The organism is Chitinophaga sp. NPDC101104, assembly GCF_050277495.1.
GTDB lineage: Bacteria > Bacteroidota > Bacteroidia > Chitinophagales > Chitinophagaceae > Chitinophaga.
The window spans coordinates 670,173-900,858 of the sequence record NZ_JBNNSF010000001.1 but is presented as its reverse complement, the minus strand read 5'-3'; the positions used below and the strand labels follow the sequence as shown (position 1 = coordinate 900,858).

Sequence of the window (230,686 nt, the reverse complement as noted above, 5' to 3'; positions counted from 1 at the left end):
GTTAATCAGTAAACACTTTAACAAATTACTTGTTAATCATGCTTGTACGGTTTAGCACTTTTAATAGTGGTCGAATTGCAGGCTAAACGGGTGTTTTAGCCGATTTACATACGAATAAAACAGGCTGCGGCACACTGTATTTGTAGGAAATTAAACAAGGGCAGATTTATTTTTTTTTTCAACATTTTCTACAGATATTCGTCGTCCTGTCAAAAAGTTCTTCAACTGCCCGCATGGAGGACTTTAGTATTCGAGAACACCCAAATTATAAACACGACAAATTATTTTTTTCTAAATGAATAAAACTTGCGAACAAGTTTGGGATAGGTGTCTGAATATAATCAGGGATATTGTGGAATGGCAACCTTTCAAAACATGGTTTGAGCCGATAAAACCCGTAAAGCTTGAGAACAACGTTTTAACCATTCAAGTACCCAGCCAGTTTTTCTATGAATACCTGGAAGAACATTATGTGGGCCTGTTAGGTAAAACCATCAAGCGCGAGCTCGGCAAGGAAGCGCGCCTGGAGTACCGGATAGTAGTGGAGAACAGCACCCCCCACCAACATCCTAAAACGGTGAACATGCCCACGCAGTTTACCAAGCCCCAGAAGGAAAGTGAAGTTGATTTCCCGCTCACCATACAGAACCCGGTCAAGAATCCCTTCGTGATCCCCGGGATCAAACGCGTTCAGATCGATTCACAACTGAATCACAATTACACGTTCGAATCTTTCATCGAAGGTGATTGCAACCGCGTGGCACGCCGGGCCGGCAAAACCGTGTCCGACAAACCCGGAGGCACCTCCTTCAACCCGCTCGTTATATATGGTGGCGTCGGCCTCGGCAAAACGCACCTCGCGCAAGCCATCGGCAATGAAGTGAAACGCCAGAACCCGAACAAAGCCGTACTGTACGTAAGCGCGGAAAAGTTCATCAACCAGTTCATCGATCACTCCAAGAATAATATCATCAACGACTTCATCCACTTCTATCAATTAATAGACGTGCTGATCGTAGACGATATCCAGTTCTTCGCCCGGGCAGAAAAATCGCAGGACGCGTTCTTCGCCATCTTCAACCACCTCCATCAAAGCGGCAAACAGCTCATCCTCACGTCCGACAAACCGCCCAAAGACCTGGACGGTGTGCAGGAACGCCTTTTGAGCCGCTTCCGCTGGGGCCTCAGCGCAGACATTCAGCTGCCCGACTTCGAGACCCGCATGGAAATCCTGGAAATGAAGATGCGCAACGACGGCCTCGAAATGCCCAAGGAAGTCGTAAAGTATGTTGCCTACAACATCCAGAGCAACGTCCGCGAGCTCGAAGGCGCCCTCATCTCCCTCCTCGCCCAATCTTCCCTCAACCGGAAAGAAATCGACCTGGAGCTGGCCAAGCGCGTCCTCAAATCCTTCGTCAAAACTTCCAGCAAGGAAATCACCATCGAAAGCATCCAGAAAATGGTCTGCGAATATTTCGATGTCGCCTACGACAAGCTCCTGCAAAAAACCCGCAAGCGCGAAATCGTCCAGGCCCGCCAGATCACCATGTACCTGGCCAAAAGCTTTACCAAAAACTCCCTGAAAACCATCGGCGAACATTTCGGCGGAAGGGACCACACCACCGTGATCCACTCCTGCCAAACCGTTAAAGACCTCATGGACACCGACAACAGTTTCCGGGACAGCGTGATCGAATTGCAACAAAAGGTGCAACTCGCCGCCATGTAACAACCCCTCCTGCAATGCAACAACCTTATTCAAAAATACCGGGCCGCAACGCCCGGTATTTTTTTTGCCCCCTATTTTTTATGTCCGTATTTCTTCCTAATTTTTACTTAACAATTTGATAAATAGGACATCGGGATAATTCCACACGTTACTGACTAATTTTGAAGCCCACAATATCGGGGATATGCGGCAGCTAGTACAACCAGACACTTTATGGGAGAAGGTCCGCCAGGGCCACAGCACCGCTTTCCGCACTTTGTTCGACACGTATTGGGAAGAATTGTACCATTACGCCGTTCGTGTGCTGAAAGACGGCTCCGCCGCGCAGGACGCCATCCAGTGCCTGTTCGTTCACCTATGGGAAAGCCACACCGACCTCCCACACGTGACTTCCGTGCCGGCATACCTCCGCGCCGCCCTCCGCAACCGCCTCCTCAACGCCATCCGCGACGAGCAATTATACCAGCAGCACGTAGGCCAATTCGGCGAAGCCGTGGCTTCGGCAGACAATTCCCTGCTCGACACCATTCATTTCCGCGAAACGGAATCCGCGCTGCTCCGCTCCATCGACCAGCTGCCCGACCGGATGAAGACGGCCTTTTACATGCACCGCATCCAACACCTGACCGTGGCGGAGATCGCCCAAAGGCTCGGCAGCAGCGAGCAAACCATCCGCAACCAGATCAACACCGCATTGCGCCGCATCCGCGTACAATGGCACGTACTCCCCTTCCTCCTTCTTTATATCCTTAACTAAATCGTTTTTTCAACGGAAAAAATATTTTCGCGACGGATGGTTATCCGGGTTTTGACGCGTGTCTTTCTGTAAAGCACCCTTTCCTTGAACGAACAAAACATACGCGCATTACTGGAGAAATACCGCAAGGGCGAGGCCTCCCAGCAGGAGGAGCGCCTGTTGCACGAATGGATGGACGGGCTGGCCGATCGTGGCGAAGCCCCTGTCCTGGAAACCTCCGAAAAAGCCCGTTTACACGATACCATGTGGCGCCACATCGAGGCCCACGCGCCGAAGCGCAGCCGGAGAACATGGCCCTACATCGCCGCAGCCGCCTCCATCGCCGGCGTGGCAGCCCTGGCCGCCACATGGCTCCTCCGCCCGGAAGCGCCCCGCACCACCACCCTGGCCACCGCGCCGGGCGAAGTGCGGACGTTCTCCCTGCCAGACAACACCCGCATCACCGCAGGGCCCAACACCGAACTGGCTTACAACGGCCGCCAGGTGGCGGTCCTCCGCGGCAAGGCCTACTTCGAAGTGGAAGCGTCTGCCGAAAATCCGTTCATGGTCTGCTCCGGGCCAGACACCGCCACCGTGCTGGGGACCCGATTCACCGTGGAGCGCCCGGCCGACGGGGAATTCCGCCGCATCACGCTCCTGGAAGGGAAAGTAAAAGCCTCCGGCCACGGGCTCCTGGAACCGGGGCAACGCATCACCTATCCGCAAAAACAGATCGAACAAATACAGCCACCTGACGCACTCGCATGGACACAGGGCGAAATTCTCCTGCAAAACGCCCCGCTGTCTGAAGTAATCCGCACACTGGAAGATCAATATGGCATCAACGTTTCCTCCGCGCTGGATAAAAGCGCAGGCAATTATACCTTCCGGTTCCCCGCAGGCATGCCGCTACCGCAGGTGTTAGACATCCTTCAGAAAATCAGTTATAAATCTAAAATCAAATTCACGATGAACGAAAATCGACTCACCATCCACTAATGCCATGAAAAAAGCCGATACCAGCTGCAACTGGTACCGGCTAAAGTAACAACCGCAATGTGAATCGCACAGGCGTACAGCCTGTTCAGTTATTACCATTAATCTTACAAAGATGCAAAAAATCAGACAGCATTTTTTTGTACGGACCGTCATGTCTTGCCTATTCGTGCTCGCAGCAACGGTCACCTCCCTGGCCCTTCCGCTTTCGGCCCAGGACCTTCAGAAAGTAGTCCGTAAAATCGACATCCCCGCAGGACCGCTTTCTACCGCGCTCAAACAACTCGAAACCTCCGCCGCAGTGCGCCTCGCGTACGACGAAGCCGCACTCAAACGCGTGTCCGTCAAAGCGCATTCCTACAACGGCCGCACCGTTGAAGCTATCTTGTCGGAACTGTTGTCTGCCTCCGGACTGAAGTTCGAAGAGCGGCACAACACCATCCTCATCTATGAAGCCCCAAAGCAGCCCGCCGTCGCGATCCCCGGCGGCGCACTGGCAGATAAGATCACCATCACCGGCGTGGTGAACGAAAAGAACGGCCCCGTTCCTGGTGCATCGGTAATGGTCAAAGGCACCTCCACCGGCACCGTCACCACTGTCGACGGCCGCTTCAAATTAACCGCCGACGACGCCGCCGGCCTCACGCTCGTTGTGTCCATGCTGGGATACGGCACACAGGAGATCGTGGTAGGCTCCCGCCGCGACATCACCGTACTGCTCGAATCCTCCACCGTGAACCTCAACCAGCTGGTCGTGATCGGTTACGGTACGCAAAGCAAAGCCAAAGTGACCGGCGCCGTGGCGGAAGTTCCGCTCGACAAGCTCACCAGCCGATCGCTCGGCAGCCTCAACGAAGCCCTCCAGGGCAAGGCGCCCGGCGTAGTGGTACAGAACGAAGGCGGCGACCCCATGTCTGGCCCCCGTGTAAGCGTTCGCGGTATGGGCGGCATCAACGGTGAAAATGTGCTCGTTGTCGTGGACGGCGCCATTTACTACGGCCCCATCAACCCCAACGACGTGGAAAGCGTGACCTTCCTGAAAGATGCATCTTCCTCCATCTACGGCGCCCGTGCCGCCGGCGGCGTAATGCTCGTTACCACCAAGAAAGGTAAACAGGGGAAAGCGCAGGTGGATGTGGACGTGAAACAAGGCTGGCAATCGCCCATCAAAAAGCTCGAACCGCTGAACGCGAAAGAATTCGCAGATGTGATGAACCAGGCGTACGATGCAGCCGGCAAACCCCGCCAGGACGCCTTCGATCCCGCAAAATACCCCGACGGACAGATCACCCGTACCGATTGGATGGACGAGATCTTCCGCACCGCCAAAATCCAGGACTACAACGCCAGCGTGAAAGGCGGCACCGATATGGGCCGCTATTACCTCAGCTTCGGCTACCGCAAAGGCGAAGGCATCCTGCTCAATACCTACAACGAGCGTTACACCGTACGCATGAACACCGACTACCAGCTGAAACCCTGGCTGAAGATCGGCGAAAACATGACCATGTCCGTAACCGACGGTAACGGTGCCAACACCACCAGCGCATATACCGGCGCCATCATCTCCGCGATCTTCTATCCCCCGCACATCCGCCCGTACACGGCAGACGGCGGTTTCAGCGGATTGCCCGCACAATATGCCGGCGCGTATGGCGATGTGATCAACCCCGTAGCTTACCTGCAACGGATCGATTCCAAATCCCCCGAAACGAAAATCTTCTTCAACCCTTACGCAGACATCAACCTCACGAAAGGGCTCGTTTTCCGTTCCAGCTTCTCCATCACCAAATCTTTCCGCGACGCCAAAACCTTTAACGCGAAAGTGCTGGAGATCGGCAAAATCTTCAACTACAACGAGCTGAACGAAGACATGAACAACTTCACCGAAATGCTCGCCGAGCAAACGCTCACCTACACCACCAAATTCAACGGCGGGCATAACCTCACGGCCATGGGCGGCTTCTCGTTCCAGAAGCACCGCGGCACCTGGCTCGGCGTGAATGCGCAGGGATTCTATAACGAAATGCCTTCTTACCGCTATTTCGATAACTCCACCGTGTTCTTCCGCCCCAGAAGCGGCCTCGATAAAAATGCCATGTCTTCCTGGTATGGCCGTGTGAACTACGACTACCGGAATAAATACCTCCTGCAACTGATCGGCCGTTACGACGGTACGTCCATGCTGCCGAAGCACAACCGTTGGGAACCGTATTATGGTATTACCGGCGGATGGGTGCTCACGGAAGAGGAATTCCTCAAAAACTCGTCGTGGCTCAACTTCCTGAAGCTGCGCCTCAGCCACGGTATCCAGGGCAACCTCGGGTCGCTCGTGGCTACGGGCGTAGACGCGCCGATGTCCAGCGGTCAGATCTGGATCGGGAAAGACCCGCAGCAGGTGCCTACCTACCAGGAAACCGCATTGCCTAACAAAGACCTGAAATGGGCCAGCACCGAAATCAACAACATCGGCCTGGATTTCAACCTGTTCGATAACCGCCTTTCCGTGAACGCGGATTACTTCGAGAAAACCACCCACAACATGCTGGTACACGTCAGCGTACCGGGCATGCTCGGCGTGCCGGACGGGATGTGGAAGAATGCAGGAAAGGCGCTGGATAAAGGCCTTGAACTGGGATTGAACTGGCAGGGCAAACAAACCGGTGATTTCCGGTATGACGTGGGCGCTACCTTCACCAAGATCACCAACAAGCTCGTGTCGCTCGCAGACGGGCAGAAAGTGATCAATCGCAACGATATCAACATCCGCAGCACCATCACCCCCATCCGCCAGGAAGTGGGCCTGCCGCTGTATTCCTTCTACGTGGTGCGTACCGACGGTATGTTCCAGTCGCAGGCGGAAGTGGACGCTTACAAAGATAAGGACGGCAACAAGATCCAGCCCTTCGCGAAGCCCGGCGACCTGAAGTTCATCGACCAGAACGGCGACGGCAAGATCACCAACGACGACCGCGTGGTGGCCGGCAGCGCGTTCCCGAAATTCACGTACGGTTTCACGTTCAACGCCAGCTATAAAAACTTCGACTTCAACATGCTGCTGCAGGGCGTCCAGGGCAACAAGCTCTTCAACGCGCTGAAATTCACCGCGCTCAATGCCGGTAACGGACAGAACTACAACATGTTGAAAGACATCCTCAATGCCTGGACGCCGCAGAACACCGGTTCCAACATCCCCCGCATCAACAGCAGCGACCCGAACGGTAACTTCGGCACCACCTCCGACTGGTATGTGGAAGACGGCAGCTACATGCGCGTGAAGAACCTGACCCTCGGCTACACCGTTCCCGAAACGCTGCTGCGCCGCGCCGGCCTCGGCAAGGTGCGCCTGTACGTGACCGGCAACAACCTGCTCACTTTCACGAAGTACAAAGGCTTCGACCCGGAAGTGGGGCTGGATGAGTTCGGCATCGACAAAGGCCGCTATCCGCAGGCGAAAAACGTAACCGTTGGCCTGAACGTAAACTTTTAACCGTTAAATCCAGGACTATCATGAAATCAATGATCCGATATATGTTCGCGGGGACCCTGGCGCTGGGGCTCGCCACTTCCTGCACCAAGCAGCTCGACATCTCGCCGGAAGGCACCCCTACCACTAACAACTTCTGGAAATCCGAGCTGGACGCCATTTCCGGCGCCAACGCCATGTACCAGCCCATGGACGATGAGAACTTCTACGGCCGCGGGTACTGGTGGTTCATCAACGCCAGCGACGATATGGTGACCGGCCGTATCAAAGCCGAAGCAGACAACATCAAGAACTTCAACCGCAGCTTCATCGGCGGTTCTTACACCGAAGGCCAGTGGAGGATGCGCTACAGCGTCATCAAACGCGCCAACGACGTCATCAACCGCGTGCCCGCCATCGACATGAACGACGCCACCAAGCGCCGCGTGATCGGCGAAGCATACTTTATGAGCGGCCTGATGTACTTCGAGCTCGCCACCACGTATGCAGACGACAAGGCCGGCGTGCCCATCGTGCGCAGAGACGTTCCCCTCGACGAAAAGCCCATCCCCCGCGCCGCCAACATCGCCGCCAACTGGGATTACATCGAAAGCGAGCTGAAACAGGCCTCCGCCTACCTGCCCACGTTCCAGCAACTGGCGCCGGCAGATTACGGCCGCCCGCATAAATCCGCCGCACTCGGCTACCTCGCCAAAATGTACCTCTACAAAAAGGACTGGGCCAAAGCCGAAGCGTATTGCGACTCCCTCATCGGCAGCGGCCGCCATCAGCTGCTGGACAATTTCGCCGACGTGTTCACCATCGCCAACAACTGGTCTTCGGAATACATCTGGAGCGCCTATTCCACATCCAAAGGCCAGGGCGGCTTCGGCAGCATCCTGCCCGGCGTAATGCTGGAAAACAAAGGCTGGGGAAAATACAACGGCTGGGGATATTACATGCCCACCAAAGAACTGTATGACTCCTACGATGCCAAAGACAAGCGCCGCGCCGCTACCATCCTCGCACCCGGCGACCGTTTCAAGTTCTGGGGCGATTCCGTGACCTACAATTCGCTGAACAGTCTTTCCGGCTACCAGTTCAACAAATACATGGAACCGTTCACTTATGCAGACGGCGTTCATGCCAGCAAAAACGGCGACCATCCTACTACCGACCTTTGCCTGCCGCTGCTCCGTTACGCCGAAATCTACCTGATCAAGGCGGAAGCGAGGCTCATGCAGGGCAAGAACGCGGATGCCGAGCTGAACGCGCTTCGTAAACGCACCGGCCTGCCCAATTTCACCAACGCCACCCTGGCCGACCTGAAGAAAGAACGCAGGCTGGAACTGGCCGGCGAATGGGCGAACCGCCATGCCGACCTCGTTCGCTGGGGCGATGCACAAGCCGCCTACGCCAAACCGCTGCACGGTGCAAGCGGCGCGGAAATCTGGCCTGCACGCGCTTTCGACCCTACGCGCCACCACATCTGGCCCGTTCCGCAAAGCGAGATCGACAACAGCGGCGGCATCATTTTCCAAAACGCCGGTTGGAAATAACCATTACCGAAACATGATCATTTTATTGCAAACTCCCGTTATGACGGGAGTTTGCTATTTTTAAGAGACCGATGAGACACATATTCACTTTCCTTTTGCTCTTCCTGGGGCTCGCGGGCGCCCGGGCACAGTACACCGCCGGCAACGCGCATTCCCATAACGATTATGCGCAGGCCGTTCCGTTCGAAAAAGCGTTTTCGCTGAACTTCGGATCGATCGAGGCGGACGTATTCCTGCAGAACGGCGTGCTCTACGTAGCGCACATGCCTGCGGAGATCGATACCGCCAAAACATTGCGCAAACTGTACCTGGAGCCGCTCCGGGAGAAAACCCTGGCCAAAACCGGCGTATTCGGCGAAACGAAACAGCACCTTCAGATACTGATCGATTTCAAAACGCCCGCAGCCCCTACCATGGCCGCGCTGCTGCGCCTGCTCCGCGAATTCCCCGAACTGATGAACAACCCTAAGCTGGAGTTCACCATCAGCGGGAACAGGCCCCCGCAGGAACAATGGGCCACCTTCCCGGCCTGCATCCGCTTCGACGGACGGCCAAACGTGGATTATTCGCCGGAGGCACTGAAGAAAGTGGCGCTGATCAGCGACAACTTCCGGAATTATACCAAATGGAACGGGAAAGGGATCCCCGTAGCCGAAGACCTTGCCCGCATCGAAAAAGTCATCGCACAGGCGCATGCACAGGGAAAGAAATTCCGGTTCTGGGCTACGCCCGACGAAGTGAACACCTGGAAAACGATGATCAAACTCGGCGTGGACTACATCAACACCGACAAAACCGACGAGTTGGCCAATTACCTCCGCACCCGCGTGCAGTCGCAGTTCCAGGCCGATTCGGCACATACGGTCTACCCACCCGCCTATCGCAACAACGATAAATTGTCGAAAGTGAAAAATGTGATCCTGCTGATCGGGGACGGGATGGGCCTGGCGCAAATTTATTCGGGATATACGGCGAACTTTGGTAAGCTGAACCTCTTCGGCATGCTGAACATCGGTTTCAGCAAAACCTCCTCGTCAGACAGCTACATCACCGATTCCGCCGCAGGCGGCACCGCCATGGCTTCGGGGAAGAAAACGAAAAACAGGTCGGTCGGCGTGGACTCAACGGGCAAGCCCATTCCCTCTATCGCCGACCTGGTAGCGCCGCTGGGCATGAAATCCGCCATTATTTCCTCCGGCGACATCACCGATGCTACGCCGGCCGCATTTTACGGTCATACCCCCGAGCGCGACCGCTCCAAAGAGATCGCTCTCGGATTGCTGGAAAGCCCTGTGAGCATACTCGTCGGCGCCGGCCAGGAGCATTTCGAAGGGATGTGGGAAACCCTCCGCAACAAAGGCTACACCATCGAATACCGCCTCTCTTCGCTCGACACCATCCGCCGGGATAAATACATCGTGTTGTCGGACAGTGCGCAGCTGCGCATGGCGCAAGGCCGCGGCGCATTCCTCACCAAATCCCTGAAAGCCGCTATCCATACCCTGGAGCGGCAGCAAAACGGATTTTTCATCATGGAGGAAGCGGCACAGATCGACTGGGGCGGCCATGTCAACTCCGTTCCCTATCTCACTTCCGAAATGCTTGACTTCGACCAGGCCATCGGCGAAGCGATGCGGTTTGCCGACAGCAACGGCGAAACCCTCGTGATCGTAACGGCCGACCATGAAACCGGCGGCCTCACACTGCTGGATGGCGATATCTCCAAAGGTTATGTAGACGGGCATTTCAGCACCAACGACCACACGGCCGTCATGGTCCCCGTTTTTGCGTATGGCCCGCATTCGCTGGACTTTCGCGGCGTCTACGAAAACACCGCGATCTTCGAAAAGATCATGCAGGTCCTGCGCCGGTATCAGAACTGACGCCGCTGGAACGGAATGCCCTCGCCGGTTTCGCAATACAGCTTCATACTGTACAGGAACCAGGCCCAATTGTAATTGCAATACCGGTAAAATTCCGTGAGCTCGCGCCATTGGCTGTGCCGGAGCGTAACGGCCGTGGATGTTGGCCGCTGCTCGATGTCGAACGAAAGGAAAGTGCCGATCCATTCCTGGTCGGAATCCACACATTCCCAGCGGATACGCCCGGGCGCTTCCATCGACAGTACCTTGAACCGCGTGCTGTAATTGTCGTTAAAATCGAATTCATTGGTAAAACCCGCTTCCGGCTTCACGACCAGTTTTTCCGTCCAGATTTCCGAAAGCCCTGTTTTGGTAGTGAGCGCTTCAAACACTTTTGCTGCCGGCGCTTTTACATACTGGATTTGCTCGATGTTGTACATGCTTGGATGAAGTTGAATAATCTATCAATACGTATTATAAAAAATATAATATTATTTCCGGCACGAAAGTGCTATCCCTATATGGGGAGAATCCATTAAATTGAGTATACCGCTGATCGTCAACCAAAGTCTAAATCTACTTATCCCCCAATTCCACCGAACATGCCGACCGCTACATCCGTCCAGACAACGAGATTGCTCCAGGGAGCACTATACGCAGGGCTCCTCGTCTGGTTGCTGGACGGGACTGCGGCGGTGATCCAGAGCAATTTCCGGCCAGACCGTGTTTTCAGGTATGTGGCGAGCGCGGGTGCGGGGCCTTCGGCTTTCGAAGGCGGCAATGCATTTATTCTCCTCGGGCTTTTCTTTCACTTTCTCGTTGCTTACGGGTGGAGCCTGCTTTTCTTCTGGTTGTATCCCCGGCTGGCTTTGTTGCAGGGCAACCGCTGGCTGACGGGTTTGCTTTACGGGCTGGTGGTCTGGGCCTGCATGCGGTTACTCATCGTGCCGCTCACGCTGGCGCCTGTCGGAAAGCTCACCTGGAACGGCGCGCTGACCGGCATGGCCATTCACATGGTTTGCGTGGGCCTGCCTATCGCGTTGACGGCTCATTATTGGTACCGGCGGCCGCAGCCCTGATCAGGCCAATGTTTCCTTAAAAACCTTCAAAGTTCGCTCCCAGGCGAGTTTCGCGGCAGCTTCGTTGTAGCGCGCGGCGGAAGTATCGTTGTGGAAAGCATGTTGCGTTCCGGGATAGATGAACAGTTCATATTTCGTTCCCGCGGCTTTCAACGCGGCTTCGTAGGCCGCGATGCCGGCGTTCACCCGCTCGTCGGACTCCGCATAATTGAGCAGCAGGCGCGCCTTGATCTTCGGCACATCCGCCACATCGGGCTGCATACCGTAAAACCCCACGGCCGCGTTAAGCTCCGGATCGTTCACGGCGAGCTGGTTGGCCAGCGCACCGCCCCAGCAAAACCCCACGCAGCCGGTTTTCCCGTTGGCATCGGAACGGTTCCGCAAATATTCGAGCGACAACAGGTAATTCCGCAGGTTCTGCGCTTTGTCCAGCTGCCCGATTTTGGTGCGGCCTTCGTCTTCATTGGCAGGCGTTCCTCCGAAAACCGACAGCGCATCCACGCCCAGTGCCGTGTAACCCGCTGCAGCCGCGCGCCGCGTCACGTCTTTGATATGTGGCGTCAATCCGCGGTTTTCATGAATCACGACCACACCGCCGCGCTTGCCGCCCGCTTTCGGGCGAACGAGGTACGATTTCATGGTAACGCCATCGCCCGGGTACGTCACTTCTTCTTCGATCAGATCGTTGGAAAGCGGCTCGGCGGCGCGGGCGTAATTGGATTCGAGCAGGGGAAGCACCGCCATGGCTGCAGCCATGGTGCCGGTGAGCTTTACGAGGCGGCCGAGGAATTCGTCGCGGCGCAGCGGCCGGTGCGTATATTCGTCGAACAGGTCGATGATACGTTGGTCCATATGCAACAGGGTTTTCATCAAGTTAAAAAATTTTGCCGGAAACGGAAAGCGGGCGCCCCGATAATCGGGGGCCCGCTTGTTAATGCTGTTTTCAAAATGCTTTGATATTGTTAATCCAGCGCCGGTTTCATGTGGGTGGATACGCCGATCCGGTTCCAGGCGTTGATGACGATCACGGCCATGATCAGTTCTGCGATGTACCCTTCGTCGAACACCTTCGCCGCGCGGGCATATGTTTCGTCTGAAAGTCCCTGGTGGATGAGGGTTACTTCTTCCGTCACCGCCAGAATCGCCTGTTCTTCTTCCGTGAAAAAATCCGTTTCGCGCCAGTTGGTGAGGGCAAACAGTTTGCGGAGCGATGCTCCCTGGGCGAGGGCGTCTTGCGTATGTTTGTCGATGCAATAGGTACAGCCGTTGATCTGCGACGCGCGGATGCGGATCAGCTCATGATGCAGCGGTGCGATGCGGGTGGAAGGAAGATAGGATTCCAGTTTCACGACGGCTGCATATCCGGCCGGGGCCGCCTTTTTGATGTTAACTCTTTGTGACATGATGTTTCGATTTACAGCACAAAGGTCTGGCACGACGGGGTCACGATTTCTTGAACCAGTTCAAGAAAATCAAACGTTCCGCTTCGCCCGTATTTTGCTGATGAATTCCGGCGTGAGGCCGAGATACGATGCCAGCATGTATTGCGGCACGCGTTGAACGAATTCCGGGAACGAAGCACGGAAATGTTCGTACCGTTCTTCGCCCGTATTGCCGAAGATATACATCACACGTTGCAATGCGGCGGCGAGGGCCCGCTGGCTGATGATGCGGAAGTAGCGTTCGAATGTTGGGAGTTTATCGAAAAGTTCGTCTTGCCGGTCGCGGTACAAAACCGCGCATTGCGTATCTTCAATAGCTTGAATGCTGAATTCGGATGGTTTCCGGGATTCGAGGCTGAAGTAATCGGTGATCCACCAGTTCTCGATCGCGAAATGATTGATGATCTCCGTGTCTTTTCCGCTCAGCTGGAAAGACCGGCAGAGCCCTTTCACGATGAAGTAATTGGCGTTGCAGACATGCCCCGCGCGCAGGAGCATTTCCTTTTTGCGGAAGGTGCGCAGCTCGATGTAATCCGCCAGGATGGCGTCTGCATCGGCCGGCAGCGGTGTGAATTTGCGGATATGGGCCGTCAGTTCGGGGATCATACAGGCAATTTAGGTTTTTGGCGTCAACAATCATGCGCCGTTTTTTGTAGAGCTATCATCTAAAACCCATTTATGCTGCTGCGCGACAAACTTTCGCTGGTCCAGATTTTCAGGATGACCTGGAAGCTGGACATCGCGATGATCATTTTCTGCACGATGGCCTATTACATCGATCTGTACTGGCTGCGCGACCACATTTCCATTCCATTGACGATCACGGCGGTGCTGGGAACGGCGCTGGCGTTTTTCATCGGGTTCAATAACAACCAGGCGTACGACAGGTGGTGGGAAGGCCGCAAGATCTGGGGAGCGCTGGTGAACGATTCGCGCAGTTGGGCGAGAGACCTTACGGCGTTCTGTGAATCCGACGCGCTGGAGCAGGCGCCTACGCTGGCGCGCCGGATGGTGTTCCGGCACCTGGCGTTCGTATATGCGTTGAAGACGGCGCTGCGGAAAGACGGGGATACGTATTACCAGGGGTACCTCAACCCCGATGAAGTGGACGCCGTTGCGGCGAGCAAAAATCCGGCGAACGCCATTCTGCAGCTGCAGGCGGTCGATCTGCGCACCCTCCGCGATCTGGGCGCAGTGGACGGCTTCCTTTTCCGCGAGCTCAACACCCGGCTGACGGCTTTTACCGACCAGCTGGGCATGTGCGAGCGCATCCGGAACACCGTTTTCCCGCCCAGTTACCTCTTTTTTACACGGGTTTTCATCTGGTTTTACGTGATGATGACCACGTTCAGCCTCACGGAAAACATCGGCGGATGGGCGGTCCTTTTCGGCTGGGCGGTTGGCTTCGTTTTCCACGTCACCCATCAGAACGGATTGAGTATCATGGACCCATTCGAAACCAACCCCATGTCGCTACCGCTCAACAGCATTTCACGGACCATCGAGATCAACCTGCTGGAGGTGTTGGGTCATAGCCCACTTCCTTCTCCCGTGGAGCCCGTGGGCAAATTGTACATCCTCTGACGCTGGGGAATACGGATTTTATATCGTAATTTACGGGTATCAGTCCTCAGCCAAACTGTTATCCTATGTTCGTAGTAGACCGTCCTGCTATCATGAATTTCGACGTCCCGGAACATCTGAAGAACCGCATTACCATTTCAGACCGGCTACCGTCCCAATACCAGTCACACCGCGTGCCCGGAACCACTGTGCATTACACCGAAGGTCCGTTCGGCGCATATTTCAAACAGGAATTTATGTGCAACGATTTCGTGATCGGGTGGTTGAATTTCGACATCAAGGAGCATGTGTTCCTGCATCCGATTACGGAAACCCCGCTGCTGGCGCTTTATACCGGCATCTCGGGAGACATTCCCTGCGAATTGCAGGGTTCCGCCGAAAAGCTCATGCTGCCCGAAAAGAAATTCGCCTTTTATTATGTGCCGCCCATGGCGTTCAACCGCGCAGAGTTCGCGCCCGCACATTATACCTCGGTGTACATCTCCTTTTCCAATTCCTTCATGCAGTATTTCAGCAACAAGCACGAAGCGTATAAACCGCTCGTAGAGAAACAGTTGCGGGGAGAGCAGGAAGGGGAACAGAAAAACCTCATCCCCACGGGGCACGACGAGAAAGAGATTCTCAAAGCCATGCGCAGCTACAACAAAAGCCCCGCCATGATGGAGCCCACCATGCAAGGCCACGTCATGCTCCTCACCGCGCAATACTTCAACCTCCTCCTCAATCGCCACCAGGTGCCGAAAATGCTCCTCAACGCGTGCGATTACATCCAGGAAAACCTGGGCGAAGACCTCAACACCGCAGGCATCGCCCGGAAAGTAGGCTCCCATTCCCTGGCGCTCAACAAGCTGTTCAAAGACACTTACGGCAAAAACGTGCGCCAGTACCTCACCTATAAGCGCCTGGAAGAAGCGGAATACCGCCTCCGCACCACCAGCGAGCTCGTTTGGGAAATCGCCGCCTTTACCAACCTGACAGACGCATCGCACCTCGTACGCCTCATTCGCGCCAAACACGGCATTACCCCTGAGGAGTACCGCGAAAGGAACAAATTGCACCAGGCAGGCTGATTATTTTCACTTCGTACAATTTCTGGCCCGGCATATACAATGCCGCATGGCCAACTTTTGCCATTTTTACAATACAAGGTGACACGCCTGGCTGAGGCTGAATCACTTTCCGAAGAACCGGCCCGGGCCCTCTTCCAACACTGGTAATGCATTTATAAAACACTGTGAGACAATACGTATCAACATTTCTCCAGCTTAGCTTAAGATAAAGAAATCAGACAAGAATCCCCGTTCCCCAAATTAGACTTGAGACACCTGGAATATAAAAAGCCGGCGCTCTGCACCGGCTTTTTGCATAAAAGGAATTGTACGGACCGATTGTACGGATTGTACAAACCTGTTTATTCCACCTTCATAAATTCCCGTAGCGCCGCCGTCCACTCCGGGCGGTAGCGCGACAGGAAGTTAACATGACCCGCTTCCGGGAAAGTCACCAATCGTTTTTCTCCGCCCAGGTTTTTGAAGACCGCGTCAATTTCCCATCTTCCCACCCTTTCGTCTTTTTCGCCATAAATGACCATAGCCGGCATTTTCGCGGATTTGGCATCTGTCATGGGCCGGTGCCCGAAGCCCCAGAAGCCGTGGATCGCGCCGCCCCAGAACACCACGAGGCCCGCCAGCGGCACTTCCGGCGCCCCAACGGCCCTGAAACGGGCGCAGGTAGCCTCATACAACGTGGCGAACGGCGCTTCCAGGATAATTCCCCGCGGTTCCACGCCCCCGTCTTTCACAGCTTTCAGCACGGCCGCGGCGCCGAGGCTCGTGCCCAGCAGCCAGATATTCTTTTCGCCGGATTTGCGGAGGTAATCGTACGCCGCCTTTACGTCGCGGCCTTCCTGGAACCCGACGGTAGTATAATTGCCGCCGGAACCGCCGCTTCCCCTGAAATCGACGAGCAGGGTATTAAAACCCATGTCCCGGATGATCATCGCCCGGTCGATCATGCTCGACTTTTTACCGCTATAGCCGTGGAACAGCACCACAGTTCCGCGGGCCCGGGGAACGCGCAACAGCCAGGCTTCCAGCGGAAAATCGCTTCGCAGGGCAATGGTTTCGTACGGGACGGGCGGCACGCTGTTGTTGACGGGCCGGGGATTGTCGACGCCCAATACCACGGTTTTCAGTTTCCCGAGGGCAGACAGGCGGTTGGGATTGGTACGTGGCGCGGTGGTATTGGTGAAATGGGTGAATTTCCACGCATGCCAGGCGCAAAAGAGGTTTAATAGCAGGAAAAGGACAGCGACGGTCCAGGCAAGTTTTTTCCAGAATCGGTTATGTTGCATTCGGTGTTATTTTTCCAGTTGCAGCACAGCTTTCAGGAGTGTGAAATTTTCGTCGTTCACGTCTTCCTGCCAGTAATATACGGTATCGTTTTCAAGGACGATGCGGGCTTGCAGCGCCGAATCTGTCTGGTACTCGCCCGCGGTGGGGATCATCCAGGGCCCGGCGATGCGCTTCCAGCCGGAGGGTTGCAACGCCCAGGTGGTCATGTAATGCACGGTGCCGTGGAGGGGGCTTTGGAAAAGGGAGATGTCGGGACGGCCGTCGCCGTTAAGGTCGCCCTCGTTGATGAGGCGGAACCGGCCTTCTATGTTCTCTATGGCGGGAATGGCAGTGGTATTGAATCGCACGGCGAAATAGCCGGGCTCGTCAGCCCCGGTGGACGCCTTCACCAGTTCTCGCCAGGCAGAATCGATGACACCGTCGCCGTTAAAATCGCCTGCAATACCGATGGCTTCCCCGGGCTCATTTTCCGGGGCGATGGTATCCGCGGATGACGGAGGGGTTGTTGGAACGGGGGATTCGTTCAGCGCGGGAACCGAATCCATTTTGACGTCTTTCACGGCCGGCGATGGCTGGCATGCATATAGGGAAGCAAGGGCTACAATAAAAACAATTCTTTTCATGGTAATCCGGGCAGCGGAATGGCGCCGTTGCCGGGATGCAAAATACATCGATTAGTCTTTCCGTCCACCACGGGAAAAGAGGAAAATGATCAAACCCAGTACCAGGGCTACGAGGATGAGGCCCGTCCAAACGCCGGCTTTGAAAATGCCGCCTACGATTTCGCAGCTGGAAAGGGTGATGGACAGGAAGGCGATGATGGAAAGTGAAAGGATTCTGTTCATGATGTTTCTTTTTCGGGGATCATATACTGTGCCGAAAGGGGGAATACCGTATGAACGGACATCTTTGAAGGGGAAGGAGGCGTATTGGGTGGAAGAAATTCCACAGTGGGGGAATCCTTTTATCGATGTCGGGCAAATCCCATTATTACGGCCCGTCTGGCATTTGGTGTTTCCTGCAGGTGTAAGCTCCTTCGCCTGTTATGCGGTAAAATCCACCGGGATATCATCAAAGTCCAGGAATAACGGTTTTTCTCGCTTAACGAATCCGATAAAAGTTTGCGTTTCCCAACTATCGGTACTTCGTTTGTTCTGCCAGAACGATGCAAGGGTTTCTATCATCAGGCAAGTGCCTGCCAGTTTTAGCACCCCGCAGCCGATAGCCAGGCGTTGCGCAATATAGCGATGATAAAAAGCGGTGAAGACCAGGCTGACTAAGCAGATGCTGGCGTTTTGATCAAGTCGTTCGTTTTATTTCTGTAAGTGTGTAGCAGGAGCAATACAAGCTGGGGGAACGAACGGCTTTTCAATTATTTCACATGCAGTTCCTCTCCTTTCCAGTAAAAGGTGACGTCGCCGGTGAGGTTGATGACGTCGATGAATTCCTGGATGGGCTTGTTGCGGTCGAGGCGGCCCCAGAGGCGTTCGCGGCCTACGTTGGGATTGTCGATCACGAGTGGGGTGTTGAACCAGCGGTCGAGCATAACGGAAATTTCGGTAACGGTAGCGTTCTCGAAATAATGGATGCCCTGGCGCCAGCTGAGGGTACGGTTGGCGTCGAACGCAGCCACTTTAATGGATTCTCCGGCGTTGACGAGGGCTTCGCTGCCGGGGTTCAGTTCGATGCGGTCTACGCCCGAGCGCACGGCCACTTTACCGTTAACGAGCGAGGCGACCATCTTATGCTGGATGTAGGCATTGACGTTGAATTCTGTGCCGAGGACCTGCACATCGCCCTGGGGGGTGTGTACGGTGAAGGGAGTTTTGGCGCTGGCTTTTACCTTGAAGTAGGCTTCGCCGGCTTCGAGGAATACTTCGCGCTGGCTGCCGTTGTCGAACCGGAAACGGAGGCGGGAGCGGGAGTTGAGCCAAACGGTGGAGCCGTCTTCCAGGTTCACCTGGTAATCGAGGCGGGCGGGCACCACGAGGGTGGTCCATCCTTCTGCGGGGGCATTTTCGCCTTCGAGTGAGAGAACGCGGTTATTATTGGTGAAGTTGGCGGCATTGGAATGGTGGGTTTGCACGCCGGTGTCTGCCAGGGGGATGGTGGTGCCATCTTCGAGGACGAGCGACGCAGAGCCGCCTTCGGTAACGGCGGCGAAAGTGGCGGGTGCTGTGGCGGAGGGCTTGGTGGCCACGAGCCAGATGGCGCCGGCGAGCATCGCGGCCACGGCGGCGCCGGCGATGGAGCGGATGATGGCCCTGCGGCGGCGGCGCTGCATTTCGTGTTGACGGTCGTATACATCGAGCAGGCCGGTGTTCACATCGAACGACGAATAAGCTTGCTGCAATTCCTCTTTGGGGATTTGCCCGAGCTCATCGCGCAAGGCCCGTGCTTCGGGGTCCGAATCGAGAATGGCGTCCAATTCGGCCTGTTCTTCGGGCGTTATCTGCCCGAGGATCCTGCGAACCAGCAGCAACCGTATATATATACTATCTTCCATGAAAGAATTCGTCTATGTTAATAGATGCAGGTTGGTGGATGAAGGGTGAAAAGGCGCCGGAAATAAAAATCCATCCGGGCGGGGCAAACGTAAATATAAGGAGAGAACCATAATTCGGCAAACAACGGTAACGACTGTTGGGTTTTAACCCAAATCGTTAACAATTACATAACGATTTCTTAAACCCATTTTACCGAATTTTAAGACGGCAGGAACCATGTCCAGCATACAACCGCGTTGGAACACTTATCGAACTGCACTTTGACATTTTTTCTCCACTCCATGCTTAAGACAGTATTCATGTTACGGGCGCGCCGCCAACGGCAGATCAGGAAGAGACAAAAATGATACTGTTACTTTAAAATTCTGCAACTGTGGAGGATCAAGAACTCATTCAGCAACTGCAACAGGGCAATCTGGAAGCCTTTGACCAGGCTTATAAGAAGTATGCACCCACCATGCTTACCATCGCTTATACGTTCATGCGTGATAAAGACGATGCGGCGGATGTGGTGCAGGACTGTTTCGCTACCCTGCTGAACAAGCCCCAGCTCTGGAAATCCATCCGTGACATCAGGTGGTACCTCATGCGCATGGTGCAGAACCAATGCCTCGGCGTGATCCGGAAAAGAGACCTCCAGCAACAAAAAGACGAAGTCTTTCAATACTACAACAAATCCGCGTCGGAAGACATTTCCCTCCCGGACCCCTACAACAACGCCAACCCCCAGGAAAAAGAAAATAAAGTAGTTTCCTGGCTCGGCTCCCTCAGCCCCCAGCGCAAACGCGCCATGGAGCTCGTTTACCAGCAGGAATTATCCTACCAGGAAGCCGCCCTCAAAATGGGCATCAGCAAACAAAGCGTAAAAACACACCTCCGCTACGCCAAACAGATCCTCAAATCCAAAATGACCATCATCGCCATCGCCGTTACTTCCATCCTCGTATTCGGTTAAGCGATTGCCATAGTAACAAGTCATGTTTTGCGGTCGCCGGCCGCTCCGCATTTTTGCGCCCGTTTCTTTCCTCCCTGCCAGACTTTCAGCTATTGCCCCTTCATGCTTTTGCATCGCAAGTTCCATATCGTATGCATCCATCCCAAGCTTTAGCCTTACCGGCTAAAACCGAATAGCAGCAAGCGTTTCAGCAGCCGGTCCGTTCTCCTTAAAAACAACACATGGCGCCAGGAACGGCCGATCACCGTTCGTAGCGCCATGCATTTCGTTATCGCTCATTAACTTTTACCAACCCGATCAGCGGCCGAAGAACCGCTGTGCGAACAGCAACTGGTATTCCACCGCATTCGCCCAATACGCCCAGGTATGGCCGCCCGGCCGCACCACGTAATCGTGCGGGATGTTCCGGTACAGCAGTGTTTCGTGCAGTTTTTCATTCACGCCGAAAAAGAAATCCTCCGTCCCGCAGTCGATCATCAGCGCCAGCGAGCCCGCCGTCAGCAAATGCAACTGGTTCATCACCGTATGCTGCTCCCAGCGCGCCGGCTGCTCCGCATACGTGCCCAGGCGTTTGGCCATATCCCAATTCTTCGGGAAAGGCCGGATATCCACACCGCCACTCATGCTTCCGGCGGCGCCGAACACGTCCTGGTGGCGCATCGCGAGGTACAGCGCACCGTGGCCGCCCATACTGAGGCCCATGATGGCGCGGCCTTTCGGACTGGCGATCGTTTTAAATTTCCCGTCTACCCACTTCACCAACTCTTCCGCCACATACGTTTCATATTGAAATCCCGCATCCACCGGGCTATTCCAGTACCAGCTGCCAAAACCGCCGTCGGGGCAAACGATGATCATATTGAACCGGTCTGCGTAATCTTTCACCGCCGGTACTTTCTTTACCCAATCGGAATAATTGCCGCTATAGCCATGCAACAGGTACACCACCGGCAAAGCCGCGTCTGTAGCCCTTTCCGGCGTAATCACCACGGTAGGGATGTTCTTTTTCATCACTGCGCTCCAAACGTTGACAGTATCCACTTTGGCGGCGATGGCGGGAAAAACGGCGCATACTAACCATACGGCCGTCCACGAAAAAATCTTTTTCATACAAGGAATTTGCGGCTATAATATACAGCGGGAATCCTTCTTTTTCAAACGATTTACAGGTGCGCCACGCCGGCAGGGGCCACCAGCGCGAAAGAAAGGAGCAGGGGGAACGAACCGTCCATCCCTTTGCGGATGGCGCGGAGCGACAAAGAAATTTTCTTTTCGACGGTTTTGATGGAAATCCCCAGTTTCTCCGCGATTTCCCGGTACGTCAGCCCCTCTTCCCGGCTCAGGCGCAGGATGTTGCGCTGGTCTTCGGGCAGGCGGCTGAGGAGGTTGCGGACGATGCTTTCCATCTCGTTATAGAGCAAGGGTTCGTGATCGATGAGGTCCTGGGTGATGGATGCCAGCCGGTCGTAGAAAGCCGCGTCTGACTGGAGGCGGTGCAGGGCTTTCAGTTCCTGGAAACGGACGGCCTGGTGCAGATAGGCGCCGATCTTTTCGATCCGGACGTCTGCACGGCGGTTCCAGAGGGAAATGAACACCTCCTGCACCACGTCCTGCGCCAGCGGCCCGTCGTTCAGCATGGCACGGGCCCGCTGGTAGAGCGTCTTCCAGTAGCGTTGGTAAATCTCCGTAAATGCGTCCTGATCGTCCCCCTGCAGCAATTCATATAACTGCTCGTCCGTATATGTCGAATATGCCGGCATCAAGCAATAAAAGTACGGACTTTTCCGGCATTTTTCGCGCTGCGATTGTATGACCGTACGGCGCTTCGCCTGCGCGAGCGGCACATTTCCGGGATGGGCGGGCCTGCGGGTCAATCGTTCCCAAGGGATTTCCTGAAGGCGCCGGGCGCCATGCCGCTGTGTTTGCGGAACAGCCGGTGGAGGTGGCTCGCATCGCTGAACCCCAGTTCGTCCACGATTTCGCTCACCTGCATATCTGTGTACCGGAGGCGGGTTTCCACGAGCTTCATCCGGTAATTCATGATGTATTCCTGCATGCTGAGCCCGGTTTTGCTTTTAAAATATTCGCTGATGTAACCGGGACTGATGTGGCAATGGGCCGCGATCTTCTCCGCGCGCAGCGCTTCGGGTTCGGCGATATGTTCATGGATGTAGTGCAGCAAAGCCGAAGCAGTGCCCTGGAGATCTTTCCTGCCCGGCAAAGGCGCCATGAGCCGGATGTTGCGGGCGGCGACAACGATGAGGGTATTGAGGAGCTGCGCCAGTACTTCATCGCGATGGGGCGCTTCGCTCTCCCGTTCGCGCAGCATGGCTTCGGCAATCGCGCGGACGAGCGGTTTATCTGCAGTGTTGACCAGCACGCAACCGGGCAGGTGATGGTGGTGGTTAAAAATGAATTCCAGCTGCCGGAGCCATTCCTGTCCCATCGTGCGGAGGTGTTCGCGGTTGAAACGGATGAAGCATAAACGGGTGGTGGAATGGATCTCGAAATCGTGCGTGTCTTCCGGGAAAATGACGAACAACTTGTTTCGGGTGTAATGCAGCCGGTGATCGTTGATGATCTGCACGCCCTCCCCTTCCAGCACGAACACCAGTTCGAAATAGGTGTTCCTGTGCCTGCGGGCTTCGTAGTGGTCAGCTTCGAGGTATTCCAGCGCGAAAGACTGGTACATGTGCCGAATGTCCATCCCGCAAAGATACCTGATTTTCCCATCATCATACAAGCAAAACGATGAAATGTAACCCAACTTTGTACAATAAAATTAAATCACATGCATACCACCGTATTTCTGTTGCTGCGCCTGGCGCTGGGCGCGAGCATGTTCGGCCATGGGTTGGTCCGCCTGCCGAAGCTCCGTGCTTTCAGCGCCTGGATGACCGGTAGTTTCGAGCGATCGATGTTACCGAAAAGCCTGGTGGAGCCCTTCAGCTACGCGCTTCCGGTGGCGGAGTTCGCGATCGGGCTGCTCCTGCTCCTGGGACTGTTCACGCGGCCTGCGCTTGTGGCGGGCGGCTTCACCATGGCTTTGCTCATTCTCGGCACTTCCCTCATCGAGAACTGGGAGGCCATCCCTTCCCAGCTCATTCATGCGGCGCTTTTCGCACTGCTCCTCCAGTTCGTGCAATACAACGGCTGGGCGCTGGATCAGCTCATTCAAAAACATTGACATGCAAAACAGAAGAAAATTCCTCCAAAACACGGGCCTGCTGGGCCTCTCCGGCATCGTGGGCTCCCACTCCGCGCTGGCCGCCCCGGCACTGGGTAACGCCGCCGTTCCATTACGCTGGCCGAACGGTGCACGGCTCCTCGTTTCCGTTTCCATGCAATTCGAATCGGGCGGCCAGCCTCCCGAAGCCGAAAGTCCCTTTCCACCGAACATGGCCCCCGGCCACGCCGACCTCCCCGCCGCCACCTGGTACGCATACGGTTACCAGGAGGGTATCCCGCGCATGCTCGACAACTGGGACAGACTGGGTATCAAGGTCACTTCGCACATGGTGGGCTCCGCCGTGCTGAAAAACCCTGCGCTGGCGAAAGAGATCGTGGAGCGGGGGCACGAAGCCGCCGCCCATGGCATGAACTGGAGCAGCCAATATGCGATGGATTACGCCGAAGAGAAAAAATTCATAGCAGACGGCGTGGCGGCGGTCCGCGCGGCCACCGGCGTTACACCGAAAGGCTACAACGCCAACTGGCTGCGCCGCGGCCCCAACACGCTACGCATCCTCCAGGAACTGGGGTTCACCTATCATATCGACGATCTCAGCCGCGACGAGCCGTTCCTCATCGAACTGAACGGTAAAGATTTCGCGGTGGTGCCTTACACGTTGCGCTGCAACGATATTCTCCTCATCGAGGGCAGGCATTTTTCGACGGGGCAATTCCTCGAACAGGTCAAAATGGAGTTCGACGAGTTGTACGAGGAAAGCGCCCGCAAACGCAGCATGCTTTCCGTGAGCTTTCACGACCGCATCGGCGGAACGCCGCAAATGGTAAGGGCCGCGCGCGAAATGTTCCGGTACATGCAAAAGCATTCCGGTGTGGCGTTCATGCGGAAAGACGAGATCGCCGCCATGGCGCTTGCCGATCCGGCGATCATCCGGGCATAAAAAAGGGCCCCGGAGAAATCCGGGGCCCTGTTATCGCATATATTATCAACCGTTATGCTTATAAGCGATCGAATTCGTCTACCAGTTCCTGCGCGAGCTTCTGGATTTTGGACGTTTCGGCGTCGGCCAGCGCGCGGGCTTTGCGGGCGGCTTTCAAGCCTTCGTCCTTTTTCTTGAGCGACAGGCAGATCCAGCCGAAGGTGCTTTGTACGCTGTATTCTTCCGGATCCAGTTCCACGGCTTTCTTCGCCAGTTTGTAAGCTTGCGGGAGGAAAGGCTTCATTTTTTCATCAGCTTCCTTTTTACCGCTCACGCGCCTTGCCAGGAAGCTCAACTTTTCCGCCTGGTCCTTCAGTACGCCTTTCATTGCCTTGTCTGTCAGCGCGATATATTGTTTCGCGCGGCCTTCGCGCTGCAGGAATTCCGCTTCCAGCATTACCGCCTGTTGCTGGCGCTCGATGGATTTGGATGTCGAGAAATGCTTCAGCCCTTCGTAGAACGCGGCTTCGTTACCTGCATACACATATCCGTACAGGGTGCTCGACAGCAGCCTGTCTGTCAGCGCATCCAGGTCCGCACCGGTGGTGTAATGCCTGAAATCGTCAGTATGTGCGAGGAAGTATTTGCCGAATTTATCGTTGCTGGAACGTGCCAGGTTTTTGATCGCTTTCCAGCCGAGGGGCGTGCCCAGCGTGCTGTCGGTCATCTTTCCGGCGATTTCCGCGGCGATTTTTTCAGACGCCTGCCGGTCGGAGCGGTTGAGGGCAAGGTAGTAATTGAGGAGGAAAGGAATATCGCGCTGGCCTTCGGCGTATCGTTTTGCCACAGACGACAGGCTGCGGTCGGGATCTGCCGCCATGCGCCCTTCTTCCAGGAATTCTTCGGCCGTCATCCGCGATCCGGTGCGGTGTACGATTTCGCCTTTGGAATTGATGAACAGATAGGTCGGAAAAGATTGAACGTTGTATTTTTTCCGCAGTTCGATCCCTTCCCCTTTTTCCATATCGAATTTCGTGTTCACGAACTGGCCGTTATAGAAGTCGGCGATGTTTTTAAGGACGAACACGTTTTTGTCCATCCATTTGCATGGGGCGCACCAGGAAGTGTAGCAATCGAGGAACACGAGTTTGTTTTCCTTTCCGGCCTGGGCGAGCGTTTCGCTCCAGGACGCGGTGCCGAAGCGGATGCCTTCTTCCTGCGCGCGGAGCGTGAGGGAGGTGAAGAGGGCGAAGATCAGTAAGAATAGTTTCATGATGCAATTTTTAAAAAGGGCGCCGGGAAATCCGGCGCCGCTTGATTGTATGGGTTTGTCACTCGTGGTTAAGAAAGAAATGATTGGTTTTATCTTTCGTATTGCGGTATGCCGGGGTTCATGGACAGTACCCGCGGGGGAACGGGCAGGATGTACCTGTTGTCGTTCGCCGGGAGCGTCCATGTCTGGCTTTCATGTTTGTGTGTCACTACTTTCGCAAAGCGGGGGTCTTTGTTGAGGCGCTTCAGGTCAAAGAGGCGGTTAGGACCAACGAAAGCCATTTCACGACGGCGTTCGTCAAGCACGATGCGAAGGGCTGCTTCTCCGGTTGCGGCGGAGAGCGCCTGGTTGTTGGTGATCCGCATGTCGCGAAGACGGTTGATGTGCGCCATCGCTTTATTTTTATCTCCGATGCGGGCCTCGCATTCGGCAGCGGTCAGAATAACTTCCGGTGTGGAGAGGCCTACATTGGCATCCACGTAAGAAGCCCACAGGACGCGGCCCGGGAACTTCAATACCGCGGTACCGAACTGTGCCGTTCCATCGCAATAGAACAGCTTATAACGATAGTCTTCTGCACCGGCGGGCAGATCCCTTTTATAGGTTTCGATAAGATCTTCCGTAGCGTATACTTCGGCATACACGGTACCGTTGCTGGAAGAGGTCAGTCTTGCCCAAACGGTTTCCACGTTCTTATGCACTTCAGGGAATGCCGCGCTGTCAGACAATTTGCACACGCGGCCGAAGGTACCTTTCTTCGTGGTGTAGATCTTGTAGTCCATCAGCTCGTTGTTGAGCTTCAGGGCTTCGTTCGCATTGGCAAGTGCTTTCTGATAGTCGCCCATGTAGAGGTACATACGGCTTAAGAATGCATAACCTACGCTTTTAGGCGGATGGTAAGCGTTGGGAACGCGTACGGAAAGATTCGGCGTTGCCTCGTCCAGATCCTTCTGAATCTGTGCATATACTTCTGCTACCGATACCCTGTTGTATTTCTCATTGATGTCTTCGGAAAGGAGCATCGGCACACCGAGGTCTTTGGAAGCAGAGGCCGCGTCATAGTGCTTTGCATACAGGTTCACCAGTGTCATGTACTCGTAAGCACGGCCAACGAGCGCCTCCGCACGAATGCGGCGTTTTTCCGCATCGCTGCCGTCTTTTGCATTCATCACGTTGTTAATGATCGCATTATAGGTGAAGATGTGAGAATAAGACGGTTCCCATTGAACATCCTGCTGTCCCTGCTCCATCACCTGGCCACCAGCAAATGTATACAGGTTCCGTTTGAAAAGCGCATAACGGCTAAAGCCCGCGGATTTGTTCACATCGTTTTCAAGCCCGGCCTGAACATCGTCTGTCAGGAAAACAGGATAGGACGAAACAGCGCGGTACAGCGTCAGGCTATTCAGCAGTTTTTGGTAATCGTCTACAAACTCGGGAATGGTAAATCCTTTGGGTTTGATGTCGAGGTACTTGTTACAGCCAGCGGCAATGAGTATAGCGGCGGCGGCAAAGAAGCCATATATCGTTTTTTTCATCTTGCGCAAGTTTAGAAGGAAAGATTAAGGCCAAAAGTGTAGCTAGCCGGCGCCAGTACGCCACGGGTAGCATAGTTGGTAAGTGTGAGACCGGACCAAACTTCCGGGTCCAGACGCTGACTGTTAGCCGTCCATCTCCAGGGATTCTGCACCTGCATGCTTACGCGAAGGCCCTTGATTTTGTTTTTATCGAGCAGGGAAGACGGGAGATTATACGCGAGCGTTACGTCGCGCAGCTTGAGATAGCTGGCTTTCGCGATATTCACGTCCGCAGCGTCCCACAACATTGTAGTGCCGGTGGGAGCCTGCTGGTAATATGCAGGAGCCATGCCGGGGATGTTTTCGTCTCCCGGATTGCGCCAGTAATTCATCGCCAGGCGATCCATATTGGAAGTATAGTTCAGCTCCGGCAGCTTGGTCAGATAGGGAGCGATAACATCGCGCATTACATGGCCGCCATAATACATGAACATGAAGTAAAGTTCAAAGTTCTTATACTTTACGTTGTTGATCAGAGAAGCGGAGAACGGGGGAACGGTAGTTCCGGAATTCACCAGGTCGTCTGTAGTCAGCTTGGCCGCATCCGTAACAACGGTGCCGTCTTTGGTTTTCGCCTGCGGGCGGCCGCTGGAATTGAGACCTGCATAACGGACGCTGTAAAGCGTATTCATCGGCAACCCAACCCTGTTTTGCGGATTGTACAAAAAGTCGATCACCTGGTTTGCGGAAACGTACAAGTCGGTCAGCTCGTTTTTATTGTAATTGAAGTTGAACGTGGTTGACCAGCGGAAATCCCTCATCCGGAGGTTCTCGCTCGTAACCGACAAATCCACCCCGCGGTTGAACATCGCACCGTAGTTCACCATGCGGGATGACCAGCCCTTCGTAGGGTCTTCCTGGAGCTGGCCCAACAGATCGCTCGTTGCCTTGTTATAGAAGTCCAGCGATCCCGTCAGCCTGCCGCGGAATGTACTGAAATCGATCCCCAGGTTCACCACATTCGTCTTTTCCCAACGCAGCTGATTGTTCGGCGCCGCTGTAATATCTGCTTGCGGCTCGTTCGTATAATAGTTCGTACCACCATCCTGGCTGATCAGATAAGGCCCGGAATTCTGGTAAACGTTACCGTTGACGCCATAGGTCGCACGTGCAGCTAACCGGTCCAGCCAGGGCAGATCGTTTTCACTGATGACATAATGCAGGCCGGCAGACCAAAGTGGACGATATTGGTATTTCGGGTCCGTACCAAAAAGATTGCTCTGGTCGATACGGATTGACCCTGTTGCAGTCAGCTTATCATTGAAAGTGAAAGAGCCATTTCCGAAGAATGATACAAAACGCTTTTCATTATCCGTGAATCCCCGCTCCCTGCGCGACAGCCGGTACTGGTTAAACAGCGCTTCCGTCCCCATGATCGTGGTCCCCAGCATCGTTAACTCGTCGATCGATTTGTACGAAAGGGAATACTCGTCGTAACCGTATTTATAAACGTTCGTTCCGGTGTTGTGAACATTCCTGCGCTCCGCACCTGCAAGCAATTGCAGCTTATACTTGTCGGAGAACAAGCGATTGTAATTCAATTGGGCCCTGAGGGTATAAGACTTGTTGTCGGAACGGGTTTCATCGAACTGTCCGCCATTGGGCAAGTACACTTTCGGCACACCGTTCGTCATCACCGTTGCATCGTTCAACATGGTGCGCACATAGTTGGAGTTCGGGCGATACAGCTGACTGCTGAAGGCTTCGGTGCGCTCATTCTGGTAACGGACATCGAGCGACAGCCCCTGCATAAGACGCAGGTTCAATCCTACGTTCATGTTCAGGTAGTTGGATTTATTGCGATAGTATTGCTGGCTCAGCTCGGTTTGCGCAAACATCGTTTCATCCAGCAGCCCCAATCCCTTCAGCCGATCGATTTCGAATTGCGATTTGGAAGCATACCACTGGGCGGGCGAACCGTCCGGATTCCGGAGCATATAATAGCTTGCCTTGCCGCCGTTGAGAATGCTATATCCGTTGAAACCGTTATTGTATTCCGCACGGGTATGGCTTCCCAATACGTTCACGTCGAGACGGGCCCATTTATTGAGATTGAACAGATTCCGGAGGTTATAGCCGAAACGGTCGTTCGATTGCTCTTTTTCGTAGGGATTGTCGCGCAGGTAGTTAACAGACAGGTTGTATTGGTGTTTGTCCGTGCCGCCAGACAGCGACAGATTATGTTGTTGCACCAGCGCAGCTTTGCGAAGGAATTCATCTTTTACCTGGTTGTACCGGTCGCGGTTGCGGTAAACGTCGAGTTTGCTTTCCAGCTCTGCATCGGTGATATGTCCGGCTTTATTTTCATACATCAGTGCATAAACATCATGCATGAAACGGCGTTCGTCGATACCGGCGTAGTCATTAGACCAATATTTGAACATATCGCGCTGGAAGTCTACCAACTCTGCACTCGACATCCTATTTAAATAAGATCTGTCGGGAAGTGGCGTTACCCGGAAGCTGCTATTGAGATTAACCCGCATGGGGCCTGGCTTGCCGGCTTTGGTGACGATAACGATGACACCATTGGCTGCGCGCGCGCCGTAGATGGAAGCTGCAGATGCATCTTTCAGCATGGTAACTGTGGCAACATCGTTCGGGTTGATAGCGGCAATGCTTCCTTCGTAGGGGATGCCGTCTACGACATACAGCGGTGCAGTACCGGCATACAATGTAGATACACCCCGGATCTGGGGCTGGTTCTTATAAAAGGTGAACCCGGGCGCAAGACCTTCCAGCCGCTCCATCAGATTCGTCTGCATTTTATTAGACAAGTCTTTTGACGAAATAGCCGAGAATGAACCTGCTGCGCGTTCTTTTGAAAGCGTGGTATAACCGGTGCTTACGATGGATACACCCTGCAGGCGCGAAGGGAGCAGCTCCAGCTTCACGTTGAGGGTAGTTTCCGGGCCGACTTTCACTTCTTTCTCGCTGTAGCCTACGTAGCGGACCACCAGTACGTCTCCCGCCGAGGCGGATACGGTAAACCGGCCTTCCACGTCGGAAACCGCACTTTTTTTGGTGCCCTTGACCAAAATGGAAGCTCCCGGCAGCGGGGTGCCGTCCATATCCGTAACCGTTCCCGAGATATCGATCGCGGCAGGCGTGAGGATCTCCATCGTGGCGGAAGGAGCGAAATTGGCTTTTCTCTTTACGATCACAACATTGTCCAGCACCGTATACGTAAGGGGCTGGCCGCTGAACGCCTTGCGCAGCGCCGTGTTCAGGTCGGTCTTGAACACTTCCAGGTCAGTTACTTCCAGCGACTGGATATCTTCCTTCGAATAAAGGAAAGAATACCCCGTCTGATGTTCTACCATTTTGAAAAAATGCTCGAGCGAGGATTTCCTGATAGAAAAATCGACAGTCTGGCCGAATGTTCCGGCGCTAACGGTAATACATGCCGTCAGCATAAATAAAGTGGTGAGCTTCATAATCTTCCACATTTTGCCCCCGGGTAGCATCTTCCGGGAGGTTCTACAATCAGGCGGGTAAGGGATACCCTGCCGGTGTTGGCACCTGGCTTTTAAAATCATACTTTTGATTTTGGGTGATAAATAAATTTTCTCTCAACTGAACATTTGTTTCGCCCTTGGCAACCGGAGCTGGTACCTCCTGTTGCCGGGTCCCGGCCTGCAAGCCGGGATCTTTTTTTGGCTATTAAACTGTCTAATGTCGCTACGGTCTTACGGTGATCTTCTTCCCGTCTATTTCGAAACGCACACGCCCGGTCATTTCCAGCATCTCCAAAACCCTTGATACGGGCAGGTTCCGCGGGATCGAACCCACGAAATGGTGTTTCACTTCTCCCTCATATATTATTTCGGCACCATACCAGCGCTGTACTTCGCGCATTACTTCGGTGATGGGCTCCCCGCTGAAATTGAACCGCCCGTCTTTCCAGGCGGTAACGGCACGCATGTCTACCCCATCGGCTACGTACATTTTCCCATTCTGGCGGACCTGCGCCTGCTGTCCCGGGCTGAGCACCTCGCTCTGTCCGTTCCCGGCCACGCGCACGGCGCCTTCCAGCAGTGATGTGCGGACCACGGGCTCGTCTTTATAGGCATTGATATTGAAATGCGTCCCCAGTACGTCGACCGTCATGCCGCGGGTGATCACGCGGAAAGGATGGGCGGCGTCTTTGCTGACTTCGAGATAGGCTTCCCCCTCCAGTTCCACGATGCGGTCTTCTCCCCGGAAAGCCGTAGGGAAGCGGATCGAAGAGGCGGCGTTCAGCCATACCTTGCTGCCGTCTGCCAGGATCAGGCGGAACTGGCAGCCTGCCGGCGTGGTCAGGGTATTGAATACCGGAGCGTCTGCCGCGGCGCCCGGCTGGTACTCGAGCGCGCCTTCGGAAGATTGCAGGATGTGGGAGCCTCCCTGGGCAGCGATGCCGTTGTTGCTGGAATCGTCCAGGGCAATGACGGAGCCATCTGCCAGCGTGAGCGTGGGCTTGTTCCCTGCGGGGGAGATGTCGTTCTTGAAACGGACTTCCCTGGCCAGGGGCGCCACGGGCCTGGTCGCGGGCCGCAGGAGGAAAAAGGCCGCACCGGCAGCCAGCACCACGGCGGCTGCGGCGGCGTATTTGTATAAGGAACGGCGAATGGGGCGCTGGCGTACCTTTCCCATGATCCGGGCGTACATCAGCACTTCCAGCGCGTGTTCCTCTTCCCGCGTCAGGTCGGCGGCGGGAATTTGCTCCAGGCGGTCGCAATACGCGTCTACAAGGCGTTTCTCAGCCTCGGTAGCGGTACCGTCCAGGTAGCGGTCGGTCAACAGAATGAAAGTGTTTTTGTCCATAGGTTTGTACTTATATGTACTGGAATCGTACCCTCCCCCTACACCCCGACCCGTTTTTTTTCCGAACTTTCTGAAAATTTCCCTGGAATGCCCCTATTCCGCTCGCGACAGAAAACGATCGTTACTTTCGTGAACGCCGCCCAAAGGAAACCATCGATTTGCTCATACATCCCAAAAAGAAACCATGACATTTAAAGATTTATTCTCCGTCCAATCCGCCAGCTACGCGAAATTCCGTCCGGATTACCCGCCGGCGCTCTATGCCTGGCTCGCTTCGCTAACGCCGGGGCATGCCCAGGCCTGGGACTGCGGTACGGGCAACGGCCAATGCGCCGTTCACCTCGCCGGATTTTACGAAAATGTGTATGCCACCGACCCCAGTGCGCAACAGATCGCCCATGCCGCGCCACACGATCGCGTCCACTACGCCGTGGAGCCCGCGGAAAATTGCGGGCTGCCGGATGCGTCGGCGGATTTGGTGACCGTCGGCCAGGCACTCCATTGGTTCCGGTTCGAAGATTATTTCCGGGAAGTGGCGAGGGTCCTGCGGCCCGGGGGGCTGTTCGCCGCATGGACGTACGGCCTGCCGGAAATTTCACCGGAGATCGACGCGCTGGTGCTTCAGTTGCACGAAGGCCCGCTCGGCAGTTACTGGCTGCCGGAAAACCGCATGATCGAAAAAGGGTACGCGGATATCCCGTTTCCCTTCCCGCTGATCGCCGCTCCGGATTTCTATGTGGAAAAATCTTTCTCCCGCAGCGATCTGTTCGGGCTGTTCGACACCTGGTCGGCCACGCAACGCTATATCGCCGACCATGGCCGGCATCCCGCGGAAGATATTACGGCTCCGCTCATGGCTGTTTGGGGAGAAAATGAAGTAAAAACCTTCCGCTGGAAGCTCGTCGTGAAAGCAGGCCGGCCGCATGAGGCACCGAATTTGCAGCGCTAAGGGAAGCATCAAACCCATATCCGCATGAAAAACTTACCGATAGCCATCTTCGCTTGCGCTGCCCTGGCGGCTTGCGGTCAACCGGAACCGAAACAAACGTCCCAGACCGCCGTTCCGGCAATGGAAGATACGCTCGCGCAAATGCCCGGTGGCGGCCCGAAACAGCAATCCAGCACCAACGAACAGCTGTTCCGCACCACCCTCGCGGCATTCCGCACCGCCGCCACCGCCGGTGACCACGCCACGCTGGAAAAGATGATCCGGTTCCCGCTGCAGACGGCCCCCAAGTGGAGCGATGAAGATCTCCGCAACGGCACGGCAGACACGGTTTCCGGAAAACTGACCGAAAAACGGTTCCCGAAATATAAGGACAACATCTTCAGCCCAGAGATCAAATCCGCGCTCGAAAAGGAAAATGGCGAAGAAGTCCGCGAGATCGCAGTGGGCAGCGAAGATGACTACTACAGCCGCCTCCGCGCTGGGCTCGACAGCTCCGCACCGCTTTACGAAGTCTATCATCAATTCCCCGAAAAAGACGGCAGCTCGGATACTTATTTCGCGTTCATTTTCGGGAAAGTGGGCCAGGAATACAAGCTGACGGGATTTTATACGAAGTGGCCCATCCGGGATTAACGAAAAACAGGAAGCCGGGGAGGCTTCCTGCAATGCGGCGTCCGGAAACGGATGCCGGATCTTTACGTGGACTTTATATGCGGGAGGGGCCGAACCGCCGCGCCTGTATGCGATCGTACTCGCCAACGTAATCGGGATGTTCGGTCCCCATCCACCGGTCCCACACCCGGAAATACAATCCGTAATTCCCCCTGAACTTCAGGTGATGGAAATTATGAAACGTGGATGTGTTGAGGATTTCGAACATCCAGGTACGCCGGAAGAACTTCGGCATGATCTCGTACCCTAAATGACCGTACACATTGATGACGAGCGACGACAGCGCGAACAGGCTGATCGCCGCCGGATGCATCGGCATGGTAAATACGAGGAGCGGCACAACGCCCCCTTCCGCAATGGCCTCCAGTATATGAAAGGAATATGCAGTGAATGGGGAAGGATTCGTCGATTTGTGATGCACCAGGTGCGTCAGCCGGAATAGTTTCGGATGATGCAGCACGCGGTGCATCCAGTAAAAATAGGTATCGTGCACCACCAGCGCCAGCACCACACTCCATCCAAACCACCACAAAGGATAGTCGTTCATTCCGGTATATACGAACGTATACGGCCGCACGGCGTCAGACAATGCCAGGATGGCCATTGCCGCCAGCATCACGCTGGAGGAAGATGAGTGCATGATCTCCCGGAAAAAATCGTTCCGCCGTGCTTTCCGTTGCTGGATCTTGCTGGCACCGAGCTTCGGCGCGAGCATCCAGTAAAAAACGAGAAAGGCCGTTCCGGCGATAAGAAAATAACGGACCATCGTCCAGGCTGTTTCTAGCCCCAATTGTTGCAGTAGCTGGTGCATGATGTGCCATACGAAAATAGGGAACCCGGCGGTTGACCACACACCGGGCCCCTCTGTTAAACAACTGTTTTATTTCTTTTTACCACCCGCTTCGAACGTATCGCGGATACGCTGGCGCAGATCTTCCAGGTGGATTTTGCTGAAGCGGTCGGTAGCTTTGGGGATCGCAGCTTCGATCTCTTTCTGCAAATCCAGCAAATCCATGCGCACGAGCGAGAAGGCATCGTTTTCCGTAAAGTCTGCCGATGTGCCCATGATGATCGTACCCAACGCGCCCACGTAGCTTTTCTGCAGGTTGCGGCGATAGTGGCTGGTGATATTGCCGGTGGCAAGCTCTTTCCAGATCATGTTGTGGAGGGAAGCGAGGTATTCTTCCGGTTGCAGGGCCTTGTCGCCAAACTGGTTGCGCAGGCTGAGCAGGCGCGTGAGAATGGCGACGTCGAGCAGGGAGTTGAGGGTTTTCACCTGGATGTCTTCCACGAAATCGGGATACGCCGGCGGATTGATCATCATCGTCACCGCGGGGTCCAGCAGCCAGGTGGGCGGTGTAAATACCTGCTTGTCGAAGAAGGAAAGGATTTCCAGCTGGAGGGCTTTCGATACCGGTGCCAATACTTCGCCCTGTGCGCGCTCGCTGCGCGGCGTCCAGGTTTTGCTGCCGATGTAGGCCACGTTGTGGGAAAGGTAGCGGGTGAACTGGCCTTTCAGTTCCGCGTACAATTCTTCCAGCGATTCAAACTGTCCGCCTTCTTCCTTCGTCCATTCAGGCAAGTTTTTCAGCAGGCGTTTCAGGTTCTCGATGCCGTAATTGCCTGCTTTGGCGGGATTGTCGCCCAGATCTTCGCGCTGGTTGCGGGGATCGAAGGAAAACTTCTCGCCGTCGCCGAAATACAGCAGCGGGTTTTGCGCGAGCCGTTGCGTGGTGAGCGCGTCCATCAGTTTTTTGTCCTCCTCGAATGTTTTGGCGCCGTTGAAGCGGTACCCCCATTCGATGGCCCACCGGTCATACTCCCCGATCTTCGGGAACAGCAGTTCCTGCGGGATATTGTCTTCCGGCTGCGCCACGTAGTTGAAGCGCGCGTAATCCATGATACTGGCGGTGTGCCCGTGTTTGGCGAGGTATTTTTTGCTCCGCATGCTGTCTACCGGCGTACGGCTGCTGCTGCCGAAGTTGTGCGCCAGGCCGAGGGTGTGGCCTACTTCGTGGCTGGATACGAAACGGACCAGTTCGCCCATGAGCTTATCGTCGAAGCGGGGCTTGCGGGCCTGGGGGTCGTTCACGGCCGACTGGATGAAGTACCAGTTGCGGAGGAGCTTCATGATGTTGTGGTACCACCCGATATGCGTCTGGAGGATTTCTCCGCTGCGGGGGTCGTGGATATTGGGGCCGTATGCATTGGGAATATCGGAAGGGAGGTAGCGGATGAAGGAGAAGCGCGCATCGTCCATGTCGATGCTGTCCGATTCGGGCCATTCTTTTCCTACGATGGCATTTTTAAATCCGGCCTGTTCGAACGCCTTCTGCCAGTCGTTCACCCCGGCGATGAGGTATTTACGCCATTGCTTCGGCGTAGCGGGATCGATGTAAATCACGATGGGCTTCGCCGGCTCCACCAGTTCGCCGCGTTTATACCTCGCCATATCTTCCGGCTTCGGCTCCAGGCGCCAGCGGTGCACGAAGTTCCGCTTTTCCGTTCGCTGCTGGTTGTCGGCGAAGTAGAAAGCGTAATCGGCCAGGTAACCCACGCGCTTGTCCAGGCCCCGCTGGACCATGGGCTGTTCGGGCAGGAGGATGAAGGAAGTGTTCGTCACCACGGAAGCGGGCGCATTGGCGGGAATGCCGAAATCGCTGTTGCCTTTGGCGCTGCCGTTTTTGCTGATGCGGAATTCCATGTTGATGGGGTAGGCTTTCACCGATTCCACCAAAATGTCCTTAAAGGTATTTTTGTCTACCACTTTCGAATTGTACTGGTCATTCACATCATTGAACAGCCCGATGGCGTTTTTGATGTAAGGGCCCGCATCGATCACGAAGCTTTTGCCGTCTTTCCCGTAAGCCCTGATGGGGAATACGGCGGCCACGGCGTTGTAATACGAGGCTTCCACGGATTTGTAGATCTGCTGGTCTTTGTCCGCCATCCCCATCACGGAAATATACATCAGCCGGATGGTGGAGTCTGCGTCATTCTTCACGAAACGGACGGTTTGATGGCCGATTTCCTCGCCGCTGTAGATATTGGCGCCGCCGGGGCCTTTCACGAGCCGGTTGATAGCCTGAATATCTCTCCCCAACAGTGTTTCCGGGATTTCGAAATAGAACGTGTCGCGGTTTTGGTGAACGGTGAAAAGGCCGCTCCGCGTGATATATTCTTTAGTGACCACTTCGCTGAAAGGCTTGATGGTATTGCGCGGGTCCGCTGCGGGAGCGGCCGGCTTTTTGGTCGTGTCTTTCACTTCTCCGGGGATGAATTCCGCGGGGATCGGGATGGGGACGGTTTGAGCGCGTCCCTGCGCCGCAACCGCCAGCAGTGCGCCGGCGAGCATAATGGAACGTATGTTCATAGCTGGTTCGTATGGGTATTATTGCATCCGGGCGCTGGCCTGGATACCGGGTAATTGATGCAGTTTCTGGATGTAGGCGGATGCGCGGGCGGATGATCCTGCGTCGTAGAGGAAAATCAGCGGGGCCGATTGTCCGAAGGCGCTGGTGGCCAGGAAGGTTTCGCTGCGGAAGCCGGCGCCGCGGCCATCGCGGAGATCTACGAGCACGCCGCTGAACCCTTGCTGCTGCAGTATCTGGATGGCTCCCGGCGCAAAGGGCTCATACATCTTCACCAGTTGCATCGCCATGGAGTCTGCTCCTCCGCCGGAAAGGGCCACGGAATAAAAGCGCCGGCCTTCCACGAGGGTATCGCCGTAAGAGAAACCCCGGTTCCCGGGCGCTATCGAAATACCGCCATCTGCAAAGCTGGCGGCACTTTCCCACTCCACTCCGCCGCCGATCATCTTCGGCAGTTTCTTTCTTTCCCCGGGCGAATCGGTCGGCGCACAACCGAAAAAGGTCCCCGTTAGCAGCATAAGGCATGCTGCCTGATTAATGAATCGCGTCATATGGTTTATTGTTTTTCTGCTATTTATGCGGTATCAGCATTACTGACAGGCCCTGCGCATCACCGATGAGCGCCAGGGTAAAATTCTTGTTCCGCCAGGCATTGGTTTCCACGTTGCTGCCTGGTGCGGTAACGATATATCGCGCGGCTTCTACACCGCTGGAACTGTAAATGAAACGTACGGTCATATCTCCGGCAGCGGCATTTGCCGGCATTACCTGGAACCCCGTATACCCGCGGTAAGCAAGCCCCGCGGCGGTTTCCTTTCCGTTGATCTCCACTTTCATGTCGGGCAACCCGGCCGACAAATGCATGAACCGCAGTCCAAATGTACTGTCGGCCAACCGGTGCCACGGCAGCTGCTCGGAAATCTGCAACAGGTCGGGGTGCTGTTTCGTTCCGCTGACAAACACCGACTGCATCTGCCCGGCGGCCAGTTCCAATTGCAAAGCCGCCATGGCTTTCACAGTATCCGGAAATGCGAACAGCCGGAGGCGATGCGTTCCCGCCACATATGCCGTGAGCTCATGGTCCGACGGAATACCGTACATCAACCGCTGAACGTCCAGGTAATACATTTTCGACGGGTCCATACCATAATCGGTCACAAGTTGCGGCGCGTCGGTCACTGCGTTGTGGATACGCAGGAACGCGGGCCTGGGAGCACTACGGTCTTTCCCGCAGGAGGCCGCGGCAAGGGCGGCTATGAGTATACAGGCAATTTTTTTCATGTCGTAATGTTTAATAGCCGGGATTCTGCTGCAGGTTCGGATTGTTCAGCATTTCGTTGTGAGGGATAGGATAGAGGAACTGGTAATCGCCCGCCCATGGCTGCTTCCAGCTGCAGGCCGACAATACCGCCCGGGCTGCGCCTGTTCTGCGGAGGTCCATCCAGCGGTGGCCCCATTCACCGAATAATTCCACCCTCCGCTCATGCATAACGGCGGCTTCCACTTCCGCATCCGTCAGCGTAGCGGGCAACGGCTCCGTGAGGCCCGCGCGGGCGCGCAGGAGGTTTACAAGGCGAAGGGCTTCCGTCTTGTCCCGCGAGCCTTTCAGCACCGCCTCCGCACGGATCAGATACACTTCCGCGAGGCGGACCATCATGTTGTACTCCGTCAGTTCCCCGCCGGCCACGGCCGAATGCTTGCCGGTTTTGTACTTGTAAGGATAATATTTCACGGTCCCGGTGAAGGTATTCGGCCCGCTCCATTGCGCTTTCCGCAAATCTCCCGGCTCGAAAGCCGCCAGCAGCTCATCGGTCAGGTACCAATACAAACCTCCCGTAGCCAGGGGGGTCGGCAGCAGCTGCGAGCCTTCGGCACTGGCGTTCCCGATATACCGATGCGCAGCATCCTGCTTCAGTTGCCAGATCGCCTCCGGGCTGTTTTTCAAAAACACATCGCCGGGCTGCCCTGCCAGGGCGTAGTTGGCATTTTCGATCACTTCTTTCGCCAGCGTTGCGGCGCCCGGCCAGTTTTGATCGTAGAGATACACGCGCGCCAGCATGGCTTTCGCGGTTGATTTATTGGGTTTGATGCGCTCGCCGGATTGCGTGCCGTAATCCTCATCCAACAATTCCACCGCTTGCTGCAGATCCGTCCGGATTTGCGCCCACACCTGGACAGCGGGCGTTTTGGGCATGAGGCGCGTTTCGTTGAAATTGGTCGTCAACACCAGCGGCACATCACCGAAAAGGTTCACCATCTGGAAATAAACGAACGCGCGAATGAACTTCGCTTCTCCCGTCAGCCGGACGCGGACGTCGCTCGTGAGTTTTGCCGACGTGGAAGCGGCAATGCCTTCCAGCACCGCATTCGCATCGTAAATATTCTTGTATGCGGCTTCCCACATTTTATAGGTCACGGATGAGCTCATCTCCCGCGACAAACGGTTGGCGGCAAAATCCTGGACAGGCCTGTTGTTCGTTTGCGCGAAGCGGTAATCATCGGCCGACATCGCCGCCAGGATACTTACCACACCGCCGCCGATGGAGGAAAACGCAGGTTCTTCCACCTGCTCACCGTTCACCATTTTGGTATAAATACCTGCCATGGCGGAGATCGCTTTTTCATTCGAATCGAACACTTTCGCCGTGGTGATGCTGCTGATCGGCTGGTCGATGTCCAGCAGTTTGTCGCAGCCGCCCGCGGCCAGTGCAACGGGCGCGACGGCAAGCAATAATATCTTTCGGATGTTATATCTGTGTTGCATGAAGATCAGGTTATAGTTGAATGGATACGCCACCGGTGAATGCTTTGGCCGGCGGCATCATGCCGAAGGCGTACGACTCGGGGTCCAGGCCTTTGTAATTGGTGATGACGAATACGTTCTGCGCCTGTACGAAGAACCGGCACCCTTTCAGCCGGGCCGCTTTCGTCCAGCTTTCGGGAAGCGAATAGCCGGCGGTGAGGTTCGTGAGGCGGAGGAATTTCACATCCGTATATATGCCGTCGGAATCGCGCAGCAGGTTATGCCCGGCCTGGTCTTTGGTGCTCAGCGCCGCGAATTTCTTTTGATCGCCGGGCTTCTGCCAGTAGTTGCCCAGCAGCTCTCGCGGCTGATTGTTCATTTTCCCGGGATAGTCTGCCATGAACACGGCGTCTGTCTGCCATTGGCGGCGAAAGGTAAATGCGGCGTGGATGTCGAACCCGCCGATCGTCAGCCCGGAGCCGAAACCGCCGAAGTATCTGGGCGACAGATCGAGTGCCACCGCACGGTCGTCGAACCCGGAAAGCGGCTGCTGGCTGCCGTCGATGTTAACGGTACCGTCTTTCGTCACGTCTTCGAACACATACCTGCCCGTCATCGGGTCTACACCGAGGCTGCGGAGCAGGTAGCGGGTGTTGAGCGAACGGCCTACCAGGTATTGCGCGGCATACGGCGACCGTTCGATGCCGGGATAGGAAACGAGCGTATTCCGGTTTTGGGAGATGTTGAACCAGGCGGTCCAGCGGAGCTTTTGGGTTTGGATGAGCGTAGCGTTCAGCGCAACTTCCACACCGCTGTTCTCCACGTTCGCCGGCCAGTTGGCCACTACCGATTTGAAACCGGTCATGATCGGCGTGGGGAATTCCGTGAGCTGGTTGTTGCAGCGTTCGTTATAATATGCCAGTTCCAGCGTGATACGGTCTTTGAGGAATCCGGCAGACAGCGCCGCTTCCCATTTTTTGTTCGCCTGCCAGTGGTAATTGGGGTTGACGGCGATCTGGCTCGTCAGCGGCGGAACGCCATCATACGGATACATGAATTCGTTGCTGACGGTGTTGGACCATTGCGTGAGGTATTTGTAATCGCCTACGTTATCGCTGCCGGTGATGCCGTAGCTGCCGCGGATTTTCAGGAGCGATACGGCTTCCGGCATCCAGGACTTCACGAACGCTTCTTCCGACGCGATCCAGGACGCCCCTACCGAACCGAAATTGCCGTAACGGTTAGACGGCCCGAAACGGGAAGAACCATCGCGGCGAACGTTCACATTCAGGAAGTACCGGTCCATCAGGTTGTATGTGGCCCGGCCAAACAGGGCGGCGTATTTATACTGGCCGTAGTAGGCGGTAACGAGGTGATAGGGCGCCAGCTGGATGGATTCGATGAAATCATCCGACGCATATCCATATCCCACATAAGTATTCGCCTTCGTCGTATTGTACTGGTAAGTGGCCCCGGCGAGCAAGCTCAGCTTGCCTTTCCAGATATTGTGGTGATAATTGACCTGCGGTTCCACGATCCAGTTGGTGATGTTGTTGGAACCGGAACTATGCCAGCCCATGGGGAAAGAAAGCGGGTTTTGCGCCGCCAGCGGAAGGAGCGACTGTACACTGTTCTGGATGTTGTTGAAACCGATGTTGGAAGAAATGGACAATCCGGGCAGCAGCTCGTAATGCAGGTTGAGACTGCTGGTGAGCAGGTGCGTTCCCGAGCTGGCGGGCGCTTCCAGTGTCTGGAAAGGGAAATTGCTGCCGATGCCCGCGTCGTTCCATTCCTTGTAATTCAGCTTGCCGTCGGCACCATAGATAGCCGGCGCGTTGGGCGCGATGGTGAATGCGGGAACGGTGGGCCGGGTATCCACTTTCGACCAGGAATAGTTATTGCTGAACTGCAACCTGAATTTTTTACTGATGGATGAATGCCCGATGTTGGTGGCGAGGCTGATCCTTTCGTTGGAGCCGGAGGTCGACAATATCTCTTCCTGCCGTTCGTACGCCCCGCTGAGCCTGAACTGTGTGTTGTATCCGCCGCTGCTGAGGGAGAGCATGGCTTTGGTGATCTTCCCGGTTTTCCCCCACATATCTTTCTGCCAATCGGTATACCGCGTTGTGTCCCAAACCGTGAGGTCGGGCGCAGTGGCGGGGTTGGCGATGAGGCCGTCGTTGGCGAGCGCTTCGCGGCGCAAGGCCAGGTATTCTTTCGTATCTAGGAGGTCCCAATACCGGTCGATGATGTTCATGCCCTGTGAGATATTCACATCGAAAACGGACTGCCCCGCAACTTTCGCTTTTTTGGTGGTGACGAGTATGACCCCGTTGGCGCCGCGGGAACCGTAGATCGCCGTTGCATCCGCATCTTTCAGCACTTCGATGCTTTCGATATCGTTGGGGTTGATGTTGAAGAAAGGGCTTTGTCCGCCGTTGGACGTACCCACATCGCCCTGCATCACGCCGCCGGAACCGCCTTCATAACTGCCCGTGCGCTCCATCAGGGTCAACGGCACGCCGTCGATGATGTAGAGCGGATCGCTGGTGAAGCCGCCGTTGATGCTCTTACGCCCCCGCAGCTCGATGCGCACACGGCCCGCCGCGCCCCCGCCGATCGGCGTCACGGAAAGGCCGGGGACCCTTCCCTGCAGTGCGATCATCGGGTTCATGTTATTCTGCCGGCCGATGTCTTCCGCGCCGACTTTTGCGATGTTACCTGTAGCGGAACGTTTGGTGGTTTTGCCATATCCCTGGACGATGACCTGGTCCAGCTGATTGTCTGCCGCCTGCATGATCACCATGATCTCTTTCTGTCCGCTCAGCGGGTATTCCCCGGTCATATACCCGAGATAACTGACCACAAGCACGTCGTTGGGATCGATGCCTTTGAGGGAGAACTTTCCGCCGCCATCGGTGAGCGTTCCTTTGCCGGTGCGTTTCACGATGACGGACGCATTGGCGAGCGGGTCCATATCGGCATTGAGCACCATGCCGGAAACCTCCGCGGCGGAAGGAGCCTGCGCCCCTTCCCCGGGACCTGCGGCGGTAGTGGCGGGGTTTTCACGGACAGGACGGGCAGCCACGAAAATGGTTTTGCCGTCGATATGATAAGTGAGCGGCTGGCGCTCGAACACGAGATCGAGAAAGTTGCGCAACGGCATGTTTTGCGCCTGCAGCGATACGGGCCGGGCATTGGAGAACAGGGTGCTGTTGCCGAACACCACGAATCCCGTTTGCTTTTTCACGGCAGAAAAAACCTGTCCGAGCGGGATGTTCTTACCGGAGAGCGTTACCGTCTGGGAAACGGCCTCGGCATGGAGGTTCAGGAAAGCTGCGGTCAGCAGGAAAAAAGTCAATCTCATCGCCAGAACGAATACTTTGCTGTGGGCGCGGCGCCCCGCCACTGCTCGCGGCAACACCGCAGACATAATACTGGTCGGTAACCGGCGTGCTACGGGCCGGCCATGGGCGGCGCACACGGAGGCGCCATACCCATTCGCAGTTTTTTGCATAACTTGCATGAGTTTGGTTGAAAAAAATTACCAGTCTGTGATTTCAGTTCAGCCCGACATTCACCGGAAGCGCTTCGACCCGCTTCCGGTTCTGTTTTTCAGGGCATCCCCATTCCGGCAAACCTTACAGCCCGCCGGGCATCTTTTCGGATAACAGTTTATGGATAAACGACCAGCTTTCTGCCCTCTTCCATCCTGAAGCGGACACCCGCTCCCTCCAGGCCTTTGAGCATTCCGGCCAGGCTCACGTCCCTGCTCATGGCGCCGTAAAAACGGATATCGGGAACGCCTTTTTCGTATACGATCGTGATGTCGTACCATCTCGCCAGCTGCCGCATCGCTTCTTCCAGCGGCATACCATCAAAATCGAACAGTCCGTTTTTCCAGGCTACGGCTTTGTCCGTATCCGCCTCCCGTACTACCGCGACACCGTTTTTCACGTTCGCCTGCTGTCCAGGCACGAGGGTTACCGTACCGGTGGTGCGTACCACTTTCACGGAACCCTGCAACAGCGTGGTTTTCGTTTCGTTATCGTCTGGATAGGCGTTGATATTGAATTCAGTTCCCAGCACTTCCACCGTTGTTCCGCCGTTCACGACGGCGCGGAAAGGTTTCGTTTTGTCTTTCGCCACTTCGAAATACGCTTCCCCGGTAATCTCCACGCGCCGTTCACTGCCGTTGAACGCGGTGGGGTAACGGAGGGAGCTGGCAGCGTTCAGCCAGACTTTCGTGCCATCGGGCAGGCGGAGCTGGTATTGACGGCCGCGGGGGGTGGCCATAGTGTTGAACTGTACTTCGTTGCCGGCGGCAGCGGAAGGGTCGTAGGTCAGTTGCCCGTTCCTTACGGCCACGAGCGCGCCGGCTTGTGCGCCGATGGTATCGTTTTCCAGGGAATCGAGGCGTACCTGCCGGCCGTCTGCCAGTGTCAGCACGGCGCCGTTGCTGCCGGGGCTGATCTGTTCGAGCAGTTGGGCCGAGGGAACGGTGGGTTTCTTTTCCGGCTGCAGGAACCATACGCTGATGCCGATAATGGCGGCAGCGGCGGCTGCCCAGCCCCAGGTGCGCATTTTGCGGAAGCGGGGCTCGCGGGCGGGGATGGCTTCGTGCCCCAGAATGTTGCGGAGCCGCGATTCCAGGCGGAGACGGAGGTCTTCGGGCATAGGCTCCTCATAGCTGCGGTCCAGCTGTTCGAAGATGAGCTCCCCGGCAAGAGGGGCCGTATCTTCCTCCGAAAGCCACGCCACGAGCCGGTCCACCTCTTCGGGAGAACAGTCGTTGTCCATCAGTTTCCGGTACAAAACGGCATATTCGTTCATTGGCTCCACAGTTCCATTTTAATAAAGACGTTTCGGGATTTCCAGGAAGGGGGGTATGGAGAAAAAAATATTTTACAGCGATTGATGCAGCACATACAACAGCAGTAACCCCAGCGAAATATCGATGTGCTCGGCCAGGTAGGCGCGCACGGCATGGTTGGCTTTGGTGAAATATTCCTTGACGGTGTGGGGAGAAATCCCCATTTCCTCCGCGGCTTCGCGGTAAGTTTTGCCCTCCATCCGGCAGAGGCGGAACGCTTTCTGCTGTTGGGGAGACAGCGTATCGAGGGCGCGCGCCAGCAAAGCCTGGCTGTCTTTCAGGTTGAAAATTTCCTCTATGTGATTATAATTCTCTGAAGCCACCTGCCGGAAGTGCCCGTACAGGTCCTGGTCGCGCTTCAGTTTGCGGTAGAAATCGATCATGAGGTGGTACCCGGCCCGGAAAAGGTAAGCCTTGAAACTTTTTTCCACCTGCAGCGATTCCCGCTTTTGCCAGATACGGGAAAAGAGGTCCTGTACCAGCTCTTCGGCGATGGTTTCGTCTTTGACCATCCGCAGAAAATTCCGGTATAACGCACCGCTGTATTGCCAGTAAAGTGTGGTGAACGCTTTTTCATCACCTTTTGCCACCTGCAAAAGCAACTCGCTGTCCTGTATGCCTGTTGTTTCCTCCCCTGTCATGCCACGTTATTTGGTTGATCGCGCATCCGAGCTACAATAATACCTAAAACAAGGTTAAGTTGTATGTGGGGGGAACGGCTGGCAACATATTTGCATCACATGGTTCAAAACCTGACTTTATGCAAAAACCGAGAAAAATCGACGCGGAAACCAACGTCATCACCTGGTTCGAAATTCCCGTTTCCGATACCCCGCGGGCCAAAAAATTCTACGAAACCATCCTCGACATCGAAATGCGGACGGTACAGGCGGGAGACAATGAAGAACTGACCTTCTTCCCTTCCGACCCGAACGTAGTGCAGGCCACATCCGGCCGCGTAACGGGCGTGCTCACCAAATCGCCACAGGCCAAACCCGGCGAAACCGGCACGCTCATTTATCTCAACGCCTATCCGGAAATCCAATCCGTACTGAACCGGGTAGTGCCTGCCGGCGGATCGATCGTTACGCCAAGGCATCTCATCAAGGCGGGTTACATCGCGGTGATCAGGGATACGGAAGGCAACCGGATCGGGCTGCATGCGGAACATTAATAAAACGAACGGTATGAAAAATCTTATCCAGCATATCAACCCGGAACAACTGTACAACAACCCGGCGTACTCGCATGCCGTGGTGGCGCAGGGAGCGGGGCGCACCATTTATCTCGGCGGACAAAACAGCCTGTCCAAAGAAGGGAAGGTGCTCTTCCCCGGCGATATCAAAGGCCAATCCGCGCAGGTGATGCAAAACCTCACCGCTGTGCTCGAAGCGGCAAACGCGCTGCCCGATCACCTCGTGAAACTGACGATGCATATCGTTCAAGGGCAGAATCTGCAGGAAGGGTATGAAGGGGCGCAACCGTTTTTATCGAAGCTGAAACATCCGCCCGCGGTGACGATGGCTTATGTGGCAGGACTGGCACATCCGGATTATCTCGTGGAGATCGACGGGGTGGCGTTTGTACCGGATGGGGAGTGAATAATGCAACATCAGAGGTATGCCGGCCAGGTGTAGCAATACTTTTGGCCGGTATGTGCGTATAAATGGAAATATCCCGTTTTCCTCAAACCGGATAGAGGGGCCCTGTGCCCTGGTCATTGAAATATCGCTCGTCTGCATCGCCGTTATCGATCCGGCAGTCAAATTCATCGAAACCGAATTCTTCCCTGAATGATGCAGACCAGGCTGCCAGCAAATCCAGGTTCTTTTTGAAAGTGGGTGCAGATAGTTCTTGCGCATCAAAAAACAACAGCAGTTCAACAGTATTGCCCATTCTCATAATATGAATAAAGGCATATTTCAGTTTGCGGTTGGCGATTACCAGGTCGTTCGTTTTGAAAATGCAATCCGCAGTGGGATGCCGCCGGAAAACATCCATAATTTCGCCACCGGTTTGCACCTCCACATCTGCCGGATCATCCATCATGATTTCGATGGATTTGTCTGGCAAAAACTCCAAAAATGCTAGATTCAGGCGCGGCAGGTTTCCCCGAAAAACGAGGTCTACATCGTATTCCATCATCGATAGGTTTCATGTTGTTTAATTCTTCATCCGACGCAGTAAGATGGTTGTCGTGTATTTGGCGGGGGCGAACGTTAAGCCTCCTGGGTCTTGAGAAAATCCCTCGCTTCCATGAGCGCAAATCCCAGGAGATTCAACCCTCGCCACTGCTCCGGGTCGGCGATATGCCGATGGTCTTGCGCCATCCCCATGCCCCAGATCGCGTCTACCGGACTGGCTTCCACGATCACACGGTCTCCGGAGTCGAGCAGGAATTCCCGCAGCGCGGGGTGCTGGCCGAACTTGTGGATATTCCCTTCCACCACGATGGCATACCGGTGTTGCAACCAGGTGGCTTCGGAATAATTCCGGACTTTCCGGCCGAGGGCTTTTGCTTCTGCGGGTTTCACGCTTTGGATGATCTGGCCGAGCACTTCAGTATCTCCGAAAAGCAGTGCTTTCCTAGCCATCATCCAATGTTCCGCGGTTTTATATTCGATGCCTTCTACGGTAAAGGGAGCATTATACCATTGGCTGAAGCAGGCTTTCGTCAGTTCGCCGCTTTTTTCGGTGTTGCCCCAGAAATAGATGTATTTCAGAGTGGTGCCGGATCGGATTTGTGATTTGAGCCAATTGAGATCGTAGCGGGTTGTGGTAATCATAAATTGTAAGGGATGGATTGGGTTGAAAGTTGAATATCCGAAAAATGGACCGGGTTACATAAAACAAAAAAACCTGCCGGTTGACAGGTTTTTTAAAATCGTTGAATTTGACTGCGAGGGCAAATTCAAACTTGTCGGGATGGCAAGATTCGAACTTGCGACCTCCTGCTCCCAAAGCAGGCGCGATAACCGGGCTACGCTACATCCCGAGCCTTCAAACACTCTCCAGTCAAATCTGGTTGAGTTTGCGGTGAGGGAGGGATTCGAACCCTCGGTACAGTTTGACCCGTACGCCGGTTTAGCAAACCGGTCCTTTCGGCCTCTCAGGCACCTCACCGTTCCCTTGCGGGGTTGCAAAAATAGGAATAATTTAGAATTTTCCAAACAGAGAATGAATTAAGCGTAAATTTATTGTAAACCTGACTACCATGCCCGACGCAACCACCCTCCTGGCGTTTATCACCGCCGCCGTCATTTTGCTCATCATTCCCGGCCCCGCCGTGCTGTACGTTATCACGCGGAGTACGGAACAGGGCACCAAAGCCGGGCTCGTGTCCGTTTGCGGCATCCAGGCCGGCACCCTCGTGCATGCGGCCGCTGCGTCGCTCGGGGTTTCTGCCCTGCTGATGGCTTCCGCCATGGCTTTCTCCCTGCTAAAATATCTCGGCGCCGCCTATCTCGTGTACCTCGGCGTTAAAAAGATCGCCGATGCGCGGAAGCAGACCGCCCGGCCGGAAGCGCCTCCGCCGCAGCCGCTGTCCGCCATTTTCTGGCAAGGCATGATCGTGAACGTCCTCAATCCCAAATGCGCCCTGTTCTTCTTCGCTTTCCTCCCGCAATTCGTTCGCCCGGAAAACGGCAACGTGGCGCTGCAGGTATTGTTCTTCGGGCTGCTGTTCACTTTCCTGGCATTTCTAACAGACGGCTCCTACGCCCTCGCCGCCGGCCGCCTCGGTAAATACATGAAGCAAAACACCTGGTACCGCCGCCTGGAAGCCTACATCTCCGGGATCATCTACATTTCCCTCGGCCTCCTCACCGTCGTGTTCCAGCCGCAGGCGTCGAAGAAGTAAACGGCATTGCAGCCGGCCGGCAAAATACTATCGTAACGGCTCCACTTTCACCTGTTTCAACCGGAACAGCTCGTTCCCCGCTGCATCCGGCCGGATGCGGAGGCTCCACTCGCCGGGAGATTTCACGCTTACCACCGCGATCGTCTGGTCGATGAACAGCAGCGGCTTGTGGGAATCGTATTTCCCCGTCAGCAACACCTGGAACCGGAAATCCTGCTGCGCGCCGCCATCAGGCTGCATTTCCACGATACCTTCCCGCTTTTCGTGCGATGTGTCGGCGGCATATTGCAAAGTGATCTTGTAATCGCCCGGTTCGGTAAAACGAAGGCGGTAGCTGATGCTGTCTTCCGGACGGCGCATGCCGGCCGCGCAAACTGCGTGCTTCCAGTCCCCGAAATAATAACTGTGCGTAAACCGGGTCGCCACCGCGGCACCATGCACGGCCGCGCGCTCCGCCGGCAAAGCGATGCTTTCGTACTGCGCACCGGCTACCAGCGGAATGGCGTGCCTTTCTTCCAGCGTTCCGCTATAATCCAGCACGATCACGGAATTGCGCGCATCGGGCAGCGAAGCGGGCAACGTGAGCCACACGTCTTCGCCGGATTGTTTGAAGCCAATGGGCTTGCCGCCGTCGAGCAGCCGGGCCTTGAGGGCTTTTCCGGTGAACGCGGGCACGAGGATTTTTCCGTTATGCGGCCGGTCGAACACATGGAGGTACAGCTTCCCCGGGCGGCTCGTCATCACGCCCCAGGGCTGCTCCGCGATGGGCGAGAACGTGGTACCGTAGATCGCTTCGCCGTTCTTTTCCAGCCAGCGGCCCGTTTCGCGGAAATATTGTTCCGAGGGGCCGGGAATCTTCCCCTTTCCATCCGGCCCGATGTTCATCATGAGGTTCCCGCCTTTCGACGCCACTTCCGCCAGCAGGCGGATGATCTCGCGGGGCGATTTGAAATTCTGGTCGAAGCTGGAATATCCCCAACTGTCGTTATGCGTGAAAATCGCTTCCCACGCGCCTTTCACAATACCGGGCGGCACTTCGCCGTCGCCGAAATCCTTGAAATCGCCCAGGCCGTTCCCTACGCGGCTGCTCACCAGGCAATTGGGTTGCAGGCGATGTACTTTTTCCATGAACTCCGCGGATTCTTCCTTGCTCATATTCCCCGGCGTATCGAACCAGATGATGCCCAGTTCGCCGTAATTGCTCAGCAGCTCGGTGATCTGGGGCAGTGATTTATTGCGGTAATAGGATGCGTAATCTTTCGTTTTGTTATCGAAGTCCCAACCATTGCCGCCGCCGTTAGGTTCGTGCCAGTCCTGGAACTGCGAATAATAAAACCCGAGCTTGATACCGGCCTTTTTGCAGGCGGCCGCCAGTTCCTTGAGAGGGTCGCGCTTAAAAGGCGTAGCTTCCACGATATCGAAATCCGAATATTTGGAATCGAACATGGCGAAGCCGTCGTGGTGCTTGGACGTGATAACGATGTACTTCACACCGGCCGCCTTGGCGATGTTCACCCATTCTTCCGCGTTGAATTCAGAGGGATTGAAGCCCTTCGCCAGTTGTGCATATTCGTTGGCGGGCGTTTTATCGCGGTGCATGATCCATTCCGTGATGCCGTAATACCGCTTCCCGCGGATTTCTCCGCCGAAGTGCGAATAAGGCCCCCAATGCAGGAAGAGCCCGAATTTAGCCTCGGTGAACCACTTCGTTTTGGCACCTTTCCCCGCATCGGCATTCTTCCCCCACAATTCGCCGGGCTGCTGCGCGGCAGCGCCCATCGTCCCCATCGCCAATGCGGCCAGCATCACCGCTTTTTTCATATCCGTTTTCATAACCTCAGAATTTACTACAAGTATAGCACAGCGCGCGACCCCGCGTTAACAGTTAATTGCCGGTTACTGATAGTATTTGCGCGCCGGGAAAAACGTTCCCCTCGGTCGGGAACATACTCTCGAAAGCGATTAACAATAAATAAAATGGGAAAGGGTTAAGACCGTTGGCGCCGGCACAGGTAGTACGGTAACCTGCACCGGCCTCCAGGGGGATTGGGGTTACAACGGTGGACAGGCCGATGGTCTTGGCAAAATGGGCTACAGACCAATGAATTCCATCACAAATGTCACGAATTCCGGAAAGTCAGGAAAGCGTATTAATACCGAAAATCCGGAACGTAGAACTACGCACGCCCGGGTAACTGTTTGACCTCACTTATGGGATATCTATCAATATTTTGACATAATTATTCTTCAAATGCGTAATCATCATCAAAATACCATAAAAAAACGGCCAGGGATCGATCCTGGCCGTTGATGTATGTTGTACGTTTATCCTGATTACCAAATTACGACACGCTGTGCGGGAGGCAACGTCATTGCATCGCCTTCGCTGCATTTCCAGGCGTCCTGGAATTCCGCCAGGTGCGGCATCGGCCCGTTCACACGGAACTTCGCCGGGCTATGCGGATCGGTCTGTATCTGGTTGCGCAGTGCGGCATCGGTGATGTTCATGTGCCAAACCTGCGCCCAGCCGAGGAAGAAGCGTTGCTGCCAGCTAAAACCATCGATGGGTGCGGGCTCTGCTTTCCCTTCGAAAGATTTTTTCAGCGCATAATAAGCCAGCGTGAGCCCGCCAAGGTCAGCGATGTTTTCGCCGATCGTCAGCTCACCATTGATTTTGAAGCCTGGCAAAGCTTCCAGTTTGCCGAAGTAATCGATGTAACGTTTCGCCAGTCCGTCGAAATTCTTACGGTCGGCTTCCGTCCACCAGTTCTGCAAATTGCCGTCTGCATCGAACTGCGATCCCTGGTCGTCGAAACCATGCGTGAATTCGTGGCCGATCACGGCGATGATGCCGCCGTAGTTGATGGCATCGTCTGCATCGGGGTTGAAGAACGGCGGCTGCAGGATGCCCGCGGGGAACACCACTTCGTTGTTCAGCGGGTTGTAGTAAGCGTTCACGGTTTGCGGCGTCATGAGCCACTCGGATTTATCCACCGGCCTGCCGATCTTTTTGATCGTTTCGTCGTGCTTGAACTGCGTGGCATTGATGATGTTTTCCACCAGTTTGCCGCGCTGGATATCGATCGAGGAATAATCTTTCCAGTTGTCGGGATAGCCGATCTTATAGGTGAAGGCTTTCAGTTTTTTGTGGGCCATCAGCTTGGTTTCCGGGCTCATCCAGGTGAGCTGGTCGATGCGTTCGCCATACACGGTGCGCACGTTCTCGATCATCTCGGACACTTTCTGTTTGCTGGACTCGGGGAAATACTGTTTCGCAAAAAGCTTGCCCAGCGGCATTCCCAGCACACCGTCGGTGGAGCGGATGGCGCGGTCGACGCGGGGGCGCTGCATTTTACGGCCGGTCATCACCGTGGCGAAGAAGCGGAAATTCTCGTCATCGAATTTCTTCGGCAGATATCCGGCGAAAGCGCTCAGCAGCTGAAACTTCGTCCAGGTTTTGAGAGTGGCCAGCGGCGTGGATTTCAGGAGTTTGGCGCCGTTGGTGATGTATTCCTTGTTCTGCAGCACGATGGTGTCCGTCCTGATCTGCTGAACGTTCGTAAACCCGCCCCAGTCGAATTCCGGCGCGAGGGTATTGAGTTCCTGGAAAGCGATCTTGTTATAGGTTTTCACCGGGTCGCGGAGCTGCACGTTGGTGAGCTGCAGCAGGGCGAGTTTCGTTTCGAAAGCGAGGATCGTCTGCCCGGGGTCTTTTTCCGGGAAACCCGCGAGGGCGAACATTTTGTTGACGTGGCCCACGAATTCCTTGCGGACGTTCTGGGTACTTTCATCGGTACGTTCGTAATAGGAGCGCTCGCCGAGGCTGAGGCCGTCTTGCCCGCCGTACACCGCGTTCACTTTACTGTCTTTCATATCGGCGTCCACGCTGAACCCGGCCCAGGTGCTCACGCCCATGTTCTGGAGCTCGCCCACAACGGTGGCCCAATCGGCCAGCGTTTTGATGTTGTTGATCTTGCCGATCCATTTGGCGAGCGGTGTGATGCCGCGTTTTTCGATGGTGGCGGTGTCGAGGAAGGAGGCGTAATAATCGGCGATCTGTTGTTCTTCCGTTCCTTTGGCCAGGCCGGTGCGGCCGGCGATGGACTGGATGATGCCTTTGAGGCGGACTTCCTTGTTTTCCTTATCGAGGATACCACCGGCGCCCCAGCGGCTCTCGGTGCCGGGGATGGGATTGTTTTTCTTCCAGCCGTTGTTGACGAAGCCGTCGAAATCGTGGCAGGGTTTGATATTTCGGTCGATGGAAGAATTATCGAATGCCGGCACTTTCTGGGCGGCAACGGGCCCCGCGGCCGACAGGGCCAGGAGGATCCCGGCCGTCATCCGCCTGGCGGAGGTGTTGATAAATAGCATATGCTTGCAGGTTTAGATGGATAAATTTATCGAAGATTCGGCACTTACGGCGCGCCGTTTGTGTTAAAAGGTAAATTCGTAGGTTTGCATAGACTAAAAAAAGTGCAAAGGGATGAATCTTCTGTTCGGACTATTTCGGTTTTTGACCTGGGGCAACCTGATTTCGCTCGGGCTATTGACTTTGGTTTTGTTGCTTGCAGGACTAGTAGGCATGGTAATGGGCAACCCGGGTGTGATGTTCCCGGTACTGACTTACATGTTGATATTCGTCACAATTATTATGCATAACATTAAATGCCTCCAGCTTCAACGAATGTTAAAATCACCCGGATCACTGGCTTATCCTGGCATTTCCATTCAACTGATACTGCTTAGTATATTAGCATTTATATATGGCATCTTTATTGTCAACTTGCTTGTCCGGCTCAACTTCCTCACGTTTAATGAGGTAGTTCAGTTTTTTAAAATTCAGGAACCATCTAAAGAAACCGGATATACTAAAATGGATGTTGCCCGGATGTTTGTAATTCTTATGAACTTCCTTTTCGGCATCCACGCAGCCGCCATTATCATCAACTGCGTGCTGTCCAGCTTTTTCCTCAATAAATGGAAGAAAGACCGCGAGCAGGCCGAGAACAACGAACATTTCTTCGACGTATAATCAAAAAGAACCATGCGCGCACCATTGGCAGAAAGACTCCGTCCTGAAACGCTGGACGACCTCGTAGGCCAGGACCACCTGACCGGCGAAGGCAGCATTCTCCGGAAAGCGATCGCCGCCGGAAAGATTCCCTCGATGATCCTGTGGGGACCTCCGGGCGTGGGCAAAACCACCATCGCCAATATCATCGCGCATACGCTGCAGGTCCCTTTTTATACGCTAAGCGCCATTTCGTCGGGCGTCAAAGACATCCGCGAGGTGATCGACCTCGCCAAAAGCCGCCATGCGGTATTGTTTATCGACGAAATCCACCGGTTCAACAAATCGCAGCAGGATGCCCTGCTCGGCGCCGTGGAAAAGGGGATCATCACGCTCATCGGTGCCACTACCGAAAACCCGTCGTTCGAAGTGAATGCGGCCTTGCTTTCGCGCAGCCAGGTGTATGTGCTCAAACCCCTCGGCCCGGAAGAGCTCAGTAAACTCCTCCGCATCGCCATGGAAAAAGACGCCTGGCTCGCCTCCAAAACGATCGACCTGCAGGAAACCGAAGCGCTCTTCAATATCTCCGGAGGCGACGCCCGCAAGCTGCTCAACCTCTTCGAGCTGGTGGTAGACACTCTGCAGGAAGAATCGCCCATCGTCATCAACAACGAAAAAGTGATGGACATCGCGCAGCAGCGCGTGGCCATTTACGATAAGTCGGGCGAACAGCATTACGACATCATTTCCGCCTTCATCAAATCCATCCGCGGCAGCGATCCCAACGGCGCCGTGTACTGGCTCGCGCGGATGCTTGCAGGCGGGGAAGACATCAAATTCATCGCCCGAAGACTGGTAATTCTCGCTTCGGAAGACATCGGCAACGCCAATCCCAACGCGCTTTTGCTCGCCACCAGTTGCTTCCAGGCCGTGGCCATGATCGGCAACCCGGAATCGCGGATCATCCTGTCGCAATGCGCCACTTACCTGGCTTCCTCCCCCAAAAGCAACGCCTCCTACATGGCCATCGGCGCGGCGCAAAGTGTGGTGGGCCAAACGGGCGACCTTCCCGTTCCCCTGCACATCCGCAACGCGCCCACCAAACTCATGAAGCAGCACGGCTACGGCAAAGGCTACCGATATTCCCACGACTTCGACAATAACTTTTCCGAACAGGAATACCTGCCCGACGCCATAGCCGGCACGCGGTTCTACGACCCGGGCAGGAACGCGCGGGAAGACGAGCTCCGCCGCTACCTGAAAGCTTTGTGGAAAGAAAAATACAATTACTGATCCTTCGACTTGTCGAGAATCTCGAAGTCTAACCGGATCTGCTCCCCTTCCTCATCTACGATCGTCAGCATGTGCTTGCCCGCTTTCGGGCGGAACGACAGCTGGTGGAAATCCTTTGTTTCACCGACGAATTCCTGGTCGAGGTGCCAGAAGATCCTGGCGCTGGGATTGCGGTGCGTGGCTTTGAACACGGTTTCGCCCAGCGAGCCGTCGATCTCCACGGGCACGTAAATCCGCGCGTGGGGCCGGGGATAGATGAGCTCCATCGCGCGGGCCTGGTCTTCGACGGCGCAGCCGGGGAGATATGGCGGAAGGGGCTCGTAGGCGTGCGTGGCGCGATAGAAATATTCCATGGCGGGCGGCAATACGAACCAGGGTTTGTGCTGCATCCGGTCTGGCTGCTCGCAATCGGCCGTAACGCGGAATTTGCCCGTTGCGTCGAGGTGGATGAGTTGATGGAAGGGACATACAGCAGATCGAAGCCCCGCCTGCGGCACGGGCAGCGAATCGCGCTCGGTGCAGTATTCTCCGGCCCGGTACCCGCTTTGCCGGCACACGGCGATGGTTTTGAGATGGTCTGCCGGCACGGGGAACGGCGCGGTGTTCGGCAATAACCTGAAAATATCGAACATCAATGGTGCCGCGGCGGAAACGCCCGTCAATCCCGGGCGGCCTTCACCGTCGGCATTGCCCGTCCACACCGCCACCACGAACTGCGGCGTAACGCCGATCGCCCATCCATCCCTGAAACCGAAGCTGGTGCCAGTTTTCCACGCAATCCGCTTCGACGATTCGAACGCCTGCCAGAGCATTTCTTCGCCCGGGCGCATCACTTCTTCCATGGCATTGAACGTATACCAGATAGCGCCCGCGTCGAGCAGGCCGAATCGCGTAAGGCCGAAGCGGCCCGGCTTTCCGTCGGTGGCGCGGTACATGGGCGGATGATAGTCGTCCTGATCGTATTTACCGCTGTAATGGTCCTGGTGCAGCAGCGTGCGGGCCATGCTGGCGTACACGCCGGCCAGTTCCCAGAGCGTGGTTTCCCCGCCGCCGAGGATCATCGACAAGCCGTAGTGCGTTGCGGGCTTGCGCATGGTGGTGATACCGAGTTGCCGCATGAGGTTGAGGAAGCGGTCGCTGCGGTATTGCTGTAAAGTTTTGACGGCGGGAATGTTGAGCGAGCGCGCCAGGGCGCGGGATGCGGGAACGCCGCCGTCGAAATGCTGGTCGAAGTTCTGAGGCGTATATCCGGCGATGTGCGTGGGCACGTCGGGCAGCAGCGTATTGGGCAGCATGAGGCCATCGTTGAGCATGCCGGCATAGAGCAGCGGCTTGAGGGTGCTGCCGGGGCTGCGCGGCGCCTGGATGATGTCTACGTACGCTTCCAGTTCGGGATCTTCGGGATGGTAGACGTTGCCGACATATGCGAGGGCGTGGCCGGTTTCGACGTCGAGCACGAGGGCGGCGGCGTTGTTGATGCCGTTGGCTTTCAGCTGGAGGTGGTGCCGGTTCACGATGTCTATGACGTTTTGCTGGAGGTCGCCGGAGATGGTGGTTTTCAGCCGCGTGCTGCCGGTTTCGCCCTTCAGGCGGTACTCCTGGCGGAAGCGGCTCAGCAGGTGCGGCGTAAGCTCAGGCAATGGATGGGGCTTGTCGGGAAGGGGCTCCACACAGGCCAGCGCACAGGTCGTACTGTCGATGGTACCGTTTCGCCAAAGCCTTTGCAGCAGCGCGTTCCGCTTCTCCATAAGCCGCTGGCGGTTCCTGCCCGGGTGGATCAACGCCGGGCTATTCGGCAACACCGCAAGGGTGGCCGTTTCGGCCCACGACAACTGATCTGGCTTGCGCCCGTAATACCGCCACGACGCCGCTTCCAATCCTACCACGTTTCCGCCGAATGGCGCATTGCCGGCATACAATCCCAAAATGGCTTTTTTCGAATACCGGAACTCCAGCCGTGTGGCCATCGCCATTTCCACGAGCTTCTGCCAGATGGTGCGCGGCTTGTTGCGGTACAGGCGGATCACCTGCATGGTGATGGTGCTCGCCCCGCTCACTACTTTCCCGCCGCCCACGTTCTGTTTCAACGCACGGAACGTAGCACCGGGATCGATCCCCCAATGCCAGTAAAACCTTTTGTCTTCATACGCCACGATACATTTGGCGAATTTCTCCGGCACGGATTTATCAGCCGGGAACCGCCACTGCCCGTCTTTGGCGATGGCAGCGCTCATCAGATCGCCCTTTTCGTCTTCGATCACGAAGGAAGTAGGCGCAGTAAACAATTGCCGCGGCAGCAGGAAATAATATCCTGCCAGCAGCAGCGCCGCTATCGATAACCGCCATCTTCTCCGGTATGCCCAGGCCTTCAGTCGCGTCCACATAAGGAAAGAAAGGCCGGCGCTGTTTCCCGCGCCGGCCTTGTTATATCGTTTAGAAAATTATTTCACTACTTCTACCCACTTGCCCGGCACAAATGCGTGTATCGTATTATCGTACATCGCTTCGGTGCTCGTGGCCGGCAGATAATACCGCCCGAGGTACGCCGCGTTCAGCAGCACCTGGTAAGTGACGGTTTTTCCTTCTTCCAGGTTGAAATAGGTAAACACCCGGTCGTCGCGGATATCGCGGTAAGTGTAGGGCGACATGCGCAGCGTGCTGTCGTTGCCCATCAACCGGGTATTGATGATCTCCCAACCCGAGGGGAACACCTGCGTCAGCGCCAGTTGCTCGTAGAAACCGCGCTTGCCGGGGTTGCGGACCGTGACGGTGGCCACAAAGTCAGTCCCCTGTTTCATCTGGTCTATGTTCACCGGTTTGCCGGTGCGGGTGTTATAATCCACGCTCATCGACATTACATCCGGCTGGTTTTCGGCATAAGGGTTTTGCCCGGATTCCGGTTGTCCGCGAAGGATGAGGCGCGCGTAGAGCACGTTCTGGCCTTTGTTCTGTAGCGTTACGCTGTTCGTTCCCTTAAACGCCACCGGCAATTGTGACAGGTAGGATTCCGAATTAACGTTCCCGCCCGTACCGTTCAGGTTATAAGAGAAGCTCATCTTGCTGCCTTTGTTCGTTCCGCAGTATTTGGCCACGGCGATGAGGGAGTATGCAGTGGTTTGCGTGCTGTACCATTGTTCTTTCCCCAGTTCGGCGGCTACTTCTTTCAACAGGCCCAGTGCGGTATTGCGCTGGCCGAGGATGGTCAATGTTTCGAGGATCATGGCTTTATCGCGCAGATCGGAACCGAAAGTCCCGCCCAGCTGCGTGTAGGGCGGCACCGTTATGGGCAGGCCGCGCACCAGCGAATTGGCGACTTCCGCCTGGCCGGCGAGTTTATACGCCGCGGCGAGCCGCCATTTGGCGGGGGCCGAGAGGTATTGGAATTCGCGGAGACGGTTCATGGCGCCCAGTTCCGGCGTGCGGGAAAGCGCCAGCAGGTACAGGCGGTACGCTTGCACGAGGTCGCCACCGGCGAAGTTGTAAGAGCTCGGCGCCCAGCTGATGGCTTTGTTGCGCTGGTACTTCCGCCATGCGTCCAGGAATCCCGGGGGCAGCGTGTACCCTTTCTCCTGCGCTTCGAGCATGAAATGGCCGGCGTAGTTGGTGCCCCATTCGTCTGCATTACCCGAGCCCGGCCAGTAAGACAATCCGCCGTCCGTAGTCTGGAAACCTTTCAACCGGTTGATGCCGGCTTTGATATTACGGTCCACCTCCGCTTTCTGCTTGTCGCTCAAATCCATGATGGTGCCAAGCGATAATTGCGGGAACACGCCGGAAGTGGTTTGCTCCACGCAGCCGTGCGGATACTGGATGAGGAATTTCAATCGTTTTTCGAGGTTGAGCGCGGGGATGGTAGACACTTCCAGCACACCGGTATTGGTGCCGGCCATGCCCACCGGCGAGAACGGCGCGCTCCAGCTGCCGCCGGGCTCCAGCGTTTTCTCGATCACGTTGGTCATGAACGGATTGGGATTGCGCACATCCAGCTCCACGTTTTCTTCCGCCCTTTCCTTGCCGCTGGTGGCTACTACCTTGAATTTACCGATGCCCACGAGGTTGCGGATCTTCACGTCGAAATATACCAGTTGCTCACCGGGTTTCGGGAAGCTGAGGATTTTGGTGGCTTCGCCCACCACTTCGAAATACGGGTTGGAAGTGAGGGACACGCTGGCCTGCTTCACATGCGGTTCCAGCCCGAAGACGGTCACCGGCAGCTGGATCGTTTCGCCGGGGCCCAGCACGCGCGGCGCGGTGGCCAGCAGCATGAGGGGCTTCTTCACGGCGGCTACTTTTTCGGCACTGCCGTACGCACCATCCTGCCCTGCCACCACCATGGCTTTTACCGAGCCGATGTACGGCGGCAGCTGGAAATTATGCGTTTGCTTCTCCCCTTTCTTCAGATAAAACGGCCCCATGAATTTCACGACGGGCTTGAACCGGTTGGCCTTGGCCTGGCTGGCGCCGCGGTTGAGGCCTTCGTCGCCACCGATGCTCAGGATCCTTTCCAGGTCGCCGCCCCATGCGCCGATCACATAATCGAACAAATCCCAGGTTTTCACGCCCAGGGCTTCGCGGGAATAGAATACGCCGTGCGCGTCGGGGGTTTTGAAGCGGGTGAGGTCGAGCAGGCCTTCGTCCACGATGGCTATCGTATACGTCATGGGCTTGCCGCCGGCTTCGGATACGGAAATGGACGCGGCAGACTCAGGGCGCAATGTTGCCGGCATGGAAATCTGCGGTTTGAGGATCGTGTTCGGATCTTCCACCAGCACGGGAATCGTTCCGTACATGCGGATGGGCAGGTCGTTCACGGTTTGCGCATGCGGCTGCAACAGGCTTACGTTCACATAAATATTCGGCGCCATGTTCGGCTCGGCCTTGAATTTATAGACGGTCTGCCCTTTTTCGGTGCTGATCCAGTCGGTCTTGAGCACTTTACTGCCCGATTCGATGCTGATCAGTCCGCGGCCGCCTTCGCTGCTGGGGATGGTGATCGTCACATCTTCACCTACGCTGTATTTCGTTTTGCTGGCGGTGAATACGAGCATGGAAGCTTCCGTGGGGTTCTCCTTCTGCATCCGTTCTTCGAAATTCGGCCAGTCGATATACACCGATTGACCTGTGATGTGCCCGCTTTCGAGGTCTTTCACGCGGATGAGGTACCGGCCCCAGCTGGGCTGCCGCACCAGGAGGTTCCAGCTGCCCTTGCCGTTCTGGAGCGTAACCTGGTCGGTGGAAATGAGTTGGTTATAGTTGTCGTTGGTGAAATTGCTGATATCGTCGTCGCTTTCGTCCCACCACCAGCGCCAGCGGATTTTATAGAGTTGCACTTCCACTTTCCTGCTGCCGCCGATGAGCCGGCCGCCGGCGTCTACGTTCACGATGCTGACGGAATGTGTTTTATCGGTGACGAGCATGCCGGTGAGGCTATTCCCCGTCGGCGCACTAACGCCCACATACGAGTCGAACACATGATAAGGCATGGAGAAATGGTCGATGCTGAAATCGCCGCCTGGCTCGAACACTTTCACTTCGAAATTGGCTTTCAGCACGCCGGGCGCGCGTTCCCCGACGGGGATGCTGGCAGATACCGGCGCGGAGCCTTCCTCGTTGAGGCTTGATTCGAAAATGGTTTTGTTTTCGGTGGAGAAGGATTCGGTGGGGTCATCGAAATGGTAACCGTCGAGCTTCGGGAACGTGGTGCGCGATGAGGTGAGCGACACGTCCACCTTGGCTTTGAGGCTTTGCGCCGGCGCGCCGAAGAGCCATGCCGCGGTGAGGGTACCTTTGGGCTGATGGTCTTTCACCAGCGATTCCTGCCCCCCGAAATCGAGTTTTACCTTGAGGCGGTTGGGCTTCACCGTTTCGATGCGGATGTTGCGCCTGAATTCCGCGCCGCCTACTTTCACCTTGGCGAGCCAGCTTCCCGTGGGGGCGTCGGCATCGGTGAGGGTGTTGAAATTATAGAACCCGTTGAGGGAAATATGCTGATTGATGCGCTTGTACAGTTGCCCTTTCGGGTTGTACAGCTCCAGCGTTACCGGGTGGTTTTCGGGAAGTTTGTTGTCTTTGTCTTCCAGGAGGAAGGTCAGGAACAGGGAATCCCCCGGTCTCCAAACCCCTCTTTCCCCATACAAAAACCCTTTCATCCCGTGCTGCACCTGCTCGCCTTTTACGTCGAAGCGGCTCAGCGGCAGCGAGGAACCGTCGTCCAGTTTCAGGTAGCCGCGCTCGTTTTCGCGTTTGGCGACAAGGAGGTAGGGCTTTTTCTTCAGTTCGAACTTCGCGAAGCCGTCGCCGTCGCTCTTCGTGGTGAACACTACCTGGTTTTGATAGTCCAGCAGGCTGATATCCACGCCAGACATGGGTTTCGCATCACGGATATCCGTTACCGCCACCACCATGCTGTTATCGTTCCCGCGCTTGGCGATGATACCGATGTTGGAAGCGATGATATTGCGCGAGGCCCAGCGTTCGTAATGGTAGTAACTGTTGCGGCAGGGATTGTCGCGATCGTCCCAGCTGTAACCGTAGGGATAATAATCGTCGTACCGGCGCCAGAACGCGTCGTCTTCGTCGATCCCGTCTTCCCCGTAATATTCGCGCTCGCTTTCTTCGCCGTCTTCATCCGCCGCTTCATCGTCCCCCTTGCAGGAGTACAAGGCATATGCTTTCCGGAACCCGATCCGCACACGGTAAATAGCGCCCGGTTCGGCTTTGATGATTTGTTCCAGATCGAGGTTAAAACGGTTGCGATGGCGGAGGTTGAGGGATTTGTCGGTGTCGAGGCGGATGGTTTTTTCCACCACGGGAGCCGCCACGCGGCGCAGTTCGTTATCCCCGTTGAGGGTATTGCGCTGGAGGTATTGGGGGATGTTGCTTTCGTATATTTTCAGTACCGTCACATCTACGGCGTTCAATCCCACGGCTTCGAACGGCATGACCAGTTTCCCGCTTTGCGGCATGATCACGCCTTTTCCGGGGATGGAAACGGAAGGCATTCTGTTCTCGAAATTCACGCTGCCGGTAAAGGTTTTATTGAGGCGGTCTTCGAACGCGCTCAGCACGCCTTCGTTCACGACCACGGTGTAATTCCCTTCCAGGCGCCCCGGCGCGAAAACTTTCACTTCACTGCCTTCGACGGTATATTTCAGGTCGGATTGTCCGCTGATGGTGATGAGGCCTTCCAGCGCCTGTGTGGGCAGGAGCGGGCAGGAGAACTGGACGAGCACATGTTCTTCGGGCTCGTAGCGGGGCTGGATGTCGAGCACCTTAAAATCCCCGATAGCCGGCACTTCCACTTCACGGCTGTCTTTCACGTCGGATTTGATGGGCGTCCCGTCCCACAGGATGTGGAGTTTGGCCGCTACGGATTTCCGGGTGATGTTGCCGATGGTGAAGCGATAGGTGCGGTTGGCGACGTCGTGCTGCCAGCTCATGGTGGTTTTCTCGCCTTCGTATTGGACGGTCACGAGTTTTTCCACGGCCTGCACGTCTTCCGCGTCGGAAGTCCGCACCACGCCGGTGTACTGCATTTTCTCGCGGCTGTTGCCGGCGGTTTTAAGGCCCAGGAGCTCTACTTCGAAAGAAGGCTTGATGACCTCGAACCCGAATTCGAAGACTTTGAACTGCGAGGGAACGGTCATCACTTTACCGAGCCTGAACTTGCCGGTGTAGCGTTTTCCTGGCTCGAGGTTCTTGTCTGGCCTGAATTCCAGCGTGGTGGCGTCTACCCAGAAAGCTTTCCCTGAGATGGAGGGGGAGAACGAGAATACGTCTTCCTCAACCGGTTCGTTGACGGCGTGGGTCACATTCACGTCTCCGGCCAGCTGGATGCGGATGGCGCTTTGTTTGGAAATGATGCCGGACGTGTAGGCGTCGATGTAGCGGGCGAAAGCGGGGTCCACTTCTTTTGCTTTCGTTCCGCATCCTGCCAGGAATAACGCTGCGGCAAATACGGTTAACAGACAGGCCAGGGGCAGTAGCCGTTTGGTCGGATGCATAGTGTAGGAGGTTTTTGGACGGTCTAAAGGTATCGGATTTATATCATTTTCCCGCTGCGGATGCGCAAAAAGCGGTTTACGGGCGCGGGCAGCTCTTCTTCATAATGCGTAACGTAAATCATGGTCACGTTCATATGTTCGCAGAGCATTTCTATGATTTTTTTGAAGTGATTTCGCTGATGGTCGTCCAGGCCCTGTGTAGGCTCGTCGAAGATGAGCAACGGCGGATTTTTCACGAGGGCGCGTGCCAGCAGCACGAGCCGCTGGATGCCGGCGGGCACGTTCTTGAACAATTCGCCGGTATAATTCCGGCATTCCAGCACCTGCAGCCATTTCCCGGCGGTTTCCAGTTGCTCCGGCGTGGCGGGGCGCATGTAGCCGATGGTGTCGTAGAACCCGGAAGCGGCCACCTGCAGGCAGGTGGCGTCGGATTTGAAATACTGGTGCAGTTCGGGGGATACGAAACCGATCTTCCGCTTGATGTCCCAGATGCTTTCCCCGCTGCCTCTTTTACGGTCGAACAGTACGATGCGGTTGGCGTACGACTGTGGGTTATCGGCCGTGATGAGGCTGAGGAGCGTGCTTTTCCCCGAGCCGTTCGGCCCCAGGAGCGCCCATTTCTCGCCGGAGCGGACGTGCCAGTCGATGCCGTCGAGGATTACGTTTTCGCCGTATTTCACATGAATGTTTTCCATTTGCACGATGGAGGTGAAATCGTATTTCGGGGCGGATTCGGTGAGGGATGCCACGAGCCCCGCGTCCATGGCGGTTGCGGCAGCTTCCGGCGCTTCCGGTCGGTATTGCGCCAGGAATTCGGAACGTGTCCAGGAGCCGGCGATGCGGCCACCCTCAAGTTCGAGGACGTGGGTGATGGCGGCAGGGATTTCCTGCGGGGTGGTGACGAGCACCACGGCCACGCCCGACGCGGCCAGGTGGTCTACGATGCCATGGAAGGCCTGGCGGGCGGCCACGTCGAGGCCGATGAAGGGATTATCGAGGAGGAGGAGCGCCGGCTGGCGCAAGAGCGCCCGGGCGATCATGACCCGGCGGGTTTCGCCGTTGGAAAGCTTGATGAGCGCTTTATGGCGGAGGGGACCGATGCTGAGCGGGGCCAGCAGCGGGTCTTCCGAGCGGTTTTCGAGGTATTCGTCGACCGTAGGCGCGTCTTCGGCGTCCATCGAGTTGAAACGCTGCTGGTAATAAAAATCCGGCATGTTGGATTTGTTCCTGAAATCGTTGTGACGCCCTACCATGGCTACGAGGCGGCGATAATTGAAGTAGGGGTCATCGATGGGGTGGGCCTCGCGGTAACGTTCATAAAAATAATGTCGGATACTCCCGCCGATCACATTATTTTTGCCGATAATTGTGTGAAGGAGGCTGGTCTTACCGGCCCCGCTCCTGCCAACTATCGCCCAGTGCTCACCGGTGTTCACATGCCAGGTGAATTCCTTCAGAAGGGTGAACTGCTGGTTACGGACCGTGATATGGTCCATCGACAGGAATGGGAGAGAATGGCTGCTCATGTTCAAAAAGGCTGTATGGTTTCCGGGGGCCAATTTCGGCACTCTATCCCTGAAATCAAACCCCCAAACGTGAAAAATTATCAAAAAAGGGTATAATAATGGATATAAGGTGGGAAATCAAGTCGTTCGGCGAGCTTAGCAACGAAGAATTGTACCAGGTGCTGCGGCTGCGGAACGAAGTGTTCGTGGTGGAGCAGAACTGTGCCTACCAGGATGCCGACAACTACGACCAGCGGGCTTTCCACGTTATGGGGAGCACGGATGCCGGATTGGCAGCCTATACCCGGATATTTGCGCCCGGCATCAAGTTTGACGTGGCTTCCATAGGCCGGGTGGTCACAGCTTCGTTTGCGAGAAATCTTGGTTTCGGGCGGGAGCTGATGAACGTTTCGATCGCTGCGGTGCAGGAGAAATGGGGAAATATCGCTATTAAGATCAGTGCACAGCAATATTTACAGAAATTTTATGAATCTTTGGGGTTCGTACAGCGTAGTGGTACGTATTTGGAGGATAATATCCCCCATATTGAAATGATTAGAGCATAATTATATATAAATTCAAAAAATGACGCCACTTGAACAGCTGCGTAAAATGCTGGACGAGCAGTATTATACGCAACAGAAAGAGGAATACTCGGTAGAATTGTTCCCCGGGCTTTCCGAAGACGAAATTGACGACATCGGCAATCAATTGCGCACCAATTATATCCCGGACGAGATCAGGGAACTCCTGGCCTTTTCCAGCGGTTTCCTCTTTTACGGCCTGGACGCCATTACTTTCGATGCGGTAAATGAATTCGAGATCCCCAACCTCATCCCCCGCTCTATCCGTATCGCCGGCGACGGCTACGGCAACAGCTGGGTGGTGGACGTGGATGCCGAGGGCGACTGGGGCAGCGTGTTCTACGTTGGCAATTCTCCCGCTGTGATCGTGAAGCAGGCGGATTCCCTCACGGGTTTCCTCGAACAACTGCACGAATACGGTAAAGACCCGCGCAAATCGAACATCGGCCTGGTACACGAGATCGTCGTGAACGACATCTGGAACCGGGAAGACGGGCTGATCGGCCGCGACGATGCCAGCTATTCCGACGACCCCGAACTGTCTGACTTCGCGCGCCGCCTTCCCCATTACTATATGGTGGGCGATCTGCGCTTCAGCGAGGTGGGCTCCGGTTTCGCATGGGGCAAGTTCAGCACCGACCCTCGCGGTATCATCCGTTTCAAGGAAGGATATCTCTGGGGCATCGAGAAGAAAACTCCCCGGCCCGGTGGCTTCGGCGGAGGCGGTGGCCGCTTCGGCGGCGGTGGCGGCGGTCGTTTCGGCGGCGGCGGCAACCGCGGCGGTGGTGGCTACGGCGGCGGTAATCGTGGTGGCGGCGGCTATGGCGGCGGTGGAAACCGTGGCGGTGGCGGCGGTTACGGCGGCAATCGCGGCGGCGGCTATGATCGCGGCGGTGGCGGCGGCGGATACGATCGCGGAGACCGCGGTGGTTACGGCGGCGGCGGAGACCGTGGCGGTTATGATCGCGGAGGCGACCGTGGCGGATATGACCGCGGCGGCGGATACGATCGCGGCGGTGATCGCGGTGGATATTCCGGCGGCGGAGACCGTGGCGGCTATGATCGCGGTGGCGACCGTGGCGGCTTCGACAGAGGCGGCGATCGCGGCGGGTACGACCGTGACAAAGGTAACAGCGGCGAAGAACGCGACTTTAACAGATAATATCGCTAAGGTACATATGCAAATCCCCGGTCCGACGGACCGGGGATTTTTTATTCGAACCCGTATCACCAAGATTGAAACCCTTGTTATTCCACCCCACCCTTCAACCATCCATTTCCGCTCCATCCAACACAACCTCCCCACAAATAGAATCAACACGTCCCATACCCAAAACCAGCAACTCCCATCAGCCCATCCATTCCCTACTCCATCCACCGCAACCTCTCCACAAATCGAAATATCCCATCCCACGCCCAACCAGCATCCCTCCCAAAAAAAATCCCCGGCTGACCAGCAACCGGGGACGCATATCTTTCGTTCCATCCTATCAGGGAAGGCTCATTTTCTGCTTCACTTTCCACATCGGCAGCAAATAAGAGATCGTGTACTGCATATCGAACACGTTGCCCTTGTTACCTTTACCGAAACCCGGGATCACCATCGGCGGGTAATCGCCTTTCGATATTTTCTTCGTCAGCAGCAACCGGTCCTGGATGCTCCAGCCGAGGTAAAAATTCTTCAGTACTTCCACTTTCATCCCTACTGACACTTCCACCCAGTGGGCCGTTTTGGTGGACGAAGCCAGGCTGCCCTGGTAATCTCCCCAGTAACTGCCGGGCACCTCGTATTTCGGTAATTCGTAGTTGAACAGCGCAAATCCGTATTTCATCCCGGCGAACAGCATGAAATTCTCTTTCGGCACCTGCTTTTTCAACAGGTTGTAATTCACACCCAGCGAAATCGCGATGCCGTTGCCCTTGTAATTGTACAGGGTGTCCGAATGCGAAGTGCGGTTCCAGGAAATATCCGAAGCGAAGAAAATACGGTCGCGGTAACGGGCGTCGAGGGTAATGGTGGCGTCTGTACGATAGGGTTGGAAAAAGTGCATCGCAATGCGCGACAGGTCCGTACCGATACGCAGCCCTGCCGGCACTTCCACCACCAGGGCCTTCGCGGAATCCTTCTTTTTGTCCTGCGGGGCGGCAGCACCTTTATCCTGCGCAACGGCACAGCAGGCGACCAGCAGGAAGCAGGCGCTAAAAATGGAGGATAATGTGAATTTCATTAATCGTTGTTATGTTTTTGGCGTTGAGCTGCACGGATTTCACGACATTTTTCGTAGACCAGGCGGAGTCGATGTTGAAATACATCACTACGCCGCACCCGGCCGACACGAAATGTGGCTGGCGTTTATACGCAAAGGTAAGCGTGTCGGCCTTCGCCGTACTGTCTGTCTGGAAATAGAACCGGCTCGTATCGTTATGCAGATCGAGCGGCAATTGCATGCCGCTGAGGCCGGTGCGCTTCCGGATCAGGCTGTCTTTGTTCAGGGCAAACACCGTCACCTTGGGCAGCACGGTATCTTTTATCTGGGAGGGATTGCCGGGAACGGGATAGCGGAAACGGATGTTGGCAAAGGTACGCGTATCCTGGTCGCACACCTTGGTATCGTCGTCGCATGCGGAAATGGCCGCTATGCAACAAAGAAACAGGAACAGATATTTCATATAACGGGCTGTTGGCATGTTCGCCTATTGCTTGAGTTCTTTCTTCAAAAATAGGGCGGTATGGCTTTCCTTGCACTTGCTGACTTCTTCCGGTGTCCCGGTGGCGAGGATACGCCCGCCGCCTTCGCCGCCTTCGGGGCCGAGGTCTACTACATAATCCGCCACCTTCACCACGTCGAGGTTATGCTCGATCACGAGTACCGTATTCCCGCGGTCTACCAGTTTGTTCAACACATTGAGCAGCAGCTGGATGTCCTGGAAATGGAGCCCTGTTGTGGGCTCGTCGAGGATATAGATGGTTTTACCGGTATCCTTTTTCGACAGTTCAGTCGCCACTTTCACCCGCTGTGCCTCGCCACCCGAAAGGGTTACGGCCGATTGCCCCAGGGTGATGTATCCCAGGCCAACGTCTTGCAGGGTCTTCACTTTGCGGTGAAGGTAGGGCACTGCCTGGAAGAATTCCACGGCTTCTTCGACGGTCATATCCAGCACATCGCTGATGGATTTGCCTTTATAGCGGATCTCGAGGGTTTCGCGGTTATAGCGGCGGCCGTTACATTTTTCGCAATGCACGTACACATCCGGCAGAAAGTTCATTTCGATCACCCGAACGCCCGCGCCTTCACAAACGTCGCAGCGGCCGCCTTTCACGTTGAAGGAGAAACGGCCGGCGTTGTACCCGCGGATTTTGGCTTCGGGCACCGCGGCAAAAAGCTGCCTGATCTCCGTGAAGAAGCCGCAATAGGTAGCGGGATTGCTACGCGGGGTGCGCCCGATGGGCGACTGGTCGATCTCGATCACCTTGTCCAGCTCCTCCAGCCCTTTCACGCTTTTATACGGCATGGGCATCAGTTTGGAGTTGTAGGCATGGCGGGAAAGGATCGGGTATAAAGTTTCGTTGATGAGCGTGGATTTGCCGCTGCCGGATACACCGGTCACACAGATGAACGTACCGAGCGGCAGCTTAATGCCGACATTTTTGAGGTTGTTGCCGGATGCGCCTTTCAGTTCCAGGAACTTCCCGTTGCCTTTGCGGCGCTCTTTGGGTACGGTGATTTCGTGTATCCCGTTCAGATATCCCGCCGTGGCGGTTTTCAGCTTCAGCATTTCAGCCGGGGTGCCCTGGGCAACTACCTGGCCGCCGTGCAGGCCCGCGCCCGGACCGATATCGATCAGGTGGTCTGCGTGCAGCATGATGTCTTTATCGTGTTCCACCACCAGCACCGAGTTCCCCATTTCCTTGAGGTTGCGCAGTGCGTCGATGAGGCGCATGTTGTCGCGCTGGTGCAGCCCGATGGAAGGCTCGTCGAGGATATAGGTGATGCCCATGAGCTGGGAACCGATCTGCGTGGCCAGGCGGATGCGCTGGCTTTCGCCGCCGGAAAGCGTGCGGGTGGGACGGTTGAGCGTGAGATAAGTGAGGCCCACGTCCAGCAGGAACCCGAGGCGTTCGCGGATTTCCTTCAGCACGTCTTTGGCGATCACGTTCTGCTTGTTGCTCAGGCGTTTCTCGATATCGCTGAACCAAACGGCCAGGCTGGCGAGGTTCAGTTCACCGAGCTCGGAAATGTTTTTCCCGTCTACCTTGAACATGAGGCTTTCCTTCTTGAGGCGGGTGCCGTTGCATTCGGGGCAAGCCGAAAGCTGCATGAAGCCTTCGGCCCAGTTGCGCACGTAGTCGGAAGAAGTGTCGTTGAAATACCGGCGCACCATATTTACCACGCCTTCGTATTCGGTGGCGTATGGCTCGGGGGCACCGTTTTCCTCGAATCCCATGTCCACTTCCAGTTTGCCGTTCTCGTCACCGAAAAGGAGCACATTGAGGGCGTTTTCGGGGATTTTATCGATGGGCGCGGAAAGGGAGAATTTATATTTTTTGGCGAGTTGCTGTACCTGCTTGAAAGTGAAGGTGTCGCGCGCTTCGCCGAGGGGCACGAGGCCGCCTTCGTTGATGGATTTGCTGCGGTCGGGCAGCACATCGTCCATATTGATCTGATAAATGGTGCCGAGGCCTTTGCAGCGGGGGCAGGCGCCGTAGGGCGAGTTGAAGGAGAAGGTGTTGGGCGACGGCTCTTCGTAGGAAATGCCCGTGTCTTCACACATCAGCTGCCGGCTGTATTGGGAAAGCTTGCCGGAATCGTGGTCCATGACGAACATGAGCCCTTTGCCCAGCTGGAGCGCTTTCTGGACGCTCTGGCTGATGCGCACGCGGGCATCGTCCTGCACCTGGATGCGGTCGATCACCAGTTCGATGTCGTGGATCTTGTACCGGTCTACCTGCATCCTTTCCTTGAGGTCCATCACTTCCCCGTCTACCCGTACTTTAAGGAACCCCTGTTTGCGGACTTGTTCGAAAAGCTCGCGGTAGTGGCCTTTACGGCCACGGACGAGGGGGGCGAGGATGACCAGTTTCTTTTTCGGGAAATGGGAAAAGATGTGCGCCATGATCTCCTCTTCGGAGAAGCGGGTCATGCGCTTGCCGGTGTTATAAGAGAAGGCTTCGCTGGCGCGGGCGTAGAGCAGGCGGAGGAAGTCGTAAATCTCGGTGATGGTGCCAACGGTGGAACGGGGGTTCTTGTTGGTCGTTTTCTGCTCGATGGAAATAACGGGAGACAGGCCGGTGATCTTGTCTACATCCGGGCGTTCCATATCGCCGATGAACTGGCGGGCGTAGGCCCCGAAGCTTTCCATGTACCGGCGCTGGCCTTCGGCGTAAATGGTGTCGAACGCCAGCGACGATTTGCCGCTGCCGCTGATGCCTGTAATTACGACCAGACTGTTTTTCGGAATACGGATATCCAGGTTTTTCAGGTTATGTTCCCTGGCGCCGTAAACTTCGATCATTTCATCGCTGTGCACGATGGGAGCCGGTTGTTCCGTTGTTTTTTGCTTTTTTGCCATATTAGATCCCGAACGCAAATTGAGGGTATAAAACTACGCATTTACCAAGGGATGGAAAAATCCGAGTTTCCCCAATTATATAATGAAAAAATAAATATCAATAAATCAAATATGTGAAGACAGGCACACTACATGTCGGCATTCCGGTTAATTTTATGCATCCCTTTCGGGGGAGTGCTGTTAACCCGAGTCCCTGCTGATCTATATACCCTGCAAAAATCCAGAACGAAATGCAAGTTGTTATCCCCTGCCGGATGAACGGCCCATGCTCCCGATATTTCCCGAACTGTCCGCCTTTGTCGCACTGGCGGGATTATCCCCGGTCTATACCCATTCATTCACCATAAATAACTGTTTTCCTTGCCCTTGCTGTGGAACCGTGCCGAGATTGAATGTCACCCGAACTGATCTGTTTGCCCCAGGCTGTTTACCCACATCACGTTAAAACATAGCATGAAATGAAAACATTCCATTACGCACTGTTGCTCGCCGCTATCTCTTCCGCGGCCTGCAGGAAGCCCCATTATCCCCCGCATACCGGAAAATGCCCGGAACCCGCCAACTGCCAGCTCACGGTGATGCACACCACCCAGGGGAACGGCCCCCGGTCTGAAGGCCTCCCCGAAAACTCCGCAGAAATCACACGCGATGCCGCTAACCGCCCCATCAAATACCGCGGCTATGCCACCGGCTGGGAGGTACCTACGGTCAACAACATCAGCTATCCGGACAACCGGATGGTGCTGACAGACAGCGCTTCCGGCCAAAAACAAATGGAGGTTTGGCTGAACGCCTGCGGCCAGCCGGACTCCCTGGCCTGGTATGCCCTCGGCACCACTTACGACCATCCGCACCACGTATATTACCATTACAACGCCGACAAAAAACTCACCGGGTTCAGGTCTGTCTACAACGCGTTCACGCCCTATCAAAGCGTTCACAACATCGTTATCAAACGCGATGCCCATGGCAACGTACTGGAAATGACCGATGGCATGACCTTCGTCAAATGGACGTACGATTATTCCAAACCCACGCCGCCATTGCAGTTTGGGTACCAGTCCAGCGTAACGGCTTTCTGGTCCAGCACCATCATTCTCGAGCAATTCGGCCTGATCGATTTCCGTCCGCGCCATTTGCCCAAAACGAAGCAGGATTGCATGAACGGTTACGTTTTCACCCCCACGATGTTCACCAACTTCGTCATCAGCGGCGAAAAACTGTTGTCTTACGAAGTGTGGGCCAAACCCGAAGAATCTACCGAATGGCTTTATGGCAATACCATCACGCTCACCTGGAACTGCCGTGGTTACAGCGGCGGCCCTAAATTTTAGTTGAATCATCTTCCCGGCGGTTACGGCAGCGGGTAAAATGCCCTAGCCGCCGGGCTTTCGATAACAACAGGAACCTGCAGCATTTCCGGTCAAACGGGCCCAACAAAATTCCCTATATCATTTTTTCATATCAACAATCCCTCCATCATGAAACAAATCCCTGTTATTCTCTTCCTGGCCTGCCTTTCCCTGCTCGCCTGCAAAAAGAACCCGCATTTCCCGCAACAAAATTGTCCCGACCCCGCAGACTGCCAGCTAACGGCACTGCATACCACGGTGGGCCTGAGCCGCGTTTCCGAAGGACCGGAATACAACTCCGAAATCTTCCGCGGTTCCGACAACCGGCCGGTTAAACACCGTGGCTACCTGACCGGCTGGGGAGTGCCGTACGTGAGCAACATCACTTATTCCGGCAACCGGCTGACGCTGACCGACAGCGCCACGGCCATCAAGCGCATGGATGCCTGGTTCAACGCCTGCGGACAACCCGATTCTGCCACCTGGTACAATACCGGGCTTCCCAACGAGATTCCGGCGCGTACCCGCTACAAGTACAATTCCTCCAAAAAACTGACCAGCTTCGTAGTGACCTACAATGAATCGATCCCCGGCGGCGTGGTCAAAGAAGCACAGGTCATCCGCGACGCTCATGGCAATGTGCTCAAACTGACAGACGGATCCAGCGTTACGGAATGGACCTACAATTACAACGCACCCATCAAGCCGGCGCAGATTTATTACCTCACATCCTCCCAGCCTACGTGGTCTGCAACCTTCCTGCTGGAACAATTCGGGTCCATTGACCTCAAGCCCCGCCATCTTCCCAAAACCATTGCCTGGAATATGGGCGGCTACCAATTTGCTACCGAATCGATCGCCAATGTCGTGATCAGCAGTGGAAAGGTAATTTCATATGATCACCGTACCGGCAGCGATCCGGCATCCGGTGTGCACATACGCACCGTAACGCTGTCGTACCAATGCCGTTCCGGTCATCCCGGCAAATTCTAGCATATATTTTTATCCGCCGGCCGGGTAAAACGCGCTGGTCGGCGGATACCAGGCAATGTGGCCGGGATCGGCGATGTCCGTTATGACGGGTAGCTCAAATACACATCAGCACTTGACCAATCCCAGATAACCTGCTCAACAACAACGGGCGCATCAGATGATGCGCCCGCTTGCTTACTTTCCTGCCGGAATTTGTCCGGCGCTTACCAGATCGGCGCTTCGCACTGATAACACTTTTGAAAGGCCGTTAAAAAATGACCGGAGGCTTTCCGGCAGCGGGGAGACCACTTCCCTGCGCCGCCTCCGGCCGGTCGGAATTTCCACTCAGCGATAACTTTTCACTGAAGTGGAAGTGGCCGCCAGCGTGGAGATTCGCTGGGTCACACCCGTGTTGGCAACGGATTCCGTGATTTGTAACATGGGGTCGTAATCCGGGATGTGCTCCAACCGGAAGCGGAAACGTACCGGGGCGGGTTGCTTTTGCATCATCCTGTAACCCGGATCAGGCTTTGTTTTCGCGATGTTTCCTTCCGCGATCGGAGAAATGTTCGTTCCCAGCAACATGGGATCCTGATCCGGCGTTGCTCCCGGTTTGAATTGGAACGCGATCGGCTGGATGCGATGCTCCGTTGCCATGGAACCAGCTTCCGCAGCGGGTTCCGTCGGCTCGATCGCACTTTTCACCAATGCTTCCCTTTCCAGCAACATGGGATCGTGGTCCGGTGTTGCTTCCGGTTTGAATTGGAATGCGATCGGCTGGATGCGATGCACCTTCGCCATAGCACCCCCTGTCGCAGCGGGTTCCGTCGGCTCGATCGTACTTTTCACCAATGCATCGCTTTCCAGCAACATGGGATCGTTGTCCGGTGTTGCTTCCGGTTTGAATTGGAATGCGATCGGTTGGATGCGATGCACCGTTGCCATGGAACCAGCTTCCGCAGCGGGTTCCGTCGGCTCGATCGCACTTTTCACCAATGCTTCCCTTTCCAGCAACATGGGATCGTTGTCCGGTGTTGCTTCCGGTTTGAATTGGAATGCGATCGGCTGGATGCGATGCATCGTTGCCATAGGAACCGCTTGCGCAGCGGGTCCCGTCAATTCACCACCGGGCGTGTTGCCGGGCAATTGTGGCTCGCCCTCCGGGCCGGATGCCACCCTGAACCGGTACGAAACGGGAACAGGGGATTTTTTCGTTGCCCCGAAAGCCGCCGTACGGGCGGTATCGGGCACAACGGAATGGGGTGTGGACAAAGATTCAGTGTCCATCAACATGGGATCGTAGTCCGGAATATGATCCAGGAAATTATAACGGATCGGTACCGGGTGAACCGTCTGCCGGGCACATCCCGATGTCAACATAACAATGGAGGCTGCTACCAGCACGAACAGGGTTTTACAATGTTTCATTACTTGTTTTGTTTTGCTTTTATCCGGCCGCTTTGCCCGGATGCCTTATCCAGCTTCATTTTCTTTCCCGATTATTGGAGAATCCCGCCACGCCGGAACAACCATCCACAAAGCCGCGCTTCGATCCTCCCCGCTCCGGCCCCCCAGGCTTCCGCCGCAGGACCTTAGCACCGGGAAACATCCCGCGCACCCGGCGCATCTATACCGGGCTTGTCTTATACTTCGTGTGCAATACACTGCCCGCCCGCAGCGACACTTCGCCGCGAACAAACATCAGCCATCACTCCCGTACCTGCGCAGATTTTCTTCGGCACTTGCATCTCGCAGCGCACCAGCGGCTATTACAGCCCGTCGCAGGAATTACCCGGAACAACCGCCCATACTGCATTACAGCATAGCCGCCCCTCAGGCAATGGCAAAAATCGGAAATCAATCAAGTTGTGATAAAACAGCCTACATCGCATTCGGATTGAAGGTTAACGAAAGCAAAAATACTAAAAATTTTAGCAAAAAGAAGGGGAATTTGGAATATTTGATTTGATAATGCGTAAAAAACTAAAAGGGCGGAAGTTGTATTTCCGCCCTTTTTATCGTCAATTATGTTTGTGCGTTTTAGCCCTTGAACTTCGCGAAAGCCGCAATGGCATTGTGCCCGCCAAATCCAAACGTATTGCTCAGCGCCACATTCACCGTACGCTGCTGCGCCTGTCCCAGCGTCAGGTTCAGGCCCGCAGGGATGTCTTCTCCCAGCTCGGTCGTATTGATCGTCGGAGGAACGATATCTTCCTTCACCGCCATGATACAGGCGATCGCTTCAATCGCACCGGCTGCGCCCAACAGGTGCCCCGTCATCGATTTCGTAGCACTGATGTTCAGCTTGCTCGCATGGTCGCCGAACAGCGTCTTGATCGCCTTCAGCTCGCTCACGTCGCCCAGCGGCGTGGAAGTAGCATGCGCATTGATATAATCCACATCGGTCAGCGTAAGCCCCGCATCGTCCAGCGCCTCCTTCATGCCCAGCTGCGCGCCAAGCCCTTCAGGATGCGTAGCCGTGAGATGGTAAGCGTCGCAGCTCATGGCACCGCCCACCATTTCACCGTAGATCGTAGCCCCGCGCGCGATCGCATGGTCGTAATCTTCGAGAATGATCGCTCCCGCACCTTCGCCCATTACAAAACCATCACGGTCTTTGTCGAACGGACGGGAAGCATGCTGCGGATCGTCGTTACGGGTGCTCAGCGCCTTCAAAGCGTTGAAACCCGCGATGCCAGCGCGTGTTACAGGGCTCTCGGAACCACCGGCCACGATCATGTTGGCCTTGCCGAGACGGATATAGTTGAAAGCGTCTACCAGCGCACTGTTGGAAGAAGCGCAGGCAGAAACGGTGCAATAGTTGATACCCATCAGCCCGTACTTGATCGCGATCTGGCCGGCAGCGATGTCGGAAATCAAACGGGGAATGAAGAACGGATTGAACTTCGGAACGAAATTCATCTGCGCGAATTCTACGATCTGGTCTTCGAAGGTCTGCATACCGCCGTTCCCCGACGCCCAGATCACTCCAAACCGGCTACGGTCCACCGTCTCCAGGTTCACGCCGCTGTTCTCGATCGCCTGCTGTGCGGCAATCATGGCATACTGCGTAAACATATCCATCTTCCGCGCTTCCTTCTTCTCTATATATGCATCTATGTCCAGCCCTTTCAGTTCACAGGCGAATTTAGTCTTGAATGCTGTGGTGTCGAACCGGGTAATAGGGCCTGCGCCGCTCTTACCGGCTTTCATGTTTTCCCAGAAGGAGTTTACATCCAGACCGATCGGCGTGATGGCTCCCATCCCGGTTACTACGACTCTCCTCAGTGTAACAGTACGCATAAATTATACTTTGAATGACAAAAGTTAGGTCGCAAAGTTACTCGAATATTATCACGTTTGTGCATACGCATGAGAAAAAAGACGCATATACTTTGATTTTTAAATCCCTGTAACCCAAAAACCCATTAAAACTGTAAATATATCGGCATCATGGGCTCCTGCGTCTTCACCTCGTTCAACATCCAGATAAACAGCACCATCACCGCCGCCGCTCCCGCCCAATGCAGGTTGGAAAAGCCCAGCGACAGTTTTTCATCCCATTTCGACGGTAAAAAATGCAGCAAATAGCCCAAACCCATCAACATAAACACTTCCGGGTATCCGGCCAGCACCTCGCCCAGCAAATGCCCCTGGAAATTCCCCGTCACCTGCCCCAGCAATTCCCAGGCCCCGGCGAACGTTTCCGACTTGAAAAATATCCAGCAGAAACAAACCAGGTGGAACGTGAACAGCACGCCGCCAATTTTCCACAGACCCGCCCGCAAAGGCGTGGCCCGTAACCATTGCCGTTTTTTCTGCCAGCCGGCCCATAATTTATCGACCGCCAAAGCCCCGCCATGCACGCCTCCCCAGAATATGAAATTCCAACTGGCGCCATGCCAGAACCCGCCCACGAGCATTGTCAGCATCAGGTTCACGTACTGCCGGAACTTACCCTTACGGTTGCCGCCCAAAGGAATGTAGACGTAATCACGCAGCCAGCTCGACAAACTAATATGCCATCTCCGCCAGAACTCCGTGATGGAACTGCTTTGGTACGGCTTGTCGAAGTTCGGGGGGATGACGAAGCCCGTCCACCGGGCAATCCCGATCGCCATGTCGGAATAGCCGGAAAAGTCGCAATAGATCACCATCGCGTAGCCGTAAACGCCCAACAGGCATTCGATACCGGTATGGCGCGCGGGATCGTCGAAAATATATTGTACGAAATGCTGGTAAATGAAATCCGAGATGACCACCTTTTTGAAAAGCCCGTTCATGATGAGGAACATCCCTTTCCCCACGTCTTCCTTCGACAGCACGTATGGCCGGCGGATCTGCGGGATGAAATCTGCCGCACGAACGATGGGGCCCATCATCAGTTTCGGGAAAAACGACAGGAAGAACAGGTAATCCATGAACTTGTCTACCGGCTTGATCTCCCTGCGATACACGTCAATCGTGTAACTGAGGTTCTCGAACGTATAAAACGAAATCCCGATCGGCAGCAAAACCTGGATGGGATGGATGTTCCCGCCGGCGAGGTCGTTGATGCAGGTGATGAAGAAATTCGTGTATTTGAAATAGAACAGCAGGCCGATGTTGATGACGACGCTGAACCAAAGCAATCCTTTCCTGACACTATCCTTCGTTTCGCGGTGGATGCGGTTGCTGAGATAAAAATCCACGATGGCGGCGATGATGACGAGCATGACGTAGCTGCCGCAGGCGAGGTAGAAAAAGTACAGGCTGAAGAAGCTGAAAACGGCTACCCGTCCGCGTTCGCTGTTGCGCACCAGTTGGTAGCAAAGCAGGAATGCCGCGAGGAAGAACAGGAAGAAGCCGCTGTTGAATAGTATCGGCGACTTATCGTTGTACAGGAGCAGGGAGGTCAGGTTGTCGAGGGACATGCGTCAGTTTTTCCGTATGGTTTGTTGCCAGTTACGATACCCTTGCAGGATGGCTTTTCCGAGCTGTTCGCCCTGCAGGCGGTAACCGTATGCGTTAAAGTGGACATGATCGTGGCTCCAGGCGCGGGTATACCGGCTATCGGCCCGCATTTCGCCGAAGAGGTCCCAATAGGCGTGGCCTTCTTCGCGGCAGAAATCGATGATGGCCTGGCGGAGCACCGCGGCCTGGGGCACCGCCATGAATTTGTTGCGGTACTTCGTGCGCTTGGAGCCTTTCGGGCGGTAAGCGACCCTCGCCATTTTCATCATGCCGGAAGGCGGCGTGGTGAAGAGGAACCTTGCACCGGGGGCGTATTCCCGGATGGCCGTGATCGTCTTTTCTACTTCCATTCTGAACTGATCGGCCGTTACTTTGCCGAACGCCTCGTTCGTGCCCAGCGAAAAGATGACCAGCGCGGGCTTCGTCATCATTGCCGCCGCGCCGGCAACACCGCCGTCGAAAAGATTGTATTGCTGGAACTGGGCGCCGTTGATACCGATGGCGCTGTAGGTAATCCCTTTGCCATCACGCTCGTCTACCGCTCCATAAAACCTGCTGATGGCCGGAAAGCGCATCGCAACGGCCGTTGTTCCGCTGTCTGCCAGGATGCGCACTTCGTGCTCCGGCGCTTCCTTACTGCCTTCGAACACGTTCCCGCCGGCCACTTCAGGCAGATCGTTCCCTTTATACCAGACCCGCAGCCAATGGATGGCGCTGTCGGAAGTAAATTCCATCGTAGCGGCCGACGGTCCACGGGTAAGCATGATGCCTCCGGGCCCGGGCCATTCGGCGAGATTACGGTCTACCATTCTTTCCCGGTTCCAGCTGGCGTTGCTGCTCCATTTGTAACCTTCCGGGCCGTTGGTGCCGGCCAGGTTGTAGGGAAACACGAACCCCCGCCCCGCAAACCCGAATTTGTCTTGCAGTACCATCCGCACGGCATCGGGCAGAAAGCCTCCCTGCACGTGGGAGTCGCCGAGCTGGAGGATGCGCACGGCATTGTTGCTCGTATCGAGCAATTCGTACACGGGGTACAATCCCGTATCGTTCATCAGCTTCTGGGCATGCGCGCCCAGCCAGCCGCCGGCCAGCAACATCATGGCAACCGCCCGTCTACATAGCTTCCTGCCTGAATTCATCCATGATCGCTTTATACAGCAGGGCGCCCACTTTGGATGCCCCGCGGAAGTTGAAGTGTGTGTAATCTTTATTGGCCAGCGCCTGCTCGCCTTCCACCCAGCGCGCCATCGCCCCGTCTCCTCCCATGGCGGAATAGAGGTTCCAGTAAGCCATGCCGTTCTCTTCGGCGAACTGGTGCTGCACTTTCAGCAGCGCCTTCACACCGGGAGCCGTCACGTACTTTCCGTTCTTGCGGTAGGATTTGTCTGCCGTGCCCACGATGAGGAAGCTGGACTGCGGGAAATACCTCCGCAAAGAATCCACCACCTTTTCCATGGGCCGCTCGTACCAGTCGAACCGCGTGTTTTCGGGCATAAACAGCACGTTGGCGCCGTAATGCAGCACGATCAGGTCGTACGGGCGTACCGACTGTACCTGTTTCCACATGTCGCTGCTGAGTTTGCCCAGCTCGATGCCGCTGATCCCGCGGAAAGAAAAATTATCGAGGAAAATCCCGTTCCCGCTTTCGAAGCATACGCCGTAGAGCGGTACTTTCTGTTCGCCGGCGAATTTGAAGGTAAGGGAGCGGGTGGCCGAATCGGCGAGGAACGAGTAGGCGTTGAGGTTACCATTGCCGTGCAGTTCTGCGGGCCGGTCGTTGATCTTTACCTGTCCGGCGCCTTTCCCGTACAGCAGGCTCACTTCGCCGAATTCGTCGAGGCGTTGCCGTTTGACGGGCTGGAAGCGCACCCAGCTTTCGGGGGCGGGCATGAAGGCGTGCCCTGAAATGCCAAGCTCCACGCCGGCGGGCGGGGAATTTTTGAAATGATAGTCGGTCCAGTTGGGAGAAAAGCTGTGCGTGATGGTCGTCCGGAAGCCTGAAACGACCGAAGTGGCGGGCACGAACCCGACGCCTTCGCCGCCGAAGTAGGCCTGGAGGCTATCGCGGAGGTCCTGGGTGATGAGGTCTCCCTCGATCATGGAATCCCCGAAATAGGCGATGCGTACTTTCTTGCGGGACCCGGTGCGGAGTTGGCGGAGGGCTTCCACGAAGTGGTGCATCCCGGCGCCGGAGGGGCCCGTCGTATAGCCGTAATCGAGAATACCCGGGTAAGTGAGATAGTCCCGCGGCGGGAGGGGCGCCCTGTGCAGGGAATCCGCTCCTTGGGCCGTGTCTGCCGCGGCCAGCAAAGCCGTGTCGGTAACCGTTTCCGTAACGGGATCGGGTGTACGCAGATCGGCGAAAATATCGAGTGGACGAAGGGTGTAATTACCCGCTGAAACCACCGGTTTCAGGAACGAAACCGCTGCCAGGCCCACGATGGCGCCCATGGTTATAAGGAGCGGATAGGGATGTTTATTTCCGGAAGACATAAGTCGGCATATTCGAAATAAGCGGTCTTCCCGCTGCAATCAGTCGCAAATCTACAGTTTGGCGAGCTTCATTGCATCATCCAGTTCATATAATTTGTATTTTTTAATCATGGACCGTACCCTGCTCACCCAAACCTGCCCTGCGGAAGAGTAGCCGGAACGGATCAGCTTGTCGAGCCATTGATTATAATCGTCGTTTCCTTTCATGGCCACGAACCACTTCTTTTTCATCACCACTTTCGTAAAATGGCGATAGGAAGCGGAGTCGCTGGTGTACTCGCGGTACATGCTGCGGTAGGTGAAACCACGCCTGGCGAGATTGTTTTTTCCGACGATACCGAAATGATTTTTTAGCAAACGGGCGTTTTTGCTCGTGCCCATGCCCGATTCCAGCATCGCGATGCCGAGAATGACACTGGCCGGCACACCGGTTTCCTGGGAGAGGGTAACTGCAACGGGGCGAAATTGCTCAATATACTTTTTGGGGGTCTTCTGCGCCGAAACGGTCAAACTGGAAATCAGCATCCCGCCCAACAGCAGCTTTCTTTTGGTTAAAAACATGCGAATTGTTTAGATGAACCCATCCACACTATTCCCGGATCACCCCGCAATATTACGCCATTCCTAAAGATTAAATGTAAGTGATATGTTAATATGTTATAATTCATGGGAATTATTATATCATATTAACATGATTTCTTCAGGAATGGAGAAAATAACGTCAGGCTTCGTCCTGCGCACAGTCGGCAAAAGTGAAGTTCAGATGGCCGGTGCGGAGGCCGTGCCCCTGGTACACCACCATTTTCAGCCAGTAACGGCCATCGTCGAGATGGATCAGTTCGCAGGTTTCGATCTGGAGGTTGTAGAAAGACCGAAGGTCCATATCCAGTTGTAAATCAGCCGTTTGATCGAACACAAATGGATACAGGCGGTCTTCGTCCGACTTTTCATCGTACACGGCGAAAGTGAGGGCGATAGACTCGTCTTCGAAATTGAAACGCAACTGGTAAATGCCCTGGTCTGCGAGGCTGAGTTGCTGTATGGCAGCAATGGTTTGAATGGTCGTTTCCATATTCTATATGCTGAAAAGAAAGCCATATCCGCTGTGGATATGGCTTTCATAGGTCAATTCTTTCTGTTTGATATTACTTTTTCACCAGCGACAGGGCCAGTTCGTCGAGCTGTACCTGGTCGATGGAAGACGGTGCGTCGAGCATCACGTCGCGGCCCGAGTTGTTTTTCGGGAAGGCGATGAAGTCGCGGATCGTTTCGCTGCCGCCCAGCAGGGAGCAGAAGCGGTCGAACCCGAAAGCGATCCCCCCGTGCGGAGGCGCGCCGTACTCGAATGCGCCCAGCAGGAACCCGAATTTGTGGTCTGCCTCTTCCTTGCTCATCCCGAGCGCGGAGAACATTTTTTCCTGCAGGTCGCGCTGGAAGATACGGATGGAGCCGCCGCCGATTTCGGTACCGTTCAGCACGATGTCGTAAGCATTCGCTTTGATCTTCGCGTATTGGGACAGGTCGTCCATCAGGTGGATATGCTCGGGCTTGGGCGCCGTGAACGGGTGGTGGCGGGCTACCCAGCGGTTTTCTTCTTCCGCGTATTCGAACAGCGGGAAGTCGATCACCCACAGGGGCTTGTACACGTCTTTGTTACGGAGGCCGAGGCGCTCGCCCATTTCGAGGCGGAGCTCGCTCATGGCTTTGCGGGTGCGCTCTTCCTTACCGGCGAGGATGAGGATGAGATCGCCCGGCTGACTCTGGCACTGGTCTGCGAACAGTTTCAGGGCTTGCTCGTTGAAGAATTTATCGACAGACGATTTCAGGGAACCGTCGGTATTGTGCTTGATGTACACGAGGCCGTTCATGCCTATCTGCGGGCGTTTCACCCATTCGGTGAGCTCATCGAGCTGCTTGCGGGTGTATTCGCTGCAACCGGTCACGTTGATGCCGACAACCAGTTCCGCATCGTCGAACACTTTAAACCCATTGCCACGGCCGGTTTCGCCGAGGTCAACCAGTTTCATTTCGAAACGGATATCGGGTTTGTCGTTGCCGTAATATTTCATGGCATCGTCCCAGGTCATGCGGGGGAAGGGCTCGTTGAACTCGATGCCTTTGATTTCGCGGAAGATGTGTTTGGTCATCTCCTCGAAATTGGACAGTACGTCTTCCTGGTCCACGAAGCTCATTTCGCAGTCGATCTGGGTGAATTCGGGCTGACGGTCGGCGCGGAGGTCTTCGTCGCGGAAGCACTTCACGATCTGGTAGTACCGGTCGTACCCGCTCACCATGAGCAGCTGCTTGAAGGTTTGGGGCGACTGTGGCAGGGCGTAGAACTGGTTGGGGTTCATGCGGCTGGGTACCACGAAGTCGCGTGCGCCTTCCGGGGTGGATTTGATGAGGTATGGCGTTTCCACTTCCATGAACCCGCGGCTGTCGAGGAAGTTCCTGGCAGCGCGGTTTACGCGGTAGCGGAGCGTGAGGTTGTGTTTAACGATGTTGCGGCGAAGATCGAGGTAACGATATTTCATGCGCAGTTCATCGCCGCCGTCGGTATCATCCTGGATGGTGAAGGGCGGTGTTTTGGAACCGTTGAGTATTTTGAATTCCGAAACGGTTATTTCGATATCTCCGGTGGGGATGTTAGGATTTTTGTTGGTGCGCTCGGTGACGTTGCCTTTAACCTGGATCACGAATTCACGGCCGATCGGCTGGTTATCGAGCTGGGCGTTGAGGGATTCGCCGAGCAGGAGCTGCGTGATGCCGTAGCGGTCGCGCAGGTCTACGAAAGTGATGCTGCCAAACTTACGGACGGTCTGCACCCATCCGGCCAGTGTTACCGGCTGGCCCACATGTTCCATGCGCAATTCTCCACATGTATGCGATCTGTACATTGTTTGCTGTCTTTTTAATAAAGGAGGTCAAAGATAAGAAAGCCCGCGGGAAATGCTACCGCAAGGCATTAAAAAACCGTGTAATGTCTATTTCCGGCGGCATTTCCGCCCCGTTCACCAGGTTCTTCACGAATTGTGCGGCGGCCCAGGGCGCGAGGGAACAGCCTTTGGAGCCCATGCCGTTGAAAATCCCCACTTGCGGGAACTTCGGGTGCAAACCCGCCATAGGCCTACGGTCTGGCCCTGAGGGGCGAACGGCGGCTTTATGATCGATGACCTCGAAGTCCGTTTTCAGCAGTTGCCTCAGCTGGGATTCGATATGGGCGCGGGCTTCCGGGGTGGGCGAAGTATCCGGGTAATCCCAGGAGAACGTGGCGCCGGCCCAGAAGGTCCGATCGCCGAGGGGCACGAGGGTGACGCCTTTTTTGATGATATCCGTGGTATCGAACGGGAGGCGGACGATGAGGGCTTCGCCTTTATTGGGAAGGAATCTGAGTTTGCCGAACCAGGGGTTTTGCGGGGAAGCGACCCCTTCGCAGAAGATCACCGCTTTGGCCTGCAAGTCTTTGTATTCCACGCCTTTATCCGTCAGCTGAAGCAAAGGGATATCCAGCGTTTCGCGGCGCACCCCGGCATGGGCGGCCCAGGCGGGCAGCAGCGTTCCCAGGTCTACGTTCGCGCCCTTGACGATCCCCGCGCCGAAGGGCGCTTCCAGGAGGCCTTCGTACCGCGGGGCCGGGGAAACGACGCTGTATGGCGTGGGATGTTGGGCGAAGGCGGCGCGCATCTGGGCGGAGGTCCACACGTTCCAGATATCGCGCTCCGTAAATACGGATATGCCCAAAGCCGCCTCCATGGCCCTGTATGTGGCTTTCGCCCGGGGGTAAACGACGTCGTACTGCCACGCCACTTCGAACTTCCTGCCGGAAACGGGATTGATGATCCCCGCCGCCAGGCGCGACGCCGCATCGGCCCGTCCGTCGTCGAACTGCGCGATCCTGAGCCCTTCCTGCCGCATTTCCCAGGCCAGCAGCGTGCCGGCCACGCCCTGGCCTACGAGTATGTAATCAACTGTTTCCATAAATCCGCTGCAAAGGTAAGGGCAAAAAAATCCCCGTCACGGTGCCGCAACGGGGATATATGTAAGGTAAGAATTACCGGGAGATTAAGCGGGAACGCCTTTCAGCACTTCTGCCATGCGTTTGCCGATGTCTGCGGGGCTGTCTACCACATGAACGCCGCAGGCGCGCATGATCTTCATTTTAGCGGCGGCGGTATCGTCTGCACCACCGATGATGGCACCGGCGTGGCCCATACGGCGGCCCGGAGGCGCGGTTTGGCCGGCGATGAAGCCTACAACGGGTTTGTGCGGGTTGGCTTTGATCCATTCAGCTGCTTCCGCTTCCATGGAACCGCCGATTTCGCCGATCATGATGATGGCTTCGGTTTGGGGATCGTTCATCAGCAATTCCACCGCTTCGCGGGTGGTGGTGCCGATGATCGGGTCGCCGCCGATACCGATGGCGGTGGAAACGCCCAGGCCGGCTTTCACCACCTGGTCTGCCGCTTCGTAAGTCAGCGTACCGGATTTGGACACGATGCCTACTTTGCCTTTTTTGAAGATGAAACCGGGCATGATGCCTACTTTGGCTTCTTCAGCGGAGATAACGCCCGGGCAGTTGGGGCCGATCAGGCGGGTATTGTGTGCTTTGAGGTAGTTTTTGGCTTTCACCATGTCCTGAACGGGAATACCTTCGGTGATGCATACCACCAGCGCGACACCCGCGTCAGCCGCTTCCATGATCGCATCAGCAGCAAATGCCGGCGGTACGAAGATGATGGAAACATCCGCACCCGTAGCGTTCACCGCGTCTGCCACGGTATTGAACACAGGGCGCTCCAGGTGGGAGCTGCCGCCTTTACCCGGCGTTACGCCACCTACCACGTTGGTGCCGTACTCGATCATTTGTGTGGCATGGAAAGTACCTTCAGTTCCGGTAAATCCCTGCACGATCACTTTGCTGTTCTTATTAACTAAAACACTCATCGCGTCTGATTTAATTATTTTTTAGATAAGGTGCGGCAAAAATAACGGATTGCCGCTAAAAAGAAAAGGAAAGCCGCTTTAGTTGAGGAATATTAACTATTTGTTACCCGCTTCTCCCCCTTTATGCCGCCATTTTTTGTCGCGGAAAGCCTCCGTTTTCCGCATTTCCTTGATGTCCTGGAAGAATTCGGACGCGAAGATAAAATCGTTCAGCAGCTTGTCCTCACTGAAAATAATGTCTTCATTGCTCCCTTCCCACTGCTTTTTCCCCTGGTGCATGTAAATAATATGGTCCCCGCTTTCCATCACGGTATTCATGTCGTGGGTGTTCACCACGGTCGTAATATCATAATCGATCGTAATATCCTTGATGAGTTTGTCGATCACGAGTGACGTTTGCGGATCGAGGCCGGAATTAGGCTCGTCCACGAACAGGTATTTCGGGTTGAGGACGATCGCCCGGGCGATGCCTACCCGTTTTTTCATCCCGCCGCTGATCTCGGCCGGGAATTTTTTGTTCGCGTCTTTGAGCTCTACCCTGTCCAGGCACTCCTGCATCCGCTTGCGTTTTTCCTTATAGCTCATGCTGGAGAACATATCGAGGGGGAACATGACGTTCTGTTCCACGGTCATGGAATCGAAGAGCGCGGAGCCCTGGAACAGCATGCCGATGGCCTGGCGGATGGGCTTTTTGGCGTTATCGTCCATGGCGGTGAAGTCTTCCCCGTTATAGAGCACCTGCCCGCTATCGACCGGGATCAGGCCCACCATGCATTTCATGAGCACTGTTTTGCCGCTGCCGCTGGCGCCGATGATGAGGTTGGTTTTACCGGCCTCCATCGTGGCGGACACATCCTTCAGTATCTCCTTTTCTCCAAAGCTTTTGCGGATATTTTTCAGTTCTATCATAGATCGTTCTTCTCGGTTAGAGGGTTACAGCAGCATGGCTGCGAGGGCATAGTCGGCGAAAAGGATCATCACGCAGCTGATCACCACCGCGGTGGTGCTGGCTTTCCCGATCTCGAGGGCGCCACCCTGCACATGGTATCCGTAATAGGCCGGAATGCTGGAAATGATGAAGGCGTAAGTATAGGATTTGCTCAGGGCGAAGAAAACGTTGTAGCCGTCGAACGAGCTGCGGAGCCCTTCCATGAACTGTTCATGCGAAAGGATGCCGCTCAGCTTCCCGGCTTCCAGCCCCCCGAAAATCCCCAGGAAGGCGGCGATCACCACCAGCGCGGGGATCGTGAGCAGCGCGGCGAGGATCTTGGGCCCGATGAGATAGGCCTTGGTATTGATCCCCATGATCTCCTGCGCGTCTATCTGTTCCGAAATACGCATGTTCCCCAGTTCCGACGCGATCTTCGAACCCACAACGCCCCCCAGCACGATACAGATCATAGTAGGCGCCAGCTCGATGATCATCGTATCCCGCACCACCATCGCGATGGTCGACTTCGGAATAAACCCGCTCACCAGCTGATAAGCCGTTTGCACCGTAGTTACGGCGCCGAGGAAAGTGGAGATGATCACGACGATGCCCAGGGACCCGATCCCGATGTCCACACACTGTTTCATAAACTCCTTCCAGTACATCCGCATGTTCTCCGGGCGGGAGAACATCCCTTTCAACATCAGCAAAAACCTGCCGAAATGATAAAAAAACCTGAACTCCATAACTTGTCAAAGATACTGGGAAAATACATTGCTTCGCCCCCCTTACCGCAAACTCCCCACAAGAAGCCGCTTCAGGCTCCGCTCGATAATTTCGCCCATGGTGGTGCAACGGGCAAATACCTGGTCGCGGTAATGCTCCGCCAGCTCCTCGCCCAACTGCTTGATCTTACCGGGGAAGGACACACGGTCTGTCATGATCACGTCCCGCAAATCCTTGATCCGGTGCCGCTGCACCTTCATCCGCCGGGCAATGAGCGACCGCTCCTCCTGCTGGTACTGCTTCACCACTTCCGCGTTCAGGTGCTTCATCGCCAGCTCCACGAACACCCGGTTCTCCTTGAAGAACTGCGGCATGTAAAGGGTTTTCTTCCCTTCGTAAAACTGCTGGTCGAAATCGATGGCCCGGATGCGGAACTGCACGTCGTCGAAATCGGGGGTGATGTCGAAAATGAAATTGTACGACCGCATATCGCCCAGCAACCGCACGAAGCATCGCTCGTTGAACTTCACGAATTCCTTGGCGATACGCCTGGGGTTGAACTCCGGCCGGTGCAGCCAGTCTTTGGCGAACTGATCGCCCGGAACGCCGGCGATGTGCTCTTCCACCAGCGTGTTCCCGTCTACGAGAAAGTTCATCCAGTACGGGGAAAGGATGTGCTCCAGCTCTAGGCCATATATGCGCGATGCATCGGCTATCTTGATGTAAAAATAGTCGTACACCTCATTGTAATTGTTGACGATCTTGATGCGGAAAGGGTGGGAATTCCCGAAGGTGCAATAGTCGATCCGCTCGATGTGGAGGTGCTCTTCGGCCGTTTGGTCGCCCCCGGCCTTGAGGATGGAATAAATGCGCTTGAGGCCCGCGTGGATGGGCTGCACCATGCTCTGGGGGTACATGACGGATTCCCAGAGCGTGTCTTTGCCTTCCTTGTCGTACACCGGGATGCCGTATTCGTAATACTTCAGCTCTTCGTAAGACACCGGCAGTTTGATTTCCCGCTCATACAGCTTCAGGTAGTTCCTGAACGCCGGGTTGAGCGGGAAGAAAATCTTTTTGCGGGAGATGGATTGCATGCCGGAAATTACGAATTATCCGGGTTTGGCGGCTATTTCGATGCGGCTTCGATGTCTTTCCGGATCTTGGCGGCGATATGCTCCCCCCAGATTTTGCCGGCTTCCTGCGACTCCCGGGTGATGAGGGGCATTTTCTCCACCATCTTTTTGCCCGCGTCGGTTTTATAGAAATAGATCATTTCATCCACTTCGGTTTCCGAGAAATTCCGCTCGTAAATCGGCACCAGCAGGTTGGTGAGGTCTTTTTCGTTGTAATATCCCTCGATCCGCTTCCATACGGCCGTATCGAGCGAGGGATAAGCTTTCCGGTACTGCGCCATGATCTGCTGCACTGCGTTCATGCTCACGCGCGAAGTGCCGTTGAGGCTCAGCAGCACACGGATCTTGATCGATTTGGCGGATTCCTGCGCGGAGGCGCACAACGCGGCGGCCGCGAACATCCCTGTGAACAGTAATTTTTTCATATCCCGGCGATTGCGTGATTTGTCTGGCCGTAAGATAGGAAGGTTATCGCAAACGGGCGACTTACTTCCCGTTTCGCGCTGGCGGCGGAGGGGGCGGAGGAGGAGGTACCGGCGACGCGTCTTCATGCTTCCCGCCTTCCGCTTTCTGCTGTTGTTCCAACCGGCGTTTGTAACGGGCGGCCAGCACCGCGATCAGGTCCTGCCCCCATTGTTCGCCCAACTTCATCGCTTCCACGGTCAGTTCGGGCAACACGGCGAGCATTTTTTTACCCAGCGGCGTCTGGTAAAAAGCGATCTGCTGCTCGATTTCCTCGTTCGTATAGTATTTGCAGTATAATGGGATCTGCTGCTTTACCAGATCTTCGAAATTGGCCAGTTGATGCATTTCCACATAAAACATGCTATCCAGGATAGGGGCGTTTTTCCGGATTTCCACTTCCATCAGTTTCAGCATTTTCTTCCCCATCTGTTCGCCATCCATCATGCTGACGAGCTTGCGCACCTTTGCCGTATCGGTAGCCTGCGCGGATGCGGCGGTGGCGAAAGCCGCGAACGTCATCGTAAAAAGTATCTTCTTCATAAGTATGCGGGTTATGCAACGCGCAAAAGTATCGAAAAATCCGGGCAAACGCACGATCCCGTTTCGAATCCGTTTTATTACCCGTATCCCATAAAAAAAGCGGGCCGCAAAGCCCGCTTTCCCGTGTTATTATTTTTCATTGGATCACTTCTTCTTGCCGGTGGCTTCCACTTCCTTGCAGCATTTCGTTTGTGCGTCCACGACGGCGATCAGCACCATGTTCACGATCTGCCTGACCGTTGAGCCCAGCTGCAGGATGTGCACCGGTTTCTTCATACCGAGCAGGATAGGGCCGATGGCGTCGAACCCGGCCACGCCCTGCAGGAGGTTGTAGGCCACGTTCCCCGCGGCGAGGTTGGGGAAGATGAGCGTGTTCACATCGCCGTCGATCAGTTCGGAGAACGGGTAGTTCTCTTTCAGCACGGCTTTGTTGAACGCCATCGCCGCCTGGATCTCGCCGTCTACGGTGAGCGTCGGGTCTTTCTGTTTCACGATCTCGCGGGCGCGGCTCATGAGCTGCGCTTCCGGCGTCTGGCTCGATCCGAAGTTGGAGTAAGATACCATCGCGATGCGCGGCGTCATGTTGAACTGCTTCACTTCCTTGGCTACCATGAGCGTGATCTCCGCCAGCTCTTCGGCCGTGGGGTTGAGGTTGACGGTCGTATCCGCGAGGAATAGCGGGCCGCGCTTGGTCTGGATGATGTACATCCCCGCCACGCGCTTGGCACCCGGCTCCATGCCGATCACCTGCAACGCCGGACGGATGGTGTCCGGGTATTTGCGGGTGAGGCCGGAAATGAGGGCGTCCGCTTCTCCCGTTTCCACCATCATGCAGCCGAAATAGTTGCGTTCGCGCATGATCTTTTTGGCTTCGTACAGGTTGAGGCCTTTGCGCTGGCGCTTCTTGAAGAACAGTTCCCCGAAATGATGGCGCTTGTCGGCCATTTCGTCGCTTTTCGGGTCGATGATGATGACGTCTTCGATCTCGATGGAATTCTCTTCCATGAGATACCGGATTTTCTTCTCGTTGCCCAGCAGGATGGGGATGGCGATATTTTCATCGGCCACCACCTGGGCGGCCTTGAGTATCTTGATATTGTCCGCTTCGGAGAACACCACGCGGCGCGGGTCTTTCCGGGCTTTGGAGCCGATCACGCGGAACAGCTGGTTATCGAGGCCGAGGCGGTTGTTCAGTTCCGTTTCGTAGGCTTCCCAGTCGGTGATGGGTGCCGTTGCCACGCCGCTTTCCATGGCCGCTTTGGCCACTGCGGGCGCTACGGTGCTGAGGAGGCGGGGGTCGAGGGGTTTGGGAATGATATAAGTAGGCCCGAAAACGATGTTGCGCTCATTGTACGCGAGGTTCACGATATCAGGAACGGGGGTTTTGGCCAGTTCCGCCAAAGCGCGTACCGCGGCCAGTTTCATGGCTTCGTTGATCTGCGTGGCGCGCACGTCGAGGGCGCCGCGGAAGATGTAGGGAAAGCCCAGTACGTTGTTCACCTGGTTGGGATAATCGGAGCGGCCGGTGGCCATGATCACGTCTTTCCGGGCGCCGGTGGCGGCTTCGTAGGAAATTTCCGGATCGGGATTGGCCATGGCGAATACGATGGGGTGCTTGGCCATGCTCTGCACCATTTCGGGCGTTACCACGTTGCCGATGCTCAGGCCTACGAACACGTCGGCGCCTTTGATGGCTTCTGCGAGCGTGGTGACTTTAGAGCTGGTGGCGAACACCAGCTTCATGTCGTCGAGATCGGTGCGCTGTTTATTGAGCACGCCGTCTTTATCGAACATGATGAAATTCTCGGGTTTTGCGCCGAGAGAGGCGTAAAGGCGAACGCAGGCCATGGCCGCGGCACCTGCGCCGTTCACCACGATCTTTACTTTCTCGATCTTCTTTTTCACAAGCTCCAGGGCGTTGAGCAGGGCGGCGCTGGAGATGATGGCGGTGCCATGCTGGTCGTCGTGCATCACCGGGATCTTGAGCTCCTTTTTCAGGCGGTCTTCGATCGCGAAGCATTCGGGGCTTTTGATATCTTCCAGGTTGATGCCGCCGAAAGTGGGCTCCATGGCCTTCACCACGCGTACGAACTCGTCTACGTCCTTGGTATTCAGTTCTATGTCGAAAACGTCGATATCTGCGAAAATTTTGAACAGTACGCCCTTTCCTTCCATGACGGGCTTGCCGGCTTCGGGGCCGATGTCGCCCAGGCCGAGCACTGCGGTACCGTTACTGATCACGGCCACGAGGTTGCCTTTTGCGGTGTATTTGTACACATTCTCAACGTCTCTGGCGATTTCCTTGCAGGGTTCCGCCACGCCGGGGGAATAGGCGAGCGAAAGGTCCCACTGCGTCTTGGTGTCTTTGGTCGGGATGACTTCGATTTTGCCGGGGCGCCCTTTCGCATGGTAGTCGAGGGCGTCCTGCTTGTTCAGTTTCTTGGCCATATAAGATTGTAATTGGGGCTGCAATATACGGACTTCGCGGCGAACGGGCCCGAAAGGCCACCCCATTGTTCCTTAAATTTACTTACTTTTACGCTGTTAAACATTCGCTTTTAATATGATACAACGCATACAAAGCCTTTGGCTCCTCCTTGCGGCCATCGCCGGCATAGCCGTAGCCCGCTTCGATCTCTGGAAAGCCACCTACACCAAAGGAGCCACTGCAGGGGTAGACATTTTCAATGCCACGTCCAACTACATGGTGTTCATTTTGCTGATCATCGGCATCCTCCTGTCTGCAGTTTGTATCTTCCTGTATAAAAACCGCAAGCTGCAATTCCGCCTCACCGTGGTGAACCTCCTGCTTTCCGTAGGCATCCTGGCGCTCATTTACCTGAAGATCGGGGAAAGCGCGCAGAAACTGGCGGCCGACGGCGCCGTGAGCATCCGCGGCTCGTACCTCATCCCCGCGTTCCTCCCGGTGGTCATCATCGTGTGCCTGTTCCTCGCGGCCCGGGGGATTTACAAAGACGAAAAGCTCATTAAATCGCTGGACCGCCTCCGCTGATCCGCGACCGACGATATCATGAAGCCCTGGCCACCAGCCGGGGCTTTCTTATTTCCACCAACGCAAAAGGCCGGCTGCATCGATCAACCGGCCTTTTGAATTACATATGTTGCATTTTACAGGAACTTCCCCGTATAGCTATCTTTCACTTTCTTCAATCCTTCCGGAACGCCGGCGTACAGCAGGTTCCCCCCGCCTTCGCCCCCTTCCGGCCCCAGGTCGAGCACCCAGTCGGCGGAGCGGATCACGTCGAGGTTATGCTCGATCACCAGCACGCTGTGGCCCTGGTCGATCAGCGCATTGAAAGAATCCAGCAGCTTCTTGATGTCGTGGAAGTGCAAACCGGTCGTAGGCTCGTCGAAAATGAACAGGATATGCCCCTGCGCCTTGCCCTTGCCCAGGAACGACGCCAGCTTCACACGCTGCGCCTCGCCACCGGAGAGCGTATCGCTCGACTGGCCCAGCTTCACATATCCCAACCCCACGTCGCTCAGGGGTTTGATCCTCGACACCACGTCTTTTTCGTCTTTAAAGAATTCGATAGCCTCGTCTACCCCCAGTTCCAGGATGTCAAAAATATTTTTCCCCTTGTACTGCACTTCGAGCACTTCGTCTTTGAAGCGCTTTCCGCCGCAGGTTTCGCAGGTGAGGTGAACATCCGCCAGGAACTGCATTTCCACGATCACTTCGCCTTCGCCTTTGCAGGTATCGCATCGCCCGCCATCTACGTTGAACGAGAAATGTTTCGGCTGGAAACCGCGCATTTTGCTCAGCTGCTGCCGGGAAAAGAGGTCGCGGATCTCGTCGTATGCCTTGATGTAGGTAACAGGATTGGAGCGGCTCGATTTGCCGATAGGGTTCTGGTCTACCATCTCGATCTGCGTGATGTAGTCCATATCGCCCTTCATGACGCGGTACTGGCCCACCCGGTCGGTAAATTCCCCTTTCAGCTTCATGAGCGCCGGGTAGAGGATTTGCTTCACCAGCGTGGTTTTCCCCGATCCGGACACCCCGCTCACCACCGTAAAGATCCCCAGCGGGAACTCCACGTCCACGTTCTTCAGGTTATTCTGCCGGCAGCCTTCCAGCTGGATGGAGCGCTTCCATTTGCGCACGTGCGCCGGCGGCTCCAGGCGGTAATGGCCGCTGAGGTACTTGCCGGTAAGGCTCTTGCCGTCTTTCAGGATCTCCGGATACGTTCCCGCGAAAATGACTTCGCCGCCGAGGTGGCTCGCCAGCGGGCCCATGTCGATGATGTAGTCCGCCTTTTCCATGATCTGCTCGTCGTGCTCCACGATCACCACGGTATTGCCGAGGTCCCGCAGTTCATGCAGCACGCGGATGAGCCGGTGCGTATCGCGGGCATGGAGGCCGATGCTCGGCTCGTCGAGAATGTAGAGGGAATTAGTGAGGTTGCTGCCGAGGGTACGCGTCAGCTGGATGCGCTGGCTTTCGCCACCGGAAAGCGTGTTCGCCACGCGGTTCAGGGTAAGATACCCCAATCCCACGTCCAGCAATGTTTTCAGCCGGTGATTGATCTCGATGAGGATCCTTTTGGCCACCTGTTGCTGATATTCGCTCAGTTCGAGGTTATCGAACCATACTTTGAGTTTTTCCACGGGCATGTCCACCAGTTCGGAAATGCCTTTGCCGCTCACTTTCACGTACGTCGCTTCCTTGCGGAGGCGGGCGCCGTTGCAGGTGGGGCAGGTCGTCCGGCCGCGGTAGCGGGCCTGCATCACACGGTACTGCACCTTGTAGAGGTTCTGCTCTACCATTTTGAAGAACTCGTTGATGCCGTAGAAGTGCTCGTTGCCGGTCCACAAAAGGTCCAGCTGCTCGTCGGTCAGGTCCGAGATCGGCTTGTGGACGGGGAAGCTGAATTTGCGGGCGGCTTTGATGAGGGCTTCCTTGTACTCACCCATTTTCTCGCCGCGCCACGGGGCGATCGCCCCTTCGAACACGCTGAGGCGCTTGTCGGGGATAACGAGGTCGCGGTCGATCCCCAGCACCTGGCCGAAGCCTTCGCAGGTGGGGCAGGCGCCGTAGGGGTTGTTGAAAGAGAAGAGGTTGGGAACGGGCTCTTCGAACTGGATGCCGTCGAGCTCGAACCGGTTGGAGAACACGGGCCCCAATTTGCCGTCTACTTCCAGGGTGCAATATCCTTCGGATTCGTAGAAGGCGGTTTGCACGGAGTCGGCGATGCGGTGTTTATCGTCTTCCTCGAAGTCTTTAACTACGATACGATCGATGAGCACGAAGGTTTCGGCCGCTATTTTGGGGGCTTTTTCTTCCAGGAGTTCTTCGATCCGGACGAGCGAGCCGCCGGCGTAGAGCCTGGAGAAGCCTTTTTGCATGAGGATATTGAGCTCTTCCAGCGGTTTGCGGTTGGCATGCTGGCGGAAGGGCACGAGTATCTGGACCTTGGCGCCGTGAGGGAGCTTGGAGATATAATCCACCACATCGGCCACTTCGTGTTTTTTGACGAGCTGGCCGGTGACGGGGGAAAAGGTTTGCCCGGCGCGGGAATACAGCAGGCGCAGGTAGTCGTAAATCTCGGTCATGGAGCCAACGGTGGAGCGCGGGGTGCGGGTTACGACCTTTTGCTCGATGGCGATGGCGGGGCATATGCCTTTGATATAATCCACGTCGGGTTTGTTCATCCGCATGAGGAACTGGCGGGCGTAGGCGCTGAGGCTTTCGGCGTACCGGCGCTGGCCTTCGGCGTAAAGGGTGTCCATCGTTAAGCTCGATTTTCCCGAGCCGCTGACGCCCGTTACGACTACCATCTGGTTCCTGGGGATGGAGACGCTGACATTCTTCAGATTATGTACCCTCGCTCCCTTGATGAATATCTCGTCGGGAGTTATAACTGGTTCACGTTCAATGGTTTTTTCCTTGGATTTGACTTTTGCGCACATAAGGATTACAAATGTACGCATTAACGGGTATTTTACAGGAAGCTTGTTGTTTTATTCAACTATTCCGTTATATTTGCATTGACCGGCTACTTATACCTAGTCAACCCCGGTTAAAATTCATAACTATAAATTGTACATTATCGCTCGACTTTTACGCTACTAAACAACCTACTGACGGCAACGTCCGTACTATTTACTAACCGCTATTGGTAGACGTATATGCAAGTAATGTACAAGCTGAACGATGAGCAACTCATCACACTGTTCAAAAAGGGCCATGCTTCCGCTCTGGAGGAGTTGGTTTATCGCCATAAGGACAAACTTTTCACTTCCATCGTATTACTCGTAAAAGACACTTTTCTTGCCGAAGATATCTTTCAGGACACCTTCATCAAGATCATCGATACCATTCGTGCCGAGCGATATACAGAGAAAGGAAAATTTCTGCCCTGGGCGATGCGCATAGCACACAACCTTTGTGTAGACCATTTCAGGAAAGTAAAACGAACGCCGGTGATCAAAACCGGGGACGATAAAGATATTTTCAACGTGCTGAACTTCAGTGAGCCGAGTGCGGAAGAGAAAATGATGACGCGGCAAAGCCATAACAACGTGCGCCGCATGCTCGACCTGCTCCCCGAAGAACAGCGGGAAGTTATCATCCTCCGCCATTATGCGGACCTCAGCTTCAAGGAGATCGCGGACCTCACCCAGGTGAGCATCAACACCGCCCTCGGCCGTATGCGGTACGGACTGATCAATCTCCGGAAGATGATGACGGAAAAACAGATTTGTTTGTAATGCCCTTTTTTTGCTTGCCATGAACGGGCGGTAAGATGTAAGTCTAACCGCTCGTTTTTTTATTTCCCCTTCCCGATCATCAGCACCCCCGTCAGCACGAGCGCCGTTCCGGCCAGTTGCTCCCAGGTGATCGGCTCTCCCAGGAAGATATACGCCTGAACGATGGTGGCCACCGGCCCGATGCTCGTCACGATCGCCGTGTTCCCCGGCCCGATCTTCCGGATGCCTTCGCTGGTCAGGAAGGTGGGGATAACGGTGGAAACGATCGCCATCTGGAAGCACAGCCAATAGGTTTCCCCGCTGAAATGGCGCAGCTCCGCGCCGTGGGTCACGAAATACTGCGCAAAAATCCCCAGCGAGGCAAAGCACAGCGCATAGGCCGTGAACTTCATCGACCCCACTTTCGGGATCACTTCCCCGCCGCCCACGATGTAAAAAGCGTACGTCACGGCGCAACCCAGCACCAGTAGACACCCCGTGATCACACCCGGGCTCCACTCCTGCCGCACATCTCCCGCAAACACCACCAGCATCCCCGCATACGCGATCGCCAGCGCCCAAAATTGCGTTTTGGTGATCTTCCGCTTGAAAGCCACCGCCCCGATCACCAGCGCAAACGTCGGGTACAGGAAGAGGATCAGCCTTTCAAGCCCGGCGGAAATGTAGGCCAGGCCCATAAAATCGAGCAAACTGCTCACGTAATAGCCCAGCAGTCCCAGCACGCCCACCCAGGCCCATTGTTTGGGCGTAAGCTTCACGTTGCCGGTACGGCGAAAAAGGACAATAGCGGTGATGATGTAGAAAGGCAGGGCGAAGGCCATCCGCAGCGCCAGCATGGAAATGGCATCGATGGCTTCCGTACGGTAGATGAGCTTCACGTAAATAGCCTTGGCGCTGAACATCATGGCGCCCGTAAGGGCCATGGCGTAGCCAAGGGCGTAATCGGATCTTTTCATGGCAGCTGTAAGGGCCCTGCCGCGCGGAAGCGCCGGCAGGGCCGGGTATGGGGGACCCCGGAACCTCCGGGATCAGACTTTTTCGTAAACGATGGCGGCCCCCTGCCCAACGCCCACGCACATCGTGGCCAGGCCGTATTTCATGCCGGCGCGGCGCTTCATTTCGTGCATGAGGGTGGTGGTGATGCGCGCGCCGCTGCAGCCCAGCGGGTGGCCGATGGCGATGGAACCGCCGTTGAAATTGATCTTCGAAGGATCGAGTTTCAACTCGCGGATGCAGGCCAGCGCCTGGGATGCGAAAGCTTCGTTCAACTCGATCACGTCCAGGTCGGAAGCGCGTATACCACTGCGTTTCAACGCTTTAACGGTCGAGGGCACAGGGCCCACGCCCATAATGGCAGGGTCTACCCCGGCTACGGCCATGCCCCGCACCATGGCGATGGGCGTGAGGTTGAAGCGTTTCAGCGCGGCTTCCGACACGATCAGTACCGCGGAAGCTCCGTCGTTGATCCCGGAAGAGTTACCCGCGGTCACCGTCCCGTCTTTGGCGAAAGCCGGGCGGAGGCCCGCCAGCTTGTCGAGCGACGTTTCCCGGGGATGCTCGTCTTTGGAGAAAACCACCTTGTCTTCCTTATTGGGCGTGATTTCCACGGGAATGATCTCGTCTTGCCAGATGCCGTTCAGGTGCGCCTGTTTGTATTTGGACTGGCTTTCGAAGGCGAAGCGGTCCTGGTCTTCGCGGGAGATTTTCCATTCGCGGGCCACGTTTTCAGCGGTTTCGCCCATGGAAAAGGGGTAATAGACGTCGGCGAGCTTCTTGTTGGTGAAGCGCCAGCCGATGGTGGAGTCGTAGATTTCGGTTTTGCGGCTGAAGGCGCCGTCGGCTTTCGGCATCACAAGGGGCGCGCGGGTCATGCTTTCGACGCCGCCGGCCATATAAACGTCCCCTTCCCCGACCATAATGGCCCGGGCGGCGTCCATAATAGCCTGGAGGCCGGAGGCGCAGAGGCGGTTGACGGTGTTCCCGGCTACGGAAACGGGCATTCCGGCGAGGAGCACGGCCATCCGGGCCACGTCGCGGTTGTCTTCCCCGGCCTGGTTGGTAGCCCCGGCGATCACGTCTTCCACGGAAGCGGGGTCTACGGAAGGGTTCCGGGTGAGGAGCGACTTGAGCATCAGCGCCAGGAGATCATCTGGCCGGATAGTGCTAAGTGCGCCACCATAGCGGCCTATAGGACTTCTGACCGCGTCCACGATATAAGCAGTTTGCATTTTTTCTTCAGGTTAAGATTGCGAATTTATGGCTTCCGGTCGGGATAACCACATACACAAACGAATAGGCGTGGCTGGGGGCGGGTCCCGGAAATCTCTGTGGGGCGGCAAATCTCAACGCCCTGCTTTTCGGCAATCGGAAAATCGGACGTACCTTTGCCCGATGACGAGGAAGCAAAATATCCGGCAACTGACGCTCCCCCAGTTACGGGAGGTGTTCGGAGAGATGGGGGAAAAACCGTTCCGTGCCCAGCAGGTATATGAGTGGATCTGGACCAAACAGGCGTCCGGGTTCGGGGATATGACCAACCTGAGCAAGCCCCTGCGCGCCGCGCTGGAGGAAAGGTTCGAGTTCCCTGCCGTAACGGTGGACGCTACCCAGCTGTCGACCGACGGTACCATCAAAAGCCGGTTCAGGCTGCACGACGGGTACCTGGTGGAAGGGGTCCTCATCCCCACATCCACCCGCCAAACCGCCTGCGTATCCTCCCAGGTGGGCTGCAGCCTCAGCTGCAAGTTCTGCGCAACCGGCTTCATGGACCGCAAGCGCAACCTCGAATTCGACGAAATCTTCGACGAAGTGGCGCTCATCAACAAGCAATCCCTCGAATCGTCCGGTAAAAAACTGACCAATATCGTATACATGGGCATGGGTGAGCCCCTGCTCAACTATAAAAACGTGCTGAAATCCATCGAAATGATCACTTCGCCCGACGGCCTGGCCATGAGCCCGAAACGGATCACCGTTTCCACCGCCGGCGTCGCCAAACAGATCAAACAGCTGGGAGACGACAAAGTGCGCTTCAACCTCGCCCTTTCCCTCCACGCCGCCAACGATCAGAAACGCAGCGAGATCATGCCGATCAACGATTCCAACAACCTGAAAAACCTCGTGGAAGCGCTCAATTACTTCTACAAGGCCACCGAAAACGAGATCAGCTTCGAATACATCCTTTTCAAAGACTTCAACGACTCCCTGAAAGATGCCGACGAACTGATCAAGATTTACCGGCAGGTACCTGTAGACCTGGTGAACATCATCGAATACAACCCGATCGATAACGCCCGTTTCCAGAAACCCTCGGAAGAAAAAACCGCCGCATTCATGGAATATCTCGGCAAAAACAGGGTAAACGCCCGCCTGCGGAGAAGCCGCGGCAAAGACATCGACGCGGCGTGCGGACAGCTCGCCAACAAAGCATAAAACATACTGCAGGAATGCAGCAAACCACATAACACATGAAACAAAGCAGACCGCCCCGCAAAGGCTTCACACCGTTCAAGGAAAACAAAAGCGGTAAATCCACCCGCTCCGGCGACGCAAAACCCGCCGGCAAAAGCTTCCGCGACAGGGATGACAAAGAAGGTAAACCCTTCGGCGACAAACCCAAAAGAACTTTCGGTGGCGATAAAGAAGGAAAACCCTTCGGCGACAAACCCAGCAGATCTTTCGGCGGCGACAAAGAAGGCAAACCCTTCGGCGATAAGCCCCGCAGATCTTTCGGCGGCGACAAGGAAGGCAAACCCTTCGGCGATAAACCCAAAAGAACTTTCGGAGCCGACAAAGAAGGCAAACCCTTCGGCGATAAACCCCGCAGATCTTTCGGAGCCGACAAGGAAGGAAAATCCTTCGGCGACAAACCTCCCCGTAAAACTTTCGGCGACCGCGACGCCAAACCCTTCCGCTCCCGCGAAGAAAACGGCGACAAACCTTTCCGCGCTAAAAAAGACGGCACTACTTTCGATAAAACGGCCCCGGCAGACGGCGAGCGCAAACCTAAAAAGGAACGCGAAGTGAAACCGGGCGACAAGCTTTTCCAGCACGCGTTCGCAGACGGCGCGCCTTTCAAGGAGCTCCGTTCCCGCAAAGGCAAACCGAAAGACCCGAAAGATATCGTTGAAGACAAATCGTTTGGCGAGATCGCCGACGAGAAGTCATACAAAGAACTCCGCGGCGACAAGCCCCGCCCCCGCAAGAGCGAGCGCAAGGCCGCAGTGCACGGTTCCAAATCCAACAAACCGAAGAGCACCCGCAAACGCATTGCGGTGGAAACGCCGGTGGAATTGGAAGGCGGCGATATGCCCCTCAATAAATTCATCGCACATTGCGGTATCTGCAGCCGCAGAAAGGCCGTGGATTATATCAAGGAAGGGAAAGTGACGGTGAACGGCGAAGTGATCGTTGAACCGGCGTTCAAGGTAACGGGGAAAGAATCCGTGAAACTGAACGACAAGCGCATCCACCTCCAGAAAAACCTCGTGTACGTACTGCTCAACAAACCCAAAGGATACATCACCACCACCGATGATCCCGAAGGCCGCCAGACTGTGATGGAACTGGTGGAAGACGCCGCGGAAGAGCGCCTGTACCCCGTTGGCCGGCTCGACCGGAACACTTCCGGCCTGCTGCTGCTGACCAACGACGGCGAGCTGGCGCAGAAACTGGCGCATCCCAAGCACAACGTGAAGAAAATCTATCATGTGGAGCTGGACAAACCCCTCACCAAAGCCGACTTCGAGCGCATCCTCGGCGGCCTGGAACTGGAAGACGGCCTGGCTTCGGTAGACAGCCTGGCCTGGGTAGACACGAAAGACCGTGCCCAGATCGGGATCGAGATCCACAGCGGTAAAAACCGCATCGTGCGCCGCATTTTCGAACATCTCGACTATAAAGTAGAGAAGCTCGACCGTGTGATGTACGCCGGCCTCACCAAAAAGAACCTCAATCGCGGCAAATGGCGCTTCCTTTCCGAGAAAGAAGTGATCCTCCTCAAACATTTCAAATAACGGCTGCGGATATGCATATCGATTCCCTGATCATATTCGAGAACGACGATTTTGTGGCGGTCAGCAAACCTTCGGGATTGCTGACCATCCCCGACCGGCATGATAACGAGCTGGCTTCGCTTTCGGGATTATTGAAGAAGAAATACGGTCAAATTTTCATCGTTCACCGCCTCGACCGGGATACGAGCGGCCTGGTGCTTTTCGCCAAAAACGAAACCACGCATAAATTCCTGTCCCAGCTCTTCGAATCGCGGGAAGTGGAAAAGTATTACCTGGGCCTGGTGAACGGGGAACTGGCCCTTCCGGAAGGCAGTGTGAACGCGGGCATCATGGAACATCCGGTACAGCGCGGCAAGATGGTCACCAACGCCAAGGGCCGCCCGTCTTTGACGGATTACAAGGTGGAGGAGGCTTTCGGGCTGTATAGCCTCGTGCGCTTCCGGATCCATACGGGCCGTACGCACCAGATCCGCGTCCATATGAAACACCTGGGGCATCCCATCGCGGTAGACGAGCTGTATGGCACCGCCACGCCGGTGCTGCTTTCCGCCATCAAGAAGAAATTCAGGCTGGGGAAATTCACCGAAGAAGAGCGCCCCCTCCTGCAAAGGCTCGCCCTGCATGCCTGGAAGCTGAAATTCGTCGATGAAAAAGGGGAAACCGTCGAGCTGGAAGCTCCCTTACCCAAAGATATGCAAGCAGTTCTGCAACAGCTCCGCAAGCACAAGAAGCCGCAGCACAACTAATTCAACGATTTTCCGTTTTCAATACGTTAACACCCGGATGTAGCTACATTTGGGTGTTTTCGCGTAAATTACCGTCAAACTGCTTTGCATATATGATCAAGCTCCGGATCGCAGCAGCCGCCTTCGTGGGTATCGCGGCTTTGGCTTCCTGTAAAAAAAGCGGAAACCCCAGTCCAGGCGGTGGCAATCCGCCGCCCACAACCCCTACAACCGGCACGCGTTTGCAACTTAGCCTCGATTCCCTGTACCTCTACGCAAAAGAGACTTACCTGTGGTACGATGCCATCCCCACTTACGAATCCTTCAATCCGCGCCAGTACGCCGGTTCCGACGATTTTAACAGTCTCACCGATGAGCTGTACAAAATCACCCAGCTGAAAAACGACCCGGCTACCGGCAAACCCTTCGAATACTACACGCCCGCCCCCAGCAGGTCGAAGTTTTCGTATGTGGAAAAAGGGAACCTGGCGAGAGGGATCAAAGCATCGGTAGATCTGGAAGGTGACGGGAACGATCTCGGCCTTATCCTCGCCGTCGTTACTTTCGGATCCGACCCCACCACTTATTTATATGTCCGTAACGTGGAGAAGGGCTCCCCGGCAGACAAAGCCGGGATTACCCGCGGTTGCCTCATCACCAAAGTGAACGACGGCCCCCCGCCCGCTTCACAATCGGCCGCCACCACGCTCATGAATAGCGCCACGGCTAAACTGACCTTCACCAAACCGAAAACTACCACGCCCGTTACCGTCACGATCAACAAGGCCCCCTATAAAAACGACCCTGTCGTGACCTGGAAAACGTTCGCCCCGGTAAACGGCAACGTGACGGGGTACCTCGTGCTGGGGCACTTCTCCCGCCAATCCGTAGCAAAACCCTCGCTGGATAAAGCTTTCGCGGAATTCGCGGCGAAAGGCGCAAACTCGGTGGTGGTAGATCTCCGATACAACGGCGGCGGTTACGTGGCCACCGCAGAGTACCTCACCAACCTGCTCGCCCCCTCCGGCATGCAGACGAAAGTGATGTACAAGCAGGTGTACAACGAGCTGGTACGCACTAACAAAGCGCCCATCCTCAAGTCTATCCCGTACCTCGACGCCAATTACCAGCAGGTGTACCAGGGCTCCAGGGCGCTTACCTATGCGGATCTTGATTTCACGGAGAACGGGAATACCTATTTCTTCGAAAAAGCCGGTCCGCTGACGACCGCCAAGAAAATCGTGTTCATCGTTACCGGCGCTACCGCATCCGCCAGCGAACTGGTCATCAATTCCTACAAAGCCTGGCCGGCGAATGTGACCGTGCGTACCGTGGGCGCTAAAACATACGGCAAGCCCGTCGGGTTTTTCGGTATCGGGATCGACAAGTTTACCGTGTATATGGCGCAATTTTCCAGCAAGAACGCCCTGGGAGAAGGCGATTACTATTCCGGCATGACGCCCGACATCGCGGCGCAGGACTACATCCCGCTTGATTTCGGCGACCCGGAAGAAAAAAGCCTCAAAGCCGCGCTGGATTACATCTACTACGGTACTACCGGCGGAAGAACTGCCGTATCTACCGTAATGGTCAATGGTCGGTCCGTAAATACCAACGAAATTCGGTCACAGGCCGCCGGGGAAGAGAAATTCAACGGCATGGTGGAAGACCGCCGCAAAATTCGTGTGCAATAATTAACAGTTATTTTATTGATAAACGGGAGGTTGCCGGGCCGGCAGCCTCTTTTTTTTGGCGGCAGGGCATAAAAAAAACGGGGAAAAATCCCCGTTTCGTAAAATCAAAAACCAACCATTAAAAAAAAGGATCAGGAGTAAAACCTTGTAATTATTTGTCTTACAAGGCTTTCGCTCCAATATTTTGTACTTCCTTGCCGGAAGGGAATCGCTTTCGCAGGTTGAGACGGAAGCTCCGTTTCGCGGGCAAAGATAGGTAGATTATTTATTCGGTTGCGGAGTTGTTCTCAAATAGGGCTTGATAATTTTGTGGCCTTTGGGAAACTTCGCCGGAATATCTTCTGTTTTCACTGCCGGAACTACGATCACGTCTTCACCGTCTTTCCAGTCTGCCGGCGTAGCTACGCTGTAATTGGCCGTCAGTTGCAGGGAATCGATCACGCGGAGCACTTCATGGAAGTTGCGGCCGGTGGATGCGGGATAGGTGATGGTGAGTTTCACTTTCTTGTCGGGCCCGATCACGAAGAGGGAGCGCACGGTGAAAGTTTCGGAAGCGTTGGGGTGGATCATACCGTAGAGGTTGGCCACCGTTTTGTCTTCGTCGGCGATGATCGGGAAATCGACGTTGCAGTGCTGCGTTTCGTTGATATCGTTGATCCAGCCTTTATGTTTATCGAGCGGGTCAACGCTGAGTGCGAGCACTTTTACGTTGCGCTTGGTGAATTCGCCATTGAGGAGGGCAGTTTTACCGAGTTCGGTGGTACAAACCGGGGTATAATCTGCGGGGTGGGAGAAGAGAATGCCCCAGCTGTCGCCGAGGTAGTCGTAAAAATTGATTTCTCCAATGGTGGTCTTTGCCGTGAAATTGGGAGCAGTGTCCCCAAGTCTTAAACTCATATCATTTCCTGTTTAAGGAATTCAAAAATACCATTTTCCTACAATTTTAATAGACTTTATAGATTTTTTTTTGGGGTTTAATGATAATTTAAGGAGGCGGCGGGCCGGACCAGGGTGAAAGGAGGATGCCTGGTCCGGGCCATCCGGCGGATCAGGGCCGGCCGCCGCCCCGGGAAAATGCACGGGGCATGATAGGTATAGGGCACAAAACAGGACGAGACCTGCGTGCAGGGCGCGCTCCGGGGATCCGGGGGCGCCGGGAACAAGGGGTATGTCTGTCAGAAAAAGTCGTTTGGGTTTGAAAAGTTGTTTCCTGGGATCGGGTTAACGGCAGTAAAGCGTACTGCAGGAAACGGCGAAGTTTCATTTTGCCTCGCGGACGGCCCCGCACGCGAAAGTGCGGGGGCCGCCGCTGGGTTTAACTGCCCGGAAGGTTGGCTTATGGCGGTCCTGGACGGAACGGCCTGCCTCCGGTGCTCACATCAGGCAAAACTGCGGCGGTGGCCATATGCAGCGCCGCCGGGAGACAACAATGGATGAGGGTCCGTTCTTTCAACGGTCCGCATCTGTGGGTTAACTCGGGCAACAGGGCCCGTTTTCGGGTTAACAAATGGGTGAAAGACCGGGGAGCCCGTATTTTTTCACCGTTTTTCAATGAACGGCCACGCTTTCCGCGGCTTTTCTCTCGTCTAATGGATGCATTCCGCGCTTTCCGCGGGATTTTTGGGGTTACATGGGGCCACAATTGCATTACAGCCTTTTCGATGGATGAAATCCCGCGCTTTCCGCGGATTTCAAGGTTAACATGGGCCACAACTTGCATTACAGCCTATTTGATGGATGATGTGCCGCGCTTTTCGCGGCATTTTCAGGGTTAACATGGGCCACAACTTGCATTACAGCCTTTCGATGGATGAAGTGCCGCGCATTCCACGGGCTTTCAGGGTTAACATGGCCCAACCGGGCCGGGTGGTTGGATGATCCTCCACCCTTTCGGTGGCATCTTTCGGGTTAACGGTACCTGCGGTTTTCACGGCAGGCAAGACAACGGATGATCTGCGGGCAACAACAACAGATCGAAAAAAGCGGCGGATGGCCGGGACCGGCCGCCGCCGGGGTTCCTCACAACGGATGTCGGCCGCTGGCCCCATCCTTTTGATGGGTTTTAACACAGCGCCGGGCCGGGTAACAAGGGATGATCGCTCTGGCGGGCTGGCCATTTGCCGGAGCACCGCCTGCTTCCAGGGTTTTCAAACGAACGGATAGCGGGGAAAACCAGGGATCGCCGAGAATGACGGAGAATGCAGCGCCCCTGTCTTCCCCAGATATTTTACTCGCTTACGCCGCCTGACGGTAGGCGTAAAATGCCAGCGTAAATTTCATGTCATCCGCCAGGTCGGCCTGTTCCCGGGCATATTCTTCATCGAACTCCAGCTCCAGGTAACCCAGGTACAGTTCGTAACTTTTGCCCAGCGCCTGCATGCATTGGTCTACCCCACGGGCGAGAGCCTCGGTGCGGCTAACCCGTTCGGCTGCACGGATGTAATAACAGTCGTCGTTCGTATAATCTGCCCAGTCGCCGCCGCTGAACTGCGGCCGCTCCAGGGTGAAAGCGATATTGTCGAACAATACGGCTTCGCCCAGTTGGGCTTCAAAATCAATGATTTCTGGAATCTGCTCCATGTGTTCCAGCTTCTGGACGATGGCCATCTGCACGGCTTCGCTTTTGTCTTCGATCGCGCGGAGCATGGTATTGAGCACGTCGTAATTGGTCACGAAGTCGCATTTCCGCCAGCCTTCGGCCGTTTGCATATAACCCCAGCAGGTGAGGTAATGCGAGTCGTCCAGAATGATCTGCCCAACCTTGATGGCGGTGGCTTCCAGATGGGCTGCGGTTGTTACGGATACCTTTCTCATAATTTGTTGATTGATGACAATACAAAAGTAGAAGTGGCCTACGCACAGGATATGCGTAGTGAAAATGTTTTATTTTTAACCCGAAAAACAACCGTACCATGCCCAAAAACAAAGACGCCCTTTCCCGTTACCGCTGGCTGGACGAGCGCCTCCGCAACAAGCGCCTCCCCCAACCCAGCCTGGACGACCTGGTGGAATTCGTGTCGGAGAAAATGGACAAAACCATCGCCGTTCGCACGATCCAGAAAGATATCGAGGACATGCGCAACGATCCGGATCTGAATTATTTTGCGCCCATCGTGTACAACCGCAGCACGCGCAAGTATCAATATGAAGATGAAAACTACTCCATCGGTAATGTTCCGATAGACGAAGCCGACCTCCAGGGCCTGGAAGTGGCCATCGGCATTCTCGAGCAGTTCCGCAGCCTGCCCGTCATCCAGCGGTTCGAAGACGCCATCCTGAAAATTGCCGCCAGCGTGAAGATGAACCGGCAAGACCTCGAGAACCGGGGCCTCATCAAATTCAGCCGCGGCTCCCAGTACAAAGGCGCCGAGCTCATCCCCGACATCGTAGACGCCATCAAAAACCTCGAAGTCATCCGCATCGCGTACCAGACCTTCGACCGCACCGAGCCCAAGGAACATTGGGTGGAACCCTATCACCTCCGCGAATACAACCACCGCTTCTACCTCATCGGCAAAAGCCAGAAATCGCGCGGGGGAACGGTGCTCACCTTTGCGCTCGACCGCATCGTCAACCACTGGCCCACCAACGATAAATTCGACGCCAAGAATTTCGACGATGCCGCCTGGTTCCAGAATGCCATCGGCATCACCGTGGCCGAAGGAGACCCGGAAGAGATCGTACTTTCCTACACGCCGCTGCAAGGCAAATACGTGAAAACGCAGCCCATGCACCCTTCCCAGGAAATCCTCATCGACAATGAAGAAGAATGCCGCGTGAAGCTCCGCATCGTCGTGAACCACGAGCTGGTGATGCTGCTCCTCAGCAGCGGGGCCCGCGTGAAAGTGCTGCAACCACAGCATCTGGCAGACAAGATCAAACAGGAAGCGGCCGCCATGCTCGGCCGGTACGCATAAAAAAACCGCCCGGGGCTTTCGCTGCCGGGCGGTTTCCTTTTATATGCGCAGTGCTTATTTCGCGGGTATTTTCGCAGGCTTTTCGAGGATGCTCGCGGTAATTTCCGGGTTCATCACCACTTTGCTGATCACCACCTTCGTTTCCATCGGCGCCTGTTCGATCACCGACGCATACACGTAGCCGTCGTCGGTTTTCTTGAACTCGCTCATTTTGGTCACGATTTCCATCTGCTGCCCCTGCATGCTGGCCGTGCTTTGGCGTTTCGTGATGTAGTAAGTGGCAGGATCGATGTAGTAATAAGCTACGGAACCGTTTTTACGGGTGAGCTTCAGTTTAAAGGTCTCCTTTCCATCGGTATTGTCTTTCCCTACCAGTTCTACCGTATGGCCTTTCGCTTTGGCGTTCACCAGTTCGCCTTCGAGGTCGAGCTCGGAGCCCACGTCTTTCATATCTTCCGCGGAAGCGTCTACCGGTTCCGTCTGCTGCTGAACGGGAAGGAAGAGCCAGCCACCGGTGGGCGTTGCCACCTGGATGTTTTTGGTGCCCATGGCATCGAATTCCACGCGCATGCCGGTATTGCTGATAACGGACACTTTGAAGGGAAATTCCATGCCCTGCACCTGCAACTGGCCTTCGGAAATCATTGATTTGATGCTTTTCAGTTTGGCTTCGCCGCCCATGGCAGCCTGGTGTTTGCTGATCACTTCATCAGCTGTTTGTGCCTGAACGTTCAGGGCCGTTCCCGAAAGGGCTATGGCAATGGTTAACCCGAGGATTCTTTTCATTTGTTGAGGATTTTGATGATGGATATTCAGTCCACAAATGTATCTTTTCCCCGAAACTGGCAAAATCATTTCACTTCGATTTAACAGTTTTTACCGAGTTTTAACCCCATGAAAACATGGCAGCTCGCAGGGAACCTGGTCGATATTCCCGGCAGAAAAACATATCCCGCGGTAATTACCATCACCGATGGCCGGATCGCGGACATTGTTCCGGCGGACGGGCCCGTCCCTTCCCGCTATATCCTCCCCGGTTTCGTGGATGCCCACGTTCATGTGGAAAGTTCCATGCTCATCCCCTCGGAGTTTGCGCGGATGGCCGTTGTTCATGGCACCATCGGCAGTGTGTCCGACCCGCACGAAATAGCCAATGTCTGCGGCGAGAAAGGCGTGGAATTCATGCTGGAAAACGGCAGCAAGGTACCATTCCGCTTCTGTTTCGGCGCCCCGTCGTGCGTGCCTGCCACCGTTTTTGAAACGGCGGGAGACGCCATTGGGGTGGAAGGTGTGGACCGCCTACTGCAGCGCCCCGATATCTACTACCTGTCCGAAATGATGAATTTCCCCGGTGTGTTGCAGCACGATGCGGAAGTGATGGCCAAGATCGCCGCCGCCAAAAAATACGGCAAGCCGGTAGACGGACATGCGCCCGGCCTCCGCGGGGATGCCGCCATACAATACGCATCCGCCGGCATCAGCACCGATCATGAATGTTTTACGCTGGAAGAAGCGACCGGCAAACTCGCCGCCGGCATGCACATCCTCATCCGCGAGGGCAGCGCCGCGCGGAACTTCGAAGCCCTGGAACCGCTCATTTCCACCCACCCGGAAAAAGTCATGTTCTGCAGCGACGACAAACATCCCGACAATCTCGAAGAAGGCCATATCAACCTGCTCGTGAAGCGGGCGCTGGCGAAGGGGCACGATGTCTACGATATCCTCCTCGCCGCCTGTATCAATCCCGTGCTGCATTACGGCATTCCCGCGGGGCTCCTCCGGAAAGGGGATCCCGCAGATTTCATCCTGGCCGACAATCTCAACGATTTCAATATCCTCGAAACCTGGATCGGCGGCGAACAGGTGGCCGCTGCAGGCAAAACCCTCATCCAGCCGGTACCCGTGGAACCCATCAACCGATTCCACTGCACCGCGAAAACGGAGGCCAATTTCCGCATCCCCGCTCCGGCGGCCGTTTCCACGGCAAAAGTGATCGAAGCGCTAGATGGCCAGCTGATCACCCATCCCCTCACTTTCCAGCTAACCGCCGAAAACGGCTTCCTTCACAGCGATGTTTCGCAGGACGTGCTGAAGATCGCCGTCGTGAACCGCTACCAGGACGCACCGCCCGCATTGGCGTTCATCCGCAATATCGGGCTGCGCTCCGGCGCCATCGCTTCCACCGTTGCGCATGACAGCCATAATATCATTGCCGTGGGGGCAGACGATGAAAGCATGCGCCGCGCCGTGAACGCGCTCATCGGCGCGGAAGGCGGCATTTGCGTGATCGACGGGAACAACGAATTCATCCTGCCGCTCCCCGTGGCAGGGCTCATGAGCGCCGGCGACGGGTACGACACAGCGCGCAGGTACAGCCAGCTCGACAAGGCCGCAAAAGCCCTGGGCAGCAAGCTGGACGCGCCTTTCATGACCTTATCGTTCATGGCGCTGCTCGTCATCCCCCACCTGAAACTCAGTGACAGGGGGCTTTTCGACGGAGATCGATTTGCATTTACGGATGTAGCGACGGCTTAGGCTTCAGACACCCAGAGCGCACCGTTGACACTGTCGCGCGGGGCGCCGGTAACCGACGAAAGGATGTTGGGCTGCTGGCGCCAGCGGAGCGCGCCGATGAGCGCCATCACGAGGGCTTCCTTGTAGGCGGCCGTTTGTTCGTCGGGCACAACGATGGTGATGCCCAGCGGGTCGAGGCGCGCGTCGATGGATTCGATGAGGAAACGGTTGAAAGCGCCGCCGCCCGTGACGAGCATTCTTGCGCCCTGTGTGGGCAATTCCAGGCTTTTTACGGCAGCTTCGATCTGCGTGGCGATATGTTCCACGTAGGTCCGCAGTTTGCCCTGAACAGACAGCGTATGTCCTGCGATGATGGGCAATACGGTTTCCGTACCGAAGTCGTTTGCGAGCGATTTCGGGAAAGGTTGCGCGTAATAGGGCAGCGCGTTGAGCTGGCTGAGGAGTGCATTGTCGATAACGCCTCCGGCCGCCAGGGCGCCGTTTTCGTCGTACGCTTTGCCGAGCTGCTGTGCCAGCGCGTCGAGCACGCGGTTGGCGGGACAGATATCGAAAGCGCGGTAGGTTTCCCCGTTTTTAGCGGAGATATTGGCGATACCGCCCAGGTTGAGCAGGTAGCTGAAGTCGGAAAAGAAGAGTTTTTCGCCGATGGGGACGATGGGTGCGCCTTGTCCGCCGAGGGCCACGTCTACGGCGCGGAGGTCGCTGATGACGGGGAGGCCGGTCACCGCGGCGATGGTGGCGCCGTCGCCCAGTTGGGCCGTGGTGTTTTGTTCGGGGATGTGGAAGGTGGTGTGCCCGTGCGAGGCCACGAAATGGATTTTATGGTGGAGGTTGTTGCGGTCGATGAAATCGTTCACCTGTTCGCCGGTGAACCGGCCGTAGGCAGTGTGCAGGAGCTGGTAATCACGGGCGTTGAGCCGGGTGGCTTCAGCCAGGGAGGCTTTCAGCTGATCGGTGTAAGGGATGCACTCCGCGGCGTGGATCTGGTAAGACCATTGCCCGCTCACTTCCGTCAATTCCGCATAAACTACATCCAAACCATCCAGCGAACTACCTGACATTAAGCCGATTACGTGATAAACCATTTCAAAAATTTTAACAAAGATAATGGAAGGCCGGATCATTTTATGGAATCGGGGCGGTGAAGCGCATCCGTAGGGAAACAAACCTCCCGACCATGAAACGCATTCTCCTGCTGTGCGCCATCCTATTGGCGTGCGGGCAACTTTTTGCCCAAAACGTACGCATCTCCGGCAAAGTGACCGATGCAGCCACCAAAGATCCCATTCCGGGCGCTACCGTCCAGATCCTGTCCACAAAATCCGGCGCGGTCTCCAATGAAAAAGGCATTTTTTCCATCCAGGTACCGCAAAAGAATTTTTCGCTGGAAGTGAAAGCATTGGGTTATGAGACTACTGTGAGAAAGTATTCCTCCTCCGATACGTTGTACCTTTTCGAATTGAAACCGCTGAAGCAGGCATTGCAGGAAGTAGTGGTGACGGGATATGCGCCGCAGCAGAAAGTATCGTATACCGGCTCCAGCACAACTTTCTCATCGACACAAATTTATGGCAGCAGGAGCGCGGACATTCGCCTCCGTGGAAATATTGCGCCCGAATCACGGGACGAGTTTTCTCCTGTCAATGACAACCGTTTCCATTACGTGAAGCAGCGGCCGCTGAGCACATTTTCTTCTGACGTAGACCGGGCGTCGTTTTCGCTCGTCCGTAGTGCGCTGGATATGGGGCGGTTCCCGGACAAGGACGCCGTTCGGGTGGAGGAACTGATCAATTATTTCGACTATGGATATGCGCAGCCGGCCGACGGCGCGCCCGTGGCGGTACATGCTGACCTGGCGCAGTGCCCCTGGGCCCCGGCGCATCAGCTGGTGCGGATCGGCATCCAGGGAAAGAAAATCCCGACAGAAAATCTCCCTCCCTCGAACCTCGTGTTCCTCATCGACGTGTCTGGCTCCATGAATGCGCCAAACAAGCTTCCGCTGGTGCAACAGGCTTTCCGCCTGCTGGTGAAGCAGCTGCGGCCGCAAGACCGTTTGGCCATCGTGGTGTACGCAGGTGCGGCGGGCATTGTTTTGCCATCTACCCCCGGCAACCAGAAAGCGACGATCCTTACAGCCATCGATCAGTTGCAGGCAGGCGGCAGTACGGCAGGCGGCGCGGGCATCAAACTGGCTTATGCTACCGCCAGGGAAAACTTCGCCAAAAACGGCAACAACCGCGTGATCCTCGCTACGGACGGCGATTTCAATGTGGGGATCTCAAGCGTCGACGACCTGGAAAGCCTCATCCAACAGGAACGGGAAGGGAATATATACCTATCGGTGCTGGGTTTCGGGATGGGCAATTACAAGGACAACCGGCTGGAAGCACTGGCAGATAAAGGGAACGGGAACTATGCCTATATCGATAATTTCGAGGAAGCACGCCGCACTTTTGCCACGGAATTCGGCGGCACGCTGTTTACCATCGCCAAAGACGTGAAGCTGCAGGTGGAATTCAATCCCGCCAGGGTGCAGGCTTACCGGCTGATCGGTTACGAAAACCGGCTGCTGGCGGATGAAGATTTCAACGACGATAAAAAAGACGCCGGCGAGATGGGATCCGGCCATAGCGTGACGGCGCTGTACGAGCTGGTGCCCCCGGGCGTGAAGCTGACAGACGCTACCGTGGACGCGTTGAAATATCAAATGCCGGAAACTGCGGGCGCCGTTTCCAGCGAGGAAGTGCTGACGGTGAAGGTCCGCTATAAAAACCCCGCCGGCGGCCGGAGCAAACTGATCTCGCAGGTGCTGAAGGGGACGGCCGCTCCGATCGGCGACAGACCGGAGAGCTTCCGTTTAGCCGCATCCGTGGCGCAGTTCGGGATGGTTTTGCGGAAGAGCCAGTTCGCGGGGACGTCGAGCTACGCCTCGGCACTGGAGCTTGCCGGCGGGTTGAAGGGGGCCGATGAAGAGGGGTACCGGAGCCAGTTCATCAGCATGGTGAAACAGGCGATGGCGCTGGCGGACATGGCGCGGAAGGAATAATGTTATCAAAGGGAAAAAGCGTTCCCGGTAGCGAAAAAAGTGCTATTTTGGCGTGAAACGCAAAACAGCAGGGTTATGATTATCAATCTGAGTGACACCAACTCACTTGTGGGCGAGTGGATGAGCGAGATCAGGGACGAAGTGATCCAGTCAGACAGGATGCGGTTCCGCCGAAACCTGGAAAGACTGGGTGAAGTAGCTGCCTACGAGATCAGCAAAACGCTGATGTATGTGGACAAAGAGGTCGAAACTCCGCTGGGAAGCGCGCATGTGCAGGTGCTCAAATACCAGCCTGTGATCGGGACCATCCTGAGAGCGGGACTGGCGATGCACCAGGGGCTCGTCAATTATTTCGACAAAGCCGACCATGCGTTCATTTCCGCTTACAGAAAGCATAACCGCGATGGTTCGTTCGAGATCAGTTTGGAATATGTGTCCTGTCCGCCCCTGGATGGGAAGGTGCTGATCCTGAGCGACCCGATGCTGGCTACCGGGGCTTCCCTGGTCAAAACGATCGAGCATTTGTCGGAATTCGGCAAACCTGCTCATATTCATATCGTTACGGCGATTGCCTGTACGATCGGGATCGAGTATGTGCAGCGGACGGCGGATGCGAATATCAGCATTTGGGCGGGAGACATCGACGATGAGCTGACGGCCAAGGGGTACATCGTACCTGGCCTGGGCGATGCCGGCGACCTGGCGTTCGGGGAGAAGGTGCAGCAGTAACAAAAGGTAATTATCCGCGTTTAACAAATAAGACACTAGCTAACTGTATATCGGCGATTCCGGAAGGCTTTGCAAAATGGGTCTGTTTCAATGCGTCGCATTGTTATATAGATTTAATTTGAAATATAAAATTGATTTTCTACCTTAGCATTGTATAGTGTCCCTATCAGCCTTTAACCGATGAAGTATTGAAATGAAAAAACTACTACTCCTATTAACCATAGCCCTTTATGCATTCAGCCCTGCAAAGGCGCAGGATCCGCACTTCACGCAGTTCTTCGCGTCTCCGCTTACGCTGAACCCGGCATTTACGGGGTACTTCTCCGGCGATCTTCGTTTATCCGGCAATTACCGCAGCCAATGGCGCAGTATTGCGTCTCCGTATGTGACGGGCACGCTGGCGGCGGATTTCGGCATCCTGAAGAACAGTATTCCCTATACGGATACCTGGGGCGTGGGGATTCTGGCGTTGTACGACAAAACCGGCGCGGGCGCTTTGACGTCCAACTTTGTGGCGTTGAGCACGGCTTACCATAAAGGGCTTGATGTGGAGGGGAACCATACGTTGGGGCTGGGCGTGCAGATGGCGTATGCGCAGAAGCGGGTAGACCAGACCAAACTGATTTTTGAACAACAGATCGGCGATAACGGGTACGATCCTTCCCTGCCCAGCGGCGAAACGATCATGAACCCGAACATCGGTTATCTCGATTATAACGTGGGCTTGCTGTATAGCGGGCTGGTAGGAGAATCTTCCAATATTTACCTGGGTGCTTCCTACTATCACTTCACGCAGCCTACCGAAACTTTCCTTGATAACAACAACAACCGTCTCAGCTACCGCTATACGGTGCATGGTGGTGGTTCTTTCCCGGTGAACGGCGGCAACCGCATCCACTTCAGCGCACACTACATGCGTCAGAACCAGGCGGTAGAAACCACGATGGGTGCGGCTTACGGCTTCCTGTTGAACGATATGCCCGATGCGCCGACCATCTTTTACGTAGGTTCCTGGTTTAGGTTGAAAGATGCCATCAACCCCTATGTAGGCCTGGAATTCAGCAGCTTCAAAGTGGGTTTGAGCTATGACCTGAACGTATCTACGCTGAAGCCTGCATCCAATTATCGCGGTGGTATGGAACTTTCTGTGATTTACATCGGCAAACGCGGCGACAGCAACAAAAACGGTACGCTTTGCCCAAAATTCTAACCTGATTTTTTACATAAGCAGCGCCCACGCCCGGTTTCAGGCGTGGGCGCTTTGTTTTCCAGGAACAACGAACCCGTAAAAAATGAGATCTGTTTTTGATGAACTGGATGGATGTGAAGGCGCGAGGTCCATTGGCGTTTATGCTGCCCCTTGAGGCTGTCCGCCAGGCGATCGCGCGTTTACAAACGAAACCTGGTTTCCAAGATTACCCCCGATGATTTCAGTATTAGCGAATATGAGCTGGATAAAGATCACTGAAAAAACCGGTTCTCTACGGTAACCAGCATCATGGTAAAAGATATGAACGGGGAATGGAAGGCGGTGACGGCGGCCTGCAGGCCCGACGGTACTTACCGGATTATCGGATTTCACCAATCCGATCCGTCTGGAGAGTTTTAAGAAGGGGATTCGTAAAATGCGCGCTGCGGGATGGCGAGCTACACGCCGTTGAAAAAATACCACCCGGCTAACAGAAATGACCCAAATTTATCTTGTAAGCCCTTTCCCTTTGCTGACCCATTTGCTGTCGCGGATGGAGAAGCGATAGGGCAGGTACGCGTCTTCCATGGCGTAGGCCACGCCGACGCGGGTGCCGGCGACGATGTCTTTCGCGGGGATAGGCGGGGCGTCTTCTATCCAGATTTTGTTGCCGAGGAGGCTTTGTCCGGTGAGGGCGGTGGTGATCCCGAGGGCGCGGGAAAGGCTGCCGGGACCTGCGGTGAGGGTGTAGTCGAGTTTGGGTTTGGCGGTGCGCCGGAGCATTTCGGGGATGCCGTCGAGGGGTTCGAGGCCGCGGATAAGCACGGCGTGCGGCACTTCGGAGAGGTTGGTGACAACATTAAAGAGGTGGTGGATGCCGTAGCAGAGGTAGACGTAGGCTACGCCGCCTCCGGCAAACATGATTTCGGTGCGTTGGGTGCGGCGGTTATTCCAGGCGTGGGACGCTCTGTCTACCACGCCGTTGTAGGCTTCCGTTTCCACGATGCGCCCGGATGTCCGGACGCCGTCGATTTCCGTTACCAAAACCTTTCCCAGCAAGGCTTTCGCTACTTTCAGCACATTCTTTTCGAGATAAAATGCTTGATCGAGTTTAGGCATACTGAAAAATAATACTAATTTACGTTCGACCCATCCGTTGCTTGCGCAAAACTCCAGTACATTTTTTGCTACCAATATAAAAAAGCGAACGTTGTTTTCATTAAGAGAAGTACTAGGCGCCATTCAGTCTTATGGTGTTGCCCATCGTTTCATCACTGAACATCGGCTGTGGAAGTGGATTTTGATCCCAGGGATCGTTTACTGCCTGATGTTTGTGGCGGGGATTATATATGTGTGGGACTATTCCGGCGTATTCATCGATTACGTGCTGAACTTGCTGACGTTGAAAACGTGGATCGAGGAGTTGCAGAACGGATTGGTGAATTTTCTTTTTTTGCTGGTGGGGTTTGCGGTGAGGATGGTATTCCTGATCATGTATTTTTCCTTTTTCAAATACCTGTTTTTGATAGTGGGGTCACCGCTTTTCGCGTATTTGTCGGAGAAGACGGAGAGCATCATGCAAGGGAAAGATTTCCCGTTTAGTATGGCGCAGCTGTTAAAGGATTTGTGGCGGGGGATCCGGTTGTCTTTACGGAATTTATTGTACCAGACGGCGTTGATGCTGATATTGGCGATCCTGGCGTTTGTCCCGATTCTGGGGTGGTTGACGCCGTTGATAGCGATGCTGGTGGAATGTTACTATTTCGGATTTTCGATGATGGATTATAGTTTCGAGCGCCGCCGCTGGACGATGCGGCAGAGTATCGCTTATATCCGTCAGCATAAAGGCATGGCGATGGGGAACGGGGTGGTTTTCTATCTGTTCCTGTTCATCCCGGTGTTGGGCTGGTTGCTGGCGCCATGCTACGCGGTGATTGCGGCTACGATACATTTGCAGCAGCAACGGCTGCCCATGGGGACGGCGGAGTAGTTTTGACAGGGCTGAATTTCCTTCTTGCGACTCTTTTGCAAGTTTGATAGAGATTCATTCACTTCCTGTTACTTTTCTGCAGGGAGGCTATACTTAAAAACAAAGCCTCTTTACTTCAACCGCCGAATCTTCCCTGAATTCCTATCTTTGCCGGAATCGGGAACAGGAGTAACGGACAAGCAATTGAATGACAAAGCCGCATCCAATGAAAGCATCGCGGCGTTTTGCTTACATCTGAGCACGTTGAAGCACAACACATTGCCTGACCTACAGCCGCGTCCGCACAAGCTTCATTCCCGAACACTAAAGCATCGATTATGTCTCAAAGCGGGAAACTATATCTCATTCCGACGGTCCTCAGCGCAGATGCGCTTTTCAGCCTCCCTCCGTACATCACGGACACCGTACGGCAATTGCGCATTTTCTTCGTGGAAAACGAACGGACCGCCCGCCGGTTCCTCAAAGCCCTCGACCGCTCCATCGATATCGATAGCCTCCAGCTCCTGCTCATGAACGAGCATCATCCCCCCGACACCGCCAGGGCAAAAAAACTCCTCCAGGAAGGCCATTCCATCGGCGTCATCAGCGAAGCAGGATGCCCCGCCGTTGCCGACCCCGGCAATCTCGTGGTCCAAGCCGCCCACCAGGTACAAGCCACCGTAGTACCCCTGGTTGGCCCCAACTCCATGCTCCTCGCCTTAATGGCCTCCGGCATGAACGGCCAGAACTTCCAGTTCGTCGGCTATCTGCCCGTCAAACCCCTGGACAGAGCTAAAGCCATCAAGGACCTGGAATCCACTTCCGCAAAAAAACAGCAAACCCAGCTCTTCATCGAAGCACCCTATCGCAACAATCAATTGCTGAAAGACATTCTTCAAAACACCAGCGACCGTACACTCCTCTGCGTAGCCGCAGACCTCACCGCACCTACGGAATACATCCGCACGCAAACGATCGCCCAATGGAAAAAGGATACCTCCGATTTTCATAAAAGACCGGCGATCTTCCTGCTGTATGCAGGTCAGTAATGCCCGGCTGATTGCTGAAACCCGCTACTGACAGCGTTTGTTCAGTAAGCGTAATTCCCTTTTCTCCGCTTCGCGTGCTTCACATAATTTGTCCAGTGCGTATTCTACCTCCTCCCTGTTGAAGGGCTTGAAAACCGGTTTTTCCAACACTTCCATATCCCAAAACCTTCTCCACCAGTTGGGTATCCAACGCCCTTTCCTGTATATTGTCATCCGCTCTTCGAATGCCCTGAGCCGCTCTTCGTGCTTAAATTCCTCAGGCCAATCTTCCGCAAAAAAAGCAATACAAAAGTCCGTGTTATCCAACCTCGGCAACTTTTTCATTCGCCGATACCACTTCCCCTTGACCCAGGACCATCTATAGAAATCTACGAAGTCCTTCAGCGTCTCCCGGTAAATTTTACGCAGTAGAAAATTCATATATCAAATGAAATATTAAACAAACGACGTATGGCACAATTGCCGCTATCCCCCATTGAAACATATTACGGTGGTACGCTTCCTTCCTCCTGGCCATTGCTGCCAAAGCGATAAGCAATTTCCTCATATCACTGAGATACTTTCGCTGCACCAACAATTCAATCTTACTCTCCGCCACTCCCAATGACTTCAGCCTTTGCTGCATTTTAAAGTATGTATCCAACGGCTCCGGCAGCACCGACTCTCGCGGCAAAATCAACCTACCTGCATAAATCACCGACACAGCCAGCATCCCCAGCAACAGCCAATAACAGACAAAGTACCCCCAATGCACCTCCCTCCCGGATTTGTACAAATCCAGCGTAATCGGCATCAAAAAAATCGCTACCGCCGAATAAATAAATAGCAAATGGGTCAACTTATCCGTATACCGCTGATATGCACCCACATACTGCTCCAACCGGCGCTCATGCATCGCAATCAGCTCCCCGATCTCAAACAAGGATTTCACGTAAATGGATTTTTAACAAACAATCATTCAACGCCAATTATGACGGTAATGTAAAATTAGGGGGAATGGCGATCGGGACGGGATTTAAAAGGCGAGAATATCTCCGAACGGGAAGAGGATATCTCCGAAAATCGGAGGGATAAAAAAAGCCGGACTTTTTCGCCCGGCTTTCCTGTTAAAAAGAAGTTTTTCGCTCACCCGTTTTCGGATCGGTCACAGATATCACACTATCCACAATGAAATTGCTATACCCGCGCCAGGGCAACGCCCCCAGGTGCTCCCGGTAATGCAACTCCAACAACTTCCCGCTACTGCCCATCAGCAACTGCGCCACCTTCTCGTCTGTCACCGAAAACTGGAACTCGTTCGACTGCACGCCGCCCAACGTCTGCGGCTTAAACCCAGACTGGATCAACCGCCCTTCATACGTTTTCCAGATATACCCCTTCTCCACGAAGAAGTTCAACTCCCCCGCCTTGGTACCCCGGCCAAACACAAAGTAATACCGGTAATAAAAGAATCCTCCCAGCACCACCAGGATGATCAACACAATAATGAGTACGAATTTTTTCATATCAGGATTATAAACCGTATTTATCAACCAAATAAATCAACGCCCCCATGCCCACGGCCCCCATTTCCAACTCCCGCTTATTCACCGCCTCAAATGTGTCCGATGCCGCATGATGAATATCAAAATAACGTTGCGAATCGGGAGAAAGTTCAGCCATCGGAATGCCGAACGCCCGGCCCAACGGCGTTATGTCCACCCCCGAGCCCACTTCATCGAAATCATACAACCCGTAAGGCTGCAGCAACGGCGTCCAGCTCTTCACCCTCGCCCGCTGGGCATCCGTCATTTCCATGATGAAACCCCTGGGCGTAAATCCACCCGCATCGCTCTCGAGCGCAAACACATGCTTTTCATTATTTTGCTTCGCAAGCTCCGCATACTTCACACCCCCGCGCGTCCCGTTCTCCTCATTGGCGAACAACACCACCCGGACCGTATGCCTCGGCCGGATTCCCAGCGCCTTGTAAGCCCTCAGTATCTCGATCGACTGCACCACACCGGCACCATCGTCGTGCGCACCCTCGCAGTTGTCCCACGAATCGAGGTGACCGCCAACCGTTATATATTGTTCGGGGAACTCGCTGCCGCGCAATTCTCCGATCACGTTATGACCGATCGTATCCGGCAACATTTCGCAGGTGGTACGAAGGAACACCTGCATCGTAGGATCGTTAACAATCCGCTGGCTCAGCCGGTCCGCGTCTTTCAAACCGATGGCCACCGCGGCGATCTTCGGGAAGGAATCGTTGTACCGCGTGCTGCCGGTATGCGGGTGATTGTCCATACTATGGCTCATCGACCGAACGATCACCGCCACCGCACCGTATTTCGACGCGCGGCTGGGCCCCTGGCCACGGAATTTCACGGCATCGCCGTAACTATGGAAAGTTTTGACGAACGTGGGGTTGAAGGGATAGTTATAAAACACGATCTTCCCTTTCACTTCATTTTTCCGCGCCTCCAGTTCGTCGAAAGACCTTATCTCGATCACGGGCGCCGTTACGCCTTTCTTTCCCGTTCCTACGGAATTCCCCAGTGCCAGGATGTTCAGCGGCGGCACGAAATCGCGCCGGCGGCTCACGATGCGGGCCTGTTCCTTTTCGCCCCGCACCCAATGCGGCACCATACATTCCTGGGTAAATACCTTGTCGGCCCCCGCGGTCTTCAACGCTTCGGCACCCCATTTTTCGGCCTTTACCATTTGCGGCGAACCGGCAAGGCGGCCACCGATCTGTTTGGTCAGCACCCGCAGGTTCTCATACGCGGTACTGCGGGTCAACACCTCGTCTGCCAGGCGGCGGATGGCGAGGGAGTCTGACGCCTGCGCACTGGCGGATTGCACCGAAATGCAGGCCAGCACAGCTAAAATTGGCTTCATCATGTTTAGATCCGGATTTACGGGTTTAAAGCTAACTAATTTTAAAATACTTACCTTAGCAACTCATTAAATCCATTCCCGGATGCGCATTGGAATTGTATGCTACCCTACCTACGGCGGTAGCGGCGTATTGGCGACGGAACTGGGCAAAGCCCTGGCCGACAAGGGGCACCTGGTGCACTTCATCACCTACCAGCAACCCGTCAGACTGAATGCTTTCCACGCCAATATTTATTATCACGAAGTTCAGGTCCCCACGTATCCGCTGTTCGATTTCCCGCCTTATGAAAGCGCGCTCAGCAGCACGATGGTGGACGTGATCCTTAATCAAAAACTCGACCTGCTCCACGTTCACTACGCCATCCCCCACGCCTCCACGGCATATATGGCGCAGCAGATCGTTGCCAAGCAGGGCCGGCATATCCCCTTCATCACTACGCTGCACGGCACGGATATTACGCTGGTGGGGAAAGACAAGACCTACGCGCCCGTAGTCACCTTTTCCATCAACGAGTCTGACGCCATCACGGCCGTGTCCAACAACCTGCGGGACGAAACCTACAAATCGTTCCCCATCGAAAAGGATATCTCGGTGATTTACAATTTCGTGGATACCGCGCGCTTCAAACGCCGCGAGCTCCCTCATTTCCGCCAGGCCATCGCGCCGAACGGCGAAAAAATCCTCCTCCACGTATCCAACTTCCGCAAAGTAAAACGCGTTCCGGATGTGGTGAAGGTCTTCCGCCAGGTGCGCGACGTCATGCCTGCCAAGCTCCTCCTCGTGGGCGACGGGCCAGACCGCCCCATGATCGAATGCATGTGCCGCGAAATGGGCCTGTGCGACGATATCCGGTTCGTAGGTAAACAGGAGCAGCTGGAAGATGTCATGTCGATCTCCGACCTTTTCCTCCTCCCGTCCGAATACGAATCCTTCGGCCTCGCCGCCCTGGAAGCCATGGCCAGCCAGGTGCCCGTGCTGTCGTCCAACGCCGGCGGCCTTCCCGAGATCAACATCGATGGCGTCACCGGATACTCCAGCCCCGTGGGCGATGTAGACCAGATGGCCGCCCATGCGATCGCCATCCTGCAAGACGAGCAGCTCCTCGCCTCCCTCCGCGAAGGCGCCCTCGAACAGGCGCTCCGCTTCCACATCGACAATATCATCCCGCAATACGAAGCGTTGTACGATACCGTGCTCCAGCAATCCGTAGTCCGCAACTAAACGCGGCAAGACATAAAAAAAGAGCGACGGGCATTCCATCGCTCTTTTTTTGTTCCTGGAAACCAGGTGGCCGTTATTTTCTGAACCAGGTATTGGCGTTCTGCAGTTTATCTACTTTATAAATCTGCACTTCCACCACACCGGCGCTTTCTTCATCGTTGGTACGGGCGGTACCGATCACCTGGCCGGTACTTACCGACTGACCGGATTTCACGCTGAAACCGGAGAGGCCCACGTAGTTGGTGAAATACTGGCCGTGCTTGATGGTGATGGCGTAACCGCCGCCGGGGATGGCGAACACGGAGCGCACCTGCCCGCTGAACACGGCTTTCACGTTGCCGCCTTTGCGGGTGGCGAAGATCATGCCGTCGTTTTCTTCGGTGATCTTGATGTCCGGGTTTTTCTGGATGCCGAAGTAACCGATGATGGAACCGGTTTCTACAGGCCAGGGAAGTTTTCCTTTATTGTTCTCGAAGTTTTCAGAAAGGGCGGCAGCTTCCGGCGTGGCTTCCAGTACGTTGTACACGCGTGTCGGCTTTTCAGGCGCCGGAGCCGGGGGCTCGGGCTTGGTTTCCGGAGGCGGGGGCGGCGTTTCCGGTTTATTGTTGGCCGCCGTATTGTTATTATTGTTCGCCGCATTTTGCGCCGCTGCGGCTTTCGCAGCTTCGCGGGCGGCTGCCAGCGCGCGCTGGCGCTCTTCTTCCTTGCGTTTCCTTTCCGCTTCGAGGGCTTTTTTGCGGGCGAGCTCTTCGGCTTCCGCTTTCTTGCGCGCCGCTTCGATCTCCTTACGGATCACCGCGCGGATGAGGTCCTGCACTTTCTTCTGGTCGCGCTGCTTTTGGGCGATGTCTTGCGCCAGTTCCTTTTCGCGCCCTTTCAGCTTGCTCAGCACCTCGTCTTTTTCCTTCCGGTCTTTTTCGAGGGTCTCGCGTTCCGCCTGCTCCGTGGAAAGCGCTGTTGAACGTTTCTCGCGCTGGTCCTGGAGGTTTTTCACCTTCACCCGCAGCTGTTCCTGCGTTTCGATGATGTTATCGGCCTGCCGGCGACGGAAATCGCGGTATTGCTGGAGGTATTTATACCGTTTTACGGCGTCGTTGAAACTTTTGGCGGAGAAAATGAAGTTCAGGAAAGCGTAGGAGCTCCTGTTCTTGTACGCCGCCACCACCAGCTGCGCGTATTGTTCCTTCAGCGTATCGAGGTCGCGCTGCAGGGTTTTCACATCGCGCAGGGCCGTGTTGATATCCCCGTTGATGAAGGTGATCTCTTCGTTGATATTGCGGATCATCCGGGTGCGGACATCGATCTTGTTGCGCAAGGCGCGCAGCTGACCGAGGTTTTCCCGGCTGGATTTCTTTGTTTCCTTCAACATATTCTGCGCGTCCTCCATTTCCTTCTGGAGCTCACGCTTCCTCCGCTCCAGTTCCTCCCGGCTCTGGTTCTGCGCATGCAGCATACCCGGCGCCAGTGCCAGCACCAGGATAAGTAACGGGATGAACTTTTTCAATTGCACCATATTTATAGTTCCGAAATGATGTTTATAACGTTAAATATACAACGAAATTGTGTTCTATTGACGGGTGTATGACGACGGAATGGGGAACGGGAAGCTCACGGGCTTGTTAAATTCCATCTTCCGGAAGTCGAGCGCCACTTTCATGACCTGCTTTTCCTCCACGTAAATCTTCCGCTGGAACGCCAGTTTCCGGCCTTCCACCGTCCTGAAATCCCCATAGGTCAGCTCCACCACCCTCGGCGTCGGCCGCGAGCCGTCGGCATCGGTAAGCTTCACCTGCTGGATCGCGTAATCGTCGGCAAATACGTTGAACTGGCTCACGAGGTCTTTCATCTTCGACACAAACGAAACGATCGACTGGGTGCGCACTACCTGGCCTACGGAATCGCCGAGGAAAACGGGGTTCCCTACCAGCAGGTCCTGCAGTTCGGTGAGTCCCAATTCCAGTTTCATCAGCTCTTTCCCTTCCGCCGTGCTGCGCAGCATCACCGTACCTTCCAGCCGGTTGGTCACTTTAATGCTGTCCCGTGTGATGAGGATCCGGGCGCCTTCCACGTTCAGCGGGCCGCCGATGCGCACCCAGATGGCGCTGTCGTACTGCATCCGGATGTTCACCCCGAGGTTGTTGCCTTTCTTCCCCCGGTCGTCTTCGAAATCCATTTTCACATCGGCCGTGAACGTTTCGTAAGACACCCGGTTGGCCATCACCTTATCGCGGATTTCGCGGGCTTCGGCGAGGGCTTTTTCCGTGTCCGCCGAATCCGGGCGGGCAGCGGGAGCGGTAGTGTCTGACGGAAAGGTGGCGCGGGTGATGCGCGTGGAACGGCAGGAAAACAATGCCAGACTGATTAGCGATGCAACAATTGGAAGTTCTATTTTACGATTCATGATTCAATTCGACGATTTTTTTGCGCCCGCCATTCAACGGTCGATGTTTTTGATGTAACGCTTCTCCGCGATCTTGCGGGCGAGGCCATGGGAATTGGCCCCTTTGGCCTTGGCCAGCTGCCAGAATTGCATGGCTTTTTCCTTTTCGTTCAGGTTGAAAAGAATGTCCCCGTAATGCTCCAGTACGTCAGGATCCTGTTGCGCGTCGGTAAATTCGAGCGCCTTTTCGATCCACAGCTTTGCATCGCGGTAACGGCCAAGGCGGAAAAGTATCCATGCGTAGGTGTCCATGTAGGTAGGACTGTCCGGCTTCAGCTCGATGGCCGTCCGGGCAAGGGATTCGGCCTTTTCGAGTTTTTCGCCGCGCATAGACAGGTAATAGCTGTAGTTATTCATGACGATATGGTCTTTCGGCCGCATGCCCAGCACAATCTCGTAACAGCTGTCGCTCCGGCTATGGAGGCCGCTGGCGTGATAGGTGTCTCCCAGCAAGGCGTACACATCGGCCACGAAGCGTTTTTCGCCGCCGATCCCGAGGGCGCCGTTGAGCGCGAAGGCCGCGGCATCATATCGTTGTTTGAAATAATTGGCCAGCCCGTTGAAATAATATCCCATGAACTCCCGCGGGAACTGCTGCATAACGTGGCTGCTCACACGGAGGAGGGAATCGGGCTGTTCGGTCCTGGAATAAAGGTACATGAGCTGGTACCAGACGCTGAATCGCGTGGAATCCAGGTCCAGCGCGAGTTTGTAATTGATGAGCGCACTGTCGGGCACATTGGCCTGCGAGTACATATCGGCCCTCAGCGCATAGGCTTTCGCGTCATCCGGGTGCGACTCCACGATGAGATTGGCCAGCATGATGCCTTCCGCCTTTTTGGTGGTATCGGTTTCGAGCATCTGCAGGTAAGGATATACAAATGCTACCTTTTCGTCGATATTGAATTCCGGGTTATGGAAAGCTTTCAGGAGGAATGCGCGGTACCGGGCCTCGTTGCCGTTCTTCTTTTCCATGTTGGCGATGGCGATGAGGGCACGGGGATGTTGCGGATCGATCATGAGGATGGTGTCGTACACGCCTTTGGCCTGGGCAGGCCGGTCCACCGCTTCATAAATTTCCGCCAGGAGGCCCCAGTACCGGAGCTCTTCGGGCTCCTGGGCAATGAGGCGCCGCACTTCCGCAGCCGCATGATCGGGCAGGTCGAGCCGCATGAAAATCCGCTGTTTCTGGAAAACGATCTCGTCGTTCAGGCCTACGCGCGCTTCGAGGGTATCGAAAATAGCGATGGCTTCGGCGAACTTGCGCGCTTTCGACAGCGACAGCCCTTTGTTAAAAAGGAGATCATCGTCCTGCGGGCTCGCTTTCATGAGCCGGTCGTACACCACGGCCGCGCTGTCGAACATTTCGTTGACGGAGAACGCTTCGGCCAGCGCCATCTGGTACCATTTGTTGGTGGAGTCCATGGCGGCGGCACGCCGTGCGAAACCGAGCGAATATTGCGGGTTGCGCGCTTCCATGAACAGGCGGCTCAGTTCGTAATAAACGGCCGCATTATCGCGGTTGAGGCGCAGATAGTCGGAATACTGCGTGATGGCCGTCTTGTAATCGCCGAGCATTTTGGAACGCTGCGCGGCAAAGAAAAGACTGTCCGCCCGCTGCGCCAGGATTTCCTGTTGCAACGGAGCGGGGATCAGGGCGGCGCTTTTGCGCTGGCTGCCGCAGGATGCGGCGATCATCCCCGATAATGCCAGGATCAGTATGCCGGTGATGCGCATGCTCAGGATTTGCCGGTATGACCGAATCCGCCTTCACCGCGAACGGTATCGCTCAGTTCCACGACTTCTGCAAGCGTAGCCTGTACGAAAGGAGCGATCACCATCTGCGCGATACGGTCGCCGTGCTGGATGGTTTGCGGTTCGGTGGATAAATTGATAATGATGATCTTGATCTCTCCCCGGTAGTCCGCATCAATCGTGCCGGGCGTATTGAGGAGGGTAAGCCCCTGTTTGATGGCGAGGCCGCTGCGGGGGCGCACCTGTGCTTCGAAACCCGAAGGCAGTTCCATGAAAAGGCCCGTGGGGATGAGGCTACGCTCCATCGGCTGCAGCGTAACGGCAGTTTCCAGGTTGGCACGAAGGTCCATCCCGGCCGCATCCGCAGTTGCGTATGTGGGAAGCGGATTGCCGGAACGGTTGATGATTTTTACTTGAATATCAGCCATTGAACAAAGGTAACAGTTATCGTTAAAAAGGTTATTGCTTTTCGAGGAGCACGTTGGCATAGGCCACCACGCCTTCTTCACGCCCCACGAAACCGAGCGTTTCGGTAGTGGTAGCCTTGATGGAAACGTCTTCCACCGTCAGCCCCAGCCGCTGCGCGATCACTTCCTGCATCTGCGGAACGTACGGTTTGATCTTGGGCGCCTGCAGGCAAAGGGTCGCATCCACGTTCACCACGCTGTAGCCTTTGGCTTTGATCAGCTCGCTGCAGCGGGAAAGCAATATTTTGCTGTCGATGTCTTTATAGGTATTGTCGGTATCGGGGAAATGCGTCCCGATGTCGCCCAGGGCCGCGGCGCCGAGCATGGCGTCGCAGATGGCATGCAGGAGCACGTCCGCGTCGCTGTGGCCGAGCGCCCCTTTGCTGTGGGGCACCAACACCCCGCCCAGCCAAAAGTCGCGGCCGGTTACCAGCTGATGAAAATCCACGCCCAATCCAATCCTTAACTTAGTCATGATCCTGTTTTTTGCTATTCCGTAAAATAATAAATCCTCCAAAAGACCGGAGGATTTATTGCATCTTAAAAAGTATTATGGCAAATATACTATCTATTCCTCATTTGCGCCCAGGTCGAACGTCAGCGAGAAGCGGAGCGTGTTAGACAGCGGGTTGCGCTGGATACCCGTTCCCGAAGGCACGAGATACGAAAAGTTCAGGCCGAAGATATTGTATTTAACGCCAACACCCGCCGTAAAAAATTTGCGGTTCCCTTTAGACGCATGCTCGTTGTAATAACCTGCACGAACGGCAAACAGCTCGTTATACCAGTATTCCGCACCTACGGAATACATCAGCTCCTGCAATTCTTCCTTAAACCCGCCCGGCGCATCGCCGAAAGAGCTGAACATCCCTTCCAGCATGCTTTTGTTGGGGAGGTAGGCGGAGTCGCCCTGGTATTGGACAGACGGCACCATCAGTTTATTGATGTCTGCCGTAAAGGTTACTTTATTGTACTCGTCGATGCCGATGGTATACGCTGCGCCCAGGCCCAGGTTGGTCGGCAGGAAGTCTTTCTGCGCGGATTGGGTGTAGGAGATGCGGTTACCGATGTTGGAGATGGCGAGGCCGGCGCTGAAATTGTTGGTGCCGCCGTTCTTATTCTCGAAATCTTTGGTGTAGTAAGCGGAAAGATCGGCTGCCACGGCGCGCCCGGGGCGGATCGTCTGATCGTTGATCGTACCGCTGGCGAGGCTGGAGTGGATGTAGCGAAGCGTTACGCCCATCGACCAGTTTTCGCTCAGCTTACGGGCATAACCCGCGTCGAAAGCGAATTCCCGCGGCCGGAAGTTCCCGTCGAACTGGCCGTTGTTATTCCTGAACTCGATATCGCCGAGGGAAAAATAACGGAGCGATCCGCCGATGGCCTGGTTCTCGTCGAGCTGGGTATAACCCGCCAGCTGCGCGAGGAATACGTCGTTCACGAGCTCTTTCAGCCAGGGCGTATAGGTTACCGCTACTGCGGATTTCTTTTTGGCAAAAGGAAGTTTGGAAAGGTTCCAGTAAACGGAATTGGCGTCCGGGGAAATGGCAACACCCGCGTCGCCCATCGCGCCACTGCGGGCGTCCGGCGAAATACGCAGGAAAGGCACAGCTGTGCTGATCACATTTGTCCTCCCATCTACAGGATTGGAAGGGTCAAGTTGCGCATTTGCATTGTTGGATAGGCATAGGAAAGAAATGCAAATAACAGCTGTCGATATCCTTGAAAACATGCAATACTATTTAGTTAGCTTAAATGTAAAAATAAGTTCTAATTTATTAAAAGCAATAAACGGGGATGTAACGTATAATATTATGTGCTTAAATATACTCATTTTATAATGTACAAATTAATATAATATCATCTTCCCGCCCAAAATACGTTGGCCGCGCTCCCTATTGCTCAAGCTGATTTGATAGAAGTAAATCCCAGGGGTCAGTCTTGCTCCCGAACCGGCGGCGCCAGTATTCCATGGTACATCCCCATAACGGCCGTTTGCTGTATTTATTGTGCTTTTGATCTGCTTTACGGCCTGGCCTGAAGATGCAAAGATAGTGATAACCACGTCAACATCCACATCCTGCCAGGGACATTCGATCATGAACCGCACGAATCCCTGCGCCGGGTTCGGATACGTCCACACCGCAGGACCGCCCTCTTCTCCCCCCGCCACCACGAACCGGACCGTCCGGGCCGAGGAATTGTTCCAGGCATCCCAGGCGCGGACGGTCAGGGTATGCGGCCCGGGGGAAAGGCCTGCCATGGGGAATTGTATCGTTCCTTCCTGCCAGGTGCCTGGCGTGGCGGCATAAAATTCATTCAGGACGAAAAACTGGGCATTGTCGTCGAGCACGGCGGTGATGTCGTGCCCCGTGCCGTTGCCCGTTGCGTTGATCCCGGAAATATCCTTCAAACGCAGCAGCAGCGTGGGTGAAGCCGATGTGCGGCCACCGTCCGTAAACCGCGTATTATCCATCCAGGCCCCGATCTCCGGTCCTTCCCGGTCGGGCTGCCCGGTTTCGGCCGTCCCGCGCAGCCGCATGCCCCGCCAGGCGCCGCCCGCGTCTTCGGATTTCCCTTCCGCATAAAACCGCATCACGGCCACTGCAGCGGATTGCGACATGTCTTTCGGCACCAGGAACCCCGCTGAAAAGCGCCCGCCGATCACGGTGTCGCTCCCACGGAACAGCAACCGGTCATCGGCTGCGAACGCCGCCCGCTCGCTGCCGGGGTCGTTGGCGCGGGTGAACCGCTGTCCCGGCGCGTCATGAACGGAAATACGCACCCGGCCATGAAAATCCGTCCGCACGTTCCCATTCCCATCCCTCACACTGCCCGAAAGCCGGTAAAAGCCCAGCGCCTTCAGGGAATCCGCTGCATTGGCGGCTTTTCCGTTCACCGAATCCAGGAAAATCCGCTGCTGCGGGAAAGCGATGGCCATGGCCGGGTCGCCGAGCAGCTGGAATTTACGGTTATTGACGGCGTCGGCCGATTGCGCATACGTAGCGTTTTTGGCACGCATCGCACCTTCGCCGAGGAGCGGCATCTTTCCGGAAGCGCCCGCGCGGAATGCCTCGCGGAAGTAATTGGCATTCATCACTTTATTGGAAGCGGCGAGCACGGCGCGTGTAGTGGTCAGCAGCGCGATCGCTCCGCCATTTTTGCGTAACAGCAACTGCGCGCCCAGCGGATGGACCTCCGGCTGATCGAACGGCGCAAAGTCGCAGGTAGCGGTGATCAGCAGGGGCAACCGATCGGTGTTTTCCCATTGCGCGGCAGACGCTTCGCTGAGAATGGCCTCCTCGGCCAGGCGGGTAGCGCTGCCATGACCGCTGTAATTCCACACCAGGTTGCCGGCGTTCATCCGGTGGCGGACGGCATCGTTCACCGCTGGGTAACGGCTGCCCGAAGAGCCCGCCACCTGGGGATAGGCGTCGAGGTAAATCTTGTTGATGTGGAAGTCTGGCGATTCTCCGGCCACCATGTCCGCTACGGATTCCGCGTCGTCGAAATGGAGATTGGCATCTTCATCGTCTGCCACGAAAGTCAGTTCCTGGCGCCACTCCCCGAAAGAGGCGGGCGATTCGTACCGGATGATCTTATCTACCACCGAAGCCGCCTCTTCCGGAGTCGAAACCGGAAGTCTGCCAACGGCTACGTCGAGGAGGGAACCGTGTTTCGAAATATCGTCGTTATCGTCGAGGAAAGCGTAGAAATCGTCGCTGGGATGGGTGTTGAGGCCGTGCAGCGATGCCGGGCTTTGCCACACCGGCACGCTTTCCGGGGTAGATTTTTTATAGTCGTAGCCGGCGCGCCCCATGAGCAGCACGAACCGCAGGGCTTTGCGGTCGTAGTGCATCTTGAGGAAATCCCGCAGCGCCGAGGGGTCCGCCAATCCGCTGCCGAACTCGTTCCAGACCTGGTCGGTCGTTACGCAGCTGACGCTCAGGCCGGAATGTTCGCGGCGCCATGCGGCGAGTTTTTCGGCCTGGGGCAAGAATGGTTTCGGCGTGACGATGAGCATTTGCGCCGGCGCCTGGCCGTGCAGGTCCTGGTTCGCAACCGGCCCGATGTACGCAGGTTCAGGCAACCCGTCCGGCCGGAAGGCGGCATACTCGCGCAGTACGCCCGCATCGCGCGAGAAGCGTAAGGTATTATTGGAGAATTCCGTTGATAACTGGATAGGCCGCTGCGGATCGGTAACGTCCCAGACCCGGGTGCTGGCATCCGTACCGGCGATCTCGAACCCGGCTGTTTTCCCCGCGCCGAAGCTGCGCGAGTCGCGGAAAAGCAGGGGAGCTTGTCCCGAAAGCATAAGCGGAGCCCGGCCTTCGATGGTAAAAAAGTCCAGCCAGCCCTGTGCACTTGCGTTTCCGGAGAAGGTAACGGTCAGATTAGCGGGGTTGGCGGCTGGGAAGGAACCGTTCACCGTAGTTGCGTATGTATCAAAGATATTACCGGGAACGGGCGGCGGGAAGAGCGTCCCCAGCGCCTGACCGCCTGCTGTGATCGTGAACTTTGCGCCAGACGTGGATCGCGCGGCGAGGCGAACCCGCAACACCACGTCGGTAAGGTTCGCAGGCGTATTCGTGGGGTACGTGCGAACGAGGGCATCTTCCGGGAGCGATGAAAATCGGTCACCCAGCCACTCCTTCCCGCCGGAAAGGATATTGTGCTTATCCTGTTCGAACACGCTGTGGTAATCGTACTCCTTGATATATCCCGTTACCGGAGGGCTGCTGCCGTCTGTAGGGATCCGGAGCCCTCCGGCACCCAGGGTAATAAAATAACAGACCGAATCCGCATACAGGTTGGAGCGGTGCTCCCATTCCCCGGCGGAAAATTGCCGGCGGAGGGGGCCGGGTGCATAAAATAAAATGTAATCGTTGCCGTTTAGAATACCGTCGCCCCCGTCAACGACGGTCACGGCGATTTCGGGGAGATCGTCGGGCCGGGGGATAGCGTTATCTTCCGGGATGATATCGCCGCCGTGGCTGAAGATGCGGACGGAGGAAGCGGGTTTGCCTTCGGCAGGGAGCCCCCAGCGCTGCAGGGCCTGCAGGGGAATGCGGTAGACGCCGGGTTGTGAAACCGAGACTTTCCGCCATTGACCGTCTGCCAGCACCGACCGGGAAGCATACTGCCGTTGCGCCGCCGCATCGAGGGCGGGCAGCAGGCAAATGACCAGGGCCAGGAAGCGGGTTCTCCGGGGGGCGATGCGCATAAGGACGGGAAGCTTGTATCACACAAACCTAATATATATCAGGGAGTTTCACAACGCCCGTTACATGCATCTGTTTACAGATTATTTATTTTTGCTATAAAATAAAAAGAATTACATTTGCGTTTACCTATTTGAATACCTAAATTGTATCGATCAAAAGCTGTTATCGCATGCACAGATTAACCTCCTTATCCTTGATTGTGGGCACCAGCGTGGTAATGTCCATGTCTGCCTGCAGCAAGAACGGCGGCGGCGGGCTGTTCGGGAAGAAGAAGGACGCTTCTTCCGCCACAGGCTGGAATTATAACGACCCCAAGATGGGTGGTTTCTCCGTTGCCAAGAGCAAAGACCAGTTCACTGGTCCGGGACTTGTGTTCGTTCAGGGCGGTACATTCGCCATGGGCGCCACGGAGCAGGATGTGATGGGCGACTGGAACAATATCCCCCGCCGTATTACGGTTTCGTCGTTTTACATCGACGAGAATGAAGTATCCAACGTGAACTACCGCGAGTACCTGTTCTGGCTGAACCGTGTGTACGGAGAATCTTTCCCCGACGTTTACCGCGGCGCTTTGCCCGACTCCCTCGTTTGGCGTAGCGAACTGGCTTACAACGAGCCGCTCGTGGAATATTACTTCCGTCACCCTGCCTATAACGATTACCCGGTGGTAGGCGTTTCCTGGAAACAGGCGACCGATTACGCCAAATGGCGCTCCAACCGTGTAAACGAAAAGCTCCTCATGGACGCCGGCCTTCTTTCCAAGGCAGACATCATGAACCAGGCAGACGATAACACGTTCGATTCCAAAGCCTACATGGCCGGCCTCTACGAAGGTACCCCCGGCAAAATGTCCAAATCCGCAAAGAAACAATTCGCCAATGCCGACGGTTCTCCCCGTGGCGCGCAGTTCGAAGACGGTATCATGCTGCCGAACTACCGCCTGCCCACGGAAGCTGAATGGGAATACGCCGCACTGGGATATATCGGTCAGAACCCCAGTCCTTCCAAGAAAGAAGGCAAACGCGGGGAAGAGCTGATCCTCAACAAACAGATCTACTCCTGGGGCACCAACAATGCCGGCCTGCGCGATATCCGCCGCGGTAACTGGCAAGGTCAGTTCCTGGCGAACTTCAAACGCGGCTCGGGCGACAACATGGGTATGGCCGGCGGTCTGAACGACCGGGCTTCCATCCCCGCTCCCGTTCGTTCCTTCTTCCCCAACAACTTCGGCGTGTATAACATGTCGGGTAACGTGAGCGAATGGGTGAACGACGTGTACAGGCCGTTGACCACCATCGATGGTGACGACTTCAACTACTTCCGTGGTAACAAATTCCAGACGGTATATCAAAACGAGAACAAGGAGTTCGAAAAAGACAGCCTCGGCGTGCTGAAAATGCGCGACGTAACGGATGAAGAATCCGCCAGCCGTCTGAACTACCAGAAAGGCGACGTGATCAACTACCTCGATGGTGACTCCCTGTCGCTCGTGGAATACGGTTATGGCGTCACTACCCTGATCAACGACAAATCCCGTGTGATCAAAGGTGGTAGCTGGAACGACCGTGCCTACTGGCTTTCTCCCGGTACCCGCCGCTACATGCAGGAAGAAATGGCTACCAACACCGTAGGCTTCCGTTGCGCGATGGACCGTGTGGGCAGCCCCGAAGGCAACAAGTTTAAAACGGGTCAGGTTTTCCGCGCCCAGCGCCAGAAACGCTAATCCGCTCTTTTAGCATACAGGAAAGGCTGACCGCATGGTCAGCCTTTTTCATTTATAGTGGACGCAATCCTTATTGCGCATTCCCTGGGCTCCCTGACCTGTAGCGGACGTTGGTTATGCTCATGATGCAGGATAGCCGATGGAAGCGAACTTGCAGTTCTTCCGGCATAAACGAACAAGGCTGACCGAAATGGTCAGCCTTGTTATTTCGCGGGATTGGCGCGGATATTATTACGCGATGGCTTAGCGTTTTTTCGCTTTCGCCTTGGGGGCGGGCTTTGCTTTTACCTTGGCTTTTGCTTTCGGAGCAGGCTTCGGTTTTGCTTTCACTGCTGCTTTTTTAGCTGCGGGCTTCGCTTTGGCGGCGGCTTTCTTCGCCACCGGTTTTGCTTTTACCGCGGCTTTCTTCGCTACTGGCTTTGCTTTGGCTACAGCTTTCTTCGCAACCGGCTTCGCTTTAACGGCTGCTTTCTTGGCCACCGGTTTTGCTTTTACTTTGGCTTTAGCCTTGGGAGCGGGTTTTGCTTTAGCTACGGCTTTCTTCGCTGCCGGTTTCGCTTTAACGGCTGCTTTCTTTGCCACCGGTTTTGCTTTCACTTTGGCTTTGGCTACGGCTTTCTTCGCTACCGGTTTCGCCTTTACAGCTGCTTTTGCCTTCGCTTTGGGAGCGGGTTTTGCTTTAGCGGCGGCTTTTTTCGCTACGGGTTTTGCTTTTGCAGCAGCTTTTTTGGCGGCGGGTTTAGCGGCAGCCTTTTTAGCAGCGGGCTTGGCAGGTGCAGCTTTCGCAGCGGCTTTCTTGGCGGCGGGCTTCGCTTTGGTAGCGGCTTTCGCTTTCGGGGCCGGTTTTGCCTTGGCAGCAGGCTTTTTGGCGGGAGCAGCAGGTTCCGCTTTCTTTTCAGCGGGTGCGGCCGCCTTCTTTTTGGCAGGTGCTTTTTTAGCAGGAGCAGGTGCAGCAGCGGGCGCGGCAGCTTCAGCGGTTGTTTCCGTGGTTGCGGCGGCTGCGGGCTCGGCAGCTTTCTCTTCTTCCAGCTTCACGTCTACCCAACCATCGGTGTGGCCTTCCCAGAGCTCGATGATCTCGCGGGCGTGGTCTCCGTTGTCGGGTTTTGCGATGATGTGGGCGATGTTGCCGTCTTCATCGATGAGGAATGTGGTACGATGGGTACCGTCGTAAGTACGGCCCATGAATGTCTTCTCGCCCCAAACGCCGTAGGCATTCAGGATGTCGTGGCTGGTATCCACGAGAATGGGAAAGGGCAGGTCGTACTTGTCGCTAAATTTCTTGTGGCTCGCCTCGTCATCCTCACTAACGCCGATCACGGCATACCCTCTGCTTAACAGCTGGGAATGGTGATCACGGAGATTGCAGGCCTGGGTTGTACAACCCGGCGTCATGTCGTGCGGGTAAAAATAGAGGATGACTTTCTTTCCTCTGAAATCGGCCAGCGATATGGTGTTACCATGCTGGTCCACGGCGGAAAAGTCGGGGGCGCTTACCCCAGGTTGCAGATGCGTCATGGTTTTACTAGCGTTTAAACGTCAAAGTATATGTGGATGAGTTATTGGCAATGTCCGTCACGGTGAGCTTAAGGGTATGCGTACCCGGAGGGCAATGCTTATCAAAATTATAAGAAACTACGTTACTTTTTCGCGAAAAGCGCAACCATTTTCCGTCGAGTTCCGCGCGGTAGGATTTCACCCCGCTGCCGTCGCTCATACTGAACGCGATTCGCCCGGCTCCTCCCAGGTTGGCGTTTTGCCTGATACCGCCCAGCGGCGTGATTTTCGGAGGAATGGTATCGACCACCAGTTGAAAATCCCCCAGGTCCCGCGAGCTGCCGCGATACCATCCGTCTTCCTCCGCCGTGGCCGCCGTCACACTTTCCCCGAAACCTTTCCGCTCCAGCACCATCTTATCCTTCAAATGCGCCGGCACCGCGCGCGTGGGCTTTATCCGCAGGCTGAACCCTGCATGCAGCGGCACGAGCGCGGAATGCAAACGGTAAATGTTCGAATATCCGCTACCCGCCGCGATCTCCGAATACCGGAAACAAACCTCGTCGTACAGCGAACCTTCGTCCAGGCTGAACTCCACCTGGTTGTTCTCGAAAATGTTCATCGATTCGGGGAACATCCGGTTGGCACAGGCCGCTTCGGCCGTCTTACCGCCGCTCTGCTGCAGCGAAATCTTCACATCGGAAGCGTTGCCGTAAGCGTCGGTTACGCGGACGGTCACCGGGTGCGCCTGCCCGTCAGACAGGTCGATCACACCATCTTCTCCCGCCTTGTCGTGGTAAATATCGAGCTGGTTGCCGGGGAGCGCGAACAGCAGCTGCACGTACGGTCCGCCGCCTTTCTTCATTTTGTAATCGATATGCGCGTTGAGGTAGCGCGTTTCTTCGTACCCGATGTTATCGAGCTGGAAACCCAGGTCCAGCGCCCCGTCGCGGAGCAGCATGGCTTCGTAGATGCCGTTGGGGTTGGGGGAATTGGACTGCCGGTCGAGCGCGCTCACGCCCAGGCTCACCCTGCTCGTGGGGACCTGTACGAGCGGCCGGCTGGCGGCGTATTTCCCGTCTTTTCCCATATGGACCGGCACTACCACGGGCGTTTGCTCGAAGATGCTCCGGTTGCGGTCGTACACCACGATGCGGGAGATTTCCGGGTCGCGGGTGTCGGGGATATTGAAACCGAAGAGCATGCCGTTGAGGGGCTTTTCGGTGTGGGAATCGCGGATCTCGAAATGGAGGTGCGGGCCTGCGGAGCCGCCCGTATTCCCGCTCCAGGCCACGAATTCCCCTTTTTTAACGGGGAAAAGGTCTGGGGGAATGGTGAGGTCTGCCGCCCAGCTTTCGAGCTCATATTGTTTGCGCTCCACGTATTCGTCGAGCTGCGGGAAGAATTTATTGAGGTGGGCGTATACCGTTGTGTAACCGTTGGGATGCGTGATGTAGAGCACGTTCCCGAAGCCGGTGTGCGACACGCCGACGCGGCTCACATAGCCGTCGGCAGCGGCGTGAACGGGGAGGTTCTCGCGCTGCTGGGTCTTGAGGTCCAGCCCGGAATGGAAGTGATTGGGGCGCAATTCGCCGAAGTTGCCGGCGAGTTCCATGGGTACGTTCAACGGGTTCCTGAAATAACCTTTCGGGTAGTGTTTCTCCGGCATCGACTGCGCCTGCACGAATTGCGGGAGCATGAGCAAGAGGGCGATCGATCTTTTCATCCTGCAAATGTAAGGGTTAAAGGAGAGCCTGAATACGGCAATCCATGATTGACAGCGAATTAACATTTTTTTTGCCAACAACTGTGCCCTTTTCCTTAATTTCCATTTACCAAAACCAATCTGTTTTATGAGCTATCCGATACAAGAGATCCAGGGCATAGGGCCCAACTTCGCAGGAAAACTGAAAGGCATCGGTATCGACACCGTGGCAAAACTGCTGGAAGACGGGCAGGCCAAAAGCGGCCGTTCCCGCATCGCGGAATCTACCGGCATTCCGGAAACTTTGATCCTCACATGGGTGAACCATGCAGACCTGATGCGGTTAAACGGCGTGGGCGACCAGTTCGCCGAGCTGCTCGAAGCCGCCGGTGTAGATACCGTGAAGGAACTGCGGAACCGCAACGCCGAAAACCTCCACGCCAAGGTGACCGAACTGAACCAGCTGAAGAACCTCAGCGGCCGGGCGCCCTCGCTGTCGGAGATCCAATCGATGATCGACCAGGCGCGCGACCTGGAGCCGGCTATAACTTATTAATTCAGCGATCCACAAAAAAACAAGGGCGGAGATCATTCCCCGCCCTTGTTTTATTTTACGAACGTCAACCTGCAAACAAAAAGGAGCGCTTTGCACGGTCCTTTTTTATGTGTCACAATCCTTTACGGATCTCATCGATTAATTCCACGAACCTCCGGTCCGTACGTATCTCCGGATTCCAGGCGAGCCCCATTTCGCAGAGGTCGTATTCCTTGCGGATGGTGGCGCCGGGCTTGCCGTCTTCCGTTCCCATAAGCCACACCGTGTCAGACACGGCCGCGGCGTTTTCGATGTCGTGGCTCACCACGATGAGGGTATTTTCTTCGTGCAGCGTCGAAACTTTCAGCAGCAGCGCTATCACCCGGTCGATCATGAGAATGTCCAGCCCGGAGAAAGGCTCGTCGAGCAAAATGAACCGGTTGCCGGTAAGCACCTGCTGGATGATGGACACCCGCTGCCGCTGGCCGCCGCTCAATTGCGCGGGGTATTTTTTGAGATGGTCCATCAGCTCGAAAGTGGTGGCGTAATCTTCGATGATCCGCTTTTTCTCGGCATCGCTCAGCGCCACGCCGGAATGGTCGAGGCCGATGCGGAGGTTCTGGTAGATGGTCCGGTGCTGGAACAGGATGTAGTTCTGCGGCACGATACCCACCTGGCCGGCCTGCACGGGATGCTGGTCTGCCCCGATGCGGACGGTCCCCTGCGTGGGAGGCACCAGCCCGGAAAGCACCTTGAACAGCTGCGTCTTGCCCAGGCCGCTCCGCCCGATGAGCGCCACTACCTGGCCCTGCTCCACGCCCTCGCGGTGAATGTTGTGGATCTTGAAGTTAATGTCGCGGAGGATCACTTTTTCGCCATACTGCAAATGAATATTCTCCGCGCTCAGCAGCAAATGGCTTTTCGAATATGCGTTCATCAGCGTGTTTGCAGTTTGGTGTAAGGGAATAACCAGTGGCGGAAAAGCCCCAGTATGTAATCGAATGCCATCCCGAGCAGGAAGATGATCACCAGCAGCCCGAACACCACATCCAGCTGAACGTATTTATTCGCCTTGATGAGCATCACGCCCAGCCCCCCCTCGCTCATGCTCAAGCCTTCTACAGACGTGATCATCAGCCAGGCGATGGCGAAGTTCTGCCGCATCACTTCGAACACCTGGTCCAGCCGCCCCACGATGATCACCTCCCAGAGCGTTTGCCAGCTGTTCATCCGCAGGGTGGTACACAACTCGTATTCCTGTTTGTTGATCCCGTCGATGACAGACAGCAGCGAGGTCACGAAAAACGGTACGATCCCGAAAATCAGCAGGCTGATCTTCAACTGATGCCCGTTCTGCGTGAGGAGCGTGAACAGGAAAATGAGCCCCGTGAGGGTGAGGTACCGGCATTTGATGACGAACCTGGCCAATGGCTGGAAAAACGGGACGATCGATAAATAACTGATCACCAGGGCGATGAGGATCGAAATCGTCATACCCTTGACCGTCAGCACCAGACTGGCGAACAGGTTGTCGATAAAATCGGGCATGACGAAAATGCGGCCGATGGCGGAAATCACTTTATCCGGCGTGGGGATGAGCCCTCCGCCCGACAGTTGCCACGCCACCAGCGCCACTACCGCTTCGGCCACGATTAGGAACACCATGGTCCGCGGGTTAATGGTGCGCAGCGGTTCGAATATGTTTTTAAGCTTGTTCAATACGGAATGTTTTGGAGGATGAAAATCCCCGGGCCGGCAAGCCCGCCCGGGGAAAAAGTCCGTTAGTTACCCAGCACGATCTGCACGCGGCGGTTCTTCGCGCGGCCTTCGGCGGTAGCGTTGGTGGTTTCCGGTTTGGACGCACCGAAGCCTTTGGATTCCAGCCTGTTGGCCGCGAGCCCCTTGGCCTGGAGGTATGCCACTACGGAAGCGGCGCGCTCGTTAGACAGCTTCAGGTTGGCTTCGTCGCTGCCCACATTGTCGGTATGGCCATACACGCCCAGCTTCAGCCCCTCCGCCACTACGGCGCTTTTCAGGATATCGTCGAGCACGGCGTAGGATTCCGGGCGGATCACGGCGCTGCCGGTCTCGAACTGCACCTGCACCGATTTGGACGATACTTCCTTCGTGATCGCTTCCGCATATTCTACCTTGATCGCCGCGCCGGTCAGCAGTTCGGGATGGTTGCTCACCACGCTGGCGAGGAACGATTTGTCGACTACCTTGTTGTACACCGGGTACGCAGGCACCAGCTCGGGGTACATTTTCACGAGGATGTCGCCGAAGGTGCCGTACACGATCTTGTAACGGTCGAGCTTGTCGTCGCCCAGGCCGAACATGTTGGCGGCGTCCGCGAGGTTATAGGCCATGGAACCGCCGAGGTGCAGCTTGGTGCCCTGTGCGTCGGTTTCTTCCACACCGTTGTAATATTTCAGCCAGTACGCACCGTCCTGCTCGTTGTACACCTTGGCGGACACGTCGGCCGCAAAAGCCTTGGCATCGTTGAAGGAGCGCACCTGGTCGCCGGCCTGTGCCAGCGCCATGATGAGGTTCTCGATGTCGGTACGGTGGTCGTTCGCGTACTTCTTGATGGTGATCGTGATGTTCGGCATCTGTGCGGCATACTCGCGGGTAGTGGCGATGTTGATCAGGCCGCCCTTTTTCTGCGCGATGTTCACGTCGCCCGGCGTCCAGGTGGCAACACCGTCTACACCCACCGTCGTGTCTTTGGCTACTTTCTTGCCGTTCTCCACGAACTTGCGCGTTTCGCTGTACCCGGCGATGTATTTGTTGGCCGCATCGAGGAAGTCGTTGGCGGCGATGAGGTTGATAGCGTTGCGGTCGAACGAGGTTTCGTCGGGGTTCACGCGGATACCGTTGTCGCCCGCCCATTTCACGAGGATATTCATGTCGCCGTCGCGGAGCACGCAGGCCACGGTTTTACCGATAGCCGCCTTGGGATTGAGTTTCCATTCGGCTGGGCCCATCAGTTTATCTTCGCCGTAGCTTTTACCCATGGAGTAAAAGGCGATGGGCTGATATTCGGGACCGAGGGGCTCGAGCTCCTTCGCCAGTGCGGCAAAGAACATCGGCATGCCATCACCCATGAACGACGCGAATACGCCGGGGGTGTTGGGGTCGGATTTGTAATCCTGCGCAAACTTCACCATATCGGCGATGGATTTGTTGCAATCGTCTTGCCGGATGACGTCCACTTCCAGTTTCGCTTTGTCGATCAGGGAGTTTTTCGTCGTTTTGGGGCCGCCGTTGGCATACATGAGCGCAAACTGCGAGTTCCACGCCATGATCTTCCACTGGATGCGGGTACCGCCGTTGCCGGCCACTTCGGCCGAAGGCAGCTCCAGCTTGGCAGCGTTGCCGCTGAGCGACGCTTCGGGCGCATCGGGGAGGTTCACCTTACCGATTTCGGTGGCGGCTTTCGCTTCCTGGGGGCGCTTGTCCCACCAGAATACTTTACCGGCGTACAGACCGCCGAGGAGAATAAGGATACCTAATACTTTACCACCAGGTTTTACTTTCATTGCCATTGTAGGGATGTTTTAAGTTGTTTGATGTTTGTACGGAATATGAATGGTTACTTGCCAAGGGTTAACTCAGCAGATTGTTGTAATTGTCGTTGGGAACGGTGCCGGGCGTGCGCGGCGCGTTGGAAGGCTCCCAGCGCTGCACGTCGAGGCGGAATTCCTTGTCCGGATCGAAAGACTCCAGCATTTGCAGGCCCTGCAGCTCGTAGGTAGCGTTGTCCAGGTCGATCGAGCGCATGAAATCGGTCGAGTAGTTGATCGCTTTTTTCATGCTGGACAGTTTGGTGGCGATGTCTTCCTTCAGATATTCCATCGACTGTTCCACCAGCAGTTTCTTTTCCGGGTCGCCGTTAAAGATCTTGAGGGCGGACGTGAGGGCTTTGTTGCCGGACGACACTGATTTGTAAAGGTCCTTTTTCAGCTCGAGCTCATTGCGCGCATCTTCGATCATATACCCCGAGTTCTTGTGCACTTTGGTGAGGTAATCGCCGATTTTGGCGAGGTTGTCGCGGATGGGCGTGAGCTGCTGGATGTATTCCTTGATCCGTGCGATGTGGCGGGTGGCGTTGCCCAGTTCCGGCAGCATGTTATTGCTTTGCGCGGCTTTGGCGCGGCTCATCAGCTGGGCCATGTCTTTTTCCTTTTCGTCGATCTTGAGGTCGATGCGTTCTTTCTGCGCGTCTACTTCTACCGATTGCTTGTAGAGTTTTTCGCGTTGTTCTTCCATGTCGCCGATATAATCTTCCGCGATGATGAAGGGGTCCAGCTCGATGACGATCCCTACGAGTTTTTTCATGAGCCACTCATAGAAATAGAAGAAGGCGAGCCGGAGTTTGCGGTGGGTGATGCAATAGAGGAACACACCGAGGCATACGAGCGCGATGCCGAAGTTGAGGGTGCTCCAGACTACGGCGAGGAGGATGGGCATGATGAAATACGCTGCTGCGATCAGGATGCCGATGCCGATGATGACGCCGAACTTGCCGCCTGGCCGGTTCCAGTACGATTTCAGTTTGTCGTTTCCCTGTTGCGGGAAGTAGTTTGTTTCCATGTTTGGTTAGGTGATTAAAGGGAGGTTTGGATTTTTTGGATGTCTGACTGGATCTTCGTGATCATGGCCTGGCAGGCGACGTCGTACCCCTGCCTGTTGGCGGAGATTTTCTGTTCCTGTTCGGCGACTTGCGCCTGGAGTGTCTTCATGCCGGTCTGTGCCTTGGTGATGTCTTCCGTGAGCCGTTGGATCTGGGCGGAGTGCTCGGCGATCTGTTTTTCAAGATCGGCGATTTCCTGCTTACGTCCTTCGACTTCGCGGGAGGCTTTGTCTTCGGCGGCTTTGAGGAATTCTGCGCGGTCTTTTTCCACGATGGCCTGGTATTGCCCGGCGGTTGCGAGGAGTTTTTCGCGCGAGAGGCCCTGGATGCTTAGTGTGGCGAAAACGGCGGCGATGCGCGCTTTTTCGTCGGGCACGTGTGCTTCCAGGGTTTCCATCATGCGCCAGAACTCGAAGTAATCGGGCCCGGGCAGGTTGGAGGATTCGAACAGCCGGGTGAAGTGCTGGTCGAATTTGTCCAGTTCCTCGGCGGAAATACCGGCTACAGCCTGTTTGGGGCTGGACAGGGGGAATTTTTGGGCAAGGGGGTCCCTAGCGGGAGCGCCGCCCGGTTGCAAAGGTTCATTGGGTTCAAATTCCACGAAAAGACCCAATGCCTTCTTGAGAAAGTTCGACATTGACAGGTGATGGGTTTAAGAAAGTCGGCTGAATACCAATCTACACGAATTAGTGTAAATTTATATATTTAATTGAGAAGGTATGTCGCAGAAATTATATTCTACATCGGTTTGAATTGTAGATGTAAAGGTACACCAATTCTGTCATATGCAAAATTTTAGACCTGCTTAAAAATCTTTCTGGGTTTGATAAACAGCAATTTGGGAGGCTTCTTAACGAAAATCCGGAACCCCGGGGGCAGGTGGATTTGAAAATTTATAAGCCGGGGCCGGCGGGATTAGTGGTTAACTATTTTTTTTACGCTAATTTAGTCACCGCAAAAACGACGCATGTCAATCAACGTAACGGCGCTGCTGAAGCAGTATGGGGAGCAAAAAGCGGTGGACGGTATTTCGTTCAGCCTGCAGAAGGGCGAGATCGTCGGGTTCCTCGGGCCCAATGGAGCCGGTAAATCCACCACCATGAAGATCATCACCGGTTACCTGCCGCCCACCGGCGGCTCGGCATCGGTATGCGGGTTCGACGTGGCCAAAGCGCCGCTGGAAGTCCGCCGACGCGTGGGCTACCTCCCCGAAGCCAATCCCCTGTACCCGGACATGTACATCCGCGAGTTCCTGGAATTCGCGGCGGGCATGCACGGGCTGGGAAAGGGCGCTTCCGCGCGGATCGACGACATGATCGGCCGCACGGGCCTCACACCGGAGCGCCATAAGAAGATCGGCATGTTATCAAAAGGCTATAAACAGCGTGTAGGCCTGGCTCAGGCACTGCTGCACGACCCGGAAGTCCTCATCCTGGACGAGCCCACTTCCGGCCTCGACCCCAACCAGCTGGCAGACATCCGCCAGCTCATCCGGGAGCTGGGGGAGAACAAGACGGTCATGCTTTCCACCCACATCATGCAGGAAGTGGAGGCGCTGTGCAGCCGCGCCATCATCATTAATAAAGGTCATATCATCGCAGACGGGGCCATCAGCTCCCTCCGCCAGGGCGCCTCCGGGTTCATCCAGGTGGCCTTCGCCGAGGAAACCGCACCCGCAGACCTGGAAGCCCTCCCGGGCGTCCAAAAGGTAACCCCGGCCGAAGGGAACGCATGGCGGATTTACACCGCAGACCCCGAAACCGTACAGAAAAACCTACTGCAATTCGCTTTGATAAATAACCGGAACATCCTTTCTTTGCAGAGCAATTCGCTGTCGCTCGAAGACGTGTTCAGGGAACTGACAAACTAGTGGTAAAGAAAAGGTCACTTTTTCCAGCATTTAAACAATAAAAATTTTACCCATGAGTATCATTTCAGAGATCCATGCCAGACAGATTTTAGACAGCCGCGGTAACCCCACGGTGGAAGTAGACGTAACCACGGAAGACGGTCACCTCGGCCGCGCCGCCGTGCCCTCCGGCGCATCTACCGGGAAACACGAAGCCGTTGAACTGCGGGATGGCGACAAAGGAGCGTACATGGGCAAAGGTGTACTCAAAGCGGTAAAAAACGTCAATGAAGTGATCGCTGACGAACTGATCGGCTGGGATATCTCCGACCAGGCCGGGATCGACAAGCTCCTCATCGAGCTCGACGGTACCGAAAACAAAGCCAAACTGGGCGCCAACGCCACCCTGGCCGTTTCCATGGCCGTGGCAAAAGCCGCTGCAGAAGCGTACGGCCTCCCCCTCTTCCGCTACCTCGGCGGCGTAAACGGCACCACCCTGCCGCTGCCCCTCATGAATATCATCAACGGCGGCGTTCACGCCGATAACAAGATCGACTTCCAGGAGTTCATGATCATCCCCGTTGGTGCAGACACCTTCTCCGACGGCCTCCGCTGGGGCGTGGAAGTGTTCCACCACCTCAAATCCGTTCTGAAAAAGAAAGGATACAGCACCAACGTGGGCGACGAAGGCGGTTTCGCCCCCGAAATCCAGTCGAACGAAGAAGCCATCGAAACCGTGCTCCAGGCTATCGAAGCCGCTGGCTACAAACCCGGCTCCCAGATCGCCATCGCCCTCGACGCCGCTTCCAGCGAAATGTATAACGAAGCCGAGAACACCTACAAATTCTACAAATCCTCCCAGAAAATCATTTCCTCCGACGAAATGGTAGCTTACTGGGCAGAATGGTGCAAGAAATATCCCATCGTTTCCATCGAAGACGGTATGGCCGAAGACGACTGGAACGGCTGGAAAAAACTGACCCAGTCTATCGGCGCCAACGTTCAGCTGGTGGGCGACGACCTGTTCGTGACCAACGTAAAACGCCTGAAACAGGGTATCGACCAGGATATCGCCAACTCCATCCTGATCAAAGTGAACCAGATCGGTACCATCACCGAAACCATCAACGCCGTATCCATGGCGCAGAAAGCTGGTTACACCTCCATCATGAGCCACCGTTCCGGCGAAACCGAAGACACCACCATCGCCGACCTCGCCGTGGCCCTGAACTGCGGTCAGATCAAAACCGGTTCCGCTTCCCGCACAGACCGTATGGCCAAATACAACCAGCTCCTCCGCATCGAGGAACTGCTGGACAGCAGCGCCATTTATCCGAAAAATTCCATTAAATTTGGTAAGAAATAAATTTTCTTCCCACTGCGTTTAATTAGTGGTCAAATACAAATCATTCCGGGCACTGCACGTCAGTGCCCGGATTTTATAAAACAGTGTGATTATGGAAGAGACGAAGCAGAAATCAAAATTCAGGATACCCGCATGGGCCCGCAACAAATACATCATCAGCTGTATCCTGTTCGGCGCATGGCTCCTCTTCCTCGACCGTAACAACATCCTCTACCAGTTCCAGCTCTACCGCGAAGTCAACCAGCTGGAAAACCAGAAAGACTTCTACCTCAAAGAGATCGAACAGGACCGCCAGAACCACCAGGACCTCTTTTCCAGCCCCTCAAAACTCGAAAAGTTCGCACGCGAGCAGTACTTGATGAAAAAAGACGACGAAGACGTGTTCATCGTACCCACCCCTCCCAACGCCAAACGTTAACCCCCTGACTATCACACCCCTTCGTTTGTTAAAAACTTGCTAAATTCAAAAAAAAGCCATAGTTTAACAATACCGTCTAGCCATTCTCCGTTATAAATCTGTCGTCTGATTTTCGTGACCTGATGATTGTTTAATCCATTTAACAACTAACAAACCATCAAACGCATGAGTAATTCTACCCTACCTTTTTCCGCCCGCCAAGGCGAATTAACCGATCCTTCTCAAAAAACCCTGCACATGCAAGAGCAAGAAATGAAGCGTGAGGAACAGCAGCTGCATCTGCAAACCATCCAGGCATTGGACAGTATCCAATACAGTCCCCGCCCCTCCACGATGGTGGCCATCTTCGATTACGCCCACGAAGCTGCCAAAGAGCGTTAGTTTTTAGTATTTTGCGGGCATGACGAAGAAAGAACGATTCCAGTACGTAATCGATTATTTTGAACATCACGCGCCCGACGCTGAAACCGAACTGCTGTACGACAATCCGTACCAACTACTCGTTGCCGTTATCCTGTCTGCCCAATGTACAGACAAGCGGGTCAACATGACCACGCCCGCCATCTTCCAGCAGTACCCGGACATTCCGCATCTCGCCCAGGCAACGTTCGACGAACTTTTCCCCCTCATCCGGAGCATCAGCTATCCCAATAACAAGACGAAACACCTCATCGGCATGGCCAATATGGTGATGGACGATTTCAACGGCGAAATCCCGTCTACCGTGCCCGAGCTCGTGAAACTCCCCGGAGTAGGTCGCAAAACCGCCAACGTGATCACCAGCGTCATCTACCAGCAGCCCAACATGGCCGTAGACACCCACGTTTTCCGCGTGTCTGCACGCCTGGGCCTCACCACCAACGCCAAAACCCCGCTCCAGACCGAGCAGCAGCTCCTCAAATACATCCCGGAAGATAAAGTGCACATCGCCCACCACTGGCTCATCCTCCACGGCCGGTACATCTGCATCGCCCGAAACCCCAAATGCGGGGAGTGCGGTTTGCGGAAAGTGTGCAAATATTATCAACAACTGATGAAATCCTAAAAAATAGGAATATCAGGAGTTCTGTTTTTCACTATATTGGAGAAATTAAAAAAATTTAAAAATTCCACACGGTGAAATCCAGCAAGTCCCTCCAACTATCATTCATGATGTTCCTCCAGTACTTTATCTGGGGAGCATGGTACGTATCCATGAACAGTTACATGGCTACCCACCTTCAATCTACCGGCCAGCAGATCAGTTACGCCTACATGGCATTGGCCATCGCTACCATGATCTCTCCCGTGTTCGTGGGGATGGTGGCCGACAAGTATTTTTCCGCACAAAAGATCATGGGCGTGCTGCATCTCGTGGGCGCCGGCACTTTGCTCCTGGCCACTACCACCACGAATAACACCGTTTTCATCGGCATCGTGCTGTTTTACTCATTATTATACATGCCTACCATCGCGCTGAGCAATTCGGTGGCCTTCACGCAGATGCAGGACCCTACGAAGCAGTTTCCCTTCATCCGTATGTTCGGCACCGTTGGCTGGATACTTTCCGGGATCCTCATCAGCAACCTGGAAGTGGAGAAAACGCATTTCATTTTCATCATCGCCGCCGCCGCATCTACGCTGCTGGGGCTTTACAGCTTCACCCTGCCCAATACGCCGCCACCTGCGAAAGATACGGCCATGACCGCTTCGCAGGCACTGGGCGCCGATGCGCTCGTCCTGTTCAAAGACCGGTCGTACACCGTGTTCTTCATCGCCGCGGTGCTCATCTGCATCCCGCTGAGCTTCTACTACGGCTTCGCCAATCTCTTCCTCAATGAAGCCGGTATGGAAAATGCGGCCGGGAAAATGATTTACGGACAGATTTCCGAAGGGCTGTTCATCCTCGCCATTCCCCTGCTCCTGAACCGTATCGGCGTGAAGAAAATGCTGATCCTGGGGATGGGCGCATGGATCATCCGGTATATTTTCTTCGCCTATGGCGACAGTGGTTCCAATATCTGGATGCTTTACGCCGGCATCATCCTGCACGGCATTTGTTACGATTTCTTCTTCGTGACCGGGTATCTTTATACCGAAAAGAAAGCGGGGGAGAAAATCAAATCCGCCGCACAGGGCCTCTTCACTTTTGCCACTTATGGCCTCGGCATGGTGATCGGGACGCTCTTTTCGGGCATGGTGGCCGATTATTATGCCGTCAACGGCGTGCGCAACTGGTCCAGCATCTGGATGGTGCCCGTATACATCGCCGCAGCAGTACTGCTGTACTTCATTTTGGCGTTCCGCGACAGAAAAACAAACTGATATAAACGTATAAATCCAAGAAAACTATGGCGAAAATTGCAATGCTGGGGTCCGGGTTCATCGGACGGTTCTATGCAGATTCTTTACAGGGACAACGGAGCCGCGACAAGATCGTGAGCATCTATTCCCGCCGGGAGGAAAGCGCGAAGAAGTTCGCGGAGGACTATAATTGCGATCACTGGACCACCAACATGGAAGAGGCGATCAACCATCCGGACGTGGACATGGTCTGCATCTCGCTTCCCAACAATCTCCACGAAGCCGCTGTACTGGCCTGCTGCAAGGCCAAAAAGGCCGTGATGTGCACCAAGCCCCTGGGCCGCAATGCCGAAGAAGCACAACGCATGATGGAAGCCGTGGAAAAAGCCGGCATCTTCAATGGTTACCTGGAAGACCTCGTGTATACGCCCAAATTCCTCAAAGCCCTCCAGTCCGTTAAAGCCGGCGCGCTCGGAAAAATCCTCTGGGCCAAATCCCGCGAGACGCATCCTGGCCCCCACTCCGACTGGTTCTGGGATAAGGAACAGGCTGGCGGCGGATGTATGCTCGACCTCGGTTGCCATTGCGTGGAAATCGCGCGGAGCTTCATCGGCAAAGACATTAAGCCCGTGGAAGTAATGTGCTGGGCAGACACCCAGGTGAAACCCATCGACGCCGAAGACCATGCCATCGGCCTCGTGAAATACGAAAACGGCGCTATCGGCCAGTTCGAAGTGAGCTGGACCTTCCGCGGCGGCCTCGACCTCCGCGACGAGGTAATGGGCTCCGAGGGTACCATCTGGCTCAACAGTTTCCTCCGCACCGGGTTCGACATGTTCACCACCGGTAAAGGCGCCGATTACGTGGCCGAAAAAGCCGAAAGCAACTCCGGTTGGCTCTTCCCCGTGGGCGACGAGCTGAACGAGCTGGGCTACAACCATATGTTTGCCGATATGTTCAACGCCGTGGAAACCGGGAAAGCCCCGCAGGAAACGTTCTACGACGGGTACGTGGTGAACGCCATCCTCGACGCGGCCTACCGCTCTGCAGCCTCCAAGCAATGGGAGCCGGTGAAACTGCCCGTTTGGCGCGGACAGGAAGGCGTGAAGAAGGAAAAAGCACTCACCAGCTACAACGAGCAATTCTACCTCATCAAGGAAGAAATGACGCACTTCGGCAGCCAGAAACTCATCCTGAAAGACAAAAAAACCGGCGAGATCATCGAAAAGGTGCTCTGATCCGGCTGTCTCAAGATAAAAAAGCCGTCCCGGAATGCCGGGGCGGCTTTTTGTTTATAAAATGGCCAGTTCATTGCAGCTTGTCAGCATCCGGTCAACGCAGGACGAAACGTGCTTTCCCCAGGGCATGATTCACTTCCACTTCGGTGCATTTTCCTTTATCGTAATGGTAAACGTTGCGCTTGCCTTCGGGAAGCTGCAGTTCGTAATTGTGGTTGCCGAGGTGGCGGAGGATGAGCTCCTTGCCCAGGGTTTCGCTGAAAACGGCATGTATGGCTTCCGGCTCGGAGAAGTAAAGGTCGCCCACGCAATAGAGAATCCCGTCGGAAGCGAGGTGCCGCGTTTCGCCCTTATGCACGATCACATAGGATTTCCCGCTCCTTTTGACGGATGTGAGCGGTTCTCCGCCCTTCCGTACGGCGATCGATTCCTGTAGTACGTTCTGGTGGTATGCTGTGGTGATATCCACTTCCATCCGCGCCATGAGCTTGGATTGTACCCGGCTTTGCATGGTGATCGTCCGCCCTTCGGGCGTTTGCTGCTGCCGCACGGTTACGGTACCGATGGGATTGTTGCCGAGGTAGATGTCGTACACATAGGAATGAGGGCTCTGGAACGCGGTGGTCAGGAAAAAGACCGGCGCCAGCATGATCGTTGCGATTCGGTTAAATGGGCGGCTCAGGTTCATGGCGGAAAGGGTTACGTAAAACAATATACGAAAAAGGCGGTTACCGCATTTCGCAGCAACCGCCCTTTTTTATTGTTCGTTCGATCGTTTTTTACAGCAATTCGCGGATTTTTTCCACCAGCTCGCCTTTGGTGATGGGAACGCCCATGATCTTATTGTAACCTTTGGCGGGGATGAGGAATTGTTCGCGGATGATCTTGATGAGCTGCCCGTTGTTGATCTCCGGGATCAGCACATGGTCGTAGCTATGCAGGATTTCTTCCAGGTTGCGCGGGAAGGGGCGCAGGTAGCGGATGTGGGCATGCGCTACTTCGTGCCCTTCGGCCAACAGTTCGATCACCGCGCTCTTGATGGCGCCGAAGGTAGAACCCCAGCCCAGTACGAGCACTTTACCTTTCTCAGGCCCCACTTCAATGTCCTGTAACGGAATATGATCTGCGATCTTGTCTACTTTCTCCTGGCGGATTTTCACCATCAGCTGGTGGTTTTCCGGATCGTAGCTCACGTTGCCCGTAATATTCTGTTTCTCCAGGCCGCCGATGCGGTGCTCGAGGCCGGGGGTGCCGGGCACGGCCCAGGGGCGGACCAGGTTCTCGTCGCGCTGATAAGGCAGGAAGGTTTCTTCGTCTTCCGCGAGGCCTTTCTTGAATTTCACTTCGATTTTCGGCAGATCGGCCTGTTTCGGGAAGCGCCAGGGCTCCGCGCCGTTGGCGATATAACCGTCGCTGAGGAGGATCACCGGGGTCATGTGCTGAACAGACAGTTTGAACGCTTCGAACGCCATATTGAAGCAGTCCGAAGGCGTTGCGGCGGCAACCACGGGCATGGGGCATTCGCCGTTGCGGCCGTAGTATGCCTGCAGGAGGTCCGACTGTTCCGTTTTGGTGGGCAAACCGGTAGACGGGCCGCCGCGCTGGATATCGATGATCAGCAGGGGGATTTCCAGCATTACCGCCAGGCCCATGGCTTCGCCCTTGAGCGCCACGCCGGGGCCGGAAGTGGTGGTGATGCCCATATGCCCGCCATAAGATGCGCCGATGGCGGAGGCGATGCCGGCGATCTCGTCTTCCGCCTGGAAGGTACGGATGCCGAAGTTTTTATACTTGCTCAGCTCGTGCAGGATGTCTGACGCGGGTGTGATCGGGTAAGTGCCGAGGAAAATGGGAAGGCCGGATTGCTGTCCTGCCGCTACGAGGCCATAAGACAGGGCCGTGTTCCCGGTGATGCTGCGGTAGGTGCCAGGCTCCATGCGGGCTTTTTCCACTTTGAACCGCGAGGCGAAGGCTTCCACGGTTTCGGCGAAGTTGTAGCCGGCCTGGAGCACTTTCAGGTTACTGTCGAGGATATCGGGCTTCTTGCCGAATTTGTCGGTCAGGAAGTTTACCGTGCTGTCCATATCGCGGTCGTAGAGCCAGTAGAGGAACCCGAGCACGAACATATTTTTGGCGCGGTCTTTTTCCTTCATGCCGAGGGGGCTTTCCTTGAGGGCTTCCCGGGTCATCTTGGTCACGTCCATGGTATGGAGCTGGTAGTTGGCGAGGGAGCCGTCTTCGAGGGGGTTTACACCGTCGGGATAATTGGCCAGGCGGAGGTTTTTGGCATCGAAGCCGTCGGTATTGGCGATGATGATGCCGCCTTTTTTGAGGCCTTTCAGGTTGGCTTTGAGGGCCGCGGCGTTCATGGCTACGAGGACGTCGCAGGCATCGCCGGGGGTGAAGATGCGGTTCGACGAGAAATGCAGCTGGAAGCCGCTAACGCCGGGAAGCGTGCCCTGGGGCGCGCGGATTTCCGCGGGGAAATCGGGGAAAGTGCTCAGGTCGTTGCCGATGAGCGCCGTGTTATTCGAGAATTGCGTACCCGTCAGCTGCATGCCGTCGCCACTGTCGCCCGCAAATTTTATCACTACATCCTCTATCTGTTGAATCGTTCTATCGGACATTTGATGTTTGCTTTATGATGATATATATAATGGACAAATATGTTGGCCTGCGGCCGGACCTCGGGGCCGGTTTCACAGGCTGCTACAAAAATCCCGTAAAATTACTGAATCAGCCGCATTTCCGGCGACCTTTTCCCGCCTCAAAAGTATACAAAACCGGTAGACTTTTCCCATAACTAAATGGAATGCCCCATTCCATAAGCGCTTACTGTTGTTTTTCCGGCAAGGTATTTGTTATTTTCTGACCCGTGAGAAAATGATGTGAAACAGCAGTTCCGTTTCGTTTGAAACCCGTCACAGGAAAGGAAATTGACTGACTAACGTCAACGGCACTACGTAAATAAGTAGTATTTAAGATCGCCGCAAACCCAGTGTGTTAAAGGATTTATAAAGATTTGTTAAAGCGGCGCATTTTGATCGAGTGGCATGGTAATTGCAAAAAACCCAATAGTGATCAATATTTCAGCACTAATAAGTTTGTTTATTGAAAACGTTTACTTGAACCATTCTTTATTATTAAACCTTAAAAATTGTATGCTATGAAAAGAGCAAAAATGAGTTTGTTAGCAGTTGCGGCCGTTGCTTTCGGCGCTTTCGCCTTCAAAGGAATCGCAGGCGGTACCATTTCCGGTAAAGTAGTTCCCGCAGACGGTGCTACCGAAGCCTGGGCAGTTTCCGGTACGGATACCCTGAAAGCAGCCATTGCCGACGGAGCCTTCTCTTTCGCAGAAGCAGCAGCCGGCACTTACACCGTGATTGTTGACGCCAAGGAACCCTTTAAAGACGCTACCATCACCGACGTGAAAGTAGAGGACGGTAAAGCTACCGACCTTGGCGAAATCAAACTGGCACAATAAGTAAATAGTTGGTTTTCATAGGGGTTAATCAAGCCGGTCCGCCTTGCAGAGGCGGCCGGCTTATTTTTTTCCCGCACTTCTGGGGGTAGCAGCCCCTTTCGCCGTCATTATTACATCCGCCTCCATTGCGGAATACCCCTTTAAAAAAGACAGTAATGAAAATGACGGCTAAAAAAGAATCAGTTATCGCCCTTGGCGGCCTCGGCGCCGGGCTCCTCCTCTGCCTCCTGGCTATCTTCGGGCTCATCCTCACCGGCTGCAGCCGCGAAAACGTCTTCGGCTCCGGCCGCATGATCACCGAAGAACGGGCAGTTGGCCCCTTCAATGAGGTCACCATCGATGGTTCTATGGACATCGTCATCGAGCAGGGGCCCAACGTTCCCCTCGTCGTGGAAGCGGAAGACAACGTGATGCGCTACGTGGAAACCTATGTCAGCGGTACCACGCTCCGCATCAAAATGCGCAACGGCCTCAATCTCAGGAAACATAAACAGATCAGGGTGCAGGTACAGAGCGAAGATTACCGCCGGGTCGTTTTCTCCGGATCGGGCAGCATCACGGCGCCGGATACCATTCATACCACCCAGTTCACCGCAGAGCTGAACGGCAGCGGCGACGGCCAGTTGAAAGTCGACGCCAACGAAGTGCGCTTCTACCTCAACGGCTCCGGCAACATCCGGGCTGCCGGCAAAGCCCGCGATTATTTCGCTGACATCAGCGGCAGCGGCAACATCCAGGCGCAGGAAGTAAAATCCGTCAATGCCGACGTGCGTATCAGCGGCTCCGGCAACCAGTCCATTTCCGTGACAGACAACCTGAAAGCGAAGATCGCCGGGAGCGGGAACATCCGCTACTGGGGCAACCCGGCCGTAAACGTCAACATCGCCGGTTCCGGAAAAGTCATCAAACAATAGCACCACCGAAAGGACACAATGAATACAAGCGCTGTACTGTCATCCGCCATTCGTCCAGACCGGCGATTTACGAAAGCTCAAACCGGTTATTTTTGCAATATGTCAGAAAACGACCGGTTATTGCAACTACTTCGGGAAGATGAGCACCAGTTCATGAAAGCCCTCTTCCAGGCCTACTTCGCGCTCGTGTGCAAGTCGATTTACCGGCTTGTGCCCGATATGGCCACCGCGGAAGACCTGGCGCAGGAGGTTTTCATCAAGGTCTGGAACCGGCGCGGGCAGCTGGGAGAGGTCTACTTCAAGGCTTACCTCCATCGCGCGGCGGTGAACATGGCGCTGGACCATATAGACAAGCACAAGCGACGGGGCGGCCCTCCACAGGAAATCGGACCGGCGGCGGAAGAACAGCAGGCCACCGCGCCGGTGGTCCACCTCGCCGAAACGCAGACCCGCATCCGCCAGGCGGTAGACGCGCTGCCGGAAAAGTGCCGGGAGGTTTTTGTCCTGAGCCGGTACGAGGAAATGAGTTACAAGGAAATCGCGAGCGCCATGCAGATTTCCGTCAAAACGGTTGAAAACCAGATGATCACGGCGCTAAAAAAACTGCGCCATTCGCTCAGGGAATATTTGGAATGACGATGCTTCCCTACACCGACCACACCATTGTCATGAAGTATTTCCAATCAGAAAAAAACTAGCATGTTGAGCAACGAACATATGGATACACTGATCGCCCGCGATATCGAGGGTACGATCTCCGGGGCCGAAAAGCAGGAGCTGACAGGCTGGCTGCGGGAAGACCCCTCCAACCAGGCCTACTACGACGCACTGAAAGATACCTGGCACCTGGCGGCCGACGCCTGGAACGAAATGCCCGAGCCCGATACCGCCGCCAACTGGGAACGATTTTCACAGAAGATCGAAACCGCAGCGCCCGCGCAGCTGAAAGTAGCCCACCGGGGCCGCAGCAAATGGCTCGCCGCCGCCGGCGTGGCCGCTATCATCGCCACGGGGATCACGATCTTCTTCAACCGTTCCGATAAAAACGTGACCCTCGCGGCCACCACCGAAAAACAGCTTTTCACCCTGCCCGATGGCAGTAAGGTATATCTCAACCGCCATTCCACCCTGCAATACAACGAACGCTTCGCGCAAAACAACCGCGATATCACGCTCCAGGGCGAGGCCTTTTTCGACGTGGCGCCCAACGAAACGCATCCGTTCATCGTGCATGCCGGCGCCTCGCAAACGGAGGTGCTCGGTACTTCGTTCGGCATCAAAGCATATGGAGAAGAGCCCGTACGCCTCAATGTGGTAACGGGGAAAGTTGCTTTCTCGAACGCCAACCGCAAATCAGACGCCCTCGTGCTCACGGCAGGCCATGCCGCTACCGTTCAGGCAGACAATGCCCCCAAAGCGGAAACCGCCACCGATCCCAATTTCACTTCCTGGAAAGACGACCGCCTCGTGTTCCAGCACGTTCCGCTGTCGGCCACGTTCGAAGCCATGGAAGACTATTTCGGGATCACGATCAAGGTGGACGATCCTTCGCTGGCCGATCTGGATTATATGGGAACGTTCGATCAGCCGGACGTAGACAGTATGTTCAAGGTGATCGCGGCATCTACCAACGTGAAGATCGTGGAAGAAAGCAAAGGCGTTTATTCCGTCCGTAAATAACCTTGCCATAGTTCAAATAAGCACCACTAAAAACAACGACATCCGGATCCTCACAGGTCCGGATTTTTTTATGCGCTGCATCGGGAACCGAAGCAACAACAACAAAGCATTTGGGTAATGGTAATTACGCGATCGCGGTGCACGAACGATCGTTAAGGCCCGCAGCGCGGGCGGTTTCAATGCAGGAAGCGGAGAGCTGGATGATGATCGCGTGCTCGAAAGGTTGTTAAGGCCTACAGGACGGCCGGTTTCACTGAATAACGCGGGGAGTTGGATGATGATCGCGGGGCAAAAAAAATCCGGACCTGTGCGGGTCCGGATTCTTTTTATTGACGGGGGTCGCTGAAAGATCAGGCGCCGCCGAGTTTGCATTTCTGGAGTACTTCCCAGGATTTGCCGTTGTGGCGGAGGAAGTACAGGTTATTTACTTTGAAGGAAGCTTGGTATTCCTTGTTTTCGTACTCGGGCCAGGCTTTTTCGAAAGTAGCGTCGTCGAGGTCTTTGAAGGCCACGGTAACGTGGGGGGTGAAACCGGTGCGGGCGAGCATGGTGCTGAAGCCGAATTCCTTCCGGAGGAAGTTGATCAGCTGGCGGTGCATGGCGCTCATGGTTTCGGATTTCTCCACGTTGATGAAGAGGACGCGGTTTTGTTTATTGGGGAATGTGCCGAAGCCGTTGAGGCCAACTTCGAAGGGCGCCTGCGTTTTGGCGAACTCGGTGAGTTCTTCGCAGAAGGCTCTTTCGAGGCTCGGGTCGGCGGTGAAGGGCACCTGCAGGGTAATGTGCGGGAGCACTTTCAGTGCGTACATCGGGCCGTATTGTTCGGCGAATTCCTGTTTTATCTTGATGATCTCCTTACCTACTTCTGCAGTTGGGAGGAGCGCGATGAAGTAAATTTTGTTGTCGGGTTTGGGGGGACGCTGACCGCCTCTGAAGCCGCCCTGGGGCCTGCCTCCGCCGCCTTGCGGGCGACCGCCGCCATATCCGCCGCCACCGCCGCGGTTGAAACCACCGCCGCCACCGCCGCGATCGTATCCGCCGCCGCCGCCGCGGTTGAAGCCTCCGCCTCCGCCGCCACGGTTGAAGCCACCGCCTCCACCGCCGCGATCGTAGCCGCCACCGCCGCCGCGGTCATATCCACCGCCACGGTCGTAGCCACCGCCTCCGCCGCCACGGTCGTATCCGCCGCCACGGTTGCCGCCATAGCCGCCACCGCCACGGTCGTATCCACCGCCGCCGCCGCGGTCATAGCCGCCGCCACGGTTGCCGCCGCCGTATCCGCCGCCGCCTTCGGGCCGGTCGCGGTTGAAATCGCGGTCTCCACGGTTGAAATCACGGTCGCGGTATCCGCCACCGCCTTCGTTGCGTGGGGTGTAACCACCACCTTCGCGGTTATAGGCACCTTCGCGGTTGAAATTACCGCCGTCGTTGCTGCGGGGGGTGTAACCACCTTCGCTGCGCGGGCGATAGCCGCCTTCAGAACGTGTGTTGTTAAAAGGACGTTCCTCGTCTTTGCCAAATTCGGGTTTCTTGGAATAACCGCCCTCCTGGTCTTGGTTGGGTTCTTGCGGATCTCTGCTGTAGCCAGGAGAATACTTTCGGGGGCGTTCGTTTCTCTCAAAATTCATCTTACTTGATTAAAGCGTGTTTGAAGCAAATTTTTCAATGATTTCATGAAAATGAAATTCACCTACTTGTTAAACTAAAAATGATTAAAATTTTATTATTCATCCGCCGGCGTGTAACCTGCATAACGTCAGGATGATTGATAATGTTCAATTTATACCGGCTTCCGTTTAAACCTATTAATTAATTTTCTCAACTTTTTTTAATGGAATCGCAAAGATAATTTAGTGCCGCATTGCGTAACAACTTTTTTGCGGAAATTTTCTAATTAATCCTCACATCCAACTCGACAGGAATTCTAAAAGGTAGTTCTGGCAAATGGTTAACTGGACATCTCATCCAAACCGCGCTTATAGGGCTACCGATATAAGACCTGGTAAATTCATTTTTGCCTTGGGATACACCTGCATCAAATTCATGAGTAAGTTTTTCAATTCTTATTCATAGCACCAGGATAAATTGTCTTCACTGCGCCAGTGACTATTCACTGAATTGGCACCCACACAGTGCCAAACGCTGTTCCCATGTAATATACAAAAAATCCGGCGTATCCGGTCAAGCCTCCGGGCAATATTAGCACAATACTACCAATCCAATCGTTAATTTTTTGCAAAAATGGTATAAACGGAAGGATTTCCGCACCGAAATGCACATTCCTGTTGGAGCGCCCGCCAGCCCCGGGTTTCCCGTCAACCAGCAGGCGCTTATTTCAATCTGTTGATTATCAATCCCCATCAAGCAGGTTACCCAGTCCGCCCAGGATGCTCCCCTCTTCCTTCCGGGCACCCGTTCCATACGCCAGCACCCGGCTTGCGAGGCGACTGATCGGCAGGCTTTGCAGCCATACCTTGCCCGGCCCGCGCAGCACCGCGAAGAAGAGCCCTTCCCCACCGAAAACCATGTTTTTCACCCCCCGCACGAACTCGATGTCGAAGTCCACCTGCTGGGTATAAGCCACCACGCAGCCCGTGTCCACCTTCAGCACCTCACCCGGCGCCAGTTCCTTCTCGATCACGTAACCGCCGGCGTGTACGAACGCCAGGCCGTCGCCCTCAAGCTTCTGCATAATGAAACCTTCTCCGCCGAAGATCCCCGTCCCCAGCTTGCGCTGGAACTCGATCCCTACGTTCACCCCGCGTGCCGCGCAAAGGAATGCGTCTTTCTGGCAAATAACTTTGCCACCCAGCAGGCGGAGGTCCATCGGGATGATCTTTCCCGGGTAAGGCGATGCGAAGCTCACGCGCTTCTTGCCGTTCCCCACGTTCGTGAAACAGGTGATGAACAGGCTTTCCCCCGTGATCAGGCGCTTGCCGGCAGACATCAGTTTGCCGAAAATCCCCTGTTTGGCCCCGGAGCCGTCCCCGAAAAGGGTTTCCATCTTGATCTCCTGGTCCATCATCATGAAACTGCCGGATTCGGCCACTGCGCTCTCGTTGGGGTCCAGCTCGATCTCTACGATCTGCATTTCTTCCCCGTGTATCTTGTAATCGATGTCGTGATTGTTCAGCATAGGTTGTTGGCGTTTTTTGTCTTGCTCAAAATTACATGCTTTCTAGCGGATCGCTTTGCTTTTTTTCATCAATCGTTGCAGCTGCGGCCACATCGCCTCCAGCTGGCGCACAAACCCCAGGTCCGTCAGGTGCACCCCGTCGATCGTACCTTCATGGTCTTTCCCGATCAGGTTATCGGCCGGTAGATAATACAGCTGTTTATAGCCTTCCGATTTCAGTTTCGTATATGCGTTTCTGATAGCATCGGTTTTCTCTTTCGAAATCTTACCGATCTTCTGGTCGAAATACCCGTTCTCCCGGATCACCGATTCCACGAGCAGGATGGGTACTTCCGGCCGTTTGTCGAGCAGGTGCTTGATGAAGGGATAGGCCCTTTCCCTGATCTCGTCCGGCGAAGGGTTGGGGATGCAATCCAGCACGAACACGGACGCGGGCATTTTGGCCAGCAGTTCCGCGACGGGGAATTCCATCTTGCCGTTGCCGCTGAAGCCCAGGTTCACCACATCCCAGCCCGTTTTCCGCTGGAGGATGGAGGAATACACCATGCCCGCCCTGCTGGCCGACGCGCCCTGCAGAATGCTGGAACCGTAGATCACGATGCGGTGCGTGGTATCGATTTTCGGGCTGGCAGACCGCTGCAGCGTAGCATCCGGCGCCACGCCGATCTCCAGTGAAGTCAGTTCGTTATAGGTAGGAAGATAGAGCATGAACTGCCGCATGGTGCCGTCCATATTGTTTATGAGCGTGTATTCGTTGGCGGTTGTTTTGTCGCCCGGCCGGCCGATCCCTGCCCATTGCCATTTACCGTTGTTCCAGGCATACAGGTCGAGGCCGCTGTGGCAGATGGGCGTGATGTTGGCGTGGAAGAGCCCGCTGCGGAGGCCCCATTTGGCTTTGATGTAGGGACTGTTCGTTTCGAAGATCACGGCGATGCCGGAGCTGTGCTTCGACAGGTTCTTCACCGCCGGCGTCAGGGCCCGGTCGAGCACAGTATCCAGCCGCTGGTAAACGGGCCCGGTGGGAAGGCCTTTGCCTACGATCTGGAATTGGCGCGCGTCGGTGTAACGGGCATTTTCCTGGCCATAGGCCCAGGTAAGGCTGCTGCCTGCCATCAGCAGGGTAAGTATCCAGTTTTTCATAATGCGAAAAATAAGAAGAAGGCGGCAGGCTTGAAAGACCGGCCATAAAAAAAACCGTCCCGAAGAATCGGGACGGTACTAGTTAACCTACAACTGTTACACTGTTTGCTTTGATTAAAAACAGTTTCTTAATTCATTGTCACCTTTTCGGCGTGGTGCGCATGTCCATTGTCGTGCGCGGCGTCTTCCGGGTGACTGAAGAAATGATATGGGCGCGGCGACATATAGTTCGGGTCGTGCAGTTTCCTTACGGTTTCCTTTCTGGAGAACAGTTTGAGGAACAGTACGAGGAACGGTACGTATTTGAGGCCGCGGGGCAGATGGTAAAGATCGAGCACGTCGATGCAGCGCTTGTTCATGGCGTACATCACGGGTACGAGGATCAGCGTCAGGAAGGTGGCGAAGATCAGGCCGAACACCATCGTCCAGGCGAGCGGGCCCCAGAAGGCTACGTTGTCGCCGCCGAAGAACAGGTGCGGGTTGAATTCGTCGAACAGTTTCCAGAAGTCGATATTGAGGCCCACCGCCAGGGGGATGAGGCCGAGCACCGCTGCGATGGCGGTAAGGATTACCGGGGTCATACGGGTGCGGCCGCCTTCAACAACGGCTTCGTTGTAAGGCACGCCCTGCATTACCAGCAGATCGGTAAACTCTACGAGCACGATACCGTTACGGGCCACGATACCCGCAAGGGCCATGATACCAACGCCGGTCATTACGATGGATATATCCATACCGAAGATGGCGAAGCCGAGGAACACGCCGATGATGGAAAAGAGGATCTCCAGGAAGATCACGAAGGCGCGGCCAACGGAGTTGAACTGGGTCACCATGATGAGGAAAATGAGGCCGATGGCGCCTACCATCGCCAGCAGAAGGAAGTTCATGGTTTCCGCCTGGTCTTCCTGCTCACCGGTCATCTTCACGGTAATGCCATCCGGGGGACTGAAATCCTGCACTGCGCCTGTGATCTCTGCCACCACTTCGTTGGCGTTGTAGCCGGTGAGGATGTTGGAATACAGCGTTACCACGCGTTTTTCGTCTTTATGTTTGATACCTGCGTAAGTATTGCTGTAGCGGATATCGGCCACGGCGCTCAGGGGAACCTGGCGGATCACGCCGCCCATGTTCATGTCGCGGTAGGTGAGGTTCAGGTTCATGAGGGTGTTGATATTGTTCCGCTGGTCTTCTTTCAGGCGAACGGTGATATCGTACTCATCGTCGGGGTCGCGGAATTTGGAGGCTTCCACGCCGGCGAGCGCGATGCGCAACGCCTGGCCGATCTGGCCGGTGGAAATACCTTCGCGGTTGGCACGCTCCCGGTCGATGTTTACGATGATCTCGGGCTTGTTGGCCTGGAAATCGCTTTTCAGCTCTTCCACTCCACCGATCTGCAGGCTGTCGAGATAGCGCTTCAGTTTTTCGGAAGTCATGGCCAGTTGTTCGAACTCGTCACCGGAGATTTCGATGTTGATGGGCTTGCCGGTCGGCGGGCCGCCCTGTTCCTGTTCCACGGTAATGTCTGCACCGGGAATGCCTTTCAATGCCTGGCGGATCTTGTCCAGATACTCCAGGGTCGATTGCCCGTTACGTTTGGAGAACTCCACGAAAGCCACGGTCACCTTGCCTTTGTTGGGATAGGTGCCCTGGTCCATCGAAGCCGGGTCTGTAGCGCCCACGGCCACGTTGGAGATGATGGACTTCACGAGGGGATTGTCTTTGCCCACTACTTTGGTGATGCGTTGTTCCACGATATTGGTCACCGAATCCGTCGTCAGTTCATCCGTACCGTTCGGCAGTTCGAGGTAAGCGAAGATGAAGTTCGGGTCGGCGGTGGGGAAGAACACCACTTTCGGGCTGCGCACCATTGTCAGCACGATGCTGAATACCAGCAGGCCGAAGGTGGCGAGCAGTATTTTGACCGGTCTCCAGCCGATGATGCACCATTCCAGGATGCGGCGGTAGCGGTTTTGTACGCGGGGCCAGATGTTGGACTGGAATTTCCTGGCCACGCCGCCCAGCCAGAACCTTTCGATCGCGATCAGGAGCCAGATGAAGATCACGAGGTTCCCTGCGCCCATGCTTCCCATGTAACCGATCAGCGCCGCCACGGCGAACACGATGGTCAGGATGGTGAATTTGCGGTTAAATGTGGGCTTCGGATGCGCATCGCCTTCATGGCGGTCCATGAAATCCACCGCGAACACGGGGTTGATGATATATGCCACGAACAGGGACGCCATGAGGGTCACGATGAGCGTAGCCGGCAGGAAAAACATGAACTTACCGATGATGCCCGGCCAGAACAGCAGCGGGAAGAACGGCGCCAGTACGGTCATCGTTCCGGAAAACACGGGTAAGAACACTTCGCCGGCCGCGATTTTGGCGGCTTTCACGATACCCAGGTCGCGCCGCTCATAGAAGATACGGTGCACGTTCTCGATCACAACGATAGCATCGTCTACCACGATCCCCAAAGCCAGCAGGAAGGAGAACAGCACCATCATGTTGAGGGTGAAGCCCAGCGGCGGCATGAAGAGAAAGGCGATGAACATGGAAATGGGAACGGAAGCGGCTACGAACAGCGCATTCACAGCGCCCATGAAGAACATCAGCACCACCGTTACGAGGATGAAGCCGATGATGATGGTATTGATAAGGTCATGGAGCGTAATGCGGGTAGACTCGCTCTGGTCGGCCGTTATGGTCACGTCCAGGCCCTTGGGCAGGAGGTCTTTTTTCGCATCTTCCACCAATTGGAAAATCTTGTCAGACGCATTGATCAGGTTCTCGCCGCTGCGCTTGATCACGTTGAGGGTGATTACCGACTTGCCGTCGAGGCGGGCGTAGCTTTCCTGTTCCTTGTGCGAATCGATCACTTCGGCGATATCTCTCAGGTATACCACGGCGCCCGAGGAACCGCGTACCACGATGTCGCGGATGAGATTAGGGTCTTTGTATTCACCTTTAACGGACAGCGATCGCTTCATCCCGTCTACCCGTACGAGGCCACCGGAAATGGTGCGGTTTTCGTTCGCCACGGCCATCATCACATCGTCGAAGCTGATCTTGGCCGCATCCATTTTGTATTTGTCGAGGTTGATCTGGATCTCGCGCTCGAGAGCGCCGATGATGTCTACACGGGTGATCTCGGTAAGGCCTTCGATCCTGTCCTGCATTTCGTCTGCATACTTTTTCAGGGTTTGCAGGTCGAAGTCGCCCGACATGTTCACGTTCATGATGGGCACTTCGGAAATTTCCATCTTGGTGATCTGCGGGTCTTCGGTGAGGTTATTGGGAAGGTCGCGCTTGGCGGCGTCCACTTTTTCCCTTACCTGGATGCCGGCTTCGAGGAGATCTTCATCGGGGTTGAATTCGATGATGATGGCGGAGAAGTCCTGTATGGAGGAGCTCGTGATTTTGCGCACGCCCGAGATGGACTTCAGTTTTTTCTCGATGGGCTTGGTCACGAGGGTTTCCATGTCTTCGGGCGAAGTGCCGGCGTTGATCGTGGAAATGTAATATTGGGGGAACACGACCTCGGGGAATTGCTCCTTCGGCAGCGCCCTGTATGTGAGTATACCGGCGATTGCGATGATGATGGTGACCACATAAATGCTTACCTTGTTATCGATCGCCCAACTGGTTGGCCGGAATTCTTTTTCTAAGTCCTTCATCGGTTAATTTTTTAAAGTTGGCCGGTTACAGCTTGATAAAGTCGTTGTCGTTCAGGCCCTGAAAGCCGGTGGTGATGATCCTGTCGCCGGGCTTCAGGCCGGATTTGATCTCTGCTTTATCGTTGTAGGTCCGCCCCAGCTCGATCTGGGAACGAACGGCCTGCAATTTGTCGCCCGAGCCTTTCACGGTGAGCACGTAAGGTTTGCCCAGCGAATACTGGATCACGTTTACCGGTACCACTACAGCGTCTTTGGCGCGATAGTCCACGATGCGCAGATGCGCGATCATGTTGGGATGGAGATCTTTTCCGCCCTGGACAGGTATTTCCACGCGGATCGTACGGCTGAGGGGATCGATCGTGCGGGAAGCAAAACCGATTTTGGTACGGAACGTTTGCTGAATATCGGGAAAGGTCACTTCCACTTCGTCTCCGGTAGAAACTTTGCCGGCGAACGATTCGGCCACATTGGCCAATACCCGGAGGTTGGAGGCGTTCACCACGCGGAAGGCAGGGTTACCGGGCGCAGCTGCGTCGCCGATCTTGGCGATCACCTGGTCTACCGTTCCGCTGATCGGGGAAACGATGCGGGTGAGGTTGATCTGCTCCTTCATGGTGGCGATATTTTTCTCCAGCGATTCCTTTTGCGATTTGGCGGTAAGGTATTGCACTTCGGAGCCGATTTTCTGGCGCCAGAGATTGGCCTGTTTTTCATACAGGGCGGTGGCGAGATCGAGCTGGGTCTGCAACTGTGCGAGGTTGGAGCGCAGCACCTGATCGTCGACCTGCGCCAGCGTCTGGCCCTTGCTCACGGCTTGTCCTTCCCGAACAAGGATGGATTTGATGATGCCGGGCGATTGAGCGGAAACGGCCACGTTTTCACGGGCGTCCACAGTACCCTGGATATCGATGAAATGTTCGAAAGTTGCGTTTTCAACGGCGGCGATGGTGACCGTTTTAGTTTTCACCGTGGTGTCGCTGCCTTTGAGCTCTTTTTCGAGGGTTTTGATCTCGGCGTCCAGTTTGGCTTTTTCGGTTTTGAGACGCACGAGTTTATCGGCTTTCTTTTCTTCTCCGCCGCCGCAGGCTGCCATGAGGGCTACGAGAGGGAGAACGAAATATCTTTTATTCATTGGAAGTTGATTTATAGCTGAAAGGGTTGAAGGTTACAGTTTTCCGTACGCTTTAAGGTAATCCACGCGTGCAACGATCACGTTGAAGAGCGCGGTGAAGTAGTTGTTCTGTGCCATGAGCAGGGAAGTTTCCGCATTGATGACCTCCACGCTGGAGCCAACGCCTTCCCGGTATTTGATCATGGTTGTTTTCCATACTTCTTCCGCCAGGCCAATATTCTCTTCTTCATTTTCCAGTGTTGAAAGGTTATTGCGAAGGGTGGTGGCGGAATTGGCTTGTTCCAGGTCGATGGCGCCGCGGAGCTGTTCGAGGTCTATGTCGTTCTTTTTCACGGCGATCATGGCCTGGTCCACTTTGCGAAGGCGCTGGAAGCCTGTAAAGATGGGCACTTTGAGGTTAAGGCCGTAGGAAACGTACCCGTACCAGCTTTGGGACGAAAAGTAGTCGAACTTACCTGATGCGCGGGATGCGCCGCCCTGGCCGAAGAGATACAGCGAGGGCAATCCCTGCAGCCGGTATCTTTTCAGGTTGTATTCATTGGCCCGGCGTTGCGTTTCGAGGAGCTGATATTCGATACGGTTCTGGTAAGTGAACGCGTTCTGTTCCTGGATATCGGCTTTCAGCGCGTTGTTCCCGAGCGTATCGGTCAAAACCAGCGGCTGTTTAACAGGCATGCCTATCTGGAATTTAAGGGCCACGATGCCGGTTTCGCGTATTTGTTTCAGACGGGTCAGCTGCGATTCGAGGTTGTTCACCTGTACTACCAACCGGTCTACGTCCAGCTTCTCTACGAGGCCGTTTTTATAGATCTCGCGGGTTTCGGCGAGCATATTATTGAGGCGCACGCGGTTGGAATCGAGGATACCGAGCGCCTTGTCGGCCGCCAGCACATTGAAATAAGCTTTGTAGACGGCGGCCTTGGTTTCGATTTCCGACCTTTCCACGCCTTTGCGGGCGAGGTCTTCCAGGGTTTTACGCGCCTGGAGGGCAACGAGCACGCTGGGGTCGAAGAGGGTCTGGTTCACGTCTACCTGGCCCAATACGTTATAGGCCAGTCCGAACGCGATGGGCACCGTGGTGCCTTTGGGCGCGTTGGGGTCGAAGTTGCTGATGTCGACCAATTGTTTCTGAATGACCGGGTTGTGCTGGAACAGCCCCGTGCCGCTTACCTGCGGTAGGGCGAGACCGCTTACTTCGCGGTTAACGGCGAGCTGGTTGAGCTCGTCCAGCTTTGCATTACGGATAGCGTACTGATGGGAGAGCGCATAAGATATGGCGTCCTGCACCGAGAACCGCAGCGTTTCCGGCGTAACGGCCGGCTGCTGTTGCGCCTGGGCGCAGGTGAAGGCATGCAACATCGTGCCCGCCAGGGCAACGAGTTTCCATTTAAAGTGCATAGATCATTGATTTATTACTGGTTATCTTTCTTTCTGTACTGATCGATCAACTGATAGCCTTTGAGGGAGGCCACGCCATACAGGAAATGCTCCAGCAGCACGCGCTGCACCTTCGTCATATCGTACCCGTTCATCGGGAACAGCTCCGGCTGGAAACAGAAAAGGGACGATGCCGCGCGGAACGCGCTGAGGATGTCCAGGTCCAGGTCGGGCCGGTACAGTCCTTCTTCGATCCCTCTTTCCAGGTTTTCCCGGATCGTCCGCACCATGAACACGTTCTTATGCTGCTCAAATAACTGGAACGCCTTGGAATGGAATTTCTGCAGGTCCATCATCACTACCGGGTTCATGTTCCGGAATTTCTCTTCCAGCATCTTGATGACCCCGAACAACTCTCCGACCGCATCCGCACTATTGTTCCGGCTCGTGATGCACTGCTCTTCGATCAGGGCGAGGTGGCGGCTCATGACGTTGAGTACCAGGTCGCTCTTGTCTGCGAAGTGGGCATACAGCGTTTTTTTGGAAATGCCCATGCGGTTGGCGATATCGTCCATCGTGATGGAACGGGTGCCGTATTGCCGGAACATGTTGAACGCCGTGTCCAGGATCCGTTCTTGAACTTCTTCCATTGGTTTTCGATAAAAAGGGGCGAAATTGATTACACGGACAAAACTATGGAAACTATTTAAACCGCCAAAGTTTCCATCAAACAATTTCCCTATAATATGACGAACGGGGTTCATCAAAGGATTTAGCGGGTTTATGAGGGGCTGGAAGCGGGTTTTATGCCGTAACTTCGCCATTTCAAACCAAGCACATGTCTCCAAAGTTGAAATTCCGGGTATTGCTGTCGCGTTTACTGCGCTATTTTTTCCAGGGGCTGCTGATCCTTGCGCCGATCGGGATTACGGCGTTCATGCTGTATTGGGGTTTCATGACGATCGATAACCTGTTGCCCCGCGACCTGATCCCGGAAGATCACCCGATGAATTTCCTCAAATACAAGGGGGTTGGATTTGCTATTGTATTGATTGTCATTGTTTTCGTGGGATATTTAAGTTCTTCGTTCATCATCGGGCGGCTGATAGACATGTTCGATCATATTTTGGAGCGGACGCCTTTTATTAAATATATCTATTCTTCCGTGAAGGATGTTTTCGATGCGTTTGTGGGCGAGAAGAAGAAGTTCGACCATCCGGTGCTGGTGAATGTGTATGGGGAAGATGTGTGGGAGATGGGATTTATTACCCAGGAAGATGTGCGGGCGCTGGGCCTGGAGGGGTATATGGCGGTGTACGTGCCGCATGCCTATGCTATTACCGGCAAGGTGTTCATGGTGCGGAAGGAGAAAGTGCGGCCGTTGACGAATGTTTCGGCGGGCGAGGCGATGAAATTCGCGGTTTCGGGGGGTGTTACGCATATCGCGGAGCTGCCTTCCGTTCCGGGGACCAACCCCGAAAAGCCCGAATCCCGCTAATTCGGAGAAATTCTCTTCCCAAACTGATATCCATATCGTTAATTCAAGTTCTTTATCATCCGGAGCGGTCTACATTGCCGGAAAATATCCGATGATGTACGCCAAAGTTTTATGTTCGGTCTTCCTTGCGGGGATGGGTTGCCTGCTGCCGGAGGGTGCGCGGGGCTGGGGCTTCTTCGGGCATGAGCGGATCAACCGCCTGGCGGTGTTTTCGTTGCCGCCGCAGCTGCTCGTTTTTTTCAAGCCCCACCTTTCCTATCTCGTGAAACACGCCACCACGCCCGATAAGCGGCGGTACCTCGTGGCAGACGAGGGCCCCAGGCATTATATCGACATCGACCGGTACGGCGAGCCTCCTTTCCCTGCATTGCCCCGCGGCTGGCGGGAGGCGGTAGCGCGGTACGGGGCGGATTCGCTGGCCCGGCATGGCGTGCTGCCCTGGCACCTGGAGCGGATGCAATACCGGCTGACCGAAGCGTTCCGGCAGGGGAACGGGTTGCAGGCGCTGCGAACGGCCGCGGAACTGGGACATTATATCGGGGACGCCTATGTGCCGCTGCACGCCAGCTCCAACCACAACGGTCAGAAGTCCGGCCAGCACGGGATCCACGGGCTGTGGGAGTCGCGCATTCCCGAGCTGTTCGCCGACGCGCGGTTCGATTACTGGACGGGCGCGGCGGAGTTCATCCCGGACTGCAGGTCTTTTTTCTGGAAAGCGGTGCTGGAAAGCGCGGAGGCTTCGTGGCAGGTGCTGTCGATAGAAAAGGAACTGGCGCGGGAGTTCCCGGCAGACAGGCGGTACGCCTGGGAGCTGCGGAACGGCAAGCTGGTGCGGCAGTACAGTACGGCTTATGTAACCGCCTACCAGGAGCGCCTGGGAGATATGGTGGAGCGCAGGATGCGGGGGGCCATTGCGGCGGTGGCAGCGTGCTGGTATACGGCCTGGGCCGATGCGGGACAGCCGCCCCTGGCGCACCTGGCGGCGCTCACGTTCCCGGAGCTCGAAGTGATGGAAGACCGGCGGGTGGATAGTATAGCCGCTGCCGGGAGTATCCTCGGCCGGGAACATTGACACATCCGCCGGAAACGCGCCATCAATACTTCCGGTCCCGTCAGCCTGCGCGCAAGAGGCAAGGCAGGCCAGCAGCAAGGCGCATCGGCAGGCGTCGAAACGCCCGGGGCCAATGCCGCCATGATTGGCCGGCAGCCACTGCAGGCAAGCGTGTCCGGCAATCAACGCCACACCCGGCGCGGCTTCGCTGCCGCCCGAAAACCGCTCCAGCCGGAAGGTCGGATCAATGTAGGATTATATAAAATATTTAAGAGTCCTTAATACGTTTTCTGAAAAGAAAGATTATCTTTGGTTCTCCATCTGATATTTTTAACCTACTCCTACACTGACCAATCTTCCGGTTGATTTACCGTGATTTTTTACCTTTTCCTTCGAAAAACCATATAAAGTGGAACAAGAAAACGTATACAATTTAGACCGCAACATGAAGGTGCACAACTTTAATGCAGGTCCTTCTGTATTGCCCAACGAGGTGCTGTACAAAGCCAGCAAGGCGCTGATCGATTTTGAGGGATCAGGTATGTCCATCCTGGAGATCGGGCACAGAACGGAACCTTTTATGGCAGTAATGGAAGAGGCCCGTAACCTTATCCGCGAGCTCATGGGGCTCGACGACGATTTCGAAGTGCTCTTCCTCCAGGGCGGGGCCACCATGCAGTTTATGCAGGTGCCCATGAACCTGTTGGACAGCGGCGAAACCGCCTCCTATATCGATACCGGCGTATGGTCCAACAAGGCCATCAAGGAAGCGAAACTGTTCGGCTATGTAGACGTGGCCGCCAGCTCGAAAGAGGCGAACTACAATCATATTCCCAAACAATACACGGTAGCTCCCCAGTCCAAATACCTCCATATCACCACCAACAACACCATTTACGGGACGCAATGGCATTCCATTCCCGAAACGGAAGTCCCCATAGTGGCCGATATGAGCTCCGACATCCTGAGCCGCCAGATGGATTTCAACCGCTTTGCCCTCATCTACGCCGGCGTTCAGAAGAACATGGGCGCTGCCGGCGCAACCATGGTCGCCATCCGCAAAAGCATGCTGGGCAAGGTAAGCCGCCAGATCCCCTCCATCCTCAACTACAAGAACCACATCGAAAACGGATCGATGCTCAATACTCCGCCCGTTTTCGCCGTATACATCTCCATGCTCACCCTCCGCTGGCTCAAAGGCCAGGGCGGCGTAGCAGCCATCGAGCAGATCAACGACAAGAAAGCCGCCCTCCTCTACGACGAAATCGATCATAACCCGCTGTTCCGCGGCAACGTCGTAAAAGAAGACCGCAGCAAAATGAACGTGACCTTCACGATCGACAAGCCCGAACTGGAAGAGGAATTCCTCAAATTCTGCAAGAAAGAAGACATCGTAGGCATCAAAGGGCACCGCCTGTCAGGTGGGTTCCGCGCCTCCCTGTACAACGCCCTCCCCCTCGAAAGCGTGGAAGTGATGGTAGAAGCCATGAAATTCTTCTCCATGAAGAAAGCATAACCCTTCCCATACCGAAGTATTGAAAATATTTAAATACGAAGACCGCCGCGAATTACCTCGGCGGTCTTTTTTATTCCCGCCCTCCTTTTCTTACTTTTACCGCCTCTAACAGTAAACACACAATCCATGGCAATTATCAAACCGTTCCGTGCGCTGCGCCCGCAACCCGCGCTGGCCAAAGAAGTAGCCGCCAGGCCCTACGATGTGCTCAATTCCAAAGAAGCCGCCGAAGAAGCCGCCGGTAACCCGCATTCTTTCTATCACGTCAGCAAATCGGAAATCGATCTGCCCGAGGGAACGGACATCCATTCCGCCCCCGTGTATGCCAAAGCCGCCGAAAACCTGCAGAAAATGCAAGCCGATGGCACCCTCTTCACCGAAAACACCCCCGCCTATTACATCTACAAACTCGTCATGGACGGCCGCGCACAGACAGGGCTCGTTTGCGCCTCTTCCATCGACGACTATAATAAAGGCATCATCAAAAAACACGAGTTCACCCGCCCGGAAAAAGAGCAGGACCGCATCAATCACATCACCGCCACCAAGGCCCAAACCGGTAATGTATTCCTCGCCTATAACGACGTGCCCGAGCTGAATGCCCTCATCTCCCACTGGCAGGAACATAACGCGCCGGTGTACGACTTCGTGGCCGAAGACGGCATCTCCCACACCATCTGGGTGGTAGCCGAGCCCGCCGCCGTGGAAGAGATCACCCACCGCTTCGCCACCCAGGTGCCCGCCACCTATATCGCAGACGGCCACCACCGCGCCGCTTCCGCCGCCCTCGTGCAAAAAGCCAGCGGCGTAGCCGTAACGGCCGATGAGCCCGTCAATTTCTTCCTCACTACCATCTTCCCCGCCAGCCAACTCGCCATTCTCGACTATAACCGCGTCGTGAAAGACCTGAACGGCCACAGCAAGGAAGATTTCATTTCCCGGCTGGAATATGACTTTATCGTGGAGCCCATCGGCCACCACGTGCAAAAACCCTCGATGCTGCACGAATTCTCCATGTACATCGACCACACCTGGTACCGCCTCGTGGCCCGCGAAGGCACCTACACCACCGATCCCATCGGCGTGCTGGACGTGACCATCCTGCAGGATAATGTGCTCGACAAACATCTTGGTATCAAAGATCCCCGGACCGACAAACGTATCGACTTCGTAGGCGGTATCCGTGGCCTCGGGGAACTGGTGAAACGGGTAGACAGCGGGGAAATGGCCGTGGCCTTTGCCCTGTACCCCGTTACGATCCAGCAATTGTTCGACATTGCCGACAGCGGGAACGTGATGCCCCCCAAATCCACCTGGTTCGAGCCCAAGCTGCGCGACGGGCTGCTGACCCATACGATCTGATATTTTTAGCAAAATCCGCCGTTGGCCCCGCTTTGAGCCGGGGTCAACGGTTTTTTCTTACATTTACAGAAAACGAAGAGAACAATGGAATGGCAAAAGGCTGCTAAAAAATGGACACTTGTGCTGACGGGCGTACTTTCCTTCCAATGGGCGCTTGCTCAGGATAATGCCGAGTTGCAACAAACCGCCAGGAACTTCCTGCGGACAGGGGATTACGCGAACGCCATCCTGGTGCTCAACCAGGCGATCACCACGTCTCCGGAAGACATCCAGCTGAAAAAAGACCTGGCATTTGCCTATTATCTCCGGGGCGACTACCAACGCGCCTATACCGTGGTTTCTCCCCTCGTTGACAAAAAAGACGCAGATATCCACCTTTTCCAGATCGCCGGTAACATTTACCAGGGCAAACAGGACTGGAAAGGTGCTGAAAAGGTATACCAGCGCGGGTTGCGCAAGTTCCCCCAAAGCGGCGAGCTCCATTGCGACTATGGCGACCTCCTGCAAAACATGAAGAATTTCGACGCCGCCCTCCGCTATTGGGTGAAAGGCATCGAGGTAGACCCCAACTTCCCGGGGAACTACTATCACGCCGCCCGCAGCTATATGTGGACCAAAGAGCCCATCTGGGCCATCCTCTACGGCGAAACCTTCATCAATCTCGAAAGCTACACCACCCGCACCGCCGAAATCCGCGATGTGGTGCTGGAATGTTATAAAAAACTGTTCGACGATCCGGCCATCTTCAACAGCGTGCCCGGAGAATCGGCCAAAGGCAAAAAAGGCGATGCCACCAACGCCTTCATGGACGCGTTCAAAGGCGTAATGGCCAAAAACGTGAGCGTGATCGCCACGGGCATCGAACCACAGTCGCTCATTATGCTGCGCACGCGCTTTTTGCTCGACTGGTATAAATTCTACGGCGTGAAATACCCGTACGCGCTCTTCGATTTCCAGCGGAAGCTGTTGCGCGACGGCATGTTCGAGTCTTATAATTACTGGCTGTTCGGCCCCGCCGCCAACCAGGCGGAGTACAAATCCTGGACGGCGCTGCACAAGTCGGATTACGACAACTTCACGGCCTGGCAACGCAACCACCCGCTGAAACTCCGGGACGACGAGTTTTACAACACCGGCAAGATCGCTACCATCAGGTAGCGCGCGCCGGTGCCGTCAGCAACCTTTGTGTACAACTCATATCTAAACCATAGCGCTATGCTGATCGCAAAACACCAAAACATCATCGACAATGCGGTAAAGGCCAACCACGAAAGAACCTTTTATTCGCAGTATCCCGAACACCCCAAGGCATACGGCGAAGCCGCTCCCGCACAGGGAGAAACTGCCTACAAGAGCCTGCTGAACCAGCCCTTTTCCCGTTTGAAACAGAAGGTGGTGGAAAACTGGTATGGGGAGGAAGTATCCCCCTACACCCTGGAGCCCCTCGGCATTTCGTACCCCATCATTTCCACGGAAGAACTCGTTAAAGCCGGCAAAAGGGCCGGCGGGCGCTGGGCCCAGCTGTCGGTCGCCGACCGCGCCGGCATCCTCACCGAAACCCTGGAAAAAATCCAGCATCATTTCTTCGAGATCGCACACGCTACGATGCACACCACCGGCCAGAGCTTCATGATGAGCTTCCAGGCCAGCGGCCCGCATGCGAACGACCGTGCCCTCGAAGCCATTGCCATGGGTTACCAGCAACTCCAGCATTTCCCTGGCGAACAAACCTGGGAAAAACCCATGGGCAAGATCAGCGTGAAGCTCCGGAAAACCTTCCGCCCCGTGCCCAAAGGCCTGGGCCTGGTGATCGGGTGCTCCACTTTCCCCGTCTGGAACTCACTCCCGGGCATTTATGCGGACCTCATCACCGGCAACCCCGTGATCGTGAAACCCCACGCCAAAGCCGTGCTGCCCATCGCCATCGTGGTAGCCGCCATCCAGCAGGTACTGGAAGAAAACGGGCAAGATCCGTACACCTGCCAACTGGCCGCCGATTCCACCGGGCATCCCATCACGAAGGCGCTGTGCGAACATCCCGACGTTCACCTCATCGATTATACCGGCGGCAGTGCTTTCGGGAATTATGTGGAATCCCTCGTTTCGCAGGGGAAAACCGTTTTCACCGAAAAAGCCGGCGTCAATTCTGTCATCATCGACAGCGTGCAGGACATCGACGCCGTGATGCAGAACCTCGCTTTCTCCGTAAGTCTTTACAGTGGCCAGATGTGCACCGCACCGCAGAATTTCTTCATCCCCGAAACGGGCGTCAAAACGCCGAACGGCACGCTTTCGTTCGACGAAGTGGCGAAGAAATTCACCGATGCCATCACCGCGCTGGTGAATAATCCGAAGATGGGCGCCGGAACGTTGGGCGCCGTTCAGAACGAAACCACCTTGCAACGCGCGCGCGAAGCCGCCAAACTGGGCGGGAAAGTGCTGCTGGAAGGAGCGCCCGTCAACAGTGAAGAATTCGCCGGAGCGCGCACCTGGAGCCCAGTGGTGGTGGAAGTTTCGGCAGACGATTCCGCCATTTTCCAGCAGGAGCTTTTCGGGCCGGTAGTGCTGCTCGTCAAAACCAAAAATACCGACGACTCCATCCGCCTGGCCCGCCAGATGGCTTCCAGCCATGGCGCGATCACCTGCGGCGCTTATGCGACGGATGAGGCGGTGATGGACAAGATCGCCGACGCCATGAACAGCGTTTTCACCCCTGTTTCCTTCAACTTTACGGGATTCATCTGGGTGAACCAGCACGCCGCGTTCTCCGACTTCCACGTTACCGGCGGCAACCCCGCGGGCAACGCCAGCTTCACGACGCCCGAGTTCATCGACAAACGCTTCGTGTGGGTGGGGAACAGAACTTATGTATCCTAAAACAGCAAACATATGCGGATGACATCACGGATAATCCCCTTCCTGCTCCTTGGCACCGCGGCCTGCCAGCAGGCACCGAAGGCCGACAAAGCCGCCGTTTCGGAGCCGCAGGCCGTATCCACGCCAACAGACGGCCATACCATGCGGCTGGACACTGCAGCCTGCACCCTTCTCTGGATCGGTACCAAGCCCACCGGGGAACATAGAGGCTCGTTCCAGTTCCAGGACGGGGAAATATTCGTGAAAGACAGCACCGTCACCGGCGGCAACTTCACCATCAACATCGCCAGTCTCCGGAACCTGGACCTCAACACCCAGCCGGATATGAAACGGCAGTTGGAAGACGAGCTGAAAGGCGCCAATTTCTTCGATGCCGCGCAATTCCCGACAGCGAAGTTCGAAGTCACCGAAGTAACGCCTTACCATCCCGCGGCCAACGACAATTCCGTGCTGCTCAAAGATGCCACCCATATGATCCGCGGCAATCTGACGATGAAAAACGCCACCAAAAACATCACCTTCCCCGCCAAGATCGTTTTCGAGAAAGGGAAAGTGAGGGCTGCGGCCAATTTCAACATCGACCGTACGCAATGGGGGATGACTTACCGGGCCGATAAATCGCTCCAGGATAAGTTGATCAACTCCGTCGTCAATATTCAGTTCGAACTGATTACGCGTTGATAAAGAGGCCCGGTTTACGCCGGGCCTTTCTTTTACGGGGATTTTTCGGTAAATTGAATATGCACAAAGCTTTTGATCATGGACAATCAACAAAAACAGGATAAGCGCCTCTGGCGTATCGCGAAAGCCCGCGCCGCCTTCCGCGTGCATGGCACCGTGTACCTTTTCATCAACGGTTTTCTCTGGCTGATCTGGTTCCTTACCTCGCCCGATACGAACGGCACGCCCTGGCCCGCATGGCCCATGGCCACCTGGGGACTGCTCCTGGCCTTCAACTATTATTTCGCGTTTGAAGTGGACCCCTTCCGCGATACGCTGCGCGAATACGAAAAACTGCAGCAGGAAAAGGAACTCCGCGGTCTTTGACCCAAAAATCCATCATGCACCACCCCAACCGCCTGTTTGATGTGCTCGCACATCAGCTGGAACATTTTCCCAAACCGGATATGCTGGCCGCCAAAGAAGAAGGCGCCTGGAAAACCTACGCCACGGCCGATGTAGCCACGCTCACCGCCCGCTATGCCGCAGGGTTCCTGCAATTGGGCGTTGGCGGAAAGCCGCCCGGCCCGGAAGACCAGCATAAAATCGCGATCATCAGCGCCAACAGGCCCGAATGGATCCTCACCGACCTGGCCTGCCAGCAGGCCGGCGCCGTGCTCGTTCCCATTTACCCCACCATCAGCACTGCCGAGCTCATTTTCATCCTCAACGATTCCGGCGCAAAACTGCTGTTCGTGGACGATGCCGAGATGTACGATAAAGTGAAAACCCTCCGCGACCAAATCCCCCTGGTCACCGAAATCTACTCGTTCGACCGCATCCCCGGCGTCCGCCACTGGATGGACGTTCCCGCCGCCGCCACCCCGGAATCGGAAGCGCGCCTACCGGAAGTCCGCAATGCCGTTTCGCCCGACACGCTGGCCACCATCATTTATACTTCCGGCACCACCGGAACGCCCAAGGGCGTGATGCTCACCCATGGCAACATCATGAGCAACGTGAAAGGCTGTTTGCCGATTTTGCCGGTAGACGAGCATGCGCGGGCGCTCAGTTTCCTGCCGCTTAACCACATTTTCGAGCGGATGGTGACGTACGTGTATTTCACCGCCGGCGTTTCCGTTTACTACGCCGAAAGCCTGGAAACCATTGCAGACAACCTCCGCGAAGTGCAGCCGGGAATTTTCACCACCGTGCCGCGGGTGCTGGAGAAGCTTTTCGAGAAGATCATGTCGAAAGGGCATGCGCTCACCGGTTTTCAGCGGACGATCTTTTTCTGGGCGCTCCGGGTGGGGCAGCAATTCGAGATCAATAAAAGGCAAACCCCGTGGTACAAGCTGGAATTTGCGTTGGCCAACCGGTTGGTGTTCCGCAAATGGCGGGAGGCGCTCGGCGGGAAGGTCCGCTGTATCGTAACCGGCGCGGCCGCCTGCCAGGTCAGGTTGCTGAAGATCTTTACCGCCGCGGGGCTCCCGGTGCTGGAAGGGTATGGGCTCACGGAAACGTCGCCCGTGATCAGCGTAAACGGGAAAGATCCGAAAGACAGGATGTTCGGTACCGTTGGGCCCGTGATTTCCAACGTGGAAGTGAAACTGGCGGACGACGGGGAAATCCTCGTGAAGGGCCCCAGCGTCACGACCGGCTATTACAAAAGGCCCGATCTCACGGCGGAAGCGTTCCACGACGGGTGGTTCCATACCGGCGATATCGGGGTGATGCTGTTGCAGAAATTCCTCAAGATCACCGACCGCAAGAAGGAGCTGTTCAAGACGTCGGGCGGGAAATTCGTGGCCCCGCAGCCCATCGAGAACAAGTTCAGGGAATCGCCCTTTATTGAGCAGATCATGGTGGTGGGGGCGGACAGGAAATTTACGGGTGCACTGATCGTCCCGAATTTCGAGAATCTCCGCGCCTGGACGAGAGACCAGGGCCTGGAGTTTCCTTCGAACGAAGCTGCACTGAAAGACCCGAAGGTGAAGTCGATGTACCGGGATGCGGTCAACCGTTACAACCAGTATTTCAGTCACATCGAGCAGATCAAGAAATTCGAGCTGATGCCCCGGGAATGGACGATCGACGGCGGCGAGATGACGCCCACCCTGAAACTGAAGCGCCGTGTCATCCAGGAAAAGTACCGCGATTCGATAGAACGCCTCTACGCCTGATTTTTTTAAGGAAATTTGCCAAAATCGTTTATTTTTGCCCTCCCGCTGCCCCGAGGCAGCCCTGGCCCGGTAGTTCAATGGATAGAATAGAAGTTTCCTAAACTTTAGATACAAGTTCGATTCTTGTCCGGGCTACAACCACAAAAAGTCAGCAATTTGCTGGCTTTTTTGCATTAAAACCTGCTCTTAAAAAGAATTCGGCGGACGTACAAATTAGGTCTACCTTTGAATAGCCGTTATCCTCCTGAAACCCCATCTGATATCCAACTATTCTTTTAATTGTTAAAACCAAGATCAAATGAGACAGTCAAGATTCTCCCATTCGTTCGTTTTTGCAATTGTAATAGTTTTCACCACCGCCTGCGGAGGAGGTAGCCAAAAGAAAGCGGAAACGGACTCTATCGCCAATCCGGACAGCGTTATCGTTAACAGCATGCCGGCAACCAACACCATCATCACCACACCACAAGGCATGATGATCGCCACATTCAAGGTGGCCGATTTTGACAAATGGATTCCCGGCTACGAAGGGCACGATTCCGTGCGCCTCGCCAGCCAGATCCATAGTTATGTGATCGGCCGCGGCTTAATGGACTCCAACATGGTAATGGTGGCGGTGAAAGTGGACGACATGGCTAAAGCAAAGGCATTCGCCAAAGATCCCGGCCTCAAAAAGGAAATGCAGAAAGGCGGCGTAAAAGGCACTCCAGTATTCAGTTACGTCACCATGACCTTCCAGGACACGGCGATTGTCCATACCGCTATCCGATCGAGGTCAGTTTTCCAGGTGAAAGACTGGGACACCTGGCAAAAAGCGTTTGAGGAAGGCAAACAGGACAGATTGAATAATGGCATCATCGTAAGAGCGTATGGCCACGATGCAGACGATAACCACAAAGTAGTGGTGGTCACCGCTTTGATGGACACCGCCAAAGCCAGTGCTTACTGGAAATCGGACATGTTGAAAAGCAGAATGGAGGCCGCAGGCGTAATAGGTATGCCCGAAAGATATATGTTCCGCATCGTACGCCGGTATTAACGGACAAAACCCGCAAACGCGCTCTTTACTTCACGTTTGCGGGTTTTCTATTTTGGATGACAGTCCGTTCAACTGCTTTACTTCCCTTCCAGCAAAATCCTGGATAATTCGTCGAACCCGTCTCCGCTGGTGCTAAAGAAAATCTCCCCGTTCTTTTTCACCAGCATGTAAGTGGGAAAGGTCGTGACCGAAAGTTCACCCGTAAGGGTAGATTTCCTTTCCAATATACTATTGAACACCTGCGGCCAGGAAAGCTGGTTCTCCGCAAAAATCTCTTTTGCCTTCGCATAGTTTTTCGGGTCGTCGAAACAAACGCTCAAAAAGGGTACCTCACTTTTCACTTTATCGTGCAACGCCCGCAGCTTCGGCATTCCCGCGATGCAGGGCGCGCACCACGTTCCCCAGAAATCGAGCAGCACATATTCTTTCGCCTGCTCGAAATACGGCGCCAACGTGCGCATGTGGCTTTCCGGTACTTTTGCGACCAGGCCCGATTGCTCCAGGCGGTGCATATACACTTTGTCCCAATCCCCGCCGATGCTGTCTATCCTGAATAGTTTGCCGCCGATGACAAGCGTGTCCGCCATTGTATAGCTCGCTTTGTATACCAGCCCGTCGCCGATCCGGTCGTCCTGCAAAACGCCGTCTTCCATCACCTTCACCCTTATTTTATTGTCGGGCAGCAAGACGTCGGACTTGAAAAAATAAATGACGGTCTTCCCGAATTCCGCAACAGCGCTCCGGCCCAGCGACACCGCAAGCGGCATATCGTTCACGCACGGATCGTTGCTGCTAAACCCAACGGAAAATGGGAACAAATACATTTCGAAAGGCCTGAAGGCGACAGCGCCCCCCACGCAATAGGGCAGCCGGAACGTGAGACGGGGCAACGCATCCGGCGGACAATTCTTCCTGTTCCATTTCTTCAGTGAATCATATGCATAAGTCAGCACCATTTCATTTTCCAGGAAAGGATTGTAGCGCTTGAGGATGCAAACCTGCAATTGGTCCCCCAATCTTCTGGACAGTACCTTCAGACGAAACGTACTGTCGCAGGCCGTACCCTTTTTACCGCCATAGTTCAATTCACGGAGTATACTGTCGGGACGGTTATTCACACACCAGATCTGCAGCTCCTTTAGATCGTAGATATCCCGCCCTTTGGTGCCGCTGAAATGCGTAGGCGAATTCAGTTCGAGCGTGATGTTCTGTTCCTGCGCGATGGCGGCGAACGAGCAGACCAACAGGGCCAGGACCAAAGAGTAGCGGTAAGGTTTCATGATGACGAGGCTTTAGACGGGTTTACTCCGAATGTAATGAAAATGCGGCGAAATTTCAAAGACGGCCATACACCGCAAGATCGGCACATGCCTTTACTCCGCTTTTCAGCAGTTTTGCGCTCCGCTCCGGTTAAACGACCGAAATCACCGGTCCGGGCGGCAATATAGCCAGTCTGACCTTGCGAAATGTTGGCGGGCGCCAATCTTTTGCAACGGCAACGGGTCTACTTTCGCGCAGCATTTTGGATAACCCCTTCAAACTAAACAACATGATAAACTGGAAAATCATCGCCTGCTTTGCCATCATCACCGTAATGACGGGTGCTTGCAGGAAAAACGAAACTACACCGCCCATCAAAGACGGCAACGGCCAGCCCGCCAAACCTGTAAAACGCCCCCTCGGCCAGGTAACCGGCCCCGCCATCGCGAAAACCATCGGTCCGGCGGGAGGAACGCTGGCTTCAGCCGATCACCGCATCCTGCTGGAAGTGCCGCCCGGTACCGTGCAAACCAACGTCCAATTCAGCATCCAACCCGTAGAGAATACGCTGGAAGGCAGTCCTGGTAAAGCATTCCGCCTCCTTCCCGAAGGTGTTGCGTTCACCAGGCCCGTCACCATCCGCTACACTCCGGGCGCGGAAGAACTGGCAGGCATCAACCCGGAGGTGCTTTTCCTCGCCTATCAGAACAAGGACGGATATCATTACCTCGCTTCCAACACCTCCATTGACCCCGCCACGCATCAGCTTTCCGTTCAAACAAAGCATTTCAGCGACTGGAGCATCGTGGAGCTCTTCGAACTGGAGGCGGATACCACGCAGGTGCTCCCAGGCGGAAAAGCCCAATTGCAACTCATGTGGCACATGGGCTCGCTGCTGACAGTAGACACTACCGATCAGCCCATCGGCGACCTCATCCCGTACGATGGACATCTTTCCAAAGTGAAATGGTCGCTGGCGTCAGGAAAAGGGAAAATCACGCCAGTCGGCGGTAAATGCAGCTATGAGGCTCCGGATGAAGTGCCGGCCGTCAACCCTGCGTTCGTAAGCGTTTCCGTTCCCATCACGCTGTACGATAGCAAACGGACCGGCCTCGCCATGCTGACCACGCCCATCTTCACGGTGCCAGACGAATATGTGATGGTTTCGGTGGATGGGCAGCCGCTCATGAACCTGCCCCCCAACAACGGGGAAAGTTCCATCAGCATGGAAGTCGACAAGTTCTACATCTGGGCAGAACTTCAGCAGAACAATTTCCTGACCATCCTCATTCCCGGCGGTGTGACCGGCACGGGCTCCTATCCTTACGGCGAAGATGAAAAGGAAACTTATATCGAATTCGTGGTCCCCGGCGACCTGGACAATTCCTGGCTCAGTTACAAATATGATTGCGAAGATTGCGACCAGGTTTTCTCGGGCGGGCATGTCAAAATCACGAAAAACGGCAACATCGGCGAATATGTAGAAGGTGAGTTTTCGGTGGATGTGTGGCAAATGGGCCATTATGCCCCGCCCAAAAAACATCTGACCGGCAAATTCCGTGTCAGGAGAACGATCTGATGAAATCCGGATTGCTTAACCCCCAATAACCTTGTAATGTGATTATTACAAGGTTTTTTTATATATTGTACCTTCCCCGGTTAGCCAACGAAATACTTGAAAATCCCTGGAATGTTATGACGAAAAAGCCCGCATCGATCCTCAAGCTGGAAAAGCAATTGGGTTTGGAATTAACGGAATCCACCGTTGAAAAATCCATACAATTCATTCCGGATGGCATACATGTACCTTGCACCTATACCCTCAACCCGAAAAGCGAAGTAGTGCATCTGACCATAGACGGCCAACATATCAATCCCTCCTGGGTACAGCATTTCGTTCACCTGAAATCCCTCACGCTGCGGCACTGCGGGCTGACCGATATTTCATTCGTTTCGAATTTCAAAAACCTCTTCGTTCTCGACCTGGCCTACAACAACATCTACGACATTTCCCCGCTCCGCTACCTGGACGGGCTCCTGCATATCGATATTGCACATAACCATGTTTTCGACCTCAGCCCCCTTTACAACCGGCTCAAATCGGAAGGCTTCGTGGGCATTTATGCCAAGGGGAATCCGCTGGTGTACCCCAGCGCGGAAGTGGCCGCCGAAGGGACGGAAGCCACCGCCGCCTGGTTCGATGACATCCTGGAAACCGCGCGACAAGTGATCGCGAAAAATTGGCTGGAGCAAGATCCGAAGCTGGATCTCGGGTTCCTCGGTATTACAGACCTTTCCCTGTTGCCGGGCTTGTTCGAATCTACGCACCTCAAAGAACTTATACTTAGCAATAAAAGAGATCCGAACGACGACACCCGGCTCCCCAACAATATCTTTAATATCCCACCGGAAATGAGCCAACTCGTTGACCTGGAGATACTGTATGCATCGGGGGACTATCTGGGCGAAAAAGAGTATCGGCGCCGGTGGCGCATCCGGTCGTTCGCGCCGTTTCAAAAATTGAAGAACCTGACTTATCTGGATATCGACAACAACCTCATTAAAGGCAATATCAATCTCACATCCCTTAGAATCCTGCGATACCTGCACGCTGCCAATAACTTCATCACGCATGTCGGTTCGCACTACCATCTTAATCATCTTGAACATATCAACCTATCCAACAACCTGCTGAAAAATGCGGACTTCCTGAAGAAAATGGCCAACGCATCTACCATCGATCTTCATTCGAACCAGATCAGCAGCCTGTATAACGTACGGGAAATCGTGCTGGAAAAAGGGATCAAGGATTCGAAGTGGTTACGGGACACGATCAATATCGCCGACAACCCGCTGGATGTTCCCAATATGCAAGTCATAGCCCAAGGGATGGACGCCGTGAAGCGTTTTTTCGATCAATATGAAGCCGAACGTTCCGTACATATCTCGCTATACAAAAACGACGACATCAAAATCATTTTTGCAGGAAACAGCAATGCCGGCAAATCGTCGCTGGCGGAAAGGCTTATCCATGACAATTGGAACGATCAACTGCCGACAACGCACTGGATGGAAATCAAACGCTGGCAACCCGTCCACAAAAACAGGAAATACAATATCCGGGTTTTCGATTTCGGTGGACAGGAATATTATCACGACACACATTACCTCTTCTTCAGCAATAACACCGCATACGTGCTGTTGTGGGATTTATTTTCGAACAACTACGACGAGTGCGAGATCCAGCAGATGCAGCGAAACCAGTCAAAAACAAAGGTTTCCATCCAGGGATTCCCTATCCCGTACTGGCTGGAATCCATCGCTTATCATACGCAGCGAAAATCGCCGAAAGACGAGGGCAACCAACCCGATTCCCCCAGGTATGCCGGCAATGAGATCCGGTTTATCGGGACAGACAAGTCGGGTAAAATCGAATACATCATCACTTCTAACAACGTGGTGGTGGATGCAAAACATCCGCCGAACATCCTCGTCGCCCAAAACAAAGTGGAGCAACCTTATTTCACGCATTTCCTCGACCAGGCGCAGTTGAAATCAGCATACCCCGCTATTTTCGAATTCGCCAACATATCCGCCAAAACCGGCCGGGGCATGGAACATTTCAAAGACCTGCTTTTCGAAATGATCGACAACATGCCCATCGCCGAAAGGGAATGCCTCGGCACCTGGGGCGCCATCAAACAGGAAATCGAAAACGGCGTGAAAGACAAAGACAGGGAAATGCCGCTGGCGGATTTCAGGAAATTCTGCAACCACATCATCTCCCTCATGCCCGAAGTGAAAAACGCCGGCCTCAAAAGCACCGACGCGCTCTGGTTCAGCCTCGCAGACACGCAGAGCTATGCCCGCTACCTCAACGATATCGGGCTCATCCTGTATTTTCCCGACAACGACTACCTGAAAGATAAAGTCTTCGTGCAACAGGACTACGTCCTGAAGAAAATATACAACATTCTCGAAGGGCTCCACGGCCTCAACGGGAAATTCGATGAATCGCACGTCATCGACGCACTGGGCAAACAGCAATTCGACAAGGAATGCGAAACCATCATCGAACTGATGAAGCATTTCAAGATCGTATTCCCCCACCCATCGCAGCCCGGCACCTATATTGCGCCGCTGTACCTGCCCGCGCGCCCGTCAAAAAGCATCAGCATTTTCCTCGACGATGGCCACCGGCCTTCGTACAGGTTCCTGTTCCAGGGGTTCATCCACAAGCACATCATCCTCGAATTCTTCCACCTGTATGGCCAGCATGCCCTCAAAGACGAGCACGGCCAGCAATACTATTACTGGAAAAACGGGATCGTGATCCGGGATGAGCCGTCGCAGGGGATCGTGATGGTGCGGTTCATCAACGCCACCGCCACTTCGAAAGCTTACATCGATGTATTTTCGCTGAGCAAAAGCGCAGACAAATCCTTCCTCAAAAAAATCACCGACGAGCTGGAACGCCTTTCCGCCGACATGAACGTCAAAAAAGCGGTAACGGCGGATGGGGAGAATTTTGTGCCGATAGACGTGCTACATGCCGCAGAAACCGCCAACCAGTGGGTCTTCCAGCACAACGGCATTTACTTCGACCTGAAACTTTTCCGCGCCCATCTCAAAAACGAGCTCAAAATGAAAAAGATATTTATTTCCTATTCGAAAACGGACGCCCATTACCTCCAGCAGCTGGAAAACCATCTCAGCGCCCTCAAGCGCAACGGCAGCATCAGCACCTGGAACTGCCGCCAACTCGTTCCCGGCGATAAATGGGACGGCAAAATCAAAAGCGAACTGGAAGAGGCAGACATCATCATCTTCCTCGTCAGCGCCGATTTCATGGCTACCGATTATATATGGGACATCGAGATCAAGCGCGCCATCGAACGGGAGAACGAAAACCCCGACGTAAAGGTAGTCCCCATCATCATCCGCAGCTGCGCCTGGGAAGACACGCCTTTGTCTGTCTACAACACCGCTCCCAAAAAGGCGATGGTGCTCGACCTGGCCAAAAACATCGACGAAGCGTTTACCGATGCGGTGCGCGATTTGAAGAAAATATTGTAATTACTTCATCCGCTTCACCACATCCGCATACACATCGATCAGGTGCGTGCGCACGGAATCGGGTGTAGGACTTTGCTCCCCGTTGGTCAGCAGCGTGATGGCGCCGGAAGGTAATGCGGGCATGTGGCAATCGATACAGTTCTGTTGCAGGACTTCCGTCGGTTTGCCGGTATGTTTGCAGAATCGGGGAGATCCGGGTTGATGGCAGGTCATGCAGCGTTGCGAGAACGTCTGCATACTGGTACGTTCCGTGACGTGGGGGTTATGGCAGGTGGAACAGTTCATCGTCTGGCTTTGCAGGAAGCACTGGCTGGCGGCCAGCAGCTGCATCTGGTTGCCATGCACGTCGAGCTGGTCGGGCTTTTTGCGGAAGGGGACGGTGGGGATGACGAAATCCGACAGCGCATCGCCGGGCTTGAAGGCGAAAGCGGGTTTGTACATCGGCTTGAGGCCGGAATGGCAAAGCGCGCACATATCGAGGCGCTGCACGCGGTCCAGGGTATCGATGCGGGTGATGAAGCGCGCGGCTTTCTCCGCCGGATTTTCGGTATGAAAGGCGACATGTTCCGCGGCCGGACCGTGGCATCGCTGGCAATCGATCCCGCCGATCATTTCCCGCCGGGCGAACGCCTCCGTGACCGTGATCCCTTTCGTTTCTTCCCGCACCTTTACCATCGAGCTATGACAACCGAAGCAGGTACTGGGGATCAGGCGGTCGAACTTGGGATGGTCTGCCGGAAACCCCGGGCTATTGGCCCAATTATCCGCCGGCACGAACCAGGAAACAGGCAACTGGAAATACTGCCCGCTTTTCCAATACAGGAAGGTCTGCGCCTTTCTGCCGGAACCGAACACGACGTCAAACGGGAAGCGGCCCTGTTCCTTGCCGTCCGATTTCACCACCTGGAACAATTCCTCCCCCTGCTGCTCCATCACCACATCCGCATGGCCCGCGAAATGGAAAATATTATCCGGTGCGGAGAAGCGGCCTTTCACTGTGCCCGCCGATGCTACGGCCGACGAATGTGCGTGGGCGGTAGTGGCGTAGGCATCATAAATCGTCTTGTGACATTGCGCGCAGGAAGCCGCTTCAGCGAAGGCGCTGCCGCGGGGATCGGCCGGGCCGGCCTTCCGGTCGGAACATCTGGACAAAAATCCCACGATTACGGTTACGGCTCCCACGAGCAAATAAGGTCGTTTTTTCATAACGGCAGAAACTGAATAAATATAATTGTTTTCCGCCGTAAATAGCGACAGGAGGGTGAACCTGCATCCGGTCCCCTCCTGTCTTTTCTGAGCCACTTATACCCTATACATATGCTAATCGCAATGATGCCCTTCGATCCAGGTGCTGATAGCGTCTGCCGCCGCTTTGGCTTCGGCCGCTCCAGCCGTATTGTTGAAATTTTTCACGTTGGAAGGGGTCAGTTTCGGTAATGTAGACAACCAGTTGTTGCCGATAGTTACATAAGGCCATACGGTAGCGCCGCCCAGAACACTGGCACCGCTGAGCTTGATGGTAGCCACTTGCAGGAATACTTTCTTGGCCGTACCGATGCCCCCTGCATTGGAGCTCGCGAAAATCGCCATGCCTTCCGCCTGGGTATAGGTATGTCCGCCTACGGTTACCGTTCCCGGCCACACAACATTGGGTTTCGCGAACCAGTATCCCTGCGAGAAGCTGCAACCTTCACCTTCGGGCTCGGGGCAACCCAGGCCGGGGAAGCAGGTTTCGCCGCAACGGGTCACATTACCGCTTTTGTAGAATGCCAATCCGTTCAGGTCTACTCCCAGGTTTTTGCTGATGATGAGCTTGTAATAGCTTTTCGCGCCGCCGGTGGTGCCCAGGTCGAATTTCAATACGGGGTCGGTGTCGAAACTACAGAAGTTAAGAATGGCATTGTCAGTTTCATACGTGGGAGTAAAAGGCGTCCAGGTAACACCGTCGGGGCTGGTGGCGCCGCCTACAACATCGGCCATGGTAGCGCACTGGCCGAGGCGGATCACCCAGTGGCTGAGGTCTTGCACCGTACCGTTCGACCCTTTACCGGGGTTGGGGTTTTGAACGCTCCAAACCCATTCCCAGTTGTCACCGACTTTGGTAACGCTTTCCAGGACGATCTTGTAAGGTGTTGAGCATTCCGAAGAAACGGGTGTAACCACTGCGCTGACCGTTGTGGCGGCGGCCCGGTTTTCCAGCGCCACTTTTTCCGATTTCTGGCAACCGATCAGCAATACGATAGCCATTACAAGGGGCATCCCCCAATGTTCTACGTGCTTCATGCTATTAATTTTCAGTAATTAAAGATGGTTGACGTTATAGCTTTTTATGAAAAAACGTATCTGCCCGGTTTTGCAGCGGAAGTGGTCAAAAATATCGGAGAAGAGCCATTGGATTGGACGGATGGGGTCGTATAAGGATACAATACAATTTAAATAAATCTCCGGTACCCAACTGTTATCGAAACGTTATGACGGCGGAAAAGTCGCGCTATGGCGTTATTCCATATCTAACCGTATTTTTTTACCTTGTGTACCGGCATGAACACACATTTCAACTATTCCCCTTCGGGCGATATGCTGATCGTTACGATCGGGAACCCCATGGCCAGGCGGTCCAAAGCCCTGTATTACGTATATGCCCTGCTATTTTTCATGGTCGGCGTGCTTGTTTTCAGGCTGTTTACAGAAAGGGATTACAATGGGCTCGGGACCTTGTTCGCCCTTGGGTTTATGGCCGCTTACTTTTTCGTGGGACGGTCGTATATGCGAAGGGTCACCCAATACGAAGCACTTTTCGTCACGCATTCCGGCATCACGCTACGACATCGCGGATTTCTCCTGAATCGCCGGCAATTCATGCCGCTGGACCGGATCGGCAATATTTTCGTCATAGACCCGCCGCACGAAACGCCTTCCGGCCTCAGTTTCAACAATTCATTCCTGCCCGGCCAGCACGAAGTGGAACTGCTGACGGATAAAGACAAGGAACGCATCGGCATCATGACCGATGGCCGGCAAATCCGCTGCGGAAAAGGGCTCACCGCCACCGATGCCGCCTACGTCATCAAACGCATCCGGGAATTCACCGGGAAAACGCTTACAGCCGACAGGGACATCTACGATCAACTCATCCGGGAATCGTCCACCAATATTTGATCACCCATGCAACAGATCCGGCAATATTTCGAAAAGTTCACACCGCTGTCTGACGACGACTGGCATTACTTTTCGTCTCGGTTGACGCGGGAATCCTTTCCGAAGAAATCCCTCCTCCTCCGCGCCGGACAAACAGAAAATCATCTTTCCTTCATCGCGGAGGGGCTTGTCCGGTTCTATATCCCGAAAGACGGGGATAACGATCTTACCTTCAGTTTTTCCTTCTCGAACGATTTCGTTTCCGCCTACGACTCCTTCCTCACCCGCCAGCCCTCCATCTACAACGTGGAAGCCCTGACAGATACCGTGCTGCTCCGCGTTTCCCACAGCGACCTGCAGGATATCTATCAAAATACCGCCGCAGGCAATATCATCGGGCGGCATGCCGGCGAAGACCTTTACCTCACGCTGCTCCGGCGCGAAATTTCGCTGCTCAGCGAATCGGCAGAGGAGCGTTACCGCAAGCTACTGGCCGATCAGCCCCGGCTCGTCCGCGAAATCCCCCTCAAATACATCGCTTCATGGATCGGGATTACGCCCCAGGCGCTCAGCCGGATCCGGAAACGGGTGGCGGGGATTTCTTAACCCGGGTTCATTGACTTATTCGCCGGATGGGGGGAAATTTGCATAAAAAAGATATGGTACCCGAAATAACACTGCTGGCCGTTTCCCTCATTGCGCTCATCGTCCTTAAACTGAAATTCCGGGAAAACCGCTTCGCGCAGGCGATGCGGACCGGGATGGCAGCCATGCTGTTCGTAACGGGCGGCGCGCATTTCGGCTTCGCGAAAGGAATGGCGATGATGCTGCCGGAAGCAATACCCTTCCGCCTGGGAATCGTTTATTTCACCGGTGTGCTGGAGATCGCGGCGGGCATCGGGTTATTGATACCTGCCATGGCCCGGCGCACGGGCTGGTGGCTGATCGCGTTCTTCGTTTGCATCACGCCGGCCAATATTTACGCAGCATTACATTATGTAAACCTGCAAAAAGCGAGCTTCGACGGGGCAGGACCGGAATACCTCTGGTTCCGGCTCCCCCTTCAGCTGGTGTTTATCGGCTGGGTGTATTTCTCGGCTATCCGGCCGGGTGCGGTGCCGCGGGCCCACGGTCAGTTCGCGTAAAGAACGGGATCGAAGGCGGCGGGGCCCCACTGGCGGATCATTTCGAGTATCTTCTTCTCGTCGTACGAGTCGGCGGATTCCAGCAGCCCGGTGTTCTGGGTGTGGAGGCGGTTGCCTTTAGCGTCGAGGATCACGAGCACGGGGAAACCGAAGCGTTGCGGGTAACCCAGCTCTTTGAGGATATCGAGGTTTTTGTTTTCCTTGCTGTAGTTGAGGTGATACACCACGAAGTTTTTGTTCTGCTCTTCCGTCAGTTTGGGATGGTCTTCCACGAACTTGTACAACCGCCGGCACCAGATGCACCAGTTGCCGCCGATTTGCAGCAAAACGTGTTTCTTTTCGATGGAAGCCTTTTGCAGCGCGGCTTTCAGATCGGCCCTCGCATCTGCGGCCGGATTGTAAATACTGTCGAGGCTTTTGTGCTGTGCCTGTGCCGTGCCCATGGCGATCATGGCGGCCATCATGAGGAGGAGTCTTTTCATGGTTTGGTCTGTTACGGCTAATGTAAGTTATTTTCCACTTTCCAGCCGCCGCAACATTTTTTGCAGGTCGGTCCCTTTGCCCAGCACGGGTTTGAAGAGATCGCCCTCGCTTTTGATCCGGTCAATGGCATTATGGATATTGAAATCGGTGATCTTCAGCCCGGGCTTCACTTCCTCCCAGTGAAGGGGCATGGAAACGGGGGCGCCGGGCTTCGGCCTCAACGAATAAGGCGCGGCCAGCGTGGCTTTCGGGCGGTTTTGCAGGTAATCGATGTAGAGTTTCCCCCTGCGGTTTTTCGTCATCCGCTCGATGCTCGTGAACCCCGGCAACATATCATGTACCTGCGTGGCGATGATCTTTCCGAATAGCTGGCATTCATCGTACGTATAGCGCGCGTTCAGCGGGATGTAAATATGGATGCCGGTGGAACCGGACGTTTTCGGGTACCCCTTCACGCCGAGCCCGTCCAGCACTTCTTTCACGGCGAGGGCGGTCTGGATCACCTGTGCGAAGGTATTTTTTTCGGAAGGATCGAGGTCGAGGCAGCACCAGTCCGGGTGATCGGGCGTTTGGACGGTACTGTTCCAGGGATTCATTTCGATGGAGCCGCTGTTGGCCATCCAGAGGATGCTGGCTTCGTCTTCGGGCACGAGGAAGTTTTTATCTTCGCCTTCGCTGGTGGTGTACGGATATTGTCGCATCCAGCCGGGCGCGGTGGCCGTTACGTCTTTCTGGTAAAAGCTTTTCCCCGTGATGCCATTGGGGTACCGGTTCATGGATTGCGGCCTGCCGGCGAGGTATGGGAGGATGATAGGCGCTACCTGGTAATAATAATTCAGCATATCCCGTTTCGTGATACGCTCTTTCGGCCAATAAATTTTCCCGAGATGGGAGAACTTCAACTCATGGCCGCTCACCACCCGCACCTGCGAATCTTCCGAAGGATTGAGCAGCGTTTTCCGGACACGTGCCCCGGCGGGCGTAAGCGGCATCTTCGCCTTTTTCCGGCCCTTTTCCGCCACCGCTTCCACCGGCACCGCCTCTTCCACTTTCACTTCGCTAGCCGGTTTATCGTTCCTCAGCCCCTCGAAAGAAGGATGCCGCATCACCCCGTCGGATGTCATTTCCGTAAAGCTCACTTCGCAGACGAGCGCGGGCTTCAGCCAGAAAGCCTTCGCCTTGGGCGGATCGGGCCGGAAACGGCTGGGCTTGTTGACATCGGGCTCCTGTGTGAACGGCTGCCGCCTGCGCTCCAGCGGTTTGAACTTTTGCAGCATTTCCTCCTGCATCCTGACCGAAAAACCGGTGCCTACCTTGCCGGCGTACACCAGTTTCCCGTTCTCCATGAAACCCACCAGCAGCGCGCTAAACGGCTTTTTGCTCCCTTCGTTTTTCGTGTATCCGCCGATCACGGCTTCCTGCCTGCGGTTGGATTTTATTTTCAGCCAGTCGCGCGAGCGGTCGGCCGGTTCATATATGCTGTCTTTTCGTTTGGCCATGATCCCCTCCAGCCCGAGTTCCTTCACGGCATGCATGAATTCCTTCCCCGAGGCGCCATAGGCGGGACTGGCGAGGATGGGCCCGCCAGCCGGGAGGACCGCCTCCAGCACGGCTTTCCGGTCGGCCAGGGGCAGCTTGCGGAGATCGTAACCATCGTACCAGAGCAGGTCGAACACGTAATACCGAAGCTCGCCATCGGCTTCGCTGCGCCATTGCTGAAGGGCACCGAAATCCGCCGCCCCGCTTTCGTTCACGGCAACGATCTCCCCATCAGCCACCACATTGGCGCCCCAGCTTTCCAGCGCGGCCTGGATGGGATAGAATTTTTCCGAAAAGGATTTGTTGTTGCGGGAACGGAGATCTACCGTGCCTTTATCCATAAAAGCGAGCGCGCGGTAGCCGTCCCACTTGATTTCGAACACCCATTCCGCTCCGTCGGGCGGTTCGTTCACCAGCGTGGCGAGCATGGGACGGAGGGATTTGTCCATCGCGCGCTTCGTCGCTTTTTTCAGCAATGCGGCAACGGATGCGGGAAGCGTTTTCCTGCGCGATGCAGGCTTGGGAGTGGCGCCAACAGCCTTTTTCCCTGCCTTCACGCCCTGCTTGCGAAGAGCGGTGGCGCCTGCGAGGGCGCCCGGGCTGGGGGATTTTTCCCGTTTGGCGGTATGTGCGGATTTCGCTGGCATAACCTGCCGATTTTCGGGCAGAAATTATGCCAGCGGTAGATTGTAGAATTATTTCACGAACCGGAAATCGAAAGCCCCCTTGCGCAGGTGCACCCCATATTCCAGCCAGGCTTTCATACAGGCGAGGAAATTGGCCCACCCTTCGGTATTGCCGATCAGCCATTCCTTCCCCGGATCGTACCCTTCAACAGAAGCTTCCTCTACCTTCACGACGGTCGCTTTGCCGTCGGCGAAAGGCTCCAGGCGCAAGGTGCACACCAGCTCATGGCCGTTTACGTCCCATCCGAAAGAAACGAGCGACGGCGCTACCACTTCCTTCACCTGCACGGGAACGTCCATATCGAATTCCGGGAAGCGCCAGGTGAGGGAGGCGCCGGGCGTCATCCTGCCGGAAGATTGGGAAATGAAATAGTTGGACATGATCGCAGGGTCCACGATCGCTTCGAACACTTCTTCCGGCGTTTTCCCAATCTGTATCGCCGCTTTGGCCGCTGGCCCGGGGCCGCCCGAACCGGCGAAATTACCGATGCCGAAAGCCGTGCCCAGCGGGTCGCGGAGCATGGCGTAATGGACACGCCCTTCCTTTGTTTTCACAACTTTCACCACGCTTCCGCCGCCTTTCTCACAGGCTTCGATGCTTTTCTCCGGATCGTCGACATGCATATACAGCATCCAGACCTGCGGAATCCCGGTGTTGCCCCCGCGGGCATGGCAAACGCCGCCCACAGGCTCCCCGTTCGCGTCTTTGATCATGTAATCTTCGTAAGCCTCATCGCCGTCTTTCATGGGCACGCCATCCGATCCCCAGCCGATCACCGCCTGGTAAAAATCACGCAGCTCCGTTGCGTTGGCCACCGTGAGGTCGGCAAAAATCATAGCACCTTGTGTATACATGGTATCTGTGGTTTAATCCATTGAAAATTACGACAATTACACCGATCCACCGGGGGCTTTTTAGCCAATAACCTGTCCCGAATGACCCATATTTTTCCCCATAATTATCCGAAATTGGGAAAAAACAACCGTTCCCCATGCAGCTCACCGCCCGCGCGTTTACCTCCGCTATGAAAGATTTGCAGTCGCCCGACGAACTGCGCAAAATCCAGCGATATTTCAAATCGGGAGAAGGACAATACGGCGAGGGCGATACATTCATGGGCGTCAAGATGGGCGAAGTGTTCAAACTGGCGAAAGCCTATATGAAAATGCCGCTGGAAGAAGTGGAAAAACTCCTCGAAAGCCCGGTCCACGAAATCCGCGCCGGCGCCGTCAGTATCATGGACTTCCAGGCGCGCGACAAAAAAACACAGCCCGATCAGCGCAAAGCGCTCTTCGAGCTGTACCTCCGCCGCCACGACCGGATCAACAATTGGGACCTGGTAGACCGTTCCGCCCAATTCGTCGTCGGCGCATGGCTGTTCGACAAACCCCGCAAGGTCCTGTACACCCTGGCGCGTTCCAAAAACCCCTGGGAACGGCGGACCGCCATCGTCAGCTCCGCGTATTTCCTCCGGAAAGGTCAAACCGAAGACACTTTCCAGATCGCCGAAATCCTCCGGAACGACCCCGAAGAAATCGTCCAGAAAGCAGCCGGCGGCTGGGTCCGCGAAGCAGGGAAGCAAAACCCCGGGCAACTCTACGCCTTTCTCGACAAATACGCCGCCACCCTTCCGCGCACCATGCTCCGCCAGGCCATCGAAAAACTCAGTCCCGCAGAACGCAAACATTACATGACCATGGCTTAAACGAAAAAACCGCACGCAAAAATGCGTACGGTCCTGTTTGATCTATTGTTTTCCAGTCTAGTCGAGAATGGTGTAAGCACCTTGCTGCTCGTAGGTTTTACCGTAACGATCGGTAGCGCGCACTTTCACTTCATGCCGGCCGGCCGGTAATTTGAACGGCGCCTTCACCCACCAGAGGTGCGTGCTTTGGGCCGCGTGCGAAGGCCGTTTGCCGCCCAGCAGTTTTTCGGTATGGTCGAACTTGTGGAGAACGTCCAGGTACGCGGGGTCTGCGGCTTCCATGTACTCCATCGGCTTCCAGGCGCCGCCGTCGATGGAATATTCCACCTTGTCGCCTTTCGCGCCCATGAAGAAGTTGGCGTAAATACCGGACGAACTGTTGCGGTCTTTTTCGATCACTTTCGGGATCGACAATTGAATTTGATAATTGTCTGCCTTCCCTGCCACTTTATAATCGATGGAATATTGATTCCCGTTGATGTTCAGGAAAGCGTAGCCTTTCGGGGTACCGTCGCGCATGGTGGACGCGGGCACGCCCTGTTCGTTCAGTTCGCCGGAATACCAGTCGCCCGAAGTGGTACCTGCATTGTACTCGTGGTGCGGTTTTTCCTGCAGCCATCCGTCTTCCTTCCCATAAAAATTCTGGCGTTGCAGGTGCGTATGGGCGGAAAGCGACAGCGTGTTCGGGTAATCTTTCAGCAGCTGAAAGAGGCGGTTACGGTCTTCCGTGCGGAAGGCGATATCGTTCTCGTTGAGCAGCGGAATGTGGAAGGAAAGCACGATCAGCTTGTTTTTCGGAACGGTTTTCAGGTCGTTTTCGATGAACTGCAGCTGGTCTTCGCGAAGACCGCCCCAGTAGCCTTTCCCGTCGCGCGGGTCGGGATAGATGATATCGTCGAGCACGATGAAGTGGGCGTTGCCGTAGTTGAAGGCGTAGTTGGCGGGACCGAAGTTGGCCTCGAACGTTTCGTCGGATTCGGTATCTTCCTTCGCGTCGTAGTTCATGTCGTGGTTGCCGATGACGTTGTACCAGGGCAGGCCCACTTTCTTCACCGCCTGGATGTACGGGCCGTGAAGGCTGAGGTTATCGCCCACGAGATCGCCGAGGCTCAGGCCGAAGGCTACGTTCTTCACGCCCGTCACTTCCGAGACCACGCCGTTGCTGAAATGTTCGATTTCTTCGAGGGTGTAGGGCTGCGGATCGCCGAACACCAGTACGCGGAAGTTGTCGTTCTCCGCCTGGCGGCGCAGCGCGAAGTCCAGTTGGGCGGGCAGATCGCCGGTGGGCGCGGAGCCTTTGTATTTGAAATCCGCGGGCGAGCCGGCGGGCTTGTGGATGTAGTAGCTTTTCGCGAGGTTATTGGAATCCAGCGCAAACTGGTAGCCTGCGGGCTTGATGACGAAGATCACCTGGCTGGCGCGCTCCGGCAGCTCGTATGCGCCCTGCGCGTCGGTGGTCACGACTTCGATGCCGTTGCTGACGTTCACGCCGGCGATGCCTTTTTCTTTCCTGTCGATCTTCCCGTTTCCGTTCACATCTTCAAAAACCCGGCCTTTCACCTGGGCGCTGGCCAGGGTGCTGATCAGTGTCAATGCGGCGCATGCGGTTAAAAACTTCCTTTTCATGTAGATTGATTTTATTGTTGCCACCAAACTTTTACGTCGAGCTTATCGCCGCCGATACGTTCTGCGGCTTTCTTGTAATTCTCCGTGTTGTAGATTTTAACGGTAGTGGGATAGTACATCCGGGCGGGCATGACGCCGTTATTGAACATGAACTTCGTTTTCGGCAGTACGGGGAACCCGGTACGGCGGTGTTCGAACCACTGCTGGTAATCCGTGAAGAAGAGCGCGTAATATTTCTGCAGCATGATGCGCTCGAGAGTGCCGTCGTATTTTGCGGCGGGAGCGTCGAAATAATTGGTGGGGAACACGCCTCCCCACATTTCGATGGCAGCTTTCACCCCGCTCTGGTAATGGGTTTCGGCGGATGAGGAGATTTTCCCTTTCTGCGCCAGTTCGGCTTTGATGAATTCCACTTCCGCGAAGCTCATCACCGGTACGATCATCGGTGCGATAACCAGGCGCTGCAACAGGCCAGATGGTGTGAAGTCTACGCTGGCGGGCGATTCCATGTAATTGATGGGAAGCCCTTTGAACCCGAGGTTGGCGTTATCTTTCCCGCGGGCCACGCTGGCGAAGAGTTTCAGGCGCGGATCGGCGATATCGTTCAGGCCCTTGATAAAGAATTCGTTCCAGGAACGGCCGGTGCTATAGTCTTGCGGACGGCTCCAGGGCGAGATATTGGGAACGGTGCCGGTGATGTTGAGCACGGCGGCATCGGCGTTCGCGGTGAAAATGGGGTACTTCGCGGGATCGTTGATCATTTCCGCCATTTTCGCGTAATTGGCTGGCATGCGGCCGGCGGAGCGCAGGAGCAGGCGCAGGCGCAGGGAGTTGGTGAACTTCCTCCATTTGGTGAAATCGTTGGCGTACAGCAGGTCTGCCGCATAGGTAGCGGTAGATCCTTTCCCGTAAATGGTGTCGGCCCTTTCGAGGTCGGCCAGCATGGTTTTGTACACATCTTCCTGCCGGTCGAACGTGGGGAAGAACTTGCCGTCTTCACCGCTGAGCGCGTCGCTCATGGGAATATCGCCGAAGCAGTCGGTCAGCTGGGAATACATCAGTGCCTTCAGCGTCAGCGAAATGGCGAGGTAGTTGCCGTTGTTCAGCTTTTCGGCGTTCAGTTGCATTTCACGGGCGTTGGCCAGCCATTTGTAGTTGGTGGTCCAGGTATTGTTGCCCACGTCTTCGCGGAAGTCGTACAGGAAGATCTGATCGTCCACGTTTTCGTTGGGATAGTTGCCGGCCACCTGCATCAGCTCGAAAGTGAATGCGCGGCTGCGGTTGATGTTGAAGGATGCGACCCCGTAGATGGTGGGGTTCAGCAATGTGCCCGGCGTGATGCTTTCCAGGCGGTTCGGATCGGAGTTGGTCTCCAAAAAGTCTTTGGTACAGCCGCCCATCGCCAACGTTGCGGCCGCAGCGGAAATGAGGCTGATGGAACGGATATTTTTACCTATGCGGGAGAATGTCATTGTCTGCAGATTTTCGGGTGATTACAGTTTTACTTTCAGGTTGAAGCCAAAGGTGGCGGGGTTCGGCATCTGGCCCACTTCCACGCCGGTCAGGATACCGGTACCACCGGCCTGGGTGGCCACTTCAGGATCGTAGATCGGGAAATCCGACCATACTTTCAGGTTACGGCCATACACCGCGATGCTGGCGCCTTTCAGGAAGGTGTTGCCGATCAGTTTCGACGGCAGCGAATACTCCAGCGATACTTCGCGGAACTTCAGGAACGATGCGTTGAAGGTGTTGGCTTCGGTATTGTTGAGGCGGTAATACTGTGCGTAATAATCCGCCGGCCTTACTTTAGTAGTGTTGGGAACGAAAGAACCGTCCGCTTTCTTTTCCACGCCTTCGCCTACGATCCAGCCTTCTTCACGCCCTTTCAGCGTATGTTTCAGCTTGCCCTGCTCGGTCATTTTGTGATGGGAGTGCGAATAGAGGATGCCGCCGTACTGGCCGTCGAACGTAGCGCTGAGCCTGAAATTCTTGTAAGACACATTGTTGATGAGGCCCGCTCTCCAATCGGGGTTCGTATCGCCGATATATTCCGTGGTCTGCGTTACAACGGGCAGGCCGTTGCTGTAGATGATCTGTCCATCGGGCGCACGCTCGAATTTCAGACCGTACAATGCAGACGCGATCTGACCTTCCACCGCGGTGAGCGTAGCGCTGGAAGAGCCCATGATGGAGAGTTTCCCACCCAGTCTCGGGTCGAGGCTCATTACTTTGCTGCGGGTGGTGGCCCAGGTCGCCGTCACGTTCCAGGTTACGTTTTTCGTTTTCACGGGCGTGCCGGTCACCACCAGTTCCAACCCGCGGTTGCGGATCTCGCCGGAGTTGAGGATGGCGGAACTGAAGCCGGAAGAGTGTTCCAGGGGAACGGACAGGATCTGGTTCTTGGTATTGGTCTGGTAAACCGCCGCGTCGATGCGGAGCCTGTTCTTGAAGAAGCCAACATCCAGACCGGTTTCGATGCTCGTGGCGATCTCGGGCTTGAAGTGGAGGTTGTACAACTGAGTAGGCGCTTCGGCAGAACTGGGAAAATCACTGCGGTTGTAATATTTGTTCGTTCTGTAAGGATCGGTATCGTTACCCACCTGCGCCAGCGACAAACGGTATTTCGCGAAGCTGATCGCTTTCGGCATCCGGACCATGTCGCTCAGGATCATGCTCAGGTTGGCGGAAGGATAGAAGAACGACCAGTTCTCCTGCGGCAGCGTGCTCGACCAATCGTTACGGCCGGTCAGGTCGAGGAAAATCCTGTCGCGGTAAGACAGGTTGATGAGCCCGTACAGACTGTTCACTTTCTTGTCTGCATCATAAGTTGCGACCAGCGGGTTGCCGGTGCCGTTCGTCATTTTATAAACGCCGGGCACTACGAGACCGATGAGGGTATTGTCGTTGCGCTTGTATTGGCTGGTCATGGTATTTCCGCCGGCAGACGCGCTGAGGGAGAATTTGCCTTCAGCGAACGCGTCGCGGTAAGTGAGGAGGAAGTCGCTGTTGATTTCCTGGCTGTACACCGCCTGCGTCTGGTAAAAGCCCTGGCCGTAGCGGTTGATGTCCCAGGGGCGGCGCTGATCGCGTGCCTGCTGGTTCATATTGATACCTGAACGCACCATGAGACTGAGTTTCGGCAGGATCTGCGCGTCCACTTTCAGGTTACCGGTGAGCTGGTTGCTGCGGAGGCCGTTCTTGATCTCGTCGGTCATGGCAAAGGGATTGTCGATGAACGAGCTGTAGGGGCGGATCATGTCGATGCCTTCGAAGCCGGGGCGCCAGAGCGGACGGTACCAGTTCAGGTCTACGTTCGGGTTCTGGAAGATCATGAAGTAGGCGATGGAGTGGTTGTTGTAACCCAGGCCCGGGAGGTTGTCGCTCGTTTTATTGGTATAATTCACGACAGAGCTCACCTTGATCTTGCTGGAGATCTTGTATCCTGCGTTCACGGAAGCCGTGGTGCGTTCGAAGCCCATGGAAGGCATGATCCACTTGTTGTCTGTACGCGTGAGGGAAGCGCGTACCGTACCGGCGTCGCCGGAATTATCGAGGGTGATGCCGTTGGTGGTGGTGCGTCCCGCTTGCCAGTAATCCTTGCGGTTATTGTCGTACGCCACCCAGGGGGTCCTTTCCTTGCCGGTCGTGAACGTAGTGGGATCGTACTGGTAATATAGCTGTCCGTTGAACTTCGGTCCGAAAGCGCTGGAGCTGCCGCCCGTGCTGCGGCCGTCTGCGGTTGCGCCGTAGGAATAATACATTTCGCCGTTGGCGTTGTAGTTGGTTTTCCCGTCGCCCTGGCCGTATTCATATTGCCAGTCGGGCCACCGGGTGATCACGTCCCAGCTGGTGTTGGAATTGAGCGAGATGCCCAGTCCCTTGCGGGTTTTACCGGATTTGGTGGTGATGAGCACGGCACCGTTGGCGGCGCGGCTGCCGTAAAGTGCGGTGGCGCCGGGGCCTTTGAGGACGGAGATGCTTTCGATATCGTCCGGGTTGATGTCTGCGATGCCGTTGCCGAAATCCACGGGCACGTCGATAGACGCGTCGCCGCCCATGTACATGTTGGAAGCGCCGGAGGTGGTGAGGCTTCCGTTCACGGGGATGCCGTCTACCACTACGAGGGCGGCGTTGCCGTTGGTGGTGAGGGAGCTTTCGCCGCGGAGGCGGATTTCCTGGGAGTTGAGCGGGCCGCCCAGTCCGGCGATGTTGAGGCCGGCCACTTTGCCTCTCAGGGCGTCCGACCAGTTATTGGGGCGCGCGTCTGTGAGGGATTCCGCGCCGATCGTCTGCTGCGCGTAGCCCAATGCTTTTTCGGCGCGCTTGATGCCGAGGGCGGTGGTTACCACGTGCTCGTTCAGGTTGCTGGCGGCGGATTTCATGACGAATTTCAGGCCCTGGTTGGCTTCTCCCACTACGAAAGTCAGTTTCTCGTAACCGATCATGGAGAGCTGGAGCAGCGTGCCTTTTTCAGCGATCTTGATGGAGAAGGAACCGTTCTCGTCGGTCATCCCAACGAGCTTGCCGTTGGCCAGGATGGTGACGCCCGGCATGAGTGTGCCGTTGTCTGCCGTGCGCACCGTGCCTTTCACGGGCATTTCCTGCGCTTTCGACGGGTTAGGGATAAACAATACCGCACACAAAAGGCATGCGAGCAACGGTAGTAATTTTGGCTTCATATAGTGGTCGATTAGGTGTCTGATGTTTTAGTTCGAAGGCGCAAAGGAACTGTCTTCGTGTTACATAAACACGAAATCGACTTTATGATAATGTTAACAAATTGAAATGCGAAGAAATAAAGTGAAAGGGTTTACAAACACTTTTAAAGAAAAGCAGGTTTAAAAATGTATAAAAAGTACAGTTGGCGGATAAGTTCTGGTTTGTGTTGCCACATCTATTTAAGAGGTGCGGCAAGCCCCGGCAATTCGTAACTTACATCCCGAAGAGAAACCATTCACATATCAATAACAAATCCAGCCCGATAAACCCGTTTGCCATGAGAAAAGCCGCCATCATCGGTGCACAGCGCATCCCGTTCGTACGGTCGTTCCGCGAATACAACCGCCTTTCCAACCAGCAGCTGCTCACGCCCTGCCTGCAGGCCCTCGTGAAGAAATTCGGGCTGGAAGGCGAGCGGCTGGGAGACGTGGCCCTGGGCGCGCTGCTGAACCGGTCCACAGCATGGAACTTCGCGCGGGAATGCGTGCAAGACAGCGGGCTCGACCCGCACACGCCAGCCTACAACCTCCAGCGGGCCTGCAGCACGAGCCTCGACGCAGCCGTGCAACTGGGGCTCCGCATCGCGGCCGGACAAATCGAAGCCGGCATCGCCGGCGGCAGCGATACCAACAGCGATCTGCCCTTGCAATTGCAGCAGCAACTCTCCTGGAAACTGACTTCCCTGCGTGCCGCCAAAACGTTCGGGGAAAGAATGAAAATCCTCTTTTCCATCCGGCCTTCCGAGCTGAAACCGGTGTACCCCGGTATCGTGGAACCGCGGACGGGCCTGTCGATGGGCGAGCACACGGAATTGATGGTCAAGGAATGGGGGATCGGGCGCCAGGCGCAGGACGAGCTGGCGCTGGCGAGCCACCGGAATGCGGAAAGGGCCTGGCAGGAAGGGTTTTACGACGATCTCGTTTTCCCGTTCATGGGCGCCAGAAAGGATACGATCGTTCGCGGGGACACGAGCCTGGAAAAGCTCGGCCTCCTGAAGCCCGCGTTCGACAAATCACCCGCCGGCACGCTCACGGCCGGCAACAGCACGATCTATACCGACGGCGCCTCCGCATTGCTGCTCGCATCCGATGACTACGCCGCTTCCCGCGGCTGGGAAGTGCTCGCGTACCTTGCGGATGCGGAATCCGCGGCGGTGGACTATGTGCATGGGGAAGGGCTGCTCATGGCGCCCACCTGGGCGGTGGGGCGGATGCTGCGGCGCAACGGGTTGAAACTGCAGGACTTCGACGTATACGAGATCCACGAGGCGTTTGCGGGGCAGGTGCTGTGTAACCTGAAGGCCTGGGAGGATGATGCCTATTGCCGGAAGATGGGGTTCGGCGGGGCGTTGGGCGCTATCGACCGGGAGAAGGTGAATGTGAAGGGAGGGAGCGTGGCGCTGGGGCATCCTTTTGCGGCTACGGGCGCGCGGATTCTGGGGCAGACCGCCAAGCTGCTGCATGCGCGTGGCGGCGGGCGGGCGCTGGTGAGCATATGTACTGCCGGAGGCATGGGCGTAACCGCCATTTTGGAAAAATAAGGCACTGCGGAAAGTTTATGACAGCTCATCTACTATTTACAATCAATTAACAAATTCAGCGGATTTATTCGGTATCTTGGTACGAGAAACCCGATCTAAGTCAATTGGAAAAACCACGCTAGGAAACGTTTCTAAAAACCCAAACATGCGATACCCCGCCTACATACTGACAACTGTTTTCGGATGGGTTAACCTGATCATTGCGGCAGGATCAAAAGGTTTACCAGAAGAAAAGGCGCATAAAATACGGACGGTCAATAGTATTTGTTTTATCACGGCACTATTGGCGATTTCCATCGGATTCTTTTTCTACCTGTATTCGGGGGAAAACGGGATATTAATTCCAGCAGTTTTTGAAGGAGCACTTTTTCTGTTCATTATTTTTCTGAACAGGCAGAAAAAATATGAAGCAGCCAGTCTCGGCGTACTGCTCGCACATTGCCTTTGTGCATTGTATTTTGCGGCCATTCTCGGGAAAATCATTAATATCTCCCTCATCCTCGTCTTTATTTTCGGGATCAGTTTCCTCGTTTACAGGAAACGCTGGCAAAGGATAACGGGTATCGCTGCTGCTATTGTCACTTTGATCGCGCTGGAAGTAAACTATTATTACAACATCGTTCCACCGCTGCAACTGGCGGAAGAATTCCAATATCTTCTTCGATGGGTGGCTTTGCCTTGCTTCCTGCTTTTTGATGCATTGGTGTTAGGGTATTTCGTGCAAGATATCCGCGAAAACAAGATCCTTCTGAACCAGGTGTCAATGCTGATTTTCAAGACATCGCATGAAATGAGGAACAACCTGGCATCCAATACCATCCTGATCGACCTGTTGAATACCGAAATGAAGGACAACCCGGAATTTGAAAAGCTGAAGCCTTACGTAGAACAACTATCGACCATCAACCACAGCATGCGCAACATCGTCAATAATGTGTTGAACATGGGCGAGATCGAAAACGGCGGACCGGCCGAAATTCATCCGGAAACATTCGAGCTGCAAAGCTTCATTCAGAACATTATCAAGATTCAGCAAATCAAAGCCGAATCCCGCAACCTGCCCATCCAGCTGACTTATGACAATTCTCTGCCAAGGTATATCGAAAGCGATCCGCTCCAGATGAATATCGCGATCACCAATCTTATCTCGAATGCCATAAAATACGGCAGGGAAGGTACGCCCATCCAGCTAAGACTACAAAGCACCGTCAACAACAGCAATAAATTCATAGAAATATCGGTCGCCAATCAATGCCCCGATATCCCACAGGAAAAAATCAAACTGTTGTTTAATAAATTCATGACGGCGAAGCATAATAAAAAGATCGAAGGTTCCGGCCTTGGATTATATATCGTTCGCAATATCATGGACCAATGTGAAGGTACGTATCATGTTACCAGCGAAAACGGCCTGACCACTTTCACTATTTCCTTCCCGCTGATAGCCGGCCAAATACCGGAAGAATCGGCTCCGGTACAGACCTCCCACCAACTGGCCGGCCTGAATCTCAGTTTTGCGGAAGACGATCTCATGCAAAACAAACTGCTCGGTTCACTATTACAATCCTTTGGCTGTGCCATTACCTCCAGCATCGACGGCCGGCAGTTGATCGATAAACTAGAGGCTAGCACCACTTTGCCGGATTGCATCATCCTGGACGATAGCATGCAAACCATGAATGGAAGTGCTACGCTGCAGTTCCTCAAAGCAGATGAACGTTTCCGGCATATTACCGTAATCATGATCACCGGTAAAAGCGGACCTGTTGAGCAATGGTTGAATCAAGGCGCACAGGGCGTGATCCGCAAACCCTATGATCGGGCTACCCTCCTTCAACAACTAAGCCAGCACCTGCATTCGCAAGCACTGGCTTAATGAATTCACAAAGCTAAACCGGCGGCTATGCGGCCATTTCCTTGGCCTTTGCCAGATCCTCGGAAGGATGTCCACCTTTTTTATAACGTTCGGTAAGGTTTAACGTCCAATATAGATTCCCGGCGATCATAAGCTGGAGATTTTCAACATAAAGACTGACAGCTTTGTTCCAGATACCGAAATCCGGTAATTGGTTCATAAGCGAAACGAATTCGTCGGCATCCGCATCATGAATGGCTAACGCCTCGAGATAAGCCTCGCCCAAAGAGCAACCTCTTTCGTTCTCGATGATCAACACCAGGTTCATTACGTCGTTACCCTTTTCCAGGTGCGCCGAAAAATAATCGTTTGACCAGGCTTGTATGCTGCAGGAAAGCTGTTCAAGGCGGTCTATCACAGGATGTTTAACAACATGGTCAGGAAGCGTGGTACCCGTTATCGCTTCGCACAAATGGATCATCGAGTATACATTTACAGCTTTCATGCGGATTTTAACGAAAGTTTCGAAGTCGGGGAAAATCTGCGGCACACGATAAAACACCTCTTCCTTCAATCCGTCGAAATATCGGTCGAGGCTATCACAAAAGCGATCCATCCACTGCGGAGAGGTCATCGATAACAGTTCTTCCCGCATTTTCGGCAACGAATTGAAAATTTCTTCATCGCTAGTAAAACGCCCGTAGCGCAAGGCATCCAGCGAAATATTGCGGATACGGTCGATTTCAGCAGGATCAGATAACTCATGAATATCATCCACCGTAAACGCCCAGATGAAAAACCGGCAGACAGCTGTCAGTTGCGCCATAGACGCGTGAGGGAAAATACAGCCGCCACAGTGCCCCATACCCGTTTTCCCGTACTTGAACTTCATCTTGTCCGGCAGCCAGTTGTAATCCGTCTCGATCCAGGTGCGGAGCAAGGCCTCCATGGCTTCGGCGTTGGGGTTCAGGCGATGAGTGAAGGAATACTGCAGTGCATTGGCATTAAGGATCTCTTTCATGGTAAAGTGCTTTTTAGATAAAGAAATATAAATGTGTAAAGCTTGTCTTGCTAAGCATAAAGGGGACGCATCGGTCACAGGCCTCTCGCCTGTCCGTCTCATGCTATCCCCTCATTATTTCGCTGTCTGAATAGTGAAGAAAAAGTGTCACGATGGAGTGTGCATCCTTTTCTGTGCCCTATGGTTACTATCACCCGACTTGCATTCCCGCCGGGCAACTATGACAAAAGTTACACGAATTACCCGGATGTTTTATGTGTCAATCAGTTAATGTGTTCTCCCGCAAAAACGCCTCAGTAAGCCGACTGTCTTCTTTTGTTAAAAAAGGGCGTTTTCCGCCAGTATATGTTTAAACATTATTCTGCCATTGTCTTTTTACGACAATGCAGCATCAACATATTGATAATTAATAATTTACTAGTCTGCGAAATGCAAGTTAAGCCGTTTGCCCATCCCCCGGAAATCCATCCTTCCCCATCCATCTGACCATCATCCAAAATCACCCGATGTACATAAAAAAAACCGGTGGCTCCCGCAAGGGGCCACCGGCCATATGTTACTTTTTCCATAAAATCGCTACTTCACCCAATACGTGTTCAACACGTTCCCCTCACTGAACTCCCGGGACGACACCAGCTCCAGCCCCGCCCGCTTGAACGACGGCGGAAAAGCAGGGATCCCACCGCCCAGGAGCACCGGCACCGTAAAAATCCGGTACTCGTCGATCAACCGGAGCTCCGTGAGCTGCGACACGATCGTTCCACTCCCCAAAATCACGATGTCTGCCCCTTCTTCCTCCTTCAACCGCTGCACGAACGGCCCCATCGGCTCATTCACCACATGCGCGTTTTGCCAGTCTGCCGATTGCAGCGTGTTCGAGAACACGTATTTCTCCAGCACGTTCATCTGCCGCGTCACCTCCGGGTTATTATCGGTAGCCGTGGGCCAGTAACCGGCCATCAGGTCGTAAGTGATGCGCCCGAAAAGGATGGCGCCGCAGGCATTCATCATCTGTACCCCGTAGGCTTCGTATTCACCGTCTACATTGTGCCAGTCGATCTCGCGGTTGGGCCCGGCAATATAACCATCGAGCGATACGAGATTGGAAACGAAAAGTTTACGCATGTTGTGTTTTTATGAGTAACGCATGGGCGGATAGTTGAGCAACCGCCGCCACAGGCCCAGCTGGCCGATGCAATAGGATTCGCGGTCTATGCAATATAGCAACATATCCAGCAAACTGATCTGTTCCATATCCGGCATCGGCCAGGGATTAGGACCATGGAGCTTTTCAGCAGATGCTTTGCTGAAAGCTTCCCGCAGTATGGGCGTGATGCGCGCCCAATCCGCGCGCAGCGTATCCAGCGATGGATATTCCGCATCCGCCTGGATGCCTTTATGGTTATCGAACAACAAATGTGCCTGCTGCTGCTCTTTCAACCCCAATGCATTCGCCATTTCGAACCGCTCCTGCACCAGGCTCCCCGCGAGCCAGATGGGGTGATTGGCCGGCGTATCCAGCCGCTTGCGGGCATCCGCTTCCGAAATGCCTTCCAGCACATTGTTGAACATGGGCGTATGCCCGTCGTAAAGGAGGAGCCATGCGGCTACCTTTCCTGCCTGTGCAACGTCTTGTGTATTCATGGTTTCAGATTTGATGCGATGTTCAGCAGATGGGAATACGCCCGCGTCCGCTTCGCGAAAAGCGTGACGGCCAGCCCCAGCAGCCCCGTCATGGTAAACAGCAGCGCGATCCCCCTGTCCAGCCCCGTACCGAACCACGGCCCGAGGATCCGGGCACCTTCGCCGGTGGTCATGAACGGGATGAAAACGAAATGCGCGATGGGCCCGATCAGGATGGCCGTCAACGGGGACGCTGCCTGCTCGATGCTTTGCGCAAACCCGAACACGCGCCCCTGCCGCTCCAGCGGGATCACTTTCTGGATGATGGTCTGCTCCGCCGCTTCCACCACGGGAATAAGGCTGAGATAAACGAACATCCCCACCGCCAGCAACACGATGGAAGCCTGCAGCGCGAAAAATATGCAGATCGTCCACATGATGATATTGCAGGTAAACAGCGTGCGGATGGGCTGTTTCCCCAATCCCATCCTGGACACCCCGATCCCGCCCACGATGAACCCCAGGCTCAGCACGCCCCAGAGCACGCCCCAGACTTCAACCGATACGAGCGACAACCCGTACGGGTCCATCAAAGCCATGAAAACCCCGCCCAGGAAGTTGTTGAACGTATTAAAGAAAATGAGCCCGAACAGCCCGGGAATTTGTTGTACGATACGGATGGTCCCTTTCACATCGAGCCGCGGCTTTTCGTTGTGGGCCTCGTGATGGAGGGTTTCGTCCATATGCACGAACGTGAGGTGCAAAATACAAAGCAACGTGCCGGCCACCGCCAGCGCCATCGTCCAGAAAATCCCCAACAGCCCGATCGCCAGTCCGCTGAAAACCGACGCCACCAGGAACGCAGTGCCGTTGGCCGTTCCCACCATCCCGTTCGCCCGGTCGCGCATATCTTCCGGCACCAGGATCGTTACCACCGTAGGAAGCGTGATGTACCGGAGATTGCCGGCCAGCGCGCCGAGGAGCGACAGCACGATGAACACCCACAGCAAAGGGCTCCCTGCATGCCTGAAGGCTTCCGCGGGCGACAGTGCATACACCATCCCCGCCAACCCGAAAAAGACCAGCGATGCGATGCTCGACAGCATCATGACGCTTTTCTTTCGGTAATGGTCGACCAGCGACCCGAGGTAAAACCCCGAGACCGCCACAGTGCCGATGTAAATGCCGGCCATCCAGGAAGTGGTGAGCACGGAACGGGTTTCGAGATACACCCAAAACGTAACGGCGAACCATACGAACGTATTGGTGATCCCGGCAACGATGGAATTGACGAGTATAGCGTAGAACGATTTCATGCAAAGTGGTTAAATGGTATTCCGGTAACACAATGGTACGGCCATTCCGGGAATTGAAAGATGGCAGGAAGCGCCAATTTTCAGGGGATTTCAGGCCAGTTTAATTATCAAGTTGGCGATAGGCGAACCGGTCGCGGATGAAACGGTTGAAGAACTGTCCTTTGGAGCCGGATTGCAACATCCGGGCATATACGTCTGGCGGCACGGGCTGGTAGGCATACACTTTCCCCGACACGAAAGTGATGACGAGTACCTCCGTTTCCGGGTTGTATCGCATATGCCTGATGACGGTCGACGGCATGGGACGGGATTTTTATTCGTCGTGCCCGCCACCCGCCACGGTTTTGTCGGGGTCGTAGGGCGGTACGTTCCGGTTGATGAGTTTATCCTGTCCCTTGTCGCGCGTTTTCCGGTTCTGCTGGATGAATACATACAACAGGATGGCGGCTACGAGTACGATGAATGCAAGCAGTCCTGATGACATGGTCTTTTTCTTTCCGATAGCGGAAGAATGATGCCAGACTGCGTTTTCCGGGCGGGAGCTGCGTGGCGGGAAAGGGATTTCCCCGCGCTGTGGATTTTATTCCACGGCCGCAATTTCCGCCAGCGCCAGGTTACCGTCCTGGTACCGGAGGTTGAAGCGCAGCGCTGTCACTTTCCAGCCGTCTTTCCACCGCGCCAGTTTCGATTCGTAGGTGCCGACCACGGCCCAGACGTTCTGCCCGGAGGCGGTGGGAAAGAAATGGGTGGCGGTGCCGTAGCATTTGACGATGGCGGATTCCCCGTCGTCCTGCACGGAGAAATTGCCGAGTTGGTGATGGGTGGCTTTGAAGCGGGGAAGAAACCCCATCCACGACGTCACGATGTCGGCCGCGGAGAGCTCCTGCGCGGGGATGCCGCTGAGGGACGAATAATCGAGGAAAACTTTGTCGGCCAGTGCGGCACGGCAGCGTTCCCAGTCGCGCTCGTCGGCGGCGATGAACACTTCCTGCAGGGCTTCTATCATTCGTTGTGTCTGCATGAGAAAATGGTTTGGATGGCGGGTGAACGAAATAACGTAAATTAGGTAACCGGCATGGTTGTTGGCCGGCAGCAACTAAATCTTCGCTTTATGAATAAATTCTGGAGAGCCCTCATTGCTGGGTACGGCGCCAAGAAACTGGGCGGCGGCTGCCTTAGCACGATCCTCATCTTTATTATCATCTATTGGGCCCTGGGCCACTGCAACTAGCGGTCAGAGCTTCGTTCCGCAGAACTTGCAGAATTTGGCGTCGGTGTCGTGCCCTTCGCGCCCGCAACCGGGGCATACATTGGCGGAATGCCCTTTCTCGCGGTAGGCGTGCGCCATTTCGGTGGTAACGATGCCCGTGGGAACGGCGATGATGCCGTAGCCGAGGAGCATGATGAAGCTGGCGATGAACTTCCCGAGCGGCGTGGCGGGTGCCACGTCTCCATAGCCCACGGTGGTGATCGTCACGATCGCCCAGTAGACCGATTGCGGTATGCTGGTGAACCCGGCGTTATGGTCTTCCACGAGATAAATGACGGAACCGAGTATAATGACGCAGGTGAGCACGAACAGGATGAAGATGCTGATCTTCCGCAGGCTGCGGCCGATGGCGACGGTGAGGAAGCGCATTTCGGAAATGAAATGGACGAGGCGGAAGATCCGGAAGATGCGCAGCAGGCGAAGGGCGCGCAATACAAGCAGCGATTGCGCCCCGGCGAAGAGGAAACTGAGGTAGGAAGGAATGAGCGCCAGGAGATCGATGACGCCGAGGAGGCTGAACACGAAGCGGAAGGGCTTGCGGATACAGACCAGGCGAAGGATGTATTCGATGGTGAAAAGAATGGTGAACGTCCATTCCAGCGCAAAAAAAAGGCCGCCATAGCGGCTATGGAGGCTGTCCACACTATCAAGCATGACAACGAGGATACTCGTCAGGATACAGGCCAGCAGGGCAATGTCGAACGCTTTGCCGGCCGGCGTGTCCGATTCGTAAATGACCTTATGCAGGCGTTGTTGCCAGGCAGGAGGGATCGGCTGCATGCTTAATCTTCTTCGTCTTCCTCATCTTCCAGCCACTCGAGGTAAGCATAATACCAGTCTTCCAGCTCATCGAGCAGTTGTTGTTTCTTTTCCGGCTCGCCATGGAAATATTCCTCCACGTTATCGATTTCTTCCACGATATCGATATACGCTACTTCCTCATCTTCTTCCACGCGCTTCGCAAAGAACCTGGGCTTCTCGGTATGAAAAATATACTCGTTGTCCGGGTCCGTTACGGGATCATCTGCAATCATGAACTTCGGTAGTGCCATTGGATAATCATTTTAGTTACAAACCAGTGACTACAAAAATAGGATTTTAACCCGTATGAAAAACACCTAAATCCGGTATGTCGTTTGCGGGGGAAAGAAAACCTTATACCTTGATACTCGAGTTCCGCCGCCAGCAACATTCCGTCAGTATAGAGGGGCCCGATCTGCCGGGTGCTCCTTTCACCGCAACATTGGACTATCAGTTCAATGCTATGCCTGTTATCCTCGAAAACGCCAACGGTACGGCACGCGTTACGATCTGCAATCGTCCCGACTGCATGGTACCGATTGTAACCGATGCGAAAAATGACAACCGTACTTATCCGCTGCTATGCCGGAACTGGGAATTTCATTACCTGGAATTGCGGCGGCCAGACGAAATCATCGAAACCTTCTGGTATCCGGACGGCGTACTTTGCTTTTTCAGGGACGGGGAACTGGTGGCCCGGCTGTCTCCCATCAAACCCGCCACGCTCACAAAATCGCTGATAGGCAATAGCAGAAAAACCCTAGAATTCGAATGTCTCGACGGAACCAATATCGCACTCCTGCTCGCCATTTACCTGTATACGCTCGCCCCTCACGGCGACCACTAAAAAATACCCTTCCATTTCCGGGAAGGTTTTTTACCTTTGCAAACATCAGATGATATGACGAAACAGGTTACCATACTCAAACGGAACAGTCTGGCAGACGATGTAGCCGCCGGCTTGCAGGACATGATCACCGGCGGCACCTACGCCGTGGGCGACCGCCTGCCGTCGGAACCGGAGCTCATGCAGCTGTTCGGCGTGGGCCGCAGTTCGGTCCGCGAAGCGGTACGGCTCCTGGTGAACGCGGGCATGCTGCGGGTGCAGCAGGGCCAGGGCACCTTCGTCACTTCCAGCCAGCCGCTGACCGGCCCCCTCGGCCGGAAGCTCCACACGGCAGACTACCAGGAACTGAACGAAGTACGCCTCCTCCTCGAAGTGAAGATCGCCGAGAAAGCAGCGCTTCACCGCACCCGCGAAGACCTCGCCCGGATGAAAACTTTTCTCCGCGCCCGCGAAAAATTCGCCAAAGCCGGCAATGTGGACGCTACCATGCAGGCCGACGTGCATTTCCATACGAGCATCGCCGTGGCGTCGAAGAACAGCATCATGCTCGAATTGTACCAGACCATCGCCACGCACATGCTGCAGTCTTTCAAAGACCGGCATAAAGACACGAGCGATTTCGCGCTGACACAGTACATGCACAAAGCCCTGCTCGACGCTATCGCCGATCAGGACGCAGAACAGGCGCTGGTTTGGGCCACGCGCATCAGCACACACAGCCGTTGAAACCATTCTTTACACTATAAACATCAGATGATCTGACAATCAATGGAAACTACGCTTGAAACGGAAGACCGGCAGGCACAGGCCCGGCAGCTGGCGGAGAAAACGGCATTCTCCGTCCTCATCGCCCTGAGCTTCACGCATCTGCTGAACGACACCATTCAGTCCCTCATCCCCGCGATCTACCCGCTGGTGAAGGATTCTCTTCAACTCAGTTTTTCGCAGGTAGGTTTGATTACGCTGACCTTCCAGCTTTCTGCCTCCATCCTGCAGCCGCTCGTTGGTTTATATACCGACAAGCGCCCCCAGCCCTATTCCCTCGCCATCGGTATGGGTTTCACGCTGATCGGGCTGTTGTGCCTGGCCATGGCGCATTCCTTCCCCATCGTGCTCGTTTCGGTAGCGCTGGTCGGCGTCGGGTCCGCCGTATTCCATCCCGAAGCGTCGAGGCTGGCGTACATGGCATCGGGCGGGCGCCACGGCATGGCGCAATCGCTGTTCCAGGTAGGCGGCAACACCGGCAGCTCCCTCGGCCCCCTGCTCGCCGCGGCCATCATCGTGCCGTTCGGGCAACCGAGCGTGGCGTGGTTCTCTCTCATCGCACTGCTGGCCATTTTCGTCATGCTCCGCATCAGCAAATGGTATCTCAGCAATACGGACCGCATCAAGCCGAAAAAGAAATCCGGGCGCCACGCGGCCGTTCAGCTGTCGAAAGGAAAAGTGGCGTTCGCACTGTTCATCCTGCTACTGCTCATTTTCTCGAAATACTTCTACATGGCGAGCCTCACCAGCTATTACACGTTCTACCTCATCGGGAAATTCAACGTATCGGTACAGCATTCACAGATTTACCTGTTCGTGTTCCTTTTTGCCATCGCAGCCGGCACATTCATCGGCGGCCCCATCGGCGACCGCATCGGCCGTAAATACGTGATCTGGATATCCATCCTCGGCGTAGCGCCCTTTGCACTGCTGATGCCCCACGCCAACCTGTTCTGGACGGTGATCCTCAGCGTGTTCATCGGCGTGATCCTGTCTTCCGCGTTCTCCGCCATCCTCGTATATGCGCAGGAATTGGTGCCGGGGAAAGTGGGCATGATCGCCGGACTGTTCTTCGGGTTCGCGTTCGGCATGGCCGGCGTCGGCTCGGCGCTCCTGGGCGAACTGGCAGACCGCACCAGCATTTATTACGTGTACGAAGTTTGTGCTTACCTGCCGCTCATCGGCCTGCTCACGGGCTTCCTGCCCAATATCGAAGGCAGCCGCAAGAAATAGCGCATCCATCGTTCGTTAACCAAAAAAGGATGACCGCAGTGGTCATCCTTTTTCTTTGCCGGAAATATAGGGCCGGTCCGTAAACTATAACCGCACATACGTGGCCACCTGGATCACGTTGTTATTGACAAAACTGGTGCTCTGTCCGTTGAAACGCATCGTGTAATGATGCAGGTACCCGGCTTCCATGTCGAATTTCGGGCTGAAGCGGTACCCGATGGCGCCGTAAGCCCGGTTCTGGTCGAACGCGTGACTGTTGGCGTACCGGGTGTTGGCGAAGTTGATGAAAATCTCGTTTTGCAGGGCGCCGAACATCCCTTTTTTGAAACCGGCCTGTCCGCTGAAAGGCAGCAACCCGCGCACGAAATACCGCACCCGGTGGGAAACATTGGTTTCCACTTTTTCGGGCTCCCCGGTATGTGCCCGCACCGTGGGGATGAAGCGTTGCTCCACCCGGAAACGGTGTTGCAGCGGCATAAACCCGCCTACGTTGTGATTAACGATGAACTGCTCCCAGATGCGGTGCTCGGCGAAAAAATCGCCCAGCGTCCGGTTTCCGACGAGGGCATAACCGGCGGTGAGGACCATGTTCTTTCGGACATGATAGTTGATACCCGGCCGGAGGATAAAGGTTTGCAGCGTTTCCCATTCGTCGGAACTTCGGAGCTGCCCGTCGAAATGGATGCTGAACTTCGTGTCCGGGATGCGGAAGGTCGAGAAATTGGCGAACCAGCCGGTGAATTGGCTTTGTGCCACGACGGAGGCGCTTTGGATGAGGAGCGCACATAATAAAAGTGATCTGATCATATATTCAAAAATAGCACTTGATCGCCCGGCCACCAACCCTGCAACGGCCGTTTGTCCAGTAAATCCTACCTTTACCGTATTAAATTTTCCTGAACATGCCGGTATTGACCTCTACAGATTACACCGCCCCGTTCCTGCTGAGCAACCGGCATGTGCTCACCGTGTTCCCTACGCTTTTCCGCCGCATTCCGCCCGCCGACTATGTGCGGGAACGCATCGCTACGCCCGACAACGATTTCCTCGACCTCGATTACAGCCGGAAAGGCAGCCGCAGCGTGGTGCTCATTCTCCATGGCCTGGAGGGCGATTCCCGCCGGCAATACGTAACGGGGATGGTACATATTTTCAACGAAAGCGGGTTCGATACGGTGTCGATGAACTTCCGCGGGTGCAGCGGCGAATGCAACAAAGCCCTCCGCTTCTACCATAGCGGCGAAACCGGTGATCTGCAGACCGTGATCGATCACATCGCCCCGCAGTACGACCACATCCATCTTATCGGGTTTTCCCTGGGCGGGAACGTAACGCTGAAATACCTCGGCGAGCGCGGCTCCTCCATCCACCCGCAAATCCGCTCGGCCGTGGCCATTTCCGTTCCGGTAGATTTGCTGGACAGTTCCACCGAGCTGGAAAAACGCCAGAACAGCATTTACCGCATGCGCTTCATCCGCTCCCTCGGCGAAAAACTCGCCGAAAAAGCAAAAGCGTACCCCCACGATATTTCCCTGGAAGGCTTCTCCGCCATCCGCAACTTCCGCGAGTTCGACGACCGCTATACCGCGCCGCTGCATGGTTTCAAAAACGCGGAGCATTACTGGCGCCTGTCCAGCTCCATTTTTTACCTGTCCGGCATCACCATTCCCACGCTGCTCATCAACGCCCTCGACGATCCCTTCCTCGGGCAAGGCTCCTATCCGTTCAGCGCCGCATCCTCCAACCGGAATTTCCACCTGGAAACCCCTCAAACCGGCGGCCACGTAGGATTCGTGACGTTTTCCGAGAAATATTACTGGTCGGAGAAACGGGCCTGGCAATTCATCGACCAGCATCGTTAACACGCGCAGAACCGAAGTATTCAGTAGTTTTATGGTATGGAAAGATTGCAGTCGCTCGAAGAATTCTACCGCGCCAAGCAAATTCCCGTTCCGGAAGGGATGAACCGGGAAGTGGGGCATTTCAACGTTTTCAATACCGCCGACTATCTGACCCCGGATACGCCGTTGCCCTACAGCCGGAAGGATTTCTATAAAGTGGCGTTCATCAGCGGCCGGAACCGGTATTATTTCGCCGACAAAACGCTGGAAGTGGAACGGTTCGGCCTGTTTTTCGCCAACCCGCAGGTACCTTACCAATGCGATCACCTCGGCCCGGACCAGGCCGGCTTTTTCTGCATTTTCAACGACGCCTTTTTCCACGGCCATTCCGCCATGAAGCTGACCGATTTCCCGCTTTTCCGGCCCGGCGGTAACCCGCTCATCTGTTTGCCCGACGCACAGGTGCAGCCCGTCATCGACCTGTTCCGGAAAATGGTGGAAGAGCTGCATTCCGATTATGCTTTCAAATTCGACCTGCTGCGCAATTACACCATGGAGCTCATCCACATGGGCATGAAACTCCAGCCTGCGCAGGTTGCTGCATCGCAGACCAACGCCGCGTCGCGGATATCGTCGTTATTTTCGGATCTGCTGGAGCGCCAGTTCCCCATCGAGTCTCCCCGGCAACAGGTGAACCTGCGCACGGCGTTCGATTTCGCTGCGCAACTGAGCATTCATGTGAACCATCTCAACAAGGCGTTGAAAGACGCCACGGGCAAATCCACTTCCGACCACATCGCCGAACGGCTGCTGCAGGAAGCGAAGGCACTCCTGCGGCACACCGATTGGAATGTGTCTGAGATCGGCTACAGTCTTGGGTTCCAGGAGCCGGCCCATTTCAATAATTTCTTCAAGAAAAAAACGCAGGTTACGCCCCGCTCTTTCCGCACCGCCTGATCAGGCGGGGTTCTTTCTCCAGATCGTGGTATCCGTTGCCAATACGGGCATGCGGTAGCCGCCGGTATCGACATTGAGGTCTGGCAAGGCTTTGCGCAGCTTTTCGATGCCTGCCGCCGAAACGCCCGTTCCGAAAAGGAACAACTCGCGGAGGCCCGCCTGTTTTTGCAGGAACTCCAGGCCTTTGTCGGTGATCTTGGTATTGTTGAGATTGAGGTATTTGAGTTGTTTGGCGGTGGAAAGATATTGCAGCCCCTGGTCGGTAACGCCCGTATTCTCCAGCTGCAGCCGCGTGAGCACGGGCAGCCCGGCGATGATCTGCAGGGCACTGTCGCCCGTGGCGGTGCCGCCCAGGTTCAGCCAAACGAGCTGCTTGCCGATGGGCTCCAGCAGTTTCGCGTCGGCATTGCCGAATTTTTCCGCGTTGATGGCGGTTACCATCACGTACCCGTTATCCGCCGCTACGGGCATCACTTTCATGCCGGTCTGCACGAGGGCCTGCACGGCCTGGTCGCCTGGTTTGCTGGTTTGGGTAAGCGGCATGTAGGGATGGAGGCCGTCGCCGGAGGGTTTCATGCCTTCGAAGACGAGCTGGATGCGCGGAGTTTTGTGCAACTCTTTCACGGTGATGGAATCGGGCGCGCCCTGTAATATCCACCAGTAAAGGATTTCAAGGTCCTGCGGCGTGAGTTGCGGTTTGCCTTTGGGCGGCATCCGGTGATCGTCAGACTCGGGCAGGACGAGGCGTTTGTAGAGCTCGCTCATTTCAGGGATACTGTCTTTCAGCACCGGCCCGTTTTCGCCACCCTTGCGGATATTCACCATGCCATCGAGCCGCAGGCCGCCTTTCAGTTTCTGTTCGTTATGGCAGGAATAGCATTTGGTTTCGAGGATGGGCTGAACAAGCTGTTCGTATACCTTGGCGTCGTCGATATTCTTGAAAGCCGCGGCAGCGGGGGCTTTCTTGCCCCCGAAGGGCCAGGCTGCGGTGAGATAGTCTTCGCCATGGGTGAGGTTGCCGCCGTAATGCCCGGCTACAGACAGCGCCACGATCATGGCGGCGGAAACCGGCAGCCAGGATTTACGGAACAGGTTGTATTTACGGAACACGCACAGCAGGATGGAAATCACCGCCACGGCGATGCCCATCCACATATGGAGGTTCAGCGCGGCTTCGTCGTACCCGCCGGACAGCGACAGCAGATAACCCGCTACGCAAGCCGCCACGGCGGAGATGGCGCCAAATACCATCGTCGGCAGCACCGCCGCGCCGAGCACGGCCAGTTGCCGGAAACGGCTCAGCCATTCGAGGAGGAAAGCCACGATCAGAATACCGATCGGCAAATGGACAAGTAAGGGATGGAACCGGCCGATAAACAGTCCCCATCCGGCCTGCAGGAAAATCGTCATGCGCCGTAACGTGCTTTTAAAAGATCTTTCATATGAACATTGATGCCCCACTGGTCTGCCAGGGGTTGGCGGGTGTAGGGAAGCGTGGGCATGTAATCTGCCGGGCCGAATTCCGTGAGCACGGTCATCACTTCGCCTTTGGCGCGTTTCATTTTCGCCACTTCATCCCACCACGCGAAATGCGCTTTCACGGCGTGCTCCCATTCCGGCGCGCGGGGATCGTTGACCTGCGGGCCTTCCGGGTGGCCGATGCGCGCGTGGATATGCCCGACGCGCTGCAGGGCGAGGGCCACGGTTTCGGCCTGGTCGCCCAGGAACGATTCGTGCACGTTGCACCAGTGGGAAATATCGAGGGTGAGGCGGAGGTCGGGTTTGGTTTCGATGAAGCGGCGGCAGATGTGCGCGGCAAACATCATACGGGCGCGGTGCGTTTCGTGGTAGATCGGGATGCCGGAGGATTTGGAGACTTTCGTGGTGATGTCGATCAGTTTCCCGTTCTGTTCTTCCGTATAATAATCCCTGCCGGAATGGCAATTCACGTACAGCGGTTTTTTCCGTTTGTTGCCGGTGGCCGCCAGCAGTGTGGCTTCGAACGATTTGGCGTGGGCGTTGAATTCGTTGCTGCCGCCCGATGCCAGGAACCCTACTTCCAGTCCGTACTTTTCCACCGCGTCAAAAATTTCGTTCTGCGCTTCCACCGATCCCGGCCACCAGACTTCGATCCCGTCGTACCCTGCTTCCCTGGCTTTTTTACAAAGTGCGTCGCGGGTGCCGGGGAAACCCCAGTCCGTAGCCAGCACTACCAGTTTGAAACCTGCTTTGGCGGCGGGCATGGCGGCCACGGCCGGGAGTTGCGACAATAAAGCGCCGCCACCCAGGGCTGCGGTGCGCTGGAGAAAATTCCTCCGGTTGATATTCTGCTTCATCTGAGTTATCCTAAAATTTCGTTGATGGGGTTACCGAATACGTCTGTGAGGCGGAACGGCCTGCCCTGGAACTGGTATGTCATTTTTTCGTGATCGAAACCGAGCTGTTGCAATATCGTAGCGTGGATGTCGTGAACGGATACCTGTCCTTTCACGGCGCTGAACCCGATCTCGTCGGTTTCTCCCCAGCTGCCGCCGCGTTTGATGCCGGCGCCGGCCATCCACATCGTGAACGCTTCCACGTGATGATCGCGGCCCATGTAGGGCATTTCCTTGCCTTCGCGGTTTTCCTGCATAGGTGTGCGGCCGAACTCGCCGCCCCAAACCACGAGTGTTTCATCGAGGAGGCCGCGCTGCTTCAGATCGAGCAGGAGCGCGCTGATGGGCTTGTCGATCTCGCGGCATTTATTGCGCATGCCGAAATTCACGGCCGTGCTTTCGTCGGTACCGTGGGCATCCCATCCCCAGTCGAACAACTGTACGAAACGGACGCCTTTTTCCACGAGCTTCCGGGCGAGCAGGCAATTGTTCGCGAACGATTCCTTGCCCGGTTCGGTGCCGTACAGTTCATGAATGTATTCCGGTTCGGATTTGATATCCATTACGCCCGGCACGGAAATCTGCATTTTATACGCGAGCTCGTACTGCGAAATGCGCGACAGGATCTCCGGGTCCTGGAAGGTTTCATATTCCAGCCGGTTCACTTCGTTGATGGCCTGGATGCCCTGGTACCGCAGGTCGCGGTTCATCCCTTCCGGGTCAGACAGGTACAGGACCGGTTCGCCTTTGGAACGGCATTGCACGCCCTGGTACACGGAAGGCAGGAACCCGCTTCCCCAGACACTTTTACCTGCATCCGGCGTTTTGCCGCCCGATGTCAGCACCACGAATCCCGGCAGGTTGCTGTTTTCCGAGCCAAGCCCCCAGGTTACCCAGGCACCGGTGCTCGGCCGGCCGAGGCGCGCGCTGCCGGTGTGCATGAACAGCTGGGCGGGCCCGTGGTTGAACTGGTCTGTCTGAACGGCTTTCAGAAAGCTCATATCGTCTACCCGCTCCGCGAGGTGCGGCATGAAGTCAGACACCCATGCGCGGCTTTCGCCATGTTGCTTAAAGACCGCCTGCGGCCCCAGCATGCGCGGCACGCCGCGGATGAACGCGAACTTTTTGCCTTCGAGGATGGATTGCGGGCATAATTGATTATGCAGTTTCTCGAGTTCCGGTTTGTAATCGAACATTTCCAGCTGCGAAGGCGCGCCGGCCATGTGCAGGTATATGACGCTTTTGGCCCGTGCGGGGAAATGCGGCGCGCGGGGCTCCAGCGGGTTGAGGCTTTGCGTGGGAGCGGAAGACGAGCCCGAGAACAGGTTGCAGCCGCCCAGCATCGAAGCGAGGGCGGTGCCGCCGAGGCCGGTCACGCAGTCTTGCAGGAAGTGCCTGCGGGAGAAAAACCGGGCGGCCCGGTCGTTGGCTTCTTGTATGATTTTTTCTACTGCCATGATCGTCAGGATTTGGTCAGGAACTCGTCCAGGTTCAATAATGCGTTGGCCACGATGGTGAGGGCGGCCAGGTGTGCTTTTTCTTTCTCGGGGAATTGGCGCATGTTCAGGGAATCCGCGGCCGCGGGGTCTTTCTGGTATTGCTCCAGCGCCTGGCGGTAGAGCTTTTCCAGCACGGCCGTTTTGGCGTCGGTGATGTCTTTGTTCATCGCCAGTTGATATCCCCGTTTGATGCAGGCTTTGGCGTTGCTGCCGCCGTCTTTGCCCATCCGTTCCGCCAGTGTGCGTGCCGCTTCCATGAACACGGGATCGTTGAGCGTCGTTAATGCCTGCAGGGGTGTATTGGTACGGATGCGGCGCTGGAGGCAAACCTCGCGGCTGCTGCCGTCGAACGTAATGGCGGAAGGATAAGGGCTGGTGCGCCGCAGGAACGTGTACACGCCGCGGCGGTGCTGGTTCCCGTTTTCGGAAGTCTTCCAGCTGTCGCCGCTGTAAACCGTCATCCACACGCCTTCGGGCTGCCAGGGCATTACCGCGGGGCCGCTCATGGTGAGGTTGAGGAGCCCGCTCACGGCCAGCGCCTGGTCGCGCACCTGCTCTGCCGAAAGGCGGAAGCGGGGACCGCGGGCCAGGAGGCGGTTGGCGGGATCTTTCTCCTGCAGTTCCGGACTGCTTTTCGAATCGCGGCGGTAGGCGGAGGAAAGCACGATTTCGCGGAGCATGGATTTCACGCTCCATTTATGTTTATGAACGAATTGATATGCGAGATAATCGAGGAGCTCGGGATGTGATGGGGCAAAGCCCTGCGTCCCGAAATCTTCCAGCGTTTCCACGAGCCCGATGCCGAAAAGCTGTTCCCACAGGCGGTTGACCATCACGCGGCTCGTGAGGGGGTTCTTCGGATCGGTGATCCATTGCGCGAGGCCCAGCCGGTTGCGCGGCGCGCCTTCGGGGAAGGGGTTGAGCGATCCCGGCGTGGCGGGCTGCACCTGCGGGCCATGCACAAGCCAGTTGCCGCGTTCGAATACGTAAGTAGGCCGGAACAGATCGGGCGTGTTTTCCACCATGATCGGCAGGCCGTCGGGATAGGCGTTCACGAGCTGCATGAACTTCGTTTCCATTTCCTTATATCCGGGCTGCCCTTTGCCGGGCAGATCGTGCCGGAAAGCCATCCATTCCACACCGGCCACGGAATGCATGGGGTCTATCGCCGGGTTGCGGAAGATGAAGAACAGATCGTGGCGGCCTGCGAGCGGTTTCAACGCCACCGGCAACACGCTATTCCCTTTCGGAAGCTCGATATTGGCGACCACAGGGCCTTTCAGACTATCGGAACGGATCTCCAGGCGCCCTCCGCCCGACCAGTATCGCAGCAGCAGCGTGGTGGCTTCGTTGAGCGGGACGTTTTTCATCCGGCAGCTGCCGCCGTTGCGGATGCTGATGTATTTGGTATCGGCGAGCTCGCCGTTGATGAATTGATCGGCGTCGTGAGCGTGCACTTTCGGTTCCAGCGCGCGGAGGAAATCTTCCGTGTCTTTCACCTGCGAAGCGTTCCCGTATTGCGCCACCCATTTGGACACAGCGTCTACTTCCGTGCGTTGCAGGCTGTCGTAGAACCGGAGGCGGGGATATTCGCCCGGAGTGTCTTCGTCGCGGGTATTATTAAGGAAGGCCATTAATTTATAATAGTCTTCGAAATGGAACGGATCGTAAGGGTGGGCATGACATTGCACGCAGGCGATGGTGGTGCCCTGCCATACTTCCATGGTGGTGTTGACGCGGTCGATGATGGCCGCGGTGCGGAATTCCTCGTCCTGCGTGCCCCCTTCATCGTTATTCATGGTATTGCGATGGAAGGCCGTGGCGATGTATTGTTCCTGCGTGGGGTTCGGAAGGAGGTCGCCGGCGAGCTGGTCAACGGTGAATTCATTGAACGGCATGTCTTTATTGAACGCCTGGATCACCCAGTCGCGGTACCGCCAGAAATCGCGGCGGGAGTCTTTTTCGTAGCCTTTGGTGTCGGCGTACCGGGCGAGGTCGAGCCACATGGACGCCCATTTTTCTCCGAACTGCGGTGAGGCGAGCAGGGAGTCTACCATATTAGCGTAGGTCTCTTCGCTGAAGTTTTTGCTGAAAGCGGCGGTGCGGGCTTCGGACGGCGGGAGGCCGATGATATCGAGGGAGAGCCTGCGCAGGAGGGTTTGCGGGTCTGCCTGCGGGGCGGGATCGAGGTTTTCGTCGTCGAGTTTATCGTTGATGAACTGATCGATGGTGGCGCCGGCGGCGGGCGGTTTGGGGGGAACGTACGCCCAGTGCTCGCCCCATTCGGCGCCCTGTTCCACCCAGCGGGTGAGGATGTCGATCTCTTCGCTGGAGAGCGGTGCGGCTTTGAGGGGCATGCGCTCTTTGGGGTCTTTGGTGTGGAGGCGGCGGATGAATTCCGAGGCGCTGGCGTCTCCGGGAACGATGGCGGGCTTGCCGCTTTTGGTGACGCCGAGGGCTTCTTCGCGGAAGAGCACACTGAATCCCCCGCTTTGCTTCACGCCGCCATGGCAGCTGATGCAATGCTTGTTAAGGATGGGCTTTACTTCTGTGCTGTAATCCACTTTCTTCCCGGACCCGCATCCTCCGAGCCACAGGGCGGTAAAGGGGACGAGGGCCAGGCTGGCGGGAATCCAGCGGCTGGAACGAATGGTCATTTTCATGTTAATGGCCGTGGAAATATTTTATTGATGAATTACTGTAACGAGACGCTGCAATTTATAACGTTGAATTGCTTCCTGCACCAGGATTCCTGCTAATATCATACAACTCCCTGCTAAAATCCTTTAGATTAAGCGTATTTAATACCCCTAATCTACAAAAAGGGAAATTGGGAAGCAAGCGGGTTTGACAAACGGCAAAAAAAGAAGGGTGAAAGAATTCACCCTCCGGTATATGCATACATTAGACATGAGACTTATTTGAGGCCGATACGGACAACGGGACCGTTTATCTGTTTGTCCTCGGCCGGGTATTTCGGTTTCCTGTAACCCGCAGCCGGGGCGCGCAATGCGCGTCTTTGGCACTTGGGGACATGGACGTTGAAAGGCCGGCAAATCGGCTTACCGGGGTAAGGCCAGGCAACACTGAAAAATCGGCGTGCCGACCACCAACCACGGCAGTTGTATTTAAATAGAGTGAAAATCGGGGTGTCAGGGGTGAAGCGTAGAAAAAAAATATTTCGCTTTGAAATTTCACCCTTTAGACAGTTTTCCCTGTCTATCTTCTCGTAACTCATACATCTTATGGAATCTATCGCAAGCAGACTGAAAAATTTCATTCAGCACAAGCAGCTGAGCACCTCCGCGTTTACCCGGATCCTGGAATATAAAAGCTGTGAGAAGATCGCGCGGCTGTTTCGATCCGAAGGTGCCAAACCGAGTGTAGACATCATCGCGGATATCGCCAACCGTTTCGCAGACCTGAACATCCGCTGGTTACTGACAGGCGAAGGCGATATGCTGGAGCCCCTCACCACCAACACCTTCGCCATCAGCGCCGATATCCTGCGGTCGGAAGCACTCGAATCCCTCCTCCTCCAAAGCCGGATGGAAGAGCCAGACATTACACATCGCCTGAGCCTCGCTCATAACATATAACCAACCATCTTCACCCTGTGACACCCCTATTGAAGGGCTGCCCTCAAAAGCAGCCCTTTCAATTGAAAAGGTATCACTCCAAAAATATCGCACCTTACATCAATCGGTTGAAATCCGCAATGCCCCCACGGCTGAACACCGGAACTGAACATTACGGCTGAACGCTGCTGTGTTAAAACCCATCAATCGTATTACTGATTCAGGTAGTATCCACTTCAAACCCCAACTCCATCCTTTCCTGTAACACCTATATATAAAGAAGGGCTACCTCGACAGGCAGCCCTTTTCCATTGTTTACATCTAAAAAAATATCATTGAATCGATGGAGTTCCCTTAATATCCCTTGTTCTGCTCCAGGTGCCCGATCCGTACGTCTTCATCCGGCACCGGCAGCAACTCGTGTTTATTGGGCTTATATCCCAAAGGCCCCAGTTCCGCTTCCGCCCTGCCCCAGCGCACCAGGTCCAGGTACCGGAACCCCTCGAAAGCCAGTTCCAGCTGCCGCTCCCGAACAATGGCGTCGAACAGCGCATTGCCCGTCGCTGTTACATCTGCCAGCTTGGCGCGCTTGCGCACCTTGTTCAGCTCCGTCCGCGAACGCCCCTCGTTCCCCACGCGGTAATACGCCTCCGCCGCCATCAGCAACACGTCTGCATACCGGATCAACCTGGAATTGGTACCATAGTTCAAATCGGGCGTCCCGTCGTCGGGATTGGTGGTAACGGTCGAAAAGGAACCGTATTTCCGCTGGATGTACCCTTCGAAATCCCACACCGTCGGGTCCGCGAATTTCCCGCCGCCGGCTGTCAGCTCGGCCACCGAAAACATCGTCTGCTTCCTCCGCACCACGTCTCCCGCGGCCACAAATGCGTCGTACAACTTCTTCTTGCCTACGTTGAACCCCCATCCACCGTCGAGCGAATCGCCGGTCATGCGGGTATAATGTTCTTCACGGGGGCCCATGAGCTTGATGTGGATGTTGCTTTCGATCTCCCGGAAACGGTCCCACGGAAAGTTATCCCAGGTATACCGTTTCTGGTCGGTAAACGGCACTTCGAAAACACTTTCGATGCCGAACTCGCCCTTTTGCGAGAAAGCCATCGCCACGGAAGGCTCCAGGTCATATTCGCCGGAATTGATCACGTTATTGAACTGCTCCGCCGCCAAGGCCCATTTTTTCTGATAGAGATATACTTTCCCCAGCAACGACTGCGCCGTCCCCTTCGTCACGCGGAACCTTTCGCTCGCCGGCAATCCGCTTCTGACGGAAAGCACGGGGATCGCTTCCTGCAGGTCTTTTTCGATCTGGGCGTACACTTCGGCCCGGGCGATCCGCTTCGTTTGCGTGTATTCGGCCGGCGCTAGGTCTTTGAGCACCAGCGGCACATCGCCCCACAAAGCCGTCAGCTCCGAATAATAGTACGCGCGCAACACCTTGCTTTCTGCGATATAGCGCTTCTGCATATCCGATGTGCCGGCCACGCGGTTGATCACCTGGTTGGCCCGGTAAATGCCGAAGTAATTCATCCGCCACACCCATAAAATGCTCTCGCCCTGCGCGTCGTGGGTGAAATTGTCCAAGGCCTGATAATGCGGCTGGTCGCCCGGACCGTTCCCGCCTGCATTGCTTTCATCCGACGGCAGCGTTTTCAACAGCAGCGGGCTTCCCCATCCCCAGTTGTATTCCGCCTGCAGCATATCGTAAGCCGCAAACGTGGCCGTTCGGGCGTCGGCGTCGGTTTTATAATATCCCTCCAGCGGCATCCGGCCGGGAATGTCCTGTTCGAGGAACCCTTTCCCGCAACCCGCTCCCAACAACAGCGCCGCGCCGAGGATGATCGTATTTCGTTTTTGATTTGGTTTCATGACTGGATTGTTTGCAGGTTAAAAGGAGAATGAAAGGCCGAACATGGCTACCCGCGGAATGGGATACACCCCGCGATCGATACCCAGGCTATTGTTGTCGTTACTGCCCGCCTCGGGATCGAGCCCCTTGTATTTCGTGAAAGTGAAATAGTTGTCGAGCGAGCAATAAATCCTTGCGTTGCTGATGTGGGCGCGTTTCAGGAGCGACTGCGGGAATGTATACCCCACTTGCAATTGACGGATGCGCATATACGAACCGTCCATCACCATATAATCGCTGTTGTAGGCAAAAGTGCTGGCGGTGTTGGCGCCAAACCACCGGGCATTGGCGTTCTGGGCCGTCCACCGGTCTTCCCACAGAAAAAGCGGGCGGTTGCCGGTTGGCCGGTCGGTACGGTTGAAGCCCATCAGCACGTCGTTCCCGGATTGCCCCTGCACGAGCACCAGGAAATCGATGCCTTTATAATTGAGGCTCACCCGGCCGCCGTACACGAAATCGGGGTGCGGGCTGCCAATGAAATCATAATCGCCCACGGAAATCGATTTATCACCGTTTACGTCTACCGGCCGCGGATCGCCGGGGCGGATCACTTCGTCGGTCGCATATTGCGCTTTCCATGCGTCGATCTCGCGCTGGGTCTGGAAAATGCCGTCGGTTTTGTAGCCGCGGAAGTACCAGATGGGCATGCCCTTTTCGAACCAGGAAGCCGTCCATCCCGTGCCCACGGTGGTCCCGGGGATGCGGTCGGTAAATTCGTTGAGTCGCAGCACTTCATTGTCGATCGTGGTCAGGTTGGCGGCGATCTCGAATTTGAGCGCGTTTTTATTGTCGTTGCGATAGGCGACTTCAAATTCCCACCCACGGTTCCTGACGTCGCCGCCATTCACAATGTGGAGCACGTTGCCGAGGAAGTTGGGAACTTTACCAGGCGTGAGCAGCCCCTTCGTCACTTTGCGGTAATAGTCGACCACGAAGCTGAGGCGACTGTCCAGCAATCCGAAGTCCGCACCGAAATCGAGCTGTTCGCTGGCTTCCCATTTGAGGAACGGGTTCTCCAGGCCGGCGGGCTCTGCGCCCACATGAAATACCCCGTCCACATCCGGATAGGCGATGCCCTGTGTGGTAATGAGCGCGTTCCAGTCGCCGATGCCGATATTGGCGATGCTGCCGTTCTGGCCCCAGCTGGCGCGGAGTTTCATGTAATTGAGGACATTGCTTTTCGGGAAGAAGTTTTCATTGGATGCCACCCATCCCGCAGAAACCGACGGGAACGTGCCCCAGGTATTGGCCGGCGGCAGCAGCGAAGAGCCGTCGCGGCGGACGGTAGCGTTGAAGAGATATTTGCTTTTGTAATCGTATTGCAGCCGGCCGTAGTAAGATACCAGCGATGTGCTCGTCTGGATACCGGCGATGCGGTCTTGCCCGTCCGGAATATAATCGGGATAACTGAACAGCGGATCTTCGCGGAACATGCCGGAAGCCGTGCCGTTCAAACGGTCGTAATTCCGGCGGAGGGCGCTCATACCGGCCATGATCGTCAGGTCGTGCTTACCGAAAGCGCGGTTGTAAGTGGCGAAGTTTTCCCATTGCCAGTTGTACCAGTTCTGGTTATTATCGACAGTACCGGGCGTGGTGTTGAGGCGGTTGGCGTTCCACCAGAAAGTGGGCGTCCAGGCGTGCTGGCGCTGGAAAGCCGCATCCAGCCCGAACCTTGAAGTTATTTTCAGTCCTTTCACCGGCGCCAGTTCCCCGTAAATATTGCCCACTACTTTATGCTGCGTAGTGGTGTTATGGGTAACATCGATGAGCGCCACGGGGTTGCCGGCTTCGCCGAACACGTAGTCAGACACACCGTAGTAGCGGCCGCGGGGGTCTTTGACGAGCGTGTACCCTTCGTCCAGCGCCTGTTGCGCACGCGGCGAAATCTGGCCGTCGTACGCCACCGGAAACAGCGGGTCGAGCAAAATGGAGTTGTTGATGACGGAACCGAATTCGGAATCTTCCGTCACCCCGTTCCTTTTATGATAGGCGTAAGACAACCGGTTGCCGATGGTCAGCCAGGGCTTGATCTGGTGATCGGAGTTGAGGCGGACGGTATAGCGGTCGAAGCGGGCTTTGGCGCCGCCGATGGGGCCGTCCTGCCGGTACATGGTGCCGCCGAGGAGGTACGACGATTTTTCGCTGCCGCCGCTGAAGTTGAGGGTGTACCGCTGCATGGGCGCGTTCTGGCTGATCTCGTCGAACCAGTCCGTCCCTTTTTTGCCTTTCCAGTCGGCCGGGTTGGGAATATCGCCGGGCGTTTCCGCGTCTGTGAGGTATTGGCTGTATTGCTCGGCGTTCATCATGGGCATGTTGTTCTTGAGCGACTGCCGGCCGTATTGCATGCTAAAATCGATACGGGGCGGCATATCTTTCCTGCCGGTTTTGGTGGTGATGATGACCACGCCGTTGGCGCCTTCGGCACCGTAAATCGCCGCCGATGCGGCGTCTTTCAGCACTTCGATGGAAGCGATCTCTGAGGGGTCGAGGTATTCCATGCCGCCGGCGCGCATCCCGTCGATGATGTACAGCGGTTCGGAGGAACCGTTGGAGCCCGTGCCGCGGATGCGGACCCGCATCCCGCTACCCGGCGAACCGGACACGGGCAGCACAGTAACGCCTGAAGTCCGTCCCTGCAGCGCCTGTTCCACTCGTGTAGCCGACACCGTAGCAATGTCTGCCGCTTTGATGGAAGAGATAGCGCCGGTCACGAGGCTTTTGCGTTGCGAGCCGTACCCCACTACCACGATCTCGTTGAGGGCGCGGTTGCTCACATCGAGCGTGAGGTCGAAATTGCGGCTGTTGCCGACGGTGATCTCCTTGCTTTCGTAACCGAGCAGGGTAACCTGGAGCACATTGCCGGGCGTAACATCCAGGGCAAAGCGCCCATCGCCGTCGGTGGTGGCGCCGCGGGTTTCGCCTTTCACCTGGATGGATACGCCGGGCAGCGGCGATCCGTTTTCCCCGTCGCTGATCTTGCCCTGGATGCGCACCCTGCGCACGGTGTCGGTCAAGGTGCCTGCGAAACCCGCCGCACTGGCGCCGTTGACCCGCATGATCGGTTGTGATGCCGGTCCGGAATTGGCAGGTTGCGGGTGGATGGGCGTTTCCATCTTCGGGCGGGGGGATTTCTCGCCCAGGGGCACGATGGCCCAGGTATTGGGCTGGACAGACTGCGCCTGCAAACCATGTGGATGCAACAATGCCTGGAGCATTTCTTCCACATCGTCGAAATCGGAAGGTTTGAAATTTACTTTGACTTTGGGCAGTTTACGGGATTCGTACAGCAGGTCTACTTTATATGTTTTGTGGATCTCCTTCAGCAGCTGTTCGAGCGTTTTCTGCTGCCTGGAAGCATCGCCTCCCGGCCGCATATGATGCGGAGCGCCGCTGTTCGCGGCCAGGTCCTGCCCGCCGGCAAACGCCAGGGTGGAACCGGCCGCGAAGGCAGCTGCCAGCAAGGTGGTCCGCAACAAATTGTTCGCTTGCATATCGTTGGAATTTTAAAATGGGTGAAACAATTTTGGTTGACAGTAATTTCCCATCCGGCCTGCGCATGGCAAACCGTTACTTCTGCAGAAGCTGTTACGTTTACTGATATCTTTAAAAAACTAGTCTTTGGTTGAAATATTGATCTTATGATTCGCGTGCTCGATGGATAGATTCATGGTGAGCGCCAGGGCATTAGACAATTGTTCGATATTCCGGGCATACAGGTCGCCGCTGATGGTACGCTTCGCCGCTTCGGGACTGAGCGTTACTTCATAGCCGTATTTGGTGCGGATGATAGCGGCGATCTCCTGCATGGATGTGTTTTCGAAATGATAGCGGTGGTTGCGCCAGTCTGCGATCTGGTCGGTATTCACGGCTTCGCGGAGGCGGGATTTTTCGTGGTCGACCTGCACTTCGTCTCCGGGTTTCATCATGATCACTTTGGGGCCTTCGCTGATATCGGATTTGGCGGTGAGCTGCACCTTCCCTTCCTTGAGCGATACGGTGGTACGGGCTTCCAGCATATTTACGTTGAACTTGGTACCGAGCACTTCCACGTCGATTTCGGGGGTATGGACGATAAACCGGGCATCGGCGGCGCCGGGATGTTTGGTGATCTCGAAATACGCTTCCCCGTCGAGCCACACGCTGCGGCTTTCGGCGCTTTTCCATTCGGCGGGTATGCGGAGGGTGGAATTGGCGTTGAGGAAAACGGTGGAACTGTCGGGCAGCATCACCTGTTTCATTTCGCCGTATTGGGTGTGATATTCGCGCATGTTGTCGAATAGCAGGTTGCAATAGAGCATATATCCTCCCCAGGCGATGGCCGGCACGAGCACTGCGGCCGCCAGGAGGCGAAGCGTGCGGCGGGGCTTGCGATGCGGTCTTTTTCCCAGCTCGGGAGCGATCCGTTCCCAACTGCGGCTTACCTGCGATGCGGGCACCTCCCGCCGGCGGAACCGGAACGGGGCTTTATCTGGGCCTTGCGGTAAGGAAGGATCTTCCATAACGTGTTTTATAGAAAGACACGAAAATGCGCCGGGGATACTCCTTTTTTGGGAAATATTTTTAAAATACCTGCCAAAGCAGCCACCACAGCGGCAAATGGCCCATCCATTTACGCAGTTGGGCAATGGCTTTATGGACGAGGTTCACGACCGACTGGTAATTTACCTTCATGATCGCCGCTATCTCGTCGTACGAAAGGGATTCGTAGAAACGCAGGTAAAGGGCTTCCTTCTGGCGGCGGGGCAGCTGGTTGAGGTACTGTGCGATGGCGTTGCGGCGGGCGGCGGCAGATTCTTCGGATATAATAATGTCTTCCGGAGAAAATTCGATGTCGGGGCCGGGAGCGGTGAGGACTTGCAGGGTTTTGAGGCTGCGCAGCTGGTTGAGGCAATGGCGGCGCAGGGAGGCGAAGAAAAATGCGCGTAGGTTGCGGGTAGGACCGATGGCGGACTTTTTGGTCCAGATGCGGATAAAAACTTCCTGCACGGCGTCGTCGGCCAGGTCCCCGTCGCCGAGGATGGCCAGTCCATACCGGAACAGCAGGGGATAGAGCCGGGCATGCACCTGCGCATATGCCGCGGCGTCGCCGAGCAGAACGGCGTCCCAGTGCGAGTTCAGTTCTTCATCGTGGTCATAGGTATCCGACATGCGCAAAATTGGATACTTTCGGTTTATGAAATGGTAATTTCGCTAAAATAGCATTTCCGTCCGAAACGCACTTTAAATTAACATACCGATGTTCAGCTTGCAAATTTATCCCGCGGTACTGCTCGTTTCTTTGGAAACGCTCCTGTTTTTCTGGCCACTCGCGGCTTTCGGTCTGGCGATACTCCTCATCTTCCTGTTCCGGAAACGGCTGAAAGGCAATAGCAACAGCGATTACACGTCGTCCTCCCCCTGGAGCTATTCCGATTCCGGCACGAGCGATAGCAATTCCGATCCCGGGTCCTTCGGCGGTTATGGCGGCGGCGATGGTGGTGGTGGAGGCGCCAGCGGCGATTGGGGCGATAGTGGCGGAGATAGCGGTGGCGACGGTGGAGGAGATGGCGGTGGGGGCGATTAAGGGCAAGATTCATCAATACGGAATTATGCGCTATACATAAAGAAATAACCCGCTGGGGAGTGCGGATGAGGGCTTAATATATAGATATTTTTACTATCTTTAATCCCCTCATACCTGTAAAATAACATGCGAACCGCACTTACATCCCTGTGCCTCAGTGCTTTATTGTGCTGTTGGATGCCCCCTCCCGCGCATGCCCGCACCCACCCATCCAGGCCATCGGCCACGGCGGAAGAGAACACCAACTTCGTGATCCGGGAAAAGAAGGAACGCTATGAATTCACCCGCGGCGATAAATCGAACCCCGTCTGGGTAAAGGAAACTTCCGGCACCATATTCCGCTGCAACGAATTCCGGGAAGCCATCCCCATCGTCACCTTCTACAACGATTACAGCCGCGTGGAAGAAGTAAAAGCCTGGGTAGACGGCGACCGCCTCAAAGTAAAACCCGAACACCGCTACCACGCCATCGAAGATATTTTCTACGCAGACGCCAGGATCTGCGGTTTCATGCTCCCCTTCAAAAAGAAAGGAACGGAAAGCCGCACCGAAATCGAAAAAACCACCATCGATCCCCGGTATTTCAACGCCATATATTTCCAGGAAGAATATCTCGTCGAATCCAAGGAAGTCACCATCGTCATCCCCCGCTGGATGAAAACGGAAATAAAAGAAATGAACTTCGAAGGCCACGGCATCCAACTCGTCAAATCCTACGATAAAAAACTCGACGCCGACGTTTTCACCTACACCGCCGCGCAAATCCAGCCCGGCAAAACCGAGCCCGGAGCCCCGGGCCCCAGTTACCTCTATCCGCATCTGCTGATCTTCAGCCACAGCGCAGATTCCCCCGCAGGCTCCGCCACTTACTTCGGCAACCTGCAAAACCTCTACGCATGGTACCACAGCCTCGTGGCCGCTGTCGATAACGACCGCGATGCCGTCAGATCCACTGCAGCCGCCATCGTGAAAGATAAATCCACCGGCCTCGATAAAATCAAAGCCATCTACACCTGGATGCAGGAAAATATCCGGTACATCGCTTTCGAAAACGGTATCGCCGGCTTCAAACCCGCCACCGCACAGGATGTACTGGCCAAAAAGTACGGCGACTGCAAAGGCATGGCCAACCTCACCCGCGAAATGCTCGCGTCCCTCGGTTTCGACGCAAGGCTCTGCTGGATCGGGACGCGCCACATCGCCTACGACTATTCCCTGCCCACCCTCGCCGTGGATAACCATATGATCTGCGCCGTTTTGCTGGACGGCAAAACCTGGTTCCTCGACGCCACCGAAACCTACATCGGCTTCGACCAATACGCCGAGCGCATCCAGGGCCGGCAGGTGCTCATCGGCAACGGCGACAAATTCGAGCTGGCCCGTATTCCAGAGCGCACCTTCGAACAGAACCGCCAGACCGAAAAAAGGACCCTCCGCATCGAGGGGACGAAACTCACCGGCTCCGCTTCTCACCGGCTTACCGGAGAATGCACGGAAAACATCCTGTCCAGCATCCATCAAATCCGCAGAACGAAACTTGACGAAGCCCTGCAGGAATACCTGTCCAAACAGAACAACCAATACCGCATCGCCAATATGCGAACGTCCGACCTCCACAACTGGAATACCGACCTCGTCATCGATTACGACATCACGCATCACGATGCCGTGAGCGCCTTCGGGAACGAGCTCTTCGTGGAAATGGACTTCCGCAAGGAAATGGACGACGCCGCCATCGATACCGCC

General features: G+C 55.3%; 187 protein-coding genes and 3 tRNA genes (1 of these 190 running past the window's edge). 77 read left to right on the top strand and 113 right to left on the bottom strand.

All coding sequences use genetic code 11. The features are described 5' to 3' along the window. Positions 1–295: 295 nt before the first annotated feature. The 6 genes from dnaA (at position 296) to ACQKLP_RS03815 (ending at position 10,369) form a co-directional block, all read left to right on the top strand. The gene (gene dnaA / locus ACQKLP_RS03840; protein WP_126244889.1) at positions 296–1,729 is read left to right on the top strand and encodes a chromosomal replication initiator protein DnaA; all 1,434 of its coding nucleotides are present in this window, start codon (positions 296–298) and stop codon (positions 1,727–1,729) included. A gap of 184 nt (positions 1,730–1,913) precedes the next feature. Beyond that, complete coding sequence (locus ACQKLP_RS03835) at positions 1,914–2,486, top strand: RNA polymerase sigma factor (RefSeq protein ID WP_427320219.1); 573 nt, start codon at positions 1,914–1,916, stop codon at positions 2,484–2,486. Between the two features lie 84 nt (positions 2,487–2,570). Then, positions 2,571–3,464: a FecR family protein gene (locus tag ACQKLP_RS03830; RefSeq protein WP_427320217.1), complete on the top strand. Its 894-nt coding sequence runs from the start codon at positions 2,571–2,573 to the stop codon at positions 3,462–3,464. 112 nt (positions 3,465–3,576) lie between these two features. Beyond that, entirely contained in the window at positions 3,577–6,951 is a 3,375-nt protein-coding gene (locus ACQKLP_RS03825) for a SusC/RagA family TonB-linked outer membrane protein (RefSeq protein ID WP_427320215.1), read from the top strand. 20 nt (positions 6,952–6,971) lie between these two features. Beyond that, positions 6,972–8,486: a RagB/SusD family nutrient uptake outer membrane protein gene (locus tag ACQKLP_RS03820; RefSeq protein WP_427320213.1), complete on the top strand. Its 1,515-nt coding sequence runs from the start codon at positions 6,972–6,974 to the stop codon at positions 8,484–8,486. A gap of 71 nt (positions 8,487–8,557) precedes the next feature. After that, on the top strand, positions 8,558–10,369 hold the full coding sequence (locus ACQKLP_RS03815) for an alkaline phosphatase (RefSeq protein ID WP_427320211.1): 1,812 nt from the start codon (positions 8,558–8,560) through the stop codon (positions 10,367–10,369). Here the strand turns inward: ACQKLP_RS03815 and ACQKLP_RS03810 are convergent. Further along, on the bottom strand, positions 10,360–10,788 hold the full coding sequence (locus ACQKLP_RS03810; protein ID WP_427320209.1) for an SRPBCC family protein: 429 nt from the start codon (positions 10,786–10,788) through the stop codon (positions 10,360–10,362). The two genes, ACQKLP_RS03815 and ACQKLP_RS03810, sit on opposite strands and share 10 nt — an antisense overlap. Positions 10,789–10,950: 162 nt before the next feature. Between ACQKLP_RS03810 and ACQKLP_RS03805 the strand changes: the two genes are divergently transcribed. Then, complete coding sequence (locus ACQKLP_RS03805; RefSeq protein ID WP_427320207.1) at positions 10,951–11,427, top strand: hypothetical protein; 477 nt, start codon at positions 10,951–10,953, stop codon at positions 11,425–11,427. Here the strand turns inward: ACQKLP_RS03805 and ACQKLP_RS03800 are convergent, their stop codons facing one another. The 3 genes from ACQKLP_RS03800 to ACQKLP_RS03790 all read right to left on the bottom strand — a co-directional run bounded on the left by ACQKLP_RS03800 (position 11,428) and on the right by ACQKLP_RS03790 (position 13,475). Next, positions 11,428–12,279, bottom strand: a complete 852-nt coding sequence (locus tag ACQKLP_RS03800) for a dienelactone hydrolase family protein (RefSeq protein ID WP_427320205.1) — start codon at positions 12,277–12,279, stop codon at positions 11,428–11,430. 110 nt (positions 12,280–12,389) lie between these two features. Continuing rightward, positions 12,390–12,830, bottom strand: a complete 441-nt coding sequence (locus tag ACQKLP_RS03795; protein WP_427320203.1) for a carboxymuconolactone decarboxylase family protein — start codon at positions 12,828–12,830, stop codon at positions 12,390–12,392. A gap of 69 nt (positions 12,831–12,899) precedes the next feature. Next, complete coding sequence (locus ACQKLP_RS03790) at positions 12,900–13,475, bottom strand: Crp/Fnr family transcriptional regulator (RefSeq protein ID WP_427320201.1); 576 nt, start codon at positions 13,473–13,475, stop codon at positions 12,900–12,902. 72 nt (positions 13,476–13,547) lie between these two features. On the opposite strand from ACQKLP_RS03790, the gene ACQKLP_RS03785 reads away from it, so the two are divergent. Both ACQKLP_RS03785 and ACQKLP_RS03780 read left to right on the top strand, forming a co-directional pair. After that, complete coding sequence (locus ACQKLP_RS03785; protein WP_427320199.1) at positions 13,548–14,453, top strand: bestrophin family protein; 906 nt, start codon at positions 13,548–13,550, stop codon at positions 14,451–14,453. Between the two features lie 65 nt (positions 14,454–14,518). Then, a complete protein-coding gene (locus ACQKLP_RS03780) occupies positions 14,519–15,523 on the top strand; it encodes a helix-turn-helix domain-containing protein (protein WP_427320197.1) in 1,005 nt (334 codons plus the stop codon). A 341-nt stretch (positions 15,524–15,864) separates the two neighbouring features. Here the strand turns inward: ACQKLP_RS03780 and ACQKLP_RS03775 are convergent, their stop codons facing one another. From ACQKLP_RS03775 to ACQKLP_RS03760, 4 genes are all read right to left on the bottom strand, one after another. Further along, on the bottom strand, positions 15,865–16,806 hold the full coding sequence (locus tag ACQKLP_RS03775) for an alpha/beta hydrolase (protein WP_427320195.1): 942 nt from the start codon (positions 16,804–16,806) through the stop codon (positions 15,865–15,867). A gap of 6 nt (positions 16,807–16,812) precedes the next feature. After that, the gene (locus tag ACQKLP_RS03770) at positions 16,813–17,430 is read right to left on the bottom strand and encodes a hypothetical protein (RefSeq protein ID WP_427320194.1); all 618 of its coding nucleotides are present in this window, start codon (positions 17,428–17,430) and stop codon (positions 16,813–16,815) included. Positions 17,431–17,481: 51 nt separating this feature from the next. Further along, positions 17,482–17,652 carry a phosphatidate cytidylyltransferase gene (locus ACQKLP_RS03765; protein ID WP_427320192.1) on the bottom strand — a complete coding sequence of 57 codons (171 nt, stop codon included), beginning with the start codon at positions 17,650–17,652 and terminating at the stop codon, positions 17,482–17,484. A gap of 527 nt (positions 17,653–18,179) precedes the next feature. Next, on the bottom strand, positions 18,180–19,313 hold the full coding sequence (locus tag ACQKLP_RS03760; protein ID WP_427320190.1) for a FecR domain-containing protein: 1,134 nt from the start codon (positions 19,311–19,313) through the stop codon (positions 18,180–18,182). Between the two features lie 374 nt (positions 19,314–19,687). Here ACQKLP_RS03760 and ACQKLP_RS03755 point away from each other — a divergent pair, with 374 nt between their 5' ends. After that, on the top strand, positions 19,688–20,269 hold the full coding sequence (locus ACQKLP_RS03755) for an RNA polymerase sigma factor (protein ID WP_427320188.1): 582 nt from the start codon (positions 19,688–19,690) through the stop codon (positions 20,267–20,269). A 297-nt stretch (positions 20,270–20,566) separates the two neighbouring features. On the opposite strand, the gene ACQKLP_RS03750 is transcribed toward ACQKLP_RS03755, so the two are convergent. From ACQKLP_RS03750 to ACQKLP_RS03740, 3 genes are read right to left on the bottom strand one after another with little or no spacing between them, the layout of a single operon-like run. Then, positions 20,567–21,379: an alpha/beta hydrolase gene (locus ACQKLP_RS03750; protein WP_427320187.1), complete on the bottom strand. Its 813-nt coding sequence runs from the start codon at positions 21,377–21,379 to the stop codon at positions 20,567–20,569. Positions 21,380–21,432: 53 nt separating this feature from the next. Next, positions 21,433–22,143, bottom strand: a complete 711-nt coding sequence (locus ACQKLP_RS03745; protein ID WP_427320185.1) for an RNA polymerase sigma-70 factor — start codon at positions 22,141–22,143, stop codon at positions 21,433–21,435. Next, positions 22,140–22,976, bottom strand: a complete 837-nt coding sequence (locus ACQKLP_RS03740; protein ID WP_427320183.1) for a helix-turn-helix domain-containing protein — start codon at positions 22,974–22,976, stop codon at positions 22,140–22,142. The genes ACQKLP_RS03745 and ACQKLP_RS03740 overlap by 4 nt, the downstream gene beginning before the upstream one ends. Before the next feature lie 84 nt (positions 22,977–23,060). Here ACQKLP_RS03740 and ACQKLP_RS03735 point away from each other — a divergent pair, with 84 nt between their 5' ends. After that, complete coding sequence (locus ACQKLP_RS03735) at positions 23,061–23,456, top strand: DoxX family membrane protein (RefSeq protein ID WP_427320181.1); 396 nt, start codon at positions 23,061–23,063, stop codon at positions 23,454–23,456. Between the two features lies 1 nt (position 23,457). Next, on the top strand, positions 23,458–24,399 hold the full coding sequence (locus tag ACQKLP_RS03730; RefSeq protein ID WP_427320179.1) for a polysaccharide deacetylase family protein: 942 nt from the start codon (positions 23,458–23,460) through the stop codon (positions 24,397–24,399). A 58-nt stretch (positions 24,400–24,457) separates the two neighbouring features. Here ACQKLP_RS03730 and ACQKLP_RS03725 read toward each other — a convergent pair whose 3' ends face one another. The 4 genes from ACQKLP_RS03725 to ACQKLP_RS03710 form a co-directional block, all read right to left on the bottom strand. Continuing rightward, complete coding sequence (locus ACQKLP_RS03725; RefSeq protein WP_427320177.1) at positions 24,458–25,651, bottom strand: thioredoxin family protein; 1,194 nt, start codon at positions 25,649–25,651, stop codon at positions 24,458–24,460. A gap of 89 nt (positions 25,652–25,740) precedes the next feature. Beyond that, entirely contained in the window at positions 25,741–27,189 is a 1,449-nt protein-coding gene (locus ACQKLP_RS03720; protein WP_427320175.1) for a RagB/SusD family nutrient uptake outer membrane protein, read from the bottom strand. Between the two features lie 11 nt (positions 27,190–27,200). Next, positions 27,201–30,665, bottom strand: a complete 3,465-nt coding sequence (locus tag ACQKLP_RS03715; RefSeq protein ID WP_427320173.1) for a SusC/RagA family TonB-linked outer membrane protein — start codon at positions 30,663–30,665, stop codon at positions 27,201–27,203. Between the two features lie 244 nt (positions 30,666–30,909). Further along, on the bottom strand, positions 30,910–32,034 hold the full coding sequence (locus tag ACQKLP_RS03710; RefSeq protein ID WP_427320171.1) for a FecR family protein: 1,125 nt from the start codon (positions 32,032–32,034) through the stop codon (positions 30,910–30,912). Positions 32,035–32,218: 184 nt separating this feature from the next. Here ACQKLP_RS03710 and ACQKLP_RS03705 point away from each other — a divergent pair, with 184 nt between their 5' ends. Next, entirely contained in the window at positions 32,219–32,983 is a 765-nt protein-coding gene (locus ACQKLP_RS03705) for a class I SAM-dependent methyltransferase (protein ID WP_427320169.1), read from the top strand. Between the two features lie 24 nt (positions 32,984–33,007). Next, positions 33,008–33,616 (top strand): hypothetical protein, encoded by a 609-nt coding sequence (locus ACQKLP_RS03700; protein WP_427320167.1) that lies wholly within the window; start codon positions 33,008–33,010, stop codon positions 33,614–33,616. Positions 33,617–33,689: 73 nt separating this feature from the next. Here ACQKLP_RS03700 and ACQKLP_RS03695 read toward each other — a convergent pair whose 3' ends face one another. The 8 genes from ACQKLP_RS03695 to ACQKLP_RS03660 form a co-directional block, all read right to left on the bottom strand. Beyond that, positions 33,690–34,466, bottom strand: a complete 777-nt coding sequence (locus ACQKLP_RS03695; protein WP_427320165.1) for a sterol desaturase family protein — start codon at positions 34,464–34,466, stop codon at positions 33,690–33,692. A gap of 69 nt (positions 34,467–34,535) precedes the next feature. Beyond that, complete coding sequence (locus ACQKLP_RS03690) at positions 34,536–37,028, bottom strand: zinc-dependent metalloprotease (protein ID WP_427320163.1); 2,493 nt, start codon at positions 37,026–37,028, stop codon at positions 34,536–34,538. Positions 37,029–37,046: 18 nt separating this feature from the next. Further along, positions 37,047–37,577, bottom strand: coding sequence for a hypothetical protein (locus ACQKLP_RS03685; protein WP_427320161.1), 531 nt, complete (start codon positions 37,575–37,577; stop codon positions 37,047–37,049). A gap of 19 nt (positions 37,578–37,596) precedes the next feature. Then, positions 37,597–38,307, bottom strand: coding sequence for a hypothetical protein (locus ACQKLP_RS03680; RefSeq protein ID WP_427320159.1), 711 nt, complete (start codon positions 38,305–38,307; stop codon positions 37,597–37,599). 10 nt (positions 38,308–38,317) lie between these two features. Beyond that, positions 38,318–39,790, bottom strand: a complete 1,473-nt coding sequence (locus ACQKLP_RS03675) for a RagB/SusD family nutrient uptake outer membrane protein (protein WP_427320157.1) — start codon at positions 39,788–39,790, stop codon at positions 38,318–38,320. Positions 39,791–39,800: 10 nt separating this feature from the next. Beyond that, entirely contained in the window at positions 39,801–43,136 is a 3,336-nt protein-coding gene (locus ACQKLP_RS03670) for a SusC/RagA family TonB-linked outer membrane protein (protein WP_427320155.1), read from the bottom strand. A 308-nt stretch (positions 43,137–43,444) separates the two neighbouring features. Then, on the bottom strand, positions 43,445–44,602 hold the full coding sequence (locus ACQKLP_RS03665; protein WP_427324355.1) for a FecR family protein: 1,158 nt from the start codon (positions 44,600–44,602) through the stop codon (positions 43,445–43,447). Between the two features lie 72 nt (positions 44,603–44,674). Next, positions 44,675–45,283 (bottom strand): RNA polymerase sigma factor, encoded by a 609-nt coding sequence (locus tag ACQKLP_RS03660; protein ID WP_423736629.1) that lies wholly within the window; start codon positions 45,281–45,283, stop codon positions 44,675–44,677. A 119-nt stretch (positions 45,284–45,402) separates the two neighbouring features. Between ACQKLP_RS03660 and ACQKLP_RS03655 the strand changes: the two genes are divergently transcribed. Both ACQKLP_RS03655 and ACQKLP_RS03650 read left to right on the top strand, forming a co-directional pair. Then, positions 45,403–45,816 carry a VOC family protein gene (locus ACQKLP_RS03655; protein ID WP_423736630.1) on the top strand — a complete coding sequence of 138 codons (414 nt, stop codon included), beginning with the start codon at positions 45,403–45,405 and terminating at the stop codon, positions 45,814–45,816. 13 nt (positions 45,817–45,829) lie between these two features. Then, positions 45,830–46,243: a RidA family protein gene (locus tag ACQKLP_RS03650; RefSeq protein WP_427320152.1), complete on the top strand. Its 414-nt coding sequence runs from the start codon at positions 45,830–45,832 to the stop codon at positions 46,241–46,243. An 85-nt stretch (positions 46,244–46,328) separates the two neighbouring features. Here ACQKLP_RS03650 and ACQKLP_RS03645 read toward each other — a convergent pair whose 3' ends face one another. The 4 genes from ACQKLP_RS03645 to ACQKLP_RS03630 all read right to left on the bottom strand — a co-directional run bounded on the left by ACQKLP_RS03645 (position 46,329) and on the right by ACQKLP_RS03630 (position 47,765). Next, positions 46,329–46,784: a hypothetical protein gene (locus ACQKLP_RS03645; protein WP_427320150.1), complete on the bottom strand. Its 456-nt coding sequence runs from the start codon at positions 46,782–46,784 to the stop codon at positions 46,329–46,331. Positions 46,785–46,861: 77 nt separating this feature from the next. Then, a complete protein-coding gene (locus tag ACQKLP_RS03640) occupies positions 46,862–47,428 on the bottom strand; it encodes an NADAR family protein (protein WP_427320148.1) in 567 nt (188 codons plus the stop codon). 134 nt (positions 47,429–47,562) lie between these two features. Then, positions 47,563–47,637, bottom strand: a tRNA-Pro gene (locus ACQKLP_RS03635). Between the two features lie 39 nt (positions 47,638–47,676). Further along, positions 47,677–47,765 (bottom strand) — tRNA-Ser (locus ACQKLP_RS03630). A 91-nt stretch (positions 47,766–47,856) separates the two neighbouring features. Between ACQKLP_RS03630 and ACQKLP_RS03625 the strand changes: the two genes are divergently transcribed. Next, a complete protein-coding gene (locus ACQKLP_RS03625; protein WP_427320146.1) occupies positions 47,857–48,501 on the top strand; it encodes a LysE family translocator in 645 nt (214 codons plus the stop codon). Positions 48,502–48,528: 27 nt separating this feature from the next. Here the strand turns inward: ACQKLP_RS03625 and ACQKLP_RS03620 are convergent, their stop codons facing one another. Further along, positions 48,529–50,334, bottom strand: coding sequence for an alpha-L-fucosidase (locus ACQKLP_RS03620; protein WP_427320144.1), 1,806 nt, complete (start codon positions 50,332–50,334; stop codon positions 48,529–48,531). Positions 50,335–50,835: 501 nt separating this feature from the next. Continuing rightward, on the bottom strand, positions 50,836–52,872 hold the full coding sequence (locus ACQKLP_RS03615) for a M13 family metallopeptidase (RefSeq protein WP_427320142.1): 2,037 nt from the start codon (positions 52,870–52,872) through the stop codon (positions 50,836–50,838). Positions 52,873–53,404: 532 nt separating this feature from the next. On the opposite strand from ACQKLP_RS03615, the gene ACQKLP_RS03610 reads away from it, so the two are divergent. Beyond that, complete coding sequence (locus ACQKLP_RS03610; RefSeq protein WP_427320140.1) at positions 53,405–53,533, top strand: hypothetical protein; 129 nt, start codon at positions 53,405–53,407, stop codon at positions 53,531–53,533. A 12-nt stretch (positions 53,534–53,545) separates the two neighbouring features. Beyond that, positions 53,546–54,805 carry a replication-associated recombination protein A gene (locus tag ACQKLP_RS03605; RefSeq protein WP_427320138.1) on the top strand — a complete coding sequence of 420 codons (1,260 nt, stop codon included), beginning with the start codon at positions 53,546–53,548 and terminating at the stop codon, positions 54,803–54,805. On the opposite strand, the gene pbpC is transcribed toward ACQKLP_RS03605, so the two are convergent. From pbpC to ACQKLP_RS03590, 3 genes are read right to left on the bottom strand one after another with little or no spacing between them, the layout of a single operon-like run. After that, on the bottom strand, positions 54,799–57,189 hold the full coding sequence (gene pbpC, locus ACQKLP_RS03600) for a penicillin-binding protein 1C (RefSeq protein WP_427320136.1): 2,391 nt from the start codon (positions 57,187–57,189) through the stop codon (positions 54,799–54,801). The two genes, ACQKLP_RS03605 and pbpC, sit on opposite strands and share 7 nt — an antisense overlap. 57 nt (positions 57,190–57,246) lie before the next feature. Then, entirely contained in the window at positions 57,247–62,808 is a 5,562-nt protein-coding gene (locus tag ACQKLP_RS03595; RefSeq protein ID WP_427320134.1) for an alpha-2-macroglobulin family protein, read from the bottom strand. Positions 62,809–62,846: 38 nt separating this feature from the next. Continuing rightward, a complete protein-coding gene (locus tag ACQKLP_RS03590; protein WP_427320132.1) occupies positions 62,847–64,334 on the bottom strand; it encodes an ATP-binding cassette domain-containing protein in 1,488 nt (495 codons plus the stop codon). Positions 64,335–64,432: 98 nt separating this feature from the next. Here ACQKLP_RS03590 and ACQKLP_RS03585 point away from each other — a divergent pair, with 98 nt between their 5' ends. Both ACQKLP_RS03585 and ACQKLP_RS03580 read left to right on the top strand, forming a co-directional pair. Continuing rightward, positions 64,433–64,879, top strand: coding sequence for a GNAT family N-acetyltransferase (locus ACQKLP_RS03585; protein ID WP_427320130.1), 447 nt, complete (start codon positions 64,433–64,435; stop codon positions 64,877–64,879). Positions 64,880–64,898: 19 nt separating this feature from the next. Next, complete coding sequence (locus tag ACQKLP_RS03580; protein WP_427320128.1) at positions 64,899–66,059, top strand: SMI1/KNR4 family protein; 1,161 nt, start codon at positions 64,899–64,901, stop codon at positions 66,057–66,059. Positions 66,060–66,387: 328 nt separating this feature from the next. Here ACQKLP_RS03580 and ACQKLP_RS03575 read toward each other — a convergent pair whose 3' ends face one another. Genes ACQKLP_RS03575 through uvrA (ACQKLP_RS03565) form a run of 3 tightly spaced genes read right to left on the bottom strand, consistent with a single transcriptional unit; the run spans position 66,388 to position 70,468 of the window. Further along, positions 66,388–67,125 carry a DUF6048 family protein gene (locus tag ACQKLP_RS03575; protein ID WP_427320126.1) on the bottom strand — a complete coding sequence of 246 codons (738 nt, stop codon included), beginning with the start codon at positions 67,123–67,125 and terminating at the stop codon, positions 66,388–66,390. Continuing rightward, the gene (locus ACQKLP_RS03570) at positions 67,097–67,567 is read right to left on the bottom strand and encodes a DUF6452 family protein (RefSeq protein ID WP_427320124.1); all 471 of its coding nucleotides are present in this window, start codon (positions 67,565–67,567) and stop codon (positions 67,097–67,099) included. The genes ACQKLP_RS03575 and ACQKLP_RS03570 overlap by 29 nt, the downstream gene beginning before the upstream one ends. Before the next feature lie 24 nt (positions 67,568–67,591). Continuing rightward, the gene (gene uvrA / locus ACQKLP_RS03565; RefSeq protein ID WP_427320122.1) at positions 67,592–70,468 is read right to left on the bottom strand and encodes an excinuclease ABC subunit UvrA; all 2,877 of its coding nucleotides are present in this window, start codon (positions 70,466–70,468) and stop codon (positions 67,592–67,594) included. A 458-nt stretch (positions 70,469–70,926) separates the two neighbouring features. Here uvrA (ACQKLP_RS03565) and ACQKLP_RS03560 point away from each other — a divergent pair, with 458 nt between their 5' ends. Then, on the top strand, positions 70,927–71,802 hold the full coding sequence (locus tag ACQKLP_RS03560; protein ID WP_427320120.1) for a hypothetical protein: 876 nt from the start codon (positions 70,927–70,929) through the stop codon (positions 71,800–71,802). 147 nt (positions 71,803–71,949) lie between these two features. Continuing rightward, positions 71,950–72,813, top strand: a complete 864-nt coding sequence (locus ACQKLP_RS03555) for a hypothetical protein (RefSeq protein ID WP_427320118.1) — start codon at positions 71,950–71,952, stop codon at positions 72,811–72,813. A 324-nt stretch (positions 72,814–73,137) separates the two neighbouring features. Here the strand turns inward: ACQKLP_RS03555 and ACQKLP_RS03550 are convergent, their stop codons facing one another. The 16 genes from ACQKLP_RS03550 to ACQKLP_RS03475 all read right to left on the bottom strand — a co-directional run bounded on the left by ACQKLP_RS03550 (position 73,138) and on the right by ACQKLP_RS03475 (position 91,425). Next, positions 73,138–74,220, bottom strand: coding sequence for a hypothetical protein (locus ACQKLP_RS03550; protein WP_427320116.1), 1,083 nt, complete (start codon positions 74,218–74,220; stop codon positions 73,138–73,140). Positions 74,221–74,832: 612 nt separating this feature from the next. Then, positions 74,833–76,095, bottom strand: coding sequence for a beta-ketoacyl-ACP synthase II (fabF, locus tag ACQKLP_RS03545; protein WP_427320114.1), 1,263 nt, complete (start codon positions 76,093–76,095; stop codon positions 74,833–74,835). A 125-nt stretch (positions 76,096–76,220) separates the two neighbouring features. Further along, the gene (locus ACQKLP_RS03540; RefSeq protein WP_427320112.1) at positions 76,221–77,705 is read right to left on the bottom strand and encodes an MBOAT family O-acyltransferase; all 1,485 of its coding nucleotides are present in this window, start codon (positions 77,703–77,705) and stop codon (positions 76,221–76,223) included. A 3-nt stretch (positions 77,706–77,708) separates the two neighbouring features. Further along, the gene (locus ACQKLP_RS03535; RefSeq protein ID WP_427320110.1) at positions 77,709–78,845 is read right to left on the bottom strand and encodes a GDSL-type esterase/lipase family protein; all 1,137 of its coding nucleotides are present in this window, start codon (positions 78,843–78,845) and stop codon (positions 77,709–77,711) included. A 13-nt stretch (positions 78,846–78,858) separates the two neighbouring features. Next, the gene (locus tag ACQKLP_RS03530; protein ID WP_427320108.1) at positions 78,859–80,238 is read right to left on the bottom strand and encodes a hypothetical protein; all 1,380 of its coding nucleotides are present in this window, start codon (positions 80,236–80,238) and stop codon (positions 78,859–78,861) included. Between the two features lie 51 nt (positions 80,239–80,289). Further along, positions 80,290–80,799, bottom strand: coding sequence for a glucosaminidase domain-containing protein (locus ACQKLP_RS03525; RefSeq protein WP_341842667.1), 510 nt, complete (start codon positions 80,797–80,799; stop codon positions 80,290–80,292). Positions 80,800–80,959: 160 nt separating this feature from the next. Then, positions 80,960–81,310, bottom strand: a complete 351-nt coding sequence (locus ACQKLP_RS03520; RefSeq protein WP_341842666.1) for a hypothetical protein — start codon at positions 81,308–81,310, stop codon at positions 80,960–80,962. 73 nt (positions 81,311–81,383) lie between these two features. Further along, positions 81,384–83,135: an aspartate--tRNA ligase gene (aspS, locus tag ACQKLP_RS03515; protein ID WP_427320105.1), complete on the bottom strand. Its 1,752-nt coding sequence runs from the start codon at positions 83,133–83,135 to the stop codon at positions 81,384–81,386. Positions 83,136–83,190: 55 nt separating this feature from the next. Next, positions 83,191–84,216, bottom strand: coding sequence for an NAD(P)/FAD-dependent oxidoreductase (locus ACQKLP_RS03510; protein ID WP_427320103.1), 1,026 nt, complete (start codon positions 84,214–84,216; stop codon positions 83,191–83,193). Positions 84,217–84,300: 84 nt separating this feature from the next. After that, complete coding sequence (gene sucD / locus ACQKLP_RS03505; protein WP_427320101.1) at positions 84,301–85,182, bottom strand: succinate--CoA ligase subunit alpha; 882 nt, start codon at positions 85,180–85,182, stop codon at positions 84,301–84,303. A gap of 96 nt (positions 85,183–85,278) precedes the next feature. Continuing rightward, positions 85,279–86,091: an ABC transporter ATP-binding protein gene (locus ACQKLP_RS03500; RefSeq protein WP_427320099.1), complete on the bottom strand. Its 813-nt coding sequence runs from the start codon at positions 86,089–86,091 to the stop codon at positions 85,279–85,281. A 24-nt stretch (positions 86,092–86,115) separates the two neighbouring features. Continuing rightward, entirely contained in the window at positions 86,116–86,859 is a 744-nt protein-coding gene (locus tag ACQKLP_RS03495; protein ID WP_126244828.1) for an MlaE family ABC transporter permease, read from the bottom strand. 42 nt (positions 86,860–86,901) lie between these two features. After that, positions 86,902–87,933 (bottom strand): hypothetical protein, encoded by a 1,032-nt coding sequence (locus ACQKLP_RS03490; RefSeq protein WP_427320097.1) that lies wholly within the window; start codon positions 87,931–87,933, stop codon positions 86,902–86,904. 32 nt (positions 87,934–87,965) lie between these two features. Continuing rightward, the gene (locus ACQKLP_RS03485; RefSeq protein ID WP_427320095.1) at positions 87,966–88,397 is read right to left on the bottom strand and encodes a DUF2059 domain-containing protein; all 432 of its coding nucleotides are present in this window, start codon (positions 88,395–88,397) and stop codon (positions 87,966–87,968) included. A 61-nt stretch (positions 88,398–88,458) separates the two neighbouring features. Continuing rightward, positions 88,459–88,977, bottom strand: coding sequence for a DUF2059 domain-containing protein (locus tag ACQKLP_RS03480; protein ID WP_427320093.1), 519 nt, complete (start codon positions 88,975–88,977; stop codon positions 88,459–88,461). A 144-nt stretch (positions 88,978–89,121) separates the two neighbouring features. Further along, positions 89,122–91,425, bottom strand: a complete 2,304-nt coding sequence (locus ACQKLP_RS03475; protein WP_427320091.1) for an NADP-dependent malic enzyme — start codon at positions 91,423–91,425, stop codon at positions 89,122–89,124. A gap of 115 nt (positions 91,426–91,540) precedes the next feature. Here ACQKLP_RS03475 and ACQKLP_RS03470 point away from each other — a divergent pair, with 115 nt between their 5' ends. Further along, positions 91,541–91,990 (top strand): DUF4293 domain-containing protein, encoded by a 450-nt coding sequence (locus ACQKLP_RS03470; RefSeq protein ID WP_427320089.1) that lies wholly within the window; start codon positions 91,541–91,543, stop codon positions 91,988–91,990. A gap of 116 nt (positions 91,991–92,106) precedes the next feature. Here the strand turns inward: ACQKLP_RS03470 and uvrA (ACQKLP_RS03465) are convergent, their stop codons facing one another. Then, positions 92,107–94,932: an excinuclease ABC subunit UvrA gene (uvrA, locus tag ACQKLP_RS03465; RefSeq protein ID WP_427320087.1), complete on the bottom strand. Its 2,826-nt coding sequence runs from the start codon at positions 94,930–94,932 to the stop codon at positions 92,107–92,109. A gap of 198 nt (positions 94,933–95,130) precedes the next feature. On the opposite strand from uvrA (ACQKLP_RS03465), the gene ACQKLP_RS03460 reads away from it, so the two are divergent. Further along, on the top strand, positions 95,131–95,712 hold the full coding sequence (locus ACQKLP_RS03460; protein ID WP_341842655.1) for an RNA polymerase sigma factor: 582 nt from the start codon (positions 95,131–95,133) through the stop codon (positions 95,710–95,712). Between the two features lie 59 nt (positions 95,713–95,771). Here the strand turns inward: ACQKLP_RS03460 and ACQKLP_RS03455 are convergent, their stop codons facing one another. Both ACQKLP_RS03455 and ACQKLP_RS03450 read right to left on the bottom strand, forming a co-directional pair. Further along, the gene (locus ACQKLP_RS03455; protein WP_427320085.1) at positions 95,772–96,668 is read right to left on the bottom strand and encodes a DMT family transporter; all 897 of its coding nucleotides are present in this window, start codon (positions 96,666–96,668) and stop codon (positions 95,772–95,774) included. A gap of 72 nt (positions 96,669–96,740) precedes the next feature. Further along, complete coding sequence (locus ACQKLP_RS03450; protein WP_427320083.1) at positions 96,741–97,940, bottom strand: acetyl-CoA C-acyltransferase; 1,200 nt, start codon at positions 97,938–97,940, stop codon at positions 96,741–96,743. A gap of 163 nt (positions 97,941–98,103) precedes the next feature. Here ACQKLP_RS03450 and rlmN point away from each other — a divergent pair, with 163 nt between their 5' ends. From rlmN to ACQKLP_RS03430, 4 genes are all read left to right on the top strand, one after another. Beyond that, positions 98,104–99,144 (top strand): 23S rRNA (adenine(2503)-C(2))-methyltransferase RlmN, encoded by a 1,041-nt coding sequence (rlmN, locus tag ACQKLP_RS03445; RefSeq protein WP_427320081.1) that lies wholly within the window; start codon positions 98,104–98,106, stop codon positions 99,142–99,144. A gap of 35 nt (positions 99,145–99,179) precedes the next feature. Then, positions 99,180–100,727 carry a pseudouridine synthase gene (locus tag ACQKLP_RS03440; protein ID WP_427320079.1) on the top strand — a complete coding sequence of 516 codons (1,548 nt, stop codon included), beginning with the start codon at positions 99,180–99,182 and terminating at the stop codon, positions 100,725–100,727. 11 nt (positions 100,728–100,738) lie between these two features. Then, positions 100,739–101,473 carry an RluA family pseudouridine synthase gene (locus tag ACQKLP_RS03435; RefSeq protein ID WP_427320077.1) on the top strand — a complete coding sequence of 245 codons (735 nt, stop codon included), beginning with the start codon at positions 100,739–100,741 and terminating at the stop codon, positions 101,471–101,473. A 92-nt stretch (positions 101,474–101,565) separates the two neighbouring features. Continuing rightward, entirely contained in the window at positions 101,566–103,146 is a 1,581-nt protein-coding gene (locus tag ACQKLP_RS03430; protein ID WP_427320075.1) for a S41 family peptidase, read from the top strand. A gap of 261 nt (positions 103,147–103,407) precedes the next feature. Here the strand turns inward: ACQKLP_RS03430 and ACQKLP_RS03425 are convergent, their stop codons facing one another. Beyond that, positions 103,408–104,043 (bottom strand): peroxiredoxin, encoded by a 636-nt coding sequence (locus ACQKLP_RS03425; protein WP_427320073.1) that lies wholly within the window; start codon positions 104,041–104,043, stop codon positions 103,408–103,410. Between the two features lie 1,338 nt (positions 104,044–105,381). Next, complete coding sequence (locus ACQKLP_RS03420) at positions 105,382–105,960, bottom strand: hypothetical protein (protein ID WP_423736659.1); 579 nt, start codon at positions 105,958–105,960, stop codon at positions 105,382–105,384. 98 nt (positions 105,961–106,058) lie between these two features. On the opposite strand from ACQKLP_RS03420, the gene ACQKLP_RS03415 reads away from it, so the two are divergent. Beyond that, on the top strand, positions 106,059–107,063 hold the full coding sequence (locus ACQKLP_RS03415) for a helix-turn-helix transcriptional regulator (RefSeq protein ID WP_427320071.1): 1,005 nt from the start codon (positions 106,059–106,061) through the stop codon (positions 107,061–107,063). 54 nt (positions 107,064–107,117) lie between these two features. Here ACQKLP_RS03415 and ACQKLP_RS03410 read toward each other — a convergent pair whose 3' ends face one another. Beyond that, positions 107,118–107,849 carry a LolA family protein gene (locus ACQKLP_RS03410; RefSeq protein WP_427320069.1) on the bottom strand — a complete coding sequence of 244 codons (732 nt, stop codon included), beginning with the start codon at positions 107,847–107,849 and terminating at the stop codon, positions 107,118–107,120. 108 nt (positions 107,850–107,957) lie between these two features. Here ACQKLP_RS03410 and ade point away from each other — a divergent pair, with 108 nt between their 5' ends. Further along, a complete protein-coding gene (ade, locus tag ACQKLP_RS03405) occupies positions 107,958–109,598 on the top strand; it encodes an adenine deaminase (protein WP_427320067.1) in 1,641 nt (546 codons plus the stop codon). Here the strand turns inward: ade and ACQKLP_RS03400 are convergent. Continuing rightward, the gene (locus ACQKLP_RS03400; protein WP_427320065.1) at positions 109,595–110,683 is read right to left on the bottom strand and encodes an anhydro-N-acetylmuramic acid kinase; all 1,089 of its coding nucleotides are present in this window, start codon (positions 110,681–110,683) and stop codon (positions 109,595–109,597) included. The two genes, ade and ACQKLP_RS03400, sit on opposite strands and share 4 nt — an antisense overlap. A 92-nt stretch (positions 110,684–110,775) precedes the next feature. Here ACQKLP_RS03400 and ACQKLP_RS03395 point away from each other — a divergent pair, with 92 nt between their 5' ends. From ACQKLP_RS03395 to ACQKLP_RS03385, 3 genes are all read left to right on the top strand, one after another. Further along, entirely contained in the window at positions 110,776–112,644 is a 1,869-nt protein-coding gene (locus ACQKLP_RS03395; RefSeq protein ID WP_427320063.1) for a YfbK domain-containing protein, read from the top strand. Positions 112,645–112,719: 75 nt separating this feature from the next. Beyond that, positions 112,720–113,373 carry a uracil phosphoribosyltransferase gene (gene upp / locus ACQKLP_RS03390; RefSeq protein WP_427320061.1) on the top strand — a complete coding sequence of 218 codons (654 nt, stop codon included), beginning with the start codon at positions 112,720–112,722 and terminating at the stop codon, positions 113,371–113,373. A gap of 193 nt (positions 113,374–113,566) precedes the next feature. After that, complete coding sequence (locus tag ACQKLP_RS03385; protein ID WP_427320059.1) at positions 113,567–114,583, top strand: PorP/SprF family type IX secretion system membrane protein; 1,017 nt, start codon at positions 113,567–113,569, stop codon at positions 114,581–114,583. Between the two features lie 486 nt (positions 114,584–115,069). Here ACQKLP_RS03385 and ACQKLP_RS03380 read toward each other — a convergent pair whose 3' ends face one another. Beyond that, positions 115,070–115,681 carry a DNA-3-methyladenine glycosylase gene (locus tag ACQKLP_RS03380; protein ID WP_427320057.1) on the bottom strand — a complete coding sequence of 204 codons (612 nt, stop codon included), beginning with the start codon at positions 115,679–115,681 and terminating at the stop codon, positions 115,070–115,072. A 91-nt stretch (positions 115,682–115,772) separates the two neighbouring features. On the opposite strand from ACQKLP_RS03380, the gene ACQKLP_RS03375 reads away from it, so the two are divergent. Next, a complete protein-coding gene (locus ACQKLP_RS03375) occupies positions 115,773–116,552 on the top strand; it encodes an EI24 domain-containing protein (RefSeq protein WP_423736663.1) in 780 nt (259 codons plus the stop codon). 317 nt (positions 116,553–116,869) lie between these two features. Further along, positions 116,870–117,580: an SAM-dependent methyltransferase gene (locus tag ACQKLP_RS03370; protein WP_427320055.1), complete on the top strand. Its 711-nt coding sequence runs from the start codon at positions 116,870–116,872 to the stop codon at positions 117,578–117,580. A 400-nt stretch (positions 117,581–117,980) separates the two neighbouring features. On the opposite strand, the gene ACQKLP_RS03365 is transcribed toward ACQKLP_RS03370, so the two are convergent. The 3 genes from ACQKLP_RS03365 to ACQKLP_RS03355 form a co-directional block, all read right to left on the bottom strand. Beyond that, complete coding sequence (locus tag ACQKLP_RS03365) at positions 117,981–118,511, bottom strand: hypothetical protein (protein WP_427320053.1); 531 nt, start codon at positions 118,509–118,511, stop codon at positions 117,981–117,983. A 175-nt stretch (positions 118,512–118,686) separates the two neighbouring features. After that, positions 118,687–119,085: a hypothetical protein gene (locus tag ACQKLP_RS03360; RefSeq protein WP_341842635.1), complete on the bottom strand. Its 399-nt coding sequence runs from the start codon at positions 119,083–119,085 to the stop codon at positions 118,687–118,689. Between the two features lie 7 nt (positions 119,086–119,092). Then, on the bottom strand, positions 119,093–120,466 hold the full coding sequence (locus ACQKLP_RS03355) for a M20/M25/M40 family metallo-hydrolase (protein WP_427320051.1): 1,374 nt from the start codon (positions 120,464–120,466) through the stop codon (positions 119,093–119,095). A gap of 79 nt (positions 120,467–120,545) precedes the next feature. On the opposite strand from ACQKLP_RS03355, the gene bshA reads away from it, so the two are divergent. Continuing rightward, a complete protein-coding gene (gene bshA / locus ACQKLP_RS03350; RefSeq protein ID WP_427320049.1) occupies positions 120,546–121,685 on the top strand; it encodes an N-acetyl-alpha-D-glucosaminyl L-malate synthase BshA in 1,140 nt (379 codons plus the stop codon). 73 nt (positions 121,686–121,758) lie between these two features. Here the strand turns inward: bshA and ACQKLP_RS03345 are convergent, their stop codons facing one another. The 7 genes from ACQKLP_RS03345 to porU form a co-directional block, all read right to left on the bottom strand. Next, a complete protein-coding gene (locus ACQKLP_RS03345) occupies positions 121,759–123,189 on the bottom strand; it encodes a murein hydrolase activator EnvC family protein (RefSeq protein ID WP_427320047.1) in 1,431 nt (476 codons plus the stop codon). A 63-nt stretch (positions 123,190–123,252) separates the two neighbouring features. Then, positions 123,253–124,086: a DUF4292 domain-containing protein gene (locus ACQKLP_RS03340; RefSeq protein WP_427320045.1), complete on the bottom strand. Its 834-nt coding sequence runs from the start codon at positions 124,084–124,086 to the stop codon at positions 123,253–123,255. Between the two features lie 33 nt (positions 124,087–124,119). Beyond that, on the bottom strand, positions 124,120–125,862 hold the full coding sequence (locus tag ACQKLP_RS03335) for a tetratricopeptide repeat protein (RefSeq protein WP_427320043.1): 1,743 nt from the start codon (positions 125,860–125,862) through the stop codon (positions 124,120–124,122). 2 nt (positions 125,863–125,864) lie between these two features. Beyond that, the gene (gene dut, locus ACQKLP_RS03330; protein WP_341842629.1) at positions 125,865–126,308 is read right to left on the bottom strand and encodes a dUTP diphosphatase; all 444 of its coding nucleotides are present in this window, start codon (positions 126,306–126,308) and stop codon (positions 125,865–125,867) included. Positions 126,309–126,339: 31 nt separating this feature from the next. Beyond that, positions 126,340–126,822, bottom strand: coding sequence for a 2-C-methyl-D-erythritol 2,4-cyclodiphosphate synthase (gene ispF, locus ACQKLP_RS03325; protein WP_341842628.1), 483 nt, complete (start codon positions 126,820–126,822; stop codon positions 126,340–126,342). Between the two features lie 93 nt (positions 126,823–126,915). After that, positions 126,916–128,079, bottom strand: coding sequence for a type IX secretion system outer membrane channel protein PorV (gene porV, locus ACQKLP_RS03320; RefSeq protein ID WP_427320040.1), 1,164 nt, complete (start codon positions 128,077–128,079; stop codon positions 126,916–126,918). Positions 128,080–128,196: 117 nt separating this feature from the next. Further along, positions 128,197–131,571 (bottom strand): type IX secretion system sortase PorU, encoded by a 3,375-nt coding sequence (gene porU, locus ACQKLP_RS03315; RefSeq protein ID WP_427320038.1) that lies wholly within the window; start codon positions 131,569–131,571, stop codon positions 128,197–128,199. Between the two features lie 170 nt (positions 131,572–131,741). Here porU and ACQKLP_RS03310 point away from each other — a divergent pair, with 170 nt between their 5' ends. Then, on the top strand, positions 131,742–133,295 hold the full coding sequence (locus ACQKLP_RS03310; protein WP_427320036.1) for an SUMF1/EgtB/PvdO family nonheme iron enzyme: 1,554 nt from the start codon (positions 131,742–131,744) through the stop codon (positions 133,293–133,295). Positions 133,296–133,538: 243 nt separating this feature from the next. Here the strand turns inward: ACQKLP_RS03310 and bcp are convergent, their stop codons facing one another. Then, positions 133,539–134,813 (bottom strand): thioredoxin-dependent thiol peroxidase, encoded by a 1,275-nt coding sequence (gene bcp, locus ACQKLP_RS03305; protein WP_427320034.1) that lies wholly within the window; start codon positions 134,811–134,813, stop codon positions 133,539–133,541. A 7-nt stretch (positions 134,814–134,820) separates the two neighbouring features. Next, positions 134,821–136,518: a peptidoglycan DD-metalloendopeptidase family protein gene (locus tag ACQKLP_RS03300; RefSeq protein WP_427320032.1), complete on the bottom strand. Its 1,698-nt coding sequence runs from the start codon at positions 136,516–136,518 to the stop codon at positions 134,821–134,823. 127 nt (positions 136,519–136,645) lie between these two features. Between ACQKLP_RS03300 and ACQKLP_RS03295 the strand changes: the two genes are divergently transcribed. After that, positions 136,646–137,053 carry a DUF4332 domain-containing protein gene (locus ACQKLP_RS03295; protein WP_427320030.1) on the top strand — a complete coding sequence of 136 codons (408 nt, stop codon included), beginning with the start codon at positions 136,646–136,648 and terminating at the stop codon, positions 137,051–137,053. 112 nt (positions 137,054–137,165) lie between these two features. Here the strand turns inward: ACQKLP_RS03295 and ACQKLP_RS03290 are convergent, their stop codons facing one another. The 5 genes from ACQKLP_RS03290 to ACQKLP_RS03270 all read right to left on the bottom strand — a co-directional run bounded on the left by ACQKLP_RS03290 (position 137,166) and on the right by ACQKLP_RS03270 (position 142,305). Continuing rightward, the gene (locus tag ACQKLP_RS03290; RefSeq protein ID WP_427320028.1) at positions 137,166–137,969 is read right to left on the bottom strand and encodes an ABC transporter ATP-binding protein; all 804 of its coding nucleotides are present in this window, start codon (positions 137,967–137,969) and stop codon (positions 137,166–137,168) included. After that, positions 137,969–138,751 (bottom strand): ABC transporter permease, encoded by a 783-nt coding sequence (locus ACQKLP_RS03285; protein ID WP_427320026.1) that lies wholly within the window; start codon positions 138,749–138,751, stop codon positions 137,969–137,971. The genes ACQKLP_RS03290 and ACQKLP_RS03285 overlap by 1 nt, the downstream gene beginning before the upstream one ends. Before the next feature lie 62 nt (positions 138,752–138,813). Continuing rightward, a complete protein-coding gene (locus tag ACQKLP_RS03280; protein WP_427320024.1) occupies positions 138,814–140,580 on the bottom strand; it encodes an OmpA family protein in 1,767 nt (588 codons plus the stop codon). A gap of 61 nt (positions 140,581–140,641) precedes the next feature. Continuing rightward, positions 140,642–141,628 (bottom strand): PspA/IM30 family protein, encoded by a 987-nt coding sequence (locus tag ACQKLP_RS03275; protein ID WP_427320022.1) that lies wholly within the window; start codon positions 141,626–141,628, stop codon positions 140,642–140,644. Between the two features lie 14 nt (positions 141,629–141,642). Then, positions 141,643–142,305: a hypothetical protein gene (locus ACQKLP_RS03270; RefSeq protein ID WP_427320020.1), complete on the bottom strand. Its 663-nt coding sequence runs from the start codon at positions 142,303–142,305 to the stop codon at positions 141,643–141,645. A gap of 330 nt (positions 142,306–142,635) precedes the next feature. Here ACQKLP_RS03270 and gldA point away from each other — a divergent pair, with 330 nt between their 5' ends. From gldA to ACQKLP_RS03235, 7 genes are all read left to right on the top strand, one after another. Next, complete coding sequence (gldA, locus tag ACQKLP_RS03265; RefSeq protein ID WP_427320018.1) at positions 142,636–143,538, top strand: gliding motility-associated ABC transporter ATP-binding subunit GldA; 903 nt, start codon at positions 142,636–142,638, stop codon at positions 143,536–143,538. 52 nt (positions 143,539–143,590) lie between these two features. Next, entirely contained in the window at positions 143,591–144,883 is a 1,293-nt protein-coding gene (eno, locus tag ACQKLP_RS03260; RefSeq protein ID WP_427320016.1) for a phosphopyruvate hydratase, read from the top strand. A gap of 91 nt (positions 144,884–144,974) precedes the next feature. Beyond that, positions 144,975–145,301, top strand: coding sequence for an FtsB family cell division protein (locus tag ACQKLP_RS03255; protein WP_341842615.1), 327 nt, complete (start codon positions 144,975–144,977; stop codon positions 145,299–145,301). A gap of 237 nt (positions 145,302–145,538) precedes the next feature. Continuing rightward, the gene (locus ACQKLP_RS03250) at positions 145,539–145,682 is read left to right on the top strand and encodes a hypothetical protein (RefSeq protein WP_341842614.1); all 144 of its coding nucleotides are present in this window, start codon (positions 145,539–145,541) and stop codon (positions 145,680–145,682) included. A 19-nt stretch (positions 145,683–145,701) separates the two neighbouring features. After that, positions 145,702–146,346: an endonuclease III gene (gene nth, locus ACQKLP_RS03245; protein ID WP_427320014.1), complete on the top strand. Its 645-nt coding sequence runs from the start codon at positions 145,702–145,704 to the stop codon at positions 146,344–146,346. A gap of 71 nt (positions 146,347–146,417) precedes the next feature. After that, complete coding sequence (locus ACQKLP_RS03240; protein ID WP_427320012.1) at positions 146,418–147,605, top strand: nucleoside permease; 1,188 nt, start codon at positions 146,418–146,420, stop codon at positions 147,603–147,605. Between the two features lie 26 nt (positions 147,606–147,631). After that, positions 147,632–148,822 (top strand): Gfo/Idh/MocA family protein, encoded by a 1,191-nt coding sequence (locus ACQKLP_RS03235; RefSeq protein ID WP_427320010.1) that lies wholly within the window; start codon positions 147,632–147,634, stop codon positions 148,820–148,822. A gap of 94 nt (positions 148,823–148,916) precedes the next feature. On the opposite strand, the gene ACQKLP_RS03230 is transcribed toward ACQKLP_RS03235, so the two are convergent. Both ACQKLP_RS03230 and ACQKLP_RS03225 read right to left on the bottom strand, forming a co-directional pair. Continuing rightward, entirely contained in the window at positions 148,917–149,510 is a 594-nt protein-coding gene (locus ACQKLP_RS03230; protein ID WP_427320008.1) for a DUF6134 family protein, read from the bottom strand. 91 nt (positions 149,511–149,601) lie between these two features. Continuing rightward, positions 149,602–151,449, bottom strand: a complete 1,848-nt coding sequence (locus tag ACQKLP_RS03225; RefSeq protein ID WP_341842609.1) for a 2-oxoacid:acceptor oxidoreductase subunit alpha — start codon at positions 151,447–151,449, stop codon at positions 149,602–149,604. A 539-nt stretch (positions 151,450–151,988) separates the two neighbouring features. Here ACQKLP_RS03225 and ACQKLP_RS03220 point away from each other — a divergent pair. From ACQKLP_RS03220 to ACQKLP_RS03205, 4 genes are all read left to right on the top strand, one after another. Then, positions 151,989–152,306 (top strand): carboxypeptidase-like regulatory domain-containing protein, encoded by a 318-nt coding sequence (locus ACQKLP_RS03220; protein ID WP_423736677.1) that lies wholly within the window; start codon positions 151,989–151,991, stop codon positions 152,304–152,306. Positions 152,307–152,461: 155 nt separating this feature from the next. Continuing rightward, entirely contained in the window at positions 152,462–153,220 is a 759-nt protein-coding gene (locus ACQKLP_RS03215) for a head GIN domain-containing protein (protein WP_427320005.1), read from the top strand. A gap of 120 nt (positions 153,221–153,340) precedes the next feature. Then, positions 153,341–153,856: an RNA polymerase sigma-70 factor gene (locus ACQKLP_RS03210; protein ID WP_427320003.1), complete on the top strand. Its 516-nt coding sequence runs from the start codon at positions 153,341–153,343 to the stop codon at positions 153,854–153,856. Positions 153,857–153,919: 63 nt separating this feature from the next. Then, positions 153,920–154,900, top strand: a complete 981-nt coding sequence (locus tag ACQKLP_RS03205; RefSeq protein ID WP_427320001.1) for a FecR family protein — start codon at positions 153,920–153,922, stop codon at positions 154,898–154,900. Between the two features lie 350 nt (positions 154,901–155,250). Here ACQKLP_RS03205 and ACQKLP_RS03200 read toward each other — a convergent pair whose 3' ends face one another. From ACQKLP_RS03200 to ACQKLP_RS03170, 7 genes are all read right to left on the bottom strand, one after another. After that, positions 155,251–156,528: a 2'-5' RNA ligase family protein gene (locus tag ACQKLP_RS03200; RefSeq protein WP_427319999.1), complete on the bottom strand. Its 1,278-nt coding sequence runs from the start codon at positions 156,526–156,528 to the stop codon at positions 155,251–155,253. 722 nt (positions 156,529–157,250) lie between these two features. Then, positions 157,251–158,036, bottom strand: a complete 786-nt coding sequence (locus ACQKLP_RS03195; RefSeq protein ID WP_423736681.1) for a TIGR00266 family protein — start codon at positions 158,034–158,036, stop codon at positions 157,251–157,253. 42 nt (positions 158,037–158,078) lie between these two features. Continuing rightward, positions 158,079–159,176: an SGNH/GDSL hydrolase family protein gene (locus tag ACQKLP_RS03190; protein ID WP_427319997.1), complete on the bottom strand. Its 1,098-nt coding sequence runs from the start codon at positions 159,174–159,176 to the stop codon at positions 158,079–158,081. Positions 159,177–159,304: 128 nt separating this feature from the next. Continuing rightward, complete coding sequence (locus tag ACQKLP_RS03185; RefSeq protein WP_427319995.1) at positions 159,305–162,853, bottom strand: efflux RND transporter permease subunit; 3,549 nt, start codon at positions 162,851–162,853, stop codon at positions 159,305–159,307. A 25-nt stretch (positions 162,854–162,878) separates the two neighbouring features. Then, entirely contained in the window at positions 162,879–163,985 is a 1,107-nt protein-coding gene (locus ACQKLP_RS03180) for an efflux RND transporter periplasmic adaptor subunit (protein WP_427319993.1), read from the bottom strand. 33 nt (positions 163,986–164,018) lie between these two features. Then, a complete protein-coding gene (locus tag ACQKLP_RS03175; RefSeq protein ID WP_427319991.1) occupies positions 164,019–165,383 on the bottom strand; it encodes a TolC family protein in 1,365 nt (454 codons plus the stop codon). A 14-nt stretch (positions 165,384–165,397) separates the two neighbouring features. Continuing rightward, a complete protein-coding gene (locus ACQKLP_RS03170; protein ID WP_427319989.1) occupies positions 165,398–166,012 on the bottom strand; it encodes a TetR/AcrR family transcriptional regulator in 615 nt (204 codons plus the stop codon). A 188-nt stretch (positions 166,013–166,200) separates the two neighbouring features. Between ACQKLP_RS03170 and ACQKLP_RS03165 the strand changes: the two genes are divergently transcribed. The 11 genes from ACQKLP_RS03165 to ACQKLP_RS03115 all read left to right on the top strand — a co-directional run bounded on the left by ACQKLP_RS03165 (position 166,201) and on the right by ACQKLP_RS03115 (position 177,548). Beyond that, on the top strand, positions 166,201–166,860 hold the full coding sequence (locus ACQKLP_RS03165; protein WP_427319987.1) for a DUF502 domain-containing protein: 660 nt from the start codon (positions 166,201–166,203) through the stop codon (positions 166,858–166,860). A 94-nt stretch (positions 166,861–166,954) separates the two neighbouring features. Further along, positions 166,955–167,932, top strand: coding sequence for a zinc dependent phospholipase C family protein (locus ACQKLP_RS03160; RefSeq protein WP_427319985.1), 978 nt, complete (start codon positions 166,955–166,957; stop codon positions 167,930–167,932). A 388-nt stretch (positions 167,933–168,320) separates the two neighbouring features. Beyond that, positions 168,321–169,427: a 3-phosphoserine/phosphohydroxythreonine transaminase gene (gene serC, locus ACQKLP_RS03155; protein ID WP_427319983.1), complete on the top strand. Its 1,107-nt coding sequence runs from the start codon at positions 168,321–168,323 to the stop codon at positions 169,425–169,427. 126 nt (positions 169,428–169,553) lie between these two features. Next, on the top strand, positions 169,554–170,789 hold the full coding sequence (locus tag ACQKLP_RS03150; protein WP_427319981.1) for a DUF1015 domain-containing protein: 1,236 nt from the start codon (positions 169,554–169,556) through the stop codon (positions 170,787–170,789). A gap of 84 nt (positions 170,790–170,873) precedes the next feature. Continuing rightward, on the top strand, positions 170,874–171,947 hold the full coding sequence (locus ACQKLP_RS03145) for a tetratricopeptide repeat protein (RefSeq protein ID WP_427319980.1): 1,074 nt from the start codon (positions 170,874–170,876) through the stop codon (positions 171,945–171,947). 57 nt (positions 171,948–172,004) lie between these two features. Continuing rightward, on the top strand, positions 172,005–173,666 hold the full coding sequence (gene paaN, locus ACQKLP_RS03140; RefSeq protein WP_427319978.1) for a phenylacetic acid degradation protein PaaN: 1,662 nt from the start codon (positions 172,005–172,007) through the stop codon (positions 173,664–173,666). Positions 173,667–173,684: 18 nt separating this feature from the next. After that, the gene (locus tag ACQKLP_RS03135) at positions 173,685–174,347 is read left to right on the top strand and encodes a YceI family protein (RefSeq protein WP_427319976.1); all 663 of its coding nucleotides are present in this window, start codon (positions 173,685–173,687) and stop codon (positions 174,345–174,347) included. A 78-nt stretch (positions 174,348–174,425) separates the two neighbouring features. Next, positions 174,426–174,713 (top strand): 2TM domain-containing protein, encoded by a 288-nt coding sequence (locus ACQKLP_RS03130; RefSeq protein ID WP_427319974.1) that lies wholly within the window; start codon positions 174,426–174,428, stop codon positions 174,711–174,713. 14 nt (positions 174,714–174,727) lie between these two features. Then, complete coding sequence (locus tag ACQKLP_RS03125; protein ID WP_427319972.1) at positions 174,728–176,509, top strand: AMP-dependent synthetase/ligase; 1,782 nt, start codon at positions 174,728–174,730, stop codon at positions 176,507–176,509. Positions 176,510–176,572: 63 nt separating this feature from the next. Continuing rightward, positions 176,573–176,644, top strand: a tRNA-Arg gene (locus ACQKLP_RS03120). A 163-nt stretch (positions 176,645–176,807) separates the two neighbouring features. Continuing rightward, a complete protein-coding gene (locus ACQKLP_RS03115; protein ID WP_427319970.1) occupies positions 176,808–177,548 on the top strand; it encodes a hypothetical protein in 741 nt (246 codons plus the stop codon). Between the two features lie 77 nt (positions 177,549–177,625). On the opposite strand, the gene ACQKLP_RS03110 is transcribed toward ACQKLP_RS03115, so the two are convergent. Beyond that, positions 177,626–178,828, bottom strand: coding sequence for a TlpA family protein disulfide reductase (locus ACQKLP_RS03110; RefSeq protein ID WP_427319968.1), 1,203 nt, complete (start codon positions 178,826–178,828; stop codon positions 177,626–177,628). 269 nt (positions 178,829–179,097) lie between these two features. On the opposite strand from ACQKLP_RS03110, the gene ACQKLP_RS03105 reads away from it, so the two are divergent. Then, a complete protein-coding gene (locus ACQKLP_RS03105; RefSeq protein WP_427319966.1) occupies positions 179,098–180,387 on the top strand; it encodes a hypothetical protein in 1,290 nt (429 codons plus the stop codon). A gap of 116 nt (positions 180,388–180,503) precedes the next feature. Next, entirely contained in the window at positions 180,504–183,884 is a 3,381-nt protein-coding gene (locus ACQKLP_RS03100; RefSeq protein WP_427319964.1) for a COR domain-containing protein, read from the top strand. On the opposite strand, the gene ACQKLP_RS03095 is transcribed toward ACQKLP_RS03100, so the two are convergent. Continuing rightward, positions 183,885–185,090, bottom strand: a complete 1,206-nt coding sequence (locus tag ACQKLP_RS03095) for a multiheme c-type cytochrome (RefSeq protein ID WP_427319962.1) — start codon at positions 185,088–185,090, stop codon at positions 183,885–183,887. Between the two features lie 114 nt (positions 185,091–185,204). Beyond that, on the bottom strand, positions 185,205–186,167 hold the full coding sequence (locus ACQKLP_RS03090; RefSeq protein ID WP_427319960.1) for a hypothetical protein: 963 nt from the start codon (positions 186,165–186,167) through the stop codon (positions 185,205–185,207). A 258-nt stretch (positions 186,168–186,425) separates the two neighbouring features. On the opposite strand from ACQKLP_RS03090, the gene ACQKLP_RS03085 reads away from it, so the two are divergent. Genes ACQKLP_RS03085 through ACQKLP_RS03075 form a run of 3 tightly spaced genes read left to right on the top strand, consistent with a single transcriptional unit; the run spans position 186,426 to position 188,167 of the window. Then, positions 186,426–187,043 carry a SoxR reducing system RseC family protein gene (locus tag ACQKLP_RS03085; protein WP_427319958.1) on the top strand — a complete coding sequence of 206 codons (618 nt, stop codon included), beginning with the start codon at positions 186,426–186,428 and terminating at the stop codon, positions 187,041–187,043. A gap of 6 nt (positions 187,044–187,049) precedes the next feature. Beyond that, a complete protein-coding gene (locus ACQKLP_RS03080) occupies positions 187,050–187,628 on the top strand; it encodes a Crp/Fnr family transcriptional regulator (RefSeq protein ID WP_427319956.1) in 579 nt (192 codons plus the stop codon). A 53-nt stretch (positions 187,629–187,681) separates the two neighbouring features. Beyond that, entirely contained in the window at positions 187,682–188,167 is a 486-nt protein-coding gene (locus ACQKLP_RS03075) for a DoxX family protein (protein ID WP_427319954.1), read from the top strand. Here the strand turns inward: ACQKLP_RS03075 and ACQKLP_RS03070 are convergent. The 3 genes from ACQKLP_RS03070 to ACQKLP_RS03060 are packed head-to-tail and all read right to left on the bottom strand — an operon-like array spanning position 188,155 to position 191,730. Continuing rightward, a complete protein-coding gene (locus tag ACQKLP_RS03070) occupies positions 188,155–188,649 on the bottom strand; it encodes a thioredoxin family protein (RefSeq protein ID WP_427319952.1) in 495 nt (164 codons plus the stop codon). The two genes, ACQKLP_RS03075 and ACQKLP_RS03070, sit on opposite strands and share 13 nt — an antisense overlap. A gap of 27 nt (positions 188,650–188,676) precedes the next feature. Further along, entirely contained in the window at positions 188,677–190,836 is a 2,160-nt protein-coding gene (ligD, locus tag ACQKLP_RS03065; RefSeq protein ID WP_427319950.1) for a DNA ligase D, read from the bottom strand. Between the two features lie 48 nt (positions 190,837–190,884). Beyond that, on the bottom strand, positions 190,885–191,730 hold the full coding sequence (locus tag ACQKLP_RS03060) for an SRPBCC domain-containing protein (protein ID WP_427319948.1): 846 nt from the start codon (positions 191,728–191,730) through the stop codon (positions 190,885–190,887). 137 nt (positions 191,731–191,867) lie between these two features. Here ACQKLP_RS03060 and ACQKLP_RS03055 point away from each other — a divergent pair, with 137 nt between their 5' ends. Further along, positions 191,868–192,581, top strand: a complete 714-nt coding sequence (locus ACQKLP_RS03055; RefSeq protein WP_427319946.1) for a DNA alkylation repair protein — start codon at positions 191,868–191,870, stop codon at positions 192,579–192,581. A 57-nt stretch (positions 192,582–192,638) separates the two neighbouring features. On the opposite strand, the gene ACQKLP_RS03050 is transcribed toward ACQKLP_RS03055, so the two are convergent. The 3 genes from ACQKLP_RS03050 to ACQKLP_RS03040 are packed head-to-tail and all read right to left on the bottom strand — an operon-like array spanning position 192,639 to position 198,889. Next, the gene (locus ACQKLP_RS03050) at positions 192,639–194,207 is read right to left on the bottom strand and encodes a calcineurin-like phosphoesterase C-terminal domain-containing protein (RefSeq protein ID WP_427319944.1); all 1,569 of its coding nucleotides are present in this window, start codon (positions 194,205–194,207) and stop codon (positions 192,639–192,641) included. Between the two features lie 11 nt (positions 194,208–194,218). Next, positions 194,219–195,679 carry a SusD/RagB family nutrient-binding outer membrane lipoprotein gene (locus ACQKLP_RS03045; protein ID WP_427319942.1) on the bottom strand — a complete coding sequence of 487 codons (1,461 nt, stop codon included), beginning with the start codon at positions 195,677–195,679 and terminating at the stop codon, positions 194,219–194,221. Between the two features lie 21 nt (positions 195,680–195,700). Then, complete coding sequence (locus ACQKLP_RS03040) at positions 195,701–198,889, bottom strand: SusC/RagA family TonB-linked outer membrane protein (protein ID WP_427319940.1); 3,189 nt, start codon at positions 198,887–198,889, stop codon at positions 195,701–195,703. Positions 198,890–199,206: 317 nt separating this feature from the next. Between ACQKLP_RS03040 and ACQKLP_RS03035 the strand changes: the two genes are divergently transcribed. Next, on the top strand, positions 199,207–200,469 hold the full coding sequence (locus ACQKLP_RS03035; protein ID WP_427319938.1) for an acetyl-CoA C-acetyltransferase: 1,263 nt from the start codon (positions 199,207–199,209) through the stop codon (positions 200,467–200,469). Positions 200,470–200,614: 145 nt separating this feature from the next. Continuing rightward, on the top strand, positions 200,615–202,345 hold the full coding sequence (locus tag ACQKLP_RS03030) for an ATP-binding protein (protein ID WP_427319936.1): 1,731 nt from the start codon (positions 200,615–200,617) through the stop codon (positions 202,343–202,345). A 25-nt stretch (positions 202,346–202,370) separates the two neighbouring features. Here the strand turns inward: ACQKLP_RS03030 and ACQKLP_RS03025 are convergent, their stop codons facing one another. The 10 genes from ACQKLP_RS03025 to ACQKLP_RS02980 all read right to left on the bottom strand — a co-directional run bounded on the left by ACQKLP_RS03025 (position 202,371) and on the right by ACQKLP_RS02980 (position 208,606). Then, positions 202,371–203,345, bottom strand: a complete 975-nt coding sequence (locus ACQKLP_RS03025) for a terpene synthase family protein (RefSeq protein WP_427319935.1) — start codon at positions 203,343–203,345, stop codon at positions 202,371–202,373. A gap of 356 nt (positions 203,346–203,701) precedes the next feature. After that, positions 203,702–203,914, bottom strand: a complete 213-nt coding sequence (locus ACQKLP_RS03020; protein WP_427319933.1) for a hypothetical protein — start codon at positions 203,912–203,914, stop codon at positions 203,702–203,704. Positions 203,915–203,921: 7 nt separating this feature from the next. Continuing rightward, positions 203,922–204,470 (bottom strand): dihydrofolate reductase family protein, encoded by a 549-nt coding sequence (locus ACQKLP_RS03015; protein WP_427319931.1) that lies wholly within the window; start codon positions 204,468–204,470, stop codon positions 203,922–203,924. A gap of 9 nt (positions 204,471–204,479) precedes the next feature. Next, on the bottom strand, positions 204,480–204,989 hold the full coding sequence (locus tag ACQKLP_RS03010) for a DinB family protein (protein ID WP_427319929.1): 510 nt from the start codon (positions 204,987–204,989) through the stop codon (positions 204,480–204,482). Beyond that, positions 204,986–206,284: an MFS transporter gene (locus ACQKLP_RS03005; RefSeq protein ID WP_427319927.1), complete on the bottom strand. Its 1,299-nt coding sequence runs from the start codon at positions 206,282–206,284 to the stop codon at positions 204,986–204,988. The genes ACQKLP_RS03010 and ACQKLP_RS03005 overlap by 4 nt, the downstream gene beginning before the upstream one ends. 100 nt (positions 206,285–206,384) lie before the next feature. Continuing rightward, a complete protein-coding gene (locus ACQKLP_RS03000; RefSeq protein ID WP_427319926.1) occupies positions 206,385–206,585 on the bottom strand; it encodes a KTSC domain-containing protein in 201 nt (66 codons plus the stop codon). A gap of 12 nt (positions 206,586–206,597) precedes the next feature. Then, positions 206,598–206,768, bottom strand: coding sequence for a hypothetical protein (locus ACQKLP_RS02995; protein ID WP_427319924.1), 171 nt, complete (start codon positions 206,766–206,768; stop codon positions 206,598–206,600). 96 nt (positions 206,769–206,864) lie between these two features. Next, the gene (locus ACQKLP_RS02990; protein ID WP_427319922.1) at positions 206,865–207,305 is read right to left on the bottom strand and encodes a nuclear transport factor 2 family protein; all 441 of its coding nucleotides are present in this window, start codon (positions 207,303–207,305) and stop codon (positions 206,865–206,867) included. A 213-nt stretch (positions 207,306–207,518) separates the two neighbouring features. Beyond that, on the bottom strand, positions 207,519–208,334 hold the full coding sequence (locus tag ACQKLP_RS02985) for an ion transporter (protein WP_427319920.1): 816 nt from the start codon (positions 208,332–208,334) through the stop codon (positions 207,519–207,521). Between the two features lie 2 nt (positions 208,335–208,336). Then, positions 208,337–208,606, bottom strand: a complete 270-nt coding sequence (locus tag ACQKLP_RS02980; RefSeq protein WP_126245653.1) for a hypothetical protein — start codon at positions 208,604–208,606, stop codon at positions 208,337–208,339. Between the two features lie 110 nt (positions 208,607–208,716). Between ACQKLP_RS02980 and ACQKLP_RS02975 the strand changes: the two genes are divergently transcribed. From ACQKLP_RS02975 to ACQKLP_RS02965, 3 genes are read left to right on the top strand one after another with little or no spacing between them, the layout of a single operon-like run. Then, the gene (locus ACQKLP_RS02975; RefSeq protein WP_427319918.1) at positions 208,717–209,202 is read left to right on the top strand and encodes a hypothetical protein; all 486 of its coding nucleotides are present in this window, start codon (positions 208,717–208,719) and stop codon (positions 209,200–209,202) included. 54 nt (positions 209,203–209,256) lie between these two features. Then, entirely contained in the window at positions 209,257–209,928 is a 672-nt protein-coding gene (locus ACQKLP_RS02970) for a FadR/GntR family transcriptional regulator (protein WP_427319916.1), read from the top strand. A gap of 42 nt (positions 209,929–209,970) precedes the next feature. Continuing rightward, entirely contained in the window at positions 209,971–211,200 is a 1,230-nt protein-coding gene (locus tag ACQKLP_RS02965) for an MFS transporter (protein WP_427319914.1), read from the top strand. An 84-nt stretch (positions 211,201–211,284) separates the two neighbouring features. Here the strand turns inward: ACQKLP_RS02965 and ACQKLP_RS02960 are convergent, their stop codons facing one another. Next, entirely contained in the window at positions 211,285–212,007 is a 723-nt protein-coding gene (locus ACQKLP_RS02960) for a DUF2490 domain-containing protein (protein ID WP_427319912.1), read from the bottom strand. A 95-nt stretch (positions 212,008–212,102) separates the two neighbouring features. On the opposite strand from ACQKLP_RS02960, the gene ACQKLP_RS02955 reads away from it, so the two are divergent. Next, complete coding sequence (locus ACQKLP_RS02955; protein WP_427319910.1) at positions 212,103–213,062, top strand: YheT family hydrolase; 960 nt, start codon at positions 212,103–212,105, stop codon at positions 213,060–213,062. A 36-nt stretch (positions 213,063–213,098) separates the two neighbouring features. Continuing rightward, complete coding sequence (locus tag ACQKLP_RS02950) at positions 213,099–213,998, top strand: helix-turn-helix domain-containing protein (protein ID WP_427319908.1); 900 nt, start codon at positions 213,099–213,101, stop codon at positions 213,996–213,998. Here ACQKLP_RS02950 and ACQKLP_RS02945 read toward each other — a convergent pair whose 3' ends face one another. From ACQKLP_RS02945 to ACQKLP_RS02930, 4 genes are read right to left on the bottom strand one after another with little or no spacing between them, the layout of a single operon-like run. Next, a complete protein-coding gene (locus tag ACQKLP_RS02945; RefSeq protein WP_427319906.1) occupies positions 213,999–215,408 on the bottom strand; it encodes a c-type cytochrome domain-containing protein in 1,410 nt (469 codons plus the stop codon). Then, complete coding sequence (locus tag ACQKLP_RS02940; protein WP_427319904.1) at positions 215,405–216,334, bottom strand: sugar phosphate isomerase/epimerase family protein; 930 nt, start codon at positions 216,332–216,334, stop codon at positions 215,405–215,407. Before ACQKLP_RS02940 ends, ACQKLP_RS02945 begins: the two co-directional genes overlap by 4 nt. Before the next feature lie 5 nt (positions 216,335–216,339). Continuing rightward, positions 216,340–217,830, bottom strand: a complete 1,491-nt coding sequence (locus ACQKLP_RS02935; protein ID WP_427319902.1) for a DUF1501 domain-containing protein — start codon at positions 217,828–217,830, stop codon at positions 216,340–216,342. A 5-nt stretch (positions 217,831–217,835) separates the two neighbouring features. Continuing rightward, positions 217,836–220,535: a DUF1553 domain-containing protein gene (locus ACQKLP_RS02930; RefSeq protein WP_427319900.1), complete on the bottom strand. Its 2,700-nt coding sequence runs from the start codon at positions 220,533–220,535 to the stop codon at positions 217,836–217,838. Positions 220,536–221,117: 582 nt separating this feature from the next. Here ACQKLP_RS02930 and ACQKLP_RS02925 point away from each other — a divergent pair. Continuing rightward, entirely contained in the window at positions 221,118–221,471 is a 354-nt protein-coding gene (locus ACQKLP_RS02925; RefSeq protein WP_427319898.1) for a hypothetical protein, read from the top strand. 333 nt (positions 221,472–221,804) lie between these two features. On the opposite strand, the gene ACQKLP_RS02920 is transcribed toward ACQKLP_RS02925, so the two are convergent. The 4 genes from ACQKLP_RS02920 to ACQKLP_RS02905 form a co-directional block, all read right to left on the bottom strand. Next, positions 221,805–223,337, bottom strand: a complete 1,533-nt coding sequence (locus tag ACQKLP_RS02920; RefSeq protein WP_427319896.1) for a RagB/SusD family nutrient uptake outer membrane protein — start codon at positions 223,335–223,337, stop codon at positions 221,805–221,807. 18 nt (positions 223,338–223,355) lie between these two features. Next, positions 223,356–226,868, bottom strand: coding sequence for a SusC/RagA family TonB-linked outer membrane protein (locus tag ACQKLP_RS02915; RefSeq protein WP_427319894.1), 3,513 nt, complete (start codon positions 226,866–226,868; stop codon positions 223,356–223,358). 120 nt (positions 226,869–226,988) lie between these two features. Next, positions 226,989–227,876, bottom strand: coding sequence for a FecR family protein (locus tag ACQKLP_RS02910; protein ID WP_427319892.1), 888 nt, complete (start codon positions 227,874–227,876; stop codon positions 226,989–226,991). A gap of 61 nt (positions 227,877–227,937) precedes the next feature. Beyond that, complete coding sequence (locus tag ACQKLP_RS02905) at positions 227,938–228,525, bottom strand: RNA polymerase sigma factor (RefSeq protein ID WP_427319890.1); 588 nt, start codon at positions 228,523–228,525, stop codon at positions 227,938–227,940. Positions 228,526–228,613: 88 nt separating this feature from the next. Here ACQKLP_RS02905 and ACQKLP_RS02900 point away from each other — a divergent pair, with 88 nt between their 5' ends. Both ACQKLP_RS02900 and ACQKLP_RS02895 read left to right on the top strand, forming a co-directional pair. After that, complete coding sequence (locus ACQKLP_RS02900) at positions 228,614–228,940, top strand: hypothetical protein (RefSeq protein ID WP_427319888.1); 327 nt, start codon at positions 228,614–228,616, stop codon at positions 228,938–228,940. A 126-nt stretch (positions 228,941–229,066) separates the two neighbouring features. Next, positions 229,067–230,686, top strand: the 5' portion of a protein-coding gene (locus tag ACQKLP_RS02895) for a transglutaminase-like domain-containing protein (protein ID WP_427319886.1). The gene runs 288 nt beyond the window's last position; 1,620 of the gene's 1,908 nt are visible here — the first part of the coding sequence; its start codon is at positions 229,067–229,069; its stop codon lies off the right edge, out of view.

Bases quoted from the DNA above. Each gene is read 5' to 3' on its own strand.
- dnaA (WP_126244889.1), top strand. From the start codon at position 296: ATGAATAAAACTTGCGAACAAGTTTGGGATAGGTGTCTGAATATAATC.
- ACQKLP_RS03835 (WP_427320219.1), top strand. From the start codon at position 1,914: ATGCGGCAGCTAGTACAACCAGACACTTTATGGGAGAAGGTCCGCCAG.
- ACQKLP_RS03825 (WP_427320215.1), top strand. From the start codon at position 3,577: ATGCAAAAAATCAGACAGCATTTTTTTGTACGGACCGTCATGTCTTGC.
- ACQKLP_RS03820 (WP_427320213.1), top strand. From the start codon at position 6,972: ATGAAATCAATGATCCGATATATGTTCGCGGGGACCCTGGCGCTGGGG.
- ACQKLP_RS03815 (WP_427320211.1), top strand. From the start codon at position 8,558: ATGAGACACATATTCACTTTCCTTTTGCTCTTCCTGGGGCTCGCGGGC.
- ACQKLP_RS03810 (WP_427320209.1), bottom strand. From the start codon at position 10,788: ATGTACAACATCGAGCAAATCCAGTATGTAAAAGCGCCGGCAGCAAAA.
- ACQKLP_RS03805 (WP_427320207.1), top strand. From the start codon at position 10,951: ATGCCGACCGCTACATCCGTCCAGACAACGAGATTGCTCCAGGGAGCA.
- ACQKLP_RS03800 (WP_427320205.1), bottom strand. From the start codon at position 12,279: ATGGACCAACGTATCATCGACCTGTTCGACGAATATACGCACCGGCCG.
- ACQKLP_RS03795 (WP_427320203.1), bottom strand. From the start codon at position 12,830: ATGTCACAAAGAGTTAACATCAAAAAGGCGGCCCCGGCCGGATATGCA.
- ACQKLP_RS03790 (WP_427320201.1), bottom strand. From the start codon at position 13,475: ATGATCCCCGAACTGACGGCCCATATCCGCAAATTCACACCGCTGCCG.
- ACQKLP_RS03785 (WP_427320199.1), top strand. From the start codon at position 13,548: ATGCTGCTGCGCGACAAACTTTCGCTGGTCCAGATTTTCAGGATGACC.
- ACQKLP_RS03780 (WP_427320197.1), top strand. From the start codon at position 14,519: ATGTTCGTAGTAGACCGTCCTGCTATCATGAATTTCGACGTCCCGGAA.
- ACQKLP_RS03775 (WP_427320195.1), bottom strand. From the start codon at position 16,806: ATGCAACATAACCGATTCTGGAAAAAACTTGCCTGGACCGTCGCTGTC.
- ACQKLP_RS03770 (WP_427320194.1), bottom strand. From the start codon at position 17,430: ATGAAAAGAATTGTTTTTATTGTAGCCCTTGCTTCCCTATATGCATGC.
- ACQKLP_RS03765 (WP_427320192.1), bottom strand. From the start codon at position 17,652: ATGAACAGAATCCTTTCACTTTCCATCATCGCCTTCCTGTCCATCACC.
- ACQKLP_RS03760 (WP_427320190.1), bottom strand. From the start codon at position 19,313: ATGGAAGATAGTATATATATACGGTTGCTGCTGGTTCGCAGGATCCTC.
- ACQKLP_RS03750 (WP_427320187.1), bottom strand. From the start codon at position 21,379: ATGAAAAAGATTTTTTCGTGGACGGCCGTATGGTTAGTATGCGCCGTT.
- ACQKLP_RS03740 (WP_427320183.1), bottom strand. From the start codon at position 22,976: ATGGACATTCGGCACATGTACCAGTCTTTCGCGCTGGAATACCTCGAA.
- ACQKLP_RS03735 (WP_427320181.1), top strand. From the start codon at position 23,061: ATGCATACCACCGTATTTCTGTTGCTGCGCCTGGCGCTGGGCGCGAGC.
- ACQKLP_RS03730 (WP_427320179.1), top strand. From the start codon at position 23,458: ATGCAAAACAGAAGAAAATTCCTCCAAAACACGGGCCTGCTGGGCCTC.
- ACQKLP_RS03725 (WP_427320177.1), bottom strand. From the start codon at position 25,651: ATGAAACTATTCTTACTGATCTTCGCCCTCTTCACCTCCCTCACGCTC.
- ACQKLP_RS03720 (WP_427320175.1), bottom strand. From the start codon at position 27,189: ATGAAAAAAACGATATATGGCTTCTTTGCCGCCGCCGCTATACTCATT.
- ACQKLP_RS03715 (WP_427320173.1), bottom strand. From the start codon at position 30,665: ATGAAGCTCACCACTTTATTTATGCTGACGGCATGTATTACCGTTAGC.
- ACQKLP_RS03710 (WP_427320171.1), bottom strand. From the start codon at position 32,034: ATGGACAAAAACACTTTCATTCTGTTGACCGACCGCTACCTGGACGGT.
- ACQKLP_RS03705 (WP_427320169.1), top strand. From the start codon at position 32,219: ATGACATTTAAAGATTTATTCTCCGTCCAATCCGCCAGCTACGCGAAA.
- ACQKLP_RS03700 (WP_427320167.1), top strand. From the start codon at position 33,008: ATGAAAAACTTACCGATAGCCATCTTCGCTTGCGCTGCCCTGGCGGCT.
- ACQKLP_RS03695 (WP_427320165.1), bottom strand. From the start codon at position 34,466: ATGCACCAGCTACTGCAACAATTGGGGCTAGAAACAGCCTGGACGATG.
- ACQKLP_RS03690 (WP_427320163.1), bottom strand. From the start codon at position 37,028: ATGAACATACGTTCCATTATGCTCGCCGGCGCACTGCTGGCGGTTGCG.
- ACQKLP_RS03685 (WP_427320161.1), bottom strand. From the start codon at position 37,577: ATGACGCGATTCATTAATCAGGCAGCATGCCTTATGCTGCTAACGGGG.
- ACQKLP_RS03680 (WP_427320159.1), bottom strand. From the start codon at position 38,307: ATGAAAAAAATTGCCTGTATACTCATAGCCGCCCTTGCCGCGGCCTCC.
- ACQKLP_RS03675 (WP_427320157.1), bottom strand. From the start codon at position 39,790: ATGCAACACAGATATAACATCCGAAAGATATTATTGCTTGCCGTCGCG.
- ACQKLP_RS03670 (WP_427320155.1), bottom strand. From the start codon at position 43,136: ATGAGATTGACTTTTTTCCTGCTGACCGCAGCTTTCCTGAACCTCCAT.
- ACQKLP_RS03665 (WP_427324355.1), bottom strand. From the start codon at position 44,602: ATGAACGAATATGCCGTTTTGTACCGGAAACTGATGGACAACGACTGT.
- ACQKLP_RS03660 (WP_423736629.1), bottom strand. From the start codon at position 45,283: ATGACAGGGGAGGAAACAACAGGCATACAGGACAGCGAGTTGCTTTTG.
- ACQKLP_RS03655 (WP_423736630.1), top strand. From the start codon at position 45,403: ATGCAAAAACCGAGAAAAATCGACGCGGAAACCAACGTCATCACCTGG.
- ACQKLP_RS03650 (WP_427320152.1), top strand. From the start codon at position 45,830: ATGAAAAATCTTATCCAGCATATCAACCCGGAACAACTGTACAACAAC.
- ACQKLP_RS03645 (WP_427320150.1), bottom strand. From the start codon at position 46,784: ATGGAATACGATGTAGACCTCGTTTTTCGGGGAAACCTGCCGCGCCTG.
- ACQKLP_RS03640 (WP_427320148.1), bottom strand. From the start codon at position 47,428: ATGATTACCACAACCCGCTACGATCTCAATTGGCTCAAATCACAAATC.
- ACQKLP_RS03625 (WP_427320146.1), top strand. From the start codon at position 47,857: ATGCCCGACGCAACCACCCTCCTGGCGTTTATCACCGCCGCCGTCATT.
- ACQKLP_RS03620 (WP_427320144.1), bottom strand. From the start codon at position 50,334: ATGAAAACGGATATGAAAAAAGCGGTGATGCTGGCCGCATTGGCGATG.
- ACQKLP_RS03615 (WP_427320142.1), bottom strand. From the start codon at position 52,872: ATGCTATTTATCAACACCTCCGCCAGGCGGATGACGGCCGGGATCCTC.
- ACQKLP_RS03610 (WP_427320140.1), top strand. From the start codon at position 53,405: ATGAACTTCCTTTTCGGCATCCACGCAGCCGCCATTATCATCAACTGC.
- ACQKLP_RS03605 (WP_427320138.1), top strand. From the start codon at position 53,546: ATGCGCGCACCATTGGCAGAAAGACTCCGTCCTGAAACGCTGGACGAC.
- pbpC (WP_427320136.1), bottom strand. From the start codon at position 57,189: ATGTGGACGCGACTGAAGGCCTGGGCATACCGGAGAAGATGGCGGTTA.
- ACQKLP_RS03595 (WP_427320134.1), bottom strand. From the start codon at position 62,808: ATGCATCCGACCAAACGGCTACTGCCCCTGGCCTGTCTGTTAACCGTA.
- ACQKLP_RS03590 (WP_427320132.1), bottom strand. From the start codon at position 64,334: ATGAGCAGCCATTCTCTCCCATTCCTGTCGATGGACCATATCACGGTC.
- ACQKLP_RS03585 (WP_427320130.1), top strand. From the start codon at position 64,433: ATGGATATAAGGTGGGAAATCAAGTCGTTCGGCGAGCTTAGCAACGAA.
- ACQKLP_RS03580 (WP_427320128.1), top strand. From the start codon at position 64,899: ATGACGCCACTTGAACAGCTGCGTAAAATGCTGGACGAGCAGTATTAT.
- ACQKLP_RS03575 (WP_427320126.1), bottom strand. From the start codon at position 67,125: ATGAAATTCACATTATCCTCCATTTTTAGCGCCTGCTTCCTGCTGGTC.
- ACQKLP_RS03570 (WP_427320124.1), bottom strand. From the start codon at position 67,567: ATGAAATATCTGTTCCTGTTTCTTTGTTGCATAGCGGCCATTTCCGCA.
- uvrA (WP_427320122.1), bottom strand. From the start codon at position 70,468: ATGGCAAAAAAGCAAAAAACAACGGAACAACCGGCTCCCATCGTGCAC.
- ACQKLP_RS03560 (WP_427320120.1), top strand. From the start codon at position 70,927: ATGAAAACATTCCATTACGCACTGTTGCTCGCCGCTATCTCTTCCGCG.
- ACQKLP_RS03555 (WP_427320118.1), top strand. From the start codon at position 71,950: ATGAAACAAATCCCTGTTATTCTCTTCCTGGCCTGCCTTTCCCTGCTC.
- ACQKLP_RS03550 (WP_427320116.1), bottom strand. From the start codon at position 74,220: ATGAAACATTGTAAAACCCTGTTCGTGCTGGTAGCAGCCTCCATTGTT.
- fabF (WP_427320114.1), bottom strand. From the start codon at position 76,095: ATGCGTACTGTTACACTGAGGAGAGTCGTAGTAACCGGGATGGGAGCC.
- ACQKLP_RS03540 (WP_427320112.1), bottom strand. From the start codon at position 77,705: ATGTCCCTCGACAACCTGACCTCCCTGCTCCTGTACAACGATAAGTCG.
- ACQKLP_RS03535 (WP_427320110.1), bottom strand. From the start codon at position 78,845: ATGATGTTGCTGGCCGGCGGCTGGCTGGGCGCGCATGCCCAGAAGCTG.
- ACQKLP_RS03530 (WP_427320108.1), bottom strand. From the start codon at position 80,238: ATGTCTTCCGGAAATAAACATCCCTATCCGCTCCTTATAACCATGGGC.
- ACQKLP_RS03525 (WP_341842667.1), bottom strand. From the start codon at position 80,799: ATGTTTTTAACCAAAAGAAAGCTGCTGTTGGGCGGGATGCTGATTTCC.
- ACQKLP_RS03520 (WP_341842666.1), bottom strand. From the start codon at position 81,310: ATGGAAACGACCATTCAAACCATTGCTGCCATACAGCAACTCAGCCTC.
- aspS (WP_427320105.1), bottom strand. From the start codon at position 83,135: ATGTACAGATCGCATACATGTGGAGAATTGCGCATGGAACATGTGGGC.
- ACQKLP_RS03510 (WP_427320103.1), bottom strand. From the start codon at position 84,216: ATGGAAACAGTTGATTACATACTCGTAGGCCAGGGCGTGGCCGGCACG.
- sucD (WP_427320101.1), bottom strand. From the start codon at position 85,182: ATGAGTGTTTTAGTTAATAAGAACAGCAAAGTGATCGTGCAGGGATTT.
- ACQKLP_RS03500 (WP_427320099.1), bottom strand. From the start codon at position 86,091: ATGATAGAACTGAAAAATATCCGCAAAAGCTTTGGAGAAAAGGAGATA.
- ACQKLP_RS03495 (WP_126244828.1), bottom strand. From the start codon at position 86,859: ATGGAGTTCAGGTTTTTTTATCATTTCGGCAGGTTTTTGCTGATGTTG.
- ACQKLP_RS03490 (WP_427320097.1), bottom strand. From the start codon at position 87,933: ATGCAATCCATCTCCCGCAAAAAGATTTTCTTCCCGCTCAACCCGGCG.
- ACQKLP_RS03485 (WP_427320095.1), bottom strand. From the start codon at position 88,397: ATGAAAAAATTACTGTTCACAGGGATGTTCGCGGCCGCCGCGTTGTGC.
- ACQKLP_RS03480 (WP_427320093.1), bottom strand. From the start codon at position 88,977: ATGAAGAAGATACTTTTTACGATGACGTTCGCGGCTTTCGCCACCGCC.
- ACQKLP_RS03475 (WP_427320091.1), bottom strand. From the start codon at position 91,425: ATGGCCAAGAAACTGAACAAGCAGGACGCCCTCGACTACCATGCGAAA.
- ACQKLP_RS03470 (WP_427320089.1), top strand. From the start codon at position 91,541: ATGATACAACGCATACAAAGCCTTTGGCTCCTCCTTGCGGCCATCGCC.
- uvrA (WP_427320087.1), bottom strand. From the start codon at position 94,932: ATGCGTACATTTGTAATCCTTATGTGCGCAAAAGTCAAATCCAAGGAA.
- ACQKLP_RS03460 (WP_341842655.1), top strand. From the start codon at position 95,131: ATGCAAGTAATGTACAAGCTGAACGATGAGCAACTCATCACACTGTTC.
- ACQKLP_RS03455 (WP_427320085.1), bottom strand. From the start codon at position 96,668: ATGAAAAGATCCGATTACGCCCTTGGCTACGCCATGGCCCTTACGGGC.
- ACQKLP_RS03450 (WP_427320083.1), bottom strand. From the start codon at position 97,940: ATGCAAACTGCTTATATCGTGGACGCGGTCAGAAGTCCTATAGGCCGC.
- rlmN (WP_427320081.1), top strand. From the start codon at position 98,104: ATGACGAGGAAGCAAAATATCCGGCAACTGACGCTCCCCCAGTTACGG.
- ACQKLP_RS03440 (WP_427320079.1), top strand. From the start codon at position 99,180: ATGAAACAAAGCAGACCGCCCCGCAAAGGCTTCACACCGTTCAAGGAA.
- ACQKLP_RS03435 (WP_427320077.1), top strand. From the start codon at position 100,739: ATGCATATCGATTCCCTGATCATATTCGAGAACGACGATTTTGTGGCG.
- ACQKLP_RS03430 (WP_427320075.1), top strand. From the start codon at position 101,566: ATGATCAAGCTCCGGATCGCAGCAGCCGCCTTCGTGGGTATCGCGGCT.
- ACQKLP_RS03425 (WP_427320073.1), bottom strand. From the start codon at position 104,043: ATGAGTTTAAGACTTGGGGACACTGCTCCCAATTTCACGGCAAAGACC.
- ACQKLP_RS03420 (WP_423736659.1), bottom strand. From the start codon at position 105,960: ATGAGAAAGGTATCCGTAACAACCGCAGCCCATCTGGAAGCCACCGCC.
- ACQKLP_RS03415 (WP_427320071.1), top strand. From the start codon at position 106,059: ATGCCCAAAAACAAAGACGCCCTTTCCCGTTACCGCTGGCTGGACGAG.
- ACQKLP_RS03410 (WP_427320069.1), bottom strand. From the start codon at position 107,849: ATGAAAAGAATCCTCGGGTTAACCATTGCCATAGCCCTTTCGGGAACG.
- ade (WP_427320067.1), top strand. From the start codon at position 107,958: ATGAAAACATGGCAGCTCGCAGGGAACCTGGTCGATATTCCCGGCAGA.
- ACQKLP_RS03400 (WP_427320065.1), bottom strand. From the start codon at position 110,683: ATGGTTTATCACGTAATCGGCTTAATGTCAGGTAGTTCGCTGGATGGT.
- ACQKLP_RS03395 (WP_427320063.1), top strand. From the start codon at position 110,776: ATGAAACGCATTCTCCTGCTGTGCGCCATCCTATTGGCGTGCGGGCAA.
- upp (WP_427320061.1), top strand. From the start codon at position 112,720: ATGATTATCAATCTGAGTGACACCAACTCACTTGTGGGCGAGTGGATG.
- ACQKLP_RS03385 (WP_427320059.1), top strand. From the start codon at position 113,567: ATGAAAAAACTACTACTCCTATTAACCATAGCCCTTTATGCATTCAGC.
- ACQKLP_RS03380 (WP_427320057.1), bottom strand. From the start codon at position 115,681: ATGCCTAAACTCGATCAAGCATTTTATCTCGAAAAGAATGTGCTGAAA.
- ACQKLP_RS03370 (WP_427320055.1), top strand. From the start codon at position 116,870: ATGTCTCAAAGCGGGAAACTATATCTCATTCCGACGGTCCTCAGCGCA.
- ACQKLP_RS03360 (WP_341842635.1), bottom strand. From the start codon at position 119,085: ATGAAAAAATTCGTACTCATTATTGTGTTGATCATCCTGGTGGTGCTG.
- ACQKLP_RS03355 (WP_427320051.1), bottom strand. From the start codon at position 120,466: ATGATGAAGCCAATTTTAGCTGTGCTGGCCTGCATTTCGGTGCAATCC.
- bshA (WP_427320049.1), top strand. From the start codon at position 120,546: ATGCGCATTGGAATTGTATGCTACCCTACCTACGGCGGTAGCGGCGTA.
- ACQKLP_RS03340 (WP_427320045.1), bottom strand. From the start codon at position 124,086: ATGAATCGTAAAATAGAACTTCCAATTGTTGCATCGCTAATCAGTCTG.
- ACQKLP_RS03335 (WP_427320043.1), bottom strand. From the start codon at position 125,862: ATGCGCATCACCGGCATACTGATCCTGGCATTATCGGGGATGATCGCC.
- dut (WP_341842629.1), bottom strand. From the start codon at position 126,308: ATGGCTGATATTCAAGTAAAAATCATCAACCGTTCCGGCAATCCGCTT.
- ispF (WP_341842628.1), bottom strand. From the start codon at position 126,822: ATGACTAAGTTAAGGATTGGATTGGGCGTGGATTTTCATCAGCTGGTA.
- porV (WP_427320040.1), bottom strand. From the start codon at position 128,079: ATGTTTTCAAGGATATCGACAGCTGTTATTTGCATTTCTTTCCTATGC.
- porU (WP_427320038.1), bottom strand. From the start codon at position 131,571: ATGCGCATCGCCCCCCGGAGAACCCGCTTCCTGGCCCTGGTCATTTGC.
- ACQKLP_RS03310 (WP_427320036.1), top strand. From the start codon at position 131,742: ATGCACAGATTAACCTCCTTATCCTTGATTGTGGGCACCAGCGTGGTA.
- bcp (WP_427320034.1), bottom strand. From the start codon at position 134,813: ATGACGCATCTGCAACCTGGGGTAAGCGCCCCCGACTTTTCCGCCGTG.
- ACQKLP_RS03300 (WP_427320032.1), bottom strand. From the start codon at position 136,518: ATGAAAAGATCGATCGCCCTCTTGCTCATGCTCCCGCAATTCGTGCAG.
- ACQKLP_RS03295 (WP_427320030.1), top strand. From the start codon at position 136,646: ATGAGCTATCCGATACAAGAGATCCAGGGCATAGGGCCCAACTTCGCA.
- ACQKLP_RS03290 (WP_427320028.1), bottom strand. From the start codon at position 137,969: ATGAACGCATATTCGAAAAGCCATTTGCTGCTGAGCGCGGAGAATATT.
- ACQKLP_RS03280 (WP_427320024.1), bottom strand. From the start codon at position 140,580: ATGGCAATGAAAGTAAAACCTGGTGGTAAAGTATTAGGTATCCTTATT.
- ACQKLP_RS03275 (WP_427320022.1), bottom strand. From the start codon at position 141,628: ATGGAAACAAACTACTTCCCGCAACAGGGAAACGACAAACTGAAATCG.
- ACQKLP_RS03270 (WP_427320020.1), bottom strand. From the start codon at position 142,305: ATGTCGAACTTTCTCAAGAAGGCATTGGGTCTTTTCGTGGAATTTGAA.
- gldA (WP_427320018.1), top strand. From the start codon at position 142,636: ATGTCAATCAACGTAACGGCGCTGCTGAAGCAGTATGGGGAGCAAAAA.
- eno (WP_427320016.1), top strand. From the start codon at position 143,591: ATGAGTATCATTTCAGAGATCCATGCCAGACAGATTTTAGACAGCCGC.
- ACQKLP_RS03255 (WP_341842615.1), top strand. From the start codon at position 144,975: ATGGAAGAGACGAAGCAGAAATCAAAATTCAGGATACCCGCATGGGCC.
- ACQKLP_RS03250 (WP_341842614.1), top strand. From the start codon at position 145,539: ATGCAAGAGCAAGAAATGAAGCGTGAGGAACAGCAGCTGCATCTGCAA.
- nth (WP_427320014.1), top strand. From the start codon at position 145,702: ATGACGAAGAAAGAACGATTCCAGTACGTAATCGATTATTTTGAACAT.
- ACQKLP_RS03235 (WP_427320010.1), top strand. From the start codon at position 147,632: ATGGCGAAAATTGCAATGCTGGGGTCCGGGTTCATCGGACGGTTCTAT.
- ACQKLP_RS03230 (WP_427320008.1), bottom strand. From the start codon at position 149,510: ATGAACCTGAGCCGCCCATTTAACCGAATCGCAACGATCATGCTGGCG.
- ACQKLP_RS03225 (WP_341842609.1), bottom strand. From the start codon at position 151,449: ATGTCCGATAGAACGATTCAACAGATAGAGGATGTAGTGATAAAATTT.
- ACQKLP_RS03220 (WP_423736677.1), top strand. From the start codon at position 151,989: ATGAAAAGAGCAAAAATGAGTTTGTTAGCAGTTGCGGCCGTTGCTTTC.
- ACQKLP_RS03215 (WP_427320005.1), top strand. From the start codon at position 152,462: ATGAAAATGACGGCTAAAAAAGAATCAGTTATCGCCCTTGGCGGCCTC.
- ACQKLP_RS03205 (WP_427320001.1), top strand. From the start codon at position 153,920: ATGTTGAGCAACGAACATATGGATACACTGATCGCCCGCGATATCGAG.
- ACQKLP_RS03200 (WP_427319999.1), bottom strand. From the start codon at position 156,528: ATGAATTTTGAGAGAAACGAACGCCCCCGAAAGTATTCTCCTGGCTAC.
- ACQKLP_RS03195 (WP_423736681.1), bottom strand. From the start codon at position 158,036: ATGCTGAACAATCACGACATCGATTACAAGATACACGGGGAAGAAATG.
- ACQKLP_RS03190 (WP_427319997.1), bottom strand. From the start codon at position 159,176: ATGAAAAACTGGATACTTACCCTGCTGATGGCAGGCAGCAGCCTTACC.
- ACQKLP_RS03185 (WP_427319995.1), bottom strand. From the start codon at position 162,853: ATGAAGGACTTAGAAAAAGAATTCCGGCCAACCAGTTGGGCGATCGAT.
- ACQKLP_RS03180 (WP_427319993.1), bottom strand. From the start codon at position 163,985: ATGAATAAAAGATATTTCGTTCTCCCTCTCGTAGCCCTCATGGCAGCC.
- ACQKLP_RS03175 (WP_427319991.1), bottom strand. From the start codon at position 165,383: ATGCACTTTAAATGGAAACTCGTTGCCCTGGCGGGCACGATGTTGCAT.
- ACQKLP_RS03170 (WP_427319989.1), bottom strand. From the start codon at position 166,012: ATGGAAGAAGTTCAAGAACGGATCCTGGACACGGCGTTCAACATGTTC.
- ACQKLP_RS03165 (WP_427319987.1), top strand. From the start codon at position 166,201: ATGTCTCCAAAGTTGAAATTCCGGGTATTGCTGTCGCGTTTACTGCGC.
- ACQKLP_RS03160 (WP_427319985.1), top strand. From the start codon at position 166,955: ATGTACGCCAAAGTTTTATGTTCGGTCTTCCTTGCGGGGATGGGTTGC.
- ACQKLP_RS03150 (WP_427319981.1), top strand. From the start codon at position 169,554: ATGGCAATTATCAAACCGTTCCGTGCGCTGCGCCCGCAACCCGCGCTG.
- ACQKLP_RS03145 (WP_427319980.1), top strand. From the start codon at position 170,874: ATGGAATGGCAAAAGGCTGCTAAAAAATGGACACTTGTGCTGACGGGC.
- paaN (WP_427319978.1), top strand. From the start codon at position 172,005: ATGCTGATCGCAAAACACCAAAACATCATCGACAATGCGGTAAAGGCC.
- ACQKLP_RS03135 (WP_427319976.1), top strand. From the start codon at position 173,685: ATGACATCACGGATAATCCCCTTCCTGCTCCTTGGCACCGCGGCCTGC.
- ACQKLP_RS03130 (WP_427319974.1), top strand. From the start codon at position 174,426: ATGGACAATCAACAAAAACAGGATAAGCGCCTCTGGCGTATCGCGAAA.
- ACQKLP_RS03125 (WP_427319972.1), top strand. From the start codon at position 174,728: ATGCACCACCCCAACCGCCTGTTTGATGTGCTCGCACATCAGCTGGAA.
- ACQKLP_RS03115 (WP_427319970.1), top strand. From the start codon at position 176,808: ATGAGACAGTCAAGATTCTCCCATTCGTTCGTTTTTGCAATTGTAATA.
- ACQKLP_RS03110 (WP_427319968.1), bottom strand. From the start codon at position 178,828: ATGAAACCTTACCGCTACTCTTTGGTCCTGGCCCTGTTGGTCTGCTCG.
- ACQKLP_RS03105 (WP_427319966.1), top strand. From the start codon at position 179,098: ATGATAAACTGGAAAATCATCGCCTGCTTTGCCATCATCACCGTAATG.
- ACQKLP_RS03100 (WP_427319964.1), top strand. From the start codon at position 180,504: ATGACGAAAAAGCCCGCATCGATCCTCAAGCTGGAAAAGCAATTGGGT.
- ACQKLP_RS03095 (WP_427319962.1), bottom strand. From the start codon at position 185,090: ATGAAAAAACGACCTTATTTGCTCGTGGGAGCCGTAACCGTAATCGTG.
- ACQKLP_RS03090 (WP_427319960.1), bottom strand. From the start codon at position 186,167: ATGAAGCACGTAGAACATTGGGGGATGCCCCTTGTAATGGCTATCGTA.
- ACQKLP_RS03085 (WP_427319958.1), top strand. From the start codon at position 186,426: ATGAACACACATTTCAACTATTCCCCTTCGGGCGATATGCTGATCGTT.
- ACQKLP_RS03080 (WP_427319956.1), top strand. From the start codon at position 187,050: ATGCAACAGATCCGGCAATATTTCGAAAAGTTCACACCGCTGTCTGAC.
- ACQKLP_RS03075 (WP_427319954.1), top strand. From the start codon at position 187,682: ATGGTACCCGAAATAACACTGCTGGCCGTTTCCCTCATTGCGCTCATC.
- ACQKLP_RS03070 (WP_427319952.1), bottom strand. From the start codon at position 188,649: ATGAAAAGACTCCTCCTCATGATGGCCGCCATGATCGCCATGGGCACG.
- ligD (WP_427319950.1), bottom strand. From the start codon at position 190,836: ATGCCAGCGAAATCCGCACATACCGCCAAACGGGAAAAATCCCCCAGC.
- ACQKLP_RS03060 (WP_427319948.1), bottom strand. From the start codon at position 191,730: ATGTATACACAAGGTGCTATGATTTTTGCCGACCTCACGGTGGCCAAC.
- ACQKLP_RS03055 (WP_427319946.1), top strand. From the start codon at position 191,868: ATGCAGCTCACCGCCCGCGCGTTTACCTCCGCTATGAAAGATTTGCAG.
- ACQKLP_RS03050 (WP_427319944.1), bottom strand. From the start codon at position 194,207: ATGAAAAGGAAGTTTTTAACCGCATGCGCCGCATTGACACTGATCAGC.
- ACQKLP_RS03045 (WP_427319942.1), bottom strand. From the start codon at position 195,679: ATGACATTCTCCCGCATAGGTAAAAATATCCGTTCCATCAGCCTCATT.
- ACQKLP_RS03040 (WP_427319940.1), bottom strand. From the start codon at position 198,889: ATGAAGCCAAAATTACTACCGTTGCTCGCATGCCTTTTGTGTGCGGTA.
- ACQKLP_RS03035 (WP_427319938.1), top strand. From the start codon at position 199,207: ATGAGAAAAGCCGCCATCATCGGTGCACAGCGCATCCCGTTCGTACGG.
- ACQKLP_RS03030 (WP_427319936.1), top strand. From the start codon at position 200,615: ATGCGATACCCCGCCTACATACTGACAACTGTTTTCGGATGGGTTAAC.
- ACQKLP_RS03025 (WP_427319935.1), bottom strand. From the start codon at position 203,345: ATGAAAGAGATCCTTAATGCCAATGCACTGCAGTATTCCTTCACTCAT.
- ACQKLP_RS03020 (WP_427319933.1), bottom strand. From the start codon at position 203,914: ATGGAAAAAGTAACATATGGCCGGTGGCCCCTTGCGGGAGCCACCGGT.
- ACQKLP_RS03015 (WP_427319931.1), bottom strand. From the start codon at position 204,470: ATGCGTAAACTTTTCGTTTCCAATCTCGTATCGCTCGATGGTTATATT.
- ACQKLP_RS03010 (WP_427319929.1), bottom strand. From the start codon at position 204,989: ATGAATACACAAGACGTTGCACAGGCAGGAAAGGTAGCCGCATGGCTC.
- ACQKLP_RS03005 (WP_427319927.1), bottom strand. From the start codon at position 206,284: ATGAAATCGTTCTACGCTATACTCGTCAATTCCATCGTTGCCGGGATC.
- ACQKLP_RS03000 (WP_427319926.1), bottom strand. From the start codon at position 206,585: ATGCCGTCGACCGTCATCAGGCATATGCGATACAACCCGGAAACGGAG.
- ACQKLP_RS02995 (WP_427319924.1), bottom strand. From the start codon at position 206,768: ATGTCATCAGGACTGCTTGCATTCATCGTACTCGTAGCCGCCATCCTG.
- ACQKLP_RS02990 (WP_427319922.1), bottom strand. From the start codon at position 207,305: ATGCAGACACAACGAATGATAGAAGCCCTGCAGGAAGTGTTCATCGCC.
- ACQKLP_RS02985 (WP_427319920.1), bottom strand. From the start codon at position 208,334: ATGCAGCCGATCCCTCCTGCCTGGCAACAACGCCTGCATAAGGTCATT.
- ACQKLP_RS02980 (WP_126245653.1), bottom strand. From the start codon at position 208,606: ATGGCACTACCGAAGTTCATGATTGCAGATGATCCCGTAACGGACCCG.
- ACQKLP_RS02970 (WP_427319916.1), top strand. From the start codon at position 209,257: ATGACGAAACAGGTTACCATACTCAAACGGAACAGTCTGGCAGACGAT.
- ACQKLP_RS02965 (WP_427319914.1), top strand. From the start codon at position 209,971: ATGGAAACTACGCTTGAAACGGAAGACCGGCAGGCACAGGCCCGGCAG.
- ACQKLP_RS02960 (WP_427319912.1), bottom strand. From the start codon at position 212,007: ATGATCAGATCACTTTTATTATGTGCGCTCCTCATCCAAAGCGCCTCC.
- ACQKLP_RS02955 (WP_427319910.1), top strand. From the start codon at position 212,103: ATGCCGGTATTGACCTCTACAGATTACACCGCCCCGTTCCTGCTGAGC.
- ACQKLP_RS02950 (WP_427319908.1), top strand. From the start codon at position 213,099: ATGGAAAGATTGCAGTCGCTCGAAGAATTCTACCGCGCCAAGCAAATT.
- ACQKLP_RS02945 (WP_427319906.1), bottom strand. From the start codon at position 215,408: ATGACGATTTTCCTGCAGGCCGGATGGGGACTGTTTATCGGCCGGTTC.
- ACQKLP_RS02940 (WP_427319904.1), bottom strand. From the start codon at position 216,334: ATGAAGCAGAATATCAACCGGAGGAATTTTCTCCAGCGCACCGCAGCC.
- ACQKLP_RS02935 (WP_427319902.1), bottom strand. From the start codon at position 217,830: ATGGCAGTAGAAAAAATCATACAAGAAGCCAACGACCGGGCCGCCCGG.
- ACQKLP_RS02930 (WP_427319900.1), bottom strand. From the start codon at position 220,535: ATGAAAATGACCATTCGTTCCAGCCGCTGGATTCCCGCCAGCCTGGCC.
- ACQKLP_RS02925 (WP_427319898.1), top strand. From the start codon at position 221,118: ATGGAATCTATCGCAAGCAGACTGAAAAATTTCATTCAGCACAAGCAG.
- ACQKLP_RS02920 (WP_427319896.1), bottom strand. From the start codon at position 223,337: ATGAAACCAAATCAAAAACGAAATACGATCATCCTCGGCGCGGCGCTG.
- ACQKLP_RS02915 (WP_427319894.1), bottom strand. From the start codon at position 226,868: ATGCAAGCGAACAATTTGTTGCGGACCACCTTGCTGGCAGCTGCCTTC.
- ACQKLP_RS02910 (WP_427319892.1), bottom strand. From the start codon at position 227,876: ATGGAAGATCCTTCCTTACCGCAAGGCCCAGATAAAGCCCCGTTCCGG.
- ACQKLP_RS02905 (WP_427319890.1), bottom strand. From the start codon at position 228,525: ATGTCGGATACCTATGACCACGATGAAGAACTGAACTCGCACTGGGAC.
- ACQKLP_RS02900 (WP_427319888.1), top strand. From the start codon at position 228,614: ATGTTCAGCTTGCAAATTTATCCCGCGGTACTGCTCGTTTCTTTGGAA.